This is a genomic window from Siccibacter colletis (assembly GCF_000696575.1).
Lineage (GTDB): Bacteria > Pseudomonadota > Gammaproteobacteria > Enterobacterales > Enterobacteriaceae > Siccibacter > Siccibacter colletis.
Genome location: NZ_JMSQ01000001.1, coordinates 1 through 230,686 on the forward strand (window position 1 = coordinate 1; position 230,686 = coordinate 230,686).

General features: G+C 57.7%; 195 protein-coding genes, 1 tRNA gene and 1 riboswitch (1 of these 197 cut by a window edge). Of the genes, 82 read left to right on the top strand and 114 right to left on the bottom strand.

The annotated features are described in order from the left end of the window. Positions 1 to 404 precede the first annotated feature (404 nt). The gene (gene gmhB / locus ET34_RS0100010; RefSeq protein ID WP_330217910.1) at positions 405 to 1,043 is read right to left on the bottom strand and encodes a D-glycero-beta-D-manno-heptose 1,7-bisphosphate 7-phosphatase; all 639 of its coding nucleotides are present in this window, start codon (positions 1,041 to 1,043) and stop codon (positions 405 to 407) included. Positions 1,044 to 1,164: 121 nt separating this feature from the next. On the opposite strand from gmhB, the gene metN reads away from it, so the two are divergent. From metN to proS, 6 genes are all read left to right on the top strand, one after another. Next, complete coding sequence (metN, locus tag ET34_RS0100015) at positions 1,165 to 2,199, top strand: methionine ABC transporter ATP-binding protein MetN (RefSeq protein ID WP_031518398.1); 1,035 nt, start codon at positions 1,165 to 1,167, stop codon at positions 2,197 to 2,199. After that, a complete protein-coding gene (locus ET34_RS0100020) occupies positions 2,192 to 2,845 on the top strand; it encodes a methionine ABC transporter permease MetI (protein WP_031518400.1) in 654 nt (217 codons plus the stop codon). The genes metN and ET34_RS0100020 overlap by 8 nt, the downstream gene beginning before the upstream one ends. Positions 2,846 to 2,887: 42 nt before the next feature. Continuing rightward, positions 2,888 to 3,703, top strand: coding sequence for a MetQ/NlpA family lipoprotein (locus tag ET34_RS0100025; protein WP_031518402.1), 816 nt, complete (start codon positions 2,888 to 2,890; stop codon positions 3,701 to 3,703). A 267-nt stretch (positions 3,704 to 3,970) separates the two neighbouring features. Next, the gene (gene rcsF / locus ET34_RS0100030) at positions 3,971 to 4,375 is read left to right on the top strand and encodes an Rcs stress response system protein RcsF (RefSeq protein ID WP_031518404.1); all 405 of its coding nucleotides are present in this window, start codon (positions 3,971 to 3,973) and stop codon (positions 4,373 to 4,375) included. After that, positions 4,372 to 5,079, top strand: coding sequence for a tRNA (N6-threonylcarbamoyladenosine(37)-N6)-methyltransferase TrmO (gene tsaA / locus ET34_RS0100035; protein WP_031518406.1), 708 nt, complete (start codon positions 4,372 to 4,374; stop codon positions 5,077 to 5,079). Before rcsF ends, tsaA begins: the two co-directional genes overlap by 4 nt. Before the next feature lie 105 nt (positions 5,080 to 5,184). Then, positions 5,185 to 6,903 carry a proline--tRNA ligase gene (gene proS / locus ET34_RS0100040; protein ID WP_031518407.1) on the top strand — a complete coding sequence of 573 codons (1,719 nt, stop codon included), beginning with the start codon at positions 5,185 to 5,187 and terminating at the stop codon, positions 6,901 to 6,903. Between the two features lie 61 nt (positions 6,904 to 6,964). On the opposite strand, the gene nlpE is transcribed toward proS, so the two are convergent. Genes nlpE through ET34_RS0100055 form a run of 3 tightly spaced genes read right to left on the bottom strand, consistent with a single transcriptional unit; the run spans position 6,965 to position 8,645 of the window. Next, positions 6,965 to 7,660 (bottom strand): envelope stress response activation lipoprotein NlpE, encoded by a 696-nt coding sequence (nlpE, locus tag ET34_RS0100045; protein WP_031518409.1) that lies wholly within the window; start codon positions 7,658 to 7,660, stop codon positions 6,965 to 6,967. Between the two features lie 26 nt (positions 7,661 to 7,686). Further along, positions 7,687 to 8,103: an alternative ribosome rescue aminoacyl-tRNA hydrolase ArfB gene (gene arfB / locus ET34_RS0100050; RefSeq protein ID WP_031518411.1), complete on the bottom strand. Its 417-nt coding sequence runs from the start codon at positions 8,101 to 8,103 to the stop codon at positions 7,687 to 7,689. Next, the gene (locus ET34_RS0100055; protein ID WP_031518413.1) at positions 8,100 to 8,645 is read right to left on the bottom strand and encodes a YaeQ family protein; all 546 of its coding nucleotides are present in this window, start codon (positions 8,643 to 8,645) and stop codon (positions 8,100 to 8,102) included. Before ET34_RS0100055 ends, arfB begins: the two co-directional genes overlap by 4 nt. A 203-nt stretch (positions 8,646 to 8,848) precedes the next feature. On the opposite strand from ET34_RS0100055, the gene ET34_RS0100060 reads away from it, so the two are divergent. Next, positions 8,849 to 9,049: a YaeP family protein gene (locus ET34_RS0100060; protein WP_031518415.1), complete on the top strand. Its 201-nt coding sequence runs from the start codon at positions 8,849 to 8,851 to the stop codon at positions 9,047 to 9,049. Further along, positions 9,036 to 9,296 (top strand): Rho-binding antiterminator, encoded by a 261-nt coding sequence (gene rof, locus ET34_RS0100065; RefSeq protein WP_031518416.1) that lies wholly within the window; start codon positions 9,036 to 9,038, stop codon positions 9,294 to 9,296. Before ET34_RS0100060 ends, rof begins: the two co-directional genes overlap by 14 nt. Before the next feature lie 43 nt (positions 9,297 to 9,339). Here the strand turns inward: rof and tilS are convergent, their stop codons facing one another. The 21 genes from tilS to rpsB form a co-directional block, all read right to left on the bottom strand. Then, the gene (gene tilS / locus ET34_RS0100070; protein WP_031518418.1) at positions 9,340 to 10,638 is read right to left on the bottom strand and encodes a tRNA lysidine(34) synthetase TilS; all 1,299 of its coding nucleotides are present in this window, start codon (positions 10,636 to 10,638) and stop codon (positions 9,340 to 9,342) included. Between the two features lie 67 nt (positions 10,639 to 10,705). Beyond that, positions 10,706 to 11,095, bottom strand: coding sequence for a VOC family protein (locus tag ET34_RS0100075; RefSeq protein WP_031518420.1), 390 nt, complete (start codon positions 11,093 to 11,095; stop codon positions 10,706 to 10,708). A gap of 52 nt (positions 11,096 to 11,147) precedes the next feature. Next, a complete protein-coding gene (locus tag ET34_RS0100080; protein ID WP_031518422.1) occupies positions 11,148 to 13,286 on the bottom strand; it encodes a lysine decarboxylase LdcC in 2,139 nt (712 codons plus the stop codon). 132 nt (positions 13,287 to 13,418) lie between these two features. After that, positions 13,419 to 15,179, bottom strand: a complete 1,761-nt coding sequence (locus ET34_RS0100085; protein WP_031518423.1) for a chitinase — start codon at positions 15,177 to 15,179, stop codon at positions 13,419 to 13,421. Between the two features lie 170 nt (positions 15,180 to 15,349). Then, positions 15,350 to 16,309 (bottom strand): acetyl-CoA carboxylase carboxyl transferase subunit alpha, encoded by a 960-nt coding sequence (gene accA, locus ET34_RS0100090; RefSeq protein ID WP_031518425.1) that lies wholly within the window; start codon positions 16,307 to 16,309, stop codon positions 15,350 to 15,352. Positions 16,310 to 16,414: 105 nt separating this feature from the next. Beyond that, on the bottom strand, positions 16,415 to 19,897 hold the full coding sequence (gene dnaE, locus ET34_RS0100095) for a DNA polymerase III subunit alpha (protein WP_031518427.1): 3,483 nt from the start codon (positions 19,895 to 19,897) through the stop codon (positions 16,415 to 16,417). A gap of 35 nt (positions 19,898 to 19,932) precedes the next feature. Beyond that, positions 19,933 to 20,529 carry a ribonuclease HII gene (gene rnhB / locus ET34_RS0100100; protein WP_031518428.1) on the bottom strand — a complete coding sequence of 199 codons (597 nt, stop codon included), beginning with the start codon at positions 20,527 to 20,529 and terminating at the stop codon, positions 19,933 to 19,935. Then, on the bottom strand, positions 20,529 to 21,677 hold the full coding sequence (gene lpxB, locus ET34_RS0100105) for a lipid-A-disaccharide synthase (RefSeq protein WP_031518430.1): 1,149 nt from the start codon (positions 21,675 to 21,677) through the stop codon (positions 20,529 to 20,531). The genes rnhB and lpxB overlap by 1 nt, the downstream gene beginning before the upstream one ends. Continuing rightward, positions 21,678 to 22,466 (bottom strand): acyl-ACP--UDP-N-acetylglucosamine O-acyltransferase, encoded by a 789-nt coding sequence (gene lpxA, locus ET34_RS0100110; RefSeq protein WP_031518432.1) that lies wholly within the window; start codon positions 22,464 to 22,466, stop codon positions 21,678 to 21,680. A 3-nt stretch (positions 22,467 to 22,469) separates the two neighbouring features. Further along, a complete protein-coding gene (gene fabZ, locus ET34_RS0100115; protein ID WP_017458006.1) occupies positions 22,470 to 22,925 on the bottom strand; it encodes a 3-hydroxyacyl-ACP dehydratase FabZ in 456 nt (151 codons plus the stop codon). 127 nt (positions 22,926 to 23,052) lie between these two features. Continuing rightward, positions 23,053 to 24,078 (bottom strand): UDP-3-O-(3-hydroxymyristoyl)glucosamine N-acyltransferase, encoded by a 1,026-nt coding sequence (gene lpxD / locus ET34_RS0100120; RefSeq protein WP_031518435.1) that lies wholly within the window; start codon positions 24,076 to 24,078, stop codon positions 23,053 to 23,055. A 3-nt stretch (positions 24,079 to 24,081) separates the two neighbouring features. Further along, on the bottom strand, positions 24,082 to 24,576 hold the full coding sequence (gene skp, locus ET34_RS0100125; protein ID WP_031518437.1) for a molecular chaperone Skp: 495 nt from the start codon (positions 24,574 to 24,576) through the stop codon (positions 24,082 to 24,084). A 121-nt stretch (positions 24,577 to 24,697) separates the two neighbouring features. After that, the gene (gene bamA / locus ET34_RS0100130) at positions 24,698 to 27,103 is read right to left on the bottom strand and encodes an outer membrane protein assembly factor BamA (protein ID WP_031518439.1); all 2,406 of its coding nucleotides are present in this window, start codon (positions 27,101 to 27,103) and stop codon (positions 24,698 to 24,700) included. A 30-nt stretch (positions 27,104 to 27,133) separates the two neighbouring features. Next, positions 27,134 to 28,489, bottom strand: coding sequence for a sigma E protease regulator RseP (gene rseP, locus ET34_RS0100135; RefSeq protein WP_031518441.1), 1,356 nt, complete (start codon positions 28,487 to 28,489; stop codon positions 27,134 to 27,136). A gap of 11 nt (positions 28,490 to 28,500) precedes the next feature. Then, complete coding sequence (gene cdsA, locus ET34_RS0100140; protein WP_031518442.1) at positions 28,501 to 29,358, bottom strand: phosphatidate cytidylyltransferase; 858 nt, start codon at positions 29,356 to 29,358, stop codon at positions 28,501 to 28,503. Positions 29,359 to 29,370: 12 nt separating this feature from the next. Then, complete coding sequence (ispU, locus tag ET34_RS0100145) at positions 29,371 to 30,129, bottom strand: (2E,6E)-farnesyl-diphosphate-specific ditrans,polycis-undecaprenyl-diphosphate synthase (protein ID WP_031518444.1); 759 nt, start codon at positions 30,127 to 30,129, stop codon at positions 29,371 to 29,373. A gap of 187 nt (positions 30,130 to 30,316) precedes the next feature. Then, on the bottom strand, positions 30,317 to 31,516 hold the full coding sequence (gene ispC / locus ET34_RS0100150; RefSeq protein WP_031518446.1) for a 1-deoxy-D-xylulose-5-phosphate reductoisomerase: 1,200 nt from the start codon (positions 31,514 to 31,516) through the stop codon (positions 30,317 to 30,319). Positions 31,517 to 31,637: 121 nt separating this feature from the next. After that, the gene (frr, locus tag ET34_RS0100155; protein ID WP_031518448.1) at positions 31,638 to 32,195 is read right to left on the bottom strand and encodes a ribosome recycling factor; all 558 of its coding nucleotides are present in this window, start codon (positions 32,193 to 32,195) and stop codon (positions 31,638 to 31,640) included. A 163-nt stretch (positions 32,196 to 32,358) separates the two neighbouring features. Then, positions 32,359 to 33,084 (bottom strand): UMP kinase, encoded by a 726-nt coding sequence (gene pyrH / locus ET34_RS0100160; protein ID WP_031518450.1) that lies wholly within the window; start codon positions 33,082 to 33,084, stop codon positions 32,359 to 32,361. 183 nt (positions 33,085 to 33,267) lie between these two features. Then, positions 33,268 to 34,119 carry a translation elongation factor Ts gene (tsf, locus tag ET34_RS0100170; protein ID WP_031518452.1) on the bottom strand — a complete coding sequence of 284 codons (852 nt, stop codon included), beginning with the start codon at positions 34,117 to 34,119 and terminating at the stop codon, positions 33,268 to 33,270. Between the two features lie 213 nt (positions 34,120 to 34,332). Further along, positions 34,333 to 35,058 (bottom strand): 30S ribosomal protein S2, encoded by a 726-nt coding sequence (rpsB, locus tag ET34_RS0100175; RefSeq protein ID WP_024549340.1) that lies wholly within the window; start codon positions 35,056 to 35,058, stop codon positions 34,333 to 34,335. 310 nt (positions 35,059 to 35,368) lie between these two features. On the opposite strand from rpsB, the gene map reads away from it, so the two are divergent. The 4 genes from map to ET34_RS0100195 all read left to right on the top strand — a co-directional run bounded on the left by map (position 35,369) and on the right by ET34_RS0100195 (position 40,250). Continuing rightward, positions 35,369 to 36,163 (top strand): type I methionyl aminopeptidase, encoded by a 795-nt coding sequence (gene map / locus ET34_RS0100180; protein WP_031518454.1) that lies wholly within the window; start codon positions 35,369 to 35,371, stop codon positions 36,161 to 36,163. Between the two features lie 44 nt (positions 36,164 to 36,207). After that, positions 36,208 to 38,886, top strand: coding sequence for a bifunctional uridylyltransferase/uridylyl-removing protein GlnD (gene glnD, locus ET34_RS0100185; protein ID WP_031518456.1), 2,679 nt, complete (start codon positions 36,208 to 36,210; stop codon positions 38,884 to 38,886). 39 nt (positions 38,887 to 38,925) lie between these two features. Further along, positions 38,926 to 39,750, top strand: coding sequence for a 2,3,4,5-tetrahydropyridine-2,6-dicarboxylate N-succinyltransferase (gene dapD, locus ET34_RS0100190; RefSeq protein ID WP_031518458.1), 825 nt, complete (start codon positions 38,926 to 38,928; stop codon positions 39,748 to 39,750). 110 nt (positions 39,751 to 39,860) lie between these two features. Further along, positions 39,861 to 40,250 carry a DUF3461 family protein gene (locus tag ET34_RS0100195; RefSeq protein ID WP_031518460.1) on the top strand — a complete coding sequence of 130 codons (390 nt, stop codon included), beginning with the start codon at positions 39,861 to 39,863 and terminating at the stop codon, positions 40,248 to 40,250. Between the two features lie 40 nt (positions 40,251 to 40,290). Here the strand turns inward: ET34_RS0100195 and ET34_RS0100200 are convergent, their stop codons facing one another. The 3 genes from ET34_RS0100200 to dgt all read right to left on the bottom strand — a co-directional run bounded on the left by ET34_RS0100200 (position 40,291) and on the right by dgt (position 44,757). Continuing rightward, positions 40,291 to 41,448, bottom strand: a complete 1,158-nt coding sequence (locus ET34_RS0100200) for a CdaR family transcriptional regulator (RefSeq protein ID WP_031518462.1) — start codon at positions 41,446 to 41,448, stop codon at positions 40,291 to 40,293. A gap of 151 nt (positions 41,449 to 41,599) precedes the next feature. Continuing rightward, entirely contained in the window at positions 41,600 to 43,030 is a 1,431-nt protein-coding gene (gene degP, locus ET34_RS0100205; RefSeq protein ID WP_031518464.1) for a serine endoprotease DegP, read from the bottom strand. A 212-nt stretch (positions 43,031 to 43,242) separates the two neighbouring features. Next, complete coding sequence (gene dgt / locus ET34_RS0100210; protein ID WP_031518466.1) at positions 43,243 to 44,757, bottom strand: dGTPase; 1,515 nt, start codon at positions 44,755 to 44,757, stop codon at positions 43,243 to 43,245. A gap of 108 nt (positions 44,758 to 44,865) precedes the next feature. On the opposite strand from dgt, the gene mtnN reads away from it, so the two are divergent. The 3 genes from mtnN to ET34_RS0100225 are packed head-to-tail and all read left to right on the top strand — an operon-like array spanning position 44,866 to position 46,996. Then, the gene (gene mtnN / locus ET34_RS0100215; RefSeq protein ID WP_031518468.1) at positions 44,866 to 45,564 is read left to right on the top strand and encodes a 5'-methylthioadenosine/S-adenosylhomocysteine nucleosidase; all 699 of its coding nucleotides are present in this window, start codon (positions 44,866 to 44,868) and stop codon (positions 45,562 to 45,564) included. Beyond that, positions 45,557 to 46,360 carry a vitamin B12 ABC transporter substrate-binding protein BtuF gene (gene btuF, locus ET34_RS0100220; protein ID WP_031518470.1) on the top strand — a complete coding sequence of 268 codons (804 nt, stop codon included), beginning with the start codon at positions 45,557 to 45,559 and terminating at the stop codon, positions 46,358 to 46,360. The genes mtnN and btuF overlap by 8 nt, the downstream gene beginning before the upstream one ends. Positions 46,361 to 46,375: 15 nt before the next feature. Further along, positions 46,376 to 46,996, top strand: a complete 621-nt coding sequence (locus ET34_RS0100225) for a TRIC cation channel family protein (protein ID WP_031518472.1) — start codon at positions 46,376 to 46,378, stop codon at positions 46,994 to 46,996. 46 nt (positions 46,997 to 47,042) lie between these two features. Here the strand turns inward: ET34_RS0100225 and erpA are convergent, their stop codons facing one another. Further along, positions 47,043 to 47,387 carry an iron-sulfur cluster insertion protein ErpA gene (gene erpA / locus ET34_RS0100230; RefSeq protein ID WP_031518474.1) on the bottom strand — a complete coding sequence of 115 codons (345 nt, stop codon included), beginning with the start codon at positions 47,385 to 47,387 and terminating at the stop codon, positions 47,043 to 47,045. 81 nt (positions 47,388 to 47,468) lie between these two features. Then, complete coding sequence (clcA, locus tag ET34_RS0100235) at positions 47,469 to 48,869, bottom strand: H(+)/Cl(-) exchange transporter ClcA (protein ID WP_031518475.1); 1,401 nt, start codon at positions 48,867 to 48,869, stop codon at positions 47,469 to 47,471. Positions 48,870 to 49,048: 179 nt separating this feature from the next. Between clcA and hemL the strand changes: the two genes are divergently transcribed. Beyond that, positions 49,049 to 50,329 carry a glutamate-1-semialdehyde 2,1-aminomutase gene (gene hemL, locus ET34_RS0100240; RefSeq protein ID WP_031518477.1) on the top strand — a complete coding sequence of 427 codons (1,281 nt, stop codon included), beginning with the start codon at positions 49,049 to 49,051 and terminating at the stop codon, positions 50,327 to 50,329. Between the two features lie 206 nt (positions 50,330 to 50,535). Here the strand turns inward: hemL and fhuB are convergent, their stop codons facing one another. The 6 genes from fhuB to hrpB form a co-directional block, all read right to left on the bottom strand. Then, positions 50,536 to 52,518 (bottom strand): Fe(3+)-hydroxamate ABC transporter permease FhuB, encoded by a 1,983-nt coding sequence (gene fhuB, locus ET34_RS0100245; RefSeq protein ID WP_031518479.1) that lies wholly within the window; start codon positions 52,516 to 52,518, stop codon positions 50,536 to 50,538. Then, positions 52,518 to 53,414 (bottom strand): Fe(3+)-hydroxamate ABC transporter substrate-binding protein FhuD, encoded by an 897-nt coding sequence (gene fhuD, locus ET34_RS0100250; RefSeq protein ID WP_031518481.1) that lies wholly within the window; start codon positions 53,412 to 53,414, stop codon positions 52,518 to 52,520. The genes fhuB and fhuD overlap by 1 nt, the downstream gene beginning before the upstream one ends. After that, entirely contained in the window at positions 53,414 to 54,211 is a 798-nt protein-coding gene (gene fhuC / locus ET34_RS0100255; RefSeq protein ID WP_031518482.1) for a Fe3+-hydroxamate ABC transporter ATP-binding protein FhuC, read from the bottom strand. Before fhuC ends, fhuD begins: the two co-directional genes overlap by 1 nt. A gap of 47 nt (positions 54,212 to 54,258) precedes the next feature. After that, positions 54,259 to 56,436, bottom strand: a complete 2,178-nt coding sequence (gene fhuA / locus ET34_RS0100260) for a ferrichrome porin FhuA (protein ID WP_031518484.1) — start codon at positions 56,434 to 56,436, stop codon at positions 54,259 to 54,261. 258 nt (positions 56,437 to 56,694) lie between these two features. Further along, on the bottom strand, positions 56,695 to 59,229 hold the full coding sequence (mrcB, locus tag ET34_RS0100265; RefSeq protein WP_031518486.1) for a bifunctional glycosyl transferase/transpeptidase: 2,535 nt from the start codon (positions 59,227 to 59,229) through the stop codon (positions 56,695 to 56,697). 106 nt (positions 59,230 to 59,335) lie between these two features. Further along, a complete protein-coding gene (gene hrpB / locus ET34_RS0100270; RefSeq protein WP_031518488.1) occupies positions 59,336 to 61,774 on the bottom strand; it encodes an ATP-dependent helicase HrpB in 2,439 nt (812 codons plus the stop codon). A 72-nt stretch (positions 61,775 to 61,846) separates the two neighbouring features. On the opposite strand from hrpB, the gene thpR reads away from it, so the two are divergent. From thpR to panD, 9 genes are all read left to right on the top strand, one after another. Next, positions 61,847 to 62,383, top strand: a complete 537-nt coding sequence (gene thpR, locus ET34_RS0100275; protein WP_031518490.1) for an RNA 2',3'-cyclic phosphodiesterase — start codon at positions 61,847 to 61,849, stop codon at positions 62,381 to 62,383. Further along, the gene (gene sfsA / locus ET34_RS0100280; protein ID WP_031518492.1) at positions 62,383 to 63,087 is read left to right on the top strand and encodes a DNA/RNA nuclease SfsA; all 705 of its coding nucleotides are present in this window, start codon (positions 62,383 to 62,385) and stop codon (positions 63,085 to 63,087) included. Before thpR ends, sfsA begins: the two co-directional genes overlap by 1 nt. Before the next feature lie 178 nt (positions 63,088 to 63,265). Continuing rightward, positions 63,266 to 63,721: an RNA polymerase-binding protein DksA gene (gene dksA / locus ET34_RS0100285; protein WP_012016093.1), complete on the top strand. Its 456-nt coding sequence runs from the start codon at positions 63,266 to 63,268 to the stop codon at positions 63,719 to 63,721. A 63-nt stretch (positions 63,722 to 63,784) separates the two neighbouring features. Further along, positions 63,785 to 64,684: a tRNA glutamyl-Q(34) synthetase GluQRS gene (gluQRS, locus tag ET34_RS0100290; RefSeq protein WP_031518495.1), complete on the top strand. Its 900-nt coding sequence runs from the start codon at positions 63,785 to 63,787 to the stop codon at positions 64,682 to 64,684. Positions 64,685 to 64,739: 55 nt separating this feature from the next. Next, complete coding sequence (gene pcnB, locus ET34_RS0100295; RefSeq protein ID WP_236633804.1) at positions 64,740 to 66,134, top strand: polynucleotide adenylyltransferase PcnB; 1,395 nt, start codon at positions 64,740 to 64,742, stop codon at positions 66,132 to 66,134. After that, positions 66,131 to 66,610: a 2-amino-4-hydroxy-6-hydroxymethyldihydropteridine diphosphokinase gene (gene folK / locus ET34_RS0100300; protein ID WP_031518498.1), complete on the top strand. Its 480-nt coding sequence runs from the start codon at positions 66,131 to 66,133 to the stop codon at positions 66,608 to 66,610. Before pcnB ends, folK begins: the two co-directional genes overlap by 4 nt. Positions 66,611 to 66,744: 134 nt before the next feature. Beyond that, positions 66,745 to 67,539, top strand: a complete 795-nt coding sequence (gene panB, locus ET34_RS0100305; protein WP_031518500.1) for a 3-methyl-2-oxobutanoate hydroxymethyltransferase — start codon at positions 66,745 to 66,747, stop codon at positions 67,537 to 67,539. Positions 67,540 to 67,562: 23 nt separating this feature from the next. Next, a complete protein-coding gene (gene panC / locus ET34_RS0100310; protein ID WP_031518502.1) occupies positions 67,563 to 68,417 on the top strand; it encodes a pantoate--beta-alanine ligase in 855 nt (284 codons plus the stop codon). Positions 68,418 to 68,607: 190 nt separating this feature from the next. After that, positions 68,608 to 68,988, top strand: coding sequence for an aspartate 1-decarboxylase (gene panD, locus ET34_RS0100315; RefSeq protein ID WP_024548504.1), 381 nt, complete (start codon positions 68,608 to 68,610; stop codon positions 68,986 to 68,988). 64 nt (positions 68,989 to 69,052) lie between these two features. On the opposite strand, the gene ET34_RS0100320 is transcribed toward panD, so the two are convergent. From ET34_RS0100320 to ET34_RS0100330, 3 genes are all read right to left on the bottom strand, one after another. Further along, positions 69,053 to 70,300 carry a polysaccharide deacetylase family protein gene (locus tag ET34_RS0100320; RefSeq protein WP_031518504.1) on the bottom strand — a complete coding sequence of 416 codons (1,248 nt, stop codon included), beginning with the start codon at positions 70,298 to 70,300 and terminating at the stop codon, positions 69,053 to 69,055. 135 nt (positions 70,301 to 70,435) lie between these two features. Further along, positions 70,436 to 71,206, bottom strand: coding sequence for an ABC transporter permease (locus ET34_RS0100325; protein ID WP_031518505.1), 771 nt, complete (start codon positions 71,204 to 71,206; stop codon positions 70,436 to 70,438). Beyond that, on the bottom strand, positions 71,203 to 72,129 hold the full coding sequence (locus ET34_RS0100330) for an ABC transporter ATP-binding protein (RefSeq protein WP_031518506.1): 927 nt from the start codon (positions 72,127 to 72,129) through the stop codon (positions 71,203 to 71,205). Before ET34_RS0100330 ends, ET34_RS0100325 begins: the two co-directional genes overlap by 4 nt. A gap of 109 nt (positions 72,130 to 72,238) precedes the next feature. Here ET34_RS0100330 and can point away from each other — a divergent pair, with 109 nt between their 5' ends. Further along, positions 72,239 to 72,901: a carbonate dehydratase gene (gene can, locus ET34_RS0100335; RefSeq protein ID WP_031518507.1), complete on the top strand. Its 663-nt coding sequence runs from the start codon at positions 72,239 to 72,241 to the stop codon at positions 72,899 to 72,901. Positions 72,902 to 72,952: 51 nt separating this feature from the next. On the opposite strand, the gene hpt is transcribed toward can, so the two are convergent. After that, positions 72,953 to 73,489: a hypoxanthine phosphoribosyltransferase gene (gene hpt / locus ET34_RS0100340; protein WP_031518508.1), complete on the bottom strand. Its 537-nt coding sequence runs from the start codon at positions 73,487 to 73,489 to the stop codon at positions 72,953 to 72,955. Between the two features lie 205 nt (positions 73,490 to 73,694). On the opposite strand from hpt, the gene ET34_RS0100345 reads away from it, so the two are divergent. Then, the gene (locus ET34_RS0100345) at positions 73,695 to 76,091 is read left to right on the top strand and encodes a glucose/quinate/shikimate family membrane-bound PQQ-dependent dehydrogenase (protein ID WP_031518509.1); all 2,397 of its coding nucleotides are present in this window, start codon (positions 73,695 to 73,697) and stop codon (positions 76,089 to 76,091) included. A 181-nt stretch (positions 76,092 to 76,272) separates the two neighbouring features. Here ET34_RS0100345 and ET34_RS0100350 read toward each other — a convergent pair whose 3' ends face one another. Both ET34_RS0100350 and cueO read right to left on the bottom strand, forming a co-directional pair. Then, a complete protein-coding gene (locus tag ET34_RS0100350) occupies positions 76,273 to 78,633 on the bottom strand; it encodes a membrane-bound PQQ-dependent dehydrogenase, glucose/quinate/shikimate family (RefSeq protein WP_031518510.1) in 2,361 nt (786 codons plus the stop codon). Positions 78,634 to 78,888: 255 nt separating this feature from the next. Next, positions 78,889 to 80,439 (bottom strand): multicopper oxidase CueO, encoded by a 1,551-nt coding sequence (gene cueO / locus ET34_RS0100355; RefSeq protein ID WP_031518512.1) that lies wholly within the window; start codon positions 80,437 to 80,439, stop codon positions 78,889 to 78,891. Between the two features lie 608 nt (positions 80,440 to 81,047). Here cueO and ET34_RS0100360 point away from each other — a divergent pair. From ET34_RS0100360 to speD, 3 genes are all read left to right on the top strand, one after another. After that, positions 81,048 to 81,395 (top strand): YacC family pilotin-like protein, encoded by a 348-nt coding sequence (locus ET34_RS0100360; protein ID WP_031518514.1) that lies wholly within the window; start codon positions 81,048 to 81,050, stop codon positions 81,393 to 81,395. Positions 81,396 to 81,506: 111 nt separating this feature from the next. Next, positions 81,507 to 82,373, top strand: a complete 867-nt coding sequence (gene speE, locus ET34_RS0100365; protein ID WP_031518515.1) for a polyamine aminopropyltransferase — start codon at positions 81,507 to 81,509, stop codon at positions 82,371 to 82,373. A 14-nt stretch (positions 82,374 to 82,387) separates the two neighbouring features. Further along, positions 82,388 to 83,182 (top strand): adenosylmethionine decarboxylase, encoded by a 795-nt coding sequence (speD, locus tag ET34_RS0100370; RefSeq protein WP_031518517.1) that lies wholly within the window; start codon positions 82,388 to 82,390, stop codon positions 83,180 to 83,182. Positions 83,183 to 83,208: 26 nt separating this feature from the next. Here speD and yacL read toward each other — a convergent pair whose 3' ends face one another. The 7 genes from yacL to pdhR all read right to left on the bottom strand — a co-directional run bounded on the left by yacL (position 83,209) and on the right by pdhR (position 94,994). Beyond that, complete coding sequence (gene yacL, locus ET34_RS0100375; RefSeq protein WP_031518519.1) at positions 83,209 to 83,571, bottom strand: protein YacL; 363 nt, start codon at positions 83,569 to 83,571, stop codon at positions 83,209 to 83,211. 144 nt (positions 83,572 to 83,715) lie between these two features. After that, positions 83,716 to 86,313 carry a bifunctional aconitate hydratase 2/2-methylisocitrate dehydratase gene (gene acnB / locus ET34_RS0100380; protein ID WP_152548329.1) on the bottom strand — a complete coding sequence of 866 codons (2,598 nt, stop codon included), beginning with the start codon at positions 86,311 to 86,313 and terminating at the stop codon, positions 83,716 to 83,718. A 473-nt stretch (positions 86,314 to 86,786) separates the two neighbouring features. Then, the gene (gene traT / locus ET34_RS0100385; RefSeq protein ID WP_031518523.1) at positions 86,787 to 87,518 is read right to left on the bottom strand and encodes a conjugal transfer complement resistance protein TraT; all 732 of its coding nucleotides are present in this window, start codon (positions 87,516 to 87,518) and stop codon (positions 86,787 to 86,789) included. A gap of 332 nt (positions 87,519 to 87,850) precedes the next feature. After that, positions 87,851 to 89,275: a dihydrolipoyl dehydrogenase gene (gene lpdA, locus ET34_RS0100395; protein WP_031518524.1), complete on the bottom strand. Its 1,425-nt coding sequence runs from the start codon at positions 89,273 to 89,275 to the stop codon at positions 87,851 to 87,853. 226 nt (positions 89,276 to 89,501) lie between these two features. Continuing rightward, complete coding sequence (gene aceF, locus ET34_RS0100400; protein WP_031518526.1) at positions 89,502 to 91,397, bottom strand: pyruvate dehydrogenase complex dihydrolipoyllysine-residue acetyltransferase; 1,896 nt, start codon at positions 91,395 to 91,397, stop codon at positions 89,502 to 89,504. Between the two features lie 14 nt (positions 91,398 to 91,411). Then, on the bottom strand, positions 91,412 to 94,075 hold the full coding sequence (gene aceE, locus ET34_RS0100405) for a pyruvate dehydrogenase (acetyl-transferring), homodimeric type (protein ID WP_031518528.1): 2,664 nt from the start codon (positions 94,073 to 94,075) through the stop codon (positions 91,412 to 91,414). Between the two features lie 154 nt (positions 94,076 to 94,229). Continuing rightward, positions 94,230 to 94,994 (bottom strand): pyruvate dehydrogenase complex transcriptional repressor PdhR, encoded by a 765-nt coding sequence (pdhR, locus tag ET34_RS0100410; RefSeq protein WP_031518530.1) that lies wholly within the window; start codon positions 94,992 to 94,994, stop codon positions 94,230 to 94,232. 540 nt (positions 94,995 to 95,534) lie between these two features. Here pdhR and aroP point away from each other — a divergent pair. From aroP to ET34_RS0100425, 3 genes are all read left to right on the top strand, one after another. Beyond that, positions 95,535 to 96,899 (top strand): aromatic amino acid transporter AroP, encoded by a 1,365-nt coding sequence (gene aroP, locus ET34_RS0100415; RefSeq protein ID WP_031518531.1) that lies wholly within the window; start codon positions 95,535 to 95,537, stop codon positions 96,897 to 96,899. A gap of 194 nt (positions 96,900 to 97,093) precedes the next feature. After that, a complete protein-coding gene (locus ET34_RS0100420; RefSeq protein WP_031518533.1) occupies positions 97,094 to 98,503 on the top strand; it encodes a glycoside-pentoside-hexuronide (GPH):cation symporter in 1,410 nt (469 codons plus the stop codon). Then, on the top strand, positions 98,500 to 99,456 hold the full coding sequence (locus ET34_RS0100425; RefSeq protein WP_031518535.1) for a glycoside hydrolase family 43 protein: 957 nt from the start codon (positions 98,500 to 98,502) through the stop codon (positions 99,454 to 99,456). The genes ET34_RS0100420 and ET34_RS0100425 overlap by 4 nt, the downstream gene beginning before the upstream one ends. An 18-nt stretch (positions 99,457 to 99,474) precedes the next feature. Here ET34_RS0100425 and ampE read toward each other — a convergent pair whose 3' ends face one another. Then, positions 99,475 to 100,329 carry a beta-lactamase regulator AmpE gene (ampE, locus tag ET34_RS0100430; protein WP_031518537.1) on the bottom strand — a complete coding sequence of 285 codons (855 nt, stop codon included), beginning with the start codon at positions 100,327 to 100,329 and terminating at the stop codon, positions 99,475 to 99,477. Positions 100,330 to 100,338: 9 nt separating this feature from the next. Further along, entirely contained in the window at positions 100,339 to 100,890 is a 552-nt protein-coding gene (ampD, locus tag ET34_RS0100435; RefSeq protein WP_031518538.1) for a 1,6-anhydro-N-acetylmuramyl-L-alanine amidase AmpD, read from the bottom strand. Between the two features lie 87 nt (positions 100,891 to 100,977). Here ampD and nadC point away from each other — a divergent pair, with 87 nt between their 5' ends. The 4 genes from nadC (at position 100,978) to hofC (ending at position 105,065) form a co-directional block, all read left to right on the top strand. Next, positions 100,978 to 101,868: a carboxylating nicotinate-nucleotide diphosphorylase gene (gene nadC / locus ET34_RS0100440; protein WP_031518540.1), complete on the top strand. Its 891-nt coding sequence runs from the start codon at positions 100,978 to 100,980 to the stop codon at positions 101,866 to 101,868. 182 nt (positions 101,869 to 102,050) lie between these two features. Further along, on the top strand, positions 102,051 to 102,488 hold the full coding sequence (ppdD, locus tag ET34_RS0100445; protein ID WP_031518542.1) for a prepilin peptidase-dependent pilin: 438 nt from the start codon (positions 102,051 to 102,053) through the stop codon (positions 102,486 to 102,488). Positions 102,489 to 102,499: 11 nt separating this feature from the next. Next, positions 102,500 to 103,876, top strand: coding sequence for a type II secretion system protein GspE (gene gspE, locus ET34_RS0100450; protein WP_031518543.1), 1,377 nt, complete (start codon positions 102,500 to 102,502; stop codon positions 103,874 to 103,876). Then, positions 103,866 to 105,065, top strand: coding sequence for a protein transport protein HofC (gene hofC / locus ET34_RS0100455; RefSeq protein WP_031518545.1), 1,200 nt, complete (start codon positions 103,866 to 103,868; stop codon positions 105,063 to 105,065). The genes gspE and hofC overlap by 11 nt, the downstream gene beginning before the upstream one ends. Before the next feature lie 45 nt (positions 105,066 to 105,110). On the opposite strand, the gene ET34_RS0100460 is transcribed toward hofC, so the two are convergent. After that, positions 105,111 to 106,154 carry a GMP reductase gene (locus ET34_RS0100460; protein ID WP_031518546.1) on the bottom strand — a complete coding sequence of 348 codons (1,044 nt, stop codon included), beginning with the start codon at positions 106,152 to 106,154 and terminating at the stop codon, positions 105,111 to 105,113. A gap of 270 nt (positions 106,155 to 106,424) precedes the next feature. Here ET34_RS0100460 and coaE point away from each other — a divergent pair, with 270 nt between their 5' ends. Genes coaE through yacG form a run of 3 tightly spaced genes read left to right on the top strand, consistent with a single transcriptional unit; the run spans position 106,425 to position 107,992 of the window. Continuing rightward, complete coding sequence (coaE, locus tag ET34_RS0100465; protein ID WP_031518548.1) at positions 106,425 to 107,045, top strand: dephospho-CoA kinase; 621 nt, start codon at positions 106,425 to 106,427, stop codon at positions 107,043 to 107,045. Next, positions 107,045 to 107,788 carry a cell division protein ZapD gene (gene zapD, locus ET34_RS0100470; RefSeq protein WP_031518550.1) on the top strand — a complete coding sequence of 248 codons (744 nt, stop codon included), beginning with the start codon at positions 107,045 to 107,047 and terminating at the stop codon, positions 107,786 to 107,788. The genes coaE and zapD overlap by 1 nt, the downstream gene beginning before the upstream one ends. A gap of 9 nt (positions 107,789 to 107,797) precedes the next feature. Next, positions 107,798 to 107,992: a DNA gyrase inhibitor YacG gene (gene yacG / locus ET34_RS0100475; protein WP_031518552.1), complete on the top strand. Its 195-nt coding sequence runs from the start codon at positions 107,798 to 107,800 to the stop codon at positions 107,990 to 107,992. A gap of 39 nt (positions 107,993 to 108,031) precedes the next feature. Here the strand turns inward: yacG and mutT are convergent, their stop codons facing one another. The 23 genes from mutT to leuO all read right to left on the bottom strand — a co-directional run bounded on the left by mutT (position 108,032) and on the right by leuO (position 135,263). Beyond that, a complete protein-coding gene (gene mutT / locus ET34_RS0100480; RefSeq protein WP_031518553.1) occupies positions 108,032 to 108,430 on the bottom strand; it encodes an 8-oxo-dGTP diphosphatase MutT in 399 nt (132 codons plus the stop codon). Positions 108,431 to 108,487: 57 nt separating this feature from the next. Continuing rightward, positions 108,488 to 111,193, bottom strand: coding sequence for a preprotein translocase subunit SecA (gene secA, locus ET34_RS0100485; protein WP_031518555.1), 2,706 nt, complete (start codon positions 111,191 to 111,193; stop codon positions 108,488 to 108,490). 58 nt (positions 111,194 to 111,251) lie between these two features. After that, positions 111,252 to 111,758 carry a secA translation cis-regulator SecM gene (gene secM / locus ET34_RS0100490; RefSeq protein WP_031518557.1) on the bottom strand — a complete coding sequence of 169 codons (507 nt, stop codon included), beginning with the start codon at positions 111,756 to 111,758 and terminating at the stop codon, positions 111,252 to 111,254. A 295-nt stretch (positions 111,759 to 112,053) separates the two neighbouring features. Further along, the gene (gene lpxC / locus ET34_RS0100495; protein ID WP_031518558.1) at positions 112,054 to 112,971 is read right to left on the bottom strand and encodes a UDP-3-O-acyl-N-acetylglucosamine deacetylase; all 918 of its coding nucleotides are present in this window, start codon (positions 112,969 to 112,971) and stop codon (positions 112,054 to 112,056) included. A gap of 101 nt (positions 112,972 to 113,072) precedes the next feature. Then, the gene (gene ftsZ / locus ET34_RS0100500) at positions 113,073 to 114,224 is read right to left on the bottom strand and encodes a cell division protein FtsZ (RefSeq protein ID WP_031518560.1); all 1,152 of its coding nucleotides are present in this window, start codon (positions 114,222 to 114,224) and stop codon (positions 113,073 to 113,075) included. A 63-nt stretch (positions 114,225 to 114,287) separates the two neighbouring features. After that, a complete protein-coding gene (gene ftsA, locus ET34_RS0100505) occupies positions 114,288 to 115,544 on the bottom strand; it encodes a cell division protein FtsA (RefSeq protein WP_024548575.1) in 1,257 nt (418 codons plus the stop codon). 14 nt (positions 115,545 to 115,558) lie between these two features. Next, a complete protein-coding gene (gene ftsQ, locus ET34_RS0100510; protein WP_031518562.1) occupies positions 115,559 to 116,395 on the bottom strand; it encodes a cell division protein FtsQ in 837 nt (278 codons plus the stop codon). A gap of 1 nt (position 116,396) precedes the next feature. Beyond that, positions 116,397 to 117,317 carry a D-alanine--D-alanine ligase gene (locus ET34_RS0100515; RefSeq protein ID WP_031518564.1) on the bottom strand — a complete coding sequence of 307 codons (921 nt, stop codon included), beginning with the start codon at positions 117,315 to 117,317 and terminating at the stop codon, positions 116,397 to 116,399. Then, positions 117,310 to 118,785, bottom strand: coding sequence for a UDP-N-acetylmuramate--L-alanine ligase (gene murC, locus ET34_RS0100520; RefSeq protein ID WP_031518566.1), 1,476 nt, complete (start codon positions 118,783 to 118,785; stop codon positions 117,310 to 117,312). The genes ET34_RS0100515 and murC overlap by 8 nt, the downstream gene beginning before the upstream one ends. Before the next feature lie 70 nt (positions 118,786 to 118,855). Then, positions 118,856 to 119,923, bottom strand: coding sequence for an undecaprenyldiphospho-muramoylpentapeptide beta-N-acetylglucosaminyltransferase (gene murG, locus ET34_RS0100525; protein WP_031518568.1), 1,068 nt, complete (start codon positions 119,921 to 119,923; stop codon positions 118,856 to 118,858). Next, positions 119,920 to 121,164 (bottom strand): cell division protein FtsW, encoded by a 1,245-nt coding sequence (ftsW, locus tag ET34_RS0100530; RefSeq protein WP_031518570.1) that lies wholly within the window; start codon positions 121,162 to 121,164, stop codon positions 119,920 to 119,922. Before ftsW ends, murG begins: the two co-directional genes overlap by 4 nt. Next, positions 121,164 to 122,480: a UDP-N-acetylmuramoyl-L-alanine--D-glutamate ligase gene (gene murD, locus ET34_RS0100535; RefSeq protein WP_031518572.1), complete on the bottom strand. Its 1,317-nt coding sequence runs from the start codon at positions 122,478 to 122,480 to the stop codon at positions 121,164 to 121,166. The genes ftsW and murD overlap by 1 nt, the downstream gene beginning before the upstream one ends. Before the next feature lie 2 nt (positions 122,481 to 122,482). Then, complete coding sequence (mraY, locus tag ET34_RS0100540) at positions 122,483 to 123,565, bottom strand: phospho-N-acetylmuramoyl-pentapeptide-transferase (RefSeq protein ID WP_031518574.1); 1,083 nt, start codon at positions 123,563 to 123,565, stop codon at positions 122,483 to 122,485. Next, positions 123,559 to 124,917, bottom strand: coding sequence for a UDP-N-acetylmuramoyl-tripeptide--D-alanyl-D-alanine ligase (murF, locus tag ET34_RS0100545; protein ID WP_031518575.1), 1,359 nt, complete (start codon positions 124,915 to 124,917; stop codon positions 123,559 to 123,561). Before murF ends, mraY begins: the two co-directional genes overlap by 7 nt. Beyond that, positions 124,914 to 126,401 (bottom strand): UDP-N-acetylmuramoyl-L-alanyl-D-glutamate--2,6-diaminopimelate ligase, encoded by a 1,488-nt coding sequence (gene murE / locus ET34_RS0100550; protein ID WP_072001924.1) that lies wholly within the window; start codon positions 126,399 to 126,401, stop codon positions 124,914 to 124,916. Before murE ends, murF begins: the two co-directional genes overlap by 4 nt. Further along, positions 126,388 to 128,154 (bottom strand): peptidoglycan glycosyltransferase FtsI, encoded by a 1,767-nt coding sequence (locus ET34_RS0100555; RefSeq protein WP_031518579.1) that lies wholly within the window; start codon positions 128,152 to 128,154, stop codon positions 126,388 to 126,390. Before ET34_RS0100555 ends, murE begins: the two co-directional genes overlap by 14 nt. Before the next feature lie 18 nt (positions 128,155 to 128,172). Further along, positions 128,173 to 128,544, bottom strand: a complete 372-nt coding sequence (gene ftsL / locus ET34_RS0100560; protein ID WP_031518580.1) for a cell division protein FtsL — start codon at positions 128,542 to 128,544, stop codon at positions 128,173 to 128,175. Next, positions 128,541 to 129,482, bottom strand: a complete 942-nt coding sequence (gene rsmH, locus ET34_RS0100565; protein WP_031518582.1) for a 16S rRNA (cytosine(1402)-N(4))-methyltransferase RsmH — start codon at positions 129,480 to 129,482, stop codon at positions 128,541 to 128,543. Before rsmH ends, ftsL begins: the two co-directional genes overlap by 4 nt. A 2-nt stretch (positions 129,483 to 129,484) precedes the next feature. Beyond that, positions 129,485 to 129,943, bottom strand: a complete 459-nt coding sequence (mraZ, locus tag ET34_RS0100570; protein ID WP_031518583.1) for a division/cell wall cluster transcriptional repressor MraZ — start codon at positions 129,941 to 129,943, stop codon at positions 129,485 to 129,487. A 566-nt stretch (positions 129,944 to 130,509) separates the two neighbouring features. Beyond that, entirely contained in the window at positions 130,510 to 131,514 is a 1,005-nt protein-coding gene (gene cra, locus ET34_RS0100575; RefSeq protein WP_031518585.1) for a catabolite repressor/activator, read from the bottom strand. Between the two features lie 182 nt (positions 131,515 to 131,696). Further along, positions 131,697 to 132,188 (bottom strand): acetolactate synthase small subunit, encoded by a 492-nt coding sequence (gene ilvN / locus ET34_RS0100580; protein WP_031518587.1) that lies wholly within the window; start codon positions 132,186 to 132,188, stop codon positions 131,697 to 131,699. A gap of 2 nt (positions 132,189 to 132,190) precedes the next feature. Beyond that, the gene (gene ilvI, locus ET34_RS0100585; protein WP_031518588.1) at positions 132,191 to 133,915 is read right to left on the bottom strand and encodes an acetolactate synthase 3 large subunit; all 1,725 of its coding nucleotides are present in this window, start codon (positions 133,913 to 133,915) and stop codon (positions 132,191 to 132,193) included. Positions 133,916 to 134,318: 403 nt separating this feature from the next. Continuing rightward, positions 134,319 to 135,263 carry a transcriptional regulator LeuO gene (gene leuO / locus ET34_RS0100590; protein ID WP_031518590.1) on the bottom strand — a complete coding sequence of 315 codons (945 nt, stop codon included), beginning with the start codon at positions 135,261 to 135,263 and terminating at the stop codon, positions 134,319 to 134,321. A gap of 790 nt (positions 135,264 to 136,053) precedes the next feature. Between leuO and leuA the strand changes: the two genes are divergently transcribed. Genes leuA through leuD form a run of 4 tightly spaced genes read left to right on the top strand, consistent with a single transcriptional unit; the run spans position 136,054 to position 140,735 of the window. Further along, the gene (leuA, locus tag ET34_RS0100595; protein WP_031518591.1) at positions 136,054 to 137,625 is read left to right on the top strand and encodes a 2-isopropylmalate synthase; all 1,572 of its coding nucleotides are present in this window, start codon (positions 136,054 to 136,056) and stop codon (positions 137,623 to 137,625) included. Beyond that, positions 137,625 to 138,716: a 3-isopropylmalate dehydrogenase gene (gene leuB, locus ET34_RS0100600; RefSeq protein ID WP_031518593.1), complete on the top strand. Its 1,092-nt coding sequence runs from the start codon at positions 137,625 to 137,627 to the stop codon at positions 138,714 to 138,716. Before leuA ends, leuB begins: the two co-directional genes overlap by 1 nt. 2 nt (positions 138,717 to 138,718) lie before the next feature. Further along, on the top strand, positions 138,719 to 140,119 hold the full coding sequence (leuC, locus tag ET34_RS0100605) for a 3-isopropylmalate dehydratase large subunit (protein WP_031518595.1): 1,401 nt from the start codon (positions 138,719 to 138,721) through the stop codon (positions 140,117 to 140,119). Between the two features lie 10 nt (positions 140,120 to 140,129). Next, the gene (leuD, locus tag ET34_RS0100610; protein ID WP_031518597.1) at positions 140,130 to 140,735 is read left to right on the top strand and encodes a 3-isopropylmalate dehydratase small subunit; all 606 of its coding nucleotides are present in this window, start codon (positions 140,130 to 140,132) and stop codon (positions 140,733 to 140,735) included. A gap of 94 nt (positions 140,736 to 140,829) precedes the next feature. Here leuD and ET34_RS0100615 read toward each other — a convergent pair whose 3' ends face one another. The 3 genes from ET34_RS0100615 to sgrT all read right to left on the bottom strand — a co-directional run bounded on the left by ET34_RS0100615 (position 140,830) and on the right by sgrT (position 142,660). Further along, entirely contained in the window at positions 140,830 to 140,982 is a 153-nt protein-coding gene (locus ET34_RS0100615) for a Hok/Gef family protein (protein ID WP_031518600.1), read from the bottom strand. Positions 140,983 to 141,203: 221 nt separating this feature from the next. Beyond that, positions 141,204 to 142,382 (bottom strand): sugar efflux transporter, encoded by a 1,179-nt coding sequence (locus tag ET34_RS0100620; protein ID WP_031518601.1) that lies wholly within the window; start codon positions 142,380 to 142,382, stop codon positions 141,204 to 141,206. Positions 142,383 to 142,483: 101 nt separating this feature from the next. Next, positions 142,484 to 142,660 carry a glucose uptake inhibitor SgrT gene (gene sgrT, locus ET34_RS21345; protein WP_072001925.1) on the bottom strand — a complete coding sequence of 59 codons (177 nt, stop codon included), beginning with the start codon at positions 142,658 to 142,660 and terminating at the stop codon, positions 142,484 to 142,486. 89 nt (positions 142,661 to 142,749) lie between these two features. On the opposite strand from sgrT, the gene sgrR reads away from it, so the two are divergent. From sgrR to thiQ, 4 genes are all read left to right on the top strand, one after another. Continuing rightward, on the top strand, positions 142,750 to 144,408 hold the full coding sequence (gene sgrR / locus ET34_RS0100630) for an HTH-type transcriptional regulator SgrR (protein ID WP_031518603.1): 1,659 nt from the start codon (positions 142,750 to 142,752) through the stop codon (positions 144,406 to 144,408). Between the two features lie 63 nt (positions 144,409 to 144,471). After that, positions 144,472 to 144,573, top strand: a riboswitch (TPP riboswitch). Positions 144,574 to 144,604: 31 nt separating this feature from the next. After that, positions 144,605 to 145,588: a thiamine ABC transporter substrate binding subunit gene (gene thiB / locus ET34_RS0100635; protein WP_031518605.1), complete on the top strand. Its 984-nt coding sequence runs from the start codon at positions 144,605 to 144,607 to the stop codon at positions 145,586 to 145,588. Continuing rightward, on the top strand, positions 145,564 to 147,174 hold the full coding sequence (thiP, locus tag ET34_RS0100640; RefSeq protein WP_031518606.1) for a thiamine/thiamine pyrophosphate ABC transporter permease ThiP: 1,611 nt from the start codon (positions 145,564 to 145,566) through the stop codon (positions 147,172 to 147,174). The genes thiB and thiP overlap by 25 nt, the downstream gene beginning before the upstream one ends. Continuing rightward, positions 147,158 to 147,859, top strand: a complete 702-nt coding sequence (gene thiQ / locus ET34_RS0100645) for a thiamine ABC transporter ATP-binding protein ThiQ (RefSeq protein ID WP_031519170.1) — start codon at positions 147,158 to 147,160, stop codon at positions 147,857 to 147,859. The genes thiP and thiQ overlap by 17 nt, the downstream gene beginning before the upstream one ends. Here thiQ and ET34_RS0100650 read toward each other — a convergent pair. Together ET34_RS0100650 and araC are read right to left on the bottom strand one after the other, a co-directional pair. After that, complete coding sequence (locus ET34_RS0100650; RefSeq protein ID WP_031518608.1) at positions 147,853 to 148,626, bottom strand: DedA family protein; 774 nt, start codon at positions 148,624 to 148,626, stop codon at positions 147,853 to 147,855. The genes thiQ and ET34_RS0100650 overlap by 7 nt on opposite strands. 121 nt (positions 148,627 to 148,747) lie before the next feature. Continuing rightward, positions 148,748 to 149,599, bottom strand: a complete 852-nt coding sequence (gene araC / locus ET34_RS0100655; RefSeq protein WP_152548330.1) for an arabinose operon transcriptional regulator AraC — start codon at positions 149,597 to 149,599, stop codon at positions 148,748 to 148,750. Between the two features lie 339 nt (positions 149,600 to 149,938). Between araC and araB the strand changes: the two genes are divergently transcribed. From araB to rluA, 7 genes are all read left to right on the top strand, one after another. After that, positions 149,939 to 151,645 (top strand): ribulokinase, encoded by a 1,707-nt coding sequence (gene araB / locus ET34_RS0100660; RefSeq protein ID WP_031518612.1) that lies wholly within the window; start codon positions 149,939 to 149,941, stop codon positions 151,643 to 151,645. 10 nt (positions 151,646 to 151,655) lie between these two features. Further along, a complete protein-coding gene (gene araA, locus ET34_RS0100665) occupies positions 151,656 to 153,158 on the top strand; it encodes an L-arabinose isomerase (RefSeq protein ID WP_031518614.1) in 1,503 nt (500 codons plus the stop codon). Positions 153,159 to 153,263: 105 nt separating this feature from the next. After that, positions 153,264 to 153,959 (top strand): L-ribulose-5-phosphate 4-epimerase, encoded by a 696-nt coding sequence (gene araD, locus ET34_RS0100670; RefSeq protein WP_031518616.1) that lies wholly within the window; start codon positions 153,264 to 153,266, stop codon positions 153,957 to 153,959. A 113-nt stretch (positions 153,960 to 154,072) separates the two neighbouring features. Continuing rightward, on the top strand, positions 154,073 to 154,699 hold the full coding sequence (locus tag ET34_RS0100675; protein ID WP_051640433.1) for a YdcF family protein: 627 nt from the start codon (positions 154,073 to 154,075) through the stop codon (positions 154,697 to 154,699). 44 nt (positions 154,700 to 154,743) lie between these two features. Further along, positions 154,744 to 157,104, top strand: a complete 2,361-nt coding sequence (gene polB, locus ET34_RS0100680; RefSeq protein WP_031518619.1) for a DNA polymerase II — start codon at positions 154,744 to 154,746, stop codon at positions 157,102 to 157,104. Positions 157,105 to 157,236: 132 nt separating this feature from the next. Beyond that, entirely contained in the window at positions 157,237 to 160,143 is a 2,907-nt protein-coding gene (gene rapA / locus ET34_RS0100685; RefSeq protein WP_031518621.1) for an RNA polymerase-associated protein RapA, read from the top strand. A 16-nt stretch (positions 160,144 to 160,159) separates the two neighbouring features. Next, entirely contained in the window at positions 160,160 to 160,819 is a 660-nt protein-coding gene (rluA, locus tag ET34_RS0100690; protein WP_031518623.1) for a bifunctional tRNA pseudouridine(32) synthase/23S rRNA pseudouridine(746) synthase RluA, read from the top strand. Positions 160,820 to 160,899: 80 nt separating this feature from the next. Here the strand turns inward: rluA and djlA are convergent, their stop codons facing one another. Further along, positions 160,900 to 161,715: a co-chaperone DjlA gene (djlA, locus tag ET34_RS0100695; protein WP_031518625.1), complete on the bottom strand. Its 816-nt coding sequence runs from the start codon at positions 161,713 to 161,715 to the stop codon at positions 160,900 to 160,902. Positions 161,716 to 161,899: 184 nt separating this feature from the next. Between djlA and lptD the strand changes: the two genes are divergently transcribed. The 6 genes from lptD to apaH are packed head-to-tail and all read left to right on the top strand — an operon-like array spanning position 161,900 to position 168,635. Then, complete coding sequence (gene lptD / locus ET34_RS0100700) at positions 161,900 to 164,260, top strand: LPS assembly protein LptD (RefSeq protein WP_031518627.1); 2,361 nt, start codon at positions 161,900 to 161,902, stop codon at positions 164,258 to 164,260. A gap of 50 nt (positions 164,261 to 164,310) precedes the next feature. Next, a complete protein-coding gene (gene surA / locus ET34_RS0100705) occupies positions 164,311 to 165,597 on the top strand; it encodes a peptidylprolyl isomerase SurA (RefSeq protein WP_031518629.1) in 1,287 nt (428 codons plus the stop codon). After that, the gene (gene pdxA, locus ET34_RS0100710) at positions 165,597 to 166,586 is read left to right on the top strand and encodes a 4-hydroxythreonine-4-phosphate dehydrogenase PdxA (protein ID WP_031518630.1); all 990 of its coding nucleotides are present in this window, start codon (positions 165,597 to 165,599) and stop codon (positions 166,584 to 166,586) included. The genes surA and pdxA overlap by 1 nt, the downstream gene beginning before the upstream one ends. Next, the gene (rsmA, locus tag ET34_RS0100715) at positions 166,583 to 167,404 is read left to right on the top strand and encodes a 16S rRNA (adenine(1518)-N(6)/adenine(1519)-N(6))-dimethyltransferase RsmA (RefSeq protein WP_031518632.1); all 822 of its coding nucleotides are present in this window, start codon (positions 166,583 to 166,585) and stop codon (positions 167,402 to 167,404) included. The genes pdxA and rsmA overlap by 4 nt, the downstream gene beginning before the upstream one ends. 3 nt (positions 167,405 to 167,407) lie before the next feature. Beyond that, a complete protein-coding gene (gene apaG / locus ET34_RS0100720) occupies positions 167,408 to 167,785 on the top strand; it encodes a Co2+/Mg2+ efflux protein ApaG (RefSeq protein WP_031518634.1) in 378 nt (125 codons plus the stop codon). A 4-nt stretch (positions 167,786 to 167,789) separates the two neighbouring features. Further along, positions 167,790 to 168,635, top strand: coding sequence for a bis(5'-nucleosyl)-tetraphosphatase (symmetrical) ApaH (gene apaH, locus ET34_RS0100725; protein ID WP_031518636.1), 846 nt, complete (start codon positions 167,790 to 167,792; stop codon positions 168,633 to 168,635). Positions 168,636 to 168,692: 57 nt separating this feature from the next. Here the strand turns inward: apaH and folA are convergent, their stop codons facing one another. The 13 genes from folA to ribF all read right to left on the bottom strand — a co-directional run bounded on the left by folA (position 168,693) and on the right by ribF (position 184,824). Continuing rightward, complete coding sequence (folA, locus tag ET34_RS0100730) at positions 168,693 to 169,172, bottom strand: type 3 dihydrofolate reductase (protein ID WP_031518638.1); 480 nt, start codon at positions 169,170 to 169,172, stop codon at positions 168,693 to 168,695. A 166-nt stretch (positions 169,173 to 169,338) separates the two neighbouring features. Further along, a complete protein-coding gene (gene kefC, locus ET34_RS0100735; RefSeq protein WP_031518639.1) occupies positions 169,339 to 171,204 on the bottom strand; it encodes a glutathione-regulated potassium-efflux system protein KefC in 1,866 nt (621 codons plus the stop codon). Next, complete coding sequence (kefF, locus tag ET34_RS0100740) at positions 171,197 to 171,727, bottom strand: glutathione-regulated potassium-efflux system oxidoreductase KefF (protein WP_031518641.1); 531 nt, start codon at positions 171,725 to 171,727, stop codon at positions 171,197 to 171,199. Before kefF ends, kefC begins: the two co-directional genes overlap by 8 nt. A 132-nt stretch (positions 171,728 to 171,859) precedes the next feature. Then, the gene (locus tag ET34_RS0100745) at positions 171,860 to 172,093 is read right to left on the bottom strand and encodes a YgdI/YgdR family lipoprotein (RefSeq protein WP_024550449.1); all 234 of its coding nucleotides are present in this window, start codon (positions 172,091 to 172,093) and stop codon (positions 171,860 to 171,862) included. A gap of 146 nt (positions 172,094 to 172,239) precedes the next feature. Continuing rightward, a complete protein-coding gene (gene carB, locus ET34_RS0100750; protein ID WP_031518645.1) occupies positions 172,240 to 175,464 on the bottom strand; it encodes a carbamoyl-phosphate synthase large subunit in 3,225 nt (1,074 codons plus the stop codon). 18 nt (positions 175,465 to 175,482) lie between these two features. Then, positions 175,483 to 176,631, bottom strand: coding sequence for a glutamine-hydrolyzing carbamoyl-phosphate synthase small subunit (gene carA, locus ET34_RS0100755; protein WP_031518647.1), 1,149 nt, complete (start codon positions 176,629 to 176,631; stop codon positions 175,483 to 175,485). A 465-nt stretch (positions 176,632 to 177,096) separates the two neighbouring features. Beyond that, entirely contained in the window at positions 177,097 to 177,918 is an 822-nt protein-coding gene (gene dapB / locus ET34_RS0100760; protein ID WP_031518648.1) for a 4-hydroxy-tetrahydrodipicolinate reductase, read from the bottom strand. A gap of 166 nt (positions 177,919 to 178,084) precedes the next feature. Next, positions 178,085 to 178,999, bottom strand: coding sequence for a ribonucleoside hydrolase RihC (gene rihC, locus ET34_RS0100765; RefSeq protein ID WP_031518650.1), 915 nt, complete (start codon positions 178,997 to 178,999; stop codon positions 178,085 to 178,087). A gap of 62 nt (positions 179,000 to 179,061) precedes the next feature. Beyond that, the gene (gene ispH / locus ET34_RS0100770) at positions 179,062 to 180,012 is read right to left on the bottom strand and encodes a 4-hydroxy-3-methylbut-2-enyl diphosphate reductase (protein ID WP_031518651.1); all 951 of its coding nucleotides are present in this window, start codon (positions 180,010 to 180,012) and stop codon (positions 179,062 to 179,064) included. Next, a complete protein-coding gene (gene fkpB / locus ET34_RS0100775) occupies positions 179,993 to 180,463 on the bottom strand; it encodes an FKBP-type peptidyl-prolyl cis-trans isomerase (RefSeq protein WP_031518653.1) in 471 nt (156 codons plus the stop codon). Before fkpB ends, ispH begins: the two co-directional genes overlap by 20 nt. Positions 180,464 to 180,523: 60 nt before the next feature. Next, positions 180,524 to 181,030 (bottom strand): signal peptidase II, encoded by a 507-nt coding sequence (gene lspA, locus ET34_RS0100780; protein WP_031518654.1) that lies wholly within the window; start codon positions 181,028 to 181,030, stop codon positions 180,524 to 180,526. Continuing rightward, complete coding sequence (gene ileS, locus ET34_RS0100785; protein ID WP_031518656.1) at positions 181,030 to 183,846, bottom strand: isoleucine--tRNA ligase; 2,817 nt, start codon at positions 183,844 to 183,846, stop codon at positions 181,030 to 181,032. The genes lspA and ileS overlap by 1 nt, the downstream gene beginning before the upstream one ends. A gap of 51 nt (positions 183,847 to 183,897) precedes the next feature. Further along, positions 183,898 to 184,824 (bottom strand): bifunctional riboflavin kinase/FAD synthetase, encoded by a 927-nt coding sequence (gene ribF / locus ET34_RS0100790; RefSeq protein WP_031518658.1) that lies wholly within the window; start codon positions 184,822 to 184,824, stop codon positions 183,898 to 183,900. A gap of 399 nt (positions 184,825 to 185,223) precedes the next feature. On the opposite strand from ribF, the gene rpsT reads away from it, so the two are divergent. After that, positions 185,224 to 185,487, top strand: coding sequence for a 30S ribosomal protein S20 (gene rpsT, locus ET34_RS0100795; protein ID WP_008461694.1), 264 nt, complete (start codon positions 185,224 to 185,226; stop codon positions 185,485 to 185,487). A gap of 59 nt (positions 185,488 to 185,546) precedes the next feature. Here rpsT and nhaR read toward each other — a convergent pair whose 3' ends face one another. The 3 genes from nhaR to ET34_RS0100810 all read right to left on the bottom strand — a co-directional run bounded on the left by nhaR (position 185,547) and on the right by ET34_RS0100810 (position 189,959). Beyond that, positions 185,547 to 186,440: a transcriptional activator NhaR gene (gene nhaR / locus ET34_RS0100800; protein WP_031518661.1), complete on the bottom strand. Its 894-nt coding sequence runs from the start codon at positions 186,438 to 186,440 to the stop codon at positions 185,547 to 185,549. A gap of 53 nt (positions 186,441 to 186,493) precedes the next feature. Beyond that, entirely contained in the window at positions 186,494 to 187,669 is a 1,176-nt protein-coding gene (nhaA, locus tag ET34_RS0100805; protein ID WP_031518662.1) for a Na+/H+ antiporter NhaA, read from the bottom strand. 202 nt (positions 187,670 to 187,871) lie between these two features. Then, positions 187,872 to 189,959 (bottom strand): glycosyl hydrolase family 18 protein, encoded by a 2,088-nt coding sequence (locus tag ET34_RS0100810; RefSeq protein ID WP_031518664.1) that lies wholly within the window; start codon positions 189,957 to 189,959, stop codon positions 187,872 to 187,874. A gap of 405 nt (positions 189,960 to 190,364) precedes the next feature. Between ET34_RS0100810 and ET34_RS0100815 the strand changes: the two genes are divergently transcribed. Next, positions 190,365 to 190,820: a winged helix-turn-helix domain-containing protein gene (locus ET34_RS0100815; RefSeq protein ID WP_031518666.1), complete on the top strand. Its 456-nt coding sequence runs from the start codon at positions 190,365 to 190,367 to the stop codon at positions 190,818 to 190,820. A 10-nt stretch (positions 190,821 to 190,830) separates the two neighbouring features. After that, positions 190,831 to 191,370, top strand: coding sequence for a glycoside hydrolase family 108 protein (locus ET34_RS0100820; protein WP_031518667.1), 540 nt, complete (start codon positions 190,831 to 190,833; stop codon positions 191,368 to 191,370). Between the two features lie 49 nt (positions 191,371 to 191,419). Here the strand turns inward: ET34_RS0100820 and ET34_RS0100825 are convergent, their stop codons facing one another. The 4 genes from ET34_RS0100825 to dnaK form a co-directional block, all read right to left on the bottom strand. Next, positions 191,420 to 191,764, bottom strand: a complete 345-nt coding sequence (locus ET34_RS0100825; RefSeq protein WP_031518669.1) for a phage holin family protein — start codon at positions 191,762 to 191,764, stop codon at positions 191,420 to 191,422. Between the two features lie 152 nt (positions 191,765 to 191,916). Beyond that, positions 191,917 to 192,867 (bottom strand): LysR family transcriptional regulator, encoded by a 951-nt coding sequence (locus tag ET34_RS0100830; RefSeq protein ID WP_031518671.1) that lies wholly within the window; start codon positions 192,865 to 192,867, stop codon positions 191,917 to 191,919. A gap of 293 nt (positions 192,868 to 193,160) precedes the next feature. Next, the gene (dnaJ, locus tag ET34_RS0100835; RefSeq protein ID WP_031518673.1) at positions 193,161 to 194,303 is read right to left on the bottom strand and encodes a molecular chaperone DnaJ; all 1,143 of its coding nucleotides are present in this window, start codon (positions 194,301 to 194,303) and stop codon (positions 193,161 to 193,163) included. Between the two features lie 82 nt (positions 194,304 to 194,385). Continuing rightward, complete coding sequence (dnaK, locus tag ET34_RS0100840) at positions 194,386 to 196,302, bottom strand: molecular chaperone DnaK (RefSeq protein ID WP_031518674.1); 1,917 nt, start codon at positions 196,300 to 196,302, stop codon at positions 194,386 to 194,388. Between the two features lie 293 nt (positions 196,303 to 196,595). On the opposite strand from dnaK, the gene satP reads away from it, so the two are divergent. Continuing rightward, a complete protein-coding gene (gene satP / locus ET34_RS0100845) occupies positions 196,596 to 197,162 on the top strand; it encodes an acetate uptake transporter (RefSeq protein ID WP_031518676.1) in 567 nt (188 codons plus the stop codon). A gap of 37 nt (positions 197,163 to 197,199) precedes the next feature. Here satP and ET34_RS0100850 read toward each other — a convergent pair whose 3' ends face one another. From ET34_RS0100850 to trmB, 3 genes are all read right to left on the bottom strand, one after another. After that, positions 197,200 to 197,916, bottom strand: a complete 717-nt coding sequence (locus ET34_RS0100850; RefSeq protein WP_031518678.1) for a YggN family protein — start codon at positions 197,914 to 197,916, stop codon at positions 197,200 to 197,202. Positions 197,917 to 197,990: 74 nt separating this feature from the next. Then, entirely contained in the window at positions 197,991 to 198,317 is a 327-nt protein-coding gene (locus ET34_RS0100855; RefSeq protein WP_031518679.1) for a YggL family protein, read from the bottom strand. Then, positions 198,317 to 199,036 carry a tRNA (guanosine(46)-N7)-methyltransferase TrmB gene (gene trmB / locus ET34_RS0100860; protein ID WP_031518681.1) on the bottom strand — a complete coding sequence of 240 codons (720 nt, stop codon included), beginning with the start codon at positions 199,034 to 199,036 and terminating at the stop codon, positions 198,317 to 198,319. The genes ET34_RS0100855 and trmB overlap by 1 nt, the downstream gene beginning before the upstream one ends. 155 nt (positions 199,037 to 199,191) lie before the next feature. Between trmB and mutY the strand changes: the two genes are divergently transcribed. From mutY to mltC, 3 genes are all read left to right on the top strand, one after another. Continuing rightward, positions 199,192 to 200,244 carry an A/G-specific adenine glycosylase gene (gene mutY, locus ET34_RS0100865; RefSeq protein WP_031518683.1) on the top strand — a complete coding sequence of 351 codons (1,053 nt, stop codon included), beginning with the start codon at positions 199,192 to 199,194 and terminating at the stop codon, positions 200,242 to 200,244. A gap of 29 nt (positions 200,245 to 200,273) precedes the next feature. Continuing rightward, on the top strand, positions 200,274 to 200,546 hold the full coding sequence (locus ET34_RS0100870) for an oxidative damage protection protein (RefSeq protein WP_031518685.1): 273 nt from the start codon (positions 200,274 to 200,276) through the stop codon (positions 200,544 to 200,546). A gap of 107 nt (positions 200,547 to 200,653) precedes the next feature. Next, complete coding sequence (mltC, locus tag ET34_RS0100875; protein ID WP_031518686.1) at positions 200,654 to 201,733, top strand: membrane-bound lytic murein transglycosylase MltC; 1,080 nt, start codon at positions 200,654 to 200,656, stop codon at positions 201,731 to 201,733. Positions 201,734 to 201,774: 41 nt separating this feature from the next. Here the strand turns inward: mltC and ET34_RS0100880 are convergent, their stop codons facing one another. Then, the gene (locus ET34_RS0100880) at positions 201,775 to 203,913 is read right to left on the bottom strand and encodes an ornithine decarboxylase (RefSeq protein WP_031518688.1); all 2,139 of its coding nucleotides are present in this window, start codon (positions 203,911 to 203,913) and stop codon (positions 201,775 to 201,777) included. A gap of 494 nt (positions 203,914 to 204,407) precedes the next feature. Here ET34_RS0100880 and ET34_RS0100885 point away from each other — a divergent pair, with 494 nt between their 5' ends. From ET34_RS0100885 to ET34_RS0100910, 6 genes are all read left to right on the top strand, one after another. Beyond that, on the top strand, positions 204,408 to 205,127 hold the full coding sequence (locus tag ET34_RS0100885) for a DUF554 domain-containing protein (protein ID WP_031518690.1): 720 nt from the start codon (positions 204,408 to 204,410) through the stop codon (positions 205,125 to 205,127). Between the two features lie 105 nt (positions 205,128 to 205,232). Continuing rightward, positions 205,233 to 205,308, top strand: a tRNA-Phe gene (locus tag ET34_RS0100890). Positions 205,309 to 206,130: 822 nt separating this feature from the next. Further along, positions 206,131 to 206,964, top strand: a complete 834-nt coding sequence (locus tag ET34_RS21180; protein ID WP_051640434.1) for a TonB family protein — start codon at positions 206,131 to 206,133, stop codon at positions 206,962 to 206,964. Positions 206,965 to 206,987: 23 nt separating this feature from the next. Beyond that, positions 206,988 to 209,531, top strand: coding sequence for a TonB-dependent receptor plug domain-containing protein (locus tag ET34_RS0100900; RefSeq protein ID WP_031518693.1), 2,544 nt, complete (start codon positions 206,988 to 206,990; stop codon positions 209,529 to 209,531). A 51-nt stretch (positions 209,532 to 209,582) separates the two neighbouring features. After that, complete coding sequence (locus ET34_RS0100905) at positions 209,583 to 212,351, top strand: M16 family metallopeptidase (RefSeq protein WP_031518695.1); 2,769 nt, start codon at positions 209,583 to 209,585, stop codon at positions 212,349 to 212,351. Continuing rightward, positions 212,348 to 214,030: an ABC transporter ATP-binding protein/permease gene (locus tag ET34_RS0100910; RefSeq protein WP_035890725.1), complete on the top strand. Its 1,683-nt coding sequence runs from the start codon at positions 212,348 to 212,350 to the stop codon at positions 214,028 to 214,030. The genes ET34_RS0100905 and ET34_RS0100910 overlap by 4 nt, the downstream gene beginning before the upstream one ends. Positions 214,031 to 214,515: 485 nt before the next feature. On the opposite strand, the gene ET34_RS0100915 is transcribed toward ET34_RS0100910, so the two are convergent. Next, positions 214,516 to 216,189 (bottom strand): methyl-accepting chemotaxis protein, encoded by a 1,674-nt coding sequence (locus tag ET34_RS0100915; protein ID WP_031518698.1) that lies wholly within the window; start codon positions 216,187 to 216,189, stop codon positions 214,516 to 214,518. Positions 216,190 to 216,634: 445 nt separating this feature from the next. Between ET34_RS0100915 and ET34_RS0100920 the strand changes: the two genes are divergently transcribed. Continuing rightward, complete coding sequence (locus ET34_RS0100920) at positions 216,635 to 217,675, top strand: aldo/keto reductase (RefSeq protein ID WP_031518700.1); 1,041 nt, start codon at positions 216,635 to 216,637, stop codon at positions 217,673 to 217,675. Positions 217,676 to 217,704: 29 nt separating this feature from the next. Here the strand turns inward: ET34_RS0100920 and ET34_RS0100925 are convergent, their stop codons facing one another. Both ET34_RS0100925 and ET34_RS0100930 read right to left on the bottom strand, forming a co-directional pair. Next, positions 217,705 to 218,193: a TIGR00645 family protein gene (locus ET34_RS0100925; RefSeq protein WP_031518702.1), complete on the bottom strand. Its 489-nt coding sequence runs from the start codon at positions 218,191 to 218,193 to the stop codon at positions 217,705 to 217,707. A gap of 80 nt (positions 218,194 to 218,273) precedes the next feature. Beyond that, complete coding sequence (locus ET34_RS0100930; protein WP_031518703.1) at positions 218,274 to 218,777, bottom strand: ESA_00282 family adhesion-associated protein; 504 nt, start codon at positions 218,775 to 218,777, stop codon at positions 218,274 to 218,276. Positions 218,778 to 218,885: 108 nt separating this feature from the next. Between ET34_RS0100930 and ET34_RS0100935 the strand changes: the two genes are divergently transcribed. Then, positions 218,886 to 219,290 (top strand): hypothetical protein, encoded by a 405-nt coding sequence (locus ET34_RS0100935; protein ID WP_031518704.1) that lies wholly within the window; start codon positions 218,886 to 218,888, stop codon positions 219,288 to 219,290. A 5-nt stretch (positions 219,291 to 219,295) separates the two neighbouring features. Then, positions 219,296 to 219,703 (top strand): cytoplasmic protein, encoded by a 408-nt coding sequence (locus tag ET34_RS20745; protein WP_081826882.1) that lies wholly within the window; start codon positions 219,296 to 219,298, stop codon positions 219,701 to 219,703. Positions 219,704 to 219,706: 3 nt separating this feature from the next. On the opposite strand, the gene fucR is transcribed toward ET34_RS20745, so the two are convergent. Both fucR and ET34_RS0100950 read right to left on the bottom strand, forming a co-directional pair. Further along, positions 219,707 to 220,438: an L-fucose operon activator gene (gene fucR / locus ET34_RS0100945; RefSeq protein WP_031518706.1), complete on the bottom strand. Its 732-nt coding sequence runs from the start codon at positions 220,436 to 220,438 to the stop codon at positions 219,707 to 219,709. Positions 220,439 to 220,530: 92 nt separating this feature from the next. After that, entirely contained in the window at positions 220,531 to 221,979 is a 1,449-nt protein-coding gene (locus tag ET34_RS0100950) for a methyl-accepting chemotaxis protein (RefSeq protein ID WP_035890728.1), read from the bottom strand. Positions 221,980 to 222,281: 302 nt separating this feature from the next. On the opposite strand from ET34_RS0100950, the gene ET34_RS0100955 reads away from it, so the two are divergent. Further along, a complete protein-coding gene (locus tag ET34_RS0100955) occupies positions 222,282 to 223,178 on the top strand; it encodes an SDR family oxidoreductase (RefSeq protein WP_031518708.1) in 897 nt (298 codons plus the stop codon). A 60-nt stretch (positions 223,179 to 223,238) separates the two neighbouring features. Here the strand turns inward: ET34_RS0100955 and exbD are convergent, their stop codons facing one another. Further along, positions 223,239 to 223,664, bottom strand: coding sequence for a TonB system transport protein ExbD (gene exbD, locus ET34_RS0100960; protein ID WP_031518710.1), 426 nt, complete (start codon positions 223,662 to 223,664; stop codon positions 223,239 to 223,241). 6 nt (positions 223,665 to 223,670) lie between these two features. After that, positions 223,671 to 224,405 carry a tol-pal system-associated acyl-CoA thioesterase gene (exbB, locus tag ET34_RS0100965; protein WP_031518711.1) on the bottom strand — a complete coding sequence of 245 codons (735 nt, stop codon included), beginning with the start codon at positions 224,403 to 224,405 and terminating at the stop codon, positions 223,671 to 223,673. Positions 224,406 to 224,651: 246 nt separating this feature from the next. On the opposite strand from exbB, the gene metC reads away from it, so the two are divergent. Together metC and ET34_RS0100980 are read left to right on the top strand one after the other, a co-directional pair. Beyond that, complete coding sequence (gene metC / locus ET34_RS0100975; RefSeq protein WP_031518713.1) at positions 224,652 to 225,839, top strand: cystathionine beta-lyase; 1,188 nt, start codon at positions 224,652 to 224,654, stop codon at positions 225,837 to 225,839. A gap of 126 nt (positions 225,840 to 225,965) precedes the next feature. Next, positions 225,966 to 226,625 carry a DedA family protein gene (locus ET34_RS0100980; RefSeq protein WP_031518715.1) on the top strand — a complete coding sequence of 220 codons (660 nt, stop codon included), beginning with the start codon at positions 225,966 to 225,968 and terminating at the stop codon, positions 226,623 to 226,625. Between the two features lie 9 nt (positions 226,626 to 226,634). On the opposite strand, the gene ET34_RS0100985 is transcribed toward ET34_RS0100980, so the two are convergent. After that, complete coding sequence (locus ET34_RS0100985) at positions 226,635 to 227,564, bottom strand: AraC family transcriptional regulator (protein ID WP_031518716.1); 930 nt, start codon at positions 227,562 to 227,564, stop codon at positions 226,635 to 226,637. A 193-nt stretch (positions 227,565 to 227,757) separates the two neighbouring features. Here ET34_RS0100985 and yqhD point away from each other — a divergent pair, with 193 nt between their 5' ends. Next, positions 227,758 to 228,921 carry an alcohol dehydrogenase gene (gene yqhD, locus ET34_RS0100990; RefSeq protein WP_031518718.1) on the top strand — a complete coding sequence of 388 codons (1,164 nt, stop codon included), beginning with the start codon at positions 227,758 to 227,760 and terminating at the stop codon, positions 228,919 to 228,921. 108 nt (positions 228,922 to 229,029) lie between these two features. Next, a complete protein-coding gene (gene dkgA / locus ET34_RS0100995) occupies positions 229,030 to 229,857 on the top strand; it encodes a 2,5-didehydrogluconate reductase DkgA (protein WP_031518720.1) in 828 nt (275 codons plus the stop codon). Positions 229,858 to 229,893: 36 nt separating this feature from the next. Here dkgA and ET34_RS0101000 read toward each other — a convergent pair whose 3' ends face one another. Beyond that, on the bottom strand, positions 229,894 to 230,686 hold the end of the coding sequence (locus tag ET34_RS0101000; protein ID WP_031518721.1) for a YgiQ family radical SAM protein. The gene runs 1,346 nt beyond the window's last position; the window shows 793 of its 2,139 coding nt (coding positions 1,347-2,139); its start codon lies off the right edge, out of view; it ends in the stop codon at positions 229,894 to 229,896.

The following is a 230,686-nucleotide window of genomic DNA, read 5'->3' on the forward strand; positions in this document are numbered from 1 at the left end:
TAGGCCTGCCGCCAGCGTTCAATCTGAGCCATGATCAAACTCTTCAATTTAAAGTTTGATGCTCAAAGAATTAAACTTCGTAATGAATTACGTGTTCACTCTTGAGACTTGATAATGCTTTTTCGTCTTGCGACGTGAAAGATATCAGTGCCCCGAGTGCCCACACAGATTGTCTGATAAATTGTTAAAGAGCAGTGCGACGCGGCCTGCAGCCTGCTGTCGCGAGGTGGCGTATATTACGCTTTCCTCTTTCAGAGTCAAGCTCTATTTGAGCTTTTCTCTTCAGACCCGACGCTGCGAAGTGATTCGTTAGCGCCGTGTCGATGGAGGCGCATTATAGGGAGCCTGAGAGAGATGGCAAGCGGTAATATGAAAAAAAATGACGACCGCTCGCCTTTTGACCGTTACGCCTGTTTTTCCCGCGTTTTGATGGCCTGAGGCAGTTCTGCAAGGCTATTCAGCACCCAGTCAGCCGCTTTTTCCGCTTCTTCTGTTACCGGTTTACCGGTACGCACCAGCACGCGCGTTCCTACCTGGGCGGCGGCGGCGGCCTGCATATCTTCTGCTTTATCACCCACCATATAAGAAGCGCTCATATCTATATGAAGATAGTCACGCGCTGAGATCAGCATGCCCGGCTGCGGTTTACGGCAGTCACAGCTCTGGCGAAACGCCTCTACCGCCGCTTCCGGATGGTGCGGACAATAATAGATACCGTCCAGATCGACGCCGCGATCCGCCAGCGACCAGTCCATCCATTCGGTCAGGGTTTCAAACTGGTCTTCAGTAAACAGCCCACGAGCGATACCTGACTGGTTAGTTACCAGCACAAGCGCGTAGCCCATCGCCTTCAGCTCACGCAACGCATCGATAACGCCATCGATAAACTCAAACTGGTCGATTTCATGAACATAACCGTGATCGACATTAATAGTGCCATCGCGGTCGAGAAAAATAGCCGGGACTTGATTCGCCACCAGAGTACTCCTGAGATAAGTTATGCCGCCTAGTATCGCATGTTTCCCTTTGAGAGAAAGTGTCATTGCGTCGCCCGCATTGATTTAGACGTCTGGATGCCTTACCATCCGTTGCAATAACGGCGTTTGTCCGTGTCTGGCAGTATAAAATGCCACCCTTTACTCGTTTACGATAATTATTAGCCTGATGATAAAACTTTCGAATATCACCAAAGTGTTCCAGCAGGGCAATCGCGTGGTGAACGCGCTGAACAATGTCAGCCTGCACGTTCCTGCCGGGCAAATTTACGGCGTGATTGGTGCCTCCGGTGCCGGTAAAAGCACGCTGATTCGCTGCGTTAACTTGCTGGAACGCCCCACGCAGGGCACGGTACTGGTCGGTGGCCAGGATCTGACTGCGCTCTCTGAATCGCAGCTCACTCAGGCTCGTCGCCAGATTGGCATGATCTTCCAGCACTTCAATTTACTCTCATCCCGTACCGTGTTTGGTAACGTCGCCCTGCCGCTGGAGCTGGATAACACGCCGCGCGAAGAGATCGAACGTCGGGTCAACGAACTGCTGGAGCTGGTTGGGCTTTCCGACAAGCGTGACGCCTGGGCCGCTAACCTTTCCGGTGGACAGAAACAGCGCGTTGCCATTGCCCGCGCGTTGGCCAGTAACCCAAAAGTGCTGCTGTGCGATGAAGCCACCAGCGCCCTCGACCCGGCCACCACGCGCTCCATTCTGGAGCTGTTAAAGGATATAAACCGCCGCCTTGGGCTGACGATCCTGCTGATTACCCATGAGATGGATGTCGTGAAGCGCATCTGCGACTGCGTGGCAGTGATCAGCAACGGCGAACTGATTGAGCAGGATACGGTGAGCGAAGTGTTCTCTCATCCGAAAACGCCGCTGGCGCAACAGTTTATTCAGTCCACGCTGCATCTCGACGTACCCGAAGATTACTCGGTTCGCCTGCGCCCTGCGCCGGAAACCGCGGAAAGCGTACCGCTGCTGCGTCTGGAATTTACCGGTCAGTCGGTGGATGCTCCGCTGCTTTCGGAAACCGCACGTCGTTTCAACGTTAATAACAACATTATCAGCGCGCAGATGGATTACGCCGGCGGCGTGAAGTTCGGCATTATGCTCGCTGAAATGCACGGCTCGCAGCAGGATACAAAAGCCGCGGTCGCTTATCTCCAGGAACATCATGTGAAAGTCGAGGTGTTAGGTTATGTCTGAAGCAATGATGTGGTTACTGGTTAAAGGCGTCTGGGAGACGCTGGCGATGACCTTTGTCTCCGGCTTCTTCGGTTTTGTCATTGGTCTGCCGGTTGGCGTGCTGCTCTATATTTCCCGTCCGGGGCAGATTAGTGAAAACGCGAAGCTTTACCGTGCTATCTCTGCGCTGGTGAATATCTTCCGTTCAATTCCCTTCATTATCCTGCTGGTGTGGATGATCCCCTTCACCCGCGTGATTGTCGGCACGTCAATCGGTCTGCAGGCCGCGATCGTTCCACTTACCGTCGGCGCTGCACCTTTTATTGCGCGTATGGTGGAAAATGCTCTGCTGGAAATTCCGGCTGGCCTGATCGAAGCCTCACGGGCGATGGGCGCAACGCCGCTGCAAATTATTCGTAAGATCCTGCTGCCGGAGGCGCTGCCGGGGCTGGTGAACGCCGCAACCATTACGCTTATCACGCTGGTTGGCTACTCGGCGATGGGCGGCGCGGTAGGTGCCGGCGGTCTCGGTCAGATTGGCTATCAGTACGGTTATATCGGCTACAACGCTACCGTAATGAATACCGTTCTGGTATTGCTGGTGGTTCTGGTTTACTTAATTCAGTTTGCAGGCGATCGTATCGTCCGTACGGTTACCCACAAATAAGCAGTTACACACAACATCAAGATACTTGAGTAAGGAAAGATTATGGCGTTCAAATTGAAAACTCTGGCGGTGATGGGTGCGCTTATCGGCTCGCTGGCGCTGGCAGGCTGTGGTCAGGAAGAGAAAGATCCGAACCATATTAAAGTGGGCGTAATCGTCGGTGCTGAGCAGCAGGTGGCTGAAGCGGCGCAGAAAGTTGCAAAAGAGAAATACGGTCTTGATGTTGAGCTGGTGACCTTTAACGATTACGTTCTGCCGAACGAAGCCCTGAGCAAAGGCGACATCGACCTGAACGCCTTCCAGCACAAACCGTATCTGGATCAGCAGATCAAAGATCGCGGCTACAAGCTGGTGTCAGTGGGCAACACCTTCGTTTACCCGATCGCTGGCTATTCCAAAAAGATTAAGTCACTGGAAGAGCTGCAGCCGGGTTCTCAGGTTGCGGTCCCTAACGACCCGACCAACCTCGGTCGCTCCCTGCTGCTGCTGCAGAAAGTGGGCCTGATTAAACTGAAAGACGATATCGGCCTGCTGCCGACCGTGCTGGACGTGACCGAAAACCCGAAAAACCTGAAGATTGTTGAACTGGAAGCGCCGCAGCTGCCGCGCTCGCTGGATGATGATCAGATTGCCCTGGCCGTTATCAACACTACCTACGCCAGCCAGATCAACCTGACCCCGGCTAAAGACGGCATCTTCGTGGAAGATAAAGACTCCCCGTATGTAAACATGCTGGTTACCCGCGAAGACAATAAAGACGCGGAAAACGTGAAGAAATTTGTACAGGCCTATCAGTCTGAAGAAGTGAACGCCGCAGCGAATAAAGTCTTCAACGGCGGCGCGGTAAAAGGCTGGTAAGCCTGAGCGCAACAGTTATACCAAACGGGCTACGGCCCGTTTTTTCATTTCTGGCCCGTCTCGCGGTAAATGTTGTCCACTATTCTGAACAGACAACCTTTTAAAGTTGCTATAGGATATTGACGGTTATTTTTGACCGGGTACCTTTTTCGGGTAACAACACCTTTTTTACCCGACGCAGCGCACGCTTCCATGACGTTATGCTGCCGCCGGTATCCATTACCTGATTCAATCATGCTTATCTTGCTTATTCATCGAGGACAAATTATGCGTGCTTTACCGATCTGTTTATTAGCGCTCGCCCTGAGCGGCTGTTCCATGTTAGACAGATCCCCTGTTGAACCTGCCAAAAGCACGACAGCGCCTGCGAAAACGGAACCGACCAGACCACGTGCATCAGCCCCTGCGCCGGTAAAAATCTACACCAATGCTGAAGACTTACTGGGCAAACCGTTCCGCGATATGGGTGAAGTCACCGGCGAGTCGTGCCAGGCCAGCAATCAGGACTCACCGCCGAATATCCCGACCGCCCGGAAACGCCTACAGATCAACGCCTCTAAAATGAAAGCGAACGCGGTTCTGCTGCACAGCTGTGAAGTGACCAGCGGCACGCCGGGTTGTTATCGTCAGGCAATTTGTATCGGTTCGGCGCTTAACGTTTCTGCGAAATGACCGCATTCAGCTTTGAGCAAATCGGCGTTATCCGCTCCCCTTATAAAGAAAAATTCGCCGTCCCGCGCCAGCCAGGCCTGGTGAAAGACGGGCACGGCGAGCTCCATCTTCTCGCGCCCTACAATCAGCCCGATGCGCTGCGCGGCCTCGAAGGCTTCAGTCATCTGTGGCTGCTGTTTGTGTTTCATCAGACGATGGAAGGCGGCTGGCGGCCTACGGTGCGCCCGCCACGGCTGGGCGGTAATGCGCGGATGGGCGTATTCGCCACGCGCTCTACCTTTCGCCCGAACCCTGTGGGTATGTCGCTGGTCGAAATCAAAGGCATTATCTGCCAGAAAGAGCGCGTGATCCTGAAGCTGGGCAGCCTCGATCTGGTGGATGGCACGCCGATCATTGATATCAAACCCTACCTGCCATTCGCCGAAGCGCTGCCCGATGCCCGTGCCGGCTATGCGCAACACGCGCCCGAGGCCGATATGCCGGTCTTTTTCACCGCAGAGATCGCCGCCCGCCTGCAGACCCTGGAAAAACGCTATCCGCATCTTCAGCGCTTCATCCGCGATGTGCTGGCTCAGGACCCGCGCCCGGCCTACCGTAAGGGCGAAGACGCGGGCAAAACTTATGCCGTCTGGCTGCTGGATTTCAACGTGCGCTGGCGGGTAACCGAGCATGGCGCAGAAGTGTTTGCACTCGAAGCACGCTAAATTGATATCACTCTCTTTTGGCAACTCTGTCACACTGATAAACTAAACCACTTTTTTGTGTCAGGCATCACTCAGCCTGCATGTCTCAAATGGAACCGTAACAACATGCGTACTAGCCAATATCTGCTCTCCACCCTTAAGGAGACACCTGCCGACGCGGAAGTGATCAGCCATCAGCTGATGCTGCGCGCCGGGATGATCCGCAAGCTGGCCTCCGGGTTGTATACCTGGCTCCCGACCGGCCTGCGCGTGCTGAAAAAAGTCGAAAACATCGTGCGTGAAGAGATGAACAACGCCGGTGCGATCGAGGTGTCTATGCCGGTGGTGCAGCCAGCAGATCTGTGGCAGGAGAGCGGACGTTGGGAGCAGTACGGCCCGGAGCTGCTGCGCCTGGTCGATCGCGGCGATCGTCCGTTTGTGCTCGGTCCGACGCATGAAGAGGTGATCACTGACCTGATCCGTAACGAGCTCAGCTCCTATAAGCAGCTGCCGCTTAACTTCTTCCAGATCCAGACCAAGTTCCGTGATGAAGTGCGTCCGCGCTTTGGCGTGATGCGCTCCCGCGAGTTCCTGATGAAGGATGCCTACTCGTTCCACACCACCCAGGAATCCTTGCAGGAAACCTACGACAACATGTACGCCGCCTACAGCAAAATCTTCTCCCGCATGGGGCTGGATTTCCGTGCGGTACAGGCAGATACCGGCTCTATCGGCGGTAGCGCATCGCACGAATTCCAGGTGCTGGCCCAGAGCGGCGAAGACGATATCGTCTTCTCTACCGGTTCCGACTATGCCGCCAACATCGAACTGGCCGAAGCCGTTGCGCCTGCTGAGCCGCGCGCCGCCGCCAGCCAGGAGATGACGCTGGTTGAGACCCCGAACGCGAAAACCATCGCCCAGCTGGTAGAGCAGTTCAACCTGCCGGTCGAAAAAACCGTGAAAACTCTGCTGGTGAAAGCGGTGGAAGGCAGCGCTTACCCGCTGGTTGCCCTGCTGGTTCGCGGCGATCACGAGCTCAACGAAGTGAAGGCGGAGAAACTGCCGCAGGTCGCAAGCCCGCTGACTTTCGCCACCGAAGAAGAGATCCGCGCCGCGGTTAACGCCGGCCCTGGTTCGCTCGGTCCGGTCAATATGCCGGTGCCGGTGGTTATCGATCGCAGCGTAGCGGTGATGAGCGACTTTGCCGCGGGCGCTAACGTCGATGGCAAACACTACTTCGGTATTAACTGGGATCGCGATCTGGCGACCCCGGAAGTCGCCGATATCCGTAACGTAATGGTCGGCGACGTCAGCCCGGATGGTCAGGGCACGCTGCTTATCAAACGCGGTATCGAAGTGGGTCATATCTTCCAGCTTGGCACCAAATACTCTGAAGCGATGAAAGCCTCGGTACAGGGTGAAGATGGTCGCAATCAGATCCTGACCATGGGCTGCTACGGTATCGGCGTGACCCGCGTGGTGGCTGCCGCGATTGAGCAGAACAACGATGACCGCGGCATCATCTGGCCGGACGCGATTGCCCCGTTCCAGGTGGCGATCCTGCCGATGAACATGCACAAATCCTTCCGCGTGCAGGAGCTGGCCGAGAATCTTTACAACGCGCTGCGCGCTAAAGGCATTGATGTGCTGATGGACGATCGTAAAGAGCGTCCGGGCGTGATGTTTGCTGATATGGAACTGATCGGTATTCCGCACACCGTGGTGATTGGCGACCGCAACCTCGACAGCGACGAGATTGAGTACAAACACCGTCGCAGCGGCGAGAAGAAGATGATCAAGACCGGCGACATCCTGGATTACCTGCTGGCAAACATCCCGCGTTAATCCCTCCCGGAAAAACAAAAGCCCCGCACTGGCGGGGCTTTTTTATTTACCGGCCGGAGGCTCAGTCATCGCAGCCTTTGCCAGCAGTAAAGGTGCCGTGCTCATCCACCACCAGCGTTTTTTCCGGCGCGCCGGTATCTTCATTGGCGTCGATGGCAAAATGCGCCTTCACGATCAGCAGTACCGGCGCACCCGCCTCACCCCGCGCCTGGGCATAGCCACGTTCAAGCTGCGCATTGTTCGTCACACCGGTGCGCTTGCCGGTCACACAGTCGGTGAATACCGCTGCATCCGCCATATAGCGGTACATACCTTTCATCACCATCGGCGTGGCGGGTAACCCGGCATCCACGGCTTTCAGGGTGTAATCGAAATTCGATTCGATGGGGTGCCCTTCCCGGTCGAGCATTTCCAGATCGTCGCCTTTCGGGCGGAAATAGCGCTTCTCACCATCAACCCCGGTCAACACCAGCCGGTCGGCGGTGCGCGCCCAGCGGCCATACGACGCAAATGCGCTGTCAGCTTTGCCGCCCTGGTAACGCTCGTTCATCACCCAGGTACCGTCTTTTTCCAGAAATAGCGTGGTTTCGATACCGCTGCAGTCAGCGCAGGGCAGCACCCCGCGGTAGCTCTGCTGCATCGCTTTCAGCTCTCCCGCCTGCTCCTGGGCAACGGAGCGCTCGTCATTCCGGTTATTACATCCCGGCAGCGCCGCCACGGCGCACAGGGCCGCAATCAGGATAAATCGTTTTTTCATGGGTATTCCTTTTCATTGATTCCCTGTTACAGACCCCGGACCTTGCCTCGCAGCGCCTTGGTGGCTGATTTCTGGGATTTAGCATCGAGCCGGCGCAGCTTTGAGGCGCGCGTCGGTTTTGTAGCCCTTCGACTTTTCTGCGGGGTCGTTAGTTCCGTAATCAGGTTAACCAGACGTGCGATCGCCGCTTCGCGGTTCATCTCCTGGCTGCGGTGCTCCTGAGCTTTGATGATCACCACCCCGTCGGCGGTGATCAGGTGATGCGTGGCGGCCAGCAAGCGCTCTTTATACGACTCGGGCAGGCTGGAGGCGCGAATATCGAAGCGCAGATGAATGGCGGTCGAGGTTTTATTGACGTGCTGTCCGCCCGCCCCCTGGGCGCGAATGGCGGTGATCTCCACCTCGTTATCGGGAATGGTGACGTTGCGTGACAGTTCAATCATGCGTGCTGTTGCCAGGTGGTAAAGTGAATTTCCAGGTTGTTTTCAGGGTCCGACAGCCAGATGGCGCCCTCCTGAATCGTTGCCTGCAGCGACATCGTGCGCGTCGCAAAGGCCGTCAGCTTCGCCAGCTGCTCATCATCCAGATACCAGATGCTGAGGTTGCTGTAGCTGGCAAGCTTCGTCTGGTTTTGCTGCCACCAGATTTGCGCCGCACGACTATTATAGGCGAACAGCGCCACCTCTTTAGACTGGGTGCAGGCTTTCTTGACGCGCTTTTCATCCGGCAGACCCAGCTCAATCCACAGATCGATACCCAGATGATCGTTGCGCAGCCAGGCTTCCGGCTCGTCTTCGGCACTGAGACCGCGAGTAAATTGCAAACGCTCATCCGCGAACTTGATCCACGCCAGCAGGCGCAGCATCAGGCGCTCTTCGGTTTCAGAAGGGTGGCGCGCTAGGGTCAGCGTGGTATCAAGATACTGGTTACGATCCATGTCGGCCACGTTGACCATTGCTTTGTAGATTGTTGCTTTTAACGCCATCACACCACTCCTTTTCATAAGAGCGGCTATTGTAACGAATTTGCCCGTAAAGCGCTGTCGGGCTTTGACATTCTGCCCCGGTGCCACGCTGATAATGGCGCGGCGAGTATGGTATAGTCACCTTGCTAAACAGAGTTTATCCTCGTAGGCTTATCGTGCATCCCACGAAAAGTCTGTTGTCTGGGCTCTGGACAGGAGGGCATGTGGAAAAATATTGTGAGTTAATACGCCAGCGTTATGCTGAGATTGCCAGCGGCGATCTGGGGTACGTCCCCGATGCGCTGGGCTGCGTATTACGGGTTCTGAATGAGGTCGTTGAGAACGACGCCATTTCAGAGGCGGTCAGGGAAAAGGCGGCGTATGCTGCCGCGAACTTACTGGTGAGCGATTATGTCAATGAATGATGCCTATCAACCCATCAATTGCGATGACTATGACAATCTCGAACTCGCCTGCCAGCATCATTTATTACTGACGCTGGAGCTTAAAAGCGGTGAGGTTCTGAAGGCGAAGGCCAGCGATCTGGTGTCACGTAAAAATGTGGAATACCTGATTGTTGAAGACGCGGGTGCCACACGCGAGCTGCGCCTCGATAAGATCGCCAGCTTCAGCCATCCTGAAATTGGTACCGTCGTGGTGAGCGAATCCTGATCCCCCTCCGGTTTACAACGTGGGCAGCCTGAGCTGCCCTTTTTTACGCCTCTGCATCACGCTCCCAGCACAGCTGCCAGCCGTTTTCATCCCCAGCCCGCCCTTCCTGAGTAACAAACACGCCCACGGCGGAAATGAGCTGTTCGCCGTAAAACAGCAGCGGCACGATCTCGCGCTCCCACGGCGGAATGCCCAGTTCCTGCCACAGTTTTTTCAGGCTGCGCCCGCGCTCGCGCCCGACGATATGCAGCGTGCCTGCGGCGCGGTAGCGGATCGACACGCGTTCCCCGTCTCGCGGCGCGCGCACGCGCTGCCCTTCCCCGAGAGACAGCCTCCCGCCCGTCAGGCTGAGCGACGAATACGGCGCATCCCAGTAAATGACCGGGTTCGTCGGCGCTGGCAGATTTTTTACCCACCAGAGCCGGTCCTGATAACGCCGCACCGCGTAATCGCCGAACACCAGTTTTGGCGCAGCATCTTCCCGGCTCAGCGCAACTTCGGACCAGACTCGCGCCAGTGCCGCACGCGACGGCATCTGCGCATGATGCGTGGCAAACCAGCGCCGCAGCAGCGCGCCACGCTTTGCCTCGCGCATGGCTTTCAGGGGGACGATCGCAAGAGTGCCCCGGGCATCCAGCAGGCTGTGCAGTTCATCGTCCAGCAGCTCATCCAGCAACTGCTCCTGCTCGGCGCACAGCGCGGCGCTGCGGGCTACCATGCCGGCGAAGTGGGGCCAGCGTGCATTGAGTAACGGCAGAACATCCAGCCGTAAGAAGTTACGATCGAAGCGGCGGCTCTGATTGCTTTCATCCTCAATCCACTGCAGGCCGTGCTGCTGCGCCCACTGCTCCAGCGTATGACGCGGCGTATTGAGCAGCGGACGACGCAGCCATCCCGCGCCGAACGGCACAGCGGCGGGCATCGCCGCCAGCCCTGCCGGACCGCTGCCGCGCTTGAGCGCCAGTAAAAAGGTTTCGCACTGATCGTCCAGATGCTGCGCGGTGACCAGCGCTTCATCCGTGCGCAGCGCAGCAGACAACGCCCGATAACGCGCCTCGCGTGCCTGGGCTTCAATCCCGTTGCCGTCATCCACCAGCGTCACGCGCACGACGTCCAGCGCCACCTGCCAGGCATCACACTGCGCCTGGCAGTGCGCCGCCCAGGCATCGGCGTTGTCACTCAGACCGTGATGGATATGGATGGCGCGCAGGTGCAAATCTGGATGCGCGGCGCGGAGCTGCACCAGCTGATGCAGCAGCACCGTGGAGTCGAGGCCGCCGCTGTACGCCACCAGAAACTGGTGTGACGGGCGAAGCAAAGCAAGAAGCGTATCGGGCGTCATAGGGGTATGTCACAGACCGGGCGGTTAAGCCCGGAACGTTACCGGGCATTATCCGCGCTTGCAAGCGTTACTGCTGGTAAAGCTCCAGCGGCAGGCCATCGGGATCGGCAAAGAAGGTGAAGCGTTTGTTGGTCAGCGGATCGATGCGGATCGGCTCGCACTTCACGCCGTGGGATTCGAGATGGGTTACCGCCTGGTCAATGTCATCGACGCTGAAGGCCAGATGACGCAGGCCGCAGGCTTCAGGGTGGCTCGGGCGCGCGGGCGGGAAGGGAAACGAGAACAGCTCAATTACGTACTGCTCCCCGAGGCCGAGATCGCCTTTCCAGGAGTCCCGCGCCTCGCGATAGGCCTCTGATAACAGGTTAAAACCCAGCACGTCACAGTAGAATGATTTACTGGTCTGATAATCCGACGCGATGATGGCGATATGGTGCACCTGCTTTAAACCCAGCATTCCTTTCTCCTTAGTTTGATGCGGCAGCCTGTGCCAGCGCTGCCGAAAGCCATTAAGCCTGTTTTAACACCCTGACCCGGTACACGCCGTCTTCCCCGAGTCTGGCACCGTGAATATCCGTTTCGAAACCGGGATAGTGACGGCCAATAGAGCACAGCATCAGCATAAAATCGAGGACGGCCCGGCTCCGCTCGGTGATCATCTCCCCCGGCATCACCAGCGGCACGCCCGGCGGATACGGCAGGATCATGTTGGCCGACACCCGGTTCAGCAGGCCGTCAATTTCCACGGTTTCAACGTTACCCTTTACCTGCTGCTGGTACGCCTGATGCGGCGTCATTTTCATCTCCGGCAGCGTGTCGAACGCCCGCAGCATCAGTTCCGGCAATTTGTGCTGGCGGATCAGATCGTGAATGCCCTGCCCCAGCGTCTGGATGCGCATGTTGCGATAGAAATCCGGATCTTCTGCGTAGAGATCCGGCAGCATGTTTTTCACCCGCAGATTGAGATCCCAGGCGCGTTTGAACTCCGTCAGCCCGCGCAGCAGGCTCATCGCCCGGGTCTTATCAATGCCGATGCTGAACAGAAACAGCAAATTGTAGGGGCCGGTCTTTTCCACCACCACCCCGCGCTCGTCGAGGAATTTCGCCACCAGCGCCGCCGGGATCCCCTCTTCGCTCATCTCGCCCTGCTGGTTCATGCCCGGCGTCAGGATCGTGACCTTAACCGGGTCGAGGAACATATGGTCGCCATCGGCATTGTTGAAGCCGTGCCACGCCCGTCCCGGTTCAATGGGCCAGCAGTCGGCTTCCTCGATATCCTCAGGTTGCCAGATATCGAAAAACCATCCATCAGATTCTTCGCGAAGACGCTGCACTTCTTTACGAAAATGCAGCGCGCGTTCGACGGAGCGGTTGATCAGCCGCCGTCCGGGATTGCCGCGCAGCATCGCCGCCGCGGTTTCGATGGAGGCCACCAGCGGATAGCTCGGCGAGGTAGTGGTGTGCATCATGTACGCTTCGTTGAAGGTCTCTTCGTCGTAATCCCCTTTGATGTGGATCAGCGATGCCTGGGAGAGCGCAGCCAGCATTTTATGAGTGGACTGGGTTTCGTAGAACACTTTGCCTGGCACCCGCTCGCCACTCATGCCGCTTTTGCCGTTGTAGATCGGGTGAAAATGGGTATAGGGCACCCAGGCGGAGTCGAAGTGGATCGACGGCACGTCGAGGGTCTGCTTGATCCAGTTGGTGTTATACAGCAGCCCGTCATAGGTGGAGTTGGTGATTACGGCGTGCACTGGCCAGCTCGCGCCGTGGGTGGCCGCCACTTTCTGCTCGATGGTGGCGCGCAGGAACTCCTGCCGCGGAATGCCACCGAGAATGCCCAGCGCATTGCGGGTGGGTTTCATCCAGATCGGGACGATGTCGCTCATCATCAGCAGATGCGTCAGCGACTTATGGCAGTTGCGATCCACCAGCAGCGTGCTGCCCGCAGGAGCGGCATACATGCCGATGATTTTATTCGAGGTGGAGGTGCCGTTGGTCACCATGTAGCTCTGCTCGGCCCCGAAGGTGCGGGCGATATACTCTTCGGCCTCCAGATGCGGCCCGGTGTGATCGAGCAGCGATCCCAGCTCGGTTACCGAGATCGAGACGTCCGCTTTCAGGGTATTGCCGCCGAAAAAATCGTAAAACAGACAGCCGACCGGGCTTTTCTGGTAAGCGGTGCCGGCCATATGCCCCGGCGTGCAGAAGGTATATTTCCCCTCGTTCACATAGGTGAATAGCGCTTTGGTCAGCGGCGGCATGATGTTGTCGTGATACTCATTGGTGTACTGCCGGATGCGCGCGGCGATATCTTCCGCCTGGCCCAGCCCGTATTCAAAGAACCACAGCGCCATGCGCATCTCGTTGGCGGTAACGTCCATCGTCGAGTGGGTATTAATGAAGGCATACAGCGGCAGGTACTCGTTGAGCTGATTGATCTCGCAGCACAGATCGAGGCTGTACTCGTCCCAGTCAAAGATCACGCCGCAGACGCGCGGGTTGTGTTCGATAAGCTTCAGCAGGTCGTTGCTGTTGTCCGGCCATACCGGCTGAAACCCCTGCTGAATAAGCGCCTGCTGCAGCTCCCTGATGGGTTCATCTTTATAAAACGCCCCGTGCGGGCCCATGATGGCAATGGTATTCAATGCTTACCTCCTGGAAAAAAGCGTCTGGTAAGCATAGTTGAGTGAAGCGCGTCGGCAGCCGATAAGGGAAAAAACCACCTCGCGGGAGGGGGTTGAGCAGGGAAAGTGCCAGCCCGCAGGCTGGCAACAGGGTTACAGCGCGGTCCAGGCATCGGACCAGGCGATACCGGCGCCCGGCTCGTAGTAGGCTGGAGCCACGCTGCACCAGCTTCCTTCCGGGAAGGGTTTGCACTGGTAGAGCGCACCGTTGTTCAGCACGATGTCCCCGGGTTTCCAGGCATGGCTACCTGACCAGGCCGGATACGCGGTCGGCTTGTCATCCGGCGTTTTCGCCTTCGCTTTCACGTTAAGGGTGTAGGTCGTCGTGTCGCTCAGCTTCCCGTCGTCCACCTTCAGGCTGATGATGTACTGCGCATCGGCGGCGGTGTCAGGCACGTTAAAGGTCACCACGCTCTTATCCTTGCCGCTCACGGTCTGCCCGGTCTGCGCCATCCAGTTGTAGGTCAGCGCATCACCATTTTCATCGCTGGAGCCAGCACCGTTGAGCGATACCTTGCTACCGGCCTCGACCGCGCCGACCGGCCCGCTGATACGTGCAATCGGCGCGACGTTGGTCTGACCCGGTGAAGGCTGCGGCGTTGGGGTTGGCGTCGGGGTTGGCGCTGGCGTGGCCGATCCATCCTCAACCACCTTAACGTTGAAGTGTTTTTTCACGCACTGGGTATAGTCGCCGTCTTTAAAGGCGCTGAACGGCGTCTGATAACCCACCAGCTGGCAGGCATAGGTCAGCCCGTCCGGGGTGGTGGTGCTCCAGCCCCAGTCCATCTCCCAGTAGATCGGCAATGCGCCCGCACCACCGGCATCAAACTGCTTCATTTTCTTACAGCCCAGCACTTCATCCGCCGGCACGTTTACCTTGAGGTATTTCGCGAACTCCTTGTAATAGGCGATGCGGTTCAGCGACTGGGCGTTCTCCGCTTCGCCGCCGCACTCCACGCCACCGTTGATAATCTGGATGGTGACGCCGAAGCCCGGCACCAGCCCGCTCTCTTTGTCATGCTGATTCGGCTGCCAGGTCTGGTCGATGACGTGCAGCATGCTGGGTTTTGGCGGCTGCGGATAGACGAAGAAGAAGATGGCGCTCGCCAGGTTCATCCAGGTATCGGCAACCAGATCGGGTTTATCCAGCAGCGGGCGCACATCGCCATACATCGCATCGGAGAACGGACCGTAGTTGTAGTTATACGAGAGCTGCTTGGCACCGCGACCAAAGTAGCTCAGGAAGTCGCCGTCTTTGTCCTTACCGCAGGGCCAGGTCTGCCCCTGCCAGGTATCAGGGTTGCACTCGCCGTTATAGCCGCCCTTCTGCCCTTCGGCCCAGCCCATCTCACGCAGGTAGACCAGCGCCTGACGCCACTCCGGCTCCTCGCGCCAGCTCTCGTGCCCGCCCGTCTCCTGAGCAAAGTGGGCAAACATCGTCGCCAGCGACTTACGGCAGATGGCTTCGGCGTCACGCCCGTCGCTGTAGGCGCCGCACACCGCCGGGAATTTACCCACCGCTTTCAGGAAGTTCACGTAGGTGTACTCTCTGGCGCGCAGCGGAAAGAGAAAATCCCAGTCCTTCGCGCTAATGATGCTTTCTACCCGCCGCACGTTTTCCGGATTGCCACTGTTACCCGGCTCGATTTTTTCAACCTGGGCATTATCCAGCGTGCGGATAGACGCTTTTACCGACTGCATCAGCGGAAATCCACTCAGCTCCTGCTCTTTCTTCTGCAGATCCGCCGCGTTAACGCTGTAAGGTTCGCTGGCAGTGAGTAACGGCGCTGCCCCCGCCTGTGCGCCAAACAGTAAGCCTGCCGCACCCAGCGCGGCGATGTGTGGTGATGTCATACCCTTCCCCTTTTCGCATTGAACATACCGATGTGGTGAAGGGAGTGTATGGAAAGCGCGGGCGTTGCATTCTCACAACGTCTCACGCGACAACTCACATAATCTCAGTGCTGCAGGCATAAAAAAAGGGCCGCATCATGCGGCCCTTGATGGCAGATAACAAACCCTAATCAGGCGTAGCCGTAGCTCATCAGACGCTGATAGCGACGGTTGAGCAGATCGTCTTTGCTCAGCACGTCCAGATCTTCAAGATCGGCCAGCAGCTGCGCTTTCAGGGATGCAGCCATCGCTTCCGGGTTGCGGTGCGCGCCACCCAGCGGCTCCGGGATCACGGAGTCGATAAGCTTCAGCTCTTTCAGACGCGGTGCGATGATGCCCATCGCTTCAGCCGCCAGCGGGGCTTTATCTGCGCTTTTCCACAGAATGGAGGCGCAACCTTCCGGGGAGATAACTGAGTAGGTGCTGTACTGCAGCATGTTGACTTTATCGCCCACGCCGATCGCCAGCGCGCCGCCGGAACCGCCTTCGCCGATAACGGTGCAGATCACCGGTACGGTCAGACGTGACATTTCGCGCAGGTTGCGGGCAATGGCTTCGGACTGACCGCGCTCTTCCGCACCCACGCCCGGATAGGCACCAGGGGTGTCGATGAAGGTCACGATCGGCATATTGAAGCGTTCAGCCATTTCCATCAGGCGCAGCGCTTTGCGGTAGCCTTCCGGGGCCGGCATACCGAAGTTGCGGCGGATCTTCTCTTTGGTTTCGCGGCCTTTCTGATGACCAATGATCATCACCGGGCGACCATCCAGGCGTGCGATACCGCCCACGATGGCTTTATCGTCCGCGTAAGCGCGGTCGCCAGCCAGTTCATCAAACTCGTCAAACGCCAGACGAACGTAATCCAGGGTATACGGACGCAGCGGATGACGCGCCAGTTGCGCAATCTGCCATGCACCCAGATCGGCGAAGATTTTACGCGTCAGCTCTACGCTTTTTTCGCGCAGACGAAGCACCTCTTCATCGATGTTAATATCCAGTTTTTCATCCTGACGGCTTACCGACGTCAGGGAATCGATTTTCGCTTCCAGCTCAGCAATCGGCTGTTCGAAATCAAGGAAATTCAGACTCATAGTATTCCTGTTTTAGTCAAACTCCAGTTCCACCTGCTCCGGACCTGGCAGGCCACGCGGCTTCCGGTTCGAGTATCAAAACTCGGGAACGCTGATGCTGACGCATCAGTCAAACTCCAGTTCCACCTGCTCCGAACCGATCAAGCCACGCAGATCGTTCAAGAGACGATCGCTCGGGGAAACACGCCAGGTTGCGCCGAAACGCAACCGCGCACGTGCATCCGCCCTCTGATAGTAGAGATGTACTGGAATTGTCCCCGAACGGTGGGGTTCCAGAGACTGACGGAGACGGTTCAAAAGCTGGTCATCAATTTGCCTGTCCGTCAGCGAGATAGCAAGCCCGCGCGCATACTTTTCACGGGCATCAGCAATGTCCATCACTTCGCGGGCGGTCATTTTAAGCCCGCCGCTGAAGTCATCAAAGCTGACCTGTCCGCTGACGATCAGGATTCGGTCTTGTTCCAGCAGATGCTGGTATTTTTCCAGCGCGTCCGTGAATAACATTACTTCCAGACGCCCTGAACGGTCATCAAGGGTGCAGATGCCGATTCGGTTACCGCGCTTGGTGACCATGACCCGCGCGGCAATGACCAGACCGGCGGCGGTAATGACTTTACCGCGCTCGGTCGGGTGCATTTCTTTAAGGCGCATGCCGCCGACATAACGCTCAATTTCTTTCAGGTACTGGTTGATGGGGTGACCCGTCAGATACAGCCCGAGGGTTTCCCGCTCACCATCCAGCACGGTCTGCTCCGGCCAGGGCTGGCAGTTGGCATACGACTGCTCAATCTGTTCCGGCTCTTCTGCCAGCACGCCAAACATATCCGCCTGGCCGATGGCTTCCGCCTTCGCATGTTGATCCGCGGCCTTCAGGGCATCGCCCAGGGAATTCATCAGCGCGGCGCGGTGCGGCCCGAGGCGGTCAAACGCCCCGGACATAATCAGTTTTTCCAGCACCCGACGGTTGAGCTTTTTGGTGTCGGTGCGGGCGCAGAGATCGAACAGCTCGCGGAAATAGCCGCCTTCGTTACGCGCTTCAAGGATCGCTTCGATCGGGCCTTCGCCCACGCCTTTAATCGCGCCGATGCCGTAAACAATCTCGCCATCATCATTGACGTGGAAGTGATACAGCCCGGAGTTGATGTCCGGCGGCAGGATCTTAAGTCCCATACGCCAGCACTCATCCACCAGCCCGACCACTTTGTCGGTGTTGTCCATATCCGCTGTCATTACCGCGGCCATAAACTCGGCAGGATAGTGCGCTTTCAGCCACAGCGTCTGGTACGACACCAAAGCATAAGCCGCAGAGTGCGATTTGTTAAATCCGTAACCGGCAAATTTCTCTACCAGGTCAAAGATTTTCATCGCCAGCTCGCCGTCGACGCCGTTATTTTTCGCACCGTCTTCGAAGATAGAACGCTGCTTGGCCATCTCTTCGGGTTTCTTTTTCCCCATCGCGCGGCGCAGCATATCCGCCCCGCCGAGGGTATAACCCGAGAGCACCTGGGCTATCTGCATCACCTGTTCCTGATACAGGATGATGCCGTAGGTCGGCTCCAGAACCGGCTTCAGGCTTTCATGCTGCCACTGGATGTCCGGGTATGAAATGGCTTCGCGTCCGTGTTTACGGTCGATAAAGTTATCTACCATTCCGGACTGCAACGGGCCCGGGCGGAACAGCGCTACCAGCGCGATCATATCTTCGAAGCAGTCAGGCTGCAGACGCTTGATCAGATCCTTCATGCCGCGCGATTCAAGCTGGAACACCGCAGTGGTTTCCGAGCGCTGCAGCATGTCGAAGCTTTTCTTGTCGTCAAGCGGGATTGCGGCGATATCGATCGGCTCCAGCCCCTGCTTTTCGCGGCGCGGGTTAATCATCTTCAGCGCCCAGTCGATAATGGTGAGCGTGCGCAGACCGAGGAAGTCAAACTTCACCAGGCCTGCATACTCCACGTCGTTCTTATCAAACTGGGTGACCGGATGATTACCTGATTCATCGCAGTAAAGCGGCGCGAAATCGGTAATTTTAGTCGGGGCGATAACTACCCCACCGGCGTGCTTACCGGCGTTACGCGTCACCCCTTCGAGTTTACGCGCCATGTCGATGAGGGCTTTCACTTCCTCATCGGCTTCATAAATTTCCGGCAGCTGCGGTTCAGCTTCGAACGCTTTGGCAAGCGTCATGCCCGGATCGGGCGGCACCAGCTTAGAGATACGATCGACGAAGCCGTAAGGGTGGCCGAGCACGCGTCCTACGTCGCGGATCACCGCTTTCGCCGCCATGGTACCAAAGGTGATGATCTGCGATACCGCGTCGCGCCCATACATATCGGCGACGTGGTCGATCACCTGGTCGCGTTTCTCCATGCAGAAGTCGACGTCGAAGTCAGGCATCGAGACGCGTTCCGGGTTCAGGAAGCGTTCAAACAGCAGGTCAAATTCCAGCGGATCGAGATCGGTGATTTTCAGGGCATACGCCACCAGCGAACCGGCACCGGAACCACGACCCGGCCCGACCGGAATGCCGTTATCCTTCGACCACTGGATAAACTCCATAACGATCAGGAAGTAACCCGGGAAGCCCATCTGGTTGATAACCTGCAGCTCGATATCCAGACGCTCGTCGTACTCGGGGCGCTTCTGCACGCGCTCGTCCGGGTCCGGGAACAGGAATTCCAGGCGCTCTTCCAGCCCCTCTTTCGATTTCATGACGAGGAAATCTTCGGTCGACATATCCCCGGTCGGGAACTGCGGCAGGAAGTATTCGCCGAGGCGCACCGTAACGTTACAGCGCCGGGCGATCTCCACGCTGTTTTCCAGCGCTTCGGGGAGATCGGCAAACAGCTCGCACATCTCATCTTCGGTGCGCATGTACTGCTGGGTTGAGTAGTTACGCGGACGCTTCGGATCGTCGAGGGTAAAGCCGTCGTGAATGGCGACGCGGATCTCATGCGCATCAAAGTCGCCGGCGTCAATGAAGCGCACGTCATTGGTGGCGACCACCGGCAAACCGGTCTCTTCAGCCAGCGCGACCGCGGCGTGCAGATAATTTTCCTCATCCGGACGACCGGTGCGGATCAGCTCCAGGTAGAAACGATCGGCAAACCAGCGCTGATAGAACGCCACGCAGCTGTCAACCATAGCGCGGTTACCGCGCAGCAGCGATTTGCCGACGTCGCCCATGCGCCCGCCGGAGAGCAGGATCAGGCCTTCATTCAGCTCCGCCAGCCAGGCGCTGTCGATCCACGGACCGTTTACGCCGTAGCCACGCTGATAGGCCCGGGAGATGAGCAGCGTCAGGTTCTGATATCCGGTGTTATTGGCCGCCAGCACGGTGATCTGGCTGAGCTCATCGCCCAGCGCATCGCTCTGCATCACAAAATCAGCACCGATGATCGGTTTTATGCCGAGGCCGTGCGATCCACCGTAGAACTTCACCAGACCGCACAGGTTAGTAAAGTCGGTGATCGCCAGCGCGGGCATGCCAAGCGCGGCCGCCTTTTTTACCAGCGGTCCCGTCTTTGCCAGCCCATCAATCATGGAGTAGTCGCTGTGCACCCTCAGGTGTACAAAACGTGGTTCAGCCATCTCAGTTTCCGATTAACGATGTACAAGCCAGTGTCTTAGCAGACAAGGCCCAGCGCGCGTTTAACCGGCGCGAAGCTGCGTCGGTGATGAATGGTGGCGCCATGTTCTGCCAGGCGTTCAAGATGAAAAGCGGTCGGATAGCCTTTGTGCTGGGCAAATCCATATTGCGGGAAGCTGAGATCCAGCTCGGCCATTTCCTGGTCGCGCGTCACTTTGGCAAGTATTGACGCCGCGCTGATTTCCGCCACCCGGCTGTCGCCTTTAACGACCGCCAGAGAAGGCATCGGCAGCGCCGGGCAGCGATTGCCGTCGATCAGCACATACTCCGGCACCACGTTCAGCCCGGCGACGGCGCGCTGCATCGCCAGCATAGTGGCGTGCAAAATATTCAGCTCGTCAATTTCATGCGGTTCAGCACGGCCAATGCTCCAGGCCAGCGCTTTTTCACGGATTTCGAGGTACAGCGCCAGGCGGCGCTTTTCCGACAGCTTTTTCGAATCGGCAAGCCCAACGATGGGGCGCTGCGGATCGAGGATAACCGCAGCGGTCACTACCGCGCCGACCAGCGGGCCGCGGCCCACTTCGTCAACGCCGGCAACCAGATGCGTATGGGGATAGATAAATTCCATCATTATTGCGCTAACTCCAGCACCGCGTCGGCTGCCTGCTCGTCGGCATTGCAGCGAATTTGTTCATGCAGGTGACGGAAGATGTCGTGCATTTCATGACTTTTTGCCCCGCCGTCCAGCAGCGGCGTCAGCGCTGCGGCCAGACGGGCCGGCTCGCACTCCTCCTGCAGCAGCTCTTTTACCAGTTCGCGACCGGCGAGCAGGTTAGGCAGCGAGACGTACTCGGTTTTCACCAGCCGTTTTGCCAGCCAGAAGGTAAAGGGCTTCATGCGATAGCCAACCACCATCGGGCATTTCGCCAGCATACACTCCAGCGCGGCGGTGCCGGAGGCCAGCAGCGCTGCATCACTGGCGATCATCGCTTCACGCGCCTGACCATCCAGCAGATGAATATGTAAATCCGGCGCCACTTCGGCTTTGATGCGTTCGAACTGTTCGCGACGCTTTGCGTTAACCAGCGGCACCACGACTTCAAGATCGGGCCAGCGCTCGCGCAGCAGCATCGCGGTTTTTAAGAAATCGCCGCTAAGCATCTCCACTTCCGCACCGCGGCTACCCGGCAGCAGCGCCAGGCAGTGGGCTTCATGAGGAATGCCAAGCACATCGCGCGCCGCGTTTTTATCCGGGTCCAGCGGCATGGCATCCGCCATGGTGTGACCGATAAAGCGGCACGGAACGTTATATTTATCGTAAAACGCTTTTTCGAAAGGCAGAAATGCCAGCACCAGGTCGGTGGCTCTGCCGATTTTGAAAACGCGTTTCTGGCGCCAGGCCCAGACCGACGGGCTGACGTAGTGAATGGTGCGAATGCCCTGCTGCTTCAGCTTGCCTTCAAGCGTGATGTTGAAGTCAGGTGCGTCGATGCCCACGAAGACATCCGGTTGCAGCTCGGTGAAGCGACGGGTGAGGTCGGCGCGGATATGCAGCAGACGGCGCAAACGGCCCAGCACCTCCACGATGCCCATCACCGCCAGCTCTTCCATTTCATACCAGGCTTCACAGCCTTCAGCCTGCATGCGCGGACCGGCGACGCCAACAAAACGGGCGTCGGGATGACGCGCTTTCAGCGCGCGGATGAGACCTGCACCAAGAATATCGCCGGAGGTTTCTCCGGCGACCAGGGCAATCGTAAGGGGACGCTTCGCCTGCATTTAACGAATCAGACCGCGTGTTGAGCGCTCGAAGAAGTCGCTAAACGCCTTCACTTCCGGATGACGTTCGGCAAGTTCAGCGATTTCCGGCTTCGCCTCTTCAAACGTCTTACCGCTGCGGTAGAGCAGCTTGTAAGCGTTACGAATAGCATGCAGCGCTTCTTTGCTGAAGCCGCGACGCTTGAGGCCTTCAATGTTCACGCCGTAAGGCGTGGCATGGTTGCCCTGAGCAATCACATAAGGCGGCACGTCCTGCGCCACACCGGAGCAGCCGCCAACCATCACGTGTGCGCCGATGATGCAGAACTGATGTACGGCGGTCATACCGCCGATGATAGCGTGATCGTCCACCGATACGTGGCCGGCAAGCGTGGCGTTGTTCGCGAGAATAACGCGGCTGCCGACGGTGCAGTCGTGTGCGACATGCGCGTTAACCATCATCAGGTTATCGCTACCCACCTTCGTCAATCCACCGCCCTGTACTGTGCCGCGGTGGATAGTTACGCTTTCGCGAATGCGGTTGCGATCGCCAATTTCCACGCAGGTCGGTTCCCCGGCGTACTTAAGATCCTGGTTCACTTCACCGATAGAGGCGAACTGATAAATCTCATTGTCGCGACCAATGGTCGTATGACCATTCACCACTACATGAGACTTCAGTACCGTACCTTCGCCGATAGTGACGTTCGGACCAACAATACAGAACGGGCCAATGTGGGCGTTGGCACCAATAACGGCACCCTCTTCCACAATAGCAGTCGGATGAATAAAGGCAGTTTTATCAATCACGTATCAGGCCTCCCGGCTACGCGCGCACATCATGGTAGCTTCGCATACGATTTTGCCGTCAACCAGCGCAACACCTTTGAAGCGCGTCAGGCCACGGCGCGTTTTTTCAAATGTGACTTCCATGATCATCTGGTCTCCTGGCACGACCGGGCGCTTAAAGCGCGCTTCGTCGATACCGGCGAAGTAATACAGTTCGCCCGGTTCAAGCTTACCAACGCTTTTGAATGCCAGAATGCCGGTCGCCTGCGCCATCGCTTCGAGGATCAGAACGCCGGGGAAAATCGGTTTGCCAGGGAAATGGCCCTGGAAAAACGGCTCGTTTACTGAGACATTTTTAACTGCGCGTAGAAAACGACCTTCTTCAAAATCCAGCACGCGATCTACCAGCAAAAACGGGTAGCGGTGCGGCAGAAGCTCTAAAATCTCTTCAATGTGCAGAGTATGAGTGTCAGTAGTCAAAATACTCTTCCTGTCTAAATGTACTGAATGTACTTATTGGCAATAATAGTAACACGGCCCGCGGCAATCCTTAGAAAGCCAGCAGGCCGCGAATCTGGTAAGCGCGAAGGCGTCAAGCCGAAGTGATTCAGTCCTGTGAATTGACTTTACGTTCGATGGCCTTGAGGCGTTTGCTCATGTCATCGATATTCATCACTAACGCTGCGGTTTTTCGCCATGCTTTATTTGGTTGCAGCGGAATTCCTGAAGAGTATACCCCAGGTTCAGTGATGGGGCGCATTACCATGCCCATCCCTGTTACCGTCACTTTATCACAGATTTCCATGTGACCATTAATCACGCTGGCACCGCCGATCATGCAGTAGCGGCCGATTTTCAGGCTGCCTGCCATGATGACCCCGCCAGCAACGGCGGTATTGTCACCAATCACGACGTTGTGCGCAATCTGGCACTGGTTGTCTATGATAACACCGTTACCGATAACAGTGTCATCCAGCGCACCGCGATCGATCGTGGTACAGGCACCAATTTCAACATTGTTACCGATAATTACACGTCCAATCTGCGGTATTTTAACCCAGTTTCCACGATCGTTGGCATAGCCAAATCCGTCGGAACCAATAACGGTACCAGACTGGATCAGGCAGTTTTCACCAATGTCGATCTCATGATAAACCGAGACGTTGGCCCACAAGCGGGTGTTTGCACCCAGCTTCGTGTTTTTACCAACGAAGCAGCCGGCGCCGATAATAACGTTATCACCCAGCTCAACGCCAGATTCAATAACGGCATTCGCGCCGACAGCCACATTTTTACCCAGCCGCGCGGACGGGTCGATAACAGCGCTCGGGGCGATGTCAGCGGCAGGCTGCGGCGTGGTATCAAGAATTTGCGCCATGCGGGCATAGGTCAGGTACGGATTCTTAACGACCAGTGCAGCACTCTTAGCAAAAGGAAGATCGTCCGACGTCATCACAACGGCGGATGCCTGGCATAATGCCAGTTGCTCACGGTAACGCGGGTTTACCATGAACGTAATGTGTCCCTCGGAAGCAGATTGCATAGACGCGACGCCGGAGATGACGATATCGCCATCTCCGTGCAAGTCTGCATCCAACTGCCGGGCTAAATCAGCCAGTCGAATTGAAGGCATTACTTATTTAACCTGTTTCAGCACGTCTGCGGTGATGTCTTTAACATCGCTGCTGGTGTAAGCAACGGTGTTTGCGTCCAGAACCAGATCGATATCCTGATCGGCTGCAACTTTCTTCACAGCGGTCTGAATACGGGTAACCAGTTTGCCGCGCTCTTCGTTGGAACGACGAGAACGATCCTGTTCAAAGGACTGCGCTTTGCCGGAGAAGTCCTGGCGCTGAGCCATAACATCTTTTTCCAGCTTGCTGCGTTCGCTCGCTTTCATGGTCGAGCCATCGCGCTGCAGGCGCTGCATTTTGGATTGCAGGTCGGATTCCATGCGTTGCAGTTCACCGGCACGGCCTTTGAACTCATTCTCCAGAGTTTTGGAAACACCTGTGCCCTGAGCAACCTGCTGGAACAGGTTACCCATGTTCACAACGGCAATTTTATCAGCAGCTTGTGCAGACGCCGCCATTGCTAAACTGAGACCTGCAGCAAATAACCACTTTTTCACAATCAACTCCTTACCATCCCATGAGTACCCGAGGGTACCGATTTTTCGCGGGCTACAGGCGGTGCGTAATGCAACCGCCTGACGCCGCTACACTGCATCAGCATTCCTTTGCGACGCGCAATTACCAGGTTTTACCAATGTTAAACTGGAACTGCTCCGCCTTGTCTCCATCGTATTTCTTGAACGGCTGAGAATACGAGAACACCAGTGGTCCTAATGGAGACATCCATTGTAATGCCAGACCGGCCGACATACGGATATTGCTTGGGTCGCTGTAGTCAGGCACGCCTGCTGCCTGCATCGCTGCCGTATTGTCCCAGTTTGTATCCCAGACGCTACCCGCGTCGACAAACAGCGAAGTACGTACGGAATTCGCATATTTTTCGCTCAGGAACGGCGTCGGGGTGATGAACTCAAGGCTGGCAACGCCCATGGCATTACCGCCGACCGCATCATCAGAACTACAGTAAGTCCCCGCTTCGCAGTTTTCGTTATTCGGGCCGAAGTAAACTGCTTTCGGACCGATGTTGTTCGACTGGAAGCCACGCACGGTGCTGGAGCCACCGGCATAGAAGTTCTCATAGAACGGCAGCTCTTTACTGCCAAGACCGTCACCATAGCCCCAACGGGTACGCCCCAGAATCACCCACTTATGATCGTCATCGATCGGGAAGTAAGAGGCGGTATCCAGCGTTACCTTGTAGAACTCGTTATCGGAACCTGGCATGGTAACTTTACCATTCAGGTTGACGCGAGAACCTTCGGTCGGGAAGTAACCACGGTCAAGCTTGTTGTACGTCCAGCCATAGTTCAGCGTGAAGTCATCTGCTGAGAAGCCGTTCTCATCGGTCGTGGTCGGGCTGCTCTGACCAACGGAGTCGAGATAGCGCCACATCGCCACCTGCGGTTGCATGTTGGACAGGTCGTTGTGGACATAGCCCAGACCCACGCGCAGCGTGTTGTATTCGTTCACCGGGAAGCCGAGGGTTCCGTCTACACCATAGCTCTTGTTGGTATAGGAGGAGAGATCCGCATCGTCCGCTTTAAAGTCGTTATAGAAGACACGACCACCGAGGCTCACACCGTCTACGGTGAAGTACGGGTTGGTGACAGAGAATTCAGAGTAGGTCTGGTAATCGTTTTTGGTTCCGTTGATGCCAACGGAATAACCGGTACCTAACCAGTTATCCTGCTGAACGCCGACCTGGAAGCTGACGCCACTCTCGGTACCGTAGCCGACACCGAAGTTAAAGCTACCGGTGTTGCGCTCTTTAACTTTGTAGACCACGTCAACCTGGTCCGGGCTACCCGCGACGCGTTGGGTATCAACGTCAACGGTTTCGAAATAGCCGAGACGGTTCAGACGCTCTTTACCCTGATCGACGAGGTCGCTCCCCAGCCATGCCCCTTCCATCTGACGCATTTCGCGGCGCAGGACGGCATCTTTGGAGGTGCTGTTACCCTCAAAGCGAATGTTACGCACGTAGAAGCGGTTACCGGAGTCAACGTTGACGCGCAGCTTAACGGTCTTATCCGCGTCGTTGATTTCCGGCTGGCTCTGAACGCGCGGATAGGCGTAACCATAACGACCAAGCAATTTCTTGATGTCGTCTTCCATTTTGGTCACTTTGGTGCCGTTATACAGCTCACCTGGCTCCATTTTGGTCAGGCTTTCGATTTCGGCTGAGTGGCCAGCGAGGTTGCCGCTGACTTCAACACCAGAAATCTTATACTGCTCGCCTTCCGTCACGTTAACGGTGATGTAGATGCCCTTTTTATCCGGCGTCAGGCTGACCTGAGTAGAGTCAATGTTGAAACGTGCGTAGCCGCGATCCAGATAGTAGCTGCGCAGGGTTTCAAGGTCGCCCGCCAGTTTTTGCTTCTGGTATTTACGATCGCCCACTACGTTCCACCACGGCACTTCGTCACGCAGCTGGAACTGAGAAATCAGCTCTTCAGTGCTGAAGGCATGGTTACCGACAATGTTGATCTGCTGAATGGTGGCCGACACGCCTTCCTGGAACACCAGCTTCAGGTCTACGCGGTTACGCGGCAGCGGAGTAACAACCGCTTTCACGCTGGCGCTGTATTTACCCACGCTGTAATAGAAGTCTTCCAGACCCTTTTCGATATCTGAAAGGGTGGTTCGGTCGAGGGATTCACCCACGCGCACGCTGGAGGCTTCGAGGTTCTGCTTCAGCATGTCATCCTTTACCGACTTGTTGCCGGAGAAAGTAATGCTGGCGATAGTCGGGCGTTCTTTAACCTGAACCAACAGGTTTTCGCCGTCGCGCAGTACCCGCACATCCTCGAAGTTGCCGGTAGCAAACAGGGCGCGAATGGTATTTCCGATATCCTCATCAGTCACCGTGTCGCCTGGGCGCACTGGCATGCTGAGGAGGGCCGCACCAACGGCGACACGCTGAAGGCCTTCGAAATGAATGTCCTTCACTACGAAACCGTCAGCACCGTATACGGTGGCGCTGCTAAACAGCAGCGACGCTATGAGCAACTTTTTCATCGCCATCGTTGTTATGCGTTCTTCCTAACCAAACTCTCATAACCGAGAGAAATCATTGAAAAGTGCAAGCCCCATTAACATCACCAGCAGAATTGAGCCAATGCGATAACTAAAGTCTTGAACTCGCTCGGAAACCGGCCCGCCTTTCAGCTTCTCAACCGCTAAGAATAGCAAGTGCCCACCATCAAGGACCGGCAGAGGAAACAGATTGATTATCCCGAGATTCACGCTAATCAGCGCCAGAAACATCAGGAAGTAGATCAACCCATACTCTGCGGACACTCCTGCTCCCTGAGCAATGGAGATGGGGCCACTAAGGTTGTTAAGCTTAACGTCACCGGTTATCAATTTCCCCAGCATGTTAACCGTCAGCTTCATCAGCTGCCACGTCTTTGCCGTGGCTTCGATAATCGCGTTGAACGGCCCATACTGGCGCAACACTTTGTATTCATCAGACAGAGGAATAATTTTCGGAACCACGCCCGCAAAACCCTCTGCCTGACCACTGCTACCGGGCTTTGTATCCGGTATCAGCGATAAAGACAAGGAACTCCCTTGCCTCTCGACTTCTAACGCCAGTGCTTTCCCCGGATTATCGCGTACCAGGGTGACAAATGACATCCACGACGTCAATAACTGACCATCGACTTTAACGATCCTGTCGCCCGCTTGCAAACCTGCTTTGCTTGCGGCGGAATTCTGCTGCACCTCATCAAGCACCGGTTCAATCTGCGGTCCCTTCGGGCGTAAACCCAGCGACGCAACCGGATCCTCACGGTCAGGCTCGAAGTGCCAGTCGCGTAAATCAAGGGTTTTGTCGCTGCGCGCGCTATTGCCAGGCGATGTGACCGAAAGCGTTGTGCTTTCTTCGCCAATTTTTGCGACCAGCGCTAAGCGCACAGCATCCCAGTCAGGCGTTTCGATACCGTCGATAGCTTTTAGTTCCGCGCCCGGCTGAATTTGTGCCTGGGCAGCAATGGAATTGGGCGCAATTTCACCAATCACGGGCTTCACACTGGGTACGCCGATAATAAATACCAGCCAGTATGCGAAAACGGCGAAGATGAAATTTGCCACCGGGCCGGCAGCGATGATCGCCGCACGCTGTGCGACGGTTTTGTTATTGAAGGCGCGGTGACGTAATTCAGGAATAACCGGCTCGACGCGTTCGTCGAGCATTTTCACGTAGCCACCTAGCGGGATCAGGGCAATGACAAACTCGGTGCCGTGGCGGTCGGTACGCTGCCACAGCGCTTTGCCAAAGCCGATAGAGAAGCGCTCAACGCGGACACCGCAGCGACGAGCAACCCAAAAATGGCCGAACTCGTGCACGGTAATCAGAATGCCCAGCGCAACGATAAAGGCCATTAAATTCCAGAGGATGCTCAGCATAGTACCTTCCGTCAGACGGTCCCGAAGACCAGCAGTAACAGGCAGGCAAATACCGGTACCGCCGCCGTCAGGCTATCGATGCGATCCAGAATGCCGCCGTGGCCGGGGATTAAATTGCCGCTATCCTTGATGCCGGCTTCACGCTTGAACATGCTTTCGGTGAGATCGCCCAGCACCGAGGCCAGCGCAGCGACAATCGAGGATACCAATAGTACCACCGGCGCGACTTCCAGCTTTGCAAAAGTGCCGTAGAGCCAGGCGATAACCGCAGCGGTAAACAGGCCGCCGATGAAGCCCTGCCAGGTTTTGCCCGGCGATACTTTCGGGGCAAGCTTATGTTTGCCGAATTTCTTACCGAAGATATAAGCGCCAGAGTCCGCGCCCCACACCAGAAACATGACGTAGAGCAGCCAGATAGCCCCGCTGTAGTGGTTACTGTCGTAGTGCCATGAGCGCAGCGCCACCATGCCCCAGAAGAACGGCACGATAGTCAGGAAGCCAAATATCAGACGCAGCACCTTTGATTCACGCCACAGCGACGCGGAGCCGGGGTAGAACAGTACCAGCAGCAGTGCGGCTAACCACCAGCCAAGTGATGCCCAGAGTGAAAACTCAATGAGCGGCAGGCGCGCGGTGTGGTGATATTCCGGCAGCGTGAAGAGCATGACGGCCAGCAGCAGCCCGCACAGGACTGCGAGCCAGACACGCTGACCACGCGCGGCAAAACCGCAGAACTGCCCCCACTCCCAGGCAGCCAGCATGCAGACCAGCAGCGTAGCGATGGCAAAGCCAGCCGGCGGCAGCAAGAACAGCGCTGCGATAACAACCGGAATCATGACAAATGCGGAAATCAGGCGATACTTCAGCAAAAGCTACCCCCATCAGGCAACATCACCACCGGGTTCTGTGCCGCCAAAACGACGCTCTCGGTTTGCGAACGCATCAAGCGCCCCCTCAAAGTCTTGTTCATCAAAATCAGGCCAGAGAACATCTGTAAAATAGAGTTCCGCATAGGCTATCTGCCAGAGCAGGAAGTTACTAATGCGATGCTCTCCGCCTGTCCTAATTACCAGGTCAACGGGAGCCAGCTCATTCATACAGAGTTGCTGGTTCAGCAGCTCTTCATCAATGCTTTCAGGGCGTAACAGCCCTTCCTGAACCTGCGTCGCAAGTTGCCTCACTCCCTGAATAATATCCCAGCGTCCACCGTAATTCGCCGCGATGTTTAGCGTCAGCCCGGTGTTCTGGCTCGTCAGCGTCTCAGCTTTGACGATGCGCTCCTGCAGACGCGTATTAAAGCGGCTGGTATCGCCAATAATGCGTAAACGCACGTTGTGGCGATGCAGGCTTTTCACCTCGCTGTCGAGCGCCCAGACAAACAGCTCCATCAGCGCGCTGACTTCCTGTGCGGGGCGATTCCAGTTCTCGCTGCTAAAAGCATAAAGCGTAAGCGCATCAATGCCATTATTTGCTGCAAAAGAAACTGCACGGCGAACCGATTTAGCTCCCGCTTTATGTCCAAACGCTCTTATTTTTCCCTGTCTTTTCGCCCAACGGCCATTGCCATCCATAATGATGGCCACATGGCGGCAGCCATGTGCAGGTAAGTGTTCGCTTAATGGTTGGTTAGCAGACAACATAACGCGTTTTTATTCCCTGATAAGGATTAAGCGGTACTCTGGAATACTGAAGCCCTCAGCATAAAAAAGCCGTGCAAATTCACGGCTTACCTGAACGTTAGTGATTTATCACCCGCGTTCAGGTGGCGCAGACTATATCACTGAAGCACATAGCGAACAAATGGCACAGGCCCCGCTGCGGGAATAATCACCGCCCTGCGAGACGCGTCACTTCGCTCTGTGCAACTGCGCGTGCATTCTCATCCACCGCCAGCACTTCTTCCACGCTCTCCGGTTCGCGTAAATCCATGACGTTCAACACGTCCTCGTTAATGCGAGCGATATCCGTAAAGCGAATACGATCGTCCAGGAAAGCCGCTACCGCGATTTCATTTGCTGCATTCAGCGCCGTGGTGGCAGCCTGCCCGTTATCAAAAGCGGTCATTGCCAGCCTGAGGCAGGGATAGCGCTGAAAATCAGGGGCGCAGAAGCTAAGCGAGCCCACTTTACAGAAATCGAGTGCCGCAACGCCTGATGTCACACGTTCAGGCCAGGCCATCGTATGCGCGATAGGTGTACGCATATCCGGCTCGCCCAACTGTGCCAGCACGCTACCGTCCAGATAGCGCACCATCGAATGGATCATGGACTGCGGATGAATTAATACTTCCATCTGTTTTGCTGACGCATTAAACAGCCAGCGGGCTTCAATATATTCGAGACCTTTATTCATCATGGTGGCCGAATCAACGGAGATCTTACGTCCCATCGACCAGTTTGGATGACGGCATGCCTGCTCGGGCGTCATATCAGCCAGCGCATCTAAAGCCGTATCGCGAAACGGGCCACCCGATCCGGTGAGAATAATCGACGAGACGCCGTTACTCTCCAGATCAGCGTATCCCAGGTTACGCTGAATTGTTTCGGGCAAACTCTGAAAAATGGCGTTGTGCTCGCTGTCCACCGGCAAAAGCCGGGCGCCACTGCGCTTCACGGCATCCATAAACAGACGACCACAAGTGACCAGCGACTCTTTGTTCGCCAGCAAAATCTGTTTACCCGCGCCAATCGCTGACAGCGTAGGCAGCAAGCCTGCCGCTCCAACGATCGCCGCCATCACCTGATCGACATCGCTCAGCGCCGCCATTTCGCACGCCGCGTCGCGTCCGGCCATCACTTCAGTAACGCAACCGGCCTCACGCAGCTGAGTGCGTAGCGCCGCCGCGCTGGCTTCATCGTCCATTACCGCGAAACGCGGCCTGAATTCGAGGCACTGTTCGACCATACGGGCCACATTCTTTCCGGCGACCAGTGCGGTAACCGCAAACTGCTCCGGATTACGACGAACGACATCTAATGTGCTGCAACCGATAGAGCCGGTCGAGCCGAGTATGGTCAATTGCTTCATGGGATACTCACAGGAAAAGCGGTTAATGCGCCTTACGCGCCGGGAAATAAAAAACGCCGCCAGCAAAAGCCGCTCTGGACGACTCTTCTGTACGGCGTTTAGTCTGCCACGATGCCGTTAATTAAAACTGCATCAGCTCAGCTTCTTTATCGGCCAGAGCTGCATCCACTTTCTTGATGGCAGCGTCAGTCATTTTCTGCACGTCGTCCTGTGAACGACGGTCATCATCTTCGCTGATCTCTTTCTCTTTCAGCAGCGCTTTGACTTTATCGTTCGCATCACGGCGCACGTTACGTACCGCAACGCGAGCCTGTTCTGCTTCACCGCGCACCACTTTGATCAGGTCTTTACGACGCTCTTCGGTCAGCGGCGGCAGCGGAACGCGAATATCGGTGCCCGCTGAACTTGGGTTCAGACCCAGATCGGAGGCCATGATCGCTTTCTCAACGGCCGGGCCCATAGAGCGGTCAAAGACGTTGATTTTCAGAGTGCGGGTGTCTTCTACGGTGACGCTGGCCAGCTGGCGCAGCGGCGTAGGCGTACCGTAATATTCGACGACGATCCCGTCGAGCAGGCTCGGGGAAGCGCGACCGGTACGGACTTTGCTGATTTGGGTTTTGAAAGCCTCAACGCATTTTTCCATGCGCACTTCGGCATCTTTTCTGATATCGCTGATCACGTTACGAATCCTTGAAAACTTGCTTTTCGGCAGACCAGACTTGCGGCACCGCCTTCATGGGTGTGCTAAGTATAGCCCGTTTAATTCATGGTACCTTCCGGCAACCAGGCATCAAAGCCTGCAGATGAAGCGGAATAGTACCCGTATTTGCGGCAGACGGAAATTACTCCGTAATCAAAGTGCCTTCTTTCTCACCCATCACCACGCGACGCAGTGCACCAGGCTTATTCATGTTAAATACGCGAATCGGCAGTTTATGGTCGCGCGCCAGCGTAAAGGCCGCCAGATCCATCACCTTGAGTTCACGTTCCAGCACGTCCTGATAGGTCAGCTGATCGTACAGGGTTGCGGCAGGATCTTTCATCGGATCGGCAGAGTAAACGCCGTCCACTTTGGTGGCTTTCAGCACCACGTCGGCTTCGATTTCAATGCCGCGCAGGCAGGCTGCGGAGTCGGTGGTGAAGAACGGGTTGCCGGTACCGGCAGAGAGGATCACCACGCGGTTGTTGCGCAGCAGGCTGATGGCTTCTGCCCAGCTGTAGTTGTCGCACACGCCGTTCAACGGAATGGCAGACATCAGGCGAGCGTTCACATAGGCGCGGTGGAGGGCGTCGCGCATTGCGAGGCCGTTCATTACCGTCGCCAGCATGCCCATGTGGTCGCCCACGACGCGGTTCATACCCGCTTTTGCGAGGCCAGCACCGCGGAACAGGTTACCGCCGCCGATCACCACCCCAACCTGAATACCCAGTTCAACCAGCTCTTTGATCTCCTGCGCCATACGATCCAGTATGCTCGCATCAATACCGAAACCTTCTGCGCCCTGGAGTGCTTCGCCACTCAGCTTGAGCAGAATGCGTTTATAGACGGGTTTTGCGTTGGTAGCCATGTTTCTTTCCTGGAACAGTCTATGAATGGGGATGGTCAAATCGAACGACACATAATGCGTCTCTTCCTCAGCCTGAACGAATCGGAGCAGACTGAATTTATGTCGGCTTTATACCCAATGTGCGGGTGCGGGAGGTGACACGGGTATAAAAAGGAGCCGCCCTCAGGCGGCTCCTTTACAGCATTAAGACTGCTTGGACATTGCAGCAACTTCTGCTGCGAAGTCAGTCTCAACTTTCTCGATGCCTTCACCCACTTCGAAGCGGATGAAGCTGGTTACGTCAGCGTTATGCTCTTTGAGCAGCTGAGCAACGGTTTTGCTCGGATCGATAACGAAAGGCTGGCCAGTCAGAGAAACTTCGCCGGTGAATTTCTTCATGCGGCCTTCAACCATTTTCTCTGCGATTTCTTTCGGCTTGCCAGACTGCATGGCGATGTCCAGCTGAACCTGGTACTCTTTCTCAACCACTTCAGCAGACACGTCTTCCGGCTTAACGAATTCCGGCTTGCTTGCAGCAACGTGCATTGCCAGCTGTTTAACCAGCTCTTCGTCAGCGCCAGTTGCAGCGATCAGAACGCCGATGCGCGCGCCGTGCAGGTAGCTGCCCAGCACATCGCCTTCCAGGGAAGAAACGCGACGGATGTTGATGTTCTCACCGATTTTAGCAACCAGGGCAACACGCTCTTCTTCGAACTGTGCTTTCAGAACTTCAACGTCAGTGATTTTGCCAGCAAAGGCTGCATCCAGCACTTTGTCTGCGAATGCCTGGAAACCGCCATCTTTAGCAACGAAGTCAGTCTGGCAGTTAACTTCCAGAATCACACCGTAGTTGCCTTCGATCTTAGTTTTGATAACGCCGTCAGCAGCAACGTTGCCTGCTTTTTTCGCCGCTTTGATCGCACCAGACTTACGCATGTTTTCGATTGCCAGCTCGATGTCGCCGTTAGCTTCGGACAGTGCTTTCTTACAATCCATCATGCCAGCGCCAGTACGTTCGCGCAGCTCTTTTACCAGGGAAGCGGTAATTTCAGCCATTCTATAATCCTCGGTTATCTCGTACGGGGAGATATACCCTACCGGCCTCAGGTTACAGTGATGTGCCGCAACGTGAATGCGAGTGGGTATAGTTCTGACTTGCCGGAGCAGATGTCTGACACGCCAGACTCAAAAAAAAGGGGACCTGAGACAGGCCCCCTAACCAAACTTGTTACTACCTGGTTAATAAGGGCTCAAGACGAGCAAACCTTATTATTCAGCTTCTACGAAGCTCTCTTCCGCCTGAGAAGCCAGATCCTGAGAACGGCCTTCGCGCACGGTAGCGGCAACAGCGTTCAGGTACAGGCTTACAGCACGGATTGCATCGTCGTTACCCGGGATAACGAAGTCAACGCCGTCTGGATCGGAGTTGGTATCAACGATAGCAAATACCGGGATACCCAGGTTGTTTGCTTCTTTGATAGCGATGTGTTCGTGGTCGGCGTCGATAACAAACAGAGCGTCCGGCAGACCACCCATGTCTTTGATACCGCCCAGGCTGTTCTCAAGCTTTTCCAGCTCGCGAGTGCGCATCAGCGCTTCTTTCTTGGTCAGCTTGTCGAAAGTGCCGTCCTGGGACTGAGTTTCCAGGTCTTTCAGACGCTTGATGGACTGACGAACGGTTTTCCAGTTAGTCAGCATACCGCCCAGCCAGCGATGGTTCACGAAGAACTGGTCGCAGCTGTTCGCAGCGTCTTTTACCGCTTCGCTTGCAGCGCGCTTGGTACCAACGAAAAGGATTTTACCTTTACGAGAAGAGATCTTGTTCAGCTCAGCCAGGGCTTCGTTGAACATCGGTACGGTCTGCTCAAGGTTGATGATGTGAACTTTGTTACGCGCGCCGAAGATGAAAGGCTTCATTTTCGGGTTCCAGTAACGGGTCTGGTGACCAAAGTGAACACCAGCCTTGAGCATGTCGCGCATGGAAACAGTTGCCATGTTTAAAACCTCTATATAAATGTGTGGGGTTATGCCTCCACGTATCCCATATTACCGACCCCGAAGGGCACCCCGGAATATGTGCCGATACGTGTGTGTAATTACACAATGTGAGCGTAGTAGCCTCTGTGCCCGACAGGCGGTACAGAAGTCCGGCGCGCTTTATATCATAAAAGCGCTGACGACACCAATAGTTGTTGACGCATCCCGGTGCCAGTGATTCTCAATTTGGCACCTCCGGGCGGCCCTGATACCATTAACGCCTGACTCATAATTATTGTCGAAATTCCGGCAACTGCGGACTTCATTCATGGCTATCTCAATTAAAACCCCAGAAGAAATCGAAAAAATGCGCGTCGCGGGCAGGCTTGCCGCTGAAGTGCTGGAGATGATCGAATCCCACGTCAAACCCGGCGTCAGCACCGGCGAGCTGGATCGCATCTGCAACGACTATATCGTTAATCAGCAGCAGGCGGTCTCTGCGAGCCTCGGCTATCACGGTTTCCCGAAATCAGTCTGCATCTCAATCAACGAAGTGGTGTGCCACGGTATTCCTGATGACGGTAAGCTGCTGAAAGACGGCGATATCGTGAACATCGACGTTACCGTTATCAAAGATGAATACCACGGCGATACCTCTAAAATGTTTATCGTCGGCAAGCCGACCATCCTCGGTGAGCGCCTGTGCCGCATCACCCAGGAGAGTCTCTACGTAGCGCTGCGCATGGTCAAACCAGGCATCCGTCTGCGCGAGCTTGGCGCGGCGATTCAGAAATTCGTCGAAGCAGAAGGTTTCTCCGTGGTGCGCGAATACTGCGGTCACGGCATTGGCCGCGGCTTCCACGAAGAGCCGCAGGTGCTGCACTATGATGCAGATGACGGCGGCGTAGTGCTGCAGCAGGGCATGACGTTTACCGTTGAGCCGATGGTCAACGCTGGCGACTACCGCATCCGCACTATGAAAGATGGCTGGACGGTGAAAACCAAAGATCGCAGCTTGTCTGCGCAGTACGAGCATACTATTGTGGTGACCGATAACGGCTGCGAAATTCTCACGTTGCGTAAGGATGACACCATCCCCAACGTCATTTCGCATAACGACTAATAAGAAGCCGGCAGATGCCGGCTTTTTTTATGGGCGGCGCTTTTATGAGTCACAGTTTACCCGAACAGTATGCCAACACCGCGCTGCCGACCCTTCCCGGCCAGCCGGACAACCCCACCTCATGGCCACAGCACGCCCTGTGCTGCGCGCAAACCAAAACCCGTATTGAAAATTTTCAGCGCTGGCTCGCCGACGCCTTCGATCACGGCGTGGCGGTGACCGAACTGGTGGAAGCCCGCACCGAGTTTATCGATCAGCTACTGCAGCGCCTGTGGATTGACGCCGGCTTTGCCGATCGCAGCGACATGGCGCTGGTGGCGGTGGGTGGCTACGGGCGGGGCGAACTGCATCCGCTTTCCGACATTGATCTGCTGATCCTGAGCCGTAAGCGTCTGCCCGATGAAGACGCGCAAAAGGTCGGCGAGCTGCTGACGCTGCTGTGGGATATCAAGCTGGAAGTGGGCCACAGCGTACGCACCCTGGAAGAGTGCCTGCTCGAAGGGCTGGGGGATCTTACCGTCGCCACCAACCTGATTGAGTCCCGGCTGTTGATAGGCGATGTCGCGCTGTTTCTGGAGCTACAGAAACACATTTTTAGCGACGGCTTCTGGCCCTCGGATAAGTTTTTCGCCGCCAAAGTTGAAGAGCAGAACGAACGCCATCAGCGCTATCACGGCACCAGCTACAACCTTGAACCGGATATCAAAAGCAGCCCCGGCGGCCTGCGCGACATTCATACCCTGCAGTGGGTGGCGCGCCGTCACTTCGGTGCCACGTCGCTCAGCGAGATGCTCAACTTCGGCTTTTTAACCCCCGCCGAACGCACCGAACTCGACGAGTGTCTGCACCAGCTGTGGCGTATCCGCTTCGCGCTACATCTGGAGCTAACCCGCTACGACAACCGCCTGCTGTTCGATCGTCAGCTCAGCGTCGCCCAGCGCCTGAACTACAGCGGCGACGGTAACGAACCGGTCGAACAGATGATGAAGGTGTTCTACCGCGTCACGCGCCGGGTGGGTGAACTCAACCAGATGCTGCTTCAGCTGTTTGATGAGGCGATCCTCGCCCTGCCCGCGGATGAAAAACCGCGCCCCATCGACGACGATTTTCAGCTGCGCGGCAGCCTGATCGATCTGCGTGACGACACGCTGTTTATCCGCGAGCCGCAGGCGATTATGCGCATGTTTCATATCATGGTCCGCAATCGCGATATCAGCGGTATCTACTCGGCGACCCTGCGGCATCTGCGTCACGCGCGCCGGCATCTGGCGCAGCCGCTGTGTTACATCCCCGAAGCGCGCGCACTGTTCATGTCGCTGCTGCGCCATCCCGGCGCGGTTAAGCGCGGCCTGCTGCCGATGCATCGCCACAGCGTGCTGGGGGCGTATATGCCACAGTGGTCGCACATCGTGGGCCAGATGCAGTTTGACCTGTTCCACGCCTACACCGTCGATGAACACACCCTGCGCGTGCTGCTGAAGCTGGAGAGCTTTGCCAGCGAAGAGACGCGGGCGAAACATCCGCTGTGCGTCGATCTCTGGCCGCGTCTGTCGCACCCGGAGCTGATTCTGATTGCCGCGCTGTTCCACGACATCGCCAAAGGACGCGGCGGCGACCACTCGATCCTCGGAGCCCAGGACGTGCTCGCCTTCGCCGAACTGCACGGGCTGAACTCCCGGGAAACCCAGCTTATCGCCTGGCTCGTGCGCCAGCACCTGTTGATGTCGGTCACCGCCCAGCGCCGCGATATTCAGGACCCGGAAGTGATCCGCCAGTTTGCCAGCGAAGTGCAGACCGAAAATCGCCTGCGTTACCTGCTGTGCCTGACGGTCGCCGACATCTGCGCCACCAACGAAACCCTGTGGAACAGCTGGAAGCAGAGCCTGTTGCGTGAGCTTTACTTCGCCACCGAGAAGCAGCTGCGCCGCGGGATGCAGAACACGCCGGACATGCGCGAGCGCGTGCGTCATCATCAGGTGCAGGCGCTGGCCCTGCTGCGCATGGACAACATCAACGAAGAGGCGCTGCATCACATCTGGGCGCGCTGCCGTGCCAACTACTTCGTGCGCCACAGCCCAAACCAGCTGGCATGGCACGCTCGCCATCTGCTCAATCACGATCTGACGCAGCCGCTGATTTTATTAAGCCCGCAGGCAACGCGCGGCGGCACCGAAATCTTTATCTGGAGCCCGGACCGCCCTTACCTGTTCGCTGCGGTATGCGCCGAACTTGACCGGCGTAATCTCAGCGTGCACGACGCACAGATCTTCACCACCCGCGACGGCATGGCGATGGACTCCTTTATCGTGCTGGAGCCGGACGGCAGCCCGCTCTCCGGGGATCGCCACGAGGCGATTCGTCACGGGCTCGAACAGGCGATCTCCCAGCGCACCTGGCAGCCGCCACAGCCGCGGCGCCAGCCGGCGAAACTGCGCCACTTTAACGTTGATACCGAGGTCAACTTCCTGCCGACCCATACCGACCGCCGCACGTTTCTTGAGCTGATTGCCCTCGACCAGCCTGGACTACTGGCGCGGGTCGGCCAGGTGTTTGCCGACCTCGGAATTTCGTTGCACGGGGCGAGAATTTCGACAATTGGCGAGCGAGTAGAAGATTTATTTATAATCGCGACCGCCGACCGGCGTGGCCTTAATAATGTGCTCCAGCAGGAAGTACAACAACGGTTGACAGCGGCCCTCAATCCAAACGATAAAGGTCAATGAATTTATTGAACCTACGTAAACATCAGGAAAGAGTTAACAATGCAGCAGTTACAGAACGTTATTGAGTCCGCTTTCGAGCGCCGTGCCGACATCACTCCGGCGAATGTTGATACCGTGACCCGCGAAGCGGTAAATCAGGTTATTGCCCTGCTCGACAGCGGCGTGCTGCGCGTTGCTGAAAAGATTGACGGCCAGTGGGTTACCCACCAGTGGCTGAAGAAAGCGGTACTGCTCTCCTTCCGCATCAACGATAACCAGGTTATCGAGGGTGCCGAGAGCCGCTACTTCGATAAAGTGCCGATGAAATTTGCTGATTACGACGAAGCGCGCTTCCAGAAGGAAGGCTTCCGCGTGGTGCCGCCAGCGGCGGTGCGTCAGGGTGCATTCATCGCCCGCAACACCGTGCTGATGCCGTCTTACGTCAACATCGGCGCTTACGTTGATGAAGGCACCATGGTGGATACCTGGGCAACCGTTGGTTCCTGCGCGCAGATTGGTAAGAACGTCCACCTCTCCGGCGGCGTCGGCATCGGTGGCGTACTGGAGCCGCTGCAGGCTAACCCGACCATCATCGAAGACAACTGCTTCATCGGTGCACGCTCTGAAGTGGTAGAAGGGGTGATCGTTGAAGAAGGCTCCGTGATCTCCATGGGCGTTTACATCGGTCAGAGCACCAAAATCTACGATCGCGAAACCGGCGAAGTGTTCTACGGTCGCGTACCGGCAGGCTCAGTGGTGGTCTCCGGCAACCTGCCGTCTAAAGACGGTAAGTACAGCCTGTACTGCGCAGTGATCGTGAAAAAGGTGGACGCAAAGACCCGCGGTAAAGTGGGTATCAATGAGCTGTTGCGCACCATCGACTAACAGTAACCATAAAAAAGGCGGGGTAACCCGCCTTTTTGCTCTCTGACGGTGGCGGAAAGGAATATTTTCGTTAATTATTCACTGGTTATGATTCGATTAAGGGTACCGCTATGTACGACAATCTGAAAAGTCTGGGCATTACTAATCCTGATGAAATCGATCGTTACAGCCTCCGGCAGGAAGCCAACAACGATATCCTGAAGATCTATTTTCAGAAGGATAAAGGCGAGTTTTTTGCCAAAAGCGTGAAGTTTAAGTATCCGCGCCAGCGTAAAACCGTGGTCGCCGATGGCGTAGGCCAGGGGTATAAAGAGGTGCAGGAGATCAGCCCTAACCTGCGCTACGTGATTGATGAGCTGGATCAGATCTGCCAGCGCGATCGCACCGAAGTGGATCTGAAACGCAAGATCCTCGACGATCTGCGTCATCTTGAGAGCGTGGTGGCGAACAAGATCAACGAGATCGAGTCCGACCTCGAAAAGCTTACCCGCAACAAATAACGTGTCCGCCGGATGCGCGCCCTGCCATCCGGCTTTTTATTTAACGCTGCTCGTCGAGCTGCAGCGCGATATACAGCAGTAGCCGGTCGTCAAAATTCCCCAGATCCAGCCCCGTCAGCTCCGAGATGCGATTGAGCCGGTACTCCAGCGTATTGCGGTGAATAAACAGCGCTTTTGAGGTCGCCAGCGGTTGCACATTGTGGCGAAACCACGCGGAAAGCGTGCGGCGCAGCAGGCCGTTATTGTCCATCGCTTTCAGCCGCGCCAGCGGACGGGCCAGCTCGTTGGCCTGCCAGCCGCCGCGCAGGCTGTCGAGCAGCACCGGCAGCATCAGATCCTGATAAAAATAGCTGCGGTTTTCCGGCATGCGCTGTTTGCCCACCATCATGGTGGTGCGCGCGGTACGCCACGAACGGGCGATACTGCCCGGCCCGGTGAAATAGTTGCCCAGCGCGACGCGAAAACGCAGATGCCCCTGCTCCTTCATGCGCGAAATAAGCTGCTCCACGCGCTTGCGGTGATCGTCGGCATCCCAGCGCCCAAAGGCGTTGAGCGCCGGTTTCAGCACCACCATTTCGGTCAGCGAGACGATCGCCACCAGGTTATTGCGGTCCGGCGTGGTGAGCGCGTTTTGCAGCTGCTGTAGCTCCGCCATCGCCGAATCGACGCCAAGCTGGCCGCTGTCCACTTCCACCACCGCCACCACGCGCGGCTGATTCAGGTCGATACCCAGCCGCTGCGCCCACTCGATTAACGCCGGCGTGTGCTCATCCGCCTGGATCAGATTCATCACCAGCTCTTCGCGCAGGCGACTGTCCTGCGCCAGCAGGTGCATCAGCCGCGACTGCTCAAGCATCATCTCGGCTGTCATGCACACCAGCTCGCCATACTTGCGCAGCGTTTCCGGATCGCCCGTCAGACCAATAACGCCGACGATCTCTCCCTCCAGCCGCAGCGGCAGGTTTATCCCCTGACGCACGCCGTGCAGGTGCCGCGCCACGGCATCATCGATATCCACCACCCGGCCCTGCGAAAGCACCAGCAATGCGCCTTCATGCAGCTCGCCGATACGCTCCTGGTCGCCGCTGCCGATGATGCGCCCGCGTGCGTCCATGACGTTAATGTTGGTGTCGATAATGCGCATGGTGCGCGCCACGATGTCCTGCGCCATTTTGGTATCAAGATGCCAGCCCGCCATAACCCCTCCCCTGTGCAGTGCTCCAGCATATGTCAGATATTAGCGCCCGGCATTGTGCGTATGCACAAAGCCGCGCGGGGACGTATGGAGTTGTGGGTAGGCTCACAAAAAAGGGCCGCACAGGCGGCCCTTTAGGGAAGAAATCAGTGATTTATTGCATCAGCAGGTAGAGCGAGCTGTCACCACGCTGCACGTTAAGCGCCAGCACGGACGGCTTTGCATCAAGGATCTTACGCAGCTCGGCGATGTTTTTCACCGGTTGCTGGTTAGCACCCACAATCACATCGCCCTTTTTCAGGCCGATGGCGGCGGCGGGTGAGTTGGCTTTGATGCTGTTTACCACCACGCCTTTATCTGCGCCGCGGTTGCTGATCTCCGCCCCTTCAATGCCGCTGAAGATGGAGGAGGAATCCACCTGGTTCTGGCTGCTCTGCTGCAGTTCGATATTCACCGTCATCTGCTTGCCGTCGCGCAGCAGGCCGAGCTTCAGCTTGCTGCCCACCGGCATGGTGCCCACTTCAGCACGCAGCGCGGCAAAGCTGCTGATGGCTTTGTCGTTCAGGGAGACAATCACGTCGCCCGGCTTGATGCCCGCTTTCGCAGCGGAGGAGTTCGGCATCACCTGGCTGACGAAGGCACCGCGCTGGGCGTCGACCTTCATCGCTTTCGCCAGCTCGGAGTTCAGCTCGGTACCCATGATCCCCAGCTCGCCGCGGCGCACCTGGCCGTACTGCACCATCTGGCTGGTAAGGTTTTTCACCATGTTGCTCGGGATGGCGAAGCCGATACCGATGTTGCCACCGTCCGGCGCGAGAATAGCGGTGTTGATCCCGATCAGCTCACCGTTCAGGTTAACCAGCGCACCGCCGGAGTTACCGCGGTTAATCGCCGCATCGGTCTGGATGAAGTTTTCATAGTTTTCGGCATTCAGGCCGCTACGGCCCAGCGCCGAAACAATACCGGAGGTTACGGTTTCGCCGAGGCCGAACGGGTTACCGATGGCCACGGTGTAATCGCCCACGCGCAGCTTGTCGGAGTCGGCAAGCTTAATCGCGGTCAGGTTCTTCGGATTCTGGATCTGGATCAGCGCAATGTCGGAGCGCGGGTCGTTGCCGACCATTTTGGCGTCAAAACGACGGCCATCGCTGAGCTGCACTTTGATGCTGGTGGCGTTGTTCACCACGTGGTTGTTGGTCACCACGTAGCCTTTGGCGGCATCAATCACCACGCCGGAACCCAGCGCCATAAATTTCTGCTGCTGGCCGCCGTCAGGACCGGCCCCGCCACCGCCCTGGCAGAACGGGGAGCTCTGGAACGGGGAACCTTCCTGGCAGAACGGCGAGTTATCGCCGAAGAACTGCTGGAAGTCGCGCGACATGCGCGGCGTGTTGACTTTGGTGCTGCCTTCCACGTTGATGCTCACGACCGACGGCATCACGTTTTCCAGCATCGGCGCCAGGCTCGGCATGGTTTGCGCCGTGGTGGCAGAGGAGGTTGTCTCGGCAGCGCTGACTGACAGCGGAGACAGAGCAAGGCTAAGGCTGAGTGCCAGCGCACTCATTGCGAACAGATTTTTTTTCATGTTTTCTAATCTCTATTACAGATCACGCAAGGCTGTGTACCGACATATGAGTCAATTTATAGCGCGAAGTTCAGGGAATAACGTTTTGTAAAAAGTAAAAATTTATTGGTCGTCTTTACAAAACTGCCGGGACGCTGCGCGAAATAAATGACCAAGGCCACGGTATACAGGTTCTTGCTTAAACAGGCTTTAAGCTAATCCTGAATAGTGGATCACTCCACGGCCATCAGACGCCGGTATTCATCCCACGCATAGAGATCGGTCATCCCGCTGATATAGTCCTGAACCAGCCGACAACGGTAATAATATTCCCATACCGGAAAATCAAGGGCAGCGGGGTGAAGTTTGCTGACCGCCTCCACGTAGGCCAGCCGGTGTTTGCCGGAGAGCTTATGGAACAGCCGCGTTTCAATCGGCAGACGACGCACGCTCTCTTTTTCCACCAGCTCCTGAAAATCGACCAGCGGTAAATCGAGCAGCGGGCGATAAATATTCAGCAGGCCATCAATAACCCGATAACCCTGTAATTCCAGCTGTTCCACTTCCGGATGGCTAAATACGTGTTTGATCGCCACGCGTTTATAAACGTCGAGCAGGCGACTACAGGCGCTTTCATCTTCCAGTAACGCATGATTAAACGACCCGTCGAAAATAACCGGCAGATTATGAATAAAGCGCTGGGCGGCGTATGGCACCAGTTTATTCAGGGTATTGACGCGCAAATACATGAAGAACTGATCTTCCCCGCTACGGCGAATGGAGTTGGCGCGCGATTTTTCCCACGCGTTGTCCACCACCTGGGAAAACAGATCCCCCGCCTCATGATCGCCCCAGGCGTCACGCAAATGCTGATACAGCTGGTCGACGCTGAAAATGCGTTTTTCCACCGCATCCTCAAGATCGGCGACGCAGTAGGAGATGTCGTCCGCCGCCTCCATGATCCAGGTGAGCGGGAAGCGGCTGAAGGGGGCCAGCTCCAGCTCCTGGCGCAGACGCCCGATGTACTCCTCCTCGGAAAGGTAGTAGCCGGGCTTTTTCATCAGGTAGCTGTGGCTGGCCGGCGGCGGCTCCATGCGCCAGGCGGGGCGGGTATATTTCAGAATGCAGCCCACCTGCGCCCAGGTCAGGTTCATGCGCAGCAGGGTGTGCACCAGACGGATGGCCTGGGCGTTGCCCTCAAACTGGCAGAGATCCTGGCGCACCTGGCGACGCAGCGCGTTAAGCGACTCCTCGCCCTCTTTGAGGCGCAAATCGACATTATGGCAGCGGTCGTCACTGCGCGGCTGGCTGGCGGCATCATGGGGGAACAGGCGCTGGCGGAACCAGTCGTTAATAGCGGCCTCGCCAAAGTGGCCGAACGGCGGGTTGCCGATGTCGTGCATCAGGCAGGCCATCTCCACCACGCTTTCAAACGGCCCGGTCAGTTCGCTCAGCCCGTACGCGTCCAGCAGCTTCTGCTCTTTCAGGCGGCTCAGCACCTCTTTGGCGATGTAACGCCCGACCTGCTGCACTTCCATCGAATGCGTCAGCCGGGTACGCACCGCGGCGTTGCGCTCCAGCGGAAAGACCTGGGTTTTTTGCTGCAGACGGCGAATGGCCGGCGAATTGATGATGCGCCCGCGATCGCTTTCAAAAATGCGCAAAATATCGTGCTCGCTTTTCACGCCCTGTGGTGAGCGATACCGGCGATGCCAGTTGATCTTCCGGGTAAAATCTATCTCAGCCATACGCTCTCCCTGAGGCGGAATCAGATGCGAAGTAAACCCTGCTACAGTGCCATGATAGACTATGCCGCGAAAAGGCGTTTATGTCCCATTACTATTGCGAGTTGACCTATGAAAGCAGGCATTATTGGTGCTATGGAAGAAGAAGTTACGCTGCTGCGTGACAAAATTGAAAACCGTCAGACCCTCACCCTGGCAGGCCTGGAAATTTATACCGGCACGCTGAACGGCACCGACGTAGCCCTGCTGAAATCGGGCATCGGGAAAGTCTCTGCCGCGATGGGTGCTGCTCTGCTGCTGGAGCACTGCAAGCCGGATCTTATCATCAACACCGGCTCTGCGGGCGGCCTCGCGCCAACCCTGAACGTCGGGGATATCGTGGTTTCTGACGAAGCGCGCTACCACGATGCGGACGTCACCGCGTTCGGTTATGAGATCGGTCAGATGGCGGGCTGCCCGGCGGCGTTCAAAGCCGATGATAACCTGGTGAGCGCGGCGGAAGCCTGCATTAAGCAGCTCAACCTGAATGCCGTGCGCGGCCTGATTGTCAGCGGCGATGCGTTCATCAACGGCGCGGAAGGCCTGGCGAAAATCCGCCACAACTTCCCGCAGGCGGTGGCGGTAGAGATGGAAGCAACCGCTATCGCTCACGTCTGCCATAACTTCGGCGTGCCGTTCGTGGTGGTGCGCGCCATCTCTGACGTCGCGGACCAGGCATCTCACCTGAGCTTTGAGGAGTTCCTGGCGACGGCGGCAAAACAGTCCAGCCTGATGGTAGAAACCCTCGTCCAGAACCTGGCGCGTGGCTAAGCCCGGTATTTTCAGGGCGCTGTGCGCCCTGGTGTTATTGCTGCCGGCGTGGCTGTCTGCTGCGCCGCGCGTCATTACCCTCTCCCCGGCGAACACCGAACTGGCCTTTGCTGCGGGGATCACGCCTGTCGCGGTAAGCGCTTACTCAGATTACCCTGCGGCCGCCCGCAACCTTGAGCAGGTGGCAAACTGGCAGGGTATCAATCTGGAACGCATCGTGGCGCTGAAGCCGGATCTGGTTGTCGCCTGGCGGGCCGGTAACGCCGCGCGTCAGGTCGATCAGCTTAAAGCTCTGGGTATTGAGGTGTTGTGGCTCGACCCGGCGACGGTTGCCGAGGTCGCCGATGCCCTGCGCGCCCTCGCCCGCTGGAGTCCGACGCCGGATACCGCGCGCACCGCTGCGGCCTCGCTTGAGCAGCGCTTTCAGGCCTTGCGCGCGCAATACGCCACCGCCCGCCCCAAAAAGGTGTTTATGCAGTTCGGCACCGCCCCGCTGTTTACCTCCGGGTCCGGCTCGCTGCAACACCAGCTACTGGAAACCTGCGGCGGCAAAAACGTGTTTGCTGACAGCCGGGTTCCCTGGCCGCAGGTGAGCCGTGAGCAGGTGCTGGCCCGTCGCCCCGAGGCGATTGTCATCACCGGCGGGGCGCGCGCAATTCCGAAAGTTCAGCAGTACTGGAGCAGCCAGCTTGCGGTGCCGGTTATCGCCATTAACGATGACTGGTTTGAACGCGCCGGTCCGCGTATTATCCTCGCCGCGCAGCAGCTGTGTGCCGCGCTGAAGCAGGTAACGTAACCGGAGAGTCGACGCATGCTCATCTACTGGCTGGATATTATTGGCACCGCGGTGTTTGCCATTTCCGGCGTTTTGCTGGCTGGCAAGCTGCGCATGGACCCGTTCGGCGTGCTGGTGCTCGGCGTGGTGACGGCCGTCGGCGGCGGCACCATTCGCGATATGGCGCTGGCGCACGGCCCGGTATTCTGGGTGAAAGATCCGACGGACCTGGTGGTGGCGATGGTCACCTGCCTGGTGACGATTCTGGTGGTGCGCCAGCCGCGTCGCCTGCCGAAATGGGTACTGCCGGTGCTGGATGCCGTCGGGCTGGCGGTGTTTGTCGGCATCGGCGTTAACAAGGCGTTCCTCGCTGGCACCGGGCCGCTGGTCGCCATCTGCATGGGTGTGCTGACCGGGGTTGGCGGCGGGATTATCCGCGATGTGCTGGCCCGCGAGATCCCGATGATCCTGCGCACGGAAATCTACGCCACCGCCTGTATTGTCGGCGGCATCGTACACGCCACGGCATATTACACCTTTGCAGTGCCGCTGGAGCAGGCAAGTATGATGGGAATGGTGGTCACGCTGTCCATTCGCCTCGCAGCCATTCGCTGGCACCTGAAGCTGCCCACCTTCGCGCTGGACGAAAAGCACTAAATAAAAAAGCCGTGCTCAGCACGGCTTTTTCTTTGCGTTCGGTGACTCAGATGCTGAACGAGGAACCACACCCGCAGGTGCTTTTCGCGTTCGGGTTGGTCACCACGAAGCGGGAGCCTTCCAGGCCTTCGGTATAGTCTACCGCGCCGCCTACGAGGTACTGCAGGCTCATCGGGTCAACCACCAGCGCTACGCCCGCTTTCTCGATGGTCATATCACCGTCGTTGATCTGGTCATCGAAGGTAAAACCATACTGGAAACCGCTGCAGCCACCGCCGGTGATATACACGCGCAGTTTCAGATCGGGATTCTCTTCATCGGCGATCAGGTTTTTCACTTTATTGGCCGCGGCCTCAGTAAACTGAAGCGGCAGCGCTACGTCATCACTCATTTTTCACTCCCATTAACCCTACCGACTGGGCAAATAATAACCCAATGCATTGGGCCATTATCCGTTACGCGGTCAAATCGTTCAAGTCCTCGCCCCGGCGCGCTCCTGCTGTTCAGCCTCCTGCCGCGCCAGGGTTCTGGCGAGGATCGTGGCATAAAGCGGCTTGCCGCCAAGGAATTGCGCCAGCAGTGTCGCACCCAGACAGGTAATAATCATCGGCAAAATGAGCTGGTAATTATCGGTCATCTCCAGCACCAGCACGATACCGGTGAGCGGCGCACGCACCGATGCCGCGAACAGCGCCCCCATACCCGCAATGGCAAACGTCCCGACATCCAGCCCCAGCGCCGGTAACCACGCGGCGCACACCATGCCAAAGGCGGTGCCCAGCAGCGTACCCAGCGCCAGCATCGGCGCAAAAATACCACCCGGCGCACCGGAGGAAAAACAGAGCAGCGTGGTAATCACCCTGGCGATAAAAATAAACAGCAGCATGCCGACGGTGAAGTTCCCCGCTGCGGCAATCGGGATCAGGCTAAAACCGCCCCCGGCAGCGCCCGGCGCAATCAGCCCGAGAATGCCACACAGCCCGCCAATCGCTCCGCCGATCAGCACCCAGCGGGTGGTATTTCCGCCATGCAGCCGGTGAAAACCGTCCTGCATACGCAGCACCAGCGTGTTAAACAGCGGCCCGACGCCGCCGAAGATCATCCCCAGCAGCAGGTACAGCCACAGGGTATTCAGCGGCGCGCTCGACAGCTGCCCTACCTCGATGACAGCGGTTTCGCCATTAAACACGCGGAATACGATGCTCGACATGATCACGCCGGTAAATACCGCTTTGATGGAGATAAGGTTATAGCGAAACTGCGGGCGCATCTCTTCAATAATAAACAGGATGCCCGCCAGCGGGGCATTGAAGGCCGCCGACAGCCCTGCCGCCGCACCGGTAGCCAGCAGCGTATGCCGGGCCTCCGCCCCGCGCTGGCGGAACAGATCCAGCACCATCCGCCCGACGTTACCGCCAAGCTGCACCGTCGGCCCTTCACGCCCGAGTACCATTCCCGCGCCCAGCGTCCCCATCCCGCCGATAAATTTCACCGGCAGTACGCGCCACCAGCGCACCGGGCGCAGCTCCTCCAGCGCCCCTTCGATTTCCGGGATGCCTGACCCGCCCGCTTCCGGGGCAAAGCGGCGTACCAGCCAGTAGCCCACCATCGCCAGCAGCGCCGAGAGAATAAACGCCAGCGGCCATACCAGCACCGCGCTGTCCGCCACCTGAGCCAGCAGGCCGAGCCGCTGCTGCATCACCCAGTTCACGGCGCGCTCAAACGCCACGCCGACCAGACCGGTCAGCGTCCCGACGATGGCCGCCATCAGCAGGATCAGGAGTGGCGTTTTGTCACGCAGCAGCAGACGGCGCACCATGTCGCCGCGCCGTAAGCGGATAATCTGTTGAGAAGCAGGAATTACCGGTTTCATAACGGGATTCAACTCATTTGTCATACCAAAGCCGGGCCACATTGTAGTTGCCGACGCGCCAAAGGTCTTGTGCTGGCGCAAACGCGGCGGAAAAGGCAAGCACGCGCGTGGGTAGAACAACGGACGGATAACCCCTAGAATAGCCCGCAGTTATATTTCCTACGAATCAGGAGCCAGTCATGAGCAAGTCCGAAAACCTTTATACCGCCGCGCAGAACGTCATTCCCGGCGGGGTGAACTCGCCGGTGCGCGCGTTTACCGGCGTGGGCGGCACGCCGCTGTTTATCGAACGCGCCGACGGGGCTTACCTGTATGACGTCGATGGCAAGGCCTATGTTGATTACGTTGGCTCCTGGGGTCCAATGGTGCTGGGCCACAACCACCCGGCCATCCGCAACGCAGTGATCGAAGCAGCCTCGCGCGGCCTGAGCTTTGGTGCGCCGACCGAAATGGAAGTGAAAATGGCGGATCTGGTGACCGAGCTGGTGCCGACTATGGATATGGTGCGCATGGTGAACTCCGGCACCGAGGCGACCATGAGCGCCATTCGCCTGGCGCGCGGCTTCACCGGCCGCGACAAAATCATCAAATTCGAAGGCTGCTACCACGGTCACGCCGACTGTCTGCTGGTGAAGGCAGGTTCCGGTGCGCTGACCCTCGGCCAACCGAACTCTCCGGGTGTTCCGGCAGATTTCGCGAAGCACACCCTGACCTGCACCTATAACGACCTGGCCTCGGTACGCGCCGCGTTCGAACAGTATCCTGCGGATATCGCCTGCATCATCGTCGAGCCGGTGGCGGGCAACATGAACTGCATCCCGCCGCAGCCGGACTTCCTTCCGGGCCTGCGTGCGCTGTGCGACGAATTCGGCGCGCTGCTGATTATCGATGAGGTGATGACCGGGTTCCGCGTCGCGCTGGCGGGTGCGCAGGCGTACTACAACGTGGTGCCGGACCTGACCTGCCTGGGCAAAATCATCGGCGGCGGCATGCCGGTGGGCGCATTTGGTGGTCGTCGTGAGGTGATGGCGGCGCTGGCCCCGACCGGGCCGGTTTATCAGGCGGGCACCCTGTCGGGTAACCCGATTGCGATGGCAGCGGGCTACGCCTGCCTGACCGAAGTGGCGCAGCCGGGCATCCACCAGACCTTAACCGATCTCACTACCCGTCTGGCAGAGGGTCTGTTGCGTGCTGCGAACGAGACCGGCATTCCACTGGTGGTAAACCATGTTGGCGGCATGTTCGGCCTGTTCTTCACCCGCGCCGAAACCGTGACCTGCTATCAGGATGTGCTGGGCTGTGACGTCGAGCGCTTCAAGCGCTTCTTCCACCTGATGCTGGAAGAGGGCATTTACCTGGCCCCGTCGGCGTTTGAAGCCGGGTTTATGTCCGTGGCCCACAGCGAAGCGGATATCGATAACACCATCGACGCCGCCCGCCGCGTCTTCGCCCAGCTGTAATCCCTGCCAACGGCGGGTGCGCTTCGCTTACCCGCCCTGGGTCACTGAAACATCCGGTTTTTGTAGGGTGGGTAAGCGTCAGCGCACCCACCTTTAACATCTCCGTCAACGGCGGGTGCGCTTCGCTTACCCGCCCTACGGTTACTGAAATATCCGGTTTTTGTAGGGTGGGTAAGCGCCAGCGCACCCACCTTTAACAAACACCGTTACCGGCTCTGTTTTCTCAACAGGTAGATAAAATACGGCGCGCCGATAAACGACGACAGCAGCCCGGCAGGGATCTGGTACGGGAACATCACCATCCGCCCGGCCCAGTCGGCGAACACCATCAGCATCGCGCCGATCAGTGTCGACATCACAATGTGCGGCATGGTGCGGCGGAAGCCCATCATGCGCGCAATGTGCGGTGCCATCAGCCCGATAAAGCTCAGCGGCCCGATGATCAGCGTGGCGCAGGCCGTCAGGCTGGCAGCCAGCAGCAGCAACAGTACCCGCGACGTCGTCAATGCCATACCTACCGCCCGCGCCGTCTCACCGCCCAGCGGCAAGACCGTCAGCCAGCGGCGACACAGCGGCGTGAGGATAAACAGCACCACCATCACCACGGCCCCGGAGGCAACCTGCTGCGCAGTGGCGTTATAGGTGGACCCGGAAATCCAGGTCAGCACCTGCGCCATACGCGGATCGCCGCTCGCCTGGAGCATCATCAGCAGCATGGTAAACGCCGTGCTGAGCGCCATCCCGGCCAGCAGCATACGGTGCGGTGAGAAACCGCCCCGCCCCGCGGCCACCATGATAATCAAAAGCGTTGCCGCCGCCCCGAGACTGCCCGCCGGCAGCAGCCAGCCAAAGGCGTTACCCGGCACGAAGAACAGCATCAGCACCACACCAAACGCTGCGCCGGAGCTGATGCCCAGCACTTCCGGGCTGGCCATCGGATTCCCCGTCAGGCGCTGAATAATGCAGCCCGCTACCGCCAGCATCGCCCCGGCAATCAGCGCTGCCGCCACGCGCGGCCAGCGCCACGGCATCAGCTGCGACAGAGCATCGCCACTGGCCCAGACCCAGCCCTGGGCGTCGCGCCCGAGGCTCAGCGCCAGCACGATAAACGCTGCCAGCACGGCCAGGCCCGCCAGCGTCCACAGTACGCGGTGCTGACGCTCAGCCGGCACGCTGTCGCCGGCATTCATCGCCGGCGGCGTCATGGTGCGCAGGCGCGGCAGCAGCCACAGCAGCAGCGGTGCGCCGATAAGCGCGGTGATCGATCCGGTGGAGACTTCCATCCACACCCGGGTCAACCACACTACCAGCTGATCGGCAACCCACAGGATCAGCGCACCAATCAGCGCGGAGAGCAGCAGTCGGGAGAGCAGTCGCCGCGCGCCGAGCATTTTCGCCAGCAGCGGCGCGAACAGGCCGATAAAGCCGACAATCCCCACCGCATTCACCAGCAGCGCGCTGAGTACGATCGCCAGCGCCAGCGCAGCAAAACGCGCCAGCGACAGCGCAAGACCGAGGTTACGCGCCACGCCGTCATCCAGCCCCATCAGGGTCAGCGGGCGCAGCAGGAGCAGCGTCAGGATCGCCCCACCCAGCAGCTGCGGCCACAGGCGCTGGACGATGTTCCAGTCGGTCTGATTAAGCGCGCCGGTACTCCACAGGAACATGCTCTGCAGCTGTTCGTGATGGAAGATCGCCATCAGCTGATTCACCGCCCCGCAGTAAAGGCTCACTACCAGCCCGGCGAGGATCAGCGTCACCGGTGAAAGGCGTTTACCCCAGGCGACGCCGAACACCAGCAGGCCAACCAGACAGGCACCGGCCAGCGCCGCGAACTGCGACACCAGATAGCCGCCGGGCAGCGCCCACAGCGTGGTGATGGTAATGCCGAGCTGCGCCCCGGTGGCAACGCCGAGCGTGGTTGGCTCCGCCAGCGGATTGCGCAGCACCTGCTGAAACAGCACGCCTACGAGGCCCAGACCCGCCCCGACCAGCAGGGAGATCGCCAGCCGCGGCAGCGCGCTGTAGTGGAACAGCATCTGGTCAACAACATTGACGTCCGGAGCAGCCAGCGCCTGCCACCAGTCGCTGCGCGGCAGCTGCGCGTTGAGGTTAAACCAGCTCAGCCACAGGGCAAACAGCGAGAGCAGTGCCAGCAGCAGTGCCGGAAACGCGATACGACGCGGCATCATGCTTTGCCTCCCAGCGCGGCATCAAACACGCGGCAGAAGTGCATGGCGGAGAGCGTCGCCCCGTAGAACCACACGGCGGGAACGCGCTGGAAACGCTGCTGGCGCATAAACGGCATCGCCTGCCACAGCGGCGTCGCGGCGACGCGCTGATAAAGCGCCTCATCGCCATGCTCGAAGCAGAGCACATCGGCATCCTTGATCGCTGCCAGCCGCTCTATACCCACTATCGAGCTACCCCAGAAGTTGGTTTCCCCCTGCCAGGCGTTTTTTACTCCCCAGCGGTCAAGCACCTGCTGGAACAGGCTGTTAGCCCCGATCACCAGCACGTGGCGTTCATCCATCGTGCACATCATGAGTACCGGGCGATTGCCGCGCGTGCGAAAACGCGGGGCATAGCGTTCAACGGTCTGATTAAAGGTCGCCATATGGCGTTCGGCCTGCGGCGTCATGTCCAGCAGCGCCGCCATCTCCATCAGAGACTTTTCTGCAAGTGTTAGTGGGCGCTTACCATCACTAAAGTTGAAGCCGCGGCCAGGGGCGATACGCGCCAGCGTCTCGGCAGACGGGCCGTAGCCTGACGACCAGACGATCATGGAGGGCTTCATCTGGATCAGCAGTTCCAGATTGGGTTCGGTACGCAGGCCCACGTCAATGACGCTGTCCGGCAGCGCCGGCTCGTTGACCCACAGGTTGTAATTAGGCACGTCCGCCACACCGTAAGGCGTGACGCCCAGCGCCAGCAGCAGCTCCACCGGGAGCCACTCCAGTGCGACGATGCGGTGCGGATTGACGCTGGCGGCTTTACTGGTGGTGGCGTGCCACAGCAGCGGCGAGAGCGCCATCGCGGTTAATAACCGGCGGCGCGTCAGGGAGGCAGTGATCGGATCGCGCATCAGTAGACGAAGCTCACAGGTGCGTTGCCGCCCGGATGCGGCAGAATGCCCATCGGGATGCCGTAGATATGCTCCAGCGTTTCGCTGCGCATCATCTCCTGCGGGCTGCCCTGGGCGATCATCTCGCCGCCGCGCAGCGCCACCAGATGATCGCAGAACCGTGCCGCCATGTTGATGTCGTGCAGTACGGCGATCACCGTCAGGCCGCGCTCTTTGCTCAGCCGCTGAATCAGCGACAGCACGTCCATCTGGTGCGCAATATCCAGCGCCGAAGTGGGTTCGTCCAGCAGCAGGCAGCGGCTGTTCTGCGCCACCAGCATGGCAATCCAGGCGCGCTGGCGTTCGCCGCCGGAGAGGCTGTCCACCAGACGCTGGGCAAACGGTTTAAGGCCGACCAGTGCAATGGCTTCATCCACCCGCTCGCGGTCATCCGCGCCGAAGCGGCCCAGCGCACCGTGCCACGGGTAGCGGCCGATGGCGACCAGCTCACGCACCGTCATCCCTTCCGCCTGCGGCAGCTGCTGCGGCAGGTAAGCGACTTCACGGGCAAAGGCTTTGCTGTTCCAGTCGTCGAGCGGCGTATCGTTTAACAGAATAGTGCCGTCGCTCGGGCTCTGGTGGCGGCCCAGCATTTTGATCAGCGTGGATTTACCTGAGCCGTTATGGCCGATGAGGCCCGTCACGCGACCGGCGGGAAAGGTCAGAGAGAGAGGGTGAAGCAGCGTGCGACCGGGCACGCGAAAGGAGACATCAGAAAGCGTGAACGTTGAATCGGGATGCGTTTTGTTATCCTGCATAAAAGCCAACTTGTAAAAGGGCACGGCGAACCGTGCCCGAAAACGAATTAGAAACGGAAGGTGGCGGTTGCCACAACCTGACGTTCAGCGCCCCAGAAGCAGCCATAGGTCTGGAAGCAGCTGGAAACGTACTCACGGTCCAGAAGGTTATTTACATTAAGCGCGATGCTGGAACCAGCCATACCCAAACGCGCCAGGTCGTATTTCACCACTGCGTCCATCACTGCGGCACTGCCCACTTTGAAGCTGTTAGCCGGGTCGCCATAGCTTGAACCAATGAAGCGACCGCCGGTACCCAGCGTCAGGCCAGACAATGGACCTGCGTTAAAGGTGTAATCACCCCACAGAGATCCCATGTTACGCGGCACCTGCTCGACTTTATTGCCTTTCAGGTTGGTATCTTTGGTGTATTCAGCATCGATGTAGGTATAAGACGCCGTCACGTTGATATTCGCATTAAGCGCCGCTTTGGCTTCCAGCTCCACACCGCGTGAACGCACTTCGCCTGATGGTACCTGCTGCGTAGCATCGGTCGGGCTGGTGGTCAGGGTATTGGTTTTTGTCAGCTCATATACCGCGGCGGTAAGCACAACCGGCATATCTTTCGGCACATACTTCACGCCCGCTTCGTACTGCTCACCTTTAGATGGCGCAAATGCCATACGCGGAGTGCTGTAGAGGTCAAATGCGTTCGGCTCGAAAGACTGGCTGTAGCTCACGTATGGCGAGATACCGTTGTCGAACAGGTAGTTCACACCGCCACGCCAGGTGAACTGATGATCATTACGTTCGATGGAGCCGCCGTCAGCACGAACGGTAGTGCCCTGCTGAGACCAGTCATAGCGACCACCCAGCGTGAACACCCATTTATCCCACTCGGCCTGATCCTGAACGTAGATGCCGGTCTGCTCGGTTTCATTGAGCTGGTACGGGTCTGCGCCACCGAACTCGAAGTCTACCGGGGTATAAGAGCCGTAAAGATCGATAGCCGGGGCGCTGCCAAAGGTAGCGTTGATATCGTTACGCATACGCATGTAATCGACACCGGTCAGTAAGGTGTGATCGACGTCGCCCGTGGCGAATTTACTCTGTAGCTGAGTATCAACGCTGAAGTTTTGCAGACGTTCATTATCGACGATGGTGCCGCGATTAAGCGTATGTCCATCGGCCTGAATACCCGTGCCATAGACGCTCTTCTGCGCCGTTTTCATCTCTGCAAAGCGCAGGTTCTGACGCACAGTGAAAGTGTCATCGAATTCATGGTCAAAGCTGTAGCCGACCATTTTCTGATTGCGGGAATAAGTATTGTTCTTCGCGGCTTCGCTGAAATCAGGATGCAGACGCTTGCCGTTTGGCAGCTTCTCGACGGTCCCCTCTTTCGGCAGCCAGCCGTAATAACCGGTTTCCGGCTCGTTCTGGAAGTAAGAGAGGAAGGTGAAATTGGTTTTATCGCTCGGACGCCAGGAGAAGGATGGTGCAATGGCATAGCGTTTCTGCTGCGCATGCTCCTGCTGCTGATCGTTAGAACGCGCGATACCGGTCAGGCGGTAGGAAAACTCACCGTTATCATCCAGAGCATCACTGAAATCAAAACCAGTCTGGTAAAGGTTGTCAGTGCCCATTTTGAACTGCACTTCTTTCAGTGGTTCCGTGGTTGGACGCTTACTCACCATAGAGATGATACCGCCCGGGTTGCTCTTTCCGTACAGGACGGAAGTCGGGCCGCGCATCAGTTCAACGCGCTCAAGCATGTACGGATCGATCACCGCGTCGTTATAGAAGTTCCCCTGCAGCTTCATGCCGTCCAGATAGTTATTCTGGCTCAGGCCGACGGAGGTAAAGCCACGGATGCTGACGAAGTCGTAAGTCGTGGATGCGCCACGGTTACTGACCACTACGCCCGGCGTATAGCCCAGCGCTTCTTTTACCGAAGAGGGCTGACGGATTTGCATCTCTTCGTTGGTCACCACCGACACCGACTGCGGGGTCTTTTCGATCGGGGTGTCGGTTTTAGTGGCGGTGGCGGAGCGTTTGGCCGCGATGGTCGGTGCCGGGCCCCAGGCGCTTTCCTGCGGGGCTGCCGCAGAAACCACGATAGTATCTTCTTTCTGTGTAGTCTGCGCCGCCCAGGCGGTGGCGGAGAGGCTGCCGGTTGCGGCAGCAACAAGTACCGCAAGTTTGCACAGTGAGGTGTTAACTGGCTGAGCAGAATTTGAACGCGCCATTGTAGTTTCTCTGAGTGAAAGTGACGAATGATAACGTAAACGAGAATTATTATTATGCGCGTGGATAATATTCGAAACGCTGTACGCTTAGCAAGCAGTACGCGGCCTGGCGGCGTTGAGGGGGTAAGAAATAACCAGATGAACAGCAAGGCGATTATGACGCTTTCCTGCACCGCGAATTTGCGTCAGGGAAACGCCGTCAGATAAAAATAAGAAAGGCGACCTGAGGCCGCCTTTCTGCATTGTTTGAGGCAACAATTAGTTGCTGCCAAACATGTCTTTGATCCAGCCGGCAACGCCGTCGCTTTTCTCTTCCTGCTGCGGCTGTTGCTGCTGCGCCGGTGCCTGCTGCTCCTGCGGCGTCTGGGCAAACGGGTTGCCGGACTGCTGCTGCTGAGACTGCATGCTCTGCTGGCACAGCGCATCCGGATCGCGGGTCCAGACCGGCAGCACGCGGGTGCCGCCGCCCATGCACTGGAAGTAACCAGCGTCATCCACCGACATATCAACGATATCTTCCGGCGGCGTCAGCTCCAGCGGGATGGGCGACTGGTTCGCCAGGTAACGCTGATAGATAGCCATCGCACCGCTGGCACCGTACAGCTTCGTCGGCTGGTTGTTGTCGCGGCCCACCCAGGTGATCACCACTTCACGGCCATCGATCCCGGCAAACCAGGTATCAACCTGATTGTTGGTGGTCCCGGTTTTGCCGGCCAGATGCAGCTGCGGATACTTCGCAGCAAGCTGGCGACCGGTACCGCGCTGAATCACCTGTTGCATGGTGTAGAGCGTCAGGTAAGCCGCCTGAGCTGGCACCGCACGCTCCGCCTGCGGGAAACTCTGGAACAGCACCGAACCGTCTTCAGCAATCACGGAGCGCAGCGCCGACATCGGCGCGCGATTACCGCCGCTGGCGATGGTCTGGAACGCCTGCGCCACTTCCACCGGCGTCAGGTTAAGGGCACCCAGCAGCATCGCCGGCACCGGACGCAGCTGATTTTTTGGTACGCCAAGTTTGGTCCAGGTTTCGGTGACCGCCGGCAGTCCCAGCGACAGGCCGAGGTTAACCGTCGGCACGTTCATTGAACGGGCAAGAGCGTCCACCAGCATCACCTGGCCACTGAAGCGACGATCGTCGTTCTGCGGCGACCACACCTGGCCGTTTGGCTGGCGCAGCGAGAGCGGCGCATCGGCAATCCAGGTGTTGAGACGGTACTGGTTCGGCTGGCTCAGGGCGGTGAGATAGGTTGCCGGTTTCGCCAGCGAGCCAATCGAGCGGCGCGCCTGCATCGCGCGGTTGTAGCCGGCGAACTGCGGGTTAGCTCCGCCGACCATAGCGCGGACTTCACCGGTGAAGCGGTCCACCACCACCATCGCGGTCTCCAGATCCTTCAGCTTGCGCTGTTTGATCAGCGCCGGAATACCTTCACTTGCTGCTTTCTCGGCGGCGTCCTGCGCCACGGAGTCAAAGGTGGTGAAGATCTTCACGCCGGAGAGATCTTTGACTTTGTCGCCGAGCTGCGTCTGCAGCTCCTGACGCACCATCTGCATAAACGCCGGCTGCGGTGAAATCACCCCGCCACGCGGCTGCACGCCCAGCGGACGCGCGCTCAGCATGTCGTATAGCTCCTGGTCGATGACCTTCTGCTCCTGCAGCAGGCGCAGCACCAGGTTACGACGCTCCAGCGCCAGCTTCGGATTACGCCACGGGTTGTAGAGCGATGCGCCTTTTACCATACCAACCAGCAGCGCCTGTTGATCGAGGCTCAGCTCTTCCACCGGGCGGCCAAAGTAGTAGAGGCTCGCCAGCGGGAAGCCGCGGATCTGATCGTCGCCGCTCTGGCCGAGATACACCTCGTTGAGGTACAGCTCCAGAATGCGGTCTTTGCTGTAGCGCGCATCCATAATGAGCGCCATATAGGCCTCATTGGCTTTACGCCACAGGGTACGTTTGTTGGTGAGGAACAGGTTTTTCACCAGCTGCTGCGTCAGGGTACTGCCGCCCTGCACCGCACGGCCCGCGGTCAGGTTCGCCACCACCGCACGGCCAATCGACCATACCGAAATCCCGTCGTGCTCGTAGAAGTGACGGTCTTCGGTCGCCACCAGCGTATCGACCAGCAGATCCGGGAAACCGGTACGCGGCACGAACAGGCGCTGCTCGCCGTTTGGCGAAGAGAGCATGGTGATCAGGCGCGGATCGAGACGGAAGAAACCGAACTGGCGGTTGCTGTCCATGTTCTCGATGGATTCCAGGCGGTTGCCGTCAAACACCAGACGAGCGCGTACCTGCCCCTCTTTGCTGTCCGGGAAATCAAACGGACGGCGGATCATCTCGATGCTGTTGCCCTTGACGGTAAATTCGCCGGGGCGCGTCATGCGGGTCACTTCGCGGTACTGCGTCGCTTCCAGCAGCTTCACCATCTCCTGCTTGCTGTACGCCATGTCCGGCTCAAGGTTCACCATACGGCCATACACCGCGGCCGGCAGCTGCCAGACCTTGCCGTCGATACGGCTGCGGATCTGCTGGTCAAGGTAAACGCCGTAGGCTGCGAACAGCACCACAAAGACGATAAACAGCTTCAGCAGTAGCCACAGCCACTTGCGGCCCTTGCCGTTGCCGGACTTGCGCCCTTTGCCTTTTACCTTGCGCGGCATCGGTTCTCCATCGTCATAATCATCATTCTCATAGTCGTCGCGCTCATCGTCCCTGAGACGACGGCTCACCTTTTGCTTTGCCGGACGTGCAGGCTTGCCTTTACGTCCGATAGGTTCGCGGTCATTCCCCGCCATGCTCATTCTCCAACAAAGTTCAGGCGCAAAGGCCCGATTTTTATCTCTCGCCCGCAGAGGGGAAAGTAGAAATCTCTCAAAGTCACCGCAGCGGTGGCTCGTCTCATTATGATGAGGGATTGCTGTATTTTCGCGTACGCGTCGTCGGCGCCGCCGTAGCCGGATCGTCCGGCCAGACGTGTTTCGGATAGCGCCCTTTCATCTCTTTCTGTACCTCGCGGTACGCCCCGTTCCAGAAAGCACTCAGGTCGCGGGTGATTTGCAGCGGCCGCTGGGCGGGGGAAAGCAGCTCCAGCACCAGCGGGACGCGCCCGTCGGCAATCGTCGGGGTAGCGGCTTCGCCAAACATCTCCTGCATCCGCACCGCCAGCGCGGGCGGGTTCTCCTCATGGTAGCGGATCGCTATCCGGCTTCCGGTCGGCACAGTGTAATGAGTTGGCAGCGCACTATCCAGCCGTTGACGTAATGGCCAGTCGAGCAGGTGCAGCAGCGCCCGCGCCAGATCGATAGTGCGTAACGCGCGCAGGGAGTGTACGCCGTTCATCTCCGGCAGCAGCCACCGCTCCAGCGAGTCCAGCAACGACGCCTCATCCACCGCTGGCCAGGCATACTCCGGCAACCAGCGCGCGGCACAGGCGAGACGTAAGCGTAGCTGCTCTGCGGCAGGACTCCAGTTAAGCGCATCAAGGCCTTTTTCGCGAATGCCGTTCAGCATGGCGCGGTGCAGCTCCTCTTCAGAAGGCTTCGCCAGCGGCCTGACGCTGATGACCAGCTCGCCAAGCTGGGTGCGGCGCAGCGCTTTCAGGGTGCCCTGGGCGTCATCCCACTCCACCACCTCGCGCTGGCGCGCCAGCTGCGGGCAGCGGGCCAGCAGATCATCGATATCCAGCGCCAGCCCCTGCAAAATGCGCGCGTCCGGGCTGGTGCTGCCCTGCAACAGCAGCGGGACGATCAGCCACTCGTGGCGGCTCAGGGCGTCGTCGTCATCCAGCATCGCCCCCATGCCGTTAGCCAGCTGATAGCGCCCGCCGCTGCCGCGCCGCCGGGCGATGCGATCGCTGAACGCCTGCGCCAGCAGCGCCGGAGCCAGCCGGATATCCGGCGTGCCGCCTTTGCTTTGTATACGGTTAAGCAGCTGCTGGCTGCGCTGCTGCCAGGCGGGATGCGCACGGGTAAAGGCACTGGCGAGATCGCTGCCTGCGCCACGCGGCGGCTCCTCCAGCATCGCAACCAGCCGCGCCGCCGTGGCCTGCTCATCGGCGGTTTTCGCCGCCACCAGCATTGCCGCGAGGCGCGGATCGTTCCCCGGCTGCGCGATCTGCTGGCCGAGCGCGGTCAGCCGTCCGTCCTCCAGCGCGCCGAGCCGGGTTAACAGCGCTTGCGCCGCCCGCAGATTAGCCTCCGGCGGGGCGTCAAGCCAGGTCAGCGCGTCGGGCTGGCATCCCCACTGCAGCACGTCGAGCAGCAGTCCGGAGAGATCGGAGTGCATGATTTCCGCGTCGCTCTGCGCGGCGGCGCGCTCGGCCTGCTCTTTGCCGATAAGGTGCAGACAAAGACCGGGGGAAAGGCGTCCGGCGCGGCCTGCACGCTGGGTCATGGAGGCCTGGCTGATGCGCTGGGTGACAAGCCGCGTCAGGCCGGTGCGCGGGTCGAAGCGCGCGACGCGCTCCTGGGCGCTGTCCACCACCAGACGAATACCTTCGATGGTAAGGCTGGTTTCGGCGATGTTGGTCGCCAGCACCACTTTGCGATAGCCTTCGGGCGCGGGAAGAATGGCGTTGCGCTGCTCGTTAAGCGGCAGCGCGCCGTAGAGTGGGCACAGCAGCACATCTTCCGTCACCCGCTCTTTAAGCTGCTCCTGCACGCGCTGGATCTCGCCGACGCCTGGCAGAAACAGCAGCAGCGAACCGGACTCCTCGCGCAGCAACGCGGCGGTCGCAATGGCGACGGCCTCATCGAAACGCTGATGAGCGGGCAGCGCGGCGTAACGGCGCGCCACCGGAAACGAACGGCCTTCCGAGACGATAACCGGTGCCCCGGGCAGCAGGCGCTGCAGGCGCTCATTATCCAGCGTCGCCGACATAATCAGCAGCGCCAGGTCGTCACGCAGCCCCTGCTGCACGTCGAGCAGCAGCGCCAGGGCGAGGTCCGCCTGCAGGCTGCGCTCGTGAAATTCGTCGAGGATCACCAGACCCACACCGGTCAGCTCCGGATCCTGCTGGATCATGCGCGTCATGATCCCCTCGGTGACCACTTCCAGCCGGGTGGCTGGTCCGATGCAGGTCTGGCCGCGCATACGGTAGCCCACGGTCTCACCCGGTTTTTCACCCAGCAGCTCCGCCAGCCGCTGCGCCACGTTGCGTGCTGCCAGCCGCCGCGGCTCCAGCAGCAGGATGCGCCCGTCAATATTGCCATCGCGCAGGATCTGCAGCGGCAGCCAGGTTGATTTCCCCGCTCCGGTCGGCGCGTTCAGCAGCACCTGCGGCGAGGATTTCAGCGCAGCAAGCAGTTCGGGGAGGATGGCGGCAACCGGCAATGACGACACAAATAGCTCCAGAGGGTTAACATTGAAAGGCGGGCATTGTAGCATCCCGGCAAACCTTTACCGAGTAACCGCATGGCACACCTTAACCGACTCTTTTTTGCGCTGGAGCTGCCGAAGGCGCTGCAGCAGGAGATCGTTCGCTGGCGGGCGACGCACTTCTCACCCGAGGCGGGAAAGCCTGTTGCCGCCGCGAATCTGCATATGACGCTGGCGTTCCTCGGCGAGGTGAGCGCGGAGAAACAGCAGGCGCTGACGGATCTGGCCGGACGCATCAGCCAGCCGGGCTTTACCCTGCGCCTTGACGATGCCGGGCAGTGGCCACGCTCGCGGGTGGCGTTTCTGGGTTCACGCCAGCCGCCGCGCGGGCTGTTGCAGCTTGCTGCCCTGCTGCGCGCCCAGGCGGCCCGCAGCGGTTGCTGGCAAAGCCCGCAGCCGTTTCATCCGCACATCACCCTGCTGCGCCAGACCGACAGCACGCTGCGTCTGCCCGCGCCGGGCTTTAGCTGGGAGTGCCGCATCACAGAGTTTGTGCTGTACGCATCCCGCGTTGAACAGGGCCGCACCCGCTACCAGCCGCTACAGCGTTTCGCACTTAAAAAGGAATTGTAATGGAGTTCACGCCCCCGCTCGCTCCCGCCACGCTGATCAAACGCTATAAACGTTTTCTTGCCGATGTAGTGACGCCTGAAGGCGTGGAGCTGACGCTGCACTGCCCCAATACCGGCGCCATGACCGGCTGCGCCACGCCGGGAGATACCGTCTGGTACTCCACCTCCAGCGTGGCGACCCGCAAATACCCGCATACCTGGGAGCTGACCCAGACGCGCGCCGGGGACGTTATTTGCGTCAATACCCTGCGTGCCAATACCCTGGCGCGTGAGGCGCTGGAGGCGCAACGCCTGCCGGAATTACAGGGCTACGAGCGCGTGTTGCGCGAAGTAAAATACGGCGCAGAGCGCAGCCGCATTGACTTTATGCTCCAGGCGGAGAACCGGGTTAACTGCTATATTGAAGTTAAATCGGTAACGCTCTCAGAACAGGGAAACGGTTACTTTCCGGACGCGGTGACTGCGCGTGGTCAGAAGCATCTGCGGGAGCTGATGAGCGTGGTTGCCCAGGGAGATCGCGCCGTACTGCTTTTCGCGGTATTACACACCGCCATCGCCCACGTCGCACCCGCCCGCCACATCGATCCGATCTACGCGCAGCTACTGCACGATGCACAGCAAAAGGGGGTGGAAATTATTGCTTATAAAGCTACAGTTTCTGCCGATAACATGAGTCTGACGATGCCACTACCTGTCCATCTGTGATCCACAGTTTTGGCAATGGTGTTTTTTTATTCGACCGCTTGCGCGAATAAGCTTTTCCTCACAGGGTTGTCAAGCGTAACGTTTAGTTAATTGCTATCCTGAAAAGCTTCTGCTATTTATAGCGGCCTGATTTTTCCCCCGACATGGGGATCGATAGTGCGTGTTAAGGAGAATCAACATGCAAGAAGGGCAAAACCGTAAAACATCGTCCCTGAGTATTCTGGCCATCGCTGGGGTGGAGCCATATCAGGAGAAACCGGGCGAAGAGTATATGAATGAAGCCCAGCTCTCGCACTTCAAGCGTATTCTTGAAGCATGGCGTAATCAGCTCAGGGATGAAGTAGACCGCACCGTCACACACATGCAGGATGAAGCGGCAAACTTCCCCGATCCGGTGGACCGTGCTGCTCAGGAAGAGGAATTCAGCCTCGAACTGCGTAACCGCGACCGCGAGCGTAAGCTGATCAAAAAGATCGAGAAAACGCTCAAGAAAGTGGAAGACGAAGACTTTGGCTTCTGCGAATCCTGCGGCGTCGAAATCGGTATTCGCCGTCTCGAAGCGCGTCCGACTGCCGATCTTTGCATCGATTGCAAAACGCTGGCGGAAATCCGCGAAAAACAGATGGCGGGCTGATTCAGCACGCGCAGGTAACCACACGGCGGGAGCTTCTCCCGCCTTGTTTTTTTAAAGACCACCATGACCGCTTCCCAACCCTATACAGGGCGCTTTGCCCCCTCGCCGTCCGGTGAACTCCATTTCGGCTCGCTGATTGCCGCCCTCGGCAGCTATCTGCAGGCGCGCGCGCAGCGCGGTACCTGGCTGGTGCGCATTGAAGATATCGATCCCCCCCGTGAAGTTCCCGGTGCCGCAGCGACGATTCTGCGCCAGCTGGAACATTATGGCCTGCACTGGGATGGCGAGGTGCTGTGGCAGTCGCAACGCCACGATGCTTATCGCGAGGCGCTGGCCTGGCTGCGTAGTCACGGTAAGAGCTACTACTGCACCTGTTCCCGCAGCCGTATCCAGCAGCTCGGCGGCTACTACGACGGCCACTGCCGCACCCTCGGCCACGGCCCGGACAACGCCGCCGTGCGCCTGGTGCAGCAGCAGCCGGTGCTGAGTTTTCAGGACGAATTGCGCGGCGAGATCCACGTCAATGAGGCGCTGGCGCGCGAAGACTTCATCATCCACCGCCGCGACGGGCTGTTTGCCTATAACCTGGCAGTGGTAGTGGACGACCATTTTCAGGGCGTAACGGAGATCGTGCGCGGTGCGGACCTGATAGACCCCACGGTGCGCCAGATCGCGCTTTACCAGCAGTTTGGCTGGCCGGTGCCGCGCTACGTTCATCTGCCGCTGGCGCTCACCGCCGACGGCAATAAGCTTTCCAAACAAAATCATGCCCCGGGCCTGCCGACTGGCGACCCGCGGCCGATAATAATCAATGCTTTACATTTTTTAAACCAGAGGGTAACTAAGGAGTGGCAGGATCTCTCGCTGGAGGATCTGCTGGCCCGCGCGGTAGCGCACTGGCGTCCTGAAACTATTCCTGATGAAGCGCCGGTGAATCCGGCATTCTCAAACGCGCCGCTGTGAGCTATGATTAGCCGCTGTTTTTTGTCCCGAGAGTCTGACACTACCGAGGTGTACTATTTTTACCCGAGTCGCTAATTTTTGCCGTAAGGTGCTAACCCGCGAGGAAGCCGTGGTTGACGAGCCGCAAGCCCGGCCACAAATTACTATCGTCCCGCGCGAACAACACGCCATCTCTCGCAAAGATATCAGTGAAAATGCCCTCAAGGTGCTCTACCGCCTTAATAAGGCGGGCTATGAGGCCTATCTCGTAGGCGGCGGCGTCCGCGACCTGCTGCTTGGCAAAAAACCGAAAGATTTCGATATCACCACCAACGCCACGCCGGATCAGGTGCGTAAGCTGTTCCGCAACTGTCGTCTGGTGGGGCGTCGCTTCCGTCTGGCTCACGTGATGTTCGGTCCGGAGATCATCGAAGTGGCGACCTTCCGCGGTCATCACGAAGAGACCGCCAACGATCGCAACACTTCCCAGCGCGGCCAGAACGGCATGCTGCTGCGCGATAACATCTTCGGTTCCATCGAAGAAGATGCGCAGCGCCGCGATTTCACCATCAACAGCCTCTACTACAGCGTAGCCGACTTTACGGTGCGCGATTACGTCGGGGCGATGAACGATCTTGAGCAGGGCGTGATCCGCCTGATCGGCGATCCGGAAACCCGCTACCGTGAAGATCCGGTACGCATGCTGCGCGCCGTGCGCTTTGCTGCCAAGCTCGATATGCGCATCAGCCCGGAAACCGCCGAGCCGATCCCGCGTCTGGCAACCCTTATCAACGACGTGCCGCCGGCCCGTCTGTTTGAAGAGTCGCTGAAGCTGCTGCAGGCCGGTTACGGTTATAAAACGTATCTGCTGCTGCGCGAATGCCATCTCTTCCAGCCGCTGTTCCCACTCATCACCCGCAACTTTACCGAGCAGGGCGACAGCCCGATGGAACGTATCATCGTTCAGGTGCTGAAGAATACCGACAACCGCATTCACAATGACATGCGCGTTAACCCGGCATTCCTGTTTGCGGCGATGTTCTGGTATCCGCAGATGGAAACCGCGCAGCGTATCGCGCAGGAAGGCGGTCTGGCCTGGCAGGATGCGTTCGCGCTGGCGATGAACGATGTGCTGGACGAAGCCTGCCGCTCGCTGGCGATCCCGAAACGCATTACCACGCTTATCCGCGATATCTGGGTATTGCAGCTGCGCATGTCGCGTCGTCAGGGTAAACGCGCCTGGAAGCTGATGGAGCATCCGAAGTTCCGCGCTGCCTACGATCTGATGGCCCTGCGTGCCGAAGCCGAAAACAACGGCGAGCTGCAGCGTCTTACCCAGTGGTGGGGCGAATTCCAGGTGGCCGCGCCGCCGCATCAGAAAGATATGCTGAACGATCTGGATGACGAGCCGGCTGCCCGCCGTCGCCCGCGCCGTCCACGTCGTCGCGCACCGCGCCGCGAAAACGCATGACCCTCGTCTATATCGCCATCGGCAGCAATCTCGCCTCGCCGCTGGCGCAGGTTAACGCAGCGCTCGACGCGCTGCGTCAGCTTCCCGACAGCGAGGTGGTTGCGGTTTCATCGTTCTACCGCACCCCGCCGCTCGGCCCGCAGGATCAGCCCGATTACCTCAATGCCGCCGTGGCACTGAATACCCAGCTGGATGCCGAAACGCTGCTGGATCACACCCAGCGCATTGAGCTACAGCAGGGCCGCGAGCGCAAAGCCGAACGCTGGGGGCCGCGCACCCTCGATCTCGACATCATGCTGTTTGGTAATCAAACCATCGCGACGCCGCGCCTGACGGTGCCGCATTACGACATGCATAATCGCGGCTTTATGCTCTGGCCGCTGTCTGAGATCGCCCCGGCGCTGCGTTTCCCCGACGGCACCACGCTGCAGGCCCGGCTCGACGCCCTTAACGTTCCTGCACCCGCCCGCTGGTAGCTACCCCCCGGTTTTATCCTTTTCCGCCCTGTTCGGTTTATGTTTCAACAGCCTGTGCTGCCAGCGCCTTAAATTATTGTTTCGAGGGGTGCAGGTCATTAGAATGCCCCAAACCCCTGGCTTTCGGAGCTGTTATGAAACCAACCACCCTTTCCTGGCTGCGCAAACGCAAAGAGCAAAAGCAGCGTTTCGCGACCATCACCGCCTATGACTACAGCTTTGCGAAGCTTTTTGCCGAAGAGGGCATCAACGTCATGCTGGTGGGCGATTCGCTGGGAATGACGGTTCAGGGCCACGACTCCACCCTGCCGGTGACCGTGGACGACATCATCTATCACACCCGCGCGGTACGCCGCGGTGCGCCAGCCTGCCTGCTGCTCTCGGATCTGCCGTTTATGGCCTACGGTACGCCGGAACAGGCGTTTGAGAACGCGGCGGCGGTGATGCGCGCCGGGGCTAACATGGTCAAGATTGAAGGCGGCCGCTGGCTGGTGGATACCGTGCGTATGCTGACCGAGCGCGCGGTGCCGGTGTGTGGTCATCTCGGCCTGACCCCGCAGTCGGTCAACATTTTTGGCGGCTATAAAGTGCAGGGCCGCGATGACGTGGCGGCGCAGACGCTGCTGGACGACGCTCTGGCGCTGGAAGCCGCCGGCGCGCAGCTGATGGTGCTGGAGTGCGTGCCGGTCGCGCTGGCGCAGCGTATCACCGAGGCGCTGAGCATTCCGGTGATTGGCATCGGTGCGGGCAACGTTACCGATGGCCAGATTCTGGTCATGCACGACGCGTTTGGCATTACCGGTGGACATATCCCGAAATTCGCTAAGAATTTCCTTTCAGGGGCCGACGATATGCGCGCGGCCGTGCGCCAGTACGTGGCAGAAGTGGAGTCCGGTGCCTATCCGGGCGACGAACACAGTTTTCACTAACTCAGGTTCAGGGAGCAATCATTGTGCTGATTATCGAAACCTTACCCCTGCTGCGCCAGCACATCCGCCGGATGCGCCTGGAAGGGAAACGTATTGCGCTGGTGCCGACCATGGGCAACCTGCACGACGGGCATATGACGCTGGTGGAAGAAGCGAAAGCCCGTGCCGATGTGGTGGTGGTGAGTATCTTTGTCAACCCGATGCAGTTCGACCGCGCTGATGACCTGGCGCGCTATCCGCGCACCCTGCAGGAAGACTGCGAGAAGCTGAACAAGCGCAAAGTGGATCTGGTGTTCTCCCCTGCCCCGGAAGACGTCTACCCGAAAGGCACCGACGAGCAGACCTTTGTGGACGTACCGGGCATCTCCACCATTCTGGAGGGCGCGAGCCGTCCGGGCCACTTCCGCGGCGTGTCGACCATCGTCAGCAAACTGTTTAACCTGGTGCAGCCCGACCTCGCCTGCTTCGGCGAAAAGGATTACCAGCAGCTGGCGCTGATCCGCAAAATGGTGGCGGATATGGGCTACGACATTGAGATCGTCGGCGTACCGACCGTGCGTGCCAAAGACGGCCTGGCGCTCAGCTCGCGCAACGGTTATCTCACCAGCGAGCAGCGCAAAATCGCGCCGGGGCTGAATAAAGTGATGCATGACATTGCCGCCCGGCTGGCCGCTGGCGTGTGCGATGAAGAAGAGCTTATTGCCACCGCGACGCTGGTGCTGGACGAGCAGGGCTTTCGTACCGATGAAATCCATATTCGCGATGCCGCTACCCTCGGCGCGCTGACGCCGGAGAGCAAACGCGCGGTGATCCTGATGGCCGCCTGGCTGGGCCAGGCGCGTCTTATCGACAATATGAGCGTTGAGTTACCCCGCTAGACAGCCCGATTATTTCAGGCAATACTGCTGAGCCCGGCGCGCGCCGGGTTCAGCGCGCCGTTGCCTCCCGGCCTGTGGACATGCGGGGGACGATAGCCTGATGGTCAAATCAGGTATCGCAGCAGGGATGAACGAAGCGGAGCGGGCAGCGGCCCCTCTCGGATTGTATTTCGTCACTAAGGTTCAGACTATGATTCGCACAATGCTGCAAGGCAAGCTCCACCGCGTCAGCGTGACGCAGGCAGACTTGCATTACGAAGGTTCCTGCGCCATCGACCAGGATTTCCTTGAGGCGGCAGGTATTCTGGAATACGAAGCCATCGATATCTATAACGTCACCAACGGCAAGCGCTTTTCCACCTACGCCATTGCCGGTGAACGCGGTTCGAAAATCATTTCTGTGAACGGTGCCGCGGCGCACTGCGCAGACGTCGGCGATATCCTGATCATCGCCAGCTACGTCACCATGCCGGATGAACAGGCGCGCCAGTGGCAGCCGAAAGTGGCCTACTTCGATGCCAATAATGAAATGAAGCGTACCGCCAAAGCAGTTCCGGTGCAGGTCGCCTGACCGCTTCACCGCACCGCCTCTGCCAGACCCGGACAGCCATGCTGCCCGGGTTTTTTTATGCCTGCTAGCCCTGCGGCTGGTTACTGATAAGCTTCGCCATCGTCTCCAGCGAGTCCTCGCGCAGAATGTAGAGCCGTTTCAGCAGGAACGGGTTATCCCCCGGCTTCACTTTGCCTTTCACGGTAGTCACCGCCAGGTGGAACCCCGCATCGTTCGCCGCCTTTACCGCTTTGTCGTCATAGCCACCGAACGGGTAAGAGAGGTAGAGCACGTGCGGATTGAACTGGGACAGCGCGCGCCGCGAGCGCTCGAAGTCAAACAGGATATTGTGATAGCTGCGTGTCAGCAGCACCGGATGCCAGGGGCGATCGGTGCGATGCAGAAAGTGGGTGTGCGACTGCACGTCAAACACGTCCTGAATACTTTTCAGCTCGGAGATGCTCATAAACTGCAGCGACGTCGGGTCCCACTTCTGCGGATGCGCTTTGATGCGCGAGGAGATAATAAACGCCGTGGCGGTGAAGCCGTACTGTTTGAGCACCGGGTAAGCGTAGCGGCTCACCGACTTCAGCCCGTCATCAAAGGTGATCACCACGGCCCGCGCCGGAAGGTTCATGCGGTTACGCACGTAGCCCTCAAGCTGGTACATGCTCAGGGTGGTGTACCCCATATCGCGCAGCCAGGTCATCTGGTTGCTGAAGGCGCGAACCGAGGTGGTGGTTGAGGTGTGACGGAACCGGGTGTTCTCATCATCCTGCAGAATGTGATGATAGGTCAGCACCGGCAGGCCGCTGTCCTGCTGTGCATCGAGGCTACTGATGTACGCCAGACGGTTACCAATGCGCACCTGATACCAGGTCTGGTTCAGACGATCTTTCTGTTTGCCGATGATGGGGTAGCGCAGGTTATCCGCCAGCACGCCAAACGGTGCACTGCCGCTGTCCGGCGCGTTGTACACCGGCGTATCCTGGTGCGTCACCAGGTTCTGGTTACTGAGCGGTTTGTTGAGATCCCCCAGCCGGTCTTCCACGCGCTGTTTACCGGCTACCGGGCCGAGATGATCTTTATCGATAAAACCGGTGCCAAAACCGAAGCGAAACTCGTAGTAGTCCGCCGCCGTCGGCACCACCGCCACAATTTGCCCCTCTTCGATTTTCCCGACGGTAATGACCCGGTTGCCCACCTGGGCCCAGATATCGGCGTCTTCGGTGGTCTGCATATACTGTGCGGTAAGCCCTTCCCGACTGAGCAGGCTGGCGTGAGCGACACCCGTTGTCAGCAACAACAGGCAGAGAAAGAGGCGCGTTAACATAGCGGGATAATCAGGGAAGTGAACCGGAGGCGCATTTTAACAAAACCGTCATCAATACCAACGGTTAATTTGCGTACGACAGAAGAAAACACTCCCTCTGCCGGACAAACGTCTGGCCGAGGGAGTCAGGGAGCATTAGCTGCGCAGGCCGCGTCCGCGCTGGATCAGGTACCAGCACAGCGCATAAAACGCGACGATGAACACCACCAGAACGCCAACGGTGGTCACCAGCGGTACGTCGTTGATACCGAGGAAGCCGTAGCGGAAGCCGCTGATCATGTAAACGATGGGGTTGAGGTGCGACAGCGCCTGCCAGAACGGCGGCAGCAGCGACAGCGAATAGAACACCCCGCCGAGGTAGGTTAGCGGCGTCAGCACAAAGGTCGGGATCAGGCTGATGTCATCGAAGGTTTTGGCAAATACCGCATTCAGCAGACCGGCCAGCGAGAACAGCACCGCGGTCAGCAGCAGCGTCAGACCGACGAACAGCCAGGAGTGGACGTGGAACGGCACAAAGAACAGTGAAATCGCCGTCACCAGAATGCCCACGCACAGCCCGCGCGCCACACCGCCGCCGACGTAGCCGGTGATGATTACATGGGTCGGCACCGGAGCCACCAGCAGCTCTTCAATGTTGCGCTGGAATTTGGCGCTGAAGAATGATGAGGCCACGTTCGCGTAGGCGTTAGTGATCACCGCCATCATGATCAGGCCCGGCACGATGAACTGCATATAGCTGAAGCCGTGCATCTCGCCGATGCGCGAGCCAATCAGGTTGCCGAAGATGATGAAGTAAAGCGTCATGGTGATCACCGGCGGCACCAGGGTCTGGATCCAGATACGCATAAAGCGGTTGATCTCTTTCGCCCAGATGCTTTTCAACGCTACCCAGTAAAGCTGCATCATGCCTGGTCTCCTGCTTTCTCATGTACCAGCGTGACGAACAGCTCTTCGAGGCGGTTCGCTTTGTTACGCATACTCAATACCTGTACTCCCTGCGCGCTCAGCTGGCTGAACACGCTGTTAATGCCCTGCTCGCGCATCACTTCCACTTCAAGCGTAGAGGTATCCACCAGACGATACTGATAGCCTTCCAGCTTTGGCAGCGGGCTTTTCGCTGCCAGATCGAGGATGAAGGTCTCCGATTTCAGCTTCGCCAGCAGTGATTTCATCGAGGTGTTTTCCACCAGTTCACCGTGCTGAATGATGCCGATGTTGCGGCACAGCATTTCAGCTTCTTCCAGATAGTGGGTGGTGAGGATAATGGTGGTGCCTTTGTCGTTCAGATCCTTCAGGAAGCTCCACATGGAGCGGCGCAGTTCGATGTCCACCCCGGCGGTCGGTTCATCAAGGATCAGCAGTTTTGGTTCGTGCATCAGCGCCCGGGCAATCATCAGACGACGCTTCATGCCGCCTGATAACATTCGCGCACGTTCATTGCGCTTTCCCCACAGATCGAGCTGTTTAAGGTATTTTTCGCTGCGCGCAACTGCTTCACGACGCTCCACGCCGTAGTAGCCCGCCTGGTTGACGACGATCTGCTGCACGGTCTCAAACGGGTTGAAGTTAAACTCCTGCGGCACCAGCCCGAGCTGACGTTTGGCATTGACCACGTCTTTTTCCAGATCGTGCCCAAACACCCGCACCCGGCCAGAGGTTTTATTCACCAGCGAGCTGATAATACCGATGGTGGTGGATTTCCCGGCACCGTTTGGCCCCAGCAGGGCATAGAAGTCCCCGGCTTCGACCTGCAGGTCAATACCGCGCAACGCCTGAACGCCGCCGGTGTAGGTCTTTTTAAGCTGTTCAAGTTCCAGTGCTATTGTCATGGATTGTTCGCTTACCTTGTTCGCACAATTGTTGTGTGGTTTAAAAATAAATGGAGTTGACCTATATTAGCGCAACGCACTAATCAGGTTACAGGTTGTTAACACCTTCATGAAAGACATCGAAACGCTCATCAGTAATAATCAGGTCTGGTCCAAACTGCTGGTGGAAGAAGATCCGGGATTTTTTGAACGTCTCTCTCAGGCACAAAAACCACGCTTTCTGTGGATTGGTTGCTCCGACAGCCGCGTTCCGGCCGAACGTCTGACCGGCCTTGAGCCTGGTGAACTCTTTGTACACCGAAATGTGGCAAACCTTGTTATCCATACGGATCTTAATTGCCTGTCGGTGGTTCAGTATGCGGTGGACGTGCTGGAAGTTGAGCACATCATCATCTGCGGTCACTACGGCTGCGGCGGCGTACAGGCAGCGGTTGAGAACCCGGAGCTGGGCCTTATCAACAACTGGCTGCTGCACATTCGCGACATCTGGTTCAAACATAGCTCACTGCTGAGCGAACTCCCGCAGGAAAAACGTCTCGACACCCTGTGCGAGCTGAACGTGATGGAGCAGGTGTATAACCTCGGCCACTCCACCATCATGCAGTCGGCGTGGAAACGCGGCCAGAACGTGACCATCCACGGCTGGGCCTACGGTATTCACGACGGTCTGCTGCGCGACCTGCAGGTTACGGCGACCGACCGCGAGACGCTGGAGCAGCGCTATCGCAGTGGTATCGGCAATATTCAGCAGACACACTCCAGCCACAAATAACGCTGTAGCAACAGAAAAAGGGGCCGCGGCCCCTTTTTTTACGCCTGACGTTTACTCCGCCAGCGGCACCACTTTGCCGATGAACGGCAGGTGACGATAGCGCTGAGCATAGTCAATGCCGTAACCCACCACGAACTCGTCCGGGATCGAGAAACCGACGTACTCGACATTCACGTTCACTTCGCGACGCGAGGGTTTATCGAGCAGCGTGCAGATAGCCAGAGATTTCGGCTCACGCAGGCTGAGGATCTCGCGCACTTTCGACAGGGTGTTGCCGGAGTCGATGATGTCTTCGACGATCAGCACGTCCTTGCCGCGGATATCTTCGTCGAGATCCTTCAGGATTTTAACGTCGCGGGTGGATGACATACCGCTGCCGTAGCTGGAGGCGGTCATGAAATCGACCTCGTGCGGCACCTGCACTTCACGACACAGGTCGGCCATAAACATAAAGGAGCCGCGCAGCAGCCCCACCAGCACCATATCGCTGCCGCTATCGCGATAACGCTCCGTGATCTCTTTTCCCAACGCGGCGATGCGCGCTTTGATTTCGGCTTCCGGGATCATCACATCAACAGTATGTTTCATATAGCTAACCGTCTGAATAAAAATGTATTTTTCTGAGCTGCAGCGCAACGGCGGCGGGTCTCAAAACCTGAGCACGAGAGTATATCAGCAAAACCTTTTATCTGGCGATTTAGCACAAAAAGCTCTTTTTGTGATTAAGATCACACTTGTTAATAACTATAATTACTTGCTATCAAAAAATTAACAACGTTAAAAGAGTGTCTTTATGGCGGAAAATAAACCGGAAAAACAGTCGCTAGTCGTCAAAATTAGTGCGCTGTTTGCAGCTCTGTGTGGGCTCTATTTGCTAATCGGCGGTGTCTGGCTGGTGGCAATTGGTGGCTCATGGTATTACCCCATCGCGGGTATTTTAATGCTCGGCGTGGCCTGGCTGCTGTGGAAAGGCAAAGCAGCCGCGCTGTGGCTGTACGCTGCCGTACTGCTTGGCACCATGCTGTGGGGCGTCTGGGAAGTCGGCTTCGACTTCTGGGCGCTGACGCCGCGCTGTGACGTACTGGTGTTCTTCGGTGTCTGGCTGGTGCTGCCGTTCGTCTGGCGCAAGCTGCGCGTGCCTTCTGCCCGCGCCGTGCCTGCCCTGCTGGTTTCGCTGATCGTCAGCGCCGTGATTCTGTTCTGGGCCGGCTTCAACGACCCGCAGGAGATCAACGGCACGCTGCGTACCGATGCGACCGCCGCCGTCAGCAGCGCCCCGCCAATTGCTGATGGTGACTGGCCGGCCTATGGCCGCACCCAGGAAGGTCAGCGCTACTCGCCGCTTAAGCAGATCAACACCGAGAACGTCGGCCAGCTGAAAGAAGCCTGGACCTTCCGCACCGGCGATCTGAAGCTGCCGACCGACCCGGGTGAGATCACCAACGAAGTCACGCCGATTAAAGTCGGCGACACCCTGTTCCTGTGTACCGCACACCAGCGTGTCTTTGCGCTTGATGCCGCGACCGGGAAAGAGAAGTGGCACTTCGACCCGCAGCTGAAAGCCGACCCGTCGTTCCAGCATCTGACCTGCCGTGGCGTCTCTTACCACGAAGCGACGGCGCAGAATGCGAGCCCGGATGTGGTAGCTAACTGCCCGCGCCGTATTATTCTGCCGGTGAACGATGGCCGTCTGTTTGCCATCAACGCCGACAACGGCAAGCTGTGTGAGTCCTTCGCCAACAAAGGCATTCTCAACCTGCAGACCAACATGCCGGTTACCACGCCGGGCATGTACGAGCCGACGTCCCCGCCGATCATCACCGATAAAACCATCGTGATTGCCGGTGCGGTAACGGATAACTTCTCTACCCGCGAGCCGTCAGGCGTAATCCGTGGTTTCGACGTGAACACTGGCGAACTGCTGTGGGCCTTCGATCCGGGTGCGAAAGACCCGAATGCCATCCCGGCGGATGAGCATCACTTTACGCCGAACTCCCCGAACTCCTGGGCACCGGCGGCGTATGACGCGAAGCTGGACCTGGTGTATCTGCCGATGGGTGTGACCACGCCGGATATCTGGGGCGGCAACCGCACGCCGGAGCAGGAGCGCTACGCGAGTTCCATCATCGCGCTGAATGCGACCACCGGTAAGCTGGCCTGGGCCTATCAGACCGTCCACCACGATCTGTGGGATATGGACCTGCCGTCGCAGCCGACCCTGACCGACATTACCGACAAAAACGGTAACCAGGTGCCGGTCGTCTATGTGCCGACCAAAACCGGTAACATCTTCGTCCTCGACCGTCGCGACGGTAAGCTGGTGGTTCCGGCACCGGAAAAACCGGTTCCGCAGGGCGCGGCGAAAGGCGACTACGTCACCCCGACCCAGCCGTTCTCTGACCTGAGCTTCCGTCCGAAAGAGGATCTCTCCGGTGCGGATATGTGGGGCGCCACCATGTTCGACCAGCTGGTGTGCCGCGTGATGTTCCACAGCCTGCGCTACGAAGGCATCTTCACCCCGCCGTCCGAGCAGGGCACGCTGGTGTTCCCGGGTAACCTCGGCATGTTCGAATGGGGCGGTATCTCCGTCGATCCGAACCGTCAGGTGGCGATTGCCAACCCGATGGCGCTGCCGTTTGTGTCAAAACTGATCCCACGCGGTCCGGGTAATCCGATGGAGCAGCCGAAAGATGCGAAAGGCTCTGGCACCGAAGCGGGCATTCAGCCGCAGTACGGCGTGCCGTATGGCGTGACGCTGAACCCGTTCCTGTCACCGTTTGGTCTGCCGTGTAAGCAGCCTGCATGGGGTTACATCTCCGCGCTGGATCTGAAAACCCACGAGATCGTCTGGAAAAAACGTATCGGTACGCCGCGCGACAGCATGCCGTTCCCGATGCCGTTCCCGGTTCCGTTCAATATGGGTATGCCGATGCTGGGCGGCCCAATCTCTACCGCAGGTAACGTGATGTTCATCGGCGCAACCGCAGACAACTATCTGCGCGCCTTCAACATGACCAACGGTGAGAAACTGTGGGAAGCGCGTCTGCCGGCTGGTGGCCAGGCCACGCCGATGACCTATGAAGCCAACGGCAAACAGTACGTGCTGATTGCTGCCGGCGGTCACGGTTCGTTCGGCACCAAAATGGGCGACTACATTGTTGCCTATGCCCTGCCGGATGACGCGAAGTAAACCGTACGCCCGTCCGCTAAACGAATGTTAAGCGGACATTATCAGTACGCGACCCGCGGCCTTCTCTGAAGGCCGCTTTTTTTTTGCCCGCCGTTTGCCTCCCCTGCCCCATAAAAAAAGCCTCATCACTGAATGATGAGGCTTTTGCGCGTGCTGCCGTCAGGCAGCTGCATCGGACAGATTATTTCAGGCGGAACGCAACCATGCTGTCACCGGCTTTCGTCCCCAGCGAGCCGTGGCCGCCAGCGGCGATCACCACGTACTGCTTACCGTCTTTCCCCATAAAGGAGGACGGCGTGGCCTGCGCGCCCGCGCTCAGCTCGGTCTGCCACAGCAGTTCACCGGTGCTGCTGTCATAGGCGCGGAAGAAGTTATCCGCTGTCGCGCCGTGGAAGACAACATCACCGGCAGTGACCAGCGGTCCACCGTGAGCGACCATGCCCATCGGGAAGCCAATCGGGAAACGACCCGGCAGGAAGCTGGTGTTGAGGTTTTTGGTAGTCCCGACGCGGCGCAGCCACTCGGTTTTACCGGTTTTCAGGTCAACACCCACCATACGACCCCACGGCGGCGCGATACACGGAATGCCCAGGCTGGAGGCCAGCTGCTGGATGTGAATCGCGTAATCGCCGTGGAAGTTTTCGTTCCAGTACGGGTCGCCGTCTTTGGTGAAGGTGCGTGCCGTGGCGGTTTCCGGAGTACGCTTGATCAGCGTGTATTTATACGCCAGACGTACCGGCGAGGCGATCAGCAGCTGACGCTCCGGATCGATAGCCACAGAACCCCAGTTAAACACGCCAATGTTACCCGGGAAGACAATCGCGCCTTTTTCAGTGGCAGGCGTCCACGGGTTGCCGTCATAGCGCAGATTTTTGAAGTCGAGACGACAGGCCATCTGATCGAACGGCGTGATGCCCCACATTGACTTCTCGGTCAGCGGCTGCGGAATGAAGTTCAGGCTGGACACCGGCTGCGTCGGGGCAAATTTCTCGCCCGGCACGCCGCCTTCGGTGGAGACCGGCACCTGGTTTACCGGATAAACCGGTTCGCCCGTCAGGCGGTTGAGCACAAACAGGTTACCGGTTTTGGTCGGAAGCACCACCACCGGCTGTTTGTTGCCCTGATAGTCGATGTCGAGCAGTGACGGCTGAGACGGGTTATCGCGGTCCCAGAGGTCATGATTTGAACTCTGATAGCGCCATTTGAAGGCACCGGTTTTCAGATCCAGCGCCACCAGCGCATCACGGAACTTTTCGGTGTTGCTGTTGGCGTCACGCTCGATGCCCAGCTCGTCCGGGGACGCGTTGCCAAACGGCACATACACCAGGCCGTTTTTCATATCGGCGCTCAGGGTGCCCCAGGCAACCGGCGTGTCGTACGGGTAGTTCTTATCAGCCGCAATCGGCTGGGTGTTTTCCGGGGTAGCCGGATCGAAGTTCCACACCAGACGGCCCGTTACCGCGTCGTAAGCGCGAATAACGCCTGACGGGTTGCCGCTGTTGAAACCGTTATCCATCACCGAACCGCCAACGATCACCAGATTACCGGCGACCAGCGGAGCAGCGGTCTGCATCAGCGCATGCGGGCGGACTTCACCCATATTGGCATGCAGATCAACCACACCGTTGTTACCAAAATCGGCGCAGAACTTGCCGGTATCCGCATCAAGCGCAACCAGTTTCGCATCGGTGGTGGCGTTGAAAATACGTTTGCGGCACAGGGCAGGCTCCGCAGGTGCGTTTTCTGCACCAGCCGCCGCGCTGTCGAAGTAGCTCACGCCGCGGCAGGTCTGGTGCTGCTGCAGGTTAGAACGATCTTTCTCCGGCACGTGTTTCCATTTCACCGCCCCGGTTTCCGGGTCGAGAGCGTGAACTTCGTTATGCGGCGTACAGAAGTAGAGCATGCCGTTGGCTTTCAGCGGCGTGGCTTCAAAGGTGTACTCGCTGGCGTCGCCGTCCTGACGCACATCACCGGTGTGGTAGGTCCAGGCAACTTCCAGGTCCTTCACGTTCTGGTTGGTGATCTGCTTCAGGGAAGAGAAGCGCAGGCCGTTGGTGGTCCCGCCGTAGGCAGTCCAGTCGTTACCGGCGACCGCAGCCTCAGAGGCGACACGCGGATTGCTGATGGTGCCTTTCTCAGGAATCGGATCGTAGAAGCTCAGTCCGGCCACCAGCAGGATCATCACCGCGACGGTAGTGCCGAGGAACGGATGGAAGCGACGCTCGTTGTGGGTCAGGGCGCGCACGGTCCAGGGCAGAGCCAGCCAGAGGCCAATCACGCCAAAGAGGTCGCCGCGCGGGATCCACTGCCATTTGTCGAAGCCGACTTCCCAGATTATCCACGCCAGGGTAATCCACATCAGTACGGCGTAGAGGCTCAGGGCGCTGCGTTTATTGCGGAACAGTAAAAATGCGGTAATAAGCAGGCCAATGGCCATTAGCGCATAGAAAGGACTGCCGCCAGCAAACAGCAACTGCCCTCCCATGAGCAGCAGCGCGATGCCGAGCAAGGCAACCACTACGCTGGTTATTTTAGTAATCATCGTCATCCCATATAAGTTTACATAACGTTCACAAAAAATTACGAAATTATGATACGTCCGTCACAACTCAGAACGAAATGAAATCGATGCGGGAAGTTAGCGATTCGTGCTTGATTAGCGGGCTAAGGGAATAGTGGAGCGTAGCGGAGAGTGAAAACCGGCGGGTGCGCTGCGCTTACCCGCCCAGCGAGAATGTGGAAGATACCCCAGGGCGGTATGCCATGCGCACCCGTTACCCGCCCCAGGGTACGGACATCACGCCACGGTAAACCCGAGCATCATGCCGGTATCCTCATGCTCCAGCAGGTGGCAGTGCGCCATATAGGCTTCGCTCGCCGCCGCCGCGTGATCGAAACGCAGCAGCACTTCGCTGCGGGCGTTTTCCACCCAGACCGTGTCCTTCCAGCCGGCGCGATGCGCCGCTGGCGGCTTGCCGTTTTCCGACAGAATGCGGAACTGGGTGCCGTGAATATGGAACGGGTGCAGCATCATGTCGCCTTCGCCGGAAATCACCCAGCGCTCGTACTGCCCCTTCGCCACGTTGAATGCCGGTTTCGTCATATCAAACGCGTTGCCGTTGATCCGGTTGGCATGATGGAAATTGAAGCCGTGGCTGCCGTGGTTCATGTCGCCGTGGTTCATCCCGCCGTGACCCATGCCATGATGCGACATGCCCGCCAGCGCCTGCTTGCCGTAGCGCTGCTCCAGCGCCTGCATCCCCATCATGTCGAGCATCGGGTCCATCGAGAGCTGGAGCGTGCGCTGATTCAGCCCCTCCAGCGACGGGAGGGGTGGAACGTCAACCAGCGCATCCGGCAGCGCGCCGGACGCCGGAATACGCAGCGGCTGGATGTGCAGTACCGGATGCGGCTTATCGAACGGGGCGAGGGTCATTCCCATCTGTTTTACCGGCAGGGTCACGATGTCGAAGGCCTTACCGTCCCGGGTATCCACCAGCACTTCGAAGCGCTCGCCCATCAGCATGGGCAGCTCGGTGACGCGTACCGGCTCAGCCAGCAAGCCGCCGTCGCTGGCGATCACGTACAGCGGGCGGTTATCGCTGGCAGCGATTTTCAGCGAACGGGCGTTACAGCCGTTGAGCAGGCGCAGACGCAGCCAGCCGCGCGGCGGGGCGTGCTGCGGGTTGATCGCCCCGTTGGTCAGCAGCGTATCGCCAAACCAGCCTACCGCCGCGGTCATCACGTCGAGCTGATAATCAATGGCACCGTCAGCGCTGAACTTTTTATCCTGCATCACCACCGGCACGTCATCGATACCCCACTGCTGCGGCAGGCGCAGCCTGAGCAGATCGTTATCTTCAATCAACACCAGCCCCGCCAGCCCCATAGCCACCTGATGCCCGGTTTTCCCGTGCTGATGAGGATGGAACCAGCAGGTCGCCGCCCGCTGTTCCGGCGTGAAGGTGACGCTGCGCGACGCGCCCGGCGCGATAACGCCCTGCGGCCCGCCGTCCACGCTACCCGGCACCTCCAGCCCGTGCCAGTGAACCGTGCTCTCCTGCGGCAGCTGGTTGCGCAGCGTTACGTTCACCGCTTTCCCCTGCCGTAAACGCAGCGCCGGGCCAAGCAGATTGCCGTTATAGCCCCAGGTAGTCGCCGTTTTCCCGGCAAAGGTGCTCTGGCCCTGGGTCAGCGTCAGCATGATGTGGCTGCGCGCGTCCGGCTCCAGCAGCGGCGGGATCGGCAATGAGGGGCGCTCAGCGGCAAACGCACTGCGGCTCCAGAGCGGCAATGCGCCAAGCGCACTCAGCGCAGCAGAATATTTCAGAAAGTCGCGGCGATGCATGTTCATTTCCTTATTCTCAGCAAGCATGCCCCGAGCATAAACCCTCCCCCTGCGGGAAGGTCAAGCGGGCTGAGCGGGTAAACGTGACCAGAACGGATTTATAGCGCGATGCGGTGGGGTCAAGAAGGAGTAAGAGCTGCCTGTGCGGCAGTGAACCGGATCGCGTAGCACGCGAAACAGGTTCACTATTTCTAAGCTGCCTGTACGGCAGTGAACTGAAGCGGATCTCGCTCAGGTTATTGTTTCTGTTGCGATTAAGCAAAAGATTCTCGTTAATACCCTTTTTTTCAGAATGGTGTTCGGGTTACGAAATATCAATGGGTTACAGGAAGGGTTAGAAAAAGGGTCTATCGCCTCGCCGGAGTGCAATAAAAAAATCGAACGCGAAACAGCGGCAATTTCATCCGGCCATCGGCCAGAACATGATTTTTTATACTTCGGTTTCTCTTACCGCCCTCGTGGTAAAAAGCTTTCATTTTGGTGATTTCTCAGAAGCGGCAACCAGGCCGCGCGAGCTGCGCCAGCAGGGAAACGCGTAAGGAAATAACCGCCTCGTGGTGAAATGAATTATGCTATCGTTTGGTATCTTTTTACGAATGGTAGACGTAATGAATAAGTGGGTCAGGGGTACATTGCTGGGCTGTTTACTGAGCTTTTCTGCCAGCAGCTTCGCGCTGAGTGAATCGGAAGCCGAAGACATGGCCGATCTCACTGCGGTGTTTGTGTTTTTAAAAAATGACTGCGGCTACCAGAATTTGCCCAATGGCCAGATACGTCGCGCGCTGGTGTTTTTCGCCCAGCAGAATCAGTGGGATCTGAGTAATTACGACAGCTTCAATATGAAGGCGCTTGGGGAAGACAGCTACCGCGATCTCAGCGGCATCGCTATTCCTACCGCGAAAAAATGCAAAGCCCTTGCCCGCGACTCGCTGAGTCTTCTCGCTTACGTGAAGTAAGTAAAGTAACGTCAATCCCGCCAGTCCCCAAAGCCATGACCGTGCATCCACGGTCATTGTTAGCTATGATGTTGCGCCCTTTTTACGGGTGTTAATAAGAGGTATCTACCAGTGACCGATAAAAAAATGTGGCACGAAACGCTGCACGATCAGTTTGGTCAGTACTTTGCCGTCGACAACGTGCTCTATCACGAAAAGACCGATCATCAGGATCTGATCATTTTCGAAAACGCGGCCTTTGGCCGGGTGATGGCGCTGGATGGCGTGGTGCAGACCACCGAACGCGATGAGTTTATCTATCACGAGATGATGACCCACGTTCCGCTGCTGGCGCACGGCCACGCGAAGCATGTGCTGATCATCGGCGGTGGTGACGGGGCGATGCTGCGCGAAGTGTGCCGCCATAAAAACGTCGAAACCATTACCATGGTTGAGATCGACGCGGGCGTCGTCTCCTTCTGCCGTCAGTATCTGCCGAACCATAACGCTGGCAGCTACGACGATCCGCGCTTCACGCTGGTAATTGACGACGGCGTCAATTTTGTTAACCAGACGACGCAAACGTTTGACGTGATCATCTCCGATTGCACCGACCCGATCGGGCCGGGCGAGAGCCTGTTCACCTCCGCATTTTACGAAGGCTGCAAACGCTGCCTGAACCCGGGTGGCATTTTCGTGGCGCAGAACGGCGTCTGCTTCCTGCAACAGGATGAAGCCCTCGACAGCCACCGCAAGCTGAGCCACTACTTTGCCGATGTGAACTTCTATCAGGCGGCGATCCCGACCTACTACGGCGGCATCATGACCTTCGCCTGGGCGACGGATAACGACATTCTGCGCCATCACTCCAGCGAAATTATCCAGGCGCGCTTTGCCGCCAGCGGTATCCAGTGCCGATACTACAATCCGGCCATTCATACGGCAGCATTTGCTCTGCCGCAATATTTACACGATGCGCTGGACCGTCAGCCATCCTAAGGGGGTGAACGAAATTGAAAAAACTCAAACTGCATGGCTTCAACAACCTGACCAAAAGCCTGAGTTTTTGTATTTACGATATTTGCTACGCCAAGACGGCGGAAGAGCGCGATGGATACATCGCTTATATCGACGAACTATACAACGCCAACCGTCTGACCGAGATCCTGTCAGAAACCTGTTCCATCATCGGTGCGAATATCCTGAACATTGCGCGTCAGGACTATGAACCCCAGGGCGCCAGCGTCACCATTCTGGTGAGCGAAGAGCCGGTCGATCCGCAGCTGATCGATAAAACCGAGCATCCTGGTCCGCTGCCTGAAGCGGTGGTCGCGCACCTTGATAAGAGCCACATCTGCGTGCATACCTATCCGGAGAGCCACCCGGAAGGCGGACTGTGCACCTTCCGCGCCGATATCGAAGTCTCAACCTGCGGCGTGATCTCGCCTCTTAAGGCGCTGAATTACTTAATCCACCAGCTGGAATCGGATATCGTGACCGTCGATTACCGCGTGCGCGGTTTTACCCGCGACGTGAACGGCATGAAGCACTTTATCGACCATGAAATCAATTCGATTCAGAATTTCATGTCCGATGACATGAAAGCGCTGTACGACATGGTGGATGTGAACGTGTATCAGGAAAATATTTTCCACACCAAAATGCTGCTTAAGGAGTTCGATCTTAAGCACTACATGTTCCACACCAGACCTGAAGATCTGACAGAGCAGGAACGCAAAACCATTACCGATCTGCTCTGGAAAGAGATGCGCGAAATTTACTACGGCCGCAATATCCCCGCCGTATAAGCCGCACACGAGGCAGGGACGCTTCGTTAACGCTGATTCATAAATTCGCGATAGGCATGGATGACCTGCAGGAAATCCTCAACGCCGCAGAAGCACAGGCTCTCTTCATCGTAGTAGCTCATGCCCTCTTCCATCTCGTCGCCGGCAAATTCCAGCTGATTGGCGCGGATAATCACCTCTTCGCCGTCCAGCCACAGGGTATATTCATGCCCGGCGCGCTGCCACTGACGCTCGCTGCCTTTGGTTTCACTGGCCGCCTGCTCAACCTCATCCAGCAGTGCCATATCGCCCTTCACTTCCTCATTAAGCCAGTGGCCGACTGCTTCGTGGCCCATTGACATGCGTACCTTCACCACGCCGGTGATGTCGCGTAAAAATTCGTAATCCATCGTGGTTTCCTCTGCAAAGCCATTACGCTAATTATCGCAGCAGGAAGGAAGAAAAAAAGCATGAGCGGTGAAAGGAGTGAAAATAAAAAAACCCACCGCAGGAGCAGTGGGTTTTTGTTGGGCACGCAGCCCCTGTAGCGGTTATTACACGGCGGTCTGGAAGATGACGCCGTCCGCTTTCTCGGTGTACTGAGAGAGCTGGTCGAAGTTCAGATAGCGATAGGTATCCACCGCCGTCTTATCGACCTGCGCCACGAAGGTCTGGTACTCCTCCGGCGTCGGCAGTTTGCCGATCAGCGCCGCAACCGCAGCCAGTTCCGCAGAGGCCAGGTAGACGTTCGCTCCGGTACCGAGACGGTTCGGGAAGTTACGGGTTGAGGTGGACACCACCGTCGCACCGTCCGCCACGCGCGCCTGGTTACCCATGCACAGCGAGCAGCCAGGGATCTCGATACGCGCCCCGCTCTTACCGAAGACGCTGTAGTAGCCCTCTTCGGTCAGCTGCGCGGCGTCCATACGGGTTGGCGGCGCGACCCACAAGCGGGTCGGCAGCTGGCCCTTATGGGTATCCAGCAGTTTACCCGCCGCGCGGAAGTGACCGATGTTGGTCATGCACGAACCGATAAACACTTCATCAATGGTGTCGCCCTGCACATCAGAGAGCAGGCGCGCATCGTCCGGATCGTTCGGTGCACACAGGATTGGCTCTTTGATATCGGCCAGATCGATGTCGATCACCGCCGCGTACTCGGCGTCAGCATCGGCTTCCAGCAGCTGCGGTTCCGCCAGCCATTTCTCCATGCCCTGAATACGGCGCTCCAGCGTGCGGCGATCGCCGTAGCCTTCCGCAATCATCCACTTCAGCAGCACGATGTTGGAGGTCAGGTACTCGATAATCGGTTCCTGATTGAGTTTGATGGTGCAACCGGCCGCTGAACGCTCGGCGGAAGCATCGGTCAGCTCAAACGCCTGCTCAACTTTCAGATCCGGCAGACCTTCGATTTCCAGGATGCGGCCAGAGAAGATATTTTTCTTCCCTTTCTTCTCAACGGTCAGCAAGCCCTGCTTGATGGCATACAGCGGAATGGCGTGAACCAGATCGCGCAGGGTAATGCCCGGCTGCATTTTGCCTTTGAAGCGCACCAGCACGGATTCCGGCATATCCAGCGGCATTACGCCGGTGGCAGCAGCAAAGGCTACCAGACCAGAGCCCGCTGGGAAGGAGATACCGATCGGGAAACGGGTGTGGGAGTCACCGCCGGTGCCGACGGTGTCCGGCAGCAGCATGCGGTTCAGCCAGGAGTGAATAACGCCGTCGCCCGGACGCAGCGACACGCCGCCGCGGTTCATGATGAAGTCCGGCAGCGTGTGGTGCGTGGTGACGTCCACCGGCTTCGGATAGGCGGCGGTGTGGCAGAAGGACTGCATCACCAGGTCAGACGAGAAGCCCAGGCACGCCAGGTCTTTCAGCTCGTCACGGGTCATCGGCCCGGTGGTGTCCTGCGAACCCACGGAGGTCATCTTCGGCTCGCAGTACGCTCCTGGACGAACGCCGGTGACGCCACAGGCGCGGCCCACCATTTTCTGCGCCAGCGAGAAGCCGCGGCTGCTCTCCGCCACATCTTTCGCGTGACGGAAAATATCGCTGTGCGGCAGACCCAGTGCATCACGCGCACGGGTAGTCAGGCCACGACCGATGATCAGCGGGATACGACCACCAGCACGCACTTCGTCGATCAACACATCGGTTTTCAGCTCGAAGCTGGCCAGCAGCTCGCCGGTTTCGTGGTTGCGCACTTCGCCTTTGAACGGGTAAACGTCAATCACGTCGCCCATGTTCAGGTTATTCACGTCAACTTCGATCGGCAGCGCGCCAGCATCTTCCATGGTGTTAAAGAAGATTGGCGCAATTTTGCCGCCCAGCACCAGACCGCCGCCGCGCTTGTTCGGTACGTACGGAATGTCATCGCCCATAAACCACAGCACCGAGTTGGTTGCGGATTTACGGGAAGAACCGGTGCCCACCACGTCGCCGACGTAAGCCAGCGGGAACCCTTTCTGATTCAGCGCTTCGATCTGTTTGATCGGGCCAACCACACCTGGCTGATCCGGCTCGATGCCTTCACGGGCATTTTTCAGCATCGCCAGAGCGTGCAGCGGGATATCCGGGCGCGACCAGGCGTCCGGAGCCGGAGAGAGGTCATCGGTGTTGGTTTCGCCGGTGACTTTGAAAACGGTAACGGTGATTTTTTCAGGCAGCGACGGGCGGCTCAGGAACCACTCAGCGTCAGCCCAGGACTGCATTACCTTTTGCGCCCAGGTATTGCCGGCTTTTGCTTTCTCTTCGACGTCGTAGAAGTTATCGAACATCAGCAGCGTATGGGACAGCGCTTTCGCGGCAATCGGTGCCAGCGCGTCGTTATCCAGCGCCTCGATCAGCGGATGGATATTGTAGCCACCCTGCATGGTGCCGAGCAGTTCAATCGCTTTTTCAGGGGTAACCAGCGGGGATGTCGCTTCGCCTTTGGCGATGGCGGCCAGGAAACCGGCTTTAACATACGCGGCTTCATCTACGCCTGGGGGTACACGGTTGGTAAGCAGATCTATCAGAAATTCTTCTTCGCCAGCGGGCGGGCTTTTTAGCAGCTCGACGAGTGCGGCCATTTGGGTTGCATCTAAGGGTTTTGGCACAATCCCCTCGGCGGCACGCTCAGCTACGTGCTTACGGTATTCTACTAGCACGACGGTTCTCCTCGCTCTCATTGTCATAGTGCGGCAGGCGTTCTCTTCACGCTCCTGTGAGACAGCAGTTTGTAGGGTATATGCCCGGTACCGCGACGGGCAGCATAGCAGGATTTTGTGGGAGTGTTAATCTGTTTACAAAAAAGCAACATTAAATACTTGCTGAATCGTTAAGCAGCGAATAACACAGTTCATAAGGTCATTTTTGGGCACAAAAAAACCGCCAGCGGCGGTTTCGTTGTTGTCCTGGGTGGTAGCAGGCACCGTCAGACAGGTATTGTGGCAAGTAAGATACGCCGCTGATATTGCCACCGCTTTTCAGCACGCGCAAGCATGCCTGGCTATTTTGCGTACCGCTTTCAGAATTTACATCGGGATTGCTGGCAACGCGTAAAAACGGTGGGATCGGCGAAAAGGTGAGCATTGATCTACTGGCCGCCCCTCGGGGCGGCCTTTTACATCTTCAGCGGTGATTACAGGATGTTAGCAACAGACTTGGCCAGCTGTGCTTCCAGAACCGGCTTCGCCTCTTCGAACTTCAGGTTAACTTTGTTGGCGTTGGATACTACGCGAGTCTGGTATTTAGCGCGATCGCCTTCAGACGTGCTGGTCTGCAGTTTGATACCGGACGTACCCTGACGCAGTGCAGCGATGTTATCGGTGGTGACTTTCGCTTTGCTGCGCTCGGAAATCTGCAGATCGGTGATCATGGTGAAGTTCACATCTTCCACCATTGCATCTGCCGCCATACCGATCAGGCCCGCTGCCAGGCCAACGCCCAGAGCTGCACCGCCGGAGTTGCTGTTGTAGGCAGTGATGCCTGCACCCAGCGCCGCGCCGGCAACAGCGCCTTCATAACCGCTGCTCAGGAAGCCCTGCGCATCACGCAGATCCATTTTATCGGCTTTCAGCACGTTAGCCTGCACCCAGTAGTACGCAGTATCCGGAGAGCTGGAAACCTTGTAGCCCTTGGCAATCAGATCGTTGGCAATCAGCGTCTGCAGGTTGCTCATGTCTTTGTCAGACGTGTTTTTAACCTGGATGTAGACCGTTTTTTCGCTGGAAGGCTCCAGCCAGATGGTCTGGCTCATCTGGGTTTTCACTTCCAGATTACGTTTCTTGATTGCCGTGCTCATCGCGCCACAGCCTGAAAGCGCCACGGTCGCCATGACCAGGCCTACAACTGCCAGTTTTTTCAAAGACATGTTTCTTCCTTTTTAACGTACAAAAATCCCAGAGTAACGAAGGGAATAAGCCAGGAAAGCCGCAGAGGCTGAAGGATGAAGGCAACGAGGAAAAAGGTCACAGCAGGCAGAACAATGAAAACACTCCCTGTCCGGCAAATACCATCTATCCATAACACCCTCATCACAGGGAAAGCGAACCGTGCGTTCCTGATGAAAGTTGCAACATTATAAAGAGAGTATCGGCAGAGATGGAGGGATATTTAATCGATAAATCAATCAGATACCTACTAAAAATGGTAGGCAGGCATAAAAAAACGCCTCCGGAGAGGCGTTTTTTGCAAAAGCAGAGATTATTTTTTCTTCGCTTTCGGGTTCGGCAGGTCTGTGATGCTACCTTCGAACACTTCGGCTGCGAGGCCCACGGACTCATGCAGCGTCGGGTGCGCGTGGATGGTGAGCGCGATGTCTTCAGCGTCACAGCCCATCTCGATTGCCAGACCGATCTCACCCAGCAGCTCGCCGCCGTTGGTGCCGACAATCGCGCCGCCGATAACACGGTGGGTTTCTTTGTCGAAGATCAGTTTGGTCATGCCGTCTGCACAGTCAGAAGCGATAGCACGGCCAGACGCTGCCCACGGGAAGGTGGCAGTTTCGTAGCTGATGCCTTTCTCTTTCGCTTCTTTCTCGGTCACACCTACCCATGCCACTTCTGGCTCGGTGTAAGCGATTGACGGGATCACTTTCGGGTCGAAGTAGTGCTTCATGCCGGCGATAACTTCCGCAGCAACGTGACCTTCGTGCACGCCTTTGTGCGCCAGCATCGGCTGACCGACGATATCGCCGATAGCGTAGATGTGCGGCACGTTGGTGCGCAGCTGTTTGTCAACGCGGATAAAGCCACGGTCATCCACTTCCACGCCCGCTTTACCGGCGTCGAGGTTTTTACCGTTCGGCACGCGACCGATGGCAACCAGTACGGCATCATAGCGCTGCGGTTCCGCAGGGGCTTTTTTGCCTTCCATGGTGACGTAGATACCGTCTTCTTTCGCTTCAACCGCGGTCACTTTGGTTTCCAGCATCAGGTTGAACTTGTTGCTGATACGCTTGGTGAAGACTTTAACGACGTCTTTGTCAGCAGCCGGGATAACCTGGTCGAACATCTCAACCACGTCAATGTCTGAACCCAGCGCATGGTATACGGTACCCATTTCGAGGCCGATGATACCGCCACCCATAACCAGCATACGCTTCGGTACGGATTTCAGCTCCAGCGCATCGGTGGAGTCCCACACGCGCGGATCTTCATGCGGAATGAACGGCAGTTCGATCGGGCGGGAGCCCGCTGCGATAATAGCGTTGTCGAAGTTGATCACGGTTTTGCCGTTCTCGCCTTCCACTTCCAGGGTGTTAGCCCCGGTGAATTTACCCAGACCGTTTACCACTTTCACTTTACGGCCTTTGGCCATGCCAGCGAGACCGCCGGTCAGCTGAGTGATAACTTTTTCTTTCCAGGTACGAATCTTGTCGATATCGGTCTTCGGCTCGCCGAAAACAATACCGTGAGTCGCCAGCGCTTTGGCTTCTTCGATAACTTTCGCTACGTGCAGCAGCGCTTTTGATGGGATACAGCCGACGTTAAGGCAAACACCACCGAGGGTGTTGTAACGTTCAACGATTACGGTTTCCAGACCCAAATCAGCGCAACGGAAGGCCGCAGAGTAGCCTGCCGGGCCTGCCCCAAGTACCACGACCTGAGTTTTGATTTCAGTACTCATCATGACCTCTTAATTTTTATCCGGCGGGTCTGACGCTACCCTCTTTTGAGGATATTTTTATTAACGTCCTTCATCCACCGGGACGTTCTATCCGTCCGCATCTTACAAAATTGTTAACAATTTTGAAACAACAAACGGCAAACGAATCCTGTTTTCGCACCTGATAATCCGGCGTTCCGCCAGAAGATTATCAGAAAAAAGCCGGCCGTCGGGCCGGCTTTTTCGCTTACATCACCAGACGGCGAATGTCAGAAAGTGTGTTGTTAATGATGGTGATGAAACGCGCACCATCAGCACCGTCGATCACGCGGTGGTCGAAGGAGAGAGAGATTGGCATCATCAGACGCGGCACAAACTCTTTACCATTCCACACCGGCTCCATTGCAGACTTGGAGACACCGAGGATGGCCACTTCCGGCGCGTTAACAATCGGCGCGAAGTGGGTAGTACCCAGGCCGCCGATGCTGGAGATGGTGAAGCAACCGCCCTGCATTTCGCCAGCGGTCAGCTTACCGTCACGCGCTTTTTTGGAGATGGTCGTCAGCTCGCGAGACAGCTCGGTGATGCTCTTCTTGTTCACGTCTTTGAAGACCGGAACCACCAGACCATTCGGGGTATCTACCGCAACACCGATGTTGATGTATTTCTTCAGCGTCAGCTTCTGGCCATCTTCGGACAGGGAACTGTTGAAGCGCGGCATCTGCTCAAGGGCAGCGGCAACGGCTTTCATGATGAAGACCACCGGCGTGAATTTCACGTCCAGCTTACGTTTCTCAGCTTCGGCGTTCTGCTGTTTACGGAACGCTTCCAGATCGGTGATATCGGTTTTGTCGAAGTGGGTAACGTGCGGGATCATCACCCAGTTACGGCTCAGGTTAGCACCAGAGATTTTCTGGATGCGGCCCAGTTCCACTTCTTCGATTTCGCCGAACTTGCTGAAGTCGACTTTCGGCCACGGCAGCATGCCCGGGATACCGCCGCCGGTGGCAGCAGCAGGCGCAGACTCAGCGCGTTTCACCGCGTCTTTCACATAAGCCTGAACGTCTTCGCGCAGGATGCGGCCTTTACGACCGGTGCCTTTCACTTTCGCCAGGTTTACGCCGAACTCGCGCGCCAGGCGGCGGATCAGCGGGGTTGCGTGAACGTAAGCGTCGTTCTCAGCAAACTCAGATTTGCCTTCCGCTTTCGCCGGGGCAGCAGCCGGTTTCTCAGCTTTCGCCGCCGGAGCCGGGGCAGCAGCTTCCTGCTTAGCCGGAGCCGCAGCTGGTGCCGCGCCTTCCACTTCGAAGACCATGATCAGAGAGCCGGTGGACACTTTGTCGCCGGTGCTGATTTTGATCTCTTTAACGGTACCTGCGAACGGTGCCGGAACTTCCATAGAGGCTTTGTCGCCTTCTACGGTGATCAGTGACTGCTCAGCGGCAACTTTGTCGCCCACTTTGACCATCACTTCGGTAACTTCAACTTCGTCACCGCCGATGTCCGGTACGTTGACGTCTTTCGCGCCAGCCGCGGCTGCCGGGGCGGAAGCCGCCTGCTCGGTAACCTGCGGTTTCGCGTCAGAAGCAGCCGGCGCAGCGCCTTCCACGTCGAAGACCATGATCAGAGAGCCGGTGGACACTTTGTCGCCGGTGCTGATTTTGATCTCTTTAACGGTACCTGCGAACGGTGCCGGAACTTCCATAGAAGCTTTGTCGCCCTCTACGGTGATCAGAGACTGTTCGGCTTCAACTTTGTCGCCAACCTTAACCATGATCTCGGTGACTTCAACTTCGTCGCCGCCGATGTCCGGTACGTTAACGTCTTTTGCTGCCGCGGCTGCAGGTGCTGCTGCCGGAGCGGCTTCTTTCTTCTCTTCTGCCTGAGCAGGTGCAGCGTCAGCTGCACCGTCGGCGGAATCGAAAATCATGATCAGTTTGCCGGTCTCGGTTTTGTCGCCGACAGAGACTTTGATCTCTTTTACGACGCCAGCCTGCGGAGACGGAACTTCCATAGAGGCTTTGTCGCCTTCTACGGTGATCAGCGACTGTTCAGCTTCAACCTTGTCGCCCACTTTTACCAGGATCTCGGTGATCTCTACTTCATCAGACCCGATGTCCGGTACATTGATTTCGATAGCCATTATCTCTTTACCTCTTATGCCAGACGCGGGTTGACTTTATCTGCATCGATATTGAATTTGGTGATGGCTTCCGCTACCACTTTCTTATCGATTTCACCACGTTTAGCCAGTTCGCCCAGCGCTGCTACAACCACGTAAGACGCGTCAACTTCGAAGTGGTGACGCAGGTTTTCGCGGCTGTCAGAGCGACCGAAACCGTCAGTACCCAGTACGCGGTAATCGCTTGCCGGGATGAAGTTACGGATCTGCTCAGCGAACAGTTTCATATAGTCAGTGGAAGCCACTGCCGGTGCGTCGCTCAGAACCTGGGCAACGTACGGTACACGCGGCTCGTCGGCCGGGTGCAGCATGTTCCAGCGCTCACAGTCCTGACCGTCACGGGCCAGTTCGGTGAAGGAGGTAACGCTGAACACGTCAGAGCCCACGCCGTAGTCTTTCGCCAGGATCTGCGCTGCTTCACGTACGTGACGCAGGATAGAACCGGAGCCCAGCAGCTGAACTTTACCTTTGCTACCTTCAACGGTTTCGAGTTTGTAGATACCTTTACGGATACCTTCCTCTGCACCCTGCGGCATAGCCGGCATGTGGTAGTTTTCGTTCAGCGTGGTGATGTAGTAGTAAACGTTCTCTTGTTTCTCACCGTACATACGCTCCAGACCGTCGTGCATGATCACAGCGACTTCGTAGGCGTAAGCCGGGTCGTAAGAGATACAGTTCGGGATAGTCAGAGACTGAATGTGGCTGTGACCATCTTCGTGCTGCAGACCTTCACCGTTCAGGGTGGTACGACCGGAGGTACCGCCGATCAGGAAGCCACGCGCCTGCTGATCGCCCGCTGCCCAGCACAGGTCGCCGATACGCTGGAACCCGAACATGGAGTAGTAGATGTAGAACGGGATCATCGGCAGGTTGTTGGTGCTGTAGGAGGTCGCCGCCGCCAGCCAGGAAGAACCTGCGCCCAGCTCGTTGATGCCTTCCTGCAGGATCTGGCCTTTCTCGTCTTCTTTGTAGTATGCAACCTGCTCACGGTCCTGCGGGGTGTACTGCTGGCCGTTCGGGCTGTAAATACCAATCTGACGGAACAGACCTTCCATACCAAAGGTACGCGCTTCGTCAGCGATGATCGGAACCAGACGATCCTTGATGGACTGGTTTTTCAGCATCACGTTCAGGGCACGCACGAAAGCGATAGTGGTGGAGATCTCTTTGTTCTGCTCTTCCAGCAGGGAGCTGAAGTCAGACAGCGCAGGGAGTTCCAGCTTCTCGGAGAAGTTCGGCTGACGAGACGGCAGGTAGCCGTGCAGCGCCTGACGACGTTCGTGCAGGTATTTGTGCTCTTCGCTGCCTTCCGGGAAGGTGATGTACGGCAGTTTTTCCACGTCAGCATCAGCTACCGGTACGTTGAAACGATCGCGGATGTAGCGTACGCCATCCATGTTCATTTTCTTCACCTGGTGAGCGATGTTCTTACCTTCGGCGGTGTCGCCCATGCCATAACCTTTAACGGTGTGAGCAAGGATAACGGTCGCTTTGCCTTTGGTTTCCTGCGCTTTTTTGAATGCAGCGTAGATTTTCTTCGGATCGTGACCGCCACGGTTCAGCGCCCAGATCTCATCGTCAGACCAGTCAGCAACCAGGGCCGCCGTCTCCGGGTATTTACCGAAGAAGTGCTCACGCACGTAGGCGCCGTTTTTGGATTTGAAGGTCTGGTAGTCACCGTCAACGGTTTCGTTCATCAGCTGAATCAGCTTACCGCTGGTGTCTTTACGCAGCAGCTCGTCCCAACGGGAGCCCCACATCACCTTGATAACGTTCCAGCCAGCACCGGAGAAGATGCCTTCCAGTTCGTTGATGATTTTGCCGTTACCGGTTACCGGGCCGTCCAGACGCTGCAGGTTGCAGTTGATGACGAAGACCAGGTTGTCCAGTTTTTCACGGGTGGCGATGGTGATCGCACCTTTGGATTCCGGCTCGTCCATCTCGCCATCGCCCAGGAACGCGTAAACGGTCTGCGCGGAGGTGTCTTTCAGACCGCGGTGTTCCAGGTACTTCAGGAATTTAGCCTGATAGATAGCGCCGATCGGGCCAAGACCCATAGATACGGTCGGGAACTGCCAGAATTCCGGCATCAGTTTCGGGTGCGGGTAAGAGGACAGACCGTTGCCGTGAACTTCCTGACGGAAGTTGTTCATCTGCTCTTCGGTCAGGCGACCTTCAAGGAAGGCACGCGCGTACACGCCCGGAGAGATGTGGCCCTGGAAGTACACCAGATCGCCGCCATCTTTGTCGTTGCGAGCGCGGAAGAAGTGGTTGAAGCACACTTCGTAGATAGTTGCTGAAGACTGGAAAGATGCCATGTGGCCGCCCAGCTCGAGGTCTTTTTTAGACGCACGCAGCACGGTCATGATGGCGTTCCAACGGATAGCAGAACGAATTCGACGCTCAAGGTCCAGATTGCCAGGGTATTCCGGCTCATCTTCAACGGCAATAGTGTTGACGTAGTTGCCAGCACCTGCACCAGCCGCTACTTTCACGCCGCCTTTGCGGGCTTCTGAAAGTAACTGATCGATCAGATACTGAGCGCGCTCAACACCTTCTTCACGGATTACCGATTCGATCGCCTGTAGCCAGTCGCGAGTTTCGATCGGATCCACGTCATTGTGTAAACGTTCTGACATGGGGGTATTCCTTATCTATCTAATACGTTGATTTATCTGGAACCTGTCCCATTGCGTTCTGACGACCAAAACGCAATAAGACAGGTTCTGGGTTTAGTTGCCGCGCATGATGGCGCTTATGGTACAAATCTTCCGGTAAGACACCGGAAAAATACTAATTCTTGCGTTGCTCAAACCGGCGCAGCGAGCGTTCACGACGGCTCTGCTCACGACTGCGGTCCAGCAAAATCTCTTCAATGAACGCCAGGTGACGGTGCGATGCCTCACGCGCCTGCTCCGGCTCCCGCGCCATGATCGCCTCGAAAATACGGGTGCGATGGCTGCTTACCATCGGCAGCATTTCCCGGCGAGCGTAGAGCAGTTCAAAGTTCTGTCTGACATTCTGCGCCAGCATGGGTTCCATACAGCGTAGTAAATGCAGCAGCACGACATTGTGTGCCGCTTCGGTGACAGCAATTTGATATTGCACTACGGCATCTGACTCAGCGTCCAGGTCCCCGGACTCCTGCGCCCGTTCAATCGCCTGATGCAGTTCGCGGATGCGCTCCCGATCTTCTTCGGTGCTGCGCAGCGCGGCATAGTAGGCGGCAATGCCTTCCAGCGCATGGCGCGTCTCAAGCAAATCAAACTGGGATTCGGGATGGTCTGACAGGAGTTCTACCAGCGGATCGCTGAAGCTCTGCCACAGCGTGTTCTGGACAAAGGTACCGCCGCCCTGGCGACGAAGCAGCAAACCCTTTGCTTCAAGGCGTTGGATCGCCTCGCGCAGTGAGGGACGGGAAACGTCGAATTGCTTTGCAAGTTCGCGTTCAGGTGGGAGTTTTTCGCCGGGGCGCAGTGTCCCCTCAAGAATCAGAAACTCCAGCTGCTGCTCAATCACATCAGATAGTTTAGGTTGGCGGATTTTGCTGTAGGCCATTGTTCCCTGTCTCTGCCATCGCCCGGAGTAAATTGGTCATACCAATTTTATCTTCATGACGCTAAAGTAACAAAGTATTCACCTTCTGTCTATCGTGGTTTGATTGAAATCAGGAAACCATACACATTTTAACAACATTCCAGAAATGGCGTTTCAAATATGTAACCTTGCACAAAAACGCCCTTTACTCACAAAGAAGTAATTTTAACTTTCCTGAAACGCCACGCCTCTCATCCTGAACCGTTTCATCAGTTTAAAATATGCATATAAATGCATGCGCATTGCGTAAATTGAAACCCGTCAGGGGTAGAAGGCGTAAGCGAAGCGATTTACAAATGGTTTCTTTTTATTCACCTCGTCACTTCCCTTCACAAAGCAGGTGCATTCGCTGGCGCTTATCACTATTCTTGCCGGGACGGTAGACTTCGACCCAAAATTCCGAATCATTAACCGTAAACATATAATTACACGGTCCGGATTTTGCTATGTACAGTGTAATCACCTGGGCACAGACGTTTTAACCACACACGAGGTTTAAAGATGGAAGGACAACAGCACGGCGATACGCTGAAGCGCGGCCTTAAAAACCGCCATATTCAGCTCATCGCGCTGGGGGGAGCTATCGGAACAGGGCTGTTTCTGGGCAGCGCCTCCGTTATCCAGTCCGCAGGTCCGGGGATTATCCTCGGCTACGCTATTGCTGGTTTTATCGCGTTTTTAATCATGCGCCAGCTCGGTGAAATGGTGGTCGAGGAGCCGGTAGCCGGTTCATTCAGCCACTTCGCCTACAAATACTGGGGCGGCTTTGCCGGTTTCGCCTCTGGCTGGAACTACTGGGTGCTTTACGTGCTGGTGGCGATGGCGGAACTGACCGCCGTCGGGAAGTATATTCAGTTCTGGTGGCCGGAAATCCCGACCTGGGCCTCCGCCGCAGTGTTCTTCGTGCTGATCAACGCCATCAACCTGACCAACGTGAAAGTGTTTGGTGAGATGGAGTTCTGGTTCGCCATTATTAAGGTGGTGGCGGTTATCGCCATGATCCTGTTCGGCGCCTGGCTGCTGTTCAGCGACAGCGCTGGCCCGCAGGCCACGGTTCGTAACCTCTGGGAACAGGGCGGCTTCCTGCCGCACGGGATGACCGGTCTGGTGATGATGATGGCGATCATCATGTTCTCCTTCGGTGGCCTTGAGCTGGTGGGGATCACCGCAGCAGAAGCGGATAACCCGGAAACCAGCATCCCGAAAGCCACCAACCAGGTTATCTACCGCATCCTGATTTTCTATGTTGGCTCGCTGGCGGTGCTGCTTTCCCTGATGCCGTGGACGCGTGTCACCGCCGACACCAGCCCGTTCGTACTGATCTTCCACGAACTGGGCGATGCGCTGGTCGCTAACGCGCTTAACGTGGTGATCCTGACCGCAGCGCTGTCGGTCTATAACAGCTGCGTGTACTGCAACAGCCGTATGCTGTTTGGTCTGGCCCAGCAGGGCAATGCGCCAAAATCACTGCTGAAAGTCGACAAGCGCGGCGTTCCGGTGGGCACGATTCTGGTCTCTGCCATCACGACCGCACTGTGCGTGCTGATCAACTACCTGATGCCGGGCGAAGCCTTTGGCCTGCTGATGGCGCTGGTGGTATCTGCTCTGGTGATTAACTGGGCCATGATCAGCCTTGCGCACATCAAGTTCCGCCGCAGGAAAGATCAGCAGGGCGTGAAAACGCGCTTCCCTGCCCTGCTCTATCCGCTCGGGAACTACGTCTGCCTGCTGTTTATGGCAGCGATTCTGGTGATCATGGCCATCACGCCGGGTATGGCGATTTCGGTATGGCTGATCCCGGTGTGGGTGCTAATCCTCGGCATCGGCTACTGGATTAAAACTCAACGCAGCGGCAAAACCGCCTGACGCCTCGCTCCCTGCTACCGGATGCCATCCGGGGCGGGGAGCATTTTTTTGCCGTACCGCTGCGCCGTAGTGTTATCTCTCTCACATTTTCCCCGCCACGACACGATTATCCATCTCTGCGCCTCTTTACTGCTGCGCAAAAAATCATAAGCACACCAATAATTTGCTCCATATCTCATGCAGGAGACATGGCGATGCAAAACGCAAAATTATCCATAAAAGAAAAAATTGGCTACGGAATGGGTGATGCCGGGTGCAACATCATCTTCGGTGCCATCATGCTGTTTGTTAACTATTTCTATACCGACATCTTTGGCCTCAGCCCGGCGCTGGTCGGGATTATGCTGCTCTCCATTCGCGTTGTGGACGCCATTATCGACCCGATTATGGGCGCCATTGCCGACCGCACCCACAGTAAATGGGGGCGATTTCGTCCATGGCTGCTGTGGGTCGCTTTTCCCTATGCGCTGTTCAGCGTGCTGATGTTTACCACGCCCGAATGGAGCTACAACAGTAAAGTCATTTACGCGTTCGTCACCTATTTCCTGATGTCGGTGGCCTATACCGCCATCAACATTCCTTACTGCTCGCTGGGCAGCGTGATCACCAACGATCCGCACGAGCGCGTCGCCTGCCAGTCATACCGCTTTGTGATGGTGGGTATCGCCACCCTGCTGCTGTCCCTCACGCTGCTGCCGATGGCGGACTGGTTCGGCGGTGACAATAAAGCGAAAGGCTATCAGATGGCGATGGGCGTGCTGGCGCTGGTCGGCATGTGCATGTTCCTGTTCTGCTTCGCCACCGTGCGCGAGCGTATCCGCCCGGCCGTGCCGAGCAACGACGATCTGAAAGCCGATATGAAGGACATCTGGAAAAACGATCAGTGGGTGCGCATTCTGCTGCTGACGCTGTGCAATGTCTGCCCCGGTTTTATCCGCATGGCCGCGACAATGTACTACGTCACCTGGGTGATGCAGCAGAGCACCAGCTTCGCCACGCTGTTTATCAGCCTCGGCGTGGTGGGCATGATGATCGGCAGTATGCTGGCGAAGGTGCTGACCGATCGCTGGTGCAAACTGAAAGTATTCTTCTGGACCAACATCGTGCTGGCGATCTTCTCCGGCGGTTTTTACTTCGTCGACCCGAGCGCCACCACGCTGGTGGTGGTGTTGTACTTCCTGCTGAACGTGGTGCACCAGATCCCGTCTCCGCTGCACTGGTCGCTGATGGCCGATGTGGATGACTACGGCGAGTGGAAAACCGGCAAGCGCATCACCGGCATCAGTTTCTCCGGCAACATTTTCTTCCTGAAAGTCGGGCTGGCAGTGGCGGGCGCGATGGTGGGCTTCCTGCTCTCATGGTATGGCTACGACGCCAGTGCGAAGCAGCAAAGCGCCACCGCGGTGAATGGCATTATGATGCTGTTCACGATTATTCCGGCGGTGGGCTATTTGATTACGGCGGGCGTAGTGCGCCTGCTGAAAGTGGACCGCGAACTGATGAAACAGATCCAGGCTGACCTCGAGAAACGCCGCGTTAACTACCGTGAACTGAATGACTACCAGCGTCTGGACGCTGCCGACGCAGTAAGGAAACCGCTATGAATACTTCCCCCTGGCCGAACCCGTTTATTGAGCAGCGCGCCGACCCGTTTATTCTGCGCCACGACGAGCACTACTATTTTATTGCCTCGGTGCCGGAATACGACCGGCTGGAGATCCGCCGTGCCGCCACGCTGGAAGGGTTGCGTGACGCCGCGCCGGTTGTGGTGTGGCGCAAGCCGGACAACGGGCCGATGAGCGAACTGATCTGGGCACCGGAACTGCACTATATCGACGGCGCGTGGTACATCTATTACGCCGCCGCGCACACCAAAGCACTGGATGAACTCAACATGTTCCAGCACCGCATGTTCGTGCTGGCGTGTGAAGATGCCGATCCGCTCACCGGCCGCTGGGTGGAAAAGGGGCAGCTTGTCACACCGTTCGATACTTTCTGTCTGGATGCCACCACTTTCGTGCATCAGGGGAAACGCTGGTATCTCTGGGCGCAGAAAGCGCCGGACATCCCCGGCAACTCCAATATCTATCTGGCGGAAATGGAAAACCCGTGGACGCTGAAAAGCGCACCGGTGATGCTCAGCAAGCCGGAGTATGAGTGGGAATGCAGAGGGTTTCTGGTGAACGAAGGTCCGGCGGTGCTCACCCACGGCGAACGGCTGTTTATCAGCTACTCTGCCAGCGCAACGGATGAGAATTACTGCATGGGGCTACTGTGGATCGACATGGTCGCCGACCCAACAAAACCGGAGAACTGGCATAAAGCGCCGCAGCCGGTATTTACCACCAGCTATGAGAACCGCCAGTACGGACCGGGGCACAACAGCTTTACGAAAACGCCCGACGGACAGGATGTGCTGGTGTATCACGCGCGAAACTATACGGAGATAGAAGGCGACCCGCTCTACGATCCAAATCGCCACACCCGCCTGAAGCTGATTAGCTGGGATGCCGACGGCATGCCGGTATTTGGCATCCCGCCTGCGGATCATTCATAAAACATGGCGCACGCTGGGTTACACCAGCGTGCCGTATATCGTCAGCAGCGCCACCACCACCACAATCACCAGGGTGGCTTTCTTCGCCATCGACACCGCGGCCTTCGGCGTTTTCACCTTATCGTGATGTGGTTCCTGCGCCAGCGAGAACTGTGCCAGCTGGGTGAGGACGTGATACTGTGAAGTATGGCGGTCGGCCAGCGACGCAAACCACGCCGGCAGCGCTTTCTCACCGTGCCCGATCAGCGCGTAGGCCACGCCCACCAGCCGCACCGGCACCCAGTCCACCACGTGCAGCACGCCATCAATCCCGGAGCGTAAACGCTCAACCGGCGTGTGATGACGCGCCAGCCACGTCTGCCAGGCCCGCAGGAACGCGTAACCAGCCACCAGTACCGGACCGGCCTCGCCGCCGACCACAAACCAGAACAGCGGCGCCAGGTAAAAGCGATAGTTAATCCACAGCAGGGCATTCTGTAGCTCGCGCAGATATTCGCGCTCGCTGCACTCAGGCGGCACGCCATGCACCAGGGTCAGTTCGGCTGCCATGAGATCGCGCGCGTGGGCATCATCGCGGCTCGCGGCTTTCAGATAAGCGTGATAGTGCAGGCGTACTACCCCGGCACCAATGCAGAGCAGACCGATAAGGATCCACACCACCAGCAGCGGCACGTTGAAAAACAGCCCTTCAAGCGCCTCCAGCAGCAGCCAGACGATGAGCATCACCGCAGCGGTCATTGCCAGCGTGGCGATGAGGGAGAAGCGCGTCACGCGACGGAATACCACCTCAAGGCGATGATCCAGTTGCCAGTGCTCCCCAAGCTTAAACAGCCGCTCAATGATTAACACCAGCAACAAGGTAAACAACGTCATGTTCTCTCCTTAATCCTGCAGCGCGGCGACCAGCGCGCGAAAGCGATCCCAGTCAAACGCCGGGCCGGGGTCGGTTTTTCGTTGCGGGGCGATATCGCTGTGCCCCGTCAGATGTTCTGTCAGCTCAGGGTAAACCTGACCGAGCGTGCGGGTGATGGCCGCCAGCTGCTGATACTGTGCATCGGTATAAGCGAGGGTATCGGTGCCCTCAAGCTCAATGCCGATGGAGAAATCATTACAGCGTTCGCGCCCCTGATAGCAAGAGACGCCGGCGTGCCAGGCACGTTTCGTAAAAGGAACATACTGCACAATTTCGCCGTCGCGCCGGATAAGGCAGTGCGCCGAGACGCGCAGATGCACAATTTCAGCGAAGAAGGGATCGGCGCCAGCATCCAGCGTGCCGGTAAACAGCGCATCGATCCACGGCCCGCCAAACTGACCCGGCGGCAGGCTGATATTATGGACCACCAGCAGTGATGGCTGCTCGCCATCCGGGCGGTCATCGAAATGGGGGGAAGGTACTTTTCTTACGCCCACCAGCCAGCCATCGTTCAGCTGCATGAGGGGTGTCTCCTTTGTATGGTACTTAATCTCGCTTCAGAGTAGCATGTTTCAATCTTTTGATTCGCCACCATTTTGGAGTTTCTCATGCCACCTCGCCGCTATAATCCGGACCAACGTCGCGACGCGCTGCTTGAGCGTATCGCGCTCGATATTCCCCAGACCGTTTCTCAGGCACTACGCGAAGACTTAGGCGGCGAGCCGGATGCGAATAACGACATTACTGCGCAACTGTTACCGGCAGATAACCGCTCGCACGCCGTCGTCATTACCCGCGAAAACGGCGTATTCTGCGGCAAACGCTGGGTCGAAGAAGTGTTTATTCAGCTCGGCAACGCCGTCACCGTGACGTGGCACGTCAACGATGGCGACAGCGTCGCGGCGGACCAGGCGCTGTTTGAACTCGATGGCCCCTCCCGCGTGCTGCTTACCGGCGAGCGTACCGCGCTCAACTTTGTCCAGACGCTCTCCGGCGTCGCCACTGCGGTTAAAAGCTACGTCGATCTGCTGGCAGGAACCCACACCCAACTGCTGGACACCCGTAAAACCCTGCCCGGTCTACGTACCGCGCTGAAGTACGCGGTGCTGTGCGGCGGCGGCAGCAACCACCGTCTCGGGCTGTCTGACGCGTTTCTGATCAAAGAGAACCACATCATCGCCTCCGGCTCGATTCGCCAGGCGGTTGAGAAAGCGTTCTGGCTGCATCCTGAGGTGCCGGTTGAGGTGGAAGTGGAATCCCTCGACGAACTGCAGCAGGCGCTGAACGCCGGGGCAGACATCATCATGCTCGACAACTTCGAAACCGACCAGATGCGCGAAGCGGTCAGACTCACCGCGGGCAAGGCGCGGCTGGAAGTCTCCGGCAACGTCACCAAAGAAACTCTGCGCGAATTTGCCCTCACCGGCGTCGATTTCATCTCCGTCGGGGCGCTGACCAAACACGTTCAGGCGCTCGACCTCTCTATGCGCTTTCGCTGAGTTTTCCACAGAGCACGCTCCGGCGTGCTCTGCTGTTTTGCGACCCTCACCGCAGTGCAAATTCAATACGCTGCAATAACCTGAAATTTTGCTGATAGCGCCTCCACAATTGCTGTTTTGCCGCTCGCTGCACGATGCTGCCTTTGTCAGAGTGACCACACCCTAAACACAAGGAGTGGATCATGAACAAACAGCAAGGCTTTACCTTAATTGAACTGATGGTGGTGATTGCCATCATCGCCATCCTGAGCGCCGTCGGCATTCCGGCTTACCAGAACTACCTGCGCAAAGCAGCCCTGACGGATGTGCTGCAAACCTTCCTGCCCTATCGCACCGCAGTAGAACTTTGCGCTATCGATCGTGGCGGCGTGGCGAGCTGCGATGCGGGTACTAACGGTATACCGGGCGTGCGTACCAGCCGCTATGTCTCCGCGATGACGCTGGGCAAAGGCGTGGTGACTATGACCGGAAAATCCAGCCTCAATGGTCTGACCGTGGCGCTGACGCCGGTGTGGAGCGATGCGAAAGGGATTGAAGGCTGGAACCGCGTCTGTACCGTCACTGGCGACAGCGCGCTGCAGCAGGCCTGTGAAGATGTGTTCCGCTTCAGCGTGGAATAACGGAGGCGGACATGACACATCAGCATATCGCCGCCCTGTGCAAACGTTTCGGCGCTCACCTGATTAACGTCACTGATACGGCTATTCACGTAGCCGTTGTTGAACACCCCGCTCAGGAACTGCTGGATGCGCTGCGTTTCTCCACTCAGAAACAGGTCGATATTGAGTGCTGGAGCGCCGAGCGTATGGAGAAGCAGCAGCGCCCCCAGGAAGCGGCCCCGCTTCAGGAAGAAGGGATACAGGTGGTGGACTGGGTAAACCAGACCCTGAACGAAGCGCTGGCGCGCCGGGCCTCGGATATACACTTCGAGCCGGGTGAGGAGCGCTATCAGGTTCGTCTGCGCATTGATGGGGTGCTGCATCCGGCAGCTGTGGCACCCGCCAGGCTGGCAAGTACCATCACCGCCCGATTAAAAGTGCTGGGTAACCTCGATATTGCCGAACGGCGCGTGCCGCAGGACGGGCAATTCAGCATCATGCTGGGAGAACAGAAAGTCTCTTTTCGCATCTCCACCCTTCCCTGCCGGCACGGAGAGAAAGTGGTGCTGCGCCTGCAACATCAGGGCAAACAACATATCGATGCAGAGGCGCTCGGCATGAGCGCTTCACAGCTCGGGCTTTTTCGTCACACGCTTACGCAACCGCAGGGGCTGGTGCTGGTCACCGGCCCAACGGGCAGCGGTAAAACCATGACGCTGTACAGCGCACTGGGCGAGCGCAACCAGCCAAATGTGAATATCTGCAGCGTGGAAGACCCGATTGAGCTGCCGCTTCACGGGCTGAACCAGACGCAGATCCATCCCAAAGCCGGGCTGACGTTTCAGGCTATTCTGCGCGCCCTGCTGCGTCAGGATCCCGATATCATCATGGTGGGTGAGATCCGCGATGGCGAAACGGCGGAAATCGCCATCAATGCTGCCCAGACGGGCCATTTGGTGCTCTCCACCCTGCATACCAACTCCACCACCGAGACGCTGGTGAGGCTCGAGCAGATGGGCGTGGCGCGCTGGATGCTGGCCTCAGCCCTGAAGCTGGTGGTGGCTCAGCGCCTGGTCCGGCGGCTGTGTCCTCACTGTCGCAGCCTGAACCCGGAGCCGGTGCTGCTGGCGAAATCGACATGGCCGCGGCCGCTTCCGGACTGGAAAGAGAACGGCTGCGAACGGTGTTACGCTGGCTTTTATGGTCGCATTGCCCTCTTTGAAATGCTGCACATTACCCCGGAACTGAGCCGTCAGATTGTTGCTGGCGCATCAGCAAGCGAGATTGAAACGCTGGCGCATCAGCAGGGCATGAAGAGCCTGTTCGATCATGGCCTGCGCGCTGTTGAGAAGGGCCGTACCACGCTGGATGAAGTCTATCGGGTACTGGGGATGCCCCATGACGAGTAAACAGCTGTGGCACTGGGAAGGCATCACCAGCCAGGGCGCGCGTGAGAATGGCTTCTGCTGGGCGCAAAGCCGCGCGAATGCCATGCTGGCGTTACAGAGCGAAGGCATTTCCCTGCTCACTCTGCGCCCTCGTTCGATACGGAAACGTTACTGGCATATCGAGTATGTTATTCAGTTTGCTCGCCAGCTTGCCACGCTGCTTCAGGCAGGGGTAACCCTGGCCGACGGGTTGATGCTGATAGCGCAGCAGCATCCGGTACCGCAGTGGCGTGCACTGCTCATGCATCTGACGCAACAGATCCTGCACGGCCAGCCGCTGTCACAGGCGTTGCAGCAGTGGCCAGCTGTGTTTCCCCCACTGTTCTGCGCGCTTATCGAAACCGGCGAGCTGACCGGCAAACTGGAGGAGTGCTGCCTGCATCTTGCTGCGCAACAGGAAGAGCAGTGGATACTGAAAAAGAAAGTGGTAAAAGCGCTGCGTTATCCGGGTTTCGTTGTCGCCGTCGCTATCGTGGTGACGCTGGGGATGCTGGGCTTTGTACTCCCTGAGTTCGCAGCCATTTATCAGACGTTCAATACGCCTCTCCCGGCGCTGACGCGGGGGGTCATTGCGCTCTCTGAGTGGCTGGAAAGCGGCTGGCGATACGGTATAGCGACAGGCATTGCCGTTATCATTATCGGGCGATTTTTACGCCGCAATGCGCACTGCCATCAGCTAAGCCAGCGGCTGCTGCTGCGAATGCCCCTTGCCGGAGAACTGGTGCGCGGCCAGCGCCTGAGCCAGATCTACACTGTGCTGACGCTCACCCAGCAGGCCGGTATTCCTTTGCTCAATGGTCTGGGCTGCGCCAGTAAAACTCTCCCGGCCCAGTACTGGCATCAGGCGCTGGATCGGCTCAGAGAACGGGTAGCGGAGGGTGAGCCACTGTGGCGGGCTATGGAGCAGGAAATGGTATTCAGCCCGTGGTGCGTTCCCCTGATCCGCACCGGAGAATCGACGGGAGCGCTGGATGTCATGCTGCAGCGGCTGGCGGCTATCCATACCGGGCGCACCCGGGAGCGGGCCGACAACCTGGCTGCGTCGCTCGAACCCATTATTATGGTGGTGATGGGTGTCATCATCGGCACGCTGGTAGTGGCAATGTATTTACCCATTTTCCACCTTGGCGATGCCATGAGCGCGGGATAAAAAAGGCATCCCGAAGGATGCCTTATTCTGAAGAAGAACGCGTACTCAGAGTGAGTTAAATACGCGGTTTTCCTGCTCCTGCACGCGGATAAAGGTAGTGCGTTTGGTCAGCTCTTTCAGACGCTCTGCGCCCACGTAGGTGCAGGCAGAACGCAGGCCGCCAAGGATGTCGCGCGCGGTGTTTTCAACCGGGCCACGCAGCGGCAGCTTCACGGTCTTGCCTTCGGCCGCGCGATATTGCGCTACGCCGCCCACATGGCGATTCATGGCCGACTCTGAACTCATGCCGTAGAACAGCATGAATTTTTCGCCGTTCTCTTCCACCACCGTGCCGCCACTCTCTTCGTGGCCAGCCAGCATGCCGCCCAGCATCACGAAATCAGCGCCGCCACCGAAGGCTTTGGCTACATCGCCCGGCACGGCGCAACCGCCGTCACTGACGATCTGACCGCCCAGACCATGCGCTGCATCAGCGCATTCGATAACCGCGGAAAGCTGCGGGTAGCCCACGCCGGTTTTTACGCGCGTGGTGCAGACCGAGCCCGGGCCGATGCCGACTTTCACCATGTCTGCCCCGGAGAGGATCAGCTCTTCGCACATTTCCCCGGTGACCACGTTGCCGGCGCAGATAACTTTATCCGGCCAGGCTTCACGTGCTTTGCTGACGAACTGGACGAAGTGTTCTGAATAGCCGTTGGCGACGTCAATGCAGATGAATTTCAGGTTCGCGGACAGCGCCAGAATCTCTTTGGTTTTCGCGAAGTCGGTATCCGAAGTGCCGGTGGAGACCATAACGTGGCGCAGCACGCTTTCCGGAACGCTGTTAACGAAGCCAGACCAGTCCTGAACGCTGTAGTGCTTATGCACGGCGGTAAGAATATCGAAGCCAGCTAACGCCTTCGCCATTGCGAACGTTCCCACCGTATCCATGTTAGCTGCGATAACGGGTACGCCAGACCAGGTAATACCAGAGTGTTTGAATGTGAATTGACGCTCAAGTTCGACGTCAGAGCGGCTTTTAAGCGTGGAGCGTTTAGGGCGGATAAGAACGTCTTTGAAACCTAACTTCAGATCTTCTTCAATACGCATGAGCGAATTCCTGGGTTAATGGCGATGAACGCATAAATAAAAGCGGCGGTGCAACTGCCAACTCCAGTGACGTTATCATACGCACTAATAATGGTGCCGCAAGACTGCGAAAACCTTCTTTTTTACGCTACAATCCCGAAAATTTACCTGAAAAATGGCTTTTTGAACGGCGAGGCGAAAAAGGCCCGTCAGACAGCGAGCCAGCGTTGGGTATCACGGGCAACGTAGTGTGGATTCAGAGCCGCGTTACGACAACTCAGGATCGTTTTTATGGGTTATACGGTAGCGTTGACAGGTGGCGTAGGCAGCGGCAAAAGCACGGTGGCCAGCGCCTTTGCACAACTTGGCGTAACAATTATCGACGCTGATATTATTGCCCGTCAGGTGGTGGAACCCGGAACGCCTGCACTGTCAGCCATCATTGCCCGCTATGGTCAGACTATTTGCCTGCCCGACGGCACCCTGAACCGCCGCGCGCTGCGCGAAAAAATCTTTGCCAGCGCCGATGAAAAAGCGTGGCTTAACGCCCTGCTACACCCTCTTATCGGGCAACAAACCCGTCTTGAAATGGCCCGGGCAACCTCCCCCTATGTGCTCTGGGTTGTCCCGTTGCTGGTTGAAAACCAGTTATACAAAAATGCGGATCGCGTACTGGTCGTTGACGTCACGCCCGAAATCCAACTGCAGCGCACGATGCTGCGCGACAACGTGACGCGTGAACTCGCTGAAAAGATGCTGGCGGCCCAGGTCTCTCGCGCCACTCGGCTGGCGGTAGCGGATGACGTGATCGATAATAACGGCGCACCAGACGCGATTGTTTCAGATGTTGCCCGCCTGCATCAGCGTTATCTTGCGCTGGCTGCCGAGGCCGAACAACAGGAATATGAGTAATGCATACCCACGTTCTTTATGAATATCCTTTGAATGAAAAGATGCGTACCTGGCTGCGCATTGAGTTCTTACTCAACCAGCTCAACGCTCAGCTCCCGTTAAGCGACCACGCCACCGCACTGCATTTTTTCCGCAACGCAGGCGACCTGCTGGACCTGTTTGAGCGCGGCGATGTGCGTTCGGAGCTGGTTAAAGAGCTGGATCGGCAGCAGCGGAAACTACAGGCATGGGTTGAAGTACCGGGCGTCGATCAGGAGATGATCGTGACGCTGCGCCAGAAGCTTAAAGCGAGCAGCAGCGTGCTGTTGGCCGCGCCGCGCATGGGGCAGCAGTTGCGCGAGGACAAGCTGATTGCTCTGGTCCGCCAGCGCCTGAGTATTCCCGGCGGCTGTTGCAGCTTCGATCTCCCCGGACTGCAGCTGTGGCTCCACCTGCCGCAGGAGAAGCGCGACGCGCAGGTCAGCGCCTGGCTCCACAGCCTGGAACCGCTTGAGCATTCGCTGCGGCTGGTGCTGGATCTGGTGCGCAACTCGTCTGCGCTGCGCAAGCAGACCAGCCTGAATGGTTTTTATCAGGATAATGCCGAAGATACCGATCTACTGCGCCTGCAACTTAATCTGGCGGATGAGCTTTATCCGCAGATTTCAGGCCATAAAAGCCGGTTCGCGATTCGCTTCCTGCCGCTCGACAGTGAAAAAGGCAGCGTGCCTGAGCGTCTCGATTTCGAACTGGCCTGCTGTTAAGGAGAAAGAATGAGTGATATTACCCGCGTCGACTGCCCAACCTGCGGCCAGAGCGTCGTCTGGAATGAAAGTAGCCCGTACCGTCCGTTTTGTTCGAAACGCTGCCAGCTGATTGACCTTGGCGAGTGGGCGGATGAAGAGAAACGCATCCCCAGCAGCGGCGATCTGAACGATAGCGACGACTGGAGCGAACAGCAGCACTAAGGCTACTCATCGTAGTATGGCCGCCAGCAGGCGGCCTTTTTATTGCCCGGCGCTTGCCAGCAAACGCGCGATAACCGGCGCATTCGCGGGTGGGAACGCATCGCTGTCGAGCGCCGCCTGGGCGACCCAGCGTCCTGCCTGCCCCTCTTTGCCCCACGGCGTTCCTTCCCAGTCTTCAACCATAAAGAACCAGAAGGCGATGTGGCGATCGTCGAAGGTATGCTCCAGCGTCTGGAATAGTTCATAACGGGTCGCGGTAATACCCACTTCCTCCTGAAGTTCGCGCACTAAAGCCTGCTCTGGGGTTTCGCCCCTTTCTATCTTGCCGCCGGGAAACTCAGATTTCCCCGCCATATGCCCGTCGGCGGCACGCTGGGTAATAAAGATGTCGCCGGTGCTGTTACGGATGATCCCGGCGGCAATACGGATATTTTTCATAGTCGTCAGCCCATAAAAAAGGCGCAGTCTCCTGCGCCTTTGCTGTTATCGGATGCCTTAGCTCAGGCGGCCGTGGCACTGTTTGTATTTTTTACCGGAACCGCACGGGCACGGATCGTTGCGCCCGACTTTACGCTCGCCGTTCTGCGCGGCCAGCGCTTCGGCAGCTTCGGTTTCGTCGTCGCTGTGGCTAAGCTGCTGCATCTGTGCCAGACGCTCCGCTTCTTCACGGCGCTGCTGCTCCATCGCTTCAACTTCTTCCGGCATGCGCACCTGGACTTTGCACAGGGTGCTGATCACTTCATATTTCAGCGATTCCAGCATAGCGGCGAACATGGAGAAGGATTCACGCTTGTACTCCTGCTTCGGATCTTTTTGCGCATAACCACGCAGGTGGATGCCCTGACGCAGGTAGTCCATTGCTGCCAGGTGCTCTTTCCACAGGGAGTCCAGCGTCTGGAGCATTACACCTTTTTCGAAGTGGCGCATCATATCGATACCCACAACCTCTTCCTTACGCTTGTAAACTTCAATCGCGTTTTCGAGGATGCGTTCGCGCAGTGTCTCTTCATGCAGATCCGGCTCTTTGTCCAGCCACTCGGTCAGCGGCAGTTCAAGATCGAAATCGTTTTTCAGACGCTCTTCCAGGCCCGGGATATCCCACATTTCTTCAAGGGACTGCGGCGGAATATGCGCATCGATGGTGGTTTTGAACACGTCTTCACGGATGCTGTTGATCGTTTCGCTGATGTCAGACACGTCCAGCAGTTCGTTACGCTGGGTGTAGATCGCACGACGCTGATCGTTGGCAACGTCATCGTATTCCAGCAGCTGCTTACGAATATCGAAGTTGCGGCTTTCCACTTTACGCTGCGCGTTAGCGATCGCTTTGGTCACCCACGGATGCTCAATCGCCTCACCCGGCTTCATTCCAAGCTTGCGCATCATGCCGGAAACGCGATCGGAGGCGAAGATACGCATCAGGGCATCTTCCATAGAGAGGTAGAAGCGCGAGGAACCGGCATCACCCTGACGACCGGAACGGCCGCGCAGCTGGTTATCGATACGACGTGATTCGTGACGCTCGGTGCCGATGATATGCAGACCGCCAGAGGCCAGCACCGCGTCGTGACGCACCTGCCAGTCAGCTTTGATCTGAGCAATCTGTTCCGGAGTCGGGTCAACCAGCTCAGCAACTTCAGCCTGCCAGCTGCCGCCCAGCACGATATCGGTACCACGACCGGCCATGTTGGTGGCAATGGTCACGGCCGACGGATAACCGGCCTGGGCCACGATGCCCGCTTCGTTGGCGTGGAATTTGGCGTTCAGCACGTTGTGCTTGATGCCCGCTTTGGTGAGCTCGTTCGAAACCACTTCGGATTTCTCAATGGAGATGGTCCCCACCAGCACCGGCTGGCCGTTAGCGGTACGCTCTTTGATGTCTTCGATGATCGCGGCGATCTTATCCAGCTCGGTCATATAGACCAGATCCGGCATATCTTTACGGATCATCGGACGGTTGGTCGGCACCACGATGGTATCGAGTTTATAGATGGAGCTGAATTCAAACGCTTCTGTGTCGGCGGTACCGGTCATCCCCGCCAGTTTTTCGTACAGGCGGAAATAGTTCTGGAAGGTGATGGATGCCAGCGTCTGGTTTTCGTTTTGAATATCAACGCCTTCTTTAGCTTCAACCGCCTGGTGCAGACCATCTGACCAGCGACGGCCCTGCATGGTACGCCCGGTATGTTCATCAACGATGATGACTTCGCCATCTTTAACGATGTAGTCAACGTCGCGGGTAAACAGCGCATGGGCACGCAGTGCGGCGGTTACGTGGTGCATCAGCATAATGTTGGTCGGAGAGTAGAGCGACTCGCCCTCTTCCATAATGCCTTCTTTCACCAGCAGCTCTTCAATCAGTACCAGGCCGCGTTCGGTCAGCGTGACCTGACGCGCTTTCTCATCCACGGAGAAGTGGCCTTCGCCCTGGAAGGTGTCGGAGTCGTCTTTTTCCTGACGAATCAGGTTCGGGATGATCTTATTAACTTTCTTGTACAGCTCGGAGCTGTCTTCTGCCGGACCGGAGATGATAAGCGGGGTTCGGGCTTCATCGATCAGGATGGAGTCCACCTCATCCACCAGCGCGTAATGGAGTTTACGCTGTACGCGCTCTTCCGGGCTGAACGCCATGTTGTCGCGCAGGTAGTCAAAACCGTATTCGTTGTTGGTGCCGTAGGTGATGTCTGCAGCGTAAGCTTCACGCTTCGCCGGCGCAGGCATGCCTGGCAGGTTGATGCCGACGCTCAGGCCGAGGAATTCAAACAGCGGACGGTTGTTTTCAGCATCACGCTGCGCCAGATAATCGTTCACGGTAACAACGTGAACGCCTTTGCCGCTCAGGGCATTCAGGTATGCCGGCAGGGTTGCGGTCAGCGTTTTACCTTCACCGGTACGCATCTCGGCGATGCAGCGATCGTTCAGCACCATACCGCCCAGCAACTGGACATCAAAGTGACGCATGCCGAACACGCGTTTACTCGCTTCGCGCACCACGGCAAAAGCTTCAGGGATCAGGTTTTCCAGCTCCTCTCCCTTCTCTAAACGCGCACGAAACTCGCCCGTTTTTGCTTTCAGCTCATCATCAGAGAGCTTTTCCATGGCAGGTTCCATGGCGTTAATCTGGGCCACCACTTTGCGCATACGGCGCAGGGTGCGTTCGTTACGGCTACCGAAAACTTTAGTTAATAACTTGATTAGCATAATAAATTCTCAAACGCCTCGCTTTCGCGAGAAAATAAATGTGAAAGTAGAAAAGTTGTTAGCTGAGGCGTTGAGGTCCGGCACGAATGCCCTGCACCTGACTTAGCCAGGCGAGGACACTGAAAGCGGCAAGGGTGTCGCGTTCCGGTGTGATAACGAAACGGGTAATGAAAGAGGGTAAGCCTTCCTGCGTCAGCAGCGCGCTAAGCGTATCCAGCAGCGCAATATGGTGCGCCTGAAGCGGCAGGGTATCTTCCGCCACCGGCAACACCTGTGGGGCCATGGCGAAAGAGAGGTGGCGAATGACGGTGCGGATCGCATGCTGGTGCCAGTAATCGACGCTAAAGGAGGGGCGTCTGGCTGATTCCTGAATGCGGATAAAGCTGGTGACATCGACAAGCGGGCTACGGCCTGGCGTAATGGCTGAGGTTTCAGCTGGCGCGTTCTGGCCGGTATTATTATTTAGCGCGGGCAGGCCAAGGCTTGCCGCGACCATCCCCAGAAGGAGATGCGGCCAGAAGTAACGTCTGCCAAATTGTCGCCACCGCGTTAAAATTCCAGACACCTTGCTCACCTGGACCTGTCGGATATTCCCGGTCCGCTTGTAATGTTAATAACCCCGAATATTAGCATCAATCCCACGCACAGGCAGCACGAAACATGCCGTAACGATCGGTTATCTTTTTTATGTGCCGGAGAAATCGTCACAAAACCGTAAAGCAGATGTGCGAAGGTAACTTCACACCGTGAATGGCAGCAGGAAAGAGGCGGTGGGGCTAACATCAGAAAACAAAACGACTGGCCTTCCTGGCCGGAGAGAGTGCCAGGTTAACCAGTCGTATTGGTTATAGGGTTTTAGCTTATGCCAGAACCATCGAAGGTGCTTTGAATGCCAGCGGCAGTTCTGCTTCGTCTTCGTAAGTCACATACTCCCAGGCTTCTTGTTTAGCAAGAACCGCCTGCAGCAGTTTGTTGTTCAGCGCATGGCCGGACTTGTATGCCGTGAACGCACCGATAATGTTGTGACCACACATAAACAGATCGCCAATCGCATCCAGCATTTTGTGACGAACAAATTCGTCTTCAAAACGCAGGCCGTCTTCGTTCAGTACGCGATAATCGTCAACAACGACGGCACAGTCGAAGCTGCCGCCCAGGCACAGGCCGCGGGACTGCAGATATTCGATATCACGCATAAAGCCGAAGGTACGCGCGCGGCTGATCTGACGCATAAAGGCGTCGGCCGAGAAATTCATGCGATAGCGCTGGTTACTGGCATCAATCGCCGGATGGTTAAAGTCGATGGTGAAATCCAACGAAAAACCATTAAACGGCTTGAACTCAGCCCACTTATCGCCATCTTCAACACGAACAGTCTCTTTAATGCGGACGAATTTCTTCGCAGCATTCAGCTCTTCGATACCCGCATCAAGAAGCAGATATACAAACGGCGCAGCACTGCCATCCATAATCGGGATTTCCGGCGCATCGACTTCAATCATAATGTTGTCGATACCCAGACCCGCCAGGGCGGCGTTCAGGTGCTCTACGGTAGATATCCGCACGTCATGCTCATTGACCAGGCAAGTACAGAGCATGGTATCACGCACAGATTTGGCATCAGCCGGGAAATCTACCGGTGGATTCAAGTCGGTACGACGATAGATGACCCCGGTGTTTGCCGGCGCAGGGCGCAGCGTCAGCGTGACTTTTTTGCCGGTATGTAAACCGACGCCAGTCGCCTGAACGATACGTTTTAATGTCCTTTGTTTGATCATCGTATAATCTCGCCAAATTACTTATCCAACCGAAAGTGTATATCACAAACGGCAGGGCATTTTAGCACAAAGAGCGCAAAATCCCAACTTCCGGTTTATTCTTAATCAGCTTGCTTACGCAGGAACGCTGGAATGTCCAGATAATCAGGCTCTTTCGCCGCTTGTGTAGTGTTGTCGTTGACCACTTTAGAAGCCGGTTTCTGCTCCTGGGTCAGCGGCGCCATACCGTGCTGCTGGTAGCGATCCATCACCGGTTGCTGCTGCTGTTTGTTGGTTACCAGCGTAATTTCCGGACGCTTATCCATGCCAATGCCGGTAGCCACAACGGTGACGCGCAGTTCGTCGTTCATCTCTGGATCCAGAGAAGTACCGATAACCACGGTGGCGTTGTCGGAGGCGAAGGCGCGAATGGTGTTACCCACGGTTTCGAACTCGTCCAGACGCAGGTCGAAGCCCGCCGTGATGTTAACCAGTACGCCGCGCGCGCCGGAAAGGTCGATATCTTCCAGCAGCGGGCTGGAGATCGCCATTTCTGCCGCTTCTTCCGCACGATCTTCACCGCTTGCCACGCCGGAGCCCATCATCGCGTAGCCCATTTCGGACATCACGGTGCGCACGTCAGCGAAGTCGACGTTCATCAGACCCGGACGGGTAATCAGCTCGGCAATACCCTGTACCGCGCCTTTCAGCACGTCGTTCGCCGCGCCAAACGCGTCGAGCAGAGAGATACCGCGCCCCAGGACTTTCAGCAGCTTGTCGTTCGGGATAGTGATCAGAGAATCGACATGCTTGGAGAGCTCAGAGATACCCTGCTCTGCGAAAGCCATACGCTTTTTGCCTTCAAAATTGAAAGGCTTAGTCACGACAGCAACAGTCAGAATACCTAAATCTTTTGCCACTTCAGCAACGACCGGTGCCGCACCCGTACCGGTGCCGCCGCCCATGCCGGCTGCGATAAAGACCATGTCCGCACCTTCCAGCGCAGCACGCAGGCCTTCACGATCTTCTTCAGCGGCGTTACGGCCGACTTCAGGATTCGCGCCGGCACCCAATCCTTTGGTGATGCCGCTGCCGATCTGAATAGTCTGACCAACCGCGGTTTTACGCAGTGCCTGCGCATCGGTGTTTACCGCGAAGAACTCCACGCCTTCGATGCGCTCGCGCACCATATGTTCGACGGCGTTGCCACCGCCCCCACCGACGCCGATGACTTTAATCACCGCGTCGTTGGTCAGTTCCATAGGTTCAAACATAGTTTCTCTCCGTTTATGCCTGTTCGCCTGAGACCGTTAATATTTTGCGGTCTCTTTAAAAAATTAAAACTCTTTTCTCAGCCAGCTGTTGATTCGCTTGATCCACGAGCCGACCGAGGCACGTTTTTCCACTTCCGCTTCACCGCTCAGATGGGACTCTTTCCCATAGTGCAGCAGACCAACGGCAGTAGAGTAATAGGACTCCTGGGCGTAATCAGTAAGGCCAGTAATATTTAACGGCTGACCAATACGCACCTGCGTATGGAATACGCGCTGTGCACAGGCTGCCAGGCCTTCAATTTGTGCCGCGCCGCCGGTTAACACAATCCCCGCCGCAAGATGATGTTTGACGCCCTGCTGACGGAGTTGCTCTTGTAACTGTAAAATTTCTTCGTTGACCAGGTTGAGCAGCTCGGTATAACGCGGCTCAATGACCTCAGCCAGCGTCTGGCGTTGCAGGCTGCGCGGCGGACGACCGCCCACGCTAGGCACTTCTACGCTTTCGTCTTTACCGACGATCGAGCCAAGCGCACAGCCATGGCGTACTTTGATCGCTTCCGCATCGCTCGGCGGCGTACCAAAGGCATAAGCAATATCGCTGGTCACCACGTTGCCAGCATACGGTATAACCTTGGTGTGACGGAGCGCTCCGCCGGTATAAACGGCGATATCCATTGTACCACCGCCAATATCCACCACGCAGACCCCGAGTTCACGCTCATCTTCAGTTAACACTGAATAGCTCGACGCCAGACCTGCAAAGATGAGTTGGTCAACTTTCAGACCACAACGTTCAACGGCTTTAACGATGTTTTTCGCCATATCGTTGTGACATGTGATCAAGTGCACTTTTGCCTGCATGCGCACCCCGGAAAGCCCTACCGGGTTTTTAATACCTTCCTGGTAATCAATCGCGTACTCCTGGGGAATCACATGGAGCACACGGTGTTCATCGCGCACGCGTACAGATTTAGCGGTATGGACCACATTCTCAACGTCTTCCAGCGTCACCTCTTCCTCGGAAATCGGCACCATCCCGATTTCGTTCTGGCAACTGATATGTTTACCAGAAAGCGCCAGATAGACCGATGAGATTTGACAGTCTGCCATAAGTTCGGCCTGGTCAATCGCGCGTTGAACGCACTTAACCACCGACTCCAAATCGTTTACCCCGCCTTTATCCATACCGCGCGACGGGCAACTGCCCACGCCAATGATATTGATCATACCGTCGGGCAGAACTTCCCCTACCAAAGCGGCAACCTTCGCGGTGCCAATCTCCAGTCCAACTACCAATTTTCTGTCCGTCGCCTTGATCATTGCTGTTCTGCCTGTCACTGATTCTGTTGCTGAGTCGGTTGCTGATTCAATTCCTCGACCGGAGCGGGCGCAGGCGCCCAGCCCACTGCCGCACCGGACTCATAGCGCAGGTCGACATAGCTGATGATTTTGCCATCGGCCTGCGCCTGCTGCTGCAATACCGGGTAAAGCTCGATAAAGCGTTCAAGACGCTTTATTGTGTCGCCGCGTCCCAGGTTGAGCTTGATATCGTTACTCAGCGTCAACTGCCAGGAGCGGCGGGCGGTCATTGCCGCCTCCTTCAGAGCGAGCTTATCTTTCGCCAGCACAGCGCCCATGCTGCGATATCCCTGAAGGACTTCATTCTCACTGCCTTCCGGCCCGTAAAGCATCGGCAGCGCCTGTTTACTGGTGCGTTCTGCCGGTGCGCTGAAGGAATTTCCATCAGCGTCAATCATGTGCTGGTCATTCCACCTTGCCAGCGGCACATATTCAACCAGATGAATCTTCAATTCGTCCGGCCATTGCTTTCTTACGCTTGCCTGCTTGATCCAGGGCAGACGTTCGATCTGACTTTGAATGATGTTGACGTCCTGGGTCATAAAGGTTCCCGGCGCGCCGAGTGCCAGTATTGACTGACGAATATCATCATTACGCGTGTAGTGGCGCTCGCCAGTCACGACCAGCTTCGACAGCGGAAGACGCTGGGCGTCCTCCATCCAGCCGAGCACCACCCAGCCGCTGAAAAATATGGTGCACAGCACCATCAGCAGGAAAATAATGCCTGCCAGACGCGTTCCATTATTCCGGCGGGAAGCAGCGTTTTGCTGCTCCTCAGCCCGGGCTCGCGCGTTCAGCGCCGCCTGAGACATATCAGTCAGCCAGCTCCAGAATACGAACCACCAGCTGCGAGAAGCTCATGCCAGCCTGACGGGCCGCCATCGGCACCAGGCTGTGGCTGGTCATCCCCGGCGAGGTATTCACCTCTAACAGGTAAAACTGTCCGTCGCTGTCCTTCATCACATCCACACGTCCCCAGCCACTGCAGTCGAGGATATTCCAGGCGTTACGCACCAGATCGCCTAATAACTGTTCTTCGTCGTCGCTCAAACCCGCAGGGCAAAAATACTGAGTCTCATCAGAGAGATATTTCGCCTCATAATCATAGAAGATACCTGCCGGTTGGATACGAATAGACGGAAGAATATCGTTACCCAACATCGCAACTGTGAACTCAGGCCCGCTTAACCATTTCTCAACCAGCACTTCGCAGTCGTGCTCGAAGGCCAGTTCCAGTGCGCTAACAAGCGCATCGGCGTGCTCAACGCGGGACATGCCCACGCTTGAACCTTCGCGCGCCGGTTTCACGATCAGCGGCAGACCAAGCGCTTCAATGGCGCGCTGCGTTTGCTGGCTCAGCCCGTCAGCAAACTGCGCGCGCGTCAGCGCGACCCATGGAGCAACCGGCAAACCCGCTCCCTGCCACAGCAGCTTGGTACGCAATTTATCCATGCCAATGGCAGACGCCATCACGCCGCTACCGGTATAAGGCAGCCCGAGCAGCTCCAGCACACCCTGCAGGGTGCCGTCCTCGCCGCCGCGCCCGTGCAGCGCGATAAAGACTTTGTCGAAACCCTGCTCTTTAAGCGTCATCACCGAACGCTCGCGCGGATCAAACGGATACACGTCCAGGCCCGCTTCTTTCAGGCCAGCCAGTACCGCTGCGCCGGACTGCAGAGACACGTCGCGCTCGGCAGAATCACCGCCAAAAAGGACCGCGATTTTATCACTCATGCGATTCTTCCTCCGGCTTTTGCGGCTGCAGCTTGATATCAGCCAGGTTTCTGGCAATTTTGCCAATGTTTCCGGCGCCCTGCACCAGAATCAAATCATTGCCGGTCAACACCGGTGCCAGCATATCCGCCACGCGGGCAGCGTCAGGCACCAGTATCGGGTCAATCTTGCCGCGCCCGCGAATCGTACGGCACAGCGAGCGGCTATCCGCGCCCGGGATCGGTGCCTCACCCGCCGGGTATACGTCCAGCATCAGCAGCACATCCACTTCGGTCAACACGTTAGCGAAATCATCGTAGAGATCGCGGGTACGCGTATAGCGGTGTGGCTGGAACACCATCACCAGGTTTTTATCCGGCCAGCCCGCACGCGCCGCCTTGATCGTGGCGTCCACTTCGGTCGGATGATGGCCGTAATCGTCCACCAGCATCGCGCTGCCCGGTTTGCCATTTACCGTCGCCAGCGGATATTCGCCGAGGAAGTCGAAACGACGTCCGGTACCCTGGAAACTCTCCAGCGCACGCAGAATTGCGTCATCCTCAATACCCTCTTCGGTTGCTACCGCTACCGCCGCCGACGCGTTCAGGGCGTTATGGCGGCCTGGCGCATTCAGGGTCACCTGCAGCGCCGGTTTATCCTGACGCACGATGGTAAAGCGCCCTTGCGCCCCGCTCTGGCTGTAATTCTCAATGCGCACATCAGCGTCTTCGCTGAAGCCGTAAGTCGTGGTCTGGCGTCCGACCTGCGGAAGCAGCTCGCGGATCACCGGATCGTCGATACACATTACGGCACGCCCATAAAACGGCAAATTGTGCAAAAAGTTGATGAATGTTTGCTTTAAATTTTCGAAGTCGCCCTGGTATGTATCCATGTGGTCGGCTTCAATATTGGTGACAATCGCCACCATCGGCTGCAAATGCAGGAACGACGCGTCACTTTCATCCGCTTCGGCAATCAGATAACGGCTGTGCCCGAGGCGCGCATGGGTGCCTGCAGCTTTCACCAGGCCACCGTTAACAAACGTCGGGTCCAGACCGGCTTCGGCGTAAATGCTCGATACCATGGCAGTGGTCGTGGTTTTACCGTGGGTACCTGCTACCGCAATACCGTGACGAAAACGCATCAGCTCAGCCAGCATCTCTGCGCGGCGGATCACCGGGATACGCGCTTCGCGCGCAGCCACGATCTCCGGGTTATCTGCAGAGATCGCGCTCGACACCACCACCACGCTCGCATCGAGCACGTTTTCCGGGCGATGGTTGAAGTAAATCGTTGCGCCAAGCTGCGTCAACTGCTGGGTTACCGGGTTCGGCGCCAGATCGGACCCGCTGATCTGATAGCCCTCGTTGGCCAGCACTTCGGCAATACCGCCCATTCCGGCGCCGCCGATGCCAACAAAGTGAATGTGCCGGACGCGACGCATCTCGGGCACGATAGAACGCAGTTTCGCCAGTTGTTGTGTATTCATTCTCTAACCTGCGGCGCAGCGCGCCAAATAAACATCAAAAATCATACCCGCCCTGTGGGCCGGCCTGTCGTTACGCCAGTGCTACGGCGCGGACCTCATTTGCTACCCGCTCGGTGGCATCCGGAATGGAGGCCGCGCGGGCGTGAGCCGCCATTGTCATCAGCGTCGCGCGATCCCACCCGGCAAGGGTTTCGGCTACCGCGTCCACGGTGAACTGAGGCTGCTCAAGAATTTTTGCCGCGCCGGCTTTTTCAAGCGGCAGCGCGTTCCAGTACTGCTGACGATCCTTATGCTGGAACGGAACGAACAGCGCCGGTAAACCTGCCGCCGCCACTTCGCTCACGGTCAGCGCGCCGGAACGGCACACCACCACATCCGCCCAGCCGTAGGCATCGGCCATGTCGTCAATGAATTCAGTCACCTTGTGCTGGGGCTGCCCGGCATCGGCATAGGCTTGCTGTACCGTTTCCAGCCCGCCTTTTCCGCTCTGATGCCAGATCGTCACGCGTTCACCCAGACGGCCTGCAACCTGCGGCATGGTCTGATTCAGAACCCGCGCGCCCTGGGAACCGCCGACCACCAGCACACGCACCGGGCCTTCACGCCCCGCCAGACGCTCCTGCGGCAGTGGCAGCGCCAGCACATCGGTACGCACCGGATTGCCGACCACATCGGCGTCAGGAAACGCACCGGGGAACGCCTGCATCACCTTTTTCGCCAGCTTCGCCAGCCATTTATTGGTCAACCCGGCAATACCGTTTTGCTCATGCAGCACCACCGGAATGCCCAATGACCACGCGGCCAGTCCGCCGGGGCCAGAAACATAACCGCCCATGCCCAACACCACGTCCGGCCTGAAGCGTTTCATGATGGCGCGCGCCTGACGCCAGGCATTAAAGATACGCACCGGCGCCAGCAGCAGGGCTTTCAGGCCCTTGCCGCGCAGCCCGGAAATACGGATGAAGTCGATGTCAATGCCGTGCTTTGGGACTAAATCCGCTTCCATACGATCCGCGGTGCCGAGCCAGCGCACCTGCCAGCCCTGAGCCATTAAATGGTGCGCAACCGCCAGACCGGGAAAGACGTGTCCGCCCGTTCCGCCTGCCATCACCATTAATCGCTTCGCTTGCCCTGTCATCGTGAACCTCGTGTAAACGCCTGGGCATTTTCCAGACGCGTTTCATAATCTATGCGTAATAAAAACATGATGGCCGTCGACATGATCAGCAGGCTCGAACCGCCGTAACTGATAAGCGGCAGTGTCAGACCTTTGGTCGGCAGCATACCCGCCGCCGCACCAACGTTTACCAGTGCCTGGAAGCTGAACCAGATACCGATAGAACAGGCTAAAAAGCCCGAAAAACGCTGATCGATCTCAAGGGCGCGACGCCCGATGGACATCGCACGGAAAGCGACGAAGAATACCATCAATAATGCAAGTACCACACCGATATATCCGAGTTCTTCCCCGATAATGGAGAAGATGAAGTCGGTATGTGCTTCCGGAAGATATTCGAGTTTCTGCACCGAATTCCCCAGCCCCTGCCCCCAGAGTTCGCCGCGGCCAAACGCCATCAGCGACTGGGTTAGCTGGTAACCGCTGCCGAAGGGATCTTCCCACGGGTTCCAGAACGAGGTAACGCGGCGCATACGGTACGGCTCAGCGAGGATCAGCAGGACCACCGCCGAAATGCCCATGCCGATAATGGCGAGGAACTGCCAGAGTTTCGCCCCGGCAAGGAACAGCATCGCCAGCGTAGTAACGAACAGCACCACCACGGTTCCGAGATCAGGCTGGGCCAGCAGCAGTACTGCCATCACCAGAATCACGCCCATCGGTTTTAAGAAGCCGCGCAGGTTGTTACGTACTTCATCAACCTTGCGTACCAGATAGTTAGCCAGATAGCAGAACAGCGACAGCTTCGAGAGCTCCGCCGGCTGAATACGCAGCGGCCCGAGCGAGATCCAGCGCGATGCCCCGTTGACCGAGCTGCCCACCACCAGCACGATCAGTAGCATGATGATCGAGGCGATGAGCATCGCCGCGCTGTGACGCTGCCAGAAGGTCATTGGCAGACGCAGCGTAATCATCGCCAGCATAAACGACAGCAGCAGATAGAGCGCATCACGCTTGGCGAACAGGAAGGGATCGTCCGCCAGACGTTGGCCAACCGGCATTGACGCCGAAGTCACCATAATAAAACCGATGGCCGCCAGGCCGAACGTCAGCCACAGCAGGGTGCGGTCGTACATCACCAGACTGGTGGTGTCTTTCTCGCGCGAGCCCATGACCCAGCCCTTTAGCGCGGAGAACAGCCATACCAGCACACCAGCGCCAGGCACTCGCGGCACGCGAAGACGCGGGAGAGAGAGACGCATCAACCAAGCTCCTTCGCCAGACGGGTGAATATCTCACCGCGCTGCTCAAAATTCTTAAACTGATCGAGGCTGGCGCAGGCCGGTGACAGCAGCACCATATCACCCGGCTGCAGCTGCCCGGCGAGGCGCTGAATGGCCTGCTCCATCGTCCCGGTCTGTACTGCGACGTCCGGGCGCAGACCGGCCAGCAGCGCACCGTCGCGTCCGAAGCACCACAGGCGAATATTATCGCCGTCGAGGTAGCGACGCAGCGGTGAGAAATCGGCTGACTTCCCGTCACCGCCCAGTAGCAGATGCAGCGTGCCGTCAACCTGTAGCCCGTTCAGCGCCGCTTCGGTACTGCCGACGTTGGTGGCCTTCGAATCGTTGATCCAGCGCACGCCATTATGCTGCCAGGCGAGCTGGAAGCGGTGCGGCAGACCGGTAAAGGTGGTTAACGCCTTCAGGCTACTGGCGCGCGGCAGGCCGGCGGCATCCGCCAGCGCCAGCGCCGCCAGGGCGTTGGTGTAATTGTGCTGACCTACCAGCGTCATCTCTTTGACGTTCAGGACTTTCTCGCCCTTTACCCGCAGCCAGGTCTCGCCCTGCTGACGGTTAAGGTGATAGTCGCCCACGTCGATGCCGAAGCTGATGCAGCGCTCATCCGCGCCGCGCACCGGCATGGTCAGGGCATCATCCGCATTCACCACGCAGGTGGTGGCGTTTTCATAGATGCGTAGTTTCGCACCGCGATACTGCTGCAGTCCGAACGGGTAGCGATCCATATGATCTTCGGTCACGTTGAGAATTGTGGCCGCTACCGCTTTCAGGCTGCTGGTGGTTTCCAGCTGGAAGCTGGAAAGCTCCAGAACGTAAAGCTCACGGCCCGGCTCGAGCAGCATCAGGGCTGGCAGGCCAATATTGCCGCCAATGCCAACGTTGACGCCTGCCGCTTTCGCCATCTCGCCGACCAGCGTGGTAACGGTGCTTTTGCCGTTAGAGCCGGTGATCGCCACGATGGGGGCCTGCGCCTCACGGCAAAACAGTTCGATATCGCCAACGATCTCCACGCCAGCCTCCGCCGCTGCACTCAGCGACGGGTGTGCCAGCGCCATACCAGGGCTTGCGACAATCAGATCCGCCGCCAGCAGCCAGTCATCGTTCAGGCTGCCGAGATGGCGCTCGACCGTTTCCGGCAGCTTATCCAGCCCCGGCGGCGTCAGACGCGTGTCCATGACGCGCGGCGTTACGCCACGCGCGAGGAAGTAATCCACGCAGGACAGCCCGGTGAGACCCAGTCCAATAATGACGACGTTTTTGCCCTGGTAAGCAGACATAGTTAACGCACCTTCAGGGTTGCCAGGCCAATCAGCACCAGCATCAGCGAAATAATCCAGAAGCGCACGATGACGCGCGGCTCCGGCCAGCCTTTCAGTTCATAGTGGTGATGAATCGGCGCCATACGGAAAATACGCTGGCCGCGCAGCTTGAACGAGCCAACCTGCAGGATCACCGACAGGGTTTCCACCACGAAGACGCCGCCCATGATCAGCAGCAGGAACTCCTGACGCAGCAGCACGGCGATGATGCCAAGCGCGCCGCCCAGCGCCAGCGAGCCGACATCGCCCATAAATACCTGCGCCGGATAGGTGTTGAACCACAGGAAGCCAAGCCCTGCCCCGACAATGGCGGTACACACAATCACCAGTTCGCCAGCGTGACGCAGATAAGGGATATGCAAATAGTTGGCGAAGTTCATGTTACCCGTCGCCCAGGCCACCAGCGCAAAGCCCGCCGCGACCAGCACGGTCGGCATAATAGCCAGACCATCAAGACCGTCGGTCAGGTTGACCGCGTTACCGGTGCCAACAATCACGAAGTAAGCCAGCAGGATGTAGAAGATGCCGAGCTGGGGCATCACGTCCTTGAAGAACGGCACCACCAGTTCTGTCGCAGGGGTATCTTTCCCGGCCAGATAGAGCGCAAAGGCTACCACCAGCGCGATGACCGACATCCAGAAATACTTCCAGCGCGCGATCAGGCCTTTGGTGTCTTTACGCACCACTTTGCGATAGTCATCGACGAAGCCAATCGCGCCGTAGCCTACCAGCACGAACAGCACGCACCAGACGTACGGGTTTGACGGGTAGGCCCAGAGCAGCACCGACACCACGATAGAGAACAGGATCAGGATGCCGCCCATGGTCGGGGTGCCGCGCTTGCTGAAGTGCGACTCCGGACCATCGTTACGCACCACCTGACCAAAAGAGAGCTCCTGCAGGCGCGCAATCAGGCGCGGCCCCAGCCACAGAGAGATAAACAGCGCGGTCAGCAGGCTGACAATGGCCCTGAACGTCAGATAGGAAAAGACGTTAAAGCCGGAATAATATTTGACCAGATGTTCGGCCAGCCACACTAACATGTCCTGTTCTCCTGTAATGCGTGTACTACCTCTTCCATGGCGGCACTGCGTGAGCCCTTCACTAAAATGACGATCGGGGAATGTTCAGCGATAAGCTGCTGTAAACGCGCGATTAACGCGCCTTTTTCTTTGAAATGTTCGCCAGCCAGGCTGGCACTGCTGATAGCTTCGCTCAGTGTGCCGACGCTCAGCACCAGGTCAACGCCTGCGGCTTTCGCCGCCTCGCCCACCTGACGGTGGCACTCCAGCGCGTCGTCGCCCAGCTCCGCCATATCGCCAACCACCATCACGCGCATGCCTGGCATTTCGCTCAGCACCTGCGCGGCGGCGGTCATCGAGCCGACGTTAGCGTTATAGGAGTCATCCAGCAGCAGCTGGTTTTCACTCAGCGGGATCGGGAACAGACGGCCCGGCACGGCTTTGAGCGTGGCGAGGCCAGCTTTCACCGCGTCGAGCGACGCGCCTACCGCCATTGCCAGCGAGGTTGCTGCCAGCGCATTAGCAATGTTGTGGCGACCCGGCAGCGGCAGCGTGACGTCGATATTGCCGACCGGGGTCTGCAGCGTGAATTCAGTTCCGTGCGCGGTCATGTGCACGTTAGTGGCGGTAAAATCGCTCTGTGCCGCGTTGGGTGAGAAACGCCAGGTTTTACGCTCGCCAATAACGCTCTGCCAGTTCAGCCAGTCGTTATTGTCGGCGTTGATAATGGCAATGCCGTTAGCGGGCAGGCCGGTGAAGATTTCGCCTTTCGCTTTGGCAACGCCGGCAAGCGAGCCGAAACCTTCGAGATGCGCTGCCGCCAGGTTATTAACCAGCGCCGCTTCCGGACGCGTCAGGCTGACGGTCCAGGCGATCTCGCCCTGGTGATTCGCGCCCAGCTCAATGACGGCATAGTCGTGCTCCGGGGTGAGGCGCAGCAGCGTCATTGGCACGCCGATGTCGTTGTTGAGGTTGCCGGCGGTATAGAGCGTGTTGCCGCACTGATTCAGGATCGAGGCGGTCATCTCTTTTACCGAGGTTTTACCGGAGGAGCCGGTGAGCGCGACCACGCGGGTTGGCACCTGCTGGCGCACCCAGGCACCCAGTTCGCCAAACGCCAGACGCGTGTCTTCCACTACCAGCTGCGGCAGATCGGTCTCCAGCAAACGGCTCACCAGCAGCGCGCCCGCGCCGCGATCTTTCGCCTGCTGTGCAAAATCGTGCGCGTCAAAACGCTCGCCCTTCAGCGCGACAAACAGGCAGCCCGGGGTGATTTTGCGCGTGTCGGTGGTCACATCGTCGATGGCGATATCTGCGCCGTGATGGTCGGCGCGCAGAATACCTGCGAGCTGGCTCAGTGAGACGCGGATCATGCTACCACCCCCAGCAAGCGCGCTGCGGTAACGCGATCGGAATAGTCGAGACGGCGGTTACCGACAATCTGGTAATCCTCATGCCCTTTACCGGCGATCAGCACGACGTCGTTTTCCTGCGCCTGCATAATGGCGTTGGTCACCGCTTCGGCACGGCCTTCAACGGCGCGCACGCGGCCTGCGTCCAGCATGCCCGCCAGGATATCAGTGATAATCGCTTTCGGATCTTCGGTGCGCGGATTGTCGTCGGTCACGATCACCACGTCAGAGAACTCTTCAGCAATCGCGCCCATCAGCGGACGTTTGCCTTTGTCACGATCCCCGCCGCAGCCGAACACACACCAGAGCTTACCGGCGCAGTGCAGGCGCGCGGCCTGCAGCGCTTTCTCCAGCGCGTCAGGCGTATGAGCATAATCCACCACGACAGTAGGTTTGCCCGGTGCGCTGAACACTTCCATCCGGCCACAGACCGGCTGCAGGCGGGAAGCGGTTTTCAGCAACGCGTCGAGCGGATACTCCAGCGCCAGCAGCGTAGCCAGGGCCAGCAGCAGATTGCTGACGTTAAACGCGCCCATCAGGCGGCTTTCGATCTCGCCCTCGCCCCATGACGAAGAGAAACGAATAGTGGCTCCGCTGTCGTGGTACTCCACCGCGTCGGCGCGCAGCCAGCGGCCATGACAACCGGGATTGATGTTGTTTTCCATCGACACCGCAACGGCGTCCGGCAGACTCGCCAGCCAGCGGTTACCGACTTCATCGTCGGCATTAACGATTGCCTGCCCATAGTGATGGCTGGAGAACAGCTGCCATTTCGCGGCTTCGTACTGCTCCATGTCCCCGTGATAATCGAGGTGGTCGCGGCTGAGGTTAGTAAATACTGACGCGGCAAATTTCAGTGCCGCTACGCGATGCTGCACCAGGCCATGCGAAGAGACCTCCATCGCCGCCAGCGTTGCGCCCTGATCTGCCAGGTTAGCGAGTACTTGCTGTACGTCTACCGCCGAGCCGGTGGTATTTTCGGTGGGGCTGACTTTACCCAATAGACCATTACCGACGGTACCCATTACGGCGCTGGTTTCGCCCAGCAGCTGCGCCCACTGCGCCAGCAACTGGGTGGTAGTGGTTTTACCGTTGGTCCCGGTCACACCGACCAGACGCAGCCGGTCAGAAGGCTCATGGTAAAAACGGCCTGCCAGCGCGGAAAGACGCTCCGTCAGCTGGCTGAGATAGATAACCGGCACGCCATGCATTTCGCGCACTTCACCATCGGTCGCCTCGCCCTGAGCGTCCGCAATAATGGCTGCGACGCCCTGTGCGATTGCCTGCGGGATATAACGACGCCCGTCCGCCTGATGACCGACCACTGCTACAAAAAGATCGCCTGCGGCAGCCACACGGCTGTCGAGGGTCATCTCGCGTAGCGCTCGCGCAGGTAGCCCGGCTACCCACGGAGCAAGAAGGTCGCGCAAATTACGATCTGCCACCTGTTGCCTCATCTCGATTAATCACGAATTCGTTTTTCTCACCCGTTGCCAGCGCGTCCGGTTCGATATTCATGGTGCGCAGTACGCCGCCCATGATGGCCCCGAATACCGGCGCTGAAACGGCACCGCCGTAATATTTACCTGCCTGCGGATCGTTGATCACCACCACCAGCGCAAAACGCGGCTGGCTGGCTGGCGCAACGCCCGCGGTGTAAGCAATGTATTTGTTGATGTACTTCCCGTCCGGACCGACTTTTTTCGCGGTACCGGTTTTAATCGCGATACGATAGCCCTTGATGGCTGCCTTCACCCCGCCGCCGCCCGGCAGCGCCACGCTCTCCATCATATGGACCACGGAGCGCACCAGCGATTCAGGGAACACGCGTTCACCCGGTACCGGTGGGTCGACTTTGGTTATCGACAGCGGACGATAGATGCCGTAGCTGCCAATGGTTGCGTAGACACGCGCTAACTGTAACGGCGTTACCATTAGCCCGTAGCCGAAAGAGAAGGTGGCCCTCTCTATGTCAGACCACCGTTGTTTTTGAGGATATAAGCCACTGCGTTCTCCGACCAACCCCAAATTGGTCGCCTTTCCCAGTCCAAAGCGTGAGTAAGTATCTACTAACGCTGAGGATGGCATCGCTAACGCCAGCTTGGATACACCGACGTTACTCGACTTCTGTAGTACTCCGGTCAGCGTCAGCTCGCTGTAGCGCGCGACGTCTTTAATCTCATGACCGTTGACCCGATATGGCACGGTATTAAGCACCGAGTTTTCCTGCACCACGCCGCGCTGAAGCGCGGTCATCACCACCATTGGTTTTACGGTTGAACCGGGTTCAAACACGTCGGTGATGGCGCGGTTACGCATTGCGTCTTTCGGGGTGCCTGCGAGGTTATTCGGGTTGTAGGAAGGGCTGTTCGCCATCGCCAGCACTTCGCCGGTATTAACGTCCACCAGCACGGCGGTACCGGATTCTGCTTTGTTGAACGCCACCGCGTTGTTCAGCTCGCGATAAACCAGCGCCTGCAGACGTTCATCAATGCTGAGCGTCAGGTTGTGCGCAGCCTGGCTGTCGGTAGAGGAGATATCTTCAATCACGCGGCCATAACGGTCTTTACGCACCACGCGCTCGCCCGGCTGGCCGGTGAGCCACTTGTCGAAGCTCTTCTCCACGCCCTCAATGCCCTGACTGTCGACGTTGGTAAAGCCAATAAGGTGCGCGGTCACGCCGCCGGAAGGGTAGTAGCGACGCGACTCTTCACGCAGGTGAATGCCGGGCAGCCTGAGTTTTTTGATGTAGTCGCCAAGATCGGGATTGACCTGACGGGCAAGATAGATGAAGCGCCCTTTCGGGTTAGCATTAACGCGTGCCGCCAGCTGATCGAGGGGGATCTTCAACGCATCGGAGAGCGCTTTCCAGCGGTTATCCAGCGTAATGCCGCCCGCATCATGCAGCTCTTTGGGATCGGCCCAGATGGCTTTCACCGGCACGCTCACCGCCAGTGGACGACCGGAGCGATCGGTGATCATCCCGCGCGACGTGGCGACTTCCTGCACGCGCAGGGAACGCATATCGCCCTGGCGCACCAGCATGTCGGGGTTGATGATTTGCAGCCAGGCTGCACGTCCCAGCAGTAACGCCAGCGCGAGAAAAATACAGCCGCACAGCAACGCAAAACGCCAACTGATAAAGTTGGCCTGTTCGTCCTGACGTTTTGGTTTTAGCGTCTTACCCGCTGCTCTCATGCGTTTACCATGACTGCATCATTCCTGTTTTTGAACCACAATGTTTTCCTGCGACGGATCGACGTGCTGCATCTGGAGCTTATCCGTTGCGATCCGCTCAACCCGGCTGTGATCGCCGAGCGCGTTCTCTTCGAGGATCAGGTTGCGCCACTCGATATCCAGCGCGTCACGCTCCAGCACCAGCTGCTCGCGCTGGGCGGTAAGCAGACGGGTGTGGTGCGCGGTTGTCACCACAATGATGGCGGTAACGATGATGGCGATGAACAGACAGAGTGGCAGTTTCCCCTGACGCAGAAGATCGCTGCCGATCACGCCAGGCAATGCATGGCGCTCGGTGCTTCCTAACGATCCCGTTACCCTGCTGAGGGTCTCCGACACTCTGCCGATCATGCGTTCGTCCTCTCTGCAATACGCAGCACTGAACTACGGGCGCGTGGGTTTTCCGCCACTTCTTCTTCGCCCGGCATCATTTTTCCTAATGCCTTCAATTGACGACCACCCAGCTTGCTGAGCTGCGCCTCGGTCATCGGTAACCCGGCCGGAACCTGCGGACCGCGGCTCTGTTCGCGCATAAAGCGTTTTACAATGCGGTCTTCCAGCGAATGGAAACTGATAATCGACAGCCGCCCGCCCGGGGCCAGCGCGTCAATCGAGCCTTTTAGCGCCGACTCGATCTCCTCCAGTTCACTGTTGACCCAGATGCGCACCGCCTGGAAGGTACGGGTCGCCGGGTGTTTGAATTTGTCTTTCACCGGCGTGGCGGCAGCAACCACTTCAGCCAGCTCTTTGGTACGCGTCATCGGCTGCTCGCGGTTACGCTCGACGATAGCGCGGGCGATACGTTTCGCAAACCGCTCTTCGCCGAAGGTCTTCAGCACCCAGACAATGTCCGCTTCTTCGGCTTTCAACAGCCATTCCGCTGCTGACTGGCCGCGGCTTGGGTCCATACGCATATCCAGCGGCCCGTCGCGCATAAACGAGAAGCCGCGCTCCGGATCGTCAAGCTGCGGTGAAGAAACGCCAAGATCGAGAAGAATGCCGTCGATGCGACCAACGAGCTCAAGCTCGCAGACATAGTCAGCGAGCGCAGAAAAAGGACCGTGCACGATGGAGAAACGCGGATCGTTGATCGCCTGTGCCGCGGCAATCGCCTGCGGATCGCGATCGATCGCAATGAGACGCCCGTGTTCGCCAAGCTGCGACAAAATCAGGCGTGAGTGTCCACCACGGCCAAAAGTGCCATCAATGTAAATGCCATCGGGACGAATGTTGAGGCCGTTTACGGCTTCGTCGAGCAGCACCGTGGTGTGTTTAAAGTTATCCATCATGGTTATAGCGATAAATCCTGAAGCCGCTCAGACAAGACGTCCGATGACGACTGTTCAGCGTCAATATCATCCCTGACTTGTTGATACCAGGTCGTTTCATCCCACAGCTCAAACTTATTGAACTGTCCGACCAGCATCACTTCTTTTGTCAGCCCGGCGTGCTGCCGCAGCACGGGCGCCAGGAGCAAGCGCCCTGCGCTATCCATCTGGCATTCACTGGCATGCCCTAACAACAAACGCTGCACGCGGCGCTCGGCGGGGTTCATGCTCGACAGGCGTGACAGTTTCTGTTCAATAATTTCCCATTCGGGAAGGGTATAAAGCAGCAGGCAGGGGTGATGAATGTCAATGGTGCAAACCATTTGACCGGAAGCGGCCTCAATCAGCGTTTCCCGGTAACGGGTAGGCACGGATAACCGCCCTTTGCTGTCGAGATTGACTACGGTTGCCCCTCGGAACATGCCAGCCTCACCCTGAATAAACCCTGAGCCCCACTTTACCCCACAAAATACCACCACGAGTTTACGGAGCGGAGGAAAAGCTTGTCAAGACGGCACCTGCGCCGACCCTGGCAATTGTTTCTGCTTTAACGGGTGATGAACGCCAGAATTAATACTGATAAACCGGCGAGGTGAAATTAACGCCATGAATATTTGTAAGAAAATGACTAACAAGCATGAAACCGTTAAATCCAGGCTGGATACGAATTAAGTGAAATAAGTACTCAGTTTGCGACGCGGGCAGCATTTTAAGCCATATCGGGTAAAGAGGACAGCACCAGATTCCAGGCCCGGCCTGCCGGGACGCGCAATGTTAGGGATGCGGAAGCAGCGCGCCGGATTAATCGTTAACGTTACGACGCGTTTAGCATTTGATGTGTAACAAAACACTACCTGCGCAATGAATGGTTACGCCTGTATAAGCAGTAACGGATTGCAGTACGCAAAAATAGTCGGTTTTTTTACCGTGAGGTTACGGCGTCTGGATTAGTCCGAATATAAATAAAGGCAGCCTGGCTGCCTTTATTTTATGCCCGGCTTAAGCTGCCGCGGCGATAAAGGCTGCGCTTAATACGACTCAGCCCCGGTTTAGGTTTACGCGGTTCGTCCAGATTCGCCAGCACCAGTTCAAGCACCCGCTCTGCCACTTCGCGATGACGCTGCGCCACCGCCAGCACCGGGCACTGAATAAAATCCAGCAGTTCGTTGTCGCCGAAGGTGGCAATCGCCAGTTCCGTCGGCAGTCGCCCTTCACGCTTAAGCGTGACATCCATTACGCCCTGTAATAAAGGAAACGAGGTGGTAAACAGCGCCTGCGGCATCGGGTTAGTTTCCAGCCATTTTTCAAACAGTTGCCCGGCGGCGTCGCGCTCGTAGCTGTTGGCGTAAAGGTATTTTACCTCGCGCGGATCGTCCTTCCACGCCGTGCGGAATCCCTGCTCCCGCAGAAAACTCACCGACAGCTCGGGTAACGCGCCCATATAAAGGACGTCCTGCGCCGGGAATTTACGCAGCTCTTCGGCCAGCATCTGGGCATCATCCTGATCGGCGCCGACCACGCTGGTGAAATGTTCACGATCGAGTGCGCGATCCAGTGCGACGATAGGGAAAGTGTCGTTGGCCCAGCGCTGATAAAACGGATGCTCCGGCGGCAGGGACGTGGAGACAATAATGGCATCAACCTGACGCTGTAACAGATGCTCAATGCAGCGCATCTCGTTATCCGGCTGATCTTCAGAACAGGCGATCAGCAGCTGATAACCGCGCTGGCGTGCCTGACGCTCAAGATAGTTGGCAATGCGGGTGTAACTGGTGTTTTCCAGATCGGGAATAACCAGCCCAATTGAGCGGGTACGACCGGCGCGCAGCCCGGCAGCCACGGCATTGGGGTGATAGTTATGCTCACGCACTACTGCCATCACCTTCTCAACGGTCTTGTCACTGACGCGATACTGCTTCGCTTTGCCGTTGATGACATAACTCGCCGTTGTACGGGATACGCCAGCAAGCCGCGCGATTTCGTCCAGTTTCACAATTGCCCCTTGAGTTGAGTGTGTTATCCATAGTCACAATAAGGATATCGTCTTAATCCTGTAACATCTAAGCGCAGAACAGTAACAGGGGCAACCGCTTTCGCGCCTGCCCTGACGCTTTTGGCGAAAAAAAACCCGGAAACAGGCTCCGGGTTTTTTATATCGCTAACCGCTTGCGCGGCTTAGCGCATAATCTTTTCCCCACGGGCCAGCCCGACTACGCCGGAGCGCGCGACCTCCACCACTTTTGCCACGTCGCGGATCGTCGCCAGGAAGGCATCCAGCTTCTCGCTGGTGCCGGCAAGCTGTACGGTATACACAGAAGGCGTGACGTCGATAATTTGCCCGCGGAATATCTCTGCGTTGCGCTTCACCTCTTCACGGCCATAACCGCTCGCCTGCACTTTCACCAGCATGATCTCGCGCTCAACGTGCGCGCCCTGCCCCAGTTCGCTGACGCGCAGCACGTCCACCAGCTTGTGCAGCTGCTTTTCGATCTGCTCCAGTACTTTTTCATCGCCCACGGTCTGGATAGTCATCCGCGAGAGCGTGGGGTCGTCGGTTGGGGCAACGGTCAGACTCTCAATATTGTAGCCGCGCTGTGAAAAGAGACCGATCACCCGGGACAGTGCGCCCGATTCATTTTCCAGCAGTACTGATAATATCCGGCGCATAATCAGGTTCTCTCCGTTTTGCTTAACCACATTTCGTCCATACCGCCCCCGCGGATCTGCATCGGGTAGACGTGTTCAGTACCATCAACCGTAACATCCACAAACACCAGGCGACCGGCACGTACCTGCTCAAGCGCCGCTGCGAGTTTGCTTTCCAGCTCGTCGGGCCGGGTGATGCTGATGCCGACATGGCCATAAGCTTCAGCCAGCTTCGCGAAATCAGGCAGTGATTCCATATAGGACTGCGAGTGGCGTCCGGAGTAGATCATGTCCTGCCACTGTTTCACCATTCCGAGATAGCGGTTGTTAAGATTGAGCACCAGCACCGGCAGCTCATACTGCAGCGCGGTGGACAGCTCCTGAATGTTCATCTGGATGCTGCCGTCCCCGGTCACGCAGATCACCGTCTCATTCGGCAGCGCCAGCTTCACGCCAAGCGCAGCCGGGAGGCCAAAGCCCATGGTGCCCAGCCCGCCGGAGTTGATCCAGCGGCGCGGCTTGTCAAAGGTATAGTAGAGCGCAGCGAACATCTGGTGCTGACCCACGTCGGACGTCACGTAGGCATCGCCGTTGGTCAGACGATAAACCGTATCCACCACCGCCTGTGGTTTGATTGCCTGACTTTCGCGATCCCACGCCAGGCACTGGCGTGCGCGCCACTGTTCAATCTGCTGCCACCAGTCGCGGATCTCATCCAGCGGCTGACGGTTATCTTCCTGCTGCAACAGTTCCAGCATCTGGCTCAGCACCTGCAGCGCATCACCCACGATCGGCACATCGGCATTAACGGTTTTTGAGATCGACGTCGGGTCGATATCGATGTGCAGCACCGTGGCGTTCGGGCAGTATTTCGCCAGATTATTGGTGGTGCGATCGTCAAAGCGCACCCCGACGGCAAAAATCACATCGGCATTGTGCATCGTCATGTTGGCTTCATAGGTGCCGTGCATCCCCAGCATGCCCAGCGCCTGGCGGTGCGTACCGGGAAATGCGCCCAGCCCCATCAGGGATGACACCACCGGCAGATTCAGTTTTTCAGCCAGCGAGCGCAGTTCAGCTTCACAGTGGGCGTTAATCGCCCCGCCGCCCACGTAGATCACTGGTTTTTTCGCCGCCAGCAGGGTCTGCAGCGCGCGTTTGATCTGCCCCTTATGGCCCTGCGTGGTCGGGTTGTATGAGCGCATGCTGACCGACTCAGGCCAGACGTAAGGCAATTTCTTCGCCGGATTGAGGATATCCTTCGGCAGATCGACCACCACCGGGCCGGGACGGCCGCTGGCAGCCAACCAGAACGCTTTTTTCAGTACGGCGGGAATATCTTCGGTCTGCTTAACCAGGAAACTGTGCTTCACCACTGGTCGGGAGATCCCCACCATGTCGCACTCCTGGAAGGCATCGTAGCCGATAAGCGACGTAGCAACCTGTCCGGAAAGCACCACCAGAGGAATGGAGTCCATATAAGCCGTTGCGATACCGGTGATCGCGTTGGTTGCGCCGGGGCCGGAAGTGACCAGCACCACGCCCACATCGCCCGTCGCTCGTGCGAGGCCGTCGGCCATGTGCACTGCCGCCTGCTCGTGGCGCACCAGGACGTGATCGATCCCCCCGACGGTATGCAGCGCATCATAAATATCGAGCACTGCGCCTCCGGGGTAACCGAACACCTGCTTAACGCCCTGATCGATAAGCGATCGGACGACCATCTCGGCTCCTGACAACATCTCCATGGTTTGCCTCCAGGCTGTTATTGTTATCGACGGACTGCGGAACTCATTTCCGCACTGTCTCAGGTTGCAGGCCGCTCGGCCTGCACTTTACTCGTTATCATCGCCTTAACATAACCGCTGAAAATCAGGCAGGCAATGCATAGCCAGAGCCGCACAAATGCCGTGCCGTCAGGAGCGAGGCGGTAATAAGCGCAGCAAACCGAGTTAAATATCAGGAATAAGCAAAAGTAATGACAGGAAATGTTATAAAAGGCGGCGATAGTAGCGCTAAAGCAAATTTCTTCAGCGGCACACAGCGTTGCGATGGGTGCGGCACTGCTTGCGGAATAAAATGCTAATAATGTTGCAGCAGGCAGTAAAAAACCGGGAGCGACACTCCCGGTGTGGATTTTCTGGCAGGGCGTTATTTACGGCAAATGGCGGTAAGCAGCTCTTCCATCCACTGGTGCCCTTTATCGCGGCCTGCCGCCTCATGCCAGGATAAATAACAGGTACGGCTATTAAGCTTAAGCGGCAGCGGATTAATTTTCAGATCCAGGGTTTCATCAAACTCTTCCGCCAGCCAGCGCGGCGCAATAGTCACTAATTCCGTCTGGGATACCACATTCAGCACGCTGGTCATGGCCATACCCTGATAAGCAATACAGGTTTGCTTATCAGGCGTGTCATACCAGGGCAGACTGAACGAGGCGAAGCGATCCAGTGAGACGACAGCATGTTGCTCATTATATACATCGCTTTCACGCATCGGCATATTGATACGCGGATGCTTGTTACTGCAAACCAATACCATTTCATCTTTAAACAGCGGTACGCAGGTAAATTCCGGACGACGAAACTCATCATAGCCAATAACAAATTCCGTCTCCTGATAACGCAGTTGATGCTCAATATTCTGATTCAGACAGGATTTAAAAATCAGATGTATATTAGGCGCAATTTCCTTAATCCGGTTAAATATCATTGACGTCAATAGATTATCTAACGGACTGGCAACGCACAGATTAAATACCCGTTCGCTACTGACTGGCTCAAAGCCCGAGCCGGGTAGTTCATTCTGAATCAGCTGCAGCGCCTGACGCACCGACCCAAATAACTTATAGGCGCGAGCGGTTGGCTGAATGCCCCGGCCGAAACGAACAAAAAGTTCATCATTAAACATAAGTTTAAGCCGGGATACGGCATTGCTCACTGCAGGCTGAGACATCCCCAGATGGTGCGCTGCGCGAGTGATGTTTTGCTCCTGCATTACCGCGTCAAACACGGTCAGCAGGTTAAGATCCACCATCCGCAACTGCGATTTAATTTCATCAACCCCGTGATGCTTTTCGATATGATCATCAGACATAGTCCACTCCCCTGATCGCATTTCTTCCCTGGCCACATATTGCCGTGGCCTTCCTGTAGACGTGGCACGCCGCGCTATTTAACCTTACCGGCAATACCCTTTCTCTTAATAACCCTCTTCAGACATCTCACGCTAACACCAGAACCAAATGTGAAATAAATGGTAATAAATCAGCACAGCCAGATGGCATTTAAAATATTTCGATTAAAAAAAATAAAAATGACACTCGAATTACCCGAGATTAATATTCATCCGTAAAATAATTAACTCTATGAATACAAAAGCGTGCACCGCTGTGGAGTGACACAAAACACGCCCTTTCATAAAGGGGGGAGTATTAGAGCATTATACCCATCCAAATAACATATAGATTAATTCTTATTTTTAACGCACCTCTCACAGCCTTTAATGACGCTTATTGACAGGCAAAATCAGAGTCTAACTTTGGATCTTTTAGATATTGCTTTCATGAGGATTTTCTCCAGTACATTGTTCTAAAGTCGCTGCCAGCACGTCGCCCGTTAATTTACTGTGACATGCAAAACAATTGTTGACACTTCAGACACTATCAAGTACCTCTAAAAGTATATTCACGCATTCACAGAGGTTTGATTCATGTTCAACACTGCTCGCCTTCTCGGTCTACTACTAAACGCCTTCACTGAGCGCGGTAGACTGTCGGGCGGCAAGCAACACTGAGTCGAACCAACAGAACAAAAAACCCGCGCCGCTGCGCGGGTTTTTTTATGCTCGCAGCACGGCGCCCCAGTACACGACAAGGACCCGAATCATGAGCCAGCAAGTCATTATTTTCGATACCACGTTACGTGATGGTGAACAGGCATTACAGGCCAGTCTGAGTGTTAAAGAGAAGCTGCAAATCGCACTGGCGCTGGAACGTATGGGTATCGACGTAATGGAAGTTGGCTTTCCGGTCTCTTCACCGGGTGATTTCGAATCGGTGCAGACCATTGCCCGCCAGGTGAAAAACAGCCGCGTCTGCGCCCTGGCCCGCTGCGTAGAGAAAGACATCGATGTGGCGGCAGAGTCGCTGAAAGTAGCCGAAGCGTTCCGTATCCACACGTTCATCGCTACCTCGCCGATGCATATCGCGACCAAACTGCGCAGTACCCTGGATGAGGTGATTGAGCGCGCTGTTTATATGGTGAAACGCGCACGTAACTATACGGACGACGTCGAGTTCTCCTGTGAAGATGCAGGCCGCACGCCAATTGAAGACCTGGCGCGTGTCGTGGAAGCCGCCATCAATGCCGGTGCAAAAACCATCAATATTCCTGACACCGTGGGCTACACCCTGCCCTTCGAATTCAGCAACATCATTACCGGTCTGTATGAACGCGTGCCGAACATTGATAAAGCGATTATTTCCGTCCACACCCATGACGATCTGGGGATGGCTGTCGGCAACGCTGTGGCGGCGGTAAACGCCGGAGCGCGTCAGGTTGAGGGCACGCTGAACGGTATCGGCGAGCGCGCTGGCAACTGCGCGCTGGAAGAGGTCATCATGGCGATCAAACTGCGCCAGGCGATGCTGAACGTGCATACCAACATCAACCACCACGAAATCTGGCGCACCAGTCAGACCGTGAGTCAGATCTGCAATATGCCGATCCCGGCCAACAAAGCGGTCATCGGTTCCGGCGCGTTCGCGCACTCGTCGGGCATCCACCAGGACGGCGTGCTGAAAAACCGCGAAAACTACGAAATTATGACCCCGGAGTCTATTGGCCTGAATCAGGTGCAGTTGAACCTGACCTCCCGCTCCGGGCGTGCGGCAGTCAAACATCGCATGGAAGAGATGGGCTATCACGAGAATGACTACAGCCTGGACGATCTGTACGCCGCCTTCCTGAAGCTGGCGGATAAAAAGGGTCAGGTATTTGACTATGACCTGGAGGCGCTGGCGTTCATCAACAAACAGCAGGAGGAGCCAGAGCATTTCCGTCTCGACTACTTCAGCGTGCAGTCAGGCTCCAATGACATTGCGACAGCGGCGGTGAAACTGGCCTGTGGCGATGAGGTGAAAGCTGAAGCCGCCAACGGTAACGGCCCGGTTGACGCGGTGTACCAGGCGATCAACCGCATCACCGACTACAACATTGAGCTGGTGAAATATGGCCTGAGCGCTAAAGGTCACGGTAAGGATGCCCTGGGCCAGGTCGATATCGTGGTGAACTATAACGGCCGCCGTTTCCACGGCATGGGCCTGACCACCGACATCGTCGAGTCGTCTGCCCGGGCGATGGTGCACGTGCTGAACAACATCTGGCGTGCCGGTGAAGTGGAAAAAGAGTTGCAACGCAAAGCACAAAATAAAGAACACAATCAGGAAACCGCGTGATGTCTAAAAATTATCATATTGCCGTTTTGCCGGGCGACGGAATTGGCCCGGAAGTGATGGCGCAAGCCCTGAAAGTACTGGAAGCCGTGCGTCAGCGCTTTGAAATACGCATTACCACCAGCCATTACGATGTGGGTGGTGTGGCTATCGATCGTCACGGCAACCCGCTGCCGCAGGCAACGGTGGAAGGCTGTGAGCAGGCAGACGCCATCCTGTTTGGCTCTGTCGGCGGCCCGAAATGGGAACATTTACCGCCAGCCCAGCAGCCGGAGCGTGGCGCCCTGCTGCCGCTGCGTAAACACTTCAAGTTGTTCAGTAATCTGCGTCCGGCGAAGTTGTACCAGGGGCTGGAAGCGTTCTGTCCACTGCGTGCCGACATCGCCGCTAACGGCTTCGACATTCTGTGCGTGCGTGAGCTGACCGGCGGCATCTATTTTGGCCAGCCGAAAGGGCGCGAAGGCAGCGGTATGCATGAAAAAGCGTTTGATACCGAGGTTTACCACCGCTTCGAAATCGAGCGCATTGCCCGTATCGCGTTTGAATCGGCCCGCAAGCGCCGCAGCAAAGTGACCTCTATAGATAAAGCAAACGTGCTGCAGACCTCGCTGCTGTGGCGCGAGATCGTTAATGAGATTGCCGGCGAATACCCGGATGTTGAGCTGGCGCATATGTATATCGACAACGCCACCATGCAGTTGATCAAAGATCCATCGCAGTTCGACGTGCTGCTGTGCTCCAACCTGTTCGGCGACATTCTCTCTGATGAGTGCGCGATGATCACCGGCTCGATGGGGATGCTGCCGTCAGCCAGCCTCAATGAGCAGGGCTTTGGCCTCTATGAGCCCGCGGGCGGCTCCGCGCCGGACATCGCCGGGAAAAACATTGCCAACCCGGTTGCGCAGATCCTGTCGCTGGCGCTGCTGCTGCGCTACAGCCTGGAAGCCGACGAGGCCGCCGCTGCCGTTGAGCGTGCCATTAACCGCGCGCTGGAAGAAGGCGTACGCACCCGCGATCTGGCCCGCGATGGCCAGGCAGTCAGCACCGATGAAATGGGCGACATCATCGCCCGCTATGTGGCCGAAGGGGTGTAATCATGGCAAAGACCTTATACCAAAAGCTGTTTGACGCTCACGTGGTGTATGAAGCGCCAAACGAGACGCCGCTGCTCTATATCGACCGTCACCTGGTGCATGAAGTGACCTCACCGCAGGCATTTGACGGCCTGCGCGCCCACGGTCGTCCGGTACGCCAGCCCGCGAAGACGTTTGCGACTATGGATCATAATGTATCGACCCAGACCAAAGACATCAACGCCTCCGGCGAGATGGCGCGTATCCAGATGCAGGAGCTGATTAAGAACTGCAACGAGTTTGGCGTTGAGCTGTACGACCTGAACCACCCGTATCAGGGCATCGTCCACGTGATGGGGCCGGAACAGGGCATTACCCTGCCCGGCATGACCATCGTCTGCGGCGACTCCCACACCGCCACCCACGGCGCGTTTGGTGCGCTGGCGTTTGGCATCGGCACCTCCGAAGTGGAGCACGTGCTGGCGACCCAGACCCTCAAGCAGGGCCGGGCTAAAACAATGAAGATCGAAGTTAACGGCGTGGCGGCACCGGGCATTACCGCAAAAGACATCGTGCTGGCGATCATTGGTAAAACGGGCAGCGCTGGCGGCACCGGCTATGTGGTGGAGTTCTGCGGCGACGCAATTCGCGCCCTGAGCATGGAAGGCCGCATGACCCTGTGCAACATGGCGATTGAGATGGGTGCCAAAGCCGGGCTGGTCGCACCGGATGAGATCACCTTCAACTATGTTAAAGGTCGTCTGCATGCGCCAAAGGGCAACGATTACGATGACGCGGTAGCGTACTGGAAAACCCTGCACACTGACGAAGGCGCACAGTTCGACAGCGTGGTCACGCTGCAGGCCGAGGAGATTGCACCGCAGGTGACATGGGGGACCAATCCCGGCCAGGTGATTTCTGTCACCGACGCCATTCCGGACCCGGCATCGTTCGCCGACCCGGTTGAGCGCGCCAGTGCGGAAAAAGCCCTCGCCTACATGGGCCTGAAACCCGGCGTACCGCTGACCGACGTCGCTATCGACAAGGTGTTTATCGGCTCCTGCACCAACTCACGCATCGAAGATTTACGTGCTGCGGCCGAGATTGCGAAAGGACGTAAAGTCGCCCCAGGCGTGCAGGCGCTGGTGGTGCCAGGCTCCGGCCCGGTAAAAGCCCAGGCCGAAGCCGAAGGGCTGGATAAGATTTTCATCGAAGCCGGTTTCGAATGGCGTTTACCGGGCTGCTCCATGTGCCTGGCGATGAACAACGACCGTCTGAACCCGGGCGAACGCTGCGCCTCAACCAGCAACCGTAATTTCGAAGGACGTCAGGGCCGCGGTGGCCGCACGCATCTGGTCAGCCCGGCAATGGCCGCCGCCGCCGCCGTAAGCGGGCATTTCGCTGATATTCGTGGCCTGAAATAAGGAGTTCACCATGGCAGAAAAATTTACCCAGCATACGGGCCTGGTCGTGCCTCTGGATGCCGCGAATGTTGATACCGACGCGATCATTCCGAAACAGTTTTTGCAGAAGGTAACCCGCACCGGCTTCGGCGCGCACCTGTTTAACGACTGGCGTTTTCTGGACGATAAAGGGGAGCAACCGAACCCTGAGTTTGTGCTTAATTTTCCGGAATATAAAGGCGCATCCATCCTGCTGGCGCGGGAAAACTTTGGTTGCGGCTCGTCGCGTGAGCATGCCCCCTGGGCACTGACCGACTACGGCTTTAAAGTGGTTATTGCCCCGAGCTTCGCCGATATTTTCTACGGCAACAGCTTTAATAACCAGCTGCTGCCGGTGAAACTCAGCGATGCGGAAGTCGATGAGATGTTTAGCCTGGTTAAGGCTCATCCGGGCATCCGTTTCGAAGTGGATCTCGAAGCCGAAGTGGTGAAGGCTGGTGACAAACAGTATCGCTTCAGTATCGATGCCTTTCGTCGTCACTGCATGCTTAACGGCCTCGACAGCATCGGCCTGACGCTGCAACACGACGATGCCATCAGCGCTTACGAGCAAAAACAGCCTGCGTTTATGGGATAAGGGTAATGGCCCGCGTCCTGCGGGCCATTACGAATGGGTGCATGAGCAGCACCTGCACCTGAAAAGAGGCGGGGATAGCTCCCCGCCAATGAGTTTAACGTCCGGCGTCGTAAGCCAGCTCTGCCACCAGTTCCATTTTTTCCTGTCTGAAGCGCAATTCACACAGCGAATCACGCACCATCCAGGTAAAGATCAGTAGCGTTATACAGATCGTCAATAGCCCCGGCAGCAATTTCCGTTTTCGCATCCAGCCTCCATATTGCTTTTCAGCGACAGGGAGACTACCCTCTCAGTGTTTGGGTGGTAGGGTAGTCCCCCACATCGATTTATAGTCGTGTGGGGCTTTCCACTGCCAGCCCTTCAGCACCGGCTTAAGGCCGACAGCCTCAGGCACCCGCAGCAACACTACCTTTTGCCGCTCCGCCTGTCAGAACCACGATTCCATTCTTCGAGCGTGCTTCCAGCAAATCACACGTCCTTTACCCGCATGGTCATCCCCAGCGTGACCACTGAAAGCGCGGCGATGGCCCAGTACACGGTGTGGTGTCCAAAACTTTCCGCCAGTCCGCCCTGAATGACCCCGGCCAGAATCACCCCGGTTGAAATACTGTTGGTAAACAGCGTGGTCGCCGAGCCGGCGCGGCCAGGCATCAGATCCTGAAACCACAGCATGCCTATCCCGGCAATAATGCCGATAAAGACGGCGTTAAACAGCTGCAGCAGCAGCAACGCTTCGCGGGTATGGAACAGGTTCAGCCCGAGATAAAACAGCACCCCTGATATCACCGCCGTGACCATCATGCGCCGTTTGCCAAAGCGCTTCACGTAATAGCCGGCCAGCAGCATCGCCGGGATCTCAAGCCCGGCGGCCGTGCCCATCAGCAGCCCGGCGAGCGTATCCGGCAGGCCCAGTTCGCTGCTGATCCACAGCGGCATATCGATGATGTACATGGTGTTGCAGGTCCACATCAGCGTGGAGGCAATAAACAGCAGGCGCACGTTTTTATCTTTCCAGCCGCTGACCTCGGTAATCGCCATATCGGCGGGTTGTTCGAGGCGCTCCACGCTCGGGAGAGAAAACGCAATCAGGGCGAGGCTGACAGCAAAGATGCCGACAGCGATCAGAAACATGGTGGTGAAGCCGTAATTAAGCGCGAGGGTAAACGCCAGCGGCGGACCAATCACCCAGGCCAGCGACAGCTGGGCGCGCATGATCGAGCTGAACATCACTACTTCCCGGGCTGAGCGGTCAGCATACTCGCGCGCCAGCGCAAACACCTGCGGCATGGCGGTATTGGCAATGGAGGCCAGCAGCACGCCGCAGGTAATGAGCGTCAGGTAGTGACGGTTGAAAGCGAACAACAAAGCGTTGCCGATTGCCATCAGGCAACAGAACATGATCAGTTTCCGGCGATCCCCCTGCCGATCGGAACGCCGCGCCAGCCACAGGCTGACGCCTATCCCGGCGATGGCGTTAACGGTATAAAACAGACCAACCCAGACCGGACGCGCGCCCACCTCGCGGCTTAAAAACAGACTCAGCGTCGGAGCCTGCAGCGCACCCGCAATGCCCATCATAAAAGAGACCAGCATGAACGCGACGTAAACCCGGTTCAGGCGGCGGCCTTTGGTTAAAAACCAACGCATTGGCGATCCTTGTGCTTAAAAAAGAGGAAAGGGGAAATGATAAACGAAAAAAGCCAGCAGTAGCATACTGCTGGCGGGTGTTCGATAACACCAATACTCAGTCACACATGACGATTGCGATCGGGATAAACGGGCCGGGCGGTAACCTCCCACTGCATCAGATCCTCCAGCATCCGCACGCGTTGTATTGCGCTCAGGCGTGCCAGCCATGAGGGCGAAACGTGCTGCGTGGCGGAGAAATAGCGCTGCCAGAATACTTTTGCAGAAGACCTGTTCATCATTACCTCCTCGCTTTCATCGCCGCTAAGTATTGGCGTAATATGAGGATAATTAAATTGATGAATTTCCCGGCAGGAGTTCCCCTTTTATGTCCTCGGCGCGTCTGCAACAACAGTTTATCCGTCTCTGGCAGTGCTGCGACGGGCAACCTCAGCACACCACGCTCAGCGAACTCGCCGACAGGCTTGCCTGCTCGCGACGTCATATGCGTAACCTGCTCAATGCCATGCAGGCCGAGGGCTGGCTTGCCTGGCAGGCCGAAGCCGGGCGCGGGAAGCGATCCACCCTCACCTTTCTCTACACCGGCCTGGCGCTTCAGCAGCAGCGGGCTGACGACCTGCTGGAGCAGGATAAGCTCGACCAGCTGATGCAGATCGTGGGCGACAAAGCAGCGGTGCGCCGCATGGTGGTTTCGCATCTTGGCCGCAGCTTCCGTCAGGGCAAACATATTCTTCGCGTGCTCTACTACCGTCCGCTGCAGAACCTGCTGCCGGGCAGCGCGCTACGCCGCTCTGAAACCCATATCGTGCGCCAGATCTTCAGCGCCCTGACGCTGATAAACGAGGAAAACGGGGAAATCGAAGCGGATATCGCGCACCACTGGCAGCAGATCTCCCCGCTGCACTGGCGTTTTTTCCTGCGCCCCGGCGTTCATTTTCATCATGGCCGCGAGCTGGAGATGCAGGACGTTATCGCCTCGCTGACGCGCATCCGCACCCAGCCGCTGTTCACGCATATTACTGATATGTCTTCCCCCACCGCATGGACACTGGATATTCATCTCAGCCAGCCGGACAAATGGCTGCCGTGGCTGATGGGCAGCGTGGCGACCATGATCCTGCCGCAGGAGTGGCCCTCCATGCCCAACTACGCCAGCCGCCCGGTGGGCACCGGCCCCTATGCCGTGGTGCGCAACAATAATACCCAGCTGAAAATCCACGCCTTCGACGACTATTTCGGCTACCGGGCGCTCATCGACGAAGTTAACTTCTGGGTGCTGCCGGATATCAGCGAAGAAGTGAGCAGCGGCGTGCATCTGGAAGGCGCGAGCGACGATGAGAAAGCCGTGGAAACCCGCCTTGAAGAGGGCTGCTACTATCTGCTGTTTGATTCGCGCTCCCGCTGCGGGGCAAACAGCGCAGTGCGACGCTGGTTAAGCCAGGTGCTCTCTCCGGTGAATCTCATTTATCACGCCGCCAGAAGCAACCAGCGCTACTGGTTCCCGGCCTATGGGCTGCTGCCGCGCTGGCACCATACCCCGCAGAAAGCAGATTATCCGCCGCCTGCCGGTCTCGAAAGCCTGACCCTGACCTTCTACCGCGACCATGTCGAGCACCGCGTTATCGCCCAGGTGATGGAAACCCTGCTGGCAGAACATCAGGTGTGCCTCATCATTAACGAGGTGAGCTATGAAGCCTGGCATCAGGGCGACGAGGTGAGCGATCTGTGGCTCAACAGCGCTAACTTTACGCTGCCGCTGGAGTTCTCACTGTTTGCCCATCTGTATGAGATGCCGCTGATGCACAACTGTATTCCCATCGACTGGCAGGAGGATGCCAGACGCTGGCGCGCCGGAGAGCTTGCCTTGCCGGAGTGGTGCCAGCAGCGCGTGGAACAGCTTGATATCTTTCCTCTGATTCACCACTGGCTGACCATCCAGGGCCAGCGCAGCATGCGTGGGGTACGCATGAACACGCTAGGCTGGTTTGACTTCAAATCGGCATGGTTTGCCCCACCGGAGCCTTAACGCCGCCTTAGGGAATAATTGACGGGCCACTTTCAATAATTAACCAAATCATTACAATGCAAGACGTTCTCAACGGGGTGCCCTGTCAACCGACCGGCGCTGAGATAATACCCGTCGAACCTGATCCGGATAACGCCGGCGAAGGGATTTGAGGCTGCTGCTCAAAATCCTTTGCCCCCTGAATGAAAGGTGCAAAGTGCTGAAAAAACTTCTCCCCCTGCTGGCCCTGCTCGCCGCGCCCGCTTTCGCGAAGCCTGTTTTAACCGTTTATACCTACGACTCTTTTGCTGCCGACTGGGGCCCTGGCCCGACGGTGAAAAAGGCATTCGAAGCCGACTGCAACTGCGAACTGAAGCTGGTGGCGCTGGAAGACGGCGTGTCGCTGCTTAACCGCCTGCGTATGGAAGGCAAAAACAGCAAGGCCGATGTGGTACTGGGCCTCGACAACAACCTGCTGGCGGCGGCCACGCAAACCGGGCTGTTCGCCAGAAGCGGCATTCCCGCCAGCGCGGTCAGCGTTCCCGGCGGCTGGAACAACGACACCTTCGTGCCGTTCGACTACGGCTGGTTCGCCTTCGTGTATGACAAAACCAAAGTGAAAAACCCGCCGAAAAGCCTGAAGGAGCTGGTGGAGAGTGACCAGAAATGGCGCGTTATTTACCAGGACCCGCGCACCAGCACGCCGGGCCTCGGGCTGCTGCTGTGGATGCAAAAAGTGTATGGCGATAAAGCGCCCGAGGCGTGGCAGAAGCTGGCGGCGAAAACCATCACCGTCACCAAAGGCTGGAGCGAAGCCTACGGCCTGTTCCTGAAAGGTGAGAGCGACCTGGTGCTGAGCTACACCACGTCCCCGGCGTATCACATCATCGAAGAGAAAAAAGAGCATATCGCCGCGGCAAACTTCAGCGAAGGACACTATCTGCAGGTTGAAGTGGCCGGGCGTCTCGCTGCCAGCAAGCAGCCGGAACTGGCGGATAAATTCATGAAGTTTATGCTCACCCCGGCGTTCCAGCAGGCGATCCCCACCGGAAACTGGATGTATCCGGTCAGCAACGTGACGCTGCCGGAGGGCTTTACCTCGCTGGTTAAACCCCAGACCACGCTGGAATACTCTGCCGATGAGGTCGCCGCCCAGCGCGCCGCCTGGATTAGCGAATGGCAACGCGCCGTCAGCCGCTAATCCCGGGCTGGATGTGGCCGGGGCTGTGTGCCGCCACGCTGCTGGTGGCGGTGGCGCTGGCTGCGTTCGGCGCGCTGTGGTTTAACGCACCGCACGGCGACGCCTTCGCCGTGCTGCACGACAGCTATCTCTGGCACGTGGTGCGTTTCTCATTCTGGCAGGCGTTTCTCTCCGCCCTGCTTTCGGTGGTTCCCGCCATATTCCTCGCCCGCGCCCTGTACCGCCGGCGCTTTCCGGGGCGCGAGGCGCTGCTGCGGCTGTGCGCCATGACGCTGGTACTGCCGGTGCTGGTGGCGGTGTTCGGCATTCTCAGCGTGTACGGGCGTCAGGGCTGGCTGGCGACACTCTGCGCCTGGGCGGGCATTGAGTGGCGCTTCTCGCCCTATGGCCTGCAGGGGATCCTGCTGGCGCATGTCTTTTTCAACCTGCCGATGGCGACCCGTCTGCTGCTGCTGGCACTGGAGCAGATCCCCGGCGAGCAACGACAAATTGCCGCCCAGCTGGATATGCGCGGCTGGCATTTCTTCCGCTACGTCGAGTGGCCCTGGCTGCGACGACAGATCGCCCCGACGGCGGCGCTGATCTTTATGCTCTGTTTCGCCAGCTTTGCCACGGTGCTGTCGCTCGGCGGCGGGCCGCAGGCAACCACCATCGAGCTGGCTATCTTCCAGGCGCTCAGCTACGACTACGATCCGGCGCGTGCTGCGCTGCTGGCGCTGTTGCAGATGATCTGCTGTCTTGGCCTGGTGATGCTCAGTCAGCGGCTCAGCAACGCGATCCCGGTGGGCAGCAATGCGGTGTCGGGCTGGCGCAATCCGCAGGACAGCCTGCGCAGCTGCCTGTGCGACGGCGCGTTGATAAGCCTTGCGCTGCTGCTGCTGTTGCCACCGCTGCTGGCAGTGATTGTTGACGGGCTCAACCGCAGCGTGAGTCATGTACTGGCCGACCCGCTGCTGTGGCAGGCGCTGTTGACGTCTCTGCGCATCGCCCTCGGAGCCGGGCTGCTCTGCGTGGTGCTTACCCTGATGCTGCTGTGGAGCGCGCGCGAGCTGCGGCTGCGCCAGCGGGTGATGGCGGGCCAGATGCTGGAGCTGAGCGGTATGTTGATCCTCGCCATGCCCGGCATCGTGCTGGCAACCGGCTTCTTTCTGCTGCTCAACGCCAGCATCGGTTTGCCACAGCAGGCGGACGCGATTGTGATTTTCACCAATGCCCTGATGGCCGTGCCTTATGCCATGAAGGTGCTCGATCACCCGATGCGCGATATCGCCGCCCGCTACGGGTTGCTGTGTCAGTCGCTGGACTTGCGCGGCCTTAACCGCCTGCGCTGGCTCGAATGGCGCGCCCTGCGGGGGCCGCTGGGCCAGGCGCTGGCGTTTGCCTGCGTGCTCTCCATCGGCGACTTTGGCGTGGTGGCGCTGTTCGGCAATGCCGATTTCCGCACCCTGCCATTTTATCTCTATCAGCAAATCGGCTCCTACCGCAGCGAGGATGGAGCGGTCACCGCCCTGCTGCTGCTGCTGCTCTGCTTCCTGCTGTTTACTGCAATCGAAAAACTCCCGGGGCGCCATGCTGACTCTCACTGATGTAACCTGGCTGTATCAACATCTGCCCCTGCGCTTCAACCTGCATCTCAACGCCGGGGAACGCGTGGCGGTGCTCGGCCCGAGCGGGGCCGGAAAAAGCACGCTGCTGAGCCTGGTGGCGGGCTTTCTGGAGCCGGCCTCCGGCAGTATCAGGCTAAACGGCGCGGACCATACCCATACGCCGCCGGCGCAGCGCCCGGTGTCGATGCTATTTCAGGAAAATAACCTGTTTACCCACCTGACGGTGCGCCAGAACATCGGGCTCGGTCTGCATCCGGGACTGAAGCTTAACGCCGACCAGCGCGCCCGGCTGGAAACGATCGCACGCCAGATGGCGATCGATACCCTGCTCGATAGGCTGCCCGGTCAGCTCTCCGGCGGTCAGCGTCAGCGTGTGGCACTGGCGCGCTGCCTGGTACGCGAACAGCCCGTGCTGTTGCTGGATGAGCCGTTTTCCGCCCTCGATCCGGCACTGCGCCAGGAGATGCTCTCGCTGCTGGAGACGCTGTGTGAACGCCAGCAGCTGACGCTGTTAATGGTGTCCCACAGCATTGAAGACGCAGAGCGCATCGCGCCCCGCAGCGTGGTAGTGGTGGATGGCCGCATCGCCTGGGACGGCGACACGGGTGCGCTGGTGCGCGGTGAAACCAGCGCGTCGGCGCTGTTAGGTATCGCGCCTCAGTGAGCGCCGCTGAGTACTTTTCCAAGAATGCGCAGGTAAACCGGCATCAGCGGATGGCTCTGGATGACTACCAGTGCGCCGACGGCAACGGCCGTGATCAGCGGCGCCAGCCAGTGCAGCCGGGCGCGCGGCAGGTACGCCGTCAGCCTGTCGCTGCCGGATTTTCCGCTGCGCCACCAGCGCCAGCACAGCCAGGCGGCAATCCACAGCAGTAAGCCAACCCCCAACAGCAGCCACTTAAACCAGCCGCTTTGCATGTCATCGGGGATATCGATCGCTGCCCCGGCGAGGATACCGGGCAGGAAGTAGAACGGCGGCCAGAACACGCAGCCGATCACGTTCGGCAGAATGAATTTGCGTACCGGCAGATCGAGCATCCCGGCCACCATCGGCACCAGCGGACGCGTCGGGCCAACAAAACGCCCGACCAGAATAGTGAACATGCTGTGCTGGTGCAGCGCGTGCTCGGTTTTATCGAGCAGCGCTTTGTTTTTCTTCAGGAATGACCAGCGATGCAGCGGCTTTTTGAAACGCCAGCCGATGCCGAACGAGATCCAGTCACCGAGGAAACAGCCGATGATGCCCGCCGCCCATGCCTGATAGAAATTGACCTCGCCGCTGCCAATCAGCGCGCCGAGGCCCGCCATCAGCACCGTACCCGGCAGCAGCAGCCCCACCAGCGCCAGCGATTCGAGAAACGCCACCAGCGCCACGGCAATCAGCGAATACGTCACAGACTGCGTAATAAAGTGATTCAGGAAAGCTTCCATAACGTATCCGTTAGTTGAAGGAAGGGGGATTCTGCTGAGCGCGCCGCGCCCCGTCAAGCTCCCGGCCTCCTGAAATCCGGTGCGGTGGTAAGATTTTGTTGCTGATTAGCCTTTCGTTTAGCTACGCTTGCTCACACCCGGCGCGAAACTCGCTCGGACTGGCACCGGTGCATTTTTTAAACACCCGTGAAAAGTAGAGCTGATCTTCAAACCCGACGTTGCGCCCGACGCTGGCGACCGGCATACGCGTGGTGCTCAGTAACAGTTTAGCCTGGCTGATGCGCTGATCCTCGCGCCAGCTCAACACGCTGACGCCAAGCTGCTGGCGAAACAGATGCGAGAGCCGCGACGGCGACAGGCAGACGTGCTGCGCCACGCCCGCAATATCAAAGTTGCTGTCGGCCAGGTGATCGCTGATGTACTGACATGCATCGCGCACCCGGTGGTCGAGCGGCGCTTTGAGCGACTCGCTGATCGCTTCCACACGACGCAGCAGCATCTGCTCCAGCAGGTTGATCGCCAGCAGTTCCGAGTAACGTCCCTGCCCCTGAGCGGCGTCAATGATCTGCTGGAACAGCCCGGCAAACTGCGCGGCCTGCGTTTCCTCCGGCCGGAAAAAGCCGGTATGGGCAAAGATGGCTGGCCAGTTAAGCCACTCGTGCCAGTAAGCGCGCGGACGGAAATAGACCCACTGGTGATACCACTCCTGCGCGCCTGGGCTGCGTCCGTAGTGATGGATTTCGCCGGGTGGGAACAGCAGGATATCGCCGGGCTTGCAGATAAACTGCTGCCCCTGGTTTTTCACTACCCCCTCGCCACGCACCGTCAGATTGAGAATAAACCCTTTCATGCCCAGCGGCCGGTCGATGAAAAAGTCGAGGTAGCCGCCCGCTTCGATGGGCGTCAGCCCGGCAACCAGATGGGCATTGAACGAGTAGCCCGGCAGCAGCGGATCGTTTTGCATTTCAGCCATAATGTGCATCGCTCCAGCGTTAAATAAGGAAACCAATTGTCCATATCCCGCCCCGCCACTGCCTGTGCCCGCCTGCCGGGCCGGCATGGCGTTATCCATGCGGGATAAGTCCGTTTAAACGCAGTAATTCATTCCCTGAAGCCCCTGAAACAGCACGAAAACGGAGTAACAGAAGTGTCTATAACCGCGGCAGAAATGTCCACATCGAATATTTGCGTGACGTCACAGTTTGCTAACCCATAGCATTTTCGTCCATAAGATAAGCCAATTTCCCCTGACGGTTTCCGGCCCTGAAAACTACTGTTCATCCATGTCTGTTTGTTCATGGAGCAATGAAAGATGGCAATCGCCCTTGGCCTGGATTTTGGTAGTGATTCGGTACGCGCCCTGGCTGTAGACTGCGCGACCGGTGCGGAGCTGGCCACTGCGGTTGAGTGGTATCCGCGTTGGATGGAAGGTCGCTTCTGCGATGCGCCCCACAATCAGTTTCGTCATCACCCCCTCGATTACATCGATTCGATGGAAAAATCGCTGCTGGCGGTGCTCGACCAGTTACCGGATGACGCCCGCACGCAGATCGTTGGTATCGGCGTCGACAGCACCGGGTCAACCCCTGCGCCCATTGACGACGACGGCTACGTGCTGGCGCTGCGCCCGGAGTTTGCCGACAACCCGAACGCGATGTTTGTCCTGTGGAAGGATCACACGGCGGTAGAAGAGGCCGAAGCCATCACCCGCCTGTGCCACCAGCCGGGTAAGGCCGACTATTCGCGCTATATCGGCGGAATTTATTCCAGCGAATGGTTCTGGGCCAAGATTCTGCACGTTACCCGCACCGATGCGGCCGTGGCGCAGGCAGCGTCCTCCTGGATCGAACTGTGCGACTGGGTACCGGCCCTGCTCTCCGGCACCACGCGCCCGGCGGACATTCGCCGCGGCCGCTGCAGCGCCGGCCATAAATCCCTGTGGCATGAGAGCTGGGGCGGTCTGCCGCCGGCCAGCTTCTTTGACGAGCTGGACCCGATCCTCAATCAGAATCTCGTCTACCCGATGTTCACCGACACCTGGACGGCAGACGTTCCGGTGGGGAATCTCAGCCCGGAGTGGGCCGCACGTCTGGGCCTGCCGGAGAGCGTGGTGATTTCGGGCGGCGCGTTTGACTGCCATATGGGCGCGGTCGGCGCGGGCGCGCAACCCAATACCCTGGTAAAAGTCATCGGCACCTCAACCTGCGACATCCTGACGGCGGATTACCCGAGCGTCGGCGACCGTGCAGTGAAGGGCATTTGCGGCCAGGTGGATGGCAGCGTCACGCCGGGATTTATCGGTCTTGAGGCGGGCCAGTCGGCCTTTGGCGATATCTATGCCTGGTTTGGCCGCGTGCTCGGCTGGCCGCTGGATGAGCTGGCAGCCCAGCATCCTGAGCTGCGCGAGCAGATCGCCGCCAGTAAGAAAGCGCTGCTGCCTGCCCTGACCGCCGCCTGGGCCAAACAGCCGTCGCTCGAACACCTGCCGGTAGTGCTTGACTGGTTTAACGGGCGCCGCACGCCGTTTGCCAATCAGCGCCTGAAGGGCGTGATCACCGACCTGAGTCTGGCTACCGATGCACCGGCGCTGTTTGGCGGCCTGGTTGCGGCTACCGCTTTCGGCGCCCGCGCCATCATGGAGTGTTTCACCGAGCAGGGCATCGCGGTCAATAACGTGATGGCCCTCGGCGGCATCGCGCGTAAAAACCCGGTCATCATGCAGGCCTGCTGCGACGTGCTGAACCGCCCACTGCAGATTGTCGCCTCGGATCAGTGCTGCGCGCTGGGTGCGGCGATCTTCGCCGCCGTGGCGGCTGGGGTACACAGCGACATTCCTGCCGCCCAGCAGGTGATGGCAAGCCGTATCGAAAATACGCTTCAGCCCGACGCCGCTCAGGCAGCCCGTTTCCAGCGCCTCTACCACCGCTATCAGCAGTGGGCGAAGAGCGCAGAGCAACACTACTCCCCTTCCGCTACGTCACAGCCTGTTGCCGCAGGCCAGAACGCCCTGACACATTAAGGACAAGATAATGAGCATTTTTTCTCAATATGAAGTGTGGTTCGTCATTGGTAGTCAGCATCTTTATGGCCCGGAAACCCTGCGCCAGGTGAACGACCATGCCAGCCAGGTGGTGAACGCGCTGAATGCCGAAGCGAATCTGCCCTGCAAGCTGGTACTGAAACCGCTGGGCACCACGCCGGATGAGATCACCGCCATCTGCCGCGAAGCGAACCATGACGAGCAGTGCGCGGGTCTTGTGGTGTGGCTGCACACCTTCTCGCCGGCAAAAATGTGGATTAACGGCCTGAGCATCCTGAATAAACCGCTGCTGCAGTTCCATACCCAGTTCAACGCCCAGATCCCGTGGGGCAGCATCGATATGGACTTTATGAACCTGAACCAGACCGCGCACGGCGGCCGTGAGTTCGGTTTCATCGGTGCCCGTATGCGCCTGCAGCACAGCGTGGTGACCGGGCACTGGCAGGATAAAGAGGCGCAAAAACGTCTTGGTGCCTGGGTGCGCCAGGCGGTATCGAAGCAGGACACTCGCCAGCTGAAAGTGGCGCGCTTTGGCGACAACATGCGTGAAGTGGCGGTTACCGAAGGGGATAAAGTCGCAGCGCAGATCAAGTTTGGTTTCTCGGTTAACACCTGGGGCGTCGGCGATCTGGTGGCGGTAGTCAACGAGGTGAGCGAGGGCGATATCAATGCGCTGATCGACGAGTATGAAAGCAGCTATCGCCTGACCGCCGCCGCGCAGGTGAACGGCGACAAGCGTCAGAACGTCATTGACGCTGCGCGCATTGAGCTGGGCATTAAGCGCTTCCTGGAACAGGGCGGCTTCCACGCCTTTACCACCACCTTTGAAGATCTGCACGGCCTGAAACAGCTGCCGGGGCTGGCGGTTCAGCGCCTGATGCAGCAGGGCTACGGCTTCGCCGGGGAAGGCGACTGGAAAACCGCGGCGCTGCTGCGCATCATGAAAGTGATGGCCGCAGGCCTGCCGGGCGGCACCTCCTTTATGGAGGATTACACCTACAACTTCGAGTCCGGCAACGACCTGGTGCTCGGCTCGCACATGCTGGAAGTGTGCCCGACCATCGCCACTGACGAAAAACCAATCCTGGACGTGCAGTATCTGGGCATCGGCGGCAAAGCCGATCCGGCGCGCCTGATCTTCTCTACCACTACCGGTCCGGCGATCAACGCCAGCCTGATCGATCTCGGCGATCGCTTCCGCCTGCTGGTTAACTGCGTGGACGCGGTGCCAACCCCTCACGATCTGCCGAAGCTGCCGGTGGCGAACGCCCTGTGGAAAGCGCAGCCGGATCTGCCGACGGCATCCGAAGCCTGGATCCTCGCGGGCGGTGCGCACCATACGGTGTTCAGCCAGTCGCTGAACCTCGATGACATGCGCCTGTTTGCAGAGCTGCACGGCATTGAAGTGGCGGTGATCGACAATGATACGCGCCTGCCGGCGTTCAAGGATGCGCTGCGCTGGAACGAGATCTACTACGGCCTGAAACGCTAATTCCCTGCGTTTCACTTCCGGCGGGCTGGCTACGTGTCGCCCGCCGCACGGCTAACACGGTGGAGCGCCGCTGCGCATCCACCCTGCAACATTTGAGGTTTCACTATGTTTGAAGAGTTGAAGCGCCAGGTGCTGGAGGCGAATCTGGCTCTGCCGCAGCATAATCTGGTCACCCTCACCTGGGGCAACGTCAGCGCCGTCGATCGCGAGCGCGGCGTGCTGATCATTAAACCTTCCGGCGTGGATTATACCGTGATGCGCGCTGAGGATATGGTGGTGGTGAGTCTGGAAACCGGCGAGGTGGTGGAAGGCACCAAAAAGCCCTCCTCCGATACCCCTACTCATCGCCTGCTGTATCAGGCATTCCCTGCCATTGGCGGCATCGTGCATACCCATTCGCGCCATGCCACCATCTGGGCGCAGGCTGGCTTGCCCGTGCCCGCCACGGGCACGACTCACGCCGACTATTTCTACGGTCCGGTGCCCTGCACCCGTAAGATGACCGAGGAAGAGATCAACGGCGAGTACGAATGGGAAACCGGCGCGGTGATTGTCGAAACCTTCCGCGATGCAGGCATCGATCCGGCGCAGATGCCTGGCGTACTGGTGCACTCCCACGGCCCCTTTACCTGGGGCAAAGACGCCGCCGACGCGGTTCATAACGCCATCGTGCTGGAAGAGATCGCCTATATGGGGATCTTCGCCCGCCAGCTCGCCCCACAGCTTCCCGCCATGCAGCAGACCCTGCTGGATAAACACTACCTGCGCAAGCACGGCGCGAAAGCGTATTACGGTCAGTAATTACAAAGCCTGTAACCTGTTACAGGCTTCTGATTTTTTGTCTGCTTTGCTCATATTGCCGAACAGAAATATGTGGTAAATCACTGCTTCATAATTTCTCAAGGAATGAGCAAATGAACGTATGCTTTGCCGTTCGTATTCTCAGCGGGGTTCTCCTCGCCTTTTATCTGTTTAACGTCTGGTCTGTTTATCATTTCAGTCAAACGACGCAAACTCGTCCTGCTGACTGCGTTATTATTCTCGGCGCAGGTATCGCGGGTTCTCATCCATCCCCGGTATTTCGCGAGCGCCTTGAGCATGCCATCACGCTTTATCGTCTGGGATATGTAAAAAAAGCGATTGTAACCGGAGGTTTTTCTCCAGGAAATTCGATGTCAGACGCTGCGACAGGCCAGCACTATCTGATTGCACACGGCGTCCCTGCTAAGGATATTTACATTGAGCAACAGTCACGAGTAACGCGTGAGAATCTACGCTATGCCCATGTAATAATGCGCAAAAAGCATTTTCGCACAGCATTGATCGTCAGCGATCCCTTACATATGAAACGCGCCATGTTAATTGCCCGTGACGCCGGGATAGCGGCATTCTCTTCACCGACACCCTCCTCCCGCTTTCGCACGCTCAACGCGCAGTTGCCTTTTCTGTTGCGGGAAGCTTTTTATTACTCAGGCTATCAACCTGTCAGATACTTCGTAGCACTACGCAATACTGTACAAAACCCCAGCACCTTCCCCTGAAACAGGCTATACTCCCCGCTGGTTTGACTGACTGAGAGAGCAGCGTGTCACAGGCGCGTCAGGGCTTTATTCTTACCCGCCACTGGCGGGATACCCCGCAGGGTACCGAAGTGGAATTCTGGCTGGCGACCGACGCCGGGCCGCTTAAGGTTGTGCTCCCGCCGCAGGAATCGGTGGCGTTTATTCCCGAGCGTCAGCGCGCTGAGGTTGAAGGGCTGCTGGCGGGCGAAAAAGGCGTGCGCCTCACGCCGCTCGGCCTCAGGGATTTTCACCGTCAGCCGGTGTTCGGCCTCTACTGTAATCAGCATCGTCAGCTGATGCGGCTGGAAAAGCTGCTGCGCGAGAACGGCATCACGGTGTATGAAGGTGACGTTCGTCCTCCGGAGCGGTTCCTGATGGAGCGGTTCATTACCGCCCCGGTGTGGGTGGATGGCGAGCCGCGCGGCGATACGCTGATGAATGCCCGCCTGAAGCCTGCGCCTGAGTATCGCCCACCGCTGAAGTGGGTGTCGCTGGATATTGAAACTACACGTCACGGTGAAGTCACCTGCATCGGCCTGGAAGGCTGTGGCGATCGGGTGGTGTTTATGCTCGGGCCGGAAAACGGGGCCACGCGCACCCTGAATTTCCGGCTGGAGTACCTCGCCAGCCGTCCGCAGATGCTGCAGCGGCTCAACGCCTGGTTTGCCGAGTACGATCCCGATGTGATTATCGGCTGGAACCTGGTGCAGTTCGACCTGCGGGTGCTGCAGAAACACGCCGAGCGCTACGGCGTGCCGCTGACCTGGGGGCGCGGTAACCTTCCACTGGAGTGGCGCGAGCACGGTTTCAAGAACGGCGTGTTCTTCGCCCAGGCGGCGGGCAGGCTGATCATCGACGGCATTGAAGCGCTGAAATCCGCATTCTGGAACTTCTCCTCGTTCTCGCTGGAGAGCGTTTCACAGGAGTTGCTTGGCGAAGGGAAATCCATCGACGATCCCTGGCATCGTATGGATGAGATTGAGCGCCGCTTCAATGAAGACAAACCCGCACTGGCGATCTACAACCTGAAAGACTGCGAGCTGGTGACGCGCATCTTCCATAAAACCGAGCTGATGCCGTTTTTGCTGGAGCGCGCGACGGTCAACGGTCTGCCGGTCGACCGTCACGGCGGCTCGGTAGCAGCATTCAGCCACCTCTATTTTCCGCGCATGCACCGTGCCGGCTATGTGGCACCCAATCTCGGCGATGTCCCGCCCCAGCCCAGTCCCGGCGGCTACGTCATGGACTCGCGCCCCGGCCTGTACGATTCGGTACTGGTGCTGGACTACAAAAGCCTTTATCCGTCGATTATCCGCACCTTTCTGATTGACCCGGTCGGGCTGGTTGAAGGAATGGCGCAACCGGAGCCGGAAAAGAGCGTCGAAGGTTTTCTCGGAGCCTGGTTTGGACGTGAGACGCACTGCCTGCCGGAGATCGTCAGCCAGATCTGGCACGGACGCGAAGAGGCCAAACGCCAGGGCAACAAGCCCCTCTCCCAGGCCTTAAAGATCATTATGAACGCCTTCTATGGCGTGCTCGGCACCAGCGCCTGTCGCTTCTTCGATCCGCGCCTCGCTTCCTCTATTACCATGCGCGGTCACGCCATCATGCTGCAGACCAAAGCGCTGATTGAAAGCCAGGGCTATAACGTGATTTACGGCGACACTGACTCCACCTTCGTCTGGCTGAAACAGGCCCACAGCGAGGCGGACGCGGCACGTATCGGCCAGCAGCTGGTGGAGCACGTCAACGCCTGGTGGAAAGCCCATCTGCGCAGCGAATACGGCCTTGAAAGCGCGCTGGAGCTGGAGTACGAAACCCACTTCTGCCGTTTTCTGATGCCAACCATTCGCGGGGCGGAAACCGGCAGCAAGAAGCGCTATGCCGGGCTGATTCAGGAGGGCGACAGCCAGCGCATGGTGTTTAAGGGGCTGGAAACCGTGCGCACCGACTGGACGCCGCTGGCGCAGCAGTTTCAGCAGAACCTGTATCTGCGTATTTTCCGCCGCGAGCCGTATCAGGAGTATGTGCGCGAAACCATTCGCCAGCTGATGGAGGGCGAGCTGGACGGGCAACTGGTTTACCGCAAGCGGCTGCGTCGCCCGCTCAGCGAATACCAGCGCAACGTACCACCGCACGTGCGCGCCGCCCGGCTGGCAGACGAAGAGAATGCGCGCCGCGGTCGCCCGCCTCAGTATCAGAACCGAGGCAGCATCAAATACGTCTGGACCACCAGCGGCCCGGAGCCGGTGGATTACCAGCGCTCGCCACTGGATTATGAACACTATCTGACGAAGCAACTTCAGCCGGTGGCCGAAGGGATACTCCCTTTCACCGCCGATGATTTTGCTACACTTATGACAGGGCAGCTGGGGCTTTTTTGACAGGTGACGAATCCATTGCCTTCCAGTACCATAGCGCCCTTTCCAATCCAGGTTCCTTTTCTGACGGTCCGCCACTCGTGGTGGAGGTCATACTTTTGCCTGAAATTTGCTACTGAATAGAGCCGAATACTTATGCCATTTACCCTTGGTCAACGTTGGATCAGCGATACCGAAAGCGAACTGGGTCTGGGCACTGTAGTCGCGATAGATGCGCGCATGGTGACCCTGCTTTTCCCTGCCACCGGTGAAAATCGTCTGTATGCCCGAAATGACTCCCCTATCACCCGCGTGATGTTCAATCCGGGTGACACAGTCACCAGCCATGAAGGCTGGGAGCTGAAAGTCGATGACGTTAAGGAAGAGAATGGCCTGCTCGCCTATACCGGTACCCGCCTGGACACTCAGGAGAGCGGCGTCACGCTGCGTGAAGTGCTGCTCGACAGCAAACTGGTATTCAGTAAACCCCAGGATCGCCTGTTCGCCGGTCAGCTTGACCGTATGGATCGCTTTGCGCTGCGTTACCGCGCCCGTAAATACCAGAGCGAACAGTACCGTATGCCCTGGAGCGGCCTGCGCGGCCAGCGCACCAACCTTATCCCGCACCAGCTGAATATCGCCCATGACGTGGGCCGTCGCCACGCACCGCGCGTGCTGCTGGCAGATGAAGTCGGGCTGGGTAAAACCATTGAAGCCGGGATGATCCTGCATCAGCAGCTGCTCTCTGGTGCCGCCGAACGCGTGCTGATCGTGGTACCGGAAACCCTGCAACATCAGTGGCTGGTGGAGATGCTGCGTCGCTTCAACCTGCGCTTTGCGCTGTTTGATGACGAGCGCTATGCCGAAGCCGCCCACGACGCCGATAACCCGTTTGAAACCGAACAACTGGTGATCTGCTCGCTGGATTTCGTGCGCCGCAACAAGCAGCGCCTGGAGCACCTGTGCGAAGCCGAGTGGGATCTGCTGGTGGTGGACGAAGCGCATCACCTGGTGTGGAGCGTGGATGAGCCAAGCCGTGAATATCTGGCAATTGAACAGCTGGCCTCGCAGGTACCCGGCGTGCTGCTGCTCACCGCGACCCCGGAACAGCTCGGAATGGAGAGCCACTTTGCGCGTCTGCGCCTGCTCGACCCGAACCGCTTCCATGATTTCGACCTCTTTGTAGAAGAGCAGAACAACTACCGCCCGGTAGCAGACGCCGTGGCGCTGCTGCTGGCCGGCAACCGCCTGAGCGATGCCGATCTCAACATGCTGAGCGAGCTTATCGGCGAGCAGGATATCGAGCCGCTGCTGCAGACCGCCAACAGCGATCGCGACGGCGCAGCGGATGCCCGCCAGGAGCTGATCGACATGCTGATGGACCGCCACGGCACCAGCCGCGTGCTGTTCCGCAACACCCGTAACGGCGTGAAAGGTTTCCCGAAACGCGAGCTGCATACTATCAAGCTGCCGCTGCCGACCCAGTACCAGACGGCAATTAAAGTGTCTGGCATCATGGGCGCGCGCAAGAGCGAAGAAGATCGCGCCCGTGACCTGCTTTACCCGGAGCAGATTTATCAGGAGTTCGAAGGCGATACCGGCACCTGGTGGAACTTCGACCCGCGCGTCGAGTGGCTGATGGGTTACCTGACCAGCCATCGCTCTCAGAAAGTGCTGGTGATCTGCGCCAAAGCCGCCACTGCCCTGCAACTGGAGCAGGTGCTGCGCGAGCGCGAAGGCATCCGCGCGGCCGTGTTCCACGAAGGCATGTCGATTATCGAGCGCGACCGCGCCGCAGCATGGTTCTCGGAAGAGGACACCGGCGCGCAGGTGCTGCTGTGCTCGGAGATTGGCTCTGAAGGCCGTAACTTCCAGTTCGCCAGCCATCTGGTGATGTTCGATCTGCCGTTTAACCCGGACCTGCTGGAGCAGCGTATTGGCCGTCTCGACCGTATCGGTCAGGCGCACGATATTCAGATCCATGTGCCTTATCTGGAGCATACCGCGCAGTCGGTGCTGGTGCGCTGGTATCACGAAGGACTTGATGCTTTCGAGCACACCTGCCCGACCGGCCGCGCCATCTACGACAGCGTCTATAGCAAGCTCATCGCCTTCCTGGCGGCGCCGGACAACACCGACGGCTTTGATGAGCTGATCGCCGACTGCCGCGAGCAGCATGAGAGCCTGAAACGCGCGCTGGAGCAGGGCCGCGACCGCCTGCTGGAGATCCACTCCAACGGCGGAGAAAAAGCACAGGCGCTGGCGGAGAGCATCGCCGGCCAGGATGACGATCCGGGTCTGGTGAACTTCGCCATGAACCTCTTCGATATCATCGGGATCAATCAGGACGATCGCGGTGAGCACATGATTGTTCTCACCCCGTCCGATCACATGCTGGTGCCGGATTTCCCGGGTCTGCCGGAAGACGGCTGCACCATCACCTTCAGCCGTGATGTGGCGCTCTCCCGCGAAGATGCGCAGTTCATTACCTGGGAGCATCCGCTTATCAGCAATGGTCTGGACCTGATCCTCTCCGGCGATACCGGCAGCTGTGCCCTGTCGCTGCTGAAGAATAAGGCGCTGCCGCAGGGCACGTTGCTGCTGGAACTGATGTACGTGGTGGAGGCCAAAGCGCCGAAACAGCTGCAGCTCAACCGCTTCCTGCCGCCGACCCCGGTGCGCATGCTGGTGGATAAAAACGGCACGAATCTGGCGGGTCAGGTTGAGTTCGAAAGCTTCAACCGCCAGCTCAGCGCGGTGAACCGTCATACCGGCAGCAAACTGGTGAACGCGGTGCAGCAGGAGGTTCACGCCATTCTGCAGCTGGCGGAAACCCAGGCGGAGAACGCGGCGCAGGCCCTCATCGCCTCCGCGCGCAGCGAAGCGGACGAGAAGCTCAGCGCTGAACTCTCTCGTCTTGAGGCGCTGAAAGCGGTGAACCCGAACATCCGTGAAGACGAGCTGGAAGCCATCGACAGCAACCGCAAGCAGGTGCTTGAGAGCCTGAGCCAGGCCAGCTGGCGCCTTGATGCGCTGCGTCTCATCGTCGTTACGCATCAGTAATACAGGACTGCCGTTAATGTTGATGGAACCCTATAACCCGCCCACCGATCCCTGGCTGGTCATCCTGTATCAGGATGACCATATCATGGTGGTCAATAAACCAAGCGGGCTGCTGTCGGTACCGGGTCGTCTCGACGAGCACAAAGACAGCGTGATGACGCGCATTCAGCGCGACTTCCCGCTGGCGGAATCCGTGCACCGTCTCGACATGGCCACCAGCGGCGTGATCGTGGTGGCGCTGACGAAAGCCGCAGAGCGCGAGCTGAAACGTCAGTTCCGCGAGCGCGAGCCGAAGAAGCAGTATCTGGCGCGGGTGTGGGGTCATCCTGAGCAGGAAGAGGGGCTGGTGGATCTGCCGCTTATCTGCGACTGGCCGAACCGGCCTAAGCAAATTGTCTGCTTTGAAACCGGCAAAGCGGCGCAAACCGAGTATCAGGTGCTGGAGTACGCGGATGACAATACCGCCCGCGTACTGCTCAAACCCATCACCGGGCGCTCGCACCAGTTACGGGTACACATGCAGGCGCTGGGTCACCCGATCCTCGGCGACCGCTTTTACGCGACGCCGGAGGCGCTGGTCCGTGCGCCGCGCCTGCTGCTGCACGCCGCGACCCTGACCATCACCCATCCGCAGTACCGTACACCGATGACCTTTAACGCGCCGGTCGATTTCTGAACATCCGGGTGAAAAAAAAGGCAGCGACCCGAGGGTAGCTGCCTTTTTTATTGCGCGGCGCCTGGACGACGCACTGCGGATTACTTAAAGCCTTTGCTGGTTTTAATCAGGTCGTAGGCTTTCTGGATCTCCTGCGCTTTCTGCTTCGCCATCTGCATCATCTCCGGCGGCAGCCCTTTCGCGACCAGCTTATCAGGGTGATGCTCGCTCATCAGCTTGCGGTAGGCGCGCTTGATAGTGGTGGCGTCATCGGATGGCTTCACGCCCAGCACGTTACAGGCATCTTCCAGCGTCGGCCCCTGCTGCGCCTGCTGCCAGTTACCGCCGCTGCCCTGCTGCTGGTAACCGCCGCCGAAGTGCGCCCCGCCCTGCATCATACGCAGGAACTGGTCAAACTGCATGCGCGAGATCCCCAGCTCTTCGGCAATCACGTACAACACGTCGCGCTCGTTCGGGTGCAGCGAGCCGTCAGCAAACGCCGCCTGGATCTGGATTTCCAGAAACATCCGAATCAGATCGAAACGCCCGAAGCAGACGCTTCTCAACTGGCGCATTTTCTCACGCAGCGGATAGTTATCGGCTTTGCCGACGCGGAATGCCTGCTGCGCGGCGCTACGCGAGTCACCGTGCAGATCCATGCGGTCCATTAATAATGTCGCGATCTGGATATCAGCTGCGGTGACGCGCCCTTTCGATTTGGTGAGATGCCCCATCACTTCAAACGTGGTGCTAAAGAACAGCGACTGACGCTGCTGCTGGTTAGCAAACCAGACGGTACGACGGCTGCGCGCTTTATCAATTGCATGGCCAATCAGCAGCCCCAGCAGGACGCCCCAGAAGCCGCCGCCCAGTATCAGCGCTGCTGCCACACCAATCACTTTTCCCCAATACTGCATATACTCCCCAAATCGTCATGCCGTCGGCTAGAATTTGCTTTATCATACCCGTCATTCTTAGCCGTGCCTAACACACAAGGCTTAAAACGGGCAGGATTAACACTGGCGCTGTGGTGATGAGTAAGTTAGTCTCTGACCGTTTGCCGGCGCGACGCCACTGATGACGGAACAACGAATAACACGTATGAAAAAACGTATTCCCACCTTGCTGGCCACGATGATTGGCACAGCCCTGTATAGCCAACAAGGTCTGGCTGCCGATCTCGCCTCGCAGTGTATGCTCGGCGTTCCCAGTTACAATCGTCCTCTGGTAGAGGGCGAACCCAACAGCTTGCCCGTCACCATCAACGCCGATAATGCCAAAGGCAATTATCCGGACGATGCGGTGTTCTCCGGTAACGTCGATATTCAGCAGGGCAATAGCCGCCTGCTGGCCGACGAGGTACAGCTGCATCAGAAACAGGTGGAAGGCCAGGCGGAACCGGTGCGTACCGTGGATGCCCTCGGTAACGTCCACTACGACGATAATCAGGTGATCCTGAAAGGGCCAAAAGCCTGGTCGAACCTGAATACCAAAGATACTAACGTCTGGCAGGGCGACTACCAGATGGTGGGTCGTCAGGGCCGTGGTACGGCGGACGTCATGAAGCAGCGCGGTGAAAACCGCTACACCATTCTGGAAAACGGCACCTTTACCTCCTGCCTGCCCGGCTCCGACACCTGGAGCGTGGTGGGAAGCGAAGTGATTCAGGACCGCGAAGAGCAGGTTGCTGAAATCTGGAATGCGCGCTTCAAGCTTGGGCCAGTGCCCATCTTCTACAGCCCCTATCTGCAGCTGCCGATCGGCGATAAGCGCCGCTCCGGCTTCCTGATCCCGAATGCCAAGTACGGCTCGAAGAACGGTTTCGAGTTTACCCTGCCGTACTACTGGAACATCGCGCCAAACTTCGATGCCACCATCACTCCGCACTATATGGACAAGCGTGGCGGCATCATGTGGCAGAACGAATTCCGCTACCTGACCAAAGCCGGTCTCGGCCTGATGGAGTTCGACTACCTGCCGTCCGACCGCGTGTATAACAACGACTACGCGCAGGACGGCGACAGCCATCGCTGGATGTACTACTGGCAGCACAACGGCGTGATGGATCAGGTGTGGCGCTTCAACGTTGACTACACCAAAGTCAGCGACGAGCGCTACTTCAACGACTTCGACTCGGAGTACGGCACCAGTACAGATGGCTACGCGACGCAGAAATTCAGCGTCGGCTACGCGGTGCAAAACTTTGATGCCACCATCTCCACCCGTCAGTTCCAGGTGTTTGATACTCAGCGTAACCGCGACTCCTATCGCGCCGAGCCGCAGCTTGACGTCAATTTCTATCAGAACGATCTCGGTCCGTTTGATGCGCGCCTTTATACCCAGGCAGTGCACTTCACCAACGTGAACGAGAATCTGCCGGAAGCGACGCGTCTGCACATGGAGCCAACGCTGTCGCTGCCGCTCTCCAACCAATGGGGAAGCATCAACACCGAAGCGAAGCTGTACGCTACGCACTATGACCAGAAAAACCTCGAAGAGTACCGCGCGTATACCAACGACAGCGCTGCCGCGACGGCGCTGAAGGAGTCGGTTAACCGCGTAATGCCGCAGTTCAAAGTGGACGGCAAGATGGTCTTTGAGCGCGACGTGGACACGGTGGCGGGCTATACCCAGACGCTGGAGCCGCGCCTGCAGTACCTCTACGTGCCGTACCGTGACCAGAGCAACATCAACAACTATGACTCGTCGCTGTTGCAGTTTGATTACTCTGGCCTGTTCCGCGACCGCACCTACGGCGGTCTGGACCGTATCGCCTCAGCGAATCAGCTGACCTCCGGCGTGACTAGCCGTTTTTATGACGACGCGTCAGTTGAACGTTTTAACGTTTCCGTTGGTCAAATCTACTATTTCACCGAGTCCCGTACCGGTGATGACAACATCAACTGGGAAAAAGACAAGCAGACCGGGTCAGTGGTATGGGCCGGCGATACCATGTGGCGCATCAGCGATCGCTGGGGCTTACGCGGCGGCGTGCAGTACGACACGCGCCTCGATAACGTCGCCACCGGCAGCAGCGCCATTGAGTATCGTCGCGATGAGAACCGTCTGGTGCAGCTGAACTACCGTTACGCCAGCCCGGAATACATCCAGGCAACGCTGCCGCGTTATGCGTCGTCCGAGCAGTACAACAAGGGCATTTCGCAGGTCGGTGCGACCGCCAGCTGGCCGATTGTCGATCGCTGGTCGGTGGTGGGTGCGTATTATCACGACACCAACACCAATAAAGCGGCCGATCAGATGCTGGCCGTGCAGTACAACTCCTGCTGTTACGCGATCCGCGTCGGGTACGAGCGCAAGCTTAACGGCTGGGAAAATAATCAGAGCAAATATGATAACGTGTTCGGCTTCAACATTGAGCTGCGCGGCCTGAGCTCCAACTACGGCCTCGGCACCAATGAGATGTTGCGCTCGAACATTCTGCCGTACCAGAGCTCGCTGTAAGGCAGTCGATTTAAACAGTCCGCAATGCGGTTAATCAGAATGGAAATAGTATGAAGAACTGGAAAACGCTGCTTCTTGGTATCACGTTCGTGGTGAATACCGGTTTCGCTGCTCCGCAGGTTGTCGATAAAGTTGCAGCCGTGGTGAACAACGGTGTGGTGCTGGAAAGTGACGTTGATGGTTTGATGCAGTCTGTAAAGCTCAACGCGAGCGGTGCGGGTCAGCAGCTTCCGGATGACACCACGCTGCGCCATCAGATCCTTGAACGTCTGATCATGGATCAGATCCTGCTGCAGATGGGCCAGAAAATGGGCGTGCAGATCTCCGATCAGCAGCTGGATCAGGCGATCGCCAACATCGCGCGTCAGAACAATATGTCGATGGATCAGATGCGCAGCCGCCTGGCCTACGACGGTCTGAACTACAACACCTACCGCAGCCAGATCCGCAAAGAGATGCTGATCTCTGAAGTGCGTAACAACGAAGTGCGCCGTCGCGTCACTATCCTGCCTCAGGAAGTGGAGCAGCTGGCCGCCCAGGTGGGTAACCAGAATGACGCCAGCACCGAGCTGAACCTCAGCCACATTCTGATCGCGCTGCCGGAAAACCCCTCTTCCGCCCAGGTTGACGAGGCGGAAACCCAGGCGCGTAACGTTATCGACCAGGCGCGTAACGGCGGCGACTTCGGTAAGCTCGCTATCTCCTATTCTGCTGACCAGCAGGCGCTGAAAGGCGGCCAGATGGGCTGGGGACGTATTCAGGAGCTGCCGTCCATCTTTGCCCAGGCGCTGAGCACAGCGAAAAAAGGCGACATCATCGGTCCGATTCGTTCCGGCGTAGGCTTCCACATTCTGAAAGTGAACGACATGCGCGGCCAGACGCAGAACATTTCGGTGACCGAAGCGCACGCACGCCACATTCTGCTAAAGCCGTCTCCGATCATGACCGACGAGCAGGCACGGGTGAAAATCGAACAGATCGCCGCGGATATCCGAAGTGGAAAAACCACCTTTGAAGCCGCAGCGAAAGCCTTCTCTCAGGATCCAGGCTCTGCGAACCAGGGCGGCGATCTGGGTTGGGCTTCACCTGACATGTACGATCCGGCCTTCCGCGATGCGCTGATGAAGCTGAATAAAGGCCAGGTCAGCGCTCCGGTGCACTCCTCCTTTGGCTGGCACCTGATCCAGCTGCTGGATACCCGCAACGTCGATAAGACCGATGCAGCCCAGAAGGATCGCGCTTACCGCATGCTGTTCAACCGCAAATTCTCTGAAGAAGCGGCAACCTGGATGCAGGAACAGCGCGCCAGCGCCTACGTGAAAATCCTGAGCAATTGATGGTCACCACGCCGCGCATCATCATCACTCCCGGCGAACCTGCCGGGATTGGTCCGGATCTGGTGGTGCAGCTCGCGCAACGCGACTGGCCGGTAGAACTGGTAGTGTGTGCGGATGGTGCGCTGTTAACCGGGCGGGCTACCCTGCTCGGTCTGCCTCTCCAGCTTCTCCCCTATGATGCACAACGACCTGCTGCTTCACAGCGTGCGGGTACACTGACGCTGTTGCCGGTGCCACTGCATGCGCCGGTTACGCCGGGCGTGCTTGACGTGCGCAACGGGGAGTACGTGGTGGAGACGCTGGCACGCGCCTGCGACGGTGCGCTGTCCGGCGAGTTTGCCGCGCTGATCACCGGCCCGGTGCATAAGGGCATCATCAACGATGCCGGTATTCCGTTTACCGGTCATACCGAGTTTTTTGAAGCGCGTGCGCAGAGCGAAAAAGTCGTGATGATGCTGGCAACCGAAGAGTTGCGCGTTGCGCTGGCGACCACACATCTGCCGCTGAAAGCAGTTGCGGACGCCATTACACCAGCCTCACTGCGCCAGGTCATCACCATTCTTCATCACGATTTGCAGCATAAATTTGGTATCGCCGCACCCCATATTCTGGTGTGCGGCCTCAATCCCCATGCCGGCGAAGGCGGGCATATGGGAAGCGAAGAGATCGATACCATCATTCCGGTACTGGACGCGCTGCGCGCCACCGGCATGAACCTGAGCGGTCCGCTGCCGGCGGATACGCTGTTCCAGCCCAAATACCTTGACCACGCTGACGCGGTGCTTGCGATGTACCACGATCAGGGGCTGCCCGTGCTAAAATACCAGGGCTTTGGCCGGGCGGTGAATATTACCCTTGGCCTGCCCTTTATTCGCACCTCGGTTGACCACGGTACCGCGCTTGAACTCGCGGGACGCGGTACGGCCGATGTCGGCAGTTTTACTACGGCGCTTAATCTCGCCATTAAAATGATTGTTAATAGTCAATGAATAATCGAGTCCATCAGGGCCATCTCGCCCGTAAACGTTTCGGGCAAAACTTCCTTAACGATCAGTTCGTTATCGACAGCATTGTTGCCGCTATCAATCCGCAGAAGAATCAGGCGATGGTCGAAATCGGCCCGGGTCTGGGTGCCCTGACCGAGCCGGTCGGCGAGCGCCTCGATAAGCTGACGGTGATCGAGCTCGACCGCGATCTGGCCGCGCGTCTGCAGACCCACCCGTTCCTGGCCCCGAAGCTGACCATTTATCAGCAGGACGCCATGACCATGAACTTTGCCGAGCTGTCGGCTACCATCGGTCAGCCGCTGCGCGTATTCGGCAACCTGCCGTATAACATCTCTACGCCGCTGATGTTCCACCTCTTTAGCTATACTGATGCCATCGCCGATATGCACTTCATGCTGCAAAAAGAGGTGGTGAATCGTCTGGTTGCAGGCCCGAACAGTAAGGCGTATGGTCGTTTGAGCGTGATGGCGCAGTACTACTGCCAGGTTATTCCGGTGCTCGAAGTACCGCCGACCGCCTTCACGCCGCCGCCTAAAGTGGATTCTGCCGTGGTGCGTCTGGTGCCGCATACCACGCTGCCGCACCCGGTGAAAGATCTGCGTCTGCTGAGCCGCATTACCACCGAGGCGTTCAACCAGCGCCGCAAAACCGTTCGCAACAGCCTCGGCAATATGTTTAGCGTTGAAGAGCTGGACGCGATGGGCGTCGATCCGACGAAGCGTGCGGAAAACATCAGCGTCGCGCAGTACTGCCAGATGGCTAATCACTTAGCCGATCGTCAGGCCTCGAAGGAGAGCTAACCTATGTCAGAGTCGTCCCGCGTTTGCGTTCAGGTGCAGAGTTACTACGTCGAATCCCAGTCCTCGCCGGAGGAAGAACGTTTCGTCTTTGCGTATACCGTCACCATTCGTAATCTCGGGCGCACGCCTGTTCAGCTGCTGAGCCGCTACTGGCGGATCACCAACGGCAACGGACGGGAGACAGAAGTTCAGGGCGAGGGCGTCGTTGGCGTCCAGCCCCATATCGAACCGGGCAATGACTACCAGTACACCAGCGGCGCGGTAATCGAAACGCCGATGGGCACTATGGAAGGGCACTACGAGATGATCGATGCGCAGGGCAATGCCTTGCGCGTTGAGATCCCCGTTTTCCGCCTGGCCGTCCCAACACTTATTCACTGATACGATGTCTACATACCTGATCGGCGACATTCACGGTTGCTACGATGAACTGATTGCGCTGCTGGCGCAGGTCGATTTCTCTCCCGAGCGCGATACCCTGTGGCTGACCGGCGATCTCGTCGCCCGCGGCCCCGGTTCGCTGGAGGTGCTGCGCTACGTGCGCTCGCTGGGCGATGCGGTGCGCGTGGTGCTGGGTAATCACGACCTGCATCTGCTGGCGGTATTCGCCGGCATCAGCCGCAATAAGCCGAAAGATCGCTTAACCCCGCTACTGGAAGCGCCCGACGCCGACGAGCTGATCAACTGGCTGCGCCGTCAACCGCTGCTGCAGATCGACGAAGAGAAAAAGCTGGTGATGGCCCACGCGGGCATTACGCCGCAGTGGGATCTGGAGACCGCCCGCCTGTGCGCGCGCGATGTCGAAGCGGTGCTCTCCAGCGACAGCTACCCGTTCTTCCTCGACGCGATGTACGGCGACATGCCGAACAACTGGAGCGAGGAGCTGAGTGGCGTAGCGCGGCTGCGCTTTATCAGCAATGCGTTTACCCGCATGCGCTACTGCTTCCCGAATGGCCAGCTGGATATGTACTGCAAAGACGTGCCGGAAAACGCGCCTGCACCGCTCAAGCCCTGGTTCGCCATTCCCGGTCCGGTGGCGCAGGAGTACAACATCGCTTTCGGCCACTGGGCCTCGCTGGAAGGGAAAGGCGCGCCGGAAGGCATCTACGCGCTGGATACTGGCTGCTGCTGGGGTGGGGATCTCACCTGCCTGCGCTGGGAAGATAAAGCCTGGTTCGTGCAGCCCTCGAACCGGCAAAACGACGCGGATGACACCGCCGTCGCGTCATAAAAAAATCCCCTCGTTGAGGGGATTTTTGTTTTAGTTCGGCATCATCGATAAGCAAACTTAGCGGCGATCGAGGATCTCGAAGCAGTAGCTGTGGGAGTTCTTCTCATCGGCATCGTGAAACTCGCTGAAGGTAGATTCCCACTCATCCGGATCGTAATCCGGGAAGTGCGTATCCCCTTCCACTTCAGCATCAATATGCGTCAGGTAGAGGCGGTTCGCTTTCGGCAGGAACTGCTCGTACACGCGCCCGCCGCCAATCACCATCACCTCTTCCGCGCCCTCGCAGGCGGCCAGCGCCTCATCGACAGAGCGAACCCAGGTGACGCGATCGTCGCTGCCCGGATTACTGCTGATGATAATGTTCTGGCGCCCCGGCAGCGGACGGCCAATGGATTCCCAGGTCAGGCGACCCATAATCACAGGTTTATTCAGGGTGTTACGCTTGAACCAGGCGAGATCGGCAGGTAAATCCCACGGCATGGCATTTTCCATACCAATAACGCGATCTACCGCTAACGCCGCAATCAGACTGATCATTGAATACATCTCAGATGGTAAAAATTGCCGCCACTATACGGAAAGCGCAATCTTTCGTCGACGGGTGACCCGGCATGCTTACACAAATTTTTCAGTTCTGCTGAACGCGCCGAAAAGCGGTACGGCGGCGAACAGCAGAACCTTGCCTGAAAACAACGGGTTGCGATTATCGCCCCGGCGGCACCGCGTTCGGCTCATCGGCAGGATTGCCGGTGTGCTTCCCATCTTCGGTTCCCTGCCAGCCGTGACGCTGCACCACGGACAGGTGCGCCCGGTCTTCAGAGATAATTTCCGTCAGCATATCGCTGGTACGCTGGAAGGTCGCCGCCCGTGCATCGGTATCGGTTTCGCCGTCGGCCATCTCCTCCACCATTTGCAGATTATAGCGGCGGAACAGATCGGCCCGCTCGCGCGCTTCGTAGCGGCCCACCCCCAGCCCTTCCAGCGCCATGCGGCCCACCTTCAGCGCGCTTTCGAAGGTTTCACGCTCCGGGGCTTCCACGCCAGCCTGACGCAGACGGATGTAATGTTCGACGTCGCGGGCGCGAGCGATAATCTTCAGCCCCGGGAAGTGCGCCTTCGCCAGTTCGGTGAGCTGCAGGCTGGCATCGGCATCATCAATGGCGTTGATCAGCACGTCAGCGCGTGCCGCACCGGCGGACTCCAGCAAGTCCACACGCGTGGCATCGCCATAGAACACCTTCATGCCGAACTTACGCAGGGTTTCGATGTGGTCAGGATCGTGGTCGAGAACCACCATTTTCACGCCGCTGGAGAGCAGCAGACGACCGGCGATCTGGCCGAAACGTCCGAAGCCGGCGATGATCACCCGCGGCTGGTCTTCATCGATCTCATCCGCTTCACGCGCCTGCTGCGGTCGCGCCGCCTCAAGCCGTGCCAGCAGCACCAGCAACAGTGGCGTCGCGGCCATTGAGAGCGCCACCGCCAGGGTCAGCGCTTTCGACCATTCGTCGTCCAGTACGCCGGCGGTGTGCGCCGCGCCAAACACCACGAAGGCGAACTCACTGCCCTGCCCCAGCAGCGCGGCAAACAGTAGCCGCTGGGAACCAGGCACGCGCAGCGGACGGGCGATGAGCCACAGCACCAGCGTTTTAATCACCAGGAAACCGACCAGCAGGATCAGAATGCGCAGCGGGTTATGCCCCAGGGTGCCGAAGTCGATCGACATACCGACGCCAATAAAGAACAGCCCGAGCAGCAGCCCTTTGAACGGCTCGATGTCGCTCTCCAGCGCGTGACGGTATTCGGAGCTGGCGAGCAGTACCCCGGCGAGGAACGCGCCCATCGCCATCGACAGCCCGGCCTCTTCCAGCAGCAGGCCGAAGCCAAATACCAGAAACAGCGCCACGGCGCTGAACACTTCGCGCAGGCCAGAGCGCGCCACGAAACGCAGCGCCGGGCGGGCGACGAAGCGCCCCAGCACGATCACCAGCGCCAGTGCGCCCACCACTTTAAGCGCCGAGAGGCTGAACGCCCCCAGCGTAGTCGCCGCCCCGCTGGTCGCCAGCAGTGGGATCATCGCCACCAGCGGGATCGCCGCGATATCCTGGAACAGCAGCACGGAAAACGCGCTGCGCCCCATCGGGGTCACCATCAGATTGCGCTCGTTCATCGCCTGCATGGCAATGGCGGTAGACGACAATGCCAGCGTCAGGCCAATCAACAGCGCCACTTTCCAGCTCAGGCCGAGCGTGTAACAGAATGCCGCCAGCAGCAGGCCGCACAGCACCATCTGTAACGCCCCACCGCCAAATACCGAGGCGCGCAGCTTCCATAGCCGCTGCGGGTCGAGCTCCAGACCGATAATGAACAGCATCAGCACCACGCCGATCTCAGCAAAGTGCAGGATCGCATTGGCATCCGTCACCAGACGCAGCCCCCACGGCCCGATAATGCACCCGGCAATCAGGTAACCCAGTACTGAACCGAGACCCAGCCGCACCGCGATGGGCACCACCAGCGCCGCCGACCCGAGGTAGATCAGCGCCTGAATCAGGCTATGGCTATCCATGGTTTGCCTCCTGCCACGCCAGCAGGCGCTGCTTATAGTGTCGCGCCTGCGCGGTCAGCACTTCCTCGTCGCAGGTAAACGCATGGTGTGTGGTAAACGGCTCAAGCCAGTTCATCTCACAGTAGAGCGCGGTGGCCTGTAAAGGCTGACCAAGCACGGCGAAACCGGGGTGATCGCCAAGGGCAAAATGAGACTCACCGCCGCCGGTAGTGACGGCCCACAGCAGGCTTTTACCCTGCAGCGCCGTACCGCCGTGCCCGTAGGCCCAGCCGTGGGTGAGCACTTTGTCGATCCACAGTTTCAGCAGCGGCGGTACGCTGTACCACTGCATCGGATGCTGCCAGATGACCAGACTGGCGCGGCTGAGCGCCTCCTGTTCGGCGGCGACATCAATATCAAAATCGGGGTAAAGCTCGTATAAAGAACGGATTTCCACGCCAGAGAGACTCCCTGCATCCTCGATCATGCGCTTGTTAGCATGGGATCGCTGGGGCCAGGGATGTGCATAAATAATCAAAATCATGGTTAGCCTGCAGTGCTTATTATTTTCACTCTCCGAGTGTAGACAGATAAGCGCGGCGCTAACAGAGCATTATGCGGCGTTAAGAAGGGAATGAATAAAACCGCAGCAGCGGGCGCTGCTGCGGCGACAGACTTAGTTGTCCAGTTCGCTCATGGACTTCACTTCGTTCTGGTTGATCTGCTCGGTTTTGCCGGTTTCGGCATTTTCATAGGAGACCAGACCGGTATCGCTGTCCACTTCCGGCTTGCCGTCGGTCACGATGGTGCCGCCGTCAGAGGTTTTCACCGCCTGGTTAGAGGAACAGCCGCTGACGAACATCAGTGCAGAGGCGGCAAGAATCGGGGCGATCAGATATTTTTTCTGCATGGTTTTCTCCCTGCATGTCAGTGTATGTATCGCGTTAACACCTTAACTATAGTCGCCTGAGCGAAACGGAAAACCAGAAACAGAGGAGTCCTGGAAAAGCGACAAAAAAACCCGCCGTAGCGGGTTTGTTAGCAGCAGGCTGGCGATTATTTGCCGATCTGCGCGTGCATCTCCTGTACCGAGGTGACTTTTTCAGTCGCGTCGGCGTTGAGCGCCATTGCGGTAGCAAAGCCGCCGTTCAGGGTGGTGTCGTAGTGCACTTTGTACTGCAGCGCGCTGCGGCGGATCAGCTTGGAGTCCTCAATCGCCTGACGCCCGGCGGTGGTGTTGATGATGTAGGTGTACTCGCCATTCTTGATACGGTCCTGAATGTGCGGACGCCCTTCATGCACCTTGTTCACCAGACGCGGATTGATACCCGCTTCACCCAGCACGATGGCAGTGCCGTGGGTGGCGTCCAGCTCGAAGCCCTGTTTGAGCAGCTTCGCGGCCAGGTCCACCACGCGCTCTTTATCGCCTTCGCGCACCGAGAGCAGCGCACGGCCCGATTTTTTCATGGTGGAGTTGCTGCCGAGCTGCGCTTTGGCAAAGGCTTCTGCGAAGGTACGGCCCACGCCCATCACTTCACCGGTAGAGCGCATCTCTGGCCCCAGCAGCGGGTCCACGCCCGGGAACTTGTTGAACGGCAGCACCACTTCTTTCACCGAGTAGTACGGCGGGATAATCTCTTTGGTGACGCCCTGCTCAGCCAGCGATTTGCCTGCCATCACGCGCGCTGCCACTTTCGCCAGCGGCACGCCGGTGGCTTTAGAGACGAACGGCACGGTACGCGCTGCACGCGGGTTAACTTCAATCAGATAGACTTCGTTATCCTTCACCGCGAACTGCACGTTCATCAGACCGCGCACCTGCAGCTCCAGCGCCAGCTTCTGCACCTGCTGGCGCATCACATCCTGGATCTCCTGGCTCAGGGTGTAAGCCGGCAGCGAACAGGCCGAGTCGCCCGAGTGCACGCCCGCCTGCTCGATGTGCTCCATGATGCCGCCAATCAGCACCATTTCGCCGTCGCAGATGGCATCCACGTCCACTTCCACCGCATCGTCGAGGAAGCGGTCAAGCAGTACCGGCGCATCGTTGGAGACGCTGACCGCAGTCATAAAGTAGCGGCGCAGGTCCACTTCGTCATACACGATTTCCATCGCACGCCCGCCCAGCACGTAGGAGGGACGCACCACCAGCGGATAGCCAATCTGAGTCGCTTTCTCCACGGCCTGTTCGATGGCGGTCACGGTGGCGTTCGCCGGCTGCTTCAGCTTCAGGCGATCCACCGCCTGCTGGAAGCGCTCGCGGTCTTCCGCACGGTCGATGGCGTCCGGGCTGGTGCCGATAATCGGCACGCCGGCGGCTTCGAGGTCGCGGGCCAGCTTCAGCGGCGTCTGGCCGCCGTACTGAACGATGACGCCTTTCGGCTTCTCAACGCGGACGATTTCCAGCACGTCCTCCAGGGTGACCGGCTCAAAGTAGAGGCGGTCAGAGGTGTCGTAGTCGGTAGAGACGGTTTCCGGGTTGCAGTTGACCATGATGGTTTCATAACCATCCTCACGCAGCGCCAGCGAGGCGTGTACGCAGCAGTAGTCGAACTCAATCCCCTGGCCGATACGGTTTGGCCCGCCGCCCAGCACCATAATTTTGTCGCGACCTTCGGTCGGATTGGCTTCGCACTCTTCCTCATAGGTGGAGTACATATAAGCGGTGTCGGTTGCGAACTCGGCGGCGCAGGTGTCCACACGCTTGTAAACCGGATGCAGATTGTACTGGTCGCGCAGCTTGCGGACTTCCGCCTCGCGCACGCCAGCAAGCTTCGCCAGACGCGCATCGGCAAAGCCTTTACGTTTCAGGGTCCACAGGAAGTCGGCGTCCAGGCCGGTGATGCCCACTTCCGCCACCTTCTCTTCCAGACGCACCAGTTCTTCAATCTGCACCAGGAACCAGCGGTCGATGTTGGTCAGGTTGAACACGCCGTCAACCGACAGGCCGGCGCGGAAAGCATCAGCGATGTACCAGATACGCTCGGCACCCGCGTCTTTCAGCTCGCGGCGAATTTTGGTCAGCGCTTCCGGGTCATCAAGGCTCACTTTCGGGTCAAACCCGGTCGCGCCTACTTCGAGGCCACGCAGCGCTTTCTGCATGGACTCCTGCTGGGTGCGGCCAATAGCCATCACTTCGCCCACCGACTTCATCTGGGTGGTCAGGCGGTCGTTAGCACCTGCGAATTTTTCAAAGTTGAAGCGTGGGATCTTGGTGACAACGTAGTCGATTGACGGCTCGAACGATGCCGGGGTACGGCCGCCGGTGATGTCGTTCATCAGCTCGTCGAGGGTATAACCTACTGCCAGTTTCGCCGCCACTTTGGCAATCGGGAAACCGGTGGCTTTGGAGGCCAGCGCCGAGGAGCGGGAGACGCGCGGGTTCATCTCGATAACAATCAGACGACCGTTTTTCGGGTTCACCGCAAACTGCACGTTGGAGCCACCGGTTTCCACGCCGATTTCACGCAGTACCGCCATTGAGGCGTTACGCATGATCTGGTACTCCTTGTCGGTCAGCGTCTGAGCTGGCGCGACGGTGATGGAGTCACCGGTATGGATGCCCATAGCATCGAAGTTTTCAATTGAGCAGACGATGATGCAGTTGTCGTTTTTGTCACGCACCACTTCCATCTCGTACTCTTTCCAGCCGATCAGCGACTCGTCAATCAGCAGCTCTTTGGTTGGTGAGAGATCCAGACCGCGGGCGCAAATTTCTTCGAACTCTTCGCGGTTGTAAGCGATGCCGCCGCCGGTGCCGCCCATCGTAAAGGAAGGACGAATAATGCACGGATAGCCGACGTCGGCCGCCACCGCCAGCGCTTCATCCATGGTGTGCGCGATGCCGGAGCGGGCGGTGTCGAGACCGATTTTCTTCATCGCTACGTCAAAGCGGCGACGGTCTTCGGCTTTATCAATCGCATCGGCGGTCGCGCCAATCATGGTCACGCCGAACTCGGCCAGCACGCCCTGACGCTCCAGCTCCAGCGCGCAGTTCAGCGCCGTCTGGCCGCCCATGGTCGGCAGTACCGCGTCCGGCCGCTCTTTTTCGATGATTTTGCGTACCACTTCCCAGTGGATTGGCTCGATGTAGGTGGCATCAGCCATTTCCGGGTCAGTCATGATGGTTGCCGGGTTAGAGTTCACCAGGACAACGCGGTAACCCTCTTCACGCAGGGCTTTACAGGCCTGGGCGCCGGAGTAGTCGAACTCGCACGCCTGGCCGATAACGATCGGGCCTGCGCCAAGGATCAGGATGCTTTTAATGTCGGTACGTTTTGGCATGGCTTCTTTCTCTCCTGATTACTTAGCGGCTTTGCGGTACTGCTCGATTAATTCAATAAAGTGGTCAAACAGCGGTGCGGCATCGTGCGGACCCGGGCTGGCTTCCGGGTGGCCCTGGAAGCTGAAGGCTGGCTTATCGGTGCGATGAATGCCCTGCAGCGTGCCGTCGAACAGCGATTTGTGGGTGACGCGCAGGTTAGCCGGCATCGTCGCTTCATCCACCGCAAAACCGTGGTTCTGGGCGGTGATCATTACGGTATCGTTGTCGATATCTTTAACCGGGTGGTTACCGCCGTGATGGCCGAACTTCATCTTCACGGTGTTCGCACCGCTGGCCAGCGCCAGCAGCTGATGACCGAGGCAGATGCCGAACACCGGCACGTCGGTATTCAGAAACGCCTTAATGGCGTCGATAGCGTAATCGCAGGGTGCCGGGTCGCCAGGGCCGTTGGAGAGGAAGATGCCGTCCGGATTCAGTTTCAGCACGTCTTCAGCCGGGGTCTGCGCAGGCACGACGGTCAGGCGACAGCCGCGATCCACCAGCATACGCAGAATGTTGCGCTTCACGCCGTAGTCGTAAGCCACCACGTGATAAGGAAGTTCGCTCCCGGATTTGGCTTCCGGCAGCTCGTCTGCCAGCGTCCAGCTCCCCTGGGTCCAGCTGTAGGATTCTGCGGTTGACACCTCTTTCGCAAGGTCCATTCCGTTCAGGCCGGGGAACGCTTTGGCTTTTTCCAGCGCCAGCGCTGCATCCAGGTTGTCGCCCGCGATGATGCAGCCGTTCTGCGCCCCTTTCTCACGCAGCAGGCGGGTCAGCTTGCGGGTATCGATATCGGCAATGGCCACGATGTTGTGACGCTTGAGGTATGAAGAGAGGTCTTCGGTGTTGCGGTAGTTGCTGGCAATCAGCGGCAGGTCGCGAATAACGAGGCCTTGCGCGTGTACCTGGGAAGACTCTGCATCGGCCTCATTAGTGCCAACATTTCCGATATGGGGATAAGTAAGGGTAACAATCTGGCGGGAGTAGGAAGGATCAGTGAGGATTTCTTGATAACCGGTCATTGAAGTATTGAAAACGACTTCCCCAACCGCCGTGCCCGAGGCCCCAATGGCCCGACCATGAAACTGGGTTCCGTCTTCCAGAACCAATAGCGCTGACTTAATCAAAACATCCTCCAAAGAATATTCACTCACTTTATTTGCATACTAATTCATTTGATGACCATGAATCAATGCAAATAAGCAACCCTGCGAATTTCGGGTAAACGGCGGCATTCTAGAGAGAACACGGATTGATGTCCAGATTTAACGCGGGTTTTTATTATCTTTTTACGGCTCTTATTCGATAATCAGCGCCTGAACGCTAAAAACACAAGCCTTAAAGGGGAGGTAAACGCTTGCCAGCCTGGTTAATCTCACTGATGCGAGCGAAACGCTAAAAAAGTGGACCAGTTGGTAAAATTTTACATAATTGTGACATTAACCGGGGTGATAAATTAAGATTTTAAGGTGTTAGATATGAAAATTAAATGTAAGCCACAAAAAAATACAAATAAAAAAGGGCAATAAAATATTGCCCTGACAATCAAAGCATTACGATTGTAATAACCACATCACGATGGGTAATACGGATTACAGCGCATTCAGATCCAGCACATCACGCATATCAAAAAGCCCACTTTTCTTCGCTTTCAGCCACAAAGCCGATCTAACCGCGCCATTAGCAAATGTCATGCGGCTGGAGGCTTTATGGGTAATCTCAATGCGCTCGCCGATATCGGCAAACATAGCGGTATGTTCCCCGACAATGTCGCCGGCGCGAACGGTAGCGAACCCAATGGTGCCTGGCTCGCGCTCGCCGGTATAGCCTTCCCGGGCGTAGACTGCGCAGCTCTTAAGATCTTTATCCAGCGCCTGAGCAATGGCTTCACCCATCGCCAGTGCGGTACCGGAAGGCGCATCCACTTTATGACGGTGATGCGCTTCGATAATTTCGATATCGGTGTAGTCGCCCATTACTTTTGCCGCCTTCTCCAGCAGCTTGAGCATGACGTTAACCCCGACGCTAAAGTTCGCGGCGAAGACCACCGGAATGTCGACTGAGGCATCCTGAATCGCCTGCTTGCCGGCATCATCAAAGCCGGTCGTGCCGATAACCATGCCTTTGCTATGCTGGCGGCAAAATGCCAGATGGTGCAGTGTCCCTTCCGGACGCGTGAAATCGATGAACACATCAAAATCGTCTTTAATCTTCTCAAGGCTGCTTTGCACCGTCACCCCGGTATGCCCGGCTCCCGCCAGCTCACCGGCGTCTGCTCCCAGCAACGAAGAGCCTTCGCGTTCCAGCGCAGCACCCAGCGCCACGCCGTCCATTGCCAGTGCTGCCTGAATCAACTGACGCCCCATGCGCCCGCCCGCTCCCGCGATAGCGACGCGGATCTGTCCATCTTGCATAGTCATACTCTTTAATTAATGAATTGCTTAGAAATCGTTCTCAGGTTACCCAGCCTGCCCTCAGGCCGCCAGCCGAAAACGCCGATGATAAGAAATTTATGACAAACGCAGAGGAATATCAGTAAAAGCCTTTTAAGGCCTACTTTCAGAAAGGTTACTATCCAGTTCAGGGGCAGTCTTTCACCATCTGCGCCACCCATTCCCGGAAGCCCTCTACGTCGATGTCCATTGCCACTCTGGCATTGGCAGGTTTGCCGAGGCGGTGATCGAGATCGACCACCGTGGCACCGGCGGTGTATTCGCCCTGGGTTTCCACCGCCACGAAGCAGTGCTGCAGGGTAAAGAGTTCCGGCTTTACCAGATATGCAATGGCGCAGAGATCGTGCATGCGCAGCCCGGTGCTCATGCTGCCGCCGCGATAGTGGCTGAACAGCGCGTGCAGCATACGGCCACTGGCGTTAAGCGCGGGCAGCGTGCGGATAAACTCTGGGGTCAGCACCGCTTTGTGAGTAACGTCCAGACCGCACATCACGATATCCAGACCGCTGCGGAACACGCATGCTGCAGCGTCAGGATCGATGGCCATGTTGAATTCCGCGCTGGGCGTAAAGTTTCCCCGCCCCGCCGAGCCACCCATCAGCACCAGCTGGCGAATATTAAAAGCGCACTCCGGGTAGTGGGTCAGCAGCAACGCGATATTGGTTAACGGGCCGATGGCTACCAGCGTGACTGGCTCCGGGCTGGTCATCAGCAGGTCGCGCATCGCCTGGAAAGCGGGCGTGGTCAGCACCTGGCGCTGATGCGCAATAAAGTCGTAACCGTCGAGCCCCGATTTACCGTGGACGCTGACGGCATCGCGCAACGGACGCAGCAGCGAAGTTGCTGCTCCCTGAGCCACTGGCACGTCCGACTGCCAGAAGTGCAGCAGCTGTAAGGCATTGCGGGTGGTTTTCTCCAGCGAGACGTTACCTGCCACCGTGGTAACCAGACGCAGATCGAGCTGCGGTGAAAACAGCGCCGCGGCGAGCGCGACTGCATCGTCAATACCGGGATCGGTATCCAAAATAATTGGCAGCTCCATACGTGCTCCAAAAAAAATGCCAGACGGTAGTCTGGCATCTTCGCACATTTACGGCACCGCGTTTAGCTCACTTCGCGGGCGTCGATGCGCAGCTCTTTCGGCACTTCAAAAACAATATTCTCTTCGCGGCCTTCAAGCTGCAGCGCGTCGCCGCCGCCAAGCTCCTTCAGGCGAGCCAGCACGTTTTGCACCAGCACGTCCGGCGCGGAGGCACCCGCCGTAACACCGACGCAGGCGGCGCCTTTCACCCAGGCTTCCTGAATATCCGAGGCATCATCAATCAGGAAGGCGGCTTTCCCCATACGCTGGGCCAGTTCGGCGAGGCGATTGGAGTTGGAGGAGTTTTTCGAACCGACCACCAGCACCACGTCAGCCTGCTCGGCCAGCGCGCGCACCGCTTCCTGGCGGTTAGTGGTGGCATAGCAGATGTCGTCTTTGCGCGGGCCGACGATCTGCGGAAAACGGCTGCGCAGGGCGTCGATGACGTCAGAGGTATCATCCACCGAGAGCGTGGTCTGGGTCATGAAGGAGAGCTTGCCTTCATTTTTCACATCAAGCTTCCAGACATCATCCGGCGACTCAACCAGGTACATGCCCCCTTCCGGGTTGCTGTACTGGCCCATAGTGCCTTCCACTTCCGGGTGACCGGCGTGGCCGATAAGGATCGACTCCTCGCCGCGGCGGCTGGCGCGCGCCACTTCCATATGCACCTTGGTTACCAGTGGGCAGGTGGCGTCGAACACCGTCAGATCGCGGCTTTTCGCTTCATTGCGCACCGCCTGGGATACGCCGTGCGCAGAGAAGATCAGGATCGCACCATCCGGCACTTCGCTAATCTGCTCGATGAAGATCGCCCCGCGCTCGCGCAGGCTATCCACCACGTAGCGGTTGTGCACCACTTCGTGACGCACGTAAATCGGCGCACCGTAAATCGCCAGCGCATTTTCAACAATGCTGATAGCGCGGTCCACGCCTGCGCAGAAGCCGCGCGGGTTAGCCAACAGGATCTGCATTGGACTCCTCCAGCGCCGGATCGATATCCAGCACCTCAATATCAAAATGGATGGTCTGCCCGGCCAGCGGATGGTTGAAGTCTACGGTGATAGAGTCGCCGTTAACTTCCCGGATCACGCCAGGCATTTCGCTGCCGTCCATAGCGGTAAACAGCATAATCGCGCCGATATCCGGCTCGCCCGCATCAATAAACTCACGGCGGGAAAAGTACTGGATTAAATCCGGGCTGGCTACGCCAAACGCCGCGTCCGGCTCCAGTGAAAACGCTTTTTTCTCCCCGACGCGCAGGCCCAGCAGCTGCTGCTCCAGCCCTTCGGACAGCGAGGTATCGCCAAGGCGAAACAGCGCCGGCTTACCGTTGTTGCGGGTTGACTCTGCGGTCGAGCCATCTTCAAGCTTCAGCGTGAAGTGGACCAGCACCGCGCTGTTACTCTGTACAGATTTAGACATGCAGGTTAGCTCGTGAGTAAGGCGGGGTCGCTTACGCTCGCCCGCCATAAGAAGCGACTATCAGGCGCGGTCAGGCTGCTTTTTATCGGCGGTCGGGATAAACCCTTCCAGCACGATCAGCGCCGCGCCGATGCAGATGGCGGTATCAGCCAGGTTAAAGGTCGCGAAGTGCCAGTTGCCGACGTAGAAGTCGATCATATCGACCACAAAGCCGTGCCACAGACGATCGAACAGATTGCCCAGCGCACCGCCAATGATCAGGGCGTAAGCAATGTTATTCAGCTTCTGGCTCGCCTTTGCACGATACATCAGCACCGTCAGCACCACGCAGATACCGATAGCGATACCGGCAAAGAACCAGCGCTGCCAGCCGCCTTTATCCGCAAGAAAGCTAAATGCCGCGCCGTAGTTGCGGGCGTAATGCAGATTGAGCGACGGGAACAGGGAAACCGTCTCCCCCAGCTGGAAGTGCTGGAGGATTAACGCTTTACTGCCCAGATCGATAATCAGCACGGCTACCACCAGCCAAAGCCAGCGCAGCCCGGTTGAAAGAATCGGTTTACTCATCAGGCAAACTTACGTTTTTCGCCGTCACCGGCGACGTTGCTGACACAGCGACCGCAGATTTCTGCGTGTTCCGCCACCTGACCGATATCGGTGGTGTAGTGCCAGCAGCGCGGGCACTTCTCACCTTCGGCTTTGTACAACGCGACCTTCAGCCCTTTGAGCAATTCGCTCTGCTGCGCGTCATCCGTTGCCGCTGAATAATCGTCAACCTGCGCCTGCGAGGTCAACAGGACAAATCGTAATTCGTCCCCCAGCGCCGTCAGCTTCGCAGCGAGTTCCGGTTCGGCAAACAGCGTCACCGCCGCTTCCAGCGAGCCGCCCACGCGCTTGTCGGCGCGCGCCTGCTCGATAACCTTGTTCACTTCACCACGCACTTTCAGCAGTGTTTCCCAGTAAGCGTCGTTCATCGCTTCAGTTTCCGCCAGCCCGAACAGGCCGGTGTACCATTCGCCGGTGAAGACGTACTGCTCGCGTTTGCCCGGCAGGTAGCCCCAGATCTCGTCCGCGGTAAAGGACATGATCGGTGCCATCCAGCGCACCAGCGCTTCGCTGATGTGCCACAGCGCGGTCTGGCAGCTGCGACGCGCCACGCTGTCCGCTTTTGCGGTGTACTGGCGGTCTTTGATGATGTCGAGGTAGAACGAGCCCATCTCTACAGAGCAGAAACGCATCAGGCGCTGTACCACTTCGTGGAAGTCGTACGAGTCGTAGGCCTTGATGATGTCTTCCTGCGCGGCTTTAGCGCAGCCTACCGCCCAGCGATCCAGCACCACCATCTCTTCCGGTTTCACCATATCGGTTTCCGGATTGAAGCCGTTGAGGTTCGCCAGCAGGAAACGCGCAGTGTTACGGATGCGACGATAGCTGTCGGCAGCGCGTTTCAGGATCTCATCGGACACCGCCATCTCGCCGGTGTAGTCAGTAGACGCCACCCACAGACGCAGAATATCCGCGCCCAGTTTGTTCATCACATCCTGCGGCGACACGGTGTTGCCGATGGATTTCGACATTTTGCGGCCCTGACCGTCCACGGTGAAGCCGTGGGTCAGTACCTGGCGGTACGGCGCTTTGCCTTTCATGGCGGTGGAGATCATCAGGGAGGACATGAACCAGCCGCGATGCTGATCGGAGCCTTCCAGATACATATCCGCCGCGTGACCGGCAAACTCAGGACGCACGTCAACGACAGAAGAGTGCGTCGAGCCGGAGTCGAACCAGACATCAAGGGTATCCGGGACTTTGACATAGTGGTCAGCGTCGTCGCCCATGATGTCGCGCGGGTCGAGATCCCACCACGCCTGAATGCCGTCAACTTCCACACGCTTCGCCACTTCTTCCATCAGTTCCTGGGTGCGCGGGTGCAGCTCTTCGGTGTCTTTGTGCACGAACAGGGACATCGGGACGCCCCAGGTGCGCTGACGGGAGATACACCAGTCAGGGCGGTTCGCCACCATAGATTCGATACGCGCCTGGCCCCAGTCCGGGATCCACTGCACACCTTTGATCTCCTGCAGCGACTGCGCACGCAGGCCTTTCTGGTCCATGCTGACGAACCACTGCGGCGTGGCGCGGAAGATGATCGGTGTTTTGTGACGCCAGCAGCACGGGTAGCTGTGTACCAGCTTCGCCACGTTCAGCAGCGCGCCTTTTTCACGCAGCAGCTCAACGATTTGATCGTTGGCTTTAAAGACGTTAACACCGTCCAGCGTCGGGTAGGTTCCCGGCAGATAGGTGCCGTCCGGGCCGACCGGGTTGGCGATCTCCAGACCGTACTTCTGGCTGATGGTGTAGTCGTCCGGGCCGTGGCCACCGGCGGTATGCACCGCACCGGTACCGGCATCCAGCGTGACGTGATCGCCGAGGATCGCCGGCACATCGAAGCCCATGAACGGATGCTGGAAGCGCATCAGCTCCAGCTCCGCGCCTTTTACGGTGCCGAGCACGCTGTAGTCGGAAACGTCCACGCGCTTCATCACGCTCTCAACCAGATCGCTGGCGAGGATCAGCGCCTGGCCTTCAATCTGCACCAGCGCGTAGGTAAACTCCGGCGAGAGTGAAATGGCGCGGTTCGCCGGCAGGGTCCACGGCGTGGTGGTCCAGATAACCAGTGAGAGCGGGCCGGTAACGTTCTCTGCGCCAAATTTGGCTTTAACCGCGTCGGCGTCAACGGCGTTAAAGGCTACGTCGATGGACGGCGAGGTTTTGTCGTAGTACTCAACTTCTGCTTCCGCCAGCGCGGAACGGCAGTCAACGCACCAGTGCACCGGCTTGGCACCTTTATGCAGATGGCCATTGCCGATGATTTTACCCAGCGCGCGGATAATGTTGGCTTCGGTGTTGAAATCCATGGTCAGGTAGGGACGTGACCAGTCGCCCAGCACGCCAAGACGGATAAAGTCTTCGCGCTGGCCGTCAACCTGCTCGGCGGCGTATTTGCGGCATGCAGCGCGGAACTCGGCGGCGGACACCTTCTCGCCCGGCTTACCGATAAGCTGCTCAACTTTCAGCTCGATCGGCAGACCGTGACAGTCCCAGCCCGGCACGTACGGGGAGTCATACCCGGCAAGCCCTTTGGACTTAACGATAATGTCTTTGAGAATTTTGTTAACCGAGTGACCAATATGAATGCTGCCGTTCGCATATGGAGGGCCATCATGCAGAATAAAGGTCTTTTTGCCCTTCTTCGCATTACGGATGATGCCGTACAGGTCGTCATCGTTCCAGCGCGCCAGCATACCCGGTTCGCGTTTGGCGAGATCGCCACGCATCGGGAACCCTGTTTCCGGCAAGTTCAGGGTAGATTTATAGTCACTCATCAGGTTATCAGTTCCGTATTTCGGTTTTAATGTGTCAGGCTTACGCCGGGTTCATAGCCCAAAAAAATCGCGGGCCGTTACCACATCTTTCGCGATTTGCGCTTTCAGTTCATCCAGCGAGGCAAAGCGCTGCTCGTTGCGTATTTTTTTACGCAGTATCACATCTATATGGCGACCGTACAGGTCCATTGCAACGTCCAGCAGGTGAACTTCCAGCTGCTGGCGCAGGCCGGCTACCGTCGGGCGGGTGCCGATATTGGCGACGCCGGGCAGTGGCGCGTCGGTAATACCGGTCACTTCCACCGCGTAAACCCCTTTTACCGGGGAGACCAGACGACGCAGCGGCAGATTGGCGGTCGGAAAGCCGATGGTGCGGCCCAGCGCATCGCCGTGCACCACGCGCCCGGAAATGGCGAACGGATGGCCCAGCAGGCGCTCGGCCTGCTGCAGATTATCGTCGGCCAGCGCCTGACGCACCGCCGTGCTGCTGATGCGCACGCCGTCGTCACAGTAGGTTTGCGTGCTGGTCACGTCGAAGCCGTACTCTTCACCGGCTTTCTGTAATAACAAGAAATCGCCCTGGCGACCAGCGCCGAAGCGGAAGTCGTCGCCCACCGCCAGCAGCCGGACGCCGAGACGCTCGACCAGCAGGTCGCTGACGAAGCTCTGCGCGGTAAACGCCGCGAAGCGACGGTCAAAGCGCACGCACAGCACGTAATCGACGCCGCACTCCGCCAGATAGCGCAGCTTATCGCGCAGACGGGTAAGACGCGCCGGGGCTTTATCGGCGGCAAACAGTTCAAGCGGCTGCGGCTCGAAGATCATCACCATAACGGGAAGGTTACGCGCGCGCCCTTCTTCACGGAGCCCACGCAGCAATGACTGATGCCCGCGATGTACGCCATCAAAGTTACCAATAGTCAGCACGCACCCGTGGTGGGCCGCACTCAAATTATGTATGCCGCGTATCAGCTTCATGACTGGCTCAAAACAGTGAAAATCGTCGGATTGCACATTTCTGCATCGTGTGGAATACAGGAGCGCGGCGCGCCGGGTTCCTGCAGCCATAAGATGACGAGTATACCTTGTACAGCGGTTAAGGTTAACCCGCGATTAGCCTTTGCAAACAGAAAGCGCAACGGATTTTTTCAATGCTGTCACTCCTTTGCGACAGGGCGGTGGGAAGCGCGGTAATTTTGTGCCGGAAAGACTGTATTCATGCAGTGCAAGCTGTTAGAATCCTGCGCCATCACTACGTAACGAGCGTCGACACAGTAACGGCGCTTATTTGCACAAATCCATTGACAAAAGAAGGCTAAAAGGGCATATTCCTCGGCCTTTGAATTGTCTATACAGAACATATTTGGGAGTTGGACCTTGGCTAATATCAAATCAGCTAAGAAGCGCGCCGTTCAGTCTGAAAAGGCTCGCAAGCACAACGCTAGCCGTCGCTCTATGATGCGTACTTTCATCAAGAAAGTATACGCAGCGATCGAAACTGGCGACAAAGCAGCAGCACAGAAAGCATTTAACGAAATGCAACCGATCGTGGACCGTCAGGCAGCTAAAGGTCTGATCCACAAAAACAAAGCAGCGCGTCATAAAGCTAACCTGACCGCTCAGATCAACAAACTGGCTTAATCGCCGGCTCGTTGAGCTTTGTGAAAAAAACCCGCGTAATGCGGGTTTTTTTATGCCTGCTACTCGGTGGTAAAGAGCGCTGAATAGTCGCGATTACAGATACGCTGCACCGCCGGGTGCTGAATCATCCTTTCGGCAAAGATGGCGTGATACTCCTCCATCACATTATCTATCCGTCCGATCTCCACGATATTCTTATCGCTGTAAAAATCCTGTCCGTAGAGCGTGGGTGCCACGAATATCGCGTTGTGCGCGGCCCCAAACGCTTTCATCAGCGCCGCGTCATCGAACTCGCCGAGGATCTCGACATCCAGCCCCTGACTCTGAAACCAGTTTTGCAGCTTGCGGCCCAGCATAGAACGCCGCCCCGGCACCAGCAGACGGCGCTCCGTCAGACAGGCGGGGAACGGTTTTTCCGGCAGCGGCTGCTGGCACCAGAAGCTGACGCCGCACTCGCCAATTTTCACCGAGAACAGCCCTTCCTGCTGGGTCGAATCAATCGGGCAGTCAGAGATAATCATGTCGAGCTTATGCTGGCTCAGCTGCTCAAGCAGCATCTCGTGCGTGGACTCAAAGCAGCGCAGGTGAATTTGCTCATCTTCCACTACCGCGGCATCCAGCACGCCGCTCACCAGGCGTTTTGAGAGCGCATCGGCGACACCAACGTCAAACAGCAGATGCGACTCCTTGCGGTAGTTCACGATGTCCAGCATCTCCTGGCTTAGCGTAAACATCCGGTCAGCGTAGCGATAGACCAGCTGCCCGAGCTCGCTTGGTTCAAGCCCCCTTCCCTTGCGCTTGAACAGTTTCCCTTCCAGCCGCTCTTCCAGGGCTTTGATCTGCCCGGTAATGGTCTGCGGCGTCAGGTAGAGCGCGTCAGCTGCGCCTACCACGGAGCCTTCTCTGCAAACATGCCAGAAGTAATACAAGTGATTGTAATTAATATGAGGCATAGCGGTTTCTCCCTGAACTATGCCGCTCACCCCATGTGAGCGGCGTGATGGCGTTATGCCTGTTGCGCCGGACGTGAGTAGCGCGCACGCAGCAGAGCGTAACCCGTAACGGCAGCGAGTATCGACCCGCTCAGAATGCCGAGCTTGGCCCAGGCAATAAGCCCGGCATCCACATCGCCAAACGCCAGCGAAGCGATAAAGATCGACATCGTGAAGCCGATACCGCACAGCACCCCGATGGCCATAATCTCTTTGAGCGAGGTTCCCGCCGGCAGCGAGGCCAGACGCAGGCGCACCGCCAGCGCGCAGAACAGCGTGATGCCGATGGGTTTCCCAAGGACCAGTCCGGCGATGATGCCCAGCGGCAGCACCGAGCCCAGTCCGTTCAGGGTCACGCCATCCAGCGATACCCCGGCGTTAGCGAACGCGAACAGCGGCAGGATCAGCCAGGAAACCCACGGGTGCAGCACGTGCTCCAGCGAGCGGGCCGGCGACTTTCCAGCCTGCTCTTTCAGCGGAATAAAGAAGCCGATAATCACCCCGGCAAGGGTAGCGTGTACGCCAGATTTCAGCACCGCCGTCCAGAGCACCACGCCCACCAGAATATAGATCCCCGTACGGCGCACGTTGAGTAAATTGAGCAGCGCCAGCACCGCAATCGCCGCGGCGGCAATCCCCAGCGATACCATCGACAGCTCATGGGTGTAGAACAGCGCGATAATAATGATGGCACCCAGATCGTCGATGATAGCCAGCGCCATCAGGAACACCTTCAGCGCTGGCGGCACGCGGCTGCCTAACAGCGCCAGCACGCCAAGCGCAAAGGCGATATCGGTAGCGGCCGGAATGGCCCATCCCTGACGGGTAACCGGATCCTGATAATTAAACACCAGATAGAACAGCGCTGGCACCAGCATTCCGCCGAGAGCGGCAATGACCGGAAAAGCAGCCTGCTGCCGCGTTGCCAGCGACCCCTGCACCATCTCGCGCTTCACCTCAAGGCCGATCAGCAGGAAGAACACCGCCATCAGCGCATCGTTGATCCACAACAGCATGTTTTTATTGATATCGAGCGCGCCAATGCGCACTTCAACCGGCGTGGCGAGAAAACCCTGATAACCTCCCGCCGTGGCGTCCAGGTTCGCCAGCAGCATAGCCAGCGCGGCTGCAAAAATCAGCACCACGCCGCCCGCCGCGTCGCTGCTGAAAAAGCGTTGCAAATGTTTCATCATGATTACTCTCAGGAAATTAGCACAACCGCCATGATAAGCCAGGCTATTACTCGTCAAAAGCAGTTTATCTTTGCCAATTAACTCGGTAATTACGAAATATAATCTAAGGCTAAACCAATAAAAAAGCCCCGACCGGAGCGCGTCAGGGCAAGGTATCCGCAGAGAAACGTGGATGATGCGGATAAAAGGTGAGGGAAAATCAGTAGGTACCGATATCGGTCCAGACTTTGTACTGCCCGCTGTTCAGATCCGGTTGTTCACCCTGGGAATACCAGTTCACCTGATAGTTATGGCCTTTCCAGCTCACTTTCTCGAAAGTGCCCCACTTCGCGCCGTAGATGGTATTCGCATCCCACAGCGGATAAGGTGCCGTACCGCTGGCGCTGTCATCCGGCACAGGCGTTGGCGTCGGGGTTGGCGTCGGGGTGGGTTCCGGCGTTGGGGTCGGCACAGGCGTATCCGAGCCGGAAGACGACGCGGCGGGAACCACGGTCACGACAAAGCGCTGCTGCGATGACGGTTCATTTTTACTGTCACGCACAAACAGCGTGAACTGCAGTTCGCTGCTCTGGGTCACCACCGGCACTTCAAACTCAATCACCGATGCGCTTTTATCCGCGACGCTGACGCTGGACGGCACACCCCAGCTAAAGCTCAGGGCATCATGGTCGGCGTCGGTTGATGCTTCGCCAGAGAGTTGCAGACGCGAGCCACCCACGACCCGCAGCTGAATCGCCGCGACCGGTGCATGGTTCACCGACGGCTGCGGCTCGACGTTATCGCCACCGCTGGTATCCGCCACGTTGATGCCTTCGAAATAGAACGGCTTCATGTCGATCACCTGGGTGGCGATCTCGTAACCCAGCCCTTCGCGGGCGGCATTCACCAGCACGCCGTTGTCCTGATCGATAGTCCAGGTAAACAGCCCACCGAGGTTACGACGCGCGGCATATTCGCCTTTTGCTTTGACCGAACGCGGGGTATCAAGCGACATAAACAGTTTGCTCTGCGGGTTCCAGAGATAATCCGCGTTGGCCACTTTATCGGTATAGACGTTAAAGCCGTTACGCCCTTTCTGGTTTTCCAGGTCAAGGTAGTTATAGATGGTGTCATACCATTCGGTGCTGCCCGACTCAAAGGAACCGGTGGTAGTGCCCTGCCCGGGCGAGTAACTGCCTTTCAGCGGCGAGAAGTTCTCGATTTCCGCATTGCGCGCATTTCGGGTATACCCGGCGTAACCGATGTTAATGCGGTCTGACGGGAAGCCTTCGGCAATAAGATAATCCACCACCGCTTCGATACTCCAGCCGCCAGCGGTAAGCGGAGTCAGGTTGGTATGGTGGGTCAGGGTTTCTGCCCACGGGGTGCCGAAGAAGTCATAGGTCATGACGTTGATGCCATACAGACCGGCATTCAGCAGCGCCTTCACGTTGGAGTAGCCGAGGGTTTCCACCACGGCTGAGCTGGCGATGGAGATTTTTACGTCGCTGCGCCCGGCGGCAGTCAGCTGCTTTTTCAGCTCGGCGATAACCAGCGCGTAATTGGCACCATCTTCCGGGCCGTGCGGGTTACCGTTGCCCGGCGCATTCGGGTATTCCCAGTCGATATCCACTTCGCTGAACATCGGGAACTGTTTGAACAGTTTCACCACGCCCGCGGCAAAAGTTTTGCGTGCAGAATCAGTTTTCGACATTTCGTGGAAGCCATTACTCATGGTCCAGCCGCCGATACTCATGGAAAGCGCAAGCGTATGGCCCTGCTGCTTCGCTTTTTGCTGCAGATCGCGCAGCCCGCCAAGCAAACCTTTGCTGTTCTGTTGCGTTACCGTCGCCGGGTCAATGTCCCAGCCGCTGGTGGTGTGGCCGCAGTTAACATATGACTGAAAGTCACCCCAGGGATCGAGGAAGGTCGGTTCATTGGTGTTCTTGTTGGTCAGCGCCGCAGCGTTCTCAATGGTGTACTGTTTTTCGCCTTTATCGCCGACAATCCCGAGGAAGCCAAAGACGATTTTGTCATAGGCGGTTGGCGAGACGTTGGCCAGATCGTAGCCGCGACCGCGGTTACTGGCGGAGTCATCCCCCTGCAGGCGGCCGTCATACTGCGACCAGTCGGTATAGTAGCCAAATACTTTTGGCTTACTGGCGGCTTTATATTTGTTGTATACCGGAATTGCGACACGCGCGGAGGTATAGCTATATTTTTCCACCTCACTTGCCGGTTTAAAACCATCCGCAGCATTACTGGTTTCAGTCAGGCTGTCGCTTTTGATTAATTTATTTGTTGCCATTTCATATTCCTTTTACGTGGGTTTATTAAACAGCGGGTAGCTGTGAAGCTGATAGTAAACAGCCCGTAAGGAATATCGAGTCACAAACCCTCAATTGGTATTACATGAGATTATCAACCGCAATAATTAGTTATAGATATATACGCGTCAGCGGATAAGTGTGCCAATGGTGCGCAATGCGCGGCCTTACTGCTTTTCAATATAGTATATATGTATTTTTTAGCGGAAATTATGTGGATGTTTAGCACAGTTTAACTTGGCTGCTTTTCTGCGAGTCCGGCGTCTATTACGCATCAACAATCGCAACAATGATAAAACAGTGATTGTCAGCCATTTATTCGCTTTCTAGTATCAGGCCAGCCCCAACAAATACAGCTCTCATTATAAATTTAACCAAGGTGACCCATGAAGCGTTATCTCATTAATCACAATTGCATTTATAACGAAGCAAGAAATGAAATAAAGAATACCGATAGTGCATTAATAATAAAAATGACGGCAATGCGCGCCCGCTGTCTGAGTTTCATTATCGAAAATGCTGCTGAAGGCATTATTGATAAACAAAAAATGACCTCCGCATTATGGGGAGAGCGCGGTCAGTTCGTCAGCGACGCGAACCTGACGCAGCTGCTCTACCTTATCCGCAAAGACTTACGCACCCTCGGGATCAATGACTTCTTTGTCACCATTCCCCGCATGGGCATTCGCGTTAACCAGCAGATCACCGTGGATGTCCTGCCCGAGGAGAAGATCCGCAAACGCTACGGTATCTGGAAAGTGGTGATCGTTACCGCTTTTGCACTCTCTCTGATCTCGCTTTATGCCGTGTTCGACATGCTTCAATCGACCCCCAATAGCTAAGGAAATCCTTATGAATCCGATAATTGATGGCATACTGAATATAGAAGGTGGTTACGTTAATAATCCTGCTGACCGGGGTGGTCCTACCAACTGGGGGATCACCGAAAAAACCGCGCGCGCTCATGGATATGAGGGGGATATGCAGGACCTGTCCCGTGAGGAAGCCTATCGCATTCTGGAGCAGGATTACTGGATAGCGCCAGGTTTCTATCGCGTAGCCGACCTGTCGCTGCCACTCGCATTCGAGCTATGTGATGCCGGCACTAATGTCGGTCCGGCGCATCCGTCGCGCTGGCTTCAACGCTGGTTAAATATCTTCAACCGAACCGCTAAAAAATATCCCGACTTAATTATTGATGGCGCTATCGGAAATAAAACTATTGAAGCATTGAAAAGCTATCTTGCCTGGCGTGGTAAAGAGGGGGAAAACGTTCTGCTACAGGCATTGAACTGCAGTCAGGGGGAATATTATCTGATGATCAGTGAAGCACGGGAAGTAAATGAAGAATTTATTTACGGCTGGATTAGAGAGCGGGTGAAAATTGCGTAAATATGAAACAGAAAAAGCCCGATATTATTCGGGCTTTTTTTCATGCGGATTATTTTTTTACCAGCGTGTTATTCACAATATAGGCTTTCACCTTATCACCTAACAGCCGCAGGATTGGTGATGCGAATACCCCACCCAGGCCAGCGGCCAGCATCACCATATTAAAGCTTAAGTTCCGATCGATTGCGATTACGCTTACGATAAATCCGGTAAAGCATGAAATCGCTATTTGTGCGAGGCAATCCATAATATTGCGATGAACCTCAGAGTTTTCTTCGCGTTTCATCAGAAAACAAACAAAGCCTCCCCAGCCACCAATCATAATTACGGTTATTAATATTTCCAGCTCAACCAGAATAATACGGGAAGAAGAAATATGTGCTGCAACACTCATGAGATAGTCCTCATCATTAAGTTAATTGTGTAAGTCATCTTGCGATGGGGAAATACTAACCAGAATTAACTTAGCAGCCTAATAATAACATTCAATTAAATTATTGAGACGCCTGAAATTGCGATAACAACGGCGGCGAGAGGGCTCACAGCTTACCATTTTCTGAATGATGCGATCGTCTGCATCATGGCAACGATCTCTTTCACGTCTGCCAGGTGCCTGTTTTTACGATACCAGTTAGCGTAGAGAGTTTGTGAGCTGAATTTTAGCTCTTCGGGCAGGGCTAACAACGCAATACTGTATTTTTTCTGGATCTGGAAAAAACGTGCCAGCCGGTAGGGTAACACGGCGATGCAGGAAGAGTTTTCTACCGCGCTGATAAGTCCATTGATCGAGTCGGTACGGTAACCAATGCGCCGTGAGCGTGCACTGTTTAACTCCGGGAGAATAGTATTGCGCTTTCCTTCCGCTAATACCGGCAGCGCATCGGACTGGTACACCGCATGGGGAAATGAAAAAAAGTGATATAACGTCAGATCAGGTAGTTCTGCCAGCGGATTATGCAGCGCGCAGACCACGCAATAATCATGAAAATGTTCGATAGCGACATTTTCCACCGCATTATCGACGAGCGGCTTCAGGGTTAATGCCATATCAGCCGTGCCGCTGGTGAGCGACTCTTTATAATGCTGGGGGTTCTGCGGCGTGGTGGAACAATATTTGATCAGATAGCGCGTGAAGGGTTCATAGTCGAAGAGCTGGGAGAAGTAATACTGCTCATTAATATCATTACCCAGAATGGTTAATTCCTGCATTACTCCGGGCCGCTGTGGCTGCTCAAGGGTGGAAGCCACAATATCCAGCACCTGGCTGTAAGCGCTGTGAATTTCCCGTGCCCGGCTGGTGGGTGCCAGACCTTCGCGGGTGCGGACAAACAGCTCTTCGCTGTAAACATTTTGCAGGCGCTGTAGTGCCTGAGAAATGGCGGCGGGCGTTACCTGAAGCCGCTTCGAAGCACGGGTGGCGTTGCCAGCGCTAATCACCGCATCAAGAACCTTAATCAAATTTAAATCGAAATCCTTGATTACAGGGTTAGCGCTCATATCCCCTCACCAGGCATGAATTTATTGAAGAAACGAGACTATAACGTTATTAGAATTGGCTTTGATAACTTTTATTATCATTTGAAGTACAGAGAGGCAGTAAAGCGAAATCACTAAAAATAAATTATCAACAGCAGACTAACTGCAGCGAATCATTTGATAACTTTGACTTAAGAAAACATAATAAGATTCTTCTTAATAAGAAGAAATAATGAGCAGCTTCGCCAATTGAGGAAATAAAAAACCCCGACCTCCATTTCGGAATCGGGGTGGGGTATCACCGCGCAAAAAGATTAACGCGTCAGATCGTCAAAGAACTTTTTCACACCGTCGAAGAAGCTTTTTGACCGCGGGCTATTGTGCTCGCCGGTCGGGCCACCAAAGCTCTCCTGCAGATCTTTCAGCAGCTGCTTCTGTTTTTCGTTCAGGCTAACCGGGGTTTCAACTACCACGCGGCACAGCAGGTCACCCTGCGCGCCACCGCGTACCGATTTCACGCCTTTACCGCGCATGCGGAACAGCTTACCGGTCTGGGTTTCGCTCGGCACTTTAAGCATCACGCGACCATCAAGGGTCGGCACTTCAATCTCGCCGCCCAGGGCTGCCATCGCAAAGTTAATCGGCACTTCACAGTACAGGTTGTTGCCTTCGCGCTCGAAGATCGGGTGCTGTTTTACCTGCACCTGAACATAGAGATCGCCTGCCGGTGCGCCGTGCTCGCCGGCTTCACCTTCGCCTGCCAGACGAATGCGGTCGCCGGTGTCCACGCCCGCCGGGATTTTAACCGACAGGGTTTTGGATTTTTCCACGCGACCGTGGCCGTGGCATTTGTTGCACGGATCTTTAATGATGGTACCGCGGCCCTGACAGTGCGGACACGCCTGCTGTACCGCAAAGAAGCCCTGACGCATCTGAACCTGGCCTGCGCCGTGGCAGGTCGGACAGGTCTGCGGCTGGGTACCGGGTTTAGCGCCGTTGCCGTGGCAGACATCACACTCTTCCAGCGTCGGAATGCGGATCTCTTTGGTCACGCCGCGTACCGCTTCTTCCAGCGTCAGCTCCATGTTGTAGCGCAAATCGGAGCCACGCGCGGCGCGACGACCGCGGCCGCCACCGAAGATGTCACCGAATACGTCGCCAAAGATATCGCTGAAGTCGGCACCGCCGCCGCCGAAGCCGCCGCCATAACCACCACCGCCCATGCCGCCCTGTTCAAAGGCCGCATGACCGTACTGATCGTAGGCCGCACGCTTCTGCGCATCGGTCAGAATTTCGTAGGCTTCTTTAATCTCTTTAAATTTGCCTTCGGCCTCTTTGTCACCCTGGTTACGGTCCGGGTGAAACTTCATGGCCAGGCGCTTATACGCCTTTTTGATTTCACGCTCTTCCGCTGTTTTCGGAACGCCTAAAACCTCGTAATAGTCTCTTTTCGCCATCGCTGTTACAGCCCTCAACATGAATAAACGGGCGTGGAGGAAACCCTCAACGCCCGTGTCAGTCTTACCCGTTCAAGGGCGATTATTTCTTATCTTTTACTTCTTCGAACTCAGCGTCGACCACGTCGTCTTCTTTCGCGTTGTTCGCAGAAGCGTCAGCGGAACCCGTCTGCTGCTGGGCGTGCTGCTGCTGTGCGATTTCCATCAGCTTCTGGGAAACCTGCGCCAGCGCCTGCATCTTCGCTTCGATATCGGCTTTATCTTCACCTTTCAGTGAGGTTTCCAGCTCGCTCAGCGCGGACTCGATAGCGGTTTTGTCTTCGGCCGGCAGCTGCTCGCCCGCTTCTTCAACCTGCTTACGGGTGCTGTGCAGCAGGTGGTCGCCCTGGTTGCGGGTCTGAACCAGCTCTTCGAACTTACGGTCAGACTCGGCGTTAGCTTCCGCTTCCTGCACCATTTTCTGGATCTCTTCTTCGTTCAGACCGGAAGAGGCCTTGATGGTGATCTTCTGCTCTTTACCGCTGTTTTTGTCTTTCGCGGAAACATGCAGGATACCGTCAGCATCGATATCGAAGGTAACTTCGATCTGCGGCATGCCGCGCGGTGCCGGGTTGATGCCATCCAGGTTGAACTGACCCAGAGATTTGTTATCACCGGCGCGTTTACGCTCACCCTGCAGCACGTGGATGGTTACCGCAGACTGGTTGTCTTCTGCAGTAGAGAACACCTGGCTGTGCTTGGTCGGGATGGTGGTGTTTTTGCTGATCAGCGCCGTCATCACGCCACCCATGGTTTCGATACCCAGCGACAGCGGGGTAACGTCCAGCAGCAGTACGTCTTTTACGTCGCCGGTCAGAACGCCGCCCTGAACCGCAGCACCGATGGCCACTGCTTCATCCGGGTTTACGTCTTTACGCGGCTCTTTACCGAAGAACTCAGCAACTTTTTTCTGCACCATCGGCATACGGGTCTGACCGCCGACCAGGATAACGTCCTGGATGTCGGAAACGGACAGGCCAGCATCCTGCAGAGCAACTTTCAGCGGCTCGATAGAACGGTTTACCAGGTCTTCTACCAGGCTTTCCAGTTTCGCACGGGTCACTTTGATGTTCATGTGTTTCGGACCGGTCGCGTCTGCAGTGATGTACGGCAGGTTCACGTCGGTCTGCTGTGCAGAAGAAAGTTCGATTTTCGCTTTCTCTGCCGCTTCTTTCAGGCGCTGCATCGCCAGCGGATCGTTGCGCAGGTCGATGCCCTGATCTTTCTTAAACTCTTCAACGAGGTAGTTGATCATGCGGCTGTCGAAGTCTTCACCACCCAGGTGGGTATCACCGTTGGTCGCCAGTACTTCGAAGGTTTTTTCGCCGTCAACTTCGTCGATTTCGATAATAGAGATATCGAAGGTACCACCACCGAGGTCGTAAACCGCGATCGTGCGGTTGCCAACTTCTTTATCCAGGCCGTAAGCCAGTGCGGCAGCGGTCGGTTCGTTGATGATACGTTTTACTTCCAGACCCGCGATACGGCCGGCGTCTTTAGTCGCCTGACGCTGCGCATCGTTAAAGTAGGCCGGAACGGTGATAACCGCTTCAGTTACCGGTTCGCCCAGGTAATCTTCCGCCGTTTTCTTCATTTTTTTCAGCACTTCAGCAGAGATCTGCGGCGGTGCCATTTTCTGTCCTTTCACGTCCAGCCATGCGTCGCCGTTGTCAGCGCCGATGATTTTGTACGGCATGATGGAAACATCACGCTGCACTTCTTCGTCCTGGAAGCGGCGGCCGATCAGGCGTTTGATCGCAAACAGGGTGTTCTGCGGGTTCGTCACTGCCTGACGTTTAGCCGGCTGACCTACCAGAGTTTCACCGTCCTGCGTATAGGCAATGATTGAAGGGGTAGTACGGTCACCCTCGGCGTTTTCCAGCACGCGTGCTGTGGTGCCATCCATAATCGCTACACAAGAGTTGGTTGTGCCCAGGTCAATACCAATAATTTTACCCATCTAAACGTCTCCACTAAAAATTCGTCATCATGTGGTTGTGAACCTGTAATAAGGGCGAAACGTGCTGTTTCAACTGCCCCGCTTTTAATTTTTCAGGTTCCCTCACTGCGGTTGTCTACAAGATGGGGTCGCTCCGCCCGCCATCAAGGGGGCGATGCAAAAAATTTTTCGTTTCGCTGTGGCGAGATCATAGACGCCGCCCATACGCCTGATTATGATGCCGCGCCCGGCTGAAAAGTGTTTTCGCACCGGGAATATCACTAACATAAATTTAATGATGATTTTGAGGATCTATGGGCAACACTCAGTTGGCTAATCCGGCTCCACTGGGCTTGATGGGTTTTGGCTTGACCACCATTCTGCTCAATTTGCACAACATCGGGCTTTTTCCGTTAGACGGCATCATCCTTGCGATGGGCATATTTTACGGCGGCCTGGCGCAGATTTTCGCGGGTCTGCTGGAGTATAAAAAAGGTAATACCTTTGGTCTGACGGCGTTTACCTCTTACGGCGCGTTCTGGCTGACGCTGGTGGCCATCCTGGTCATGCCGAAATTTGGTATGGCCGAGCCGGCAAACGGGCATTTCCTCGGCGTTTACCTGGCGCTGTGGGGCGTGTTCACGCTGTTTATGTTCTTCGGCACCCTGAAGGGCGCGCGCGTCCTGCAGTTTGTGTTTCTGAGCCTGACGGTGCTGTTCGCCCGGCTGGCCGTGGGTCATCTGCTGGATAACGAGGGCATCGTTCACATTGCGGGCTGGATTGGCATCGTGTGTGGCGCCAGCGCGGTCTACCTGGCGATGGGCGAAGTGCTGAACGAGCAGTACGGTCGCACCGTGCTGCCGATTGGCGAGCCAAAATAAGTAAAAACGCCTCTCCTTGTGGGGAGAGGCGTACCGGTTACTTCAGGCCGGATACCAGCGTTTTACGCTGATCTTCAAGCGACACCACCCTGGCGCACACCGCTTTTCCGAAACCTTCAAAATCTTTTTCCTGCTTTTTCCACTCGGTCTGAATCGCGCTTTGCAGCCCGCCCATGCTGCCGAGAATGCCCTGCAACGGATTGCCGCCGCCGGAGGTCACCGCTTTAGCACCCATCTCGTTGATGCTGTCCTGTAGCAGGCCGCCCATGGTCTGATTCACCAGTTGCTGACCTTCCGCTCGCACCTGGTCGATGGCTTTGTAATGGAATGCCATGCCGTCGCTGCGGCGCTCCAGAATGCGGTTCATCTGGGTTTTCAGCTGACCATCAAGGGTCGTCAGGCGCTTGCGCATGTTGCTGCTGGAACCCACCTGCTCGGTGATAATTTTGTCGAGCGCCACGCGGCCTCTTTCGAGGCGGGCACGGGCACCTTCGTCAATCCACGGCAGCGCCGAGCGCAGATCGGTCTGATAATCCCTGGCCTGCTCGCGCTGGGCGGCGGTGAGGCTTACCTGTTTGCCGTTAAACATCACGCCGCCGTCCGGGCCAATGACCAGGTTGCCATTCTCACCCACGACCTGCACGGTCTGCGGGCTTAAAATCACATCATCTTTTGGTGTGACACTGCATTTGTATTCCGCATGAGCACTTACGGCGGTTGCCATCAGCGCCACCAGCAGCGTTTTACGCATCATAAACTCTTCCTCACATCCATCAGGGCCTGGCTCTCAGACAAAAACGGGCCGGCAAGCCGACCCGCTGTTCATGCTTAATCCCACCATACGTCGAAGAGTTCGCTGGTGCGCACCTCTTCGAGTTTGCGATCCTCAAGCCATTTGCGCACCAGCGCCTGATGCTCTTCGGTGCACTTGCCGATCTCCTGCATGCAGATCAGCCCTTCCCATGCCAGATAGCCGCTGCCGTCAAACGCCAGTTTGTTCGGCTCAATCACTTCATTGATCAGATCTTCTACCGTCTGATCGATCTGCGCTTCGCTGGTCCCTTCCGGGAAGCGCCACGCCACCGAAAAGCCCAGCTCCTGGAACTCATCGATGTGCATCTTTTTACGTAAACGACGGCTGCGTTGCGTTGCCATTATTTCACCCTCTCAAACATTAAATCCCATACGCCGTGGCCTAAACGGTGGCCACGCTGCTCAAATTTAGTTACCGGGCGCGATTCCGGGCGCGGTACATAGTCCTGGGTCGGTGACAGGTTTTTATACCCGTCGAGCTGGCTCATCACTTCGAGCATATGTTCGGCATAAGGTTCCCAGTCGGTCGCCATATGGAATACGCCCCCCATCTTCAGCTTGCCTTTTACCAGCTCGGCAAACGGCGCCTGCACGATGCGGCGCTTGTTGTGGCGCGCTTTATGCCACGGGTCCGGGAAGAACAGCTGCACCATGGTCAGGGCATTATCCGGGATCATTTTCTCCAGCACTTCCACCGCGTCGTGACACATCACGCGCAGGTTGCTGATGCCCTCTTCCTGAGCCGCACTCAGGCAGGCACCCACGCCCGGCTGGTGAACTTCAATCCCGAGGAAGTTCTGATACGGATTGGCTTTCGCCATGGTGACCAGCGACGCGCCCATGCCGAAGCCAATCTCCAGCGTGGTTGGCGCATCGCGGCCAAACAGCGCCACCAGATCGAGCGGCTGCGCGGTGTACTCCACGCCCATCACCGGCCAGAGATGGTCCAGCGCGTGTTGCTGACCTTTGGTCAGGCGTCCCTGGCGGCGGACAAAGCTACGAATACGGCGCAGCGGGCGTCCGTTTTCATCAAATTCCGGTGAAATGACGTCGTTATTCATAAAAAATCAGTCTGCTTGAGTTGATAGGAAGGCAAACGGGCATTATCCAAAGTTAGTTACCGGATGCAAGCACCGGAAAGTTCCGGTTTACAGCGTACAGCCGCTGTGCTGGAATCTGGCCCCCTGTTACCCATTACGGAAGCCCGGCATTAATGATGCAAGCCTCTCACTTCTCCGCCCAGGTGCTGGCGTGGTACGACAAATACGGGCGTAAAACCCTGCCCTGGCAAATTGAGAAAACGCCTTACAAAGTATGGCTCTCAGAAGTGATGTTGCAACAAACCCAGGTAACCACCGTTATTCCCTACTTCGAGCGCTTTATGGCGCGTTTCCCCACGGTCACCGATTTAGCCAACGCCCCGCTCGACGAGGTGCTGCACCTGTGGACCGGGCTGGGCTATTACGCCCGCGCCCGCAATCTGCACAAAGCCGCGCAGCAGGTCGCGACGGTTCACGGCGGGCATTTCCCGACCACCTTTGAGGAGGTCGCCGCCCTTCCCGGCGTCGGACGCTCTACCGCCGGGGCGATTCTCTCTCTGTCGCTGGGGCAGCACTACCCAATCCTCGATGGCAACGTGAAGCGCGTGCTGGCCCGCTGTTACGCGGTGGCCGGCTGGCCGGGTAAAAAAGAGGTGGAAAACCGGCTGTGGGCGATCAGCAGCGACGTCACGCCGGCGCAGGGCGTGGAGCGTTTCAACCAGGCGATGATGGATTTGGGTGCCATGGTCTGCACCCGCTCGCGTCCGAAGTGTGAAATCTGCCCGCTGAACAGCGGCTGCGTTGCTTATGCTACCCAGCGCTGGGCGGAATACCCTGGCAAAAAACCGAAGCAGACGCTGCCGGAGCGCACCGGCTATCTGCTGCTGATGCAGCACGAAGGGAAAGTTTATCTGGAGCAGCGCCCGCCGAGCGGCCTGTGGGGCGGCCTGTACTGCTTCCCGCAGTTTGCCGATGAACAGGGGCTGCGCGACTGGCTGCACGAGCGCGCCATTGCTGAGCGCGGGCTGACCCAGCTCACCGCGTTTCGTCATACTTTCAGCCACTTTCATTTAGATATTGTGCCGATGTGGCTTCCCGTGTCCTCATTTGCCGCGTGCATGGATGAGGGCAGCGCACTCTGGTATAACTTAGCCCAGCCGCCGTCGGTGGGGCTGGCCGCGCCGGTTGAGCGCTTGCTACAGCAGTTATGCACCGGCGCTATCGCCTGAACATCGCCCCGTTCATAAGAGGAAAAGACATGAGCAGAACCATTTTTTGTACCTTTCTCCAGCGCGACGCTGAAGGCCAGGATTTCCAGCTCTACCCTGGCGAACTGGGTAAGCGCATCTACAACGAGATCTCTAAAGAGGCCTGGGCGCAGTGGCAGCATAAGCAGACCATGCTGATCAACGAGAAAAAGCTCAGCATGATGAACCCGGAACACCGCAAACTGCTGGAGCAGGAGATGGTTAACTTCCTGTTCGAAGGCAAAGAGGTGCATATCGAAGGCTTCACCCCGCCAGAAAAGTAACAATAACGTTTTCCCGTCTGGGGCGTCAGCCTCAGGCGCGGCAAACCTGGTGAAAAGTGGAAGTGATTCAGCCCCCCATGTTCAACACAACACGCAATCCAGGAAGCATGAAAAAACTTTTAGCGCTGGCCCTGTTGGCCCCCCTGCTCGTCTCCTGTTCCGGCTCGAACAAGGGCGACAGCTACAACGAAGCCTATGTGAAGGACACCAACGGTTTCGATATTCTGATGGGGCAGTTTGCCAACAATATTGAGAACATCTGGGGCTTCAATGAAGTATTGATCGCCGGTCCCAAGGACTACGTGAAGTACACCGATCAGTACCAGACCCGCAGCCATATTAATTTCGAAGCCGGTACGCTGACCGTCGAGACCATCGCCGGCACCGATCCCGCCGCGCGTCTGCGCCAGGCTATTATCATGACTCTGTTGATGGGCGACGATCCGAGCGGCGTGGACCTCTATTCCGACGCCAATGACATTCAGATTTCCAAAGAGCCGTTCCTGTACGGACAGGTGCTGGACCATACCGGTCAGCCGATCCGCTGGGAAGGACGCGCCACTCAATACGCCGACTGGCTGCTGCAAAATCGCCTGAAGAGCCGCAAGGCCGGGCTGCGCATTATCTACAGCGTGACCATCAATCTGGTGCCAAACCACCTCGATAAGCGTGCGCATAAATATCTCGGCATGGTGCGTCAGGCCTCGCGTAAATACGGCGTTGATGAATCGCTGATCCTGGCGATTATGCAGACCGAATCCTCGTTCAACCCCTACGCCGTCAGCCGCTCCGACGCGCTGGGGCTGATGCAGGTGGTCCAGCATTCGGCGGGTAAAGACGTGTTCCGCTCGCAGGGCAAGTCCGGCACGCCGAGCCGCAGCTTCCTGTTCGATCCGGCCAACAACATTGATACCGGTACCGCCTATCTGGCGATGCTGAACGATGTGTACCTGGGCGATATCATGAATCCTACCTCGCGGCGCTATGCGGTGATCACCGCGTACAACGGCGGGGCGGGCAGCGTGCTACGCGTGTTCTCCAGCGACAAGATCGAGGCGGCGGCTATCATCAACACCATGACGCCGGGCGATGTGTACCAGACGCTCACCACCCGCCATCCGTCGGCGGAGTCGCGGCGCTACCTCTACAAGGTGAATACCGCCCAGAAGAGCTATCGTCGGCAGTAGTAAAAAAGCCCCTCACCAGAGGGGCTTTTTTTATCAGCGCTTTAGTGCTTCACCATATTGCCGTAGAGCCGTTTGATGCCGTCGGCATCGGTCTCGCTGTAGACGCCCTGCAGCTCCGGCGAGAAGCCCGGCAGCAGGTTTACCCCCTCTTCCAGCGCGAGGAAATAGCGCAGTGCCGCGCCGTCCCACACTTCGCCAGGCACCACGCACAGCACGCCCGGCGGGTAAGGCAGCGCCCCCTCCGCCGCGATGCGCCCTTTCGCCTCGCTCAGCCGCACCAGTTCAACCTTGCCGCGAATAAACTCAATATTGGCATCCTGCGGATTCATCACCACCTCCGGCAGTTCAGCGCGGCGGAACATCGCCTTCTGCAGATCCTTCACGTCAAAGCTGACATAGAGATCGTGCATCTCCTGGCAGAGCTGGCGCAGGGTATAGCCCTTGTAGCGCACCGGATATTTGTTGTAGATGGTCGGCAACACGTCAGCCAGCGGCGTATCGTCTTCGATGTGCTGCTCAAACTGCGCCAGCATCGCCACCAGCTGCGCGATTTTCTCCGGGCTTTCCGCCGGGGTGAGCAGGAACAGAATCGAATTGAGATCCGATTTTTCCGGCACTACACCGTTCTCGCGCAGGTAGTTGGCGAGGATCGCGGCCGGCACGCCAAAATCCGCGTACTCCCCGCTCTCCGGGTCGATCCCTGGCGTGGTGAGCAGCAGCTTGCAGGGGTCAACCATATACTGGTCGCGGGCGTAACCTTCAAAGCCGTGCCAGCGTGCGCCCGGCTCGAAGGTGAAGAACTGGCGATCCCGGGCAATCAGATCGGTGGGGTGATCCTGCCAGGGCCGTCCGGCGATCTCCGGCGGCACAAAGGGTTTGATCATGGTGCAGTTGGCGATGATCGCTTTGCGCGCCTCGATCCCCAGCGCCACGCAGTCGGCCCACAGCCGGCGTCCGCTCTCCCCTTCATGGATTTTCGCATTCACGTCGAGAGCAGCGAACAGCGGATAGAACGGGCTGGTAGACGCATGCAGCATAAAGGCGTTATTCAGCCGCTTGTGCGGACAGAACCGCGCCTGGCCGCGCAGGTGATTATCCTTTTTATGGATCTGCGACGTCTGCGAGAACCCGGCCTGCTGTTTGTGCACCGACTGGGTAACAAAGATGCCCGGATCGTTCTCATTTAACTCCAGCAGCAGCGGCGAGCACTCCGCCATCATCGGGATAAACTGCTCGTAGCCGACCCACGCGGAGTCAAACAGAATGTAGTCGCACAGATGACCGATGGTGTCGATCACCTGACGCGCGTTGTAGAGCGTGCCGTCGTAGGTCCCGAGCTGGATCACCGCCAGCCGGAACGGGCGCGCGTCGTCGGCGCGCTGCGGCGCCACGTCGCGAATGCGCTCGCGCAGGTACGCCTCGTCAAAGCAGTGCGCGTCAATGCCGCCGATAAAGCCAAACGGGTTGCGCGCCGCCTCCAGATAAACCGGCGTCGCCCCGGCCTGGATCAGTGCCCCGTGGTGGTTCGACTTATGATTATTGCGGTCAAACAGCACCAGATCGCCGCGCGTCAGCAGGGCGTTGGTCACCACTTTATTTGCCGCCGAGGTACCGTTCAGCACGAAATAGGTTTTATCGGCGTGAAATACCTTTGCGGCAAACTTCTGGGCGTGCTTGGCCGACCCTTCGTGGATCAACAGATCGCCGAGCTTCACGTCGGCATTGCACATATCGGCGCGAAAGATGTTCTCACCGAAGAAATCGTAAAACTGCCGCCCCGCCGGATGCTTTTTAAAAAACGCCCCGTGCTGGTGGCCCGGACAGGCGAAAGTACTGTTGCCCATCGCCACATACTGGCGCAGGGTGTCGAAAAACGGCGGCAGCAACGCCTCTTCATAGCGGCAGGCTGCCGCTTCCAGCTCAAGAAAATCCTGCGCCCTGCCACTCAGCACGCCGCTGATATCGGGCACGCTCGCTTCGCCTGCCTCATCCCAGAGCCATACCGGCAGATTAAAGCCGGTGCGTTTGAGCAGCGCGAGAATGCCGCTGCGGCTGTCCACCACAGAGAGGACCACCGCCGCCACGTCGGTAAAATCGGTGCTGTCCAGCGCAACCACCTCGCGGTGAGTGGAAAGTGCGGCAATCACGTCGTGACTGGCGGCAATTTTCATCGATTTCATAAGCGCAAATAACCGTATTCAGGAAAGTAAGTGACCGGAGAAGCGCGCGGGCGCTGCTCTCATAATGGGCCTGACTGGGTTCCAGCTGCGACCACAAGACATCAGTAAATACAGACCGCGTCTGGTTTTACTGCTGTCCGGCAGTGAGCGTGCGGCACCCTCACCGCATAGCGGCGGAGGACGAGACGGTAAAGAGCGGGAAACGGGCGCGCGGCATCAGGCGATGTCGCCATGCAAGCACGAAGGCGTGGGCAGTAAGCCTGGTCATGTCGCAACCCCGTAGAAAGGAAAAAACTGGCGCAATCATGGCAGCTTCTTTTTGCTGGCGCAACCCGATGACCGGTGCGCAGGCAAAGCATTTGCAGCCAGCCACGCTAAGCTATTAAAATTAATAACAGTTATTTTTTAACCACGAATAAAAAAGCGAAATTAATGAATAACATGGCATTCCACTCTCTTTCCGCCTGCCGCGAGCAGGGCATCAGGAGCCTGATATGGTAACCGGACCTTTTATCAATGCTGGCGCGGTACTGCTCGGCGGCATTATCGGCGCCCTGCTGAGCCAGCGTCTCCCGGAGCGGCTGCGCGCGTCCATGCCTGCCATTTTCGGACTTGCCTCGCTGGGCATCGGTATTCTGCTGGTGATCAAATGCGCCAACCTGCCGGTGATGGTGCTGGCCACCCTGCTGGGCGCGCTACTGGGTGAGCTGTGCAATATCGAAGCGGGCATTAATAACGCGGTGATCGGCGCGCGTAATCTGGCGGCACGCCTCCGGCCAGGCAAAGGCACCAGCGCTGCGCAGGAGTCGTTTGTGCAGAGTTTTGTCGCCATTATTATTCTGTTCTGCGCCAGCGGCACCGGTGTTTTTGGTGCCATGCAGGAGGGAATGACCGGCGATGCGAGCGTGCTTATCGCCAAAGCGTTTCTCGATTTCTTCACCGCCACTATCTTTGCCACTACTTTAGGGATTGCCGTGGCCGTCATCAGCCTGCCGATGCTGCTGGTTCAGCTGTCGCTGGCCGCCGGCGCGGTGTTTATCCTGCCGTTAACCACGCCGATGATGATGGCCGATTTTACCGCCACCGGTGGACTGCTGCTGCTGGCAACCGGGCTGCGCATCTGCGGCATTAAGATGTTTGCCGTCGCCAACCTGCTTCCCGCCCTGCTGCTGGCGATGCCGCTTTCCGCACTCTGGACGCACTTTTTTGCCTGAGCTGCTCATAAAAACCGCAAACTGCGGTGGGAATGCGCGGCCGGGCGTGAAAGCGAGAAATTTGATTTGACGTAGTGTGACGAATCGGGTTTAATGCGCCCCGTTGCCCGGATAGCTCAGTCGGTAGAGCAGGGGATTGAAAATCCCCGTGTCCTTGGTTCGATTCCGAGTCCGGGCACCACTATTTAAAGAACCCAGCCTATGGCTGGGTTTTTGCTTTCTGGCGTGCGGACTCTTCATCGAACTCCGTTCGATGATTCGCTTCTGCGAAGCTCACCCCTTCGGGGCCAGCGCGACAGGCGCGCTGTTCAAACGCCTGCGGCGTTAGTCCGAGTCCGGGCACCACTATTTAGAAAAACCAGCCTACGGGCTGGTTTTTTGCTTTCTGGCGTGCGGACTCTCCATCAAACTCCGTTCGATGATTCGCTTCTGCGAAGCTCACCCCTTCGGGGCCAGCGCGACAGGCGCGCTGTTCAAACGCCTGCGGCGTTAGTCCGAGTCCGGGCACCACTATTTAGAAAAACCAGCCTACGGGCTGGTTTTTTGCTTTCTGGCGTGCGGACTCTCCATCAAACTCCGTTCGATGATTCGCTTCCTCGCAGCCGTAGGGTGGGTAAGCGCAGCGCACCCACCTTCACAAACGCAGCACTAGAGCGTGCGCAAACTTACCCGCCCTGGGACAACGTCCAGCATTCGCCCCTTACCTGGCACAATAAAACGCCAGTCATCCCTTACGCATCATAAATCCCCATAGAATCCTTCCAAAACAGCTTTATAACCCAACTCCCTCTCAATACATGATATATCTCATGCTTACATGATAATGATATTGCAAACGATATTCATTATCACTATGATCCGCATTCTTTGCGATGCGCTTCGCAACCATCTGTAAAACAAAACAATAAAAACCACCGTTCGGTTTGTGTTCGTGTTTACGCCGCGGCGTCCGGCCATGCGGCCCAAACCGGGAAGCCCCGATCGGTAGAGAAGGACTATTACGTTGATAACGCAGGATCTGGCACAGACTACGCATTTCACCCCGGCACCCGCTGCACGCAACGGGCGTGCCGGGCTGTGGCTGTGCCTGTCAGTGGGCGTTCACGCACTGCTGATGTTCGCCCTGTATCAGGCGGTCTCTCCTTCTCCGCTCAACCTTCCCCATGCCGGGCACAGCGGCGGCGAGATGTCGGTAATGCTGCTGGCAGCGTCACCCGCAGCCGCAGAGCCGCAGGAAATAGCACCCGCGACGACGCATACGGCATCACCAAAAAGCGTCGAGGCCGAGCGTGCTGATATCCTGGTTGAGAAAAAAGCCATCGCGCGGAAAAACCCCGAGCCACCGAAGAAAGCCGTTAACAAACCCGTCACCACGCCGAAAAAGCCCGCGCCACCGCGGGAAACAGCGCGCAGCGCTCCGCAGGCACCGTCGTCGCCAAAGCCTGCGGAAACCCGGCTGACCCCGGCACCGCAGCCTGCCGTCGCATCGGTTGCTGCGTCATCCGCCAGTCGTCCGGGTGAAAGCGAAAGCGGCAACGCCGCGCAGGGTGCAGGAAACGCCACCAGCAGCGTGGTGCGCATCCTTCATCGCCGGGTGAATTACCCGAATCGGGCACGCGCCATGGGCCTGGAAGGCCAGGTAAAAGTGAAATTCGATATCACGGCGGCGGGCACCATCACCAATATTCGTATTCTGGCGGAAACCCCGCGCGACGTTTTCAGCAGCGATTTACGGCGAGATATTTCCCGCTGGCGCTACGTCACCACCGGGCCAGTTAACGATCGGGTCGTCACCGTTATTTTTAAAATAGACGGCCAGATCCAGCTTATTAGTTAATTATCTTACTCTGGGGAAACAGCATGAATAAGATCGCGCATCTTATTTTACCTTTAAGCCTTATATCCACCGGCGCGCTGGCGGAAAATAATAATGAAACTGCACCGGTAACGGAAGAACAGGCCAGCGATACCATCGTGGTACGCTCGGCCCCTACCAGCCAGTCGATGGGTACGCAGATTATTGATGCCGACAAGATTGCTAACCGCCCGACCGGGAATGGCACGGTTACCGAACTGCTGAAATATAACCCTAACGTGCGCTTTGCGAATGACAGCAATTCCAGCCTGAACCCAGGGGAAATCGCACCGGAAAATGTCTCGTTTCACGGTGAGAAATTTTATAACAACAACTTTATGATTGATGGGTTATCAAACAATAACACCATCAACCCCGGTGCGAATGGCGGCGACCTGACTGCCAGCCCGGACGGTTACAGCCCGACCGATCTTCCAGCAGGCGGCGCGCAGTCGTTCTGGATCAACGCTGAGCTTATCGATACGGTTGACGTTTACGACAGCAATGTCTCGGCAAAATACGGTGATTTCACCGGCGGCGTGGTGGATGCGCGCTTAAAAGATCCGTCTCTCGACCGGGCCTCCGGGAAAGTATCATGGCGCACCACCCGCAATGCGTGGACCAGCTATCATATCGACTCCAATAAAAAAGAGGATTTCGAAGCAGCGACGGCTTTTTATAATCAGCCGAAATTCACCAAAAACTTTTATTCAGCGACCTTTAACCAGCCGCTGAATGACAGCGCCGGATTTATTTTCTCGTATAACCGCCAGCAGTCCACCATTCCGCAATATCACACCAATATGGAAAAATGGACCGATCAGGAACGCCTCTCGGAAACGTATTTATTAAAAGGCACCTGGTTTGCTGATAACGGCGATATTTTGCGTCTGACCGGCATGTATTCCCCGCACGAATCTACGTATTACAAAATCGACACTAAAAACGGCGGTTTTACCAATCACGGCGGCGGCTGGCGCACCAACCTGGAATGGGAACACTATGCCACCTGGGGGAAACTGACCAGCCTGGCGGGATACCAGCACGAGCAGAATAAGATTGAACAGGAATCGAATATCTACCAGAACTGGTGGCGTTATCGTGATGCGAACGATTTCGTTTCCGATGTTATTGACTGGGGCTCCAGCGTTCCGAGTAAAACAGGCTCCCAGACTGCCTATCTTGGCGGCTACGGGGATTATGGCACCGAGAAAACAACCACTACGCTCAAGCAGGATGCCGAGCTAAATGCCTTCTCCGCCCTGGGCGTGACGCATCAGATTGATGCCGGCTGGCAGGTGGATATGTTTGATGCCCGCTACCGCCGCTTTGATGATGTGCTGTTAAGCCGAGGCACTGCCACACTCAGCCCGGGGGTAGTCTGTCAGCCCGGCGATGCCTGGTGTATCGACGGCGAACAGTACATCAAAAGCCGTACGCTTTACCCCGAGCGCAGCGTCAAAGGCAGCTATACCAACTACGCCATCTATCTGCAGGACAGCATGAATTTCAAACGGGTCGAGCTGACGCCCGGCGTGCGCCTGCAGTATGACGATTACCTGAAAAACACGACTCTCGCACCGCGCCTTGCCGGCTCGCTGGACGTGTTTGGCGACAAGCGCACCCGCCTGTTCGGTGGCGCAAACCGCTACTACGGGCAAAATATGCTGGCCTATAAGCTGCGCAGCGGCATCGGCAGCTACTATATTCAGACCCGAAAAAATGCGCAAAGCCCGTGGGAAACCGGGGAACTGCGCAGTCTCGGCACGCAATATGACGTCTCCGACCTGAAAACGCCGTACAGCGATGAGATCTCCCTCGGCCTGTCGCAGCGCGTGCTGGACACCGTCTGGACCATGAAATGGGTCAACCGTAAGGGTCGCGATCAGTTTGGCCGCGAGACGGTCACCGACGCCAACGGCGATCGTTTCTACGTGCTGACCAACAACGCCAAAACCGAAGGCAACACCTGGTCGCTGAGCGCTGAGCCTGTCAGCCCCTATCACTTCAGCATGGCTGACATCAGCTGGTCGCTGGGCGCCAGCATCTCGGATAACAAATCGAGTTCGCAGACGTATTACGACACCAGTGACCGCGACGATCAGATGGTCATTTTCGACAATAAGCTGATGCAGCGCGCCGATATGGATGCGCTCGACTTCAACACCCCGTGGAACGCCTTCGTCAATGTGAACACCTGGATCCCGGCGCTGAACCTCAACTGGAACCAGAGCCTGACCTACACCTCCGGCTACGAAGGCTATACCACCGAGACCGTCACCTGCCCGGACGGTGGCCCGGGCTGCGGCAGCTACACCGGCGATGCGACGCGCTACAGCAAAACCAAATACAAGGATTACTTCACCTGGGACTGGCGCTTCGCCTGGCGCCAACCGACCTTCGAAAATCAGTCTCTGGAGCTGACCGTCGACGTGCTCAACGTGCTCGACAACGTGATCGAAGCCACCCAGAGCAGCAGCGCCACCTCCTCGACCCTGACCTATAAAACCGGCCGTCAGTTCTGGCTCGGCGTAGCGTACAGCTGGTAAAGCACGACGGCGCCGGTGCCGCACGCGCCGGCGCGCTTAACAAGGAAAATAATGATGTGGTTAACCCCTTTTCGCGGCGTCTGCGCCGCGCTTCTGGCTACAAGCCTGAGCCTGTCTGCGCACGCCGCTGACGCCAGCAGCCCGCTTCCCGAGATCCACGAAGGCGAGCTGACCAATGGCCTGCGCTACACCCTGGTGCCGATCAAGGCAGATAAAGGCCGGGTGGATATTCGCCTTAGCGTCAATGCCGGTTCGCTGGACGAGACGCCAGACCAGTCCGGCGTGGCGCATATGGTCGAACATATGGTGTTTCGCGCCAGCCGCAGCTGGCCGGACGGCGTAGCGGACGCGCTGGCACGTCAGGGCTGGCAGCGCGGGCTGCACTACAACGCCATGACCAACTATCAGCGCACGCTCTACATGTTCAGCCCGCCCAACGGCGTTAAGGGGCTGCCGCTGGCGTTAGAGGCGCTCAATCAGATGACTCGCCATGCGCAGCTTACCCAGCGCGATCTGGATGACGAACGCAAAGTGATCCTTGAAGAGTGGCGCGGCAAGCTGGGCGTGGCGGAGCGCATGAACCAGCAGCGCGTGGCGGCGATCCGCGACGGATCGCGTTACCCGGATCGCCCGGTGATCGGCACCGAAGCCTCAATCCGTACCACGCCGGCCAGCACCCTGCAGGCGTTTTACCAGCAGTGGTATCGTCCGGCGGCCATGCGCCTGATGATCATCGGCGATATCGATATCAAGAGCGCCGAAGCGCAGATCGCCCGCCAGTTCGCCAGCGAGCCGGCGCTTGCCGCCGCCGTTCGCGCAGACGACAACCCGATCCTGAAACCGCAGCGCCGCATTGTGCGCCTGCAGGACAGCGAAAGCGGCAGCAGCCAGGTTTCCCTGGTGATGCGCTTTCGTGAAGCCTGGGGTGCAGGCCCGGCGGGCTTCCGGGATCGCCTGATCAACCAGATCGTCACCAGCGTGCTCTCCGACCAGCTGCTGCGCCAGCGCGACGGCCTGCCTGCTCAGGTAGGTAACATCGTGGCGCGTCGCTCCGACATCGCCTCGGAAACCGTGGCCTTTGCGCTGTTTGCCGATGTGAATCCCGGTAGCCATCTCGACGGTCTGAAAGTGGTGTTTCAGGAGCGCGACCGCCTTAAACGCTACGGGCTGCGCCACGAGGATATCGACGCCGAGCGTCAGCGCCTGCTGAAGGTCGCCCAGCGTATGAAGACGAAGCCGGAAATGCGCACCTTCAGCGACTGGGTGCAAATCCTTAACGCCAGCTGGTCAAACGGCAATGCCTACTATGACACTCAGGCTCGCGGGGCCGCGGCCGCCGACCTGCTGGCGACCATCACCCCGGAGGAAGTGAACGCCCGGCTCAGCGCCTGGCTTAACGCGCCGGATACGCTGGTGCAGTTCAGCTTCCCCGGCAAAAGCCACTGGATGCTGCCCGCGGCGAAAACGGTAGACGCGCTGGAAGCCGCCGTCGCGACGGCACCGCTGGCGAAACCGCTGGCTCCGCAGCCGGTCAGCGTTCCCACTCTGCCGACCCTCGACGCCACCGGCTCGCGCACCGGGGTGACAGACTTCCCGCAGGCCCAGGTTAAGGAGTGGCAGCTCAGCAACGGCGACCGCGTGGTCTGGCTGAAAACGCCGCTGGCAGAGAAAAAGGTGTGGTTTACCGCCCGCAGTGAAGCGGGATATATGGGCGACGGCATGGTGCCGTGGCAGGCGCAGCTGGCCTCACAGCTGGTGGATCAGAGCGGCCCGGCGGGCTGGCACAGCGAAGCCCTGCAACAGTGGAAGAAGCAGAACGGCGTCTCCCTGAGCGTGGACCAGCAGGCGCAGACGCTTACCGTTAGCGGACAGGCCAGCCTGGATAAGCTGGATGCACTGTTCCATCTTTACCAGGCGCTGCAAACCCGTCCCGGCATTGATGGCGAAACCATGAAGTCGAGTCTGATGCAGCTGGCGCGCCGCCTCGCCGTTCAGCAGGGCTCCAGTTCCGCGCGTCGGGGAGATGAAATCACCCGCCTGCGCTTTGGAAAACCGGCCTTTGCACAGCCGACGCCCGCGCAGCTGAATACGCTGGCTTCGGAAACGCTGCTCGACCAGTGGCGCACAGCGACTCGCGCCCCGGTGACCTATTTTGTGCTGGCAGATATGCCTGCTGATACCCTGGAAGCGGCGGTCACCCGCTGGCTGGCGGCGATCCCGCGCGGCGACGCGCTGAACGCGGCACCGTACCTTGCCCGCCCCGGCATGCATGAACAAACGTCTGCGGTAAATATCGAGCCTAAAGCCGATGTGCGGCTCTGGAGCTTTACCGACGCAGGCTGGACGCCGACCCGCGCCGTTCAGGTGAGCATTGCCCGTAACCTGATGAATCAGCATCTGAAAGGCGTGCTGCGCGACGATGCGCGCGGGATCTACAACATGCGCTTTACCAGCGAGCTGAATGACGACACCGGGCGCATCGAAACCGAGGTGCGCTTTACGACCTCACCTGCCCGCGCCCGCGAAATGGCGCGCCGCGCCACCCAGGCATTCCAGGGGCTGAAAATCGACAAGCGGGCGGTGGATGCTCAGCGCGCGCAGTTCATCAAAGCCGAGAAGAATCGGACGCAGGACATCTATACCCTGCAGCGCCGTCTGCTGCTGAGCTACGCCCACTTCGATAATCCGTCTTATCTGACCCAGCTTGATACCCTTGCCGACGCCATTACCGTTGCCACGGTACGTGACGCGGCGGCGCATCTGCTCTCTGCGCAAAACCAGGCTCTGTATATCGCTCTGCCGCAAGAGGCCGTGAAATGAAGAAGAAACTGACGTTACTGTGGGAGCTCAGCGTCTCGTTCTGGGGCGGACGAAAAAGCTGGCGGGCGTGGGCGCTGCTGGCGCTTATCGTCGCGCTCGGCGGCTCCATCGTCTGGCTGAACGTGCTGATCAACAACTGGAGCAAGTCCTTCTATGACGCGCTCAGCAATTTCGACGGCACGCTGATCTACAGCCTGGTGAAGGAGTACTGCGTCTATATTCTGATTTACATCGGGGTATTTGTTTATCAGGACTGGTTTACGAAACTGCTGATCATCCGCTGGCGCGAGTCCCTGACCGCCGAGCTGGTAGAGAGCTGGCTGGCGAAACAGGCGTTTTACCGCATGGCGCTGAGCGGCAAGGTCGATAACCCCGACCAGCGTATCGCCGAAGATATTAACTACTTCGTGGATAAAACCGTCAGCCTCAGCGTGTCGTTCCTGATTACCAGCGCCCAGCTGTTCTCGTTTGTGGTGATCCTCTGGAATCTGTCCGGGGTGCAGCGCTTCACCCTGTTCGGTCACGAAATGGTGATTCATGGTTATCTGGTGTGGGTTGCAGTGGGCTATACGCTGATTGGCAGCCTCGTGACTCACCTGATCGGCAAACGCCTGCACGGGCTCAATTTCCAGAAGCAGCGTGCGGAGGCGGATTTCCGCGCCTCGCTGCTGCGCAAGCACGACAACGCCGAACAGATCGCGCTTTATCAGGGGGAACCCTGGGAGAAGCGACAACTGCGCCATGCCTTCAGCGCCATCACCCAAAACTGGCGGGCGCTGATGGATCGCGAGCGTAATCTCGGCTTCTTCACCACCGGCTACAGCCGCGTCAGCCTGATTGTACCGGTGTTTGCCGCGCTGCCGTTGTTTATGGCGAAGACCGTCACCCTCGGCGGGCTGATGCAGATCCGCTCCGCCTTCGGGCAGGTGCACGGCGCGCTGAGCTGGTTTATTCGCGTTTATAAGGCGCTGGTGGAGCTGTCCGCCAGTATGCAGCGTCTGGAGCAGTTTAAGCAGGCCATCGCCGAAAGCCAGTCGCCGCATCAGCCCGCGCCGATTGGCGAGTCGTTGCACGTGGCAGGCCTGTCGCTGACCACGCCGGACGGCGCGGGCCTGATGGAGGGTATTGCGTTTCACTGCCCGCCTGGCAGCTGGAACAAGCTCTCCGGGCGCAGCGGCCTCGGAAAATCGACGCTGCTGCGCACCCTGAACGGAGTCTGGCCGTGGTTCGCCGGCAGCTGGGAGCAGCCGCGCGGTAACGCCATGCTGCTGCCGCAGAAGAGCTATCTCGGCTACGGTACGCTGGCGGAGATCCTCAGCTATCCGCGCCAGCGGGAGCCTGATACGCAGCGCCTGGCCGACATCCTCGACAAAACCGGGCTGGGAGCATGGACCGCGCTGCTGGACACGCAGCTTAACTGGGAACAGGTGTTTTCCGGCGGGCAGAAACAGCGCCTGGCCTTCGCCCGCGCCATCCTGATGGCCCCGGACGTGCTCTATCTGGATGAAGCCACCAGCAGCCTGGACGCCGACGCCACCCAGCAGATGTTGCAGTTGCTCAGGCACGAATTGCCGCATACCACGGTGGTGGCGGTGTCGCACCAGCGTGAGATTGACCACCATTTCAGTCAGCATATTGACCTCAATGCCTTCGGGCATAGCCCGGCAGTACAGGCATAAAAAAAGCAGCCCGCGGGCTGCTTTTTCATTAGTGGTGTCACAGGGGGGACCCGCCTTACCGTGCACCCACCGTTTTTTTGTGGTGGGTGCGCGTTGCTTACCCCCCCTACGAGAGTGCGGATGTGATTGTAGGGTGGGTAAACGGAGTGCACCCACCGGTTTTGGCGTGGGGTTATGGCAGAGCGGTGGCGGTTCCGTTCACCCTGGCACCGCGCTCACATGGGAACACTGCCGCTCATGAACGGGTGAAGGGGGTTCGCCGCCACCCCCTTCACCATCCCGGGGCTCGCGCCCTCTGGCGGTTCCCGACCGCCAGCCCGGACTCAACGCCTCGGCGCGGCGGTTGTGATGCCGGACGGGGCCACGCTTCGGCTTATGTGTTCATGGTGGGTGCGCGTTGCTTACCCACTCTACGGGATGGCGGTAGTTCCAGTGATTATAGGGTGGGTAAACGGAGTGCACCCACCTTTCCACCCCGCTATTGATCAGAACGAGGTCCAGTCGTTGTCGGCTGCGCCTTTTGCCGGTGCGGCGGTCACGGTCGCGAGACGCGGTTTCACCATCGCGCTCTGCGGCACGACGCTTGCGCGTGACTCGCGTCCTTCGGAAGACAGGCGGAACTTCTGCACCGAGCTTTGCAACGCTTCGGTCTGGCGCTCCAGCGCGGTCGCGGCGGCGGATACCTGTTCCACCAGCGAGGCGTTCTGCTGGGTCACGCCATCCATCTGGGTTACGGCAATACCCACCTGCGAGATGCCTTTGCTCTGCTCTTCAGAGGCTTCGGCAATCTGCTTCATGATGACGGTCACATCGGTCACCGACTTCAGGATCGCCGCCATGGTGTTACCCGCCTCACTGACCAGGTCTGAACCTTTCTCCACCCGTGACACCGAGTCAGCAATCAGGGATTCGATCTCTTTCGCTGCATCGGCGCTGCGGCTTGCCAGATTACGGACTTCACCGGCCACGACCGCAAAACCGCGACCCTGCTCGCCCGCGCGCGCCGCTTCGACCGCGGCGTTAAGCGCCAGGATGTTGGTCTGGAAGGCGATGCTGTTGATAACGGTAGTGATCTCAGCAATTTTCTTCGAGCTCAGGGAGATGCCGTCCATAGTTTTCACCACGTCATCAACCAGATTTCCGCCGCGGCCCGCCGTCACCGACGCGGTATCGGCCAGCTTGCTCGCCTCACGAGCGTTGTCGGCGTTGAGTTTCACCGTGGCAGTCAGCTCTTCCATGCTGGCAGCGGTCTGCTCCAGGGCGGCCGCCTGCTCTTCGGTACGTGATGAAAGCGAGTTATTGCCCGCCGAAATCTCCGTCGCACCGCGCCAGATGTTGTCGCTGCCCTCACGAATGGTGCTTACCGCTTCGCGCAGGCTGTCCTGCATCGCACTCAGCAGCGGCACCAGTTTACCCACGCAGTTGCGGCCAAAATCCTGCACCGGCTGGCTGAGATCGCCATCGGCGATCAGGCGGAAGTGGTGACGGATACGGTCCAGCGGACGCACCAGCATCGAGACCAGATAGCGGTCGGTAAACAGCAGGATCAGCAGGCCGGCGATCACGGCAACGACAATGATCGCTTTGGTGACTGACGTCAGCCCGTCCACGGTCACGCGGGTTTCATCCAGCTTATCACCGGCGGTGGCGTTGAATTTCTCTGCGCTGGCACCGAAAGCACGGCTCAGCGGCGGCGTCACGTTGTTAGCCTGGGCGCGATAGGCCTCGACGGTACCGGTTTTCGCTGCCTGCATCTGTGGCTTCACGCCTTCGTCCAGCAGCTTCTGCCAGTTCGCGATCACTTCCTGGGATACCGCGGCGTCCATCGGCCCTGGCGACATCGCTTTAAACGCGGTCAGCTGTTTGTCCATGTTATCCAGCGCCTGCTGGACCGAGGCAAAAGCCGTGTCATCCGGTGTACCACCGGCAATGCGGGTTTCCATCACGCGCGTCAGGCGGGTCACAAAACGGAAGTACTGATCGTTTCCTTTGCTCAGGACGTTCATCTGGGAAACAAGCTGACGGTCAACGGTATTGCCGTCCGCCACCGCGTTGAGGGAATACACGCTGTAAAGCCCGACGCCCGACCAGAGCAAACAAAACAGGCCGAGAATGGAGAGCATTACAGTACGAATAGTAAAATTACGAAGCATACCCATATCAAAAATCCTTGCCGTGAAGAATAGGTTCGTCCTCATGCAGGACTTATCCCGGTTATCGGCAAAGGCGGAGAAATATATAATGTTTTATTAATCTCTTTATTATAAAGCTATAAACAAGGCTTATTTTACAATGACTTGAAACGTTAGGGTTAAATGTCCGTTGAAGACTTAAATAGCTCACTAAGTAAAATATAAAAGCGCATAAAAATAAGGGATGTTGAGGTTAACAATTAACGTTTCCGCAGTCTGAATAAATAATTAACTCCTGCTCGCGTCATGCGCTGCGCATAACAGCGCCGCCGACATTTACCGGACGTTATGCCTGCATATTAACCAAAGTGGACAGGCCGCACGTTTACTGCCCGGGCGGGTTTTCAGCGCTCTGGGATGACGTTAAGATAGAAACAGTGTTTCAAAAAACCTTGAAGACAGAGGAGTGAAGATGACCTGGCTTGCTGATTCAACGCGTTATGAACAGATGCAGTATCGCTACTGCGGCAAAAGCGGGCTGCGCCTGCCTGCCCTCTCGCTGGGGCTGTGGCACAGCTTCGGCCACGTCAGCCCGCTGGAGAACCAGCGCGCCCTGCTGCGCAAAGCGTTCGACCTCGGCATTACCCACTTCGATCTGGCCAATAACTACGGCCCACCGCCGGGCAGCGCTGAAGAGAATTTCGGTCGCCTGCTGCGTCAGGATTTTGCCCCGTACCGCGATGAGCTGATCATCTCCACCAAAGCCGGATACGACATGTGGCCCGGCCCTTACGGCTCAGGCGGGTCGCGCAAGTACCTGCTTGCCAGCCTCGACCAGAGTCTGCAGCGCCTCGGCGTGGAGTACGTTGATATCTTCTATTCGCACCGCGTGGATGAGAGCACGCCGATGGAAGAGACCGCTGCCGCGCTGGCGCAGGCGGTACAGAGCGGGAAAGCGCTCTATGTGGGGATCTCCTCTTACTCCTCTGAGCGCACCCAGGCGATGGCCGACCTGCTGCGCGAGTGGAAAATCCCGCTGCTGATCCACCAGCCGTCCTACAACCTACTTAACCGCTGGGTGGATAAGAGCGGGCTGCTTGATACCCTGCAACAGAACGGCATCGGCTGCATCGCCTTCACCCCGCTGGCGCAGGGGCTGCTTACCGGCAAATACCTGAACGGTATTCCGGAAGGGTCGCGCATGCAGCGCGAAGGCAAGAAGGTGCGCGGTCTGACGGAAAACATGCTTACCGAGGCCAATCTGGCGAGCCTGCGACTGCTTAATGAGATGGCGGAAGCGCGCGGGCAAAGCATGGCGCAGATGGCGCTGAGTTGGCTGCTGAAAGACCAGCGCGTCACCTCGGTGCTGATTGGCGCCAGCCGGCCCGAGCAGCTGGAGGAGAACGTCCGGGCGCTGGATAATCTGCACTTTAGCGAGGATGAGCTGGCGCGCATCGATCGCCATGTGGCCGATGGCGAGCTGAACCTCTGGCAGGCATCGTCCGACAAGTAAAAAAAAGCCCTCGAATGAGGGCTTTTTTATTAGCGCTTGGTGAGCCGGTCGAGGTAGCCCATCACAAAAGCCGAGAGCACAAAGGTGAGGTGGATAATGACATACCACATCAGCTTGTTATCCGGGATGTTACGGGCGTCCATAAACACCCGCAGCAGGTGAATGGAGGAGATAGCCACAATGGAGGCCGCTACTTTATTTTTCAGCGACGTTGCATCCATCTTGCCGAGCCAGTTCAGCTTCTCTTTGTCCTCATCAATATTGAGCTGCGAGACAAAGTTCTCATAGCCGGAAAACATCACCATCACCAGCAGGCCGCCCACCAGGGTCATATCCACCAGGGAGAGCAGCGTCAGGATCAGATCCGCTTCCGCGATGGAAAAAATATGCGGCAGCGTGTGCAGGATTTCCTGAAAGAACTTAATCGCCAGGGCGACCAGCGCCAGAGACAAACCAAAGTAGACCGGAGCGAGAAGCCAGCGTGACGCATACATGGCGTTTTCAATAAAGCGTTCCATAGTGTCCTGTTAAATAACCAAACCGGCATTCAGTATAGCCTGAATGCCAGGCCCGGTTGCAACAGCACGCAGGGGGAAGATCAGATATCGGCGAGGGCTACCTGTGGGCGCTTGCAGGCGGGCCAGACCACCGCCACCAGTTGCGGGTAAGCATCGAGGCTGAACTCGCGGAAGCACTGGCGCAGGTTCATCAGCTCGATGTCAGAGAAGGTCACCGCTTCACCGTTCATACAGCGTTTTTTAATATTGTCGTAGTACTTATAGACCGCTGAATTAAGATCGCTGCAGCGGCGCTGGGCATCAAATACCCCAGGGGCAGCAGTGAGCTGTTCAAGGCTCATTTTTTTAACGGTAGAGTGAATAAAATCAATATATTCATGATTTACCCGCCAGTACCATTCCGGGGTAATGGCGTTCATCAGCATCGCAAAATGCTCTTCGCTCTCTTCTTTGTTAACCGGCGGGGCCACCACGGTTTCGGGTTCCGGCAGCGGGGCGCGACGACTGCCATACTCTTTCATCAAAAAAAGTACGCCGCCTAATAGCAGTAATAAAACCACTACGGCATAAAATATAGTATCCATAAGAACGCTCCGTTTTTTTTGATTTTAAAAGTGGTGCATGATATTGTCAACGCGATCTGGTTAAACCACTTTCCGTTGTTATTAATAAAATTAAAGGTCAAAAAAAATATGCTGCCTGACCATCTTGTTCCGGCGCGCTTTCATATCTCTGAACCCGAAGCCCAGCGTAAAACAGCAGAAGAAAATAACAGTGATTTGACTGAAGAACAAACCACGCTCGTCGATTATGAAAGCGAGATCATGTGTGGTAAATCCTGGGCCGGGCAAACGCGTAATGTCATTCTTGAAGAGCGCGATCGCCATATTAAAGAGCGGATTAATAGCGTCGTTAAAATCGAAACTTTCGCTAACGTGTTGAACGGACTGCTGCTGGAGCAGGAAATTAAGCCGGAAGAGCTGGCGGCGTTACTGGCCGAAAAAACAGCGCAGATAAACGATGCCGGGAATGAAATTTGGCTTAATCTGATTACCCGCGAAAAAAATACGCCATTCTTTTACCAGCTTGAGGAATAAGCACGGTGACAACCTCAGCATTGCCTGCAAAAGATTTCGTGTTAGCCGAAAAAGATAAAGAGAAATTTATCTTAAGTCAGAATATCGCAGCGTTAACCGCGGCGCGAAATGCGACGCTGGAACAATATGGTCAGGCGGCGACTTCTATTCCTGCCGCGCTGGTAGATCTGAAATGGCAGAACCGGCGTGAGATTTATCCGCTGCTGATTAAAGAAGAAGTATACGGCGCGGTCTTAAATGAAATTATGCTGCGGCACCCGCAGCTTAAAGCCAAAATAATGGCGCGGATCGAAGCCAATTATCAGCACATCAAGGCGCGGGAAAACGCCACGCTCACTCTGATGCGCCAGCTTGCCGACGGCGAACTCAAAACCTCCTGCGTTCTGGCACCGCCCGCCGCCCCGCAACCATAACCGCTACCCGGCGACAGCACTCAGCGCCGGCGCGGCTTCATCGGTAATCACCTCCGTCACCTGCTCCAGCGTACCGATCTGCACCTCACCGGTGCGCTCGCGTTTACTTTTGTCGATAAGCAGCAGCGACTGGGCAGCCCGGCGCAGCAGCAGCGTCTTGAACTCGGCATTCCAGGCATGGGCATCCCAGATACCGCCCTCGCTGTCGATGCCCTGGCAGGAAAAAATAAACAGATCGATATCGATATGCCGCAGCAGCGAAACCAGCGCCGGGTTCTCGTAGCTGGCGAAAGTGCGATCCAGCACGCCGCCGCTGCTGATAAGCGTGATGCGCTCGCGCTTCGCCACCTCCTGACAGACCCGCACGCTATTGGTGAAGACCGTTAGCGGCATATCCGGGAGCTGGCGCGCCAGATACCAGCAGGTGGTGCTGGCGTCCAGCGCAATCACCATACCTTCTGAAATCCAGTCCAGCGCCAGCCGGGCGATATCCAGTTTATGGGTGTGATGGCTTTTCAGGCGCGCGGAAAAGGGTTCATCAAGGGTGGCGCTGTCGTGACGCAGAATGCGCGCCCGCCCGTGGCTACGCAGGATCACGCCCTGCTTCTGCAACAGCCGCAGATCGCGCCGCACCGTCTCCAGGCTCACTGCCAGCAGCCGGGCAAGCGCGTCGGTGGTGAGCGTGTCGTGCTCGCTTAACAGCTGTTCAATTCTCTGATGCCTGACTGATTTCATTCTTCCCCCTGCACGCTGCCTTTAGCGTAGGGGGGAAAAACAGGTTTTAACAGCCCCGGGCGCGGCGGCGTCCGGCGGCTGTGATCGCGATCTCATGCGAAGCGGAACAGCGTGATAGCCTGCTGGAGCGCGCGGGTTTGCTGCTGCTGATGCTGCGCCATGTTCAGCGTCTGCGCCACGTGGTGCGCATTCTGCTGAACGCTCTCGTCAATGCTGGTGATGCTGTTGCGCATGTCGCCGATGCTGCTGCGCTGCTGCTCGCTCATCTGCGACAGATCCTCGATAAACCGTCGCAGGCTATCGATGCTGGCGATCATCTCGCGCATGGTGGCCCCCGCCTGCTCTACCCGCGCCGAGCCGTCATCGGCACGCGCCACCGAAACGGCAATCAGCTCGCGAATATCTTTCGCGGCAAACTCGCAGCGCTGCGCGAGGGTGCGCACTTCAGACGCTACCACGGCAAACCCTTTGCCCTGCTCGCCGGCCCGCGCCGCTTCTACTGAGGCGTTGAGCGACAAAATATTGGTCTGAAACGCGATGCCGTCGATCAACTCCAGAATGCCATTTACCCGCTGGGCGTCAGCACGGATCTGCGCCATACACGCGGTCGCGGCATCAATATGCGCCCCGCCTTGCTGGGCCACGCTGCTGGCCTGGATCGCCTGCTGGCGCGCGGTGTGCGCCTGTTCGCTGTTGAGCGTAGCGCCAGCGGCAATCTGCTCGATGGCGCGGGTGACGATGGCCAGTGCCTGAGCCTGTTCGTCGGTGCGGGCGGACAGCCCGGCATTGCGCTCCAGCAAGGTATCGGAGGCGGCCAGCAGCGCATTCACCCCGGCGCTGACCCGGGTTAAGGTGTCGCGCATGGTATCCAGTGTGGTGCTGAAGGTGCGGGCGAACGGCGAGTAGCGTGCGGCATCGTTGACCGCCAGGGTGAGGCACCCCGGCTCACGGTTGATCACCGATGCCAGCCGCGCCACTTCGCTGGCGGAGCGAGCATCCTGCGCCATCCGCACCGCCATCACCATCAGTACCGCAGTCTGCGCCACCACAAACAGCGCGTGGAACACCACCATATGAAAGCCCGGATGCGTAAAGCACACGATGCCGAACAGGTCGTTCTCCTGAAGATAGTTAAATAGCGCATGATGCACCGCCGCCGTCGCGGCGCCCATCAGCAGCGGTCGCCAGTCGCGCCAGGCCAGCAGCGCCGACAGCAGCACGAATACCGAGAAGTGATACTCGGTTTCGCCATGCCCCAGCTGAATTAATAGCGCGGCAAAGCCCATCAACGTAAAGGCAAACCACAGCCGGGTGATCAGCCGTCCGGCAAACAGAGTCTTGATCACCGTCGCCAGCCCGGTGAGCGCGCCGCCTGCGACCAGCGCCAGCGACAGATTATGATGGTGCCAGCCAACCCCCAGCGCGATCAGCCACAGCAACCACGTCAGGGACAGCATCAGCCCGTCGGCTTTCAGGCGAATCTGCGAGAGGGTAATTAAGCCAGCGTTATTGTCTGTGTGAGAAAAGGTCATTGTGCTCATTGTTATTATCCAGATGATGGGCAAACGACAGCCCCGGCACGGGCCGGAGAATATTATTAAGGTGGTTCAGATTTAAGCGTAGATGCTCCGCAGACCGCCGCCAGCGTACAAAAAAGATATATCCTTTGCCTGCCGCTTTATTATTTAAGCATTGGTTTTCATTACGTTAATTATTAATTACCGCTGTGCTTGTTACTGCTAAAAATAAGCGAAGCGCACAGTGAGAATATGCTGATTACTATTTTGGATACAGAATAAGGCGCTACCCTTAAGGTAACTTTCTCACTAAGTGGAGCGACCTTATGACAAATAAACAGACGGAGATTCAGGCCCCCACCACGCAGTATTACACCGGCGAATATCCTAAACAGAAACAGCCTGCGCCGGGTGTGCAGGCGAAGATGGACCCGGTGCCGGACTGCGGCGAGAAAAGCTATGTCGGTAGCGGACGGCTGGCCGGGCGCAAAGCGCTGGTCACGGGCGGCGACTCCGGTATTGGACGTGCGGCAGCCATCGCCTATGCGCGTGAAGGTGCGGACGTGGTCCTGAACTATTTGCCTGATGAGCAGCAGGACGCCGATGAAGTGAAGGCGCTGATTGAGGAGGCCGGGCGCAAAGCGGTGCTGATCCCGGGCGATCTCAGTGATGAAACCTTTGCCCGTTCGCTGGTGCATAAATCCATCGAAGCGCTGGGCGGGCTGGATATTCTGGCGCTGGTAGCCGGGAAGCAGGTCGCAGTTGAAGACGTGGCGAACATTACCAGCGAGCAGTTCCAGAAAACCTACGCGATAAACGTCTTCTCGCTGTTCTGGGTTACGCAGGAGGCGCTGCCGCACCTGAAACCGGGGGCCAGTATCATCACCACCTCGTCGATTCAGGCTTATCAGCCAAGCCCGCACCTGCTGGATTACGCATCCACCAAAGCCGCGATCCTGAACTACAGCCGCGGTCTGGCGAAGCAGGTAGCAGAGAAAGGCATTCGCGTGAACGTGGTGGCACCGGGGCCGATCTGGACCGTGCTGCAGGTGGCAGGCGGCCAGCCGCAGGAGAAACTGCCGCAGTTTGGTCAGCAGACGCCGATGAAGCGCGCAGGTCAGCCGGCGGAGCTGGCGGGCATCTACGTCTATCTCGCCAGCCAGGAATCGAGCTACGTTACCGCCGAGGTGCACGGCGTGACGGGCGGCGAGCATCTGGGCTAATCAGGCTTCAGCCATAAAAAAACGCGGCTCACGGGCCGCGTTTTTTATGCTGCACGCAGATTACTGCGCTTTTGCTGTTTCCTGCCCGACCAGGCCAATCTTGAGATAGCCCGCCTGATGCAGCGTATCCATCACGCTCATCATCGTTTCGTAATCCACGGTTTTATCGGCGCGGAAGAAGATAGTGGTGTCCTTCTTGCCTGCAGTCAGCGTGTTCAGCGCCGACACCATGTTTTCGCGGGTCACCGCATCGTTGCCGATAAACATGGTTTTATCCGCTTTCACCGACAGGTAGACCGGCTTCTCAGGGCGCGGCTGCGGCTGGCTGGTAGAGGCCGGCAGATTCACCTTCACATCCACCGTCGCCAGCGGAGCGGCCACCATAAAGATAATCAGCAGTACCAGCATCACGTCGATAAACGGCGTGACGTTGATTTCGTGCATTTCGCCGTTGTCGTCGAGATCTTCGTTAAGACGCATCGCCATAGGGCATCAACCTAAACGTAATTTTTGCGCGTTACGCACCGGATGTGACGCGGAGCTCGCAGCCAGATCAAGGTCGCGGCTTTGCAGCAGCAATACCTGCGCGGCAACGTCACCCAACGAGGCCTTGTGGCCGCCGATCATACGGGCAAAGATGTTGTAGATAACCACCGCCGGGATCGCGGCGACCAGACCGATAGCCGTCGCCAGCAGCGCTTCGGCGATACCAGGTGCTACAACCGCCAGGTTGGTGGTCTGGGTCTGGGCGATACCGATGAAGCTGTTCATGATGCCCCACACGGTACCGAACAGACCGACGAACGGCGAGATAGCGCCGATGGTAGCGAGATAGCCGTTGCCCCGGCCCATATGACGACCCGCCGCCGCAACGCGACGCTCAAGGCGGAAGCCGGTGCGCTCTTTAATGCCTTCGTTGTCATCGCTGCCTTCGGACAGCTCACGCTCGTTTTGCGCTTCGCTGATCAGCTGGGCGCTGAGGCTCTTCGCGTGGAAGGACGCCGCCATGTCGCTGGCTTCGTCCAGCGAGCGGGCAGAGGCCAGCTGCTGCTGTTCACGCTTGAGGCGGCGCTTCTGAGACAGTAATTCCGCACTTTTGCTGAAGAAGATCGCCCAGGTGACAACCGACGCCAGAATCAGGCCAATCATCACCATCTTCACAACGATGTCGGCATGATGATACATACCCCAGACGGAGAGATCCGTCTGCATCAAATTATTACCCACTCTGTATCTCCAGAACGAAATTAGACAAATTCTGCGCGTAATAATATCAAAACGACGTCGAATTGATAGTAGTTCTCATTAGTATTTACAGTGAACCCGCTTCTGACGCCGCTTTCTATGCGGTCGAACAGGAAAGTGCAGCGAACGTATTTTTTTTCGCCAACCTGAAAAAACACCATGACGCGCAGCCGGGGAACGGTGTTAAGGTAGGTTTAGACATCCAGATGGTTAAACAGGTTCACGATTATGTCCGCAAAGCACATTGAAACCGCGCTGGTCACGGCGGGACGCAGCAAGCGATTCACCCAGGGATCGGTCAACAGCGTTATTCAGCGCGCCTCATCGCTGGTATTCGACAGCGTGGAAGCCAAAAAACAGGCCACTGCCGGACGGGCGCAGGGCGAGCTGTTTTATGGCCGCCGCGGTACGCTGACCCACTTTTCATTGCAGGAGGCGATGTGCGAGCTGGAGGGCGGTGCCGGCTGCGCGCTGTTTCCGTGCGGGGCGGCGGCGGTTGCCAATACCATTCTGGCCTTTGTCGAACAGGGCGATCGCGTGCTGATGCCGGTTACCGCCTACGAGCCGACCCAGGATTTCTGCAGCAAAGTGCTGACCCGGATGGGTGTTGCCACCGACTGGTTCGATCCGTCGATCGGTGCCGACATCGCGGCGCTGATCCAGCCGACGACCCGCGTGGTTTTTCTTGAGTCACCCGGCTCCATCACCATGGAAGTGCCCGACGTGCCGGCCATCGTCGCGGCGGTACGCGCCCGTGCGCCGGACGCGGTGATTGTTATGGACAACACCTGGGCGGCGGGCATTCTGTTTAAAGCGCTCGATGCGGGCGTTGATATCTCGGTGCAGGCCGGAACCAAATATCTGGTGGGTCATTCGGACGCGATGATTGGCACCGCGGTCGCCAACGAGCGCTGCTGGGAGCAGCTGCGGGAGAATGCCTATCTGATGGGTCAGATGGTGGATGCGGATACCGCCTACGTCACCAGCCGCGGGCTGCGCACCCTGGGCGTGCGTCTGCGTCAGCATCAGGAGAGCAGTTTATGCATTGCCGAATGGCTTGCTGCGCACCCGCTGGTGGCGCGCGTCAATCACCCGGCGCTGCCGGGCAGTAAGGGCCATGCCTTCTGGCAGCGCGACTTCACCGGCAGCAGTGGGCTGTTCTCGTTTATCCTCACAAAACGCCTGACCGACGACGAGTACGCGCGCTTCCTCGATAACTTCACCCACTTCTCAATGGCGTACTCCTGGGGCGGGTTCGAATCGCTGATCCTCGCCAGTCAGCCGGAAGAGATCGCCGCGATCCGTCCGGGCGTCGGAGTTGATTTCACCGGTACCCTGGTGCGGGTACACATCGGTTTAGAAAACGTTGAAGATTTACTCGCGGATTTAGCAGCAGGGCTTGAGCGAATTGTGTAAAGTTGCCCCTGAACCCACAAACCGGTCATATTCCTAAAAAAGTGCCGGTTTGTGATGCCTCTGCGCAAGATGTGCCGGGGCGTTCAGGGTATAATAGCTTTCTTACGCTGTTCCACAGGATCCCTCATGGCTGTCATCGAGAATATTATCGCTGCGCTCTGGCATCACGATTTTGCCGCGCTGGCGGACCCGCATATTGTTGGCATTGTCTATTGCGTTATGTTTGCCACATTGTTCCTGGAAAACGGCCTACTTCCGGCGTCCTTTTTGCCCGGTGACAGTCTGCTGCTGCTGGCGGGCGCGCTTATCGCTCGCGGCGTGATGGATTTCGTGCCGGCGCTGGTGATCCTCACCTCGGCGGCCAGCCTGGGCTGCTGGTTCAGTTATCTGCAGGGCCGCTGGCTCGGCAACACCCGGGTGGTGAAAAGCTGGCTGGCGCAGCTGCCGGCGAAATATCACCATCGCGCCACCTGCATGTTTGACCGTCACGGTTTACTGGCTCTGCTGGCGGGCCGCTTCCTCGCCTTCGTGCGTACCCTGCTGCCAACCCTGGCTGGCATCTCCGGGCTTTCCAACCGTCGCTTCCAGATCTTTAACTGGCTGAGCGGCCTGCTCTGGGTGGGTGGCGTCACCGGGCTGGGTTATGCCCTGAGCATGATCCCCTTCGTGAAACGCCACGAAGATCAGGTGATGACCTTCCTGATGATCCTGCCGGTATTTCTGCTGCTGGCCGGGCTGTGCGGCACCCTGTTCGTGGTGATCAAAAGACGCTTCGCGTCGAAATAGCGCGCCGTTTCACGGGCGCGCTGCCAGTTGCGCCCCGCTCTCCCCCTGCGGCAACATCCGCATCCGTGCCACATCCTCTCCCGGCGTCACGCCAAAATAACGCTTAAATTCCCGGCTGAACTGCGAGCCGCTTTCATAACCGACTCTTATGGCTGCGGTACTCACCTTGACGCCATCATGCAGCATCATGATGCGCGCCTTATGCAGGCGATAGGTCTTCAGATACTGCAGCGGCGAGGTGCTGGTAATGGATTTGAAGTTGTGGTGAAACGCCGAGACGCTCATATTGGCTTCCGCCGCCAGCTGATCCACGCTGAGGTTCTCGGTGTACTGGGCTTCGATGCGTTTCAGCACCCGGCTTATCAGGCTGAAGTAGGTCTGCCGGCTCACCAGCGCCAGCAGCGCGCCACCGCACGGGCCGGTGAGTACCTGATAAAGGATCTCGCGCACGATCTGGCGGCCAAGGATCCGGCAGTCGAGCGGGCGCTCCATTACGTCCAGCAGCCGCTCAGCGGCGCAGAGGATCTCATCGGTGAGCGTGGCGGAATTGATGCCGCTGCTCAGCGGGGAGGGTTGGAACCGCGTGTCCTCTCCGATGTCCATCAGCAGCGCCTGCAGCTGATGCATATCGATATTGATACGCAGCCCGGCCAGCGGGGTTTCCGGCGTGGCGGCGGTTTCGCACTCAAACGGCAGCGGCACCGTCAGCAGCAGGTATTCACTGGCGTCATAGCGAAACACGCGGTTATTGAGGTAGCCGGTTTTCTGGCCGGAAAAGAGAAAAATGATACCCGGCTGATACATCACCGGCGTGCGCGGATAAGGCTGGGTGCCGTAAAGCAGGTCCACGTCCGCTAGCCCCTCTGCAGGGATTTTATTATTAACTTTCAGAAAGTTAATTTTTTCAGTCAGCTGTTTGCAAATCGCCGTCCGGTTCATGGCCTGGTGCTCCGCAACGTTATGTTCATTGCCGCAGTGTGCTGAAAAGCACCCTGTTTCTCCAGCCCTCTGGAGAAATGGGCAAGATAACGGCAGGAATATGCATTGAGCGCCTCTCGCCCCGCGCTCACAATAAATCCCATCAGGCGGCCCGTTGGCTGCCACCCGTTCCACTCATTTTGGGAAGCGAGCCATGAATAATTTCAATCTTCACACCCCCACCCGCATTCTGTTCGGACAAGGCGCCATCAGCGATCTGCGTGCGCAGATCCCCGCCGATGCCCGGGTGCTGATCACCTGGGGCGGCGGCAGCGTAAAATCCACCGGCGTGCTGGACCAGGTGTTCTCTGCGCTGGATGGCCTTGAGGTGCTGGAGTTCGGCGACATTGAGCCAAACCCGTCGTATGAAACCCTGATGAAGGCGGTTGATATTGCCCGTCGCGAGCAGGTGACCTTCCTGCTGGCCGTGGGCGGCGGTTCGGTGCTGGACGGCACTAAATTTATCGCCGCAGCGGCGCACTATCCGCAGGATATTGACCCATGGAACATTCTTGAAACCTCCGGCAGCGAAATTAACAGCGCTATTCCGATGGGCTCGGTGCTGACGCTTCCGGCGACCGGCTCTGAATCCAACAAGGGTGCGGTGATTTCGCGCCGCGCTACCGGCGACAAACAGGCGTTCCACTCCCCGTTTGTGCAGCCGCTGTTTGCCGTGCTGGACCCGGTTTATACCTACACCCTGCCGCCGCGCCAGGTCGCCAACGGCGTGGTCGATGCCTTTGTACATACCGTCGAGCAGTACGTGACCTACCCGGTGAACGGCAAAATTCAGGACCGTTTTGCCGAGGGCATTCTGCTGACGCTGATTGAGGACGGCCCGAAAGCGCTGCGCGATCCGGAAAACTACGACGTGCGCGCCAACGTGATGTGGGCTGCGACCCAGGCGCTGAACGGCCTGATTGGAGCCGGCGTTCCTCAGGACTGGGCCACCCATATGCTGGGCCATGAGCTGACCGCAATGCACGGCCTGGATCATGCCCAGACGCTGGCGATTGTGCTGCCGGCGCTGTGGAATGAGAAGCGCGATACCAAGCGTGAGAAGCTGTTGCAGTACGGCGAGCGCATCTGGGGCATTACCAGCGGCTCTGAAGAGGAGCGCATCGATGCGGCTATCGCCGCGACGCGTAATTTCTTTGAGCAGATGGGCGCCCCGACCTGCCTCTCTGCTTACAATCTGGACGGCAGCTCCATCCCGGCGCTGATTGCCAAACTGGAAGAGCACGGCATGACGGCGCTGGGCGAGCACAAGGACATCACGCTCGACGTCAGTCGCCGTATTTACGAAGCCGCGATATAAGCGTTTTTTATCGCCGCGCTTTCGTTTTTGGGCTTTTCGTCCAGACTTAAGTCACGCAACTTTCGCCGGGAATACACGCCCGGCGTGTTATCCGATAAGGAGGTACAGATGGCAAATCCAACCGTAATCAAGCTCAATGATGGCAACGTCATGCCGCAGCTCGGCCTCGGTGTCTGGAAAGCCGGTAATGACGAAGTGGTCGCTGCGATCCATAAAGCGCTCGAAACCGGCTACCGCTCCATTGATACCGCGGCGGCGTATAAGAATGAAGAAGGCGTGGGCAAAGCGCTGCAAAGCGCTGGCGTGGCCCGCGACGAGCTGTTTATCACCACCAAACTGTGGAACGACGACCAGACGCGTCCGCAGCAGGCGTTACAGGAGAGCCTCGACAAGCTGCAGCTTGAGTATGTCGATCTCTATCTGATGCACTGGCCGGTGCCAGCAATTGATAACTATGTCGATGCCTGGAAAGGGATGATTGAGTTGCAGCAGCAGGGGCTGGTGAAGAGTATCGGCGTCTGTAACTTCCAGGTGCATCACCTGCAGCGCATCATTGATGAAACGGGCATAGCACCAGTGATCAACCAGATCGAGCTGCACCCGCTGCTTCAGCAGCGCCAGCTGCATGCCTGGAACGCCACCCACAAGATCCAGACCGAGTCCTGGAGCCCGCTGGCGCAGGGCGGCGAAGGGGTATTCGATCAGAAAGCGATCCGCACGCTGGCCGATAAGTATGGCAAAACCCCGGCGCAGATCGTGATCCGCTGGCACCTCGACAGCGGCCTGGTGGTGATCCCGAAATCGGTGACCCCGGCGCGCATCGTGGAAAACTTCGACGTCTGGGATTTCCGCCTCGATAAAGATGAGCTGAGCGAGATTGCGAAGCTCGATCAGGGGAAACGTCTGGGTCCGGACCCGGATGTGTTTGGCGGCTAACGCTATCTACTCCCTCTCCCCACCGGGAGAGGGATCTTACAGCGCCTTACGCTTCATGCCTTTCTTCATGCCCGGTGTATGTCGGGTCAGCGCCGGACGCAGGTGACGCGCCTGACGCTTCGCTTCACGCATCTCCTCCAGCGTGGGTGCAGGCACCAGACAGTCACGCCGCCCGCCAATCAAATGCTTCTTGCCCATTGCCTCCAGCGTCTCACGGATCAGCGGCCAGTTAGCCGGATCGTGATAGCGCAGCAGCGCTTTATGTAGCCGACGCTGACGTTCGCCGCGCGGTACCACCACCTCTTCACTTTTGTAGCCGATCTTACCCAGCGGGTTTTTGCCGGTGTAATACATGGTGGTGGAGTTGGCGAGCGGCGACGGATAGAAGTTCTGCACCTGGTCGAGGCGGAAGCGGTGCCGCTTGAGCCACAGCGCCAGATTCACCATATCCTCATCCCGGGTGCCGGGATGCGCAGAGATAAAGTACGGGATCAGATACTGCTCCTTTCCCGCCTGCTTCGAGTAAGTATCAAACAGCTCTTTAAAGCGGTGATAGCTTCCCATACCTGGCTTCATCATCTTCGACAGCGGCCCCGCTTCGGTATGTTCCAGGGCAATCTTCAGATAACCGCCCACGTGGTGCGAGGCCAGCTCTTTAATGTAGCGCGGGTCTTCCACCGCAAGGTCATAGCGCACCCCGGAAGCAATAAGGATCTTTTTAATGCCCTTCAGCTCCCGGGCGCGGCGATAGAGATTGATGGTTGGCTGATGGTTAGTCTCCATGTGCGGGCAGATCGCCGGATATACACACGACAGCCGTCGGCAGGTC

Bases quoted from the DNA above. Each gene is read 5' to 3' on its own strand.
- gmhB (WP_330217910.1), bottom strand. From the start codon at position 1,043: ATGACACTTTCTCTCAAAGGGAAACATGCGATACTAGGCGGCATAACT.
- metN (WP_031518398.1), top strand. From the start codon at position 1,165: ATGATAAAACTTTCGAATATCACCAAAGTGTTCCAGCAGGGCAATCGC.
- ET34_RS0100020 (WP_031518400.1), top strand. From the start codon at position 2,192: ATGTCTGAAGCAATGATGTGGTTACTGGTTAAAGGCGTCTGGGAGACG.
- ET34_RS0100025 (WP_031518402.1), top strand. From the start codon at position 2,888: ATGGCGTTCAAATTGAAAACTCTGGCGGTGATGGGTGCGCTTATCGGC.
- rcsF (WP_031518404.1), top strand. From the start codon at position 3,971: ATGCGTGCTTTACCGATCTGTTTATTAGCGCTCGCCCTGAGCGGCTGT.
- tsaA (WP_031518406.1), top strand. From the start codon at position 4,372: ATGACCGCATTCAGCTTTGAGCAAATCGGCGTTATCCGCTCCCCTTAT.
- proS (WP_031518407.1), top strand. From the start codon at position 5,185: ATGCGTACTAGCCAATATCTGCTCTCCACCCTTAAGGAGACACCTGCC.
- nlpE (WP_031518409.1), bottom strand. From the start codon at position 7,660: ATGAAAAAACGATTTATCCTGATTGCGGCCCTGTGCGCCGTGGCGGCG.
- arfB (WP_031518411.1), bottom strand. From the start codon at position 8,103: ATGATTGAACTGTCACGCAACGTCACCATTCCCGATAACGAGGTGGAG.
- ET34_RS0100055 (WP_031518413.1), bottom strand. From the start codon at position 8,645: ATGGCGTTAAAAGCAACAATCTACAAAGCAATGGTCAACGTGGCCGAC.
- rof (WP_031518416.1), top strand. From the start codon at position 9,036: ATGTCAATGAATGATGCCTATCAACCCATCAATTGCGATGACTATGAC.
- tilS (WP_031518418.1), bottom strand. From the start codon at position 10,638: ATGACGCCCGATACGCTTCTTGCTTTGCTTCGCCCGTCACACCAGTTT.
- ET34_RS0100075 (WP_031518420.1), bottom strand. From the start codon at position 11,095: ATGCTGGGTTTAAAGCAGGTGCACCATATCGCCATCATCGCGTCGGAT.
- ET34_RS0100085 (WP_031518423.1), bottom strand. From the start codon at position 15,179: ATGACATCACCACACATCGCCGCGCTGGGTGCGGCAGGCTTACTGTTT.
- accA (WP_031518425.1), bottom strand. From the start codon at position 16,309: ATGAGTCTGAATTTCCTTGATTTCGAACAGCCGATTGCTGAGCTGGAA.
- dnaE (WP_031518427.1), bottom strand. From the start codon at position 19,897: ATGGCTGAACCACGTTTTGTACACCTGAGGGTGCACAGCGACTACTCC.
- rnhB (WP_031518428.1), bottom strand. From the start codon at position 20,529: ATGATGGAATTTATCTATCCCCATACGCATCTGGTTGCCGGCGTTGAC.
- lpxB (WP_031518430.1), bottom strand. From the start codon at position 21,677: ATGCAGGCGAAGCGTCCCCTTACGATTGCCCTGGTCGCCGGAGAAACC.
- lpxD (WP_031518435.1), bottom strand. From the start codon at position 24,078: ATGCCTTCAATTCGACTGGCTGATTTAGCCCGGCAGTTGGATGCAGAC.
- bamA (WP_031518439.1), bottom strand. From the start codon at position 27,103: ATGGCGATGAAAAAGTTGCTCATAGCGTCGCTGCTGTTTAGCAGCGCC.
- rseP (WP_031518441.1), bottom strand. From the start codon at position 28,489: ATGCTGAGCATCCTCTGGAATTTAATGGCCTTTATCGTTGCGCTGGGC.
- ispU (WP_031518444.1), bottom strand. From the start codon at position 30,129: ATGTTGTCTGCTAACCAACCATTAAGCGAACACTTACCTGCACATGGC.
- ispC (WP_031518446.1), bottom strand. From the start codon at position 31,516: ATGAAGCAATTGACCATACTCGGCTCGACCGGCTCTATCGGTTGCAGC.
- pyrH (WP_031518450.1), bottom strand. From the start codon at position 33,084: ATGGCTACCAACGCAAAACCCGTCTATAAACGCATTCTGCTCAAGCTG.
- tsf (WP_031518452.1), bottom strand. From the start codon at position 34,119: ATGGCTGAAATTACCGCTTCCCTGGTAAAAGAGCTGCGCGAACGTACT.
- rpsB (WP_024549340.1), bottom strand. From the start codon at position 35,058: ATGGCAACTGTTTCCATGCGCGACATGCTCAAGGCTGGTGTTCACTTT.
- map (WP_031518454.1), top strand. From the start codon at position 35,369: ATGGCTATCTCAATTAAAACCCCAGAAGAAATCGAAAAAATGCGCGTC.
- glnD (WP_031518456.1), top strand. From the start codon at position 36,208: ATGAGTCACAGTTTACCCGAACAGTATGCCAACACCGCGCTGCCGACC.
- dapD (WP_031518458.1), top strand. From the start codon at position 38,926: ATGCAGCAGTTACAGAACGTTATTGAGTCCGCTTTCGAGCGCCGTGCC.
- ET34_RS0100195 (WP_031518460.1), top strand. From the start codon at position 39,861: ATGTACGACAATCTGAAAAGTCTGGGCATTACTAATCCTGATGAAATC.
- ET34_RS0100200 (WP_031518462.1), bottom strand. From the start codon at position 41,448: ATGGCGGGCTGGCATCTTGATACCAAAATGGCGCAGGACATCGTGGCG.
- degP (WP_031518464.1), bottom strand. From the start codon at position 43,030: ATGAAAAAAAATCTGTTCGCAATGAGTGCGCTGGCACTCAGCCTTAGC.
- dgt (WP_031518466.1), bottom strand. From the start codon at position 44,757: ATGGCTGAGATAGATTTTACCCGGAAGATCAACTGGCATCGCCGGTAT.
- mtnN (WP_031518468.1), top strand. From the start codon at position 44,866: ATGAAAGCAGGCATTATTGGTGCTATGGAAGAAGAAGTTACGCTGCTG.
- ET34_RS0100225 (WP_031518472.1), top strand. From the start codon at position 46,376: ATGCTCATCTACTGGCTGGATATTATTGGCACCGCGGTGTTTGCCATT.
- erpA (WP_031518474.1), bottom strand. From the start codon at position 47,387: ATGAGTGATGACGTAGCGCTGCCGCTTCAGTTTACTGAGGCCGCGGCC.
- clcA (WP_031518475.1), bottom strand. From the start codon at position 48,869: ATGAAACCGGTAATTCCTGCTTCTCAACAGATTATCCGCTTACGGCGC.
- hemL (WP_031518477.1), top strand. From the start codon at position 49,049: ATGAGCAAGTCCGAAAACCTTTATACCGCCGCGCAGAACGTCATTCCC.
- fhuB (WP_031518479.1), bottom strand. From the start codon at position 52,518: ATGCCGCGTCGTATCGCGTTTCCGGCACTGCTGCTGGCACTGCTCTCG.
- fhuD (WP_031518481.1), bottom strand. From the start codon at position 53,414: ATGCGCGATCCGATCACTGCCTCCCTGACGCGCCGCCGGTTATTAACC.
- fhuC (WP_031518482.1), bottom strand. From the start codon at position 54,211: ATGCAGGATAACAAAACGCATCCCGATTCAACGTTCACGCTTTCTGAT.
- fhuA (WP_031518484.1), bottom strand. From the start codon at position 56,436: ATGGCGCGTTCAAATTCTGCTCAGCCAGTTAACACCTCACTGTGCAAA.
- mrcB (WP_031518486.1), bottom strand. From the start codon at position 59,229: ATGGCGGGGAATGACCGCGAACCTATCGGACGTAAAGGCAAGCCTGCA.
- thpR (WP_031518490.1), top strand. From the start codon at position 61,847: ATGGCACACCTTAACCGACTCTTTTTTGCGCTGGAGCTGCCGAAGGCG.
- sfsA (WP_031518492.1), top strand. From the start codon at position 62,383: ATGGAGTTCACGCCCCCGCTCGCTCCCGCCACGCTGATCAAACGCTAT.
- dksA (WP_012016093.1), top strand. From the start codon at position 63,266: ATGCAAGAAGGGCAAAACCGTAAAACATCGTCCCTGAGTATTCTGGCC.
- gluQRS (WP_031518495.1), top strand. From the start codon at position 63,785: ATGACCGCTTCCCAACCCTATACAGGGCGCTTTGCCCCCTCGCCGTCC.
- folK (WP_031518498.1), top strand. From the start codon at position 66,131: ATGACCCTCGTCTATATCGCCATCGGCAGCAATCTCGCCTCGCCGCTG.
- panB (WP_031518500.1), top strand. From the start codon at position 66,745: ATGAAACCAACCACCCTTTCCTGGCTGCGCAAACGCAAAGAGCAAAAG.
- panD (WP_024548504.1), top strand. From the start codon at position 68,608: ATGATTCGCACAATGCTGCAAGGCAAGCTCCACCGCGTCAGCGTGACG.
- ET34_RS0100320 (WP_031518504.1), bottom strand. From the start codon at position 70,300: ATGTTAACGCGCCTCTTTCTCTGCCTGTTGTTGCTGACAACGGGTGTC.
- ET34_RS0100325 (WP_031518505.1), bottom strand. From the start codon at position 71,206: ATGATGCAGCTTTACTGGGTAGCGTTGAAAAGCATCTGGGCGAAAGAG.
- ET34_RS0100330 (WP_031518506.1), bottom strand. From the start codon at position 72,129: ATGACAATAGCACTGGAACTTGAACAGCTTAAAAAGACCTACACCGGC.
- can (WP_031518507.1), top strand. From the start codon at position 72,239: ATGAAAGACATCGAAACGCTCATCAGTAATAATCAGGTCTGGTCCAAA.
- hpt (WP_031518508.1), bottom strand. From the start codon at position 73,489: ATGAAACATACTGTTGATGTGATGATCCCGGAAGCCGAAATCAAAGCG.
- ET34_RS0100345 (WP_031518509.1), top strand. From the start codon at position 73,695: ATGGCGGAAAATAAACCGGAAAAACAGTCGCTAGTCGTCAAAATTAGT.
- ET34_RS0100350 (WP_031518510.1), bottom strand. From the start codon at position 78,633: ATGATTACTAAAATAACCAGCGTAGTGGTTGCCTTGCTCGGCATCGCG.
- cueO (WP_031518512.1), bottom strand. From the start codon at position 80,439: ATGCATCGCCGCGACTTTCTGAAATATTCTGCTGCGCTGAGTGCGCTT.
- ET34_RS0100360 (WP_031518514.1), top strand. From the start codon at position 81,048: ATGAATAAGTGGGTCAGGGGTACATTGCTGGGCTGTTTACTGAGCTTT.
- yacL (WP_031518519.1), bottom strand. From the start codon at position 83,571: ATGGATTACGAATTTTTACGCGACATCACCGGCGTGGTGAAGGTACGC.
- traT (WP_031518523.1), bottom strand. From the start codon at position 87,518: ATGTCTTTGAAAAAACTGGCAGTTGTAGGCCTGGTCATGGCGACCGTG.
- lpdA (WP_031518524.1), bottom strand. From the start codon at position 89,275: ATGAGTACTGAAATCAAAACTCAGGTCGTGGTACTTGGGGCAGGCCCG.
- aceF (WP_031518526.1), bottom strand. From the start codon at position 91,397: ATGGCTATCGAAATCAATGTACCGGACATCGGGTCTGATGAAGTAGAG.
- aceE (WP_031518528.1), bottom strand. From the start codon at position 94,075: ATGTCAGAACGTTTACACAATGACGTGGATCCGATCGAAACTCGCGAC.
- pdhR (WP_031518530.1), bottom strand. From the start codon at position 94,994: ATGGCCTACAGCAAAATCCGCCAACCTAAACTATCTGATGTGATTGAG.
- aroP (WP_031518531.1), top strand. From the start codon at position 95,535: ATGGAAGGACAACAGCACGGCGATACGCTGAAGCGCGGCCTTAAAAAC.
- ET34_RS0100420 (WP_031518533.1), top strand. From the start codon at position 97,094: ATGCAAAACGCAAAATTATCCATAAAAGAAAAAATTGGCTACGGAATG.
- ET34_RS0100425 (WP_031518535.1), top strand. From the start codon at position 98,500: ATGAATACTTCCCCCTGGCCGAACCCGTTTATTGAGCAGCGCGCCGAC.
- ampE (WP_031518537.1), bottom strand. From the start codon at position 100,329: ATGACGTTGTTTACCTTGTTGCTGGTGTTAATCATTGAGCGGCTGTTT.
- ampD (WP_031518538.1), bottom strand. From the start codon at position 100,890: ATGCAGCTGAACGATGGCTGGCTGGTGGGCGTAAGAAAAGTACCTTCC.
- nadC (WP_031518540.1), top strand. From the start codon at position 100,978: ATGCCACCTCGCCGCTATAATCCGGACCAACGTCGCGACGCGCTGCTT.
- ppdD (WP_031518542.1), top strand. From the start codon at position 102,051: ATGAACAAACAGCAAGGCTTTACCTTAATTGAACTGATGGTGGTGATT.
- gspE (WP_031518543.1), top strand. From the start codon at position 102,500: ATGACACATCAGCATATCGCCGCCCTGTGCAAACGTTTCGGCGCTCAC.
- hofC (WP_031518545.1), top strand. From the start codon at position 103,866: ATGACGAGTAAACAGCTGTGGCACTGGGAAGGCATCACCAGCCAGGGC.
- ET34_RS0100460 (WP_031518546.1), bottom strand. From the start codon at position 106,154: ATGCGTATTGAAGAAGATCTGAAGTTAGGTTTCAAAGACGTTCTTATC.
- coaE (WP_031518548.1), top strand. From the start codon at position 106,425: ATGGGTTATACGGTAGCGTTGACAGGTGGCGTAGGCAGCGGCAAAAGC.
- zapD (WP_031518550.1), top strand. From the start codon at position 107,045: ATGCATACCCACGTTCTTTATGAATATCCTTTGAATGAAAAGATGCGT.
- yacG (WP_031518552.1), top strand. From the start codon at position 107,798: ATGAGTGATATTACCCGCGTCGACTGCCCAACCTGCGGCCAGAGCGTC.
- mutT (WP_031518553.1), bottom strand. From the start codon at position 108,430: ATGAAAAATATCCGTATTGCCGCCGGGATCATCCGTAACAGCACCGGC.
- secA (WP_031518555.1), bottom strand. From the start codon at position 111,193: ATGCTAATCAAGTTATTAACTAAAGTTTTCGGTAGCCGTAACGAACGC.
- lpxC (WP_031518558.1), bottom strand. From the start codon at position 112,971: ATGATCAAACAAAGGACATTAAAACGTATCGTTCAGGCGACTGGCGTC.
- ftsZ (WP_031518560.1), bottom strand. From the start codon at position 114,224: ATGTTTGAACCTATGGAACTGACCAACGACGCGGTGATTAAAGTCATC.
- ftsA (WP_024548575.1), bottom strand. From the start codon at position 115,544: ATGATCAAGGCGACGGACAGAAAATTGGTAGTTGGACTGGAGATTGGC.
- ftsQ (WP_031518562.1), bottom strand. From the start codon at position 116,395: ATGTCTCAGGCGGCGCTGAACGCGCGAGCCCGGGCTGAGGAGCAGCAA.
- ET34_RS0100515 (WP_031518564.1), bottom strand. From the start codon at position 117,317: ATGAGTGATAAAATCGCGGTCCTTTTTGGCGGTGATTCTGCCGAGCGC.
- murC (WP_031518566.1), bottom strand. From the start codon at position 118,785: ATGAATACACAACAACTGGCGAAACTGCGTTCTATCGTGCCCGAGATG.
- murG (WP_031518568.1), bottom strand. From the start codon at position 119,923: ATGACAGGGCAAGCGAAGCGATTAATGGTGATGGCAGGCGGAACGGGC.
- ftsW (WP_031518570.1), bottom strand. From the start codon at position 121,164: ATGCGTCTCTCTCTCCCGCGTCTTCGCGTGCCGCGAGTGCCTGGCGCT.
- murD (WP_031518572.1), bottom strand. From the start codon at position 122,480: ATGTCTGCTTACCAGGGCAAAAACGTCGTCATTATTGGACTGGGTCTC.
- mraY (WP_031518574.1), bottom strand. From the start codon at position 123,565: ATGTTAGTGTGGCTGGCCGAACATCTGGTCAAATATTATTCCGGCTTT.
- murF (WP_031518575.1), bottom strand. From the start codon at position 124,917: ATGATCCGCGTCTCACTGAGCCAGCTCGCAGGTATTCTGCGCGCCGAC.
- ET34_RS0100555 (WP_031518579.1), bottom strand. From the start codon at position 128,154: ATGAGAGCAGCGGGTAAGACGCTAAAACCAAAACGTCAGGACGAACAG.
- ftsL (WP_031518580.1), bottom strand. From the start codon at position 128,544: ATGATCGGCAGAGTGTCGGAGACCCTCAGCAGGGTAACGGGATCGTTA.
- rsmH (WP_031518582.1), bottom strand. From the start codon at position 129,482: ATGATGGATAACTTTAAACACACCACGGTGCTGCTCGACGAAGCCGTA.
- mraZ (WP_031518583.1), bottom strand. From the start codon at position 129,943: ATGTTCCGAGGGGCAACCGTAGTCAATCTCGACAGCAAAGGGCGGTTA.
- ilvN (WP_031518587.1), bottom strand. From the start codon at position 132,188: ATGCGCCGGATATTATCAGTACTGCTGGAAAATGAATCGGGCGCACTG.
- ilvI (WP_031518588.1), bottom strand. From the start codon at position 133,915: ATGGAGATGTTGTCAGGAGCCGAGATGGTCGTCCGATCGCTTATCGAT.
- leuO (WP_031518590.1), bottom strand. From the start codon at position 135,263: ATGTCTGATGATCATATCGAAAAGCATCACGGGGTTGATGAAATTAAA.
- leuA (WP_031518591.1), top strand. From the start codon at position 136,054: ATGAGCCAGCAAGTCATTATTTTCGATACCACGTTACGTGATGGTGAA.
- leuB (WP_031518593.1), top strand. From the start codon at position 137,625: ATGTCTAAAAATTATCATATTGCCGTTTTGCCGGGCGACGGAATTGGC.
- leuC (WP_031518595.1), top strand. From the start codon at position 138,719: ATGGCAAAGACCTTATACCAAAAGCTGTTTGACGCTCACGTGGTGTAT.
- leuD (WP_031518597.1), top strand. From the start codon at position 140,130: ATGGCAGAAAAATTTACCCAGCATACGGGCCTGGTCGTGCCTCTGGAT.
- ET34_RS0100615 (WP_031518600.1), bottom strand. From the start codon at position 140,982: ATGCGAAAACGGAAATTGCTGCCGGGGCTATTGACGATCTGTATAACG.
- ET34_RS0100620 (WP_031518601.1), bottom strand. From the start codon at position 142,382: ATGCGTTGGTTTTTAACCAAAGGCCGCCGCCTGAACCGGGTTTACGTC.
- sgrT (WP_072001925.1), bottom strand. From the start codon at position 142,660: ATGAACAGGTCTTCTGCAAAAGTATTCTGGCAGCGCTATTTCTCCGCC.
- sgrR (WP_031518603.1), top strand. From the start codon at position 142,750: ATGTCCTCGGCGCGTCTGCAACAACAGTTTATCCGTCTCTGGCAGTGC.
- thiP (WP_031518606.1), top strand. From the start codon at position 145,564: ATGGCAACGCGCCGTCAGCCGCTAATCCCGGGCTGGATGTGGCCGGGG.
- thiQ (WP_031519170.1), top strand. From the start codon at position 147,158: ATGCTGACTCTCACTGATGTAACCTGGCTGTATCAACATCTGCCCCTG.
- ET34_RS0100650 (WP_031518608.1), bottom strand. From the start codon at position 148,626: ATGGAAGCTTTCCTGAATCACTTTATTACGCAGTCTGTGACGTATTCG.
- araC (WP_152548330.1), bottom strand. From the start codon at position 149,599: ATGGCTGAAATGCAAAACGATCCGCTGCTGCCGGGCTACTCGTTCAAT.
- araB (WP_031518612.1), top strand. From the start codon at position 149,939: ATGGCAATCGCCCTTGGCCTGGATTTTGGTAGTGATTCGGTACGCGCC.
- araA (WP_031518614.1), top strand. From the start codon at position 151,656: ATGAGCATTTTTTCTCAATATGAAGTGTGGTTCGTCATTGGTAGTCAG.
- araD (WP_031518616.1), top strand. From the start codon at position 153,264: ATGTTTGAAGAGTTGAAGCGCCAGGTGCTGGAGGCGAATCTGGCTCTG.
- ET34_RS0100675 (WP_051640433.1), top strand. From the start codon at position 154,073: ATGAACGTATGCTTTGCCGTTCGTATTCTCAGCGGGGTTCTCCTCGCC.
- rapA (WP_031518621.1), top strand. From the start codon at position 157,237: ATGCCATTTACCCTTGGTCAACGTTGGATCAGCGATACCGAAAGCGAA.
- rluA (WP_031518623.1), top strand. From the start codon at position 160,160: ATGTTGATGGAACCCTATAACCCGCCCACCGATCCCTGGCTGGTCATC.
- djlA (WP_031518625.1), bottom strand. From the start codon at position 161,715: ATGCAGTATTGGGGAAAAGTGATTGGTGTGGCAGCAGCGCTGATACTG.
- lptD (WP_031518627.1), top strand. From the start codon at position 161,900: ATGAAAAAACGTATTCCCACCTTGCTGGCCACGATGATTGGCACAGCC.
- surA (WP_031518629.1), top strand. From the start codon at position 164,311: ATGAAGAACTGGAAAACGCTGCTTCTTGGTATCACGTTCGTGGTGAAT.
- pdxA (WP_031518630.1), top strand. From the start codon at position 165,597: ATGGTCACCACGCCGCGCATCATCATCACTCCCGGCGAACCTGCCGGG.
- rsmA (WP_031518632.1), top strand. From the start codon at position 166,583: ATGAATAATCGAGTCCATCAGGGCCATCTCGCCCGTAAACGTTTCGGG.
- apaG (WP_031518634.1), top strand. From the start codon at position 167,408: ATGTCAGAGTCGTCCCGCGTTTGCGTTCAGGTGCAGAGTTACTACGTC.
- apaH (WP_031518636.1), top strand. From the start codon at position 167,790: ATGTCTACATACCTGATCGGCGACATTCACGGTTGCTACGATGAACTG.
- folA (WP_031518638.1), bottom strand. From the start codon at position 169,172: ATGATCAGTCTGATTGCGGCGTTAGCGGTAGATCGCGTTATTGGTATG.
- kefC (WP_031518639.1), bottom strand. From the start codon at position 171,204: ATGGATAGCCATAGCCTGATTCAGGCGCTGATCTACCTCGGGTCGGCG.
- kefF (WP_031518641.1), bottom strand. From the start codon at position 171,727: ATGATTTTGATTATTTATGCACATCCCTGGCCCCAGCGATCCCATGCT.
- ET34_RS0100745 (WP_024550449.1), bottom strand. From the start codon at position 172,093: ATGCAGAAAAAATATCTGATCGCCCCGATTCTTGCCGCCTCTGCACTG.
- carB (WP_031518645.1), bottom strand. From the start codon at position 175,464: ATGCCAAAACGTACCGACATTAAAAGCATCCTGATCCTTGGCGCAGGC.
- dapB (WP_031518648.1), bottom strand. From the start codon at position 177,918: ATGCAAGATGGACAGATCCGCGTCGCTATCGCGGGAGCGGGCGGGCGC.
- rihC (WP_031518650.1), bottom strand. From the start codon at position 178,999: ATGGAGCTGCCAATTATTTTGGATACCGATCCCGGTATTGACGATGCA.
- ispH (WP_031518651.1), bottom strand. From the start codon at position 180,012: ATGCAGATCCTGTTGGCTAACCCGCGCGGCTTCTGCGCAGGCGTGGAC.
- fkpB (WP_031518653.1), bottom strand. From the start codon at position 180,463: ATGTCTAAATCTGTACAGAGTAACAGCGCGGTGCTGGTCCACTTCACG.
- lspA (WP_031518654.1), bottom strand. From the start codon at position 181,030: ATGAGTAAACCGATTCTTTCAACCGGGCTGCGCTGGCTTTGGCTGGTG.
- ileS (WP_031518656.1), bottom strand. From the start codon at position 183,846: ATGAGTGACTATAAATCTACCCTGAACTTGCCGGAAACAGGGTTCCCG.
- ribF (WP_031518658.1), bottom strand. From the start codon at position 184,824: ATGAAGCTGATACGCGGCATACATAATTTGAGTGCGGCCCACCACGGG.
- nhaR (WP_031518661.1), bottom strand. From the start codon at position 186,440: ATGCCTCATATTAATTACAATCACTTGTATTACTTCTGGCATGTTTGC.
- nhaA (WP_031518662.1), bottom strand. From the start codon at position 187,669: ATGAAACATTTGCAACGCTTTTTCAGCAGCGACGCGGCGGGCGGCGTG.
- ET34_RS0100810 (WP_031518664.1), bottom strand. From the start codon at position 189,959: ATGGCAACAAATAAATTAATCAAAAGCGACAGCCTGACTGAAACCAGT.
- ET34_RS0100815 (WP_031518666.1), top strand. From the start codon at position 190,365: ATGAAGCGTTATCTCATTAATCACAATTGCATTTATAACGAAGCAAGA.
- ET34_RS0100820 (WP_031518667.1), top strand. From the start codon at position 190,831: ATGAATCCGATAATTGATGGCATACTGAATATAGAAGGTGGTTACGTT.
- ET34_RS0100825 (WP_031518669.1), bottom strand. From the start codon at position 191,764: ATGAGTGTTGCAGCACATATTTCTTCTTCCCGTATTATTCTGGTTGAG.
- ET34_RS0100830 (WP_031518671.1), bottom strand. From the start codon at position 192,867: ATGAGCGCTAACCCTGTAATCAAGGATTTCGATTTAAATTTGATTAAG.
- dnaJ (WP_031518673.1), bottom strand. From the start codon at position 194,303: ATGGCGAAAAGAGACTATTACGAGGTTTTAGGCGTTCCGAAAACAGCG.
- dnaK (WP_031518674.1), bottom strand. From the start codon at position 196,302: ATGGGTAAAATTATTGGTATTGACCTGGGCACAACCAACTCTTGTGTA.
- satP (WP_031518676.1), top strand. From the start codon at position 196,596: ATGGGCAACACTCAGTTGGCTAATCCGGCTCCACTGGGCTTGATGGGT.
- ET34_RS0100850 (WP_031518678.1), bottom strand. From the start codon at position 197,916: ATGATGCGTAAAACGCTGCTGGTGGCGCTGATGGCAACCGCCGTAAGT.
- ET34_RS0100855 (WP_031518679.1), bottom strand. From the start codon at position 198,317: ATGGCAACGCAACGCAGCCGTCGTTTACGTAAAAAGATGCACATCGAT.
- trmB (WP_031518681.1), bottom strand. From the start codon at position 199,036: ATGAATAACGACGTCATTTCACCGGAATTTGATGAAAACGGACGCCCG.
- mutY (WP_031518683.1), top strand. From the start codon at position 199,192: ATGCAAGCCTCTCACTTCTCCGCCCAGGTGCTGGCGTGGTACGACAAA.
- ET34_RS0100870 (WP_031518685.1), top strand. From the start codon at position 200,274: ATGAGCAGAACCATTTTTTGTACCTTTCTCCAGCGCGACGCTGAAGGC.
- mltC (WP_031518686.1), top strand. From the start codon at position 200,654: ATGAAAAAACTTTTAGCGCTGGCCCTGTTGGCCCCCCTGCTCGTCTCC.
- ET34_RS0100880 (WP_031518688.1), bottom strand. From the start codon at position 203,913: ATGAAATCGATGAAAATTGCCGCCAGTCACGACGTGATTGCCGCACTT.
- ET34_RS0100885 (WP_031518690.1), top strand. From the start codon at position 204,408: ATGGTAACCGGACCTTTTATCAATGCTGGCGCGGTACTGCTCGGCGGC.
- ET34_RS0100900 (WP_031518693.1), top strand. From the start codon at position 206,988: ATGAATAAGATCGCGCATCTTATTTTACCTTTAAGCCTTATATCCACC.
- ET34_RS0100905 (WP_031518695.1), top strand. From the start codon at position 209,583: ATGATGTGGTTAACCCCTTTTCGCGGCGTCTGCGCCGCGCTTCTGGCT.
- ET34_RS0100910 (WP_035890725.1), top strand. From the start codon at position 212,348: ATGAAGAAGAAACTGACGTTACTGTGGGAGCTCAGCGTCTCGTTCTGG.
- ET34_RS0100915 (WP_031518698.1), bottom strand. From the start codon at position 216,189: ATGGGTATGCTTCGTAATTTTACTATTCGTACTGTAATGCTCTCCATT.
- ET34_RS0100920 (WP_031518700.1), top strand. From the start codon at position 216,635: ATGACCTGGCTTGCTGATTCAACGCGTTATGAACAGATGCAGTATCGC.
- ET34_RS0100925 (WP_031518702.1), bottom strand. From the start codon at position 218,193: ATGGAACGCTTTATTGAAAACGCCATGTATGCGTCACGCTGGCTTCTC.
- ET34_RS0100930 (WP_031518703.1), bottom strand. From the start codon at position 218,777: ATGGATACTATATTTTATGCCGTAGTGGTTTTATTACTGCTATTAGGC.
- ET34_RS0100935 (WP_031518704.1), top strand. From the start codon at position 218,886: ATGCTGCCTGACCATCTTGTTCCGGCGCGCTTTCATATCTCTGAACCC.
- fucR (WP_031518706.1), bottom strand. From the start codon at position 220,438: ATGAAATCAGTCAGGCATCAGAGAATTGAACAGCTGTTAAGCGAGCAC.
- ET34_RS0100950 (WP_035890728.1), bottom strand. From the start codon at position 221,979: ATGAGCACAATGACCTTTTCTCACACAGACAATAACGCTGGCTTAATT.
- ET34_RS0100955 (WP_031518708.1), top strand. From the start codon at position 222,282: ATGACAAATAAACAGACGGAGATTCAGGCCCCCACCACGCAGTATTAC.
- exbD (WP_031518710.1), bottom strand. From the start codon at position 223,664: ATGGCGATGCGTCTTAACGAAGATCTCGACGACAACGGCGAAATGCAC.
- metC (WP_031518713.1), top strand. From the start codon at position 224,652: ATGTCCGCAAAGCACATTGAAACCGCGCTGGTCACGGCGGGACGCAGC.
- ET34_RS0100980 (WP_031518715.1), top strand. From the start codon at position 225,966: ATGGCTGTCATCGAGAATATTATCGCTGCGCTCTGGCATCACGATTTT.
- ET34_RS0100985 (WP_031518716.1), bottom strand. From the start codon at position 227,564: ATGAACCGGACGGCGATTTGCAAACAGCTGACTGAAAAAATTAACTTT.
- yqhD (WP_031518718.1), top strand. From the start codon at position 227,758: ATGAATAATTTCAATCTTCACACCCCCACCCGCATTCTGTTCGGACAA.
- dkgA (WP_031518720.1), top strand. From the start codon at position 229,030: ATGGCAAATCCAACCGTAATCAAGCTCAATGATGGCAACGTCATGCCG.